The organism is Neisseria perflava (assembly GCF_019334725.1).
Classification (GTDB): Bacteria; Pseudomonadota; Gammaproteobacteria; order Burkholderiales; family Neisseriaceae; genus Neisseria; species Neisseria subflava_A.
Map to the genome: position 1 here is coordinate 515,443 of NZ_CP079818.1, position 230,686 is coordinate 746,128.

204 protein-coding genes, 6 tRNA genes, 2 pseudogenes and 1 riboswitch (2 of these 213 running past the window's edge) are annotated in these 230,686 nt (G+C 49.6%); of the genes and pseudogenes, 126 read left to right on the forward strand and 86 right to left on the reverse strand.

Features of this window, described 5'->3' with window-relative positions; all coding sequences use genetic code 11:
- The 10 genes from LPB400_RS02610 to LPB400_RS02655 form a co-directional block, all read left to right on the forward strand.
- A protein-coding gene (locus tag LPB400_RS02610) for a ParB/RepB/Spo0J family partition protein (RefSeq protein ID WP_039863743.1) crosses the window boundary here: on the forward strand, positions 1 to 820 show its 3' portion. The gene continues 41 nt to the left of window position 1, outside the view; only the last 820 of its 861 coding nucleotides appear in the window; its start codon lies beyond the left edge, outside the window; its stop codon occupies positions 818 to 820.
- A 276-nt stretch (positions 821 to 1,096) separates the two neighbouring features.
- Entirely contained in the window at positions 1,097 to 1,450 is a 354-nt protein-coding gene (locus LPB400_RS02615; protein ID WP_219089311.1) for an ATP synthase subunit I, read from the forward strand.
- Positions 1,440 to 2,306, forward strand: coding sequence for a F0F1 ATP synthase subunit A (gene atpB, locus LPB400_RS02620; protein ID WP_036472483.1), 867 nt, complete (start codon positions 1,440 to 1,442; stop codon positions 2,304 to 2,306). Before LPB400_RS02615 ends, atpB begins: the two co-directional genes overlap by 11 nt.
- A gap of 63 nt (positions 2,307 to 2,369) precedes the next feature.
- Positions 2,370 to 2,606: a F0F1 ATP synthase subunit C gene (gene atpE, locus LPB400_RS02625; RefSeq protein WP_003676106.1), complete on the forward strand. Its 237-nt coding sequence runs from the start codon at positions 2,370 to 2,372 to the stop codon at positions 2,604 to 2,606.
- A 73-nt stretch (positions 2,607 to 2,679) separates the two neighbouring features.
- On the forward strand, positions 2,680 to 3,150 hold the full coding sequence (locus LPB400_RS02630) for a F0F1 ATP synthase subunit B (protein ID WP_004464459.1): 471 nt from the start codon (positions 2,680 to 2,682) through the stop codon (positions 3,148 to 3,150).
- A gap of 4 nt (positions 3,151 to 3,154) precedes the next feature.
- Positions 3,155 to 3,688 (forward strand): F0F1 ATP synthase subunit delta, encoded by a 534-nt coding sequence (locus LPB400_RS02635; RefSeq protein WP_004519004.1) that lies wholly within the window; start codon positions 3,155 to 3,157, stop codon positions 3,686 to 3,688.
- Between the two features lie 10 nt (positions 3,689 to 3,698).
- The gene (gene atpA, locus LPB400_RS02640) at positions 3,699 to 5,246 is read left to right on the forward strand and encodes a F0F1 ATP synthase subunit alpha (RefSeq protein ID WP_188208862.1); all 1,548 of its coding nucleotides are present in this window, start codon (positions 3,699 to 3,701) and stop codon (positions 5,244 to 5,246) included.
- A 24-nt stretch (positions 5,247 to 5,270) separates the two neighbouring features.
- Positions 5,271 to 6,146, forward strand: a complete 876-nt coding sequence (gene atpG / locus LPB400_RS02645) for a F0F1 ATP synthase subunit gamma (RefSeq protein ID WP_219089313.1) — start codon at positions 5,271 to 5,273, stop codon at positions 6,144 to 6,146.
- Between the two features lie 38 nt (positions 6,147 to 6,184).
- Positions 6,185 to 7,582: a F0F1 ATP synthase subunit beta gene (gene atpD, locus LPB400_RS02650; RefSeq protein WP_063076780.1), complete on the forward strand. Its 1,398-nt coding sequence runs from the start codon at positions 6,185 to 6,187 to the stop codon at positions 7,580 to 7,582.
- A gap of 10 nt (positions 7,583 to 7,592) precedes the next feature.
- Positions 7,593 to 8,018: a F0F1 ATP synthase subunit epsilon gene (locus LPB400_RS02655; RefSeq protein WP_003683708.1), complete on the forward strand. Its 426-nt coding sequence runs from the start codon at positions 7,593 to 7,595 to the stop codon at positions 8,016 to 8,018.
- Between the two features lie 373 nt (positions 8,019 to 8,391).
- Here LPB400_RS02655 and LPB400_RS02660 read toward each other — a convergent pair whose 3' ends face one another.
- From LPB400_RS02660 to LPB400_RS02680, 5 genes are all read right to left on the reverse strand, one after another.
- Complete coding sequence (locus LPB400_RS02660) at positions 8,392 to 10,104, reverse strand: flotillin family protein (protein ID WP_004519001.1); 1,713 nt, start codon at positions 10,102 to 10,104, stop codon at positions 8,392 to 8,394.
- A 212-nt stretch (positions 10,105 to 10,316) separates the two neighbouring features.
- Positions 10,317 to 10,982, reverse strand: a complete 666-nt coding sequence (locus LPB400_RS02665; RefSeq protein WP_070459759.1) for a YqiJ family protein — start codon at positions 10,980 to 10,982, stop codon at positions 10,317 to 10,319.
- A gap of 90 nt (positions 10,983 to 11,072) precedes the next feature.
- Entirely contained in the window at positions 11,073 to 11,516 is a 444-nt protein-coding gene (locus tag LPB400_RS02670; protein ID WP_070459756.1) for a hypothetical protein, read from the reverse strand.
- 1 nt (position 11,517) lies between these two features.
- Positions 11,518 to 12,180 (reverse strand): PspA/IM30 family protein, encoded by a 663-nt coding sequence (locus tag LPB400_RS02675; protein WP_219089316.1) that lies wholly within the window; start codon positions 12,178 to 12,180, stop codon positions 11,518 to 11,520.
- A 53-nt stretch (positions 12,181 to 12,233) separates the two neighbouring features.
- Positions 12,234 to 12,734, reverse strand: a complete 501-nt coding sequence (locus LPB400_RS02680) for a hypothetical protein (protein WP_219089318.1) — start codon at positions 12,732 to 12,734, stop codon at positions 12,234 to 12,236.
- A gap of 181 nt (positions 12,735 to 12,915) precedes the next feature.
- Between LPB400_RS02680 and polA the strand changes: the two genes are divergently transcribed.
- The 5 genes and pseudogenes from polA (at position 12,916) to LPB400_RS02705 (ending at position 18,886) form a co-directional block, all read left to right on the forward strand.
- Positions 12,916 to 15,711 carry a DNA polymerase I gene (polA, locus tag LPB400_RS02685; RefSeq protein ID WP_219089320.1) on the forward strand — a complete coding sequence of 932 codons (2,796 nt, stop codon included), beginning with the start codon at positions 12,916 to 12,918 and terminating at the stop codon, positions 15,709 to 15,711.
- Positions 15,712 to 15,760: 49 nt separating this feature from the next.
- Positions 15,761 to 16,834, forward strand: a complete 1,074-nt coding sequence (locus tag LPB400_RS02690; RefSeq protein WP_219089322.1) for a hypothetical protein — start codon at positions 15,761 to 15,763, stop codon at positions 16,832 to 16,834.
- Between the two features lie 373 nt (positions 16,835 to 17,207).
- Positions 17,208 to 17,399: pseudogene (locus tag LPB400_RS02695) on the forward strand (DUF2339 domain-containing protein); the annotation flags it as partial.
- Positions 17,400 to 17,662: 263 nt separating this feature from the next.
- On the forward strand, positions 17,663 to 18,043 hold the full coding sequence (locus LPB400_RS02700; RefSeq protein ID WP_003748129.1) for a putative zinc-binding protein: 381 nt from the start codon (positions 17,663 to 17,665) through the stop codon (positions 18,041 to 18,043).
- Positions 18,044 to 18,085: 42 nt separating this feature from the next.
- Complete coding sequence (locus tag LPB400_RS02705) at positions 18,086 to 18,886, forward strand: sulfite exporter TauE/SafE family protein (protein ID WP_070459741.1); 801 nt, start codon at positions 18,086 to 18,088, stop codon at positions 18,884 to 18,886.
- 52 nt (positions 18,887 to 18,938) lie between these two features.
- Here LPB400_RS02705 and LPB400_RS02710 read toward each other — a convergent pair whose 3' ends face one another.
- The 3 genes from LPB400_RS02710 to gap form a co-directional block, all read right to left on the reverse strand.
- A complete protein-coding gene (locus LPB400_RS02710) occupies positions 18,939 to 19,472 on the reverse strand; it encodes an SMI1/KNR4 family protein (RefSeq protein ID WP_070459738.1) in 534 nt (177 codons plus the stop codon).
- Between the two features lie 411 nt (positions 19,473 to 19,883).
- The gene (uvrD, locus tag LPB400_RS02715) at positions 19,884 to 22,091 is read right to left on the reverse strand and encodes a DNA helicase II (protein ID WP_070459703.1); all 2,208 of its coding nucleotides are present in this window, start codon (positions 22,089 to 22,091) and stop codon (positions 19,884 to 19,886) included.
- Between the two features lie 100 nt (positions 22,092 to 22,191).
- Positions 22,192 to 23,220: a type I glyceraldehyde-3-phosphate dehydrogenase gene (gene gap, locus LPB400_RS02720; protein ID WP_003682614.1), complete on the reverse strand. Its 1,029-nt coding sequence runs from the start codon at positions 23,218 to 23,220 to the stop codon at positions 22,192 to 22,194.
- A 781-nt stretch (positions 23,221 to 24,001) separates the two neighbouring features.
- Here gap and LPB400_RS02725 point away from each other — a divergent pair.
- The 8 genes and pseudogenes from LPB400_RS02725 to LPB400_RS02760 all read left to right on the forward strand — a co-directional run bounded on the left by LPB400_RS02725 (position 24,002) and on the right by LPB400_RS02760 (position 29,980).
- Positions 24,002 to 25,537: a sodium-dependent transporter gene (locus LPB400_RS02725; protein ID WP_083290018.1), complete on the forward strand. Its 1,536-nt coding sequence runs from the start codon at positions 24,002 to 24,004 to the stop codon at positions 25,535 to 25,537.
- A complete protein-coding gene (locus LPB400_RS02730; RefSeq protein WP_036472778.1) occupies positions 25,537 to 25,629 on the forward strand; it encodes a methionine/alanine import family NSS transporter small subunit in 93 nt (30 codons plus the stop codon). The genes LPB400_RS02725 and LPB400_RS02730 overlap by 1 nt, the downstream gene beginning before the upstream one ends.
- Before the next feature lie 232 nt (positions 25,630 to 25,861).
- Positions 25,862 to 27,334, forward strand: a complete 1,473-nt coding sequence (gene mgtE / locus LPB400_RS02735) for a magnesium transporter (RefSeq protein ID WP_070459695.1) — start codon at positions 25,862 to 25,864, stop codon at positions 27,332 to 27,334.
- A 100-nt stretch (positions 27,335 to 27,434) separates the two neighbouring features.
- Positions 27,435 to 27,578, forward strand: a pseudogene (locus LPB400_RS02740) (FAD-dependent oxidoreductase); the annotation flags it as partial.
- A 67-nt stretch (positions 27,579 to 27,645) separates the two neighbouring features.
- On the forward strand, positions 27,646 to 28,104 hold the full coding sequence (locus LPB400_RS02745) for a methyltransferase family protein (RefSeq protein WP_070459692.1): 459 nt from the start codon (positions 27,646 to 27,648) through the stop codon (positions 28,102 to 28,104).
- A 114-nt stretch (positions 28,105 to 28,218) separates the two neighbouring features.
- Positions 28,219 to 28,836, forward strand: a complete 618-nt coding sequence (thiE, locus tag LPB400_RS02750; RefSeq protein WP_070459686.1) for a thiamine phosphate synthase — start codon at positions 28,219 to 28,221, stop codon at positions 28,834 to 28,836.
- A gap of 42 nt (positions 28,837 to 28,878) precedes the next feature.
- Positions 28,879 to 29,073 carry a sulfur carrier protein ThiS gene (gene thiS / locus LPB400_RS02755; protein ID WP_070459683.1) on the forward strand — a complete coding sequence of 65 codons (195 nt, stop codon included), beginning with the start codon at positions 28,879 to 28,881 and terminating at the stop codon, positions 29,071 to 29,073.
- A 118-nt stretch (positions 29,074 to 29,191) separates the two neighbouring features.
- The gene (locus LPB400_RS02760) at positions 29,192 to 29,980 is read left to right on the forward strand and encodes a thiazole synthase (protein WP_049332237.1); all 789 of its coding nucleotides are present in this window, start codon (positions 29,192 to 29,194) and stop codon (positions 29,978 to 29,980) included.
- A gap of 71 nt (positions 29,981 to 30,051) precedes the next feature.
- Here the strand turns inward: LPB400_RS02760 and LPB400_RS02765 are convergent, their stop codons facing one another.
- From LPB400_RS02765 to LPB400_RS02805, 9 genes are all read right to left on the reverse strand, one after another.
- Positions 30,052 to 30,819 (reverse strand): uracil-DNA glycosylase family protein, encoded by a 768-nt coding sequence (locus tag LPB400_RS02765; protein WP_070459679.1) that lies wholly within the window; start codon positions 30,817 to 30,819, stop codon positions 30,052 to 30,054.
- Positions 30,813 to 31,256 carry a ribosomal protein S18-alanine N-acetyltransferase gene (rimI, locus tag LPB400_RS02770; RefSeq protein WP_070459676.1) on the reverse strand — a complete coding sequence of 148 codons (444 nt, stop codon included), beginning with the start codon at positions 31,254 to 31,256 and terminating at the stop codon, positions 30,813 to 30,815. Before rimI ends, LPB400_RS02765 begins: the two co-directional genes overlap by 7 nt.
- Positions 31,253 to 31,927 carry a tRNA (adenosine(37)-N6)-threonylcarbamoyltransferase complex dimerization subunit type 1 TsaB gene (gene tsaB, locus LPB400_RS02775; RefSeq protein ID WP_070459674.1) on the reverse strand — a complete coding sequence of 225 codons (675 nt, stop codon included), beginning with the start codon at positions 31,925 to 31,927 and terminating at the stop codon, positions 31,253 to 31,255. Before tsaB ends, rimI begins: the two co-directional genes overlap by 4 nt.
- A 162-nt stretch (positions 31,928 to 32,089) precedes the next feature.
- On the reverse strand, positions 32,090 to 32,764 hold the full coding sequence (locus tag LPB400_RS02780; protein WP_070459670.1) for a glutathione S-transferase family protein: 675 nt from the start codon (positions 32,762 to 32,764) through the stop codon (positions 32,090 to 32,092).
- 8 nt (positions 32,765 to 32,772) lie between these two features.
- On the reverse strand, positions 32,773 to 33,168 hold the full coding sequence (locus tag LPB400_RS02785; protein WP_070459667.1) for a hypothetical protein: 396 nt from the start codon (positions 33,166 to 33,168) through the stop codon (positions 32,773 to 32,775).
- Positions 33,169 to 34,335, reverse strand: a complete 1,167-nt coding sequence (locus LPB400_RS02790; protein ID WP_070459664.1) for a beta-ketoacyl-ACP synthase III — start codon at positions 34,333 to 34,335, stop codon at positions 33,169 to 33,171.
- A gap of 19 nt (positions 34,336 to 34,354) precedes the next feature.
- Positions 34,355 to 34,600, reverse strand: coding sequence for a GNAT family N-acetyltransferase (locus LPB400_RS02795; RefSeq protein WP_070459813.1), 246 nt, complete (start codon positions 34,598 to 34,600; stop codon positions 34,355 to 34,357).
- Between the two features lie 34 nt (positions 34,601 to 34,634).
- Entirely contained in the window at positions 34,635 to 35,543 is a 909-nt protein-coding gene (locus LPB400_RS02800; protein ID WP_107792162.1) for a hypothetical protein, read from the reverse strand.
- Positions 35,544 to 35,851: 308 nt separating this feature from the next.
- A tRNA-Phe gene (locus LPB400_RS02805) sits at positions 35,852 to 35,927 on the reverse strand.
- Between the two features lie 205 nt (positions 35,928 to 36,132).
- On the opposite strand from LPB400_RS02805, the gene LPB400_RS02810 reads away from it, so the two are divergent.
- Positions 36,133 to 36,693 carry a hypothetical protein gene (locus LPB400_RS02810; protein WP_107792161.1) on the forward strand — a complete coding sequence of 187 codons (561 nt, stop codon included), beginning with the start codon at positions 36,133 to 36,135 and terminating at the stop codon, positions 36,691 to 36,693.
- A 47-nt stretch (positions 36,694 to 36,740) separates the two neighbouring features.
- Here LPB400_RS02810 and coaD read toward each other — a convergent pair whose 3' ends face one another.
- The 3 genes from coaD to LPB400_RS02825 form a co-directional block, all read right to left on the reverse strand.
- Entirely contained in the window at positions 36,741 to 37,253 is a 513-nt protein-coding gene (gene coaD / locus LPB400_RS02815) for a pantetheine-phosphate adenylyltransferase (protein WP_107768681.1), read from the reverse strand.
- Positions 37,254 to 37,360: 107 nt separating this feature from the next.
- The gene (locus tag LPB400_RS02820; protein ID WP_107768682.1) at positions 37,361 to 38,047 is read right to left on the reverse strand and encodes a Bax inhibitor-1 family protein; all 687 of its coding nucleotides are present in this window, start codon (positions 38,045 to 38,047) and stop codon (positions 37,361 to 37,363) included.
- A gap of 163 nt (positions 38,048 to 38,210) precedes the next feature.
- The gene (locus LPB400_RS02825) at positions 38,211 to 38,486 is read right to left on the reverse strand and encodes an oxidative damage protection protein (RefSeq protein WP_070459650.1); all 276 of its coding nucleotides are present in this window, start codon (positions 38,484 to 38,486) and stop codon (positions 38,211 to 38,213) included.
- Between the two features lie 127 nt (positions 38,487 to 38,613).
- Here LPB400_RS02825 and glnE point away from each other — a divergent pair, with 127 nt between their 5' ends.
- The 5 genes from glnE (at position 38,614) to LPB400_RS02850 (ending at position 46,306) form a co-directional block, all read left to right on the forward strand.
- Positions 38,614 to 41,298 carry a bifunctional [glutamate--ammonia ligase]-adenylyl-L-tyrosine phosphorylase/[glutamate--ammonia-ligase] adenylyltransferase gene (gene glnE, locus LPB400_RS02830; RefSeq protein WP_219089327.1) on the forward strand — a complete coding sequence of 895 codons (2,685 nt, stop codon included), beginning with the start codon at positions 38,614 to 38,616 and terminating at the stop codon, positions 41,296 to 41,298.
- 268 nt (positions 41,299 to 41,566) lie between these two features.
- A complete protein-coding gene (locus LPB400_RS02835; RefSeq protein ID WP_107792158.1) occupies positions 41,567 to 42,661 on the forward strand; it encodes an FAD-dependent oxidoreductase in 1,095 nt (364 codons plus the stop codon).
- Positions 42,662 to 42,829: 168 nt separating this feature from the next.
- Complete coding sequence (gene glyS, locus LPB400_RS02840; RefSeq protein WP_107792157.1) at positions 42,830 to 44,929, forward strand: glycine--tRNA ligase subunit beta; 2,100 nt, start codon at positions 42,830 to 42,832, stop codon at positions 44,927 to 44,929.
- Positions 44,930 to 45,091: 162 nt separating this feature from the next.
- Positions 45,092 to 46,171: an iron-sulfur cluster carrier protein ApbC gene (gene apbC, locus LPB400_RS02845; RefSeq protein ID WP_070459640.1), complete on the forward strand. Its 1,080-nt coding sequence runs from the start codon at positions 45,092 to 45,094 to the stop codon at positions 46,169 to 46,171.
- A 59-nt stretch (positions 46,172 to 46,230) separates the two neighbouring features.
- Positions 46,231 to 46,306 (forward strand) — tRNA-Lys (locus LPB400_RS02850).
- 195 nt (positions 46,307 to 46,501) lie between these two features.
- On the opposite strand, the gene LPB400_RS02855 is transcribed toward LPB400_RS02850, so the two are convergent.
- From LPB400_RS02855 to LPB400_RS02870, 4 genes are all read right to left on the reverse strand, one after another.
- Positions 46,502 to 47,755, reverse strand: coding sequence for an ABC transporter permease (locus tag LPB400_RS02855; RefSeq protein WP_070459637.1), 1,254 nt, complete (start codon positions 47,753 to 47,755; stop codon positions 46,502 to 46,504).
- Positions 47,752 to 48,666 (reverse strand): ABC transporter ATP-binding protein, encoded by a 915-nt coding sequence (locus tag LPB400_RS02860; RefSeq protein WP_070459634.1) that lies wholly within the window; start codon positions 48,664 to 48,666, stop codon positions 47,752 to 47,754. The genes LPB400_RS02855 and LPB400_RS02860 overlap by 4 nt, the downstream gene beginning before the upstream one ends.
- 113 nt (positions 48,667 to 48,779) lie before the next feature.
- Positions 48,780 to 49,778 carry a BtrH N-terminal domain-containing protein gene (locus LPB400_RS02865; protein ID WP_070459631.1) on the reverse strand — a complete coding sequence of 333 codons (999 nt, stop codon included), beginning with the start codon at positions 49,776 to 49,778 and terminating at the stop codon, positions 48,780 to 48,782.
- Between the two features lie 70 nt (positions 49,779 to 49,848).
- A complete protein-coding gene (locus LPB400_RS02870; RefSeq protein WP_199901400.1) occupies positions 49,849 to 50,697 on the reverse strand; it encodes an RnfABCDGE type electron transport complex subunit B in 849 nt (282 codons plus the stop codon).
- Positions 50,698 to 50,860: 163 nt separating this feature from the next.
- On the opposite strand from LPB400_RS02870, the gene LPB400_RS02875 reads away from it, so the two are divergent.
- Positions 50,861 to 51,328: a YchJ family protein gene (locus LPB400_RS02875; RefSeq protein ID WP_107768685.1), complete on the forward strand. Its 468-nt coding sequence runs from the start codon at positions 50,861 to 50,863 to the stop codon at positions 51,326 to 51,328.
- Positions 51,329 to 51,592: 264 nt separating this feature from the next.
- Here the strand turns inward: LPB400_RS02875 and LPB400_RS02880 are convergent, their stop codons facing one another.
- The gene (locus tag LPB400_RS02880) at positions 51,593 to 52,381 is read right to left on the reverse strand and encodes an inositol monophosphatase family protein (RefSeq protein ID WP_003684681.1); all 789 of its coding nucleotides are present in this window, start codon (positions 52,379 to 52,381) and stop codon (positions 51,593 to 51,595) included.
- Positions 52,382 to 52,545: 164 nt separating this feature from the next.
- Here LPB400_RS02880 and LPB400_RS02885 point away from each other — a divergent pair, with 164 nt between their 5' ends.
- The 4 genes from LPB400_RS02885 (at position 52,546) to LPB400_RS02900 (ending at position 55,371) form a co-directional block, all read left to right on the forward strand.
- Positions 52,546 to 53,271: a 16S rRNA (uracil(1498)-N(3))-methyltransferase gene (locus tag LPB400_RS02885; RefSeq protein WP_107792151.1), complete on the forward strand. Its 726-nt coding sequence runs from the start codon at positions 52,546 to 52,548 to the stop codon at positions 53,269 to 53,271.
- Positions 53,272 to 53,354: 83 nt separating this feature from the next.
- Positions 53,355 to 53,645, forward strand: a complete 291-nt coding sequence (locus LPB400_RS02890) for an acyl carrier protein (RefSeq protein WP_003748215.1) — start codon at positions 53,355 to 53,357, stop codon at positions 53,643 to 53,645.
- Entirely contained in the window at positions 53,642 to 54,700 is a 1,059-nt protein-coding gene (locus LPB400_RS02895) for a beta-ketoacyl synthase N-terminal-like domain-containing protein (RefSeq protein WP_219089668.1), read from the forward strand. The genes LPB400_RS02890 and LPB400_RS02895 overlap by 4 nt, the downstream gene beginning before the upstream one ends.
- Positions 54,682 to 55,371, forward strand: a complete 690-nt coding sequence (locus LPB400_RS02900; RefSeq protein WP_107810573.1) for a hypothetical protein — start codon at positions 54,682 to 54,684, stop codon at positions 55,369 to 55,371. The genes LPB400_RS02895 and LPB400_RS02900 overlap by 19 nt, the downstream gene beginning before the upstream one ends.
- Before the next feature lie 112 nt (positions 55,372 to 55,483).
- Here LPB400_RS02900 and LPB400_RS02905 read toward each other — a convergent pair whose 3' ends face one another.
- The 3 genes from LPB400_RS02905 to cyaY all read right to left on the reverse strand — a co-directional run bounded on the left by LPB400_RS02905 (position 55,484) and on the right by cyaY (position 57,869).
- Positions 55,484 to 56,800: a hypothetical protein gene (locus LPB400_RS02905; protein WP_219089329.1), complete on the reverse strand. Its 1,317-nt coding sequence runs from the start codon at positions 56,798 to 56,800 to the stop codon at positions 55,484 to 55,486.
- 184 nt (positions 56,801 to 56,984) lie between these two features.
- Positions 56,985 to 57,491 (reverse strand): S-ribosylhomocysteine lyase, encoded by a 507-nt coding sequence (gene luxS / locus LPB400_RS02910; RefSeq protein ID WP_107792147.1) that lies wholly within the window; start codon positions 57,489 to 57,491, stop codon positions 56,985 to 56,987.
- Between the two features lie 54 nt (positions 57,492 to 57,545).
- Positions 57,546 to 57,869: an iron donor protein CyaY gene (gene cyaY / locus LPB400_RS02915; protein ID WP_049344554.1), complete on the reverse strand. Its 324-nt coding sequence runs from the start codon at positions 57,867 to 57,869 to the stop codon at positions 57,546 to 57,548.
- Positions 57,870 to 57,919: 50 nt separating this feature from the next.
- Here cyaY and lptM point away from each other — a divergent pair, with 50 nt between their 5' ends.
- Together lptM and lysA are read left to right on the forward strand one after the other, a co-directional pair.
- Complete coding sequence (gene lptM, locus LPB400_RS02920; protein ID WP_003684659.1) at positions 57,920 to 58,111, forward strand: LPS translocon maturation chaperone LptM; 192 nt, start codon at positions 57,920 to 57,922, stop codon at positions 58,109 to 58,111.
- A 16-nt stretch (positions 58,112 to 58,127) separates the two neighbouring features.
- A complete protein-coding gene (gene lysA / locus LPB400_RS02925) occupies positions 58,128 to 59,348 on the forward strand; it encodes a diaminopimelate decarboxylase (RefSeq protein ID WP_107792146.1) in 1,221 nt (406 codons plus the stop codon).
- A 102-nt stretch (positions 59,349 to 59,450) separates the two neighbouring features.
- Here lysA and LPB400_RS02930 read toward each other — a convergent pair whose 3' ends face one another.
- Together LPB400_RS02930 and LPB400_RS02935 are read right to left on the reverse strand one after the other, a co-directional pair.
- Complete coding sequence (locus LPB400_RS02930; RefSeq protein ID WP_070814707.1) at positions 59,451 to 59,678, reverse strand: SlyX family protein; 228 nt, start codon at positions 59,676 to 59,678, stop codon at positions 59,451 to 59,453.
- Position 59,679: 1 nt separating this feature from the next.
- Positions 59,680 to 61,053, reverse strand: coding sequence for a Na+/H+ antiporter family protein (locus LPB400_RS02935; protein WP_107792145.1), 1,374 nt, complete (start codon positions 61,051 to 61,053; stop codon positions 59,680 to 59,682).
- Between the two features lie 364 nt (positions 61,054 to 61,417).
- Here LPB400_RS02935 and LPB400_RS02940 point away from each other — a divergent pair, with 364 nt between their 5' ends.
- The 5 genes from LPB400_RS02940 (at position 61,418) to merA (ending at position 68,336) form a co-directional block, all read left to right on the forward strand.
- The gene (locus LPB400_RS02940) at positions 61,418 to 62,737 is read left to right on the forward strand and encodes an MFS transporter (RefSeq protein WP_107792144.1); all 1,320 of its coding nucleotides are present in this window, start codon (positions 61,418 to 61,420) and stop codon (positions 62,735 to 62,737) included.
- Between the two features lie 317 nt (positions 62,738 to 63,054).
- Positions 63,055 to 65,670, forward strand: a complete 2,616-nt coding sequence (gene adhE / locus LPB400_RS02945; RefSeq protein ID WP_070459607.1) for a bifunctional acetaldehyde-CoA/alcohol dehydrogenase — start codon at positions 63,055 to 63,057, stop codon at positions 65,668 to 65,670.
- A 125-nt stretch (positions 65,671 to 65,795) separates the two neighbouring features.
- Positions 65,796 to 66,077 (forward strand): helix-turn-helix domain-containing protein, encoded by a 282-nt coding sequence (locus LPB400_RS02950; protein ID WP_070459603.1) that lies wholly within the window; start codon positions 65,796 to 65,798, stop codon positions 66,075 to 66,077.
- Between the two features lie 197 nt (positions 66,078 to 66,274).
- Positions 66,275 to 66,667, forward strand: coding sequence for an Hg(II)-responsive transcriptional regulator (gene merR, locus LPB400_RS02955; protein ID WP_001863748.1), 393 nt, complete (start codon positions 66,275 to 66,277; stop codon positions 66,665 to 66,667).
- Between the two features lie 28 nt (positions 66,668 to 66,695).
- Positions 66,696 to 68,336 (forward strand): mercury(II) reductase, encoded by a 1,641-nt coding sequence (gene merA / locus LPB400_RS02960; RefSeq protein ID WP_001031935.1) that lies wholly within the window; start codon positions 66,696 to 66,698, stop codon positions 68,334 to 68,336.
- Between the two features lie 147 nt (positions 68,337 to 68,483).
- Here merA and leuS read toward each other — a convergent pair whose 3' ends face one another.
- The gene (gene leuS / locus LPB400_RS02965; RefSeq protein ID WP_219089332.1) at positions 68,484 to 71,114 is read right to left on the reverse strand and encodes a leucine--tRNA ligase; all 2,631 of its coding nucleotides are present in this window, start codon (positions 71,112 to 71,114) and stop codon (positions 68,484 to 68,486) included.
- Positions 71,115 to 71,324: 210 nt separating this feature from the next.
- On the opposite strand from leuS, the gene dnaJ reads away from it, so the two are divergent.
- The 3 genes from dnaJ to LPB400_RS02980 all read left to right on the forward strand — a co-directional run bounded on the left by dnaJ (position 71,325) and on the right by LPB400_RS02980 (position 74,022).
- A complete protein-coding gene (dnaJ, locus tag LPB400_RS02970; RefSeq protein ID WP_219089334.1) occupies positions 71,325 to 72,494 on the forward strand; it encodes a molecular chaperone DnaJ in 1,170 nt (389 codons plus the stop codon).
- A 297-nt stretch (positions 72,495 to 72,791) separates the two neighbouring features.
- Positions 72,792 to 73,370 carry a TMEM165/GDT1 family protein gene (locus tag LPB400_RS02975; protein WP_070645607.1) on the forward strand — a complete coding sequence of 193 codons (579 nt, stop codon included), beginning with the start codon at positions 72,792 to 72,794 and terminating at the stop codon, positions 73,368 to 73,370.
- Between the two features lies 1 nt (position 73,371).
- Entirely contained in the window at positions 73,372 to 74,022 is a 651-nt protein-coding gene (locus LPB400_RS02980; protein ID WP_219089336.1) for a TIGR01621 family pseudouridine synthase, read from the forward strand.
- Between the two features lie 74 nt (positions 74,023 to 74,096).
- Here the strand turns inward: LPB400_RS02980 and LPB400_RS02985 are convergent, their stop codons facing one another.
- Positions 74,097 to 75,023 carry a LysR family transcriptional regulator gene (locus LPB400_RS02985; RefSeq protein WP_003748251.1) on the reverse strand — a complete coding sequence of 309 codons (927 nt, stop codon included), beginning with the start codon at positions 75,021 to 75,023 and terminating at the stop codon, positions 74,097 to 74,099.
- 175 nt (positions 75,024 to 75,198) lie between these two features.
- Here LPB400_RS02985 and LPB400_RS02990 point away from each other — a divergent pair, with 175 nt between their 5' ends.
- From LPB400_RS02990 to LPB400_RS03015, 6 genes are all read left to right on the forward strand, one after another.
- Entirely contained in the window at positions 75,199 to 75,948 is a 750-nt protein-coding gene (locus LPB400_RS02990) for a Nif3-like dinuclear metal center hexameric protein (RefSeq protein ID WP_070814716.1), read from the forward strand.
- A 123-nt stretch (positions 75,949 to 76,071) separates the two neighbouring features.
- Positions 76,072 to 76,653, forward strand: coding sequence for a ubiquinol-cytochrome c reductase iron-sulfur subunit (gene petA / locus LPB400_RS02995; RefSeq protein WP_070459589.1), 582 nt, complete (start codon positions 76,072 to 76,074; stop codon positions 76,651 to 76,653).
- Positions 76,654 to 76,671: 18 nt separating this feature from the next.
- Positions 76,672 to 78,195 (forward strand): cytochrome b, encoded by a 1,524-nt coding sequence (locus LPB400_RS03000; RefSeq protein WP_225905498.1) that lies wholly within the window; start codon positions 76,672 to 76,674, stop codon positions 78,193 to 78,195.
- 14 nt (positions 78,196 to 78,209) lie between these two features.
- Entirely contained in the window at positions 78,210 to 78,995 is a 786-nt protein-coding gene (locus LPB400_RS03005; protein WP_039864285.1) for a cytochrome c1, read from the forward strand.
- Positions 78,996 to 79,209: 214 nt separating this feature from the next.
- Positions 79,210 to 79,815 (forward strand): glutathione S-transferase N-terminal domain-containing protein, encoded by a 606-nt coding sequence (locus LPB400_RS03010; RefSeq protein ID WP_039861850.1) that lies wholly within the window; start codon positions 79,210 to 79,212, stop codon positions 79,813 to 79,815.
- Positions 79,816 to 79,826: 11 nt separating this feature from the next.
- On the forward strand, positions 79,827 to 80,231 hold the full coding sequence (locus tag LPB400_RS03015; protein WP_070606094.1) for a ClpXP protease specificity-enhancing factor: 405 nt from the start codon (positions 79,827 to 79,829) through the stop codon (positions 80,229 to 80,231).
- 140 nt (positions 80,232 to 80,371) lie between these two features.
- Here the strand turns inward: LPB400_RS03015 and LPB400_RS03020 are convergent.
- From LPB400_RS03020 to LPB400_RS03030, 3 genes are all read right to left on the reverse strand, one after another.
- Positions 80,372 to 80,447: transfer RNA gene (locus LPB400_RS03020), tRNA-Ala, on the reverse strand.
- Positions 80,448 to 80,453: 6 nt separating this feature from the next.
- A tRNA-Met gene (locus tag LPB400_RS03025) sits at positions 80,454 to 80,530 on the reverse strand.
- Positions 80,531 to 80,636: 106 nt separating this feature from the next.
- Complete coding sequence (locus LPB400_RS03030) at positions 80,637 to 81,788, reverse strand: class I SAM-dependent methyltransferase (RefSeq protein ID WP_107792139.1); 1,152 nt, start codon at positions 81,786 to 81,788, stop codon at positions 80,637 to 80,639.
- A 400-nt stretch (positions 81,789 to 82,188) separates the two neighbouring features.
- On the opposite strand from LPB400_RS03030, the gene mraZ reads away from it, so the two are divergent.
- The 24 genes from mraZ to ftsZ all read left to right on the forward strand — a co-directional run bounded on the left by mraZ (position 82,189) and on the right by ftsZ (position 106,676).
- On the forward strand, positions 82,189 to 82,644 hold the full coding sequence (mraZ, locus tag LPB400_RS03035; protein WP_003748265.1) for a division/cell wall cluster transcriptional repressor MraZ: 456 nt from the start codon (positions 82,189 to 82,191) through the stop codon (positions 82,642 to 82,644).
- Positions 82,641 to 83,603 carry a 16S rRNA (cytosine(1402)-N(4))-methyltransferase RsmH gene (gene rsmH, locus LPB400_RS03040; protein ID WP_107792138.1) on the forward strand — a complete coding sequence of 321 codons (963 nt, stop codon included), beginning with the start codon at positions 82,641 to 82,643 and terminating at the stop codon, positions 83,601 to 83,603. The genes mraZ and rsmH overlap by 4 nt, the downstream gene beginning before the upstream one ends.
- A 63-nt stretch (positions 83,604 to 83,666) precedes the next feature.
- Positions 83,667 to 83,930, forward strand: a complete 264-nt coding sequence (gene ftsL / locus LPB400_RS03045; protein ID WP_003681879.1) for a cell division protein FtsL — start codon at positions 83,667 to 83,669, stop codon at positions 83,928 to 83,930.
- A 78-nt stretch (positions 83,931 to 84,008) separates the two neighbouring features.
- Entirely contained in the window at positions 84,009 to 85,757 is a 1,749-nt protein-coding gene (locus tag LPB400_RS03050; protein ID WP_004518895.1) for a peptidoglycan D,D-transpeptidase FtsI family protein, read from the forward strand.
- Positions 85,758 to 85,783: 26 nt separating this feature from the next.
- Positions 85,784 to 87,262 (forward strand): UDP-N-acetylmuramoyl-L-alanyl-D-glutamate--2,6-diaminopimelate ligase, encoded by a 1,479-nt coding sequence (locus tag LPB400_RS03055; protein ID WP_219089339.1) that lies wholly within the window; start codon positions 85,784 to 85,786, stop codon positions 87,260 to 87,262.
- Positions 87,263 to 87,442: 180 nt separating this feature from the next.
- Positions 87,443 to 87,964, forward strand: a complete 522-nt coding sequence (locus LPB400_RS03060; protein ID WP_219089670.1) for a M23 family metallopeptidase — start codon at positions 87,443 to 87,445, stop codon at positions 87,962 to 87,964.
- A gap of 24 nt (positions 87,965 to 87,988) precedes the next feature.
- Complete coding sequence (locus LPB400_RS03065) at positions 87,989 to 88,843, forward strand: peptidase (RefSeq protein WP_219089340.1); 855 nt, start codon at positions 87,989 to 87,991, stop codon at positions 88,841 to 88,843.
- Between the two features lie 21 nt (positions 88,844 to 88,864).
- Entirely contained in the window at positions 88,865 to 89,368 is a 504-nt protein-coding gene (locus tag LPB400_RS03070; RefSeq protein ID WP_219089342.1) for a hypothetical protein, read from the forward strand.
- Complete coding sequence (locus tag LPB400_RS03075) at positions 89,365 to 90,729, forward strand: UDP-N-acetylmuramoyl-tripeptide--D-alanyl-D-alanine ligase (protein WP_219089344.1); 1,365 nt, start codon at positions 89,365 to 89,367, stop codon at positions 90,727 to 90,729. The genes LPB400_RS03070 and LPB400_RS03075 overlap by 4 nt, the downstream gene beginning before the upstream one ends.
- Positions 90,730 to 90,744: 15 nt before the next feature.
- The gene (locus LPB400_RS03080; protein ID WP_049335337.1) at positions 90,745 to 90,894 is read left to right on the forward strand and encodes a hypothetical protein; all 150 of its coding nucleotides are present in this window, start codon (positions 90,745 to 90,747) and stop codon (positions 90,892 to 90,894) included.
- Between the two features lie 101 nt (positions 90,895 to 90,995).
- Entirely contained in the window at positions 90,996 to 92,078 is a 1,083-nt protein-coding gene (gene mraY / locus LPB400_RS03085) for a phospho-N-acetylmuramoyl-pentapeptide-transferase (RefSeq protein WP_003685861.1), read from the forward strand.
- Between the two features lie 116 nt (positions 92,079 to 92,194).
- Positions 92,195 to 92,683 (forward strand): group II truncated hemoglobin, encoded by a 489-nt coding sequence (locus tag LPB400_RS03090; RefSeq protein WP_070712114.1) that lies wholly within the window; start codon positions 92,195 to 92,197, stop codon positions 92,681 to 92,683.
- 60 nt (positions 92,684 to 92,743) lie between these two features.
- On the forward strand, positions 92,744 to 93,772 hold the full coding sequence (locus LPB400_RS03095) for an SEL1-like repeat protein (protein WP_219089346.1): 1,029 nt from the start codon (positions 92,744 to 92,746) through the stop codon (positions 93,770 to 93,772).
- Positions 93,773 to 93,823: 51 nt separating this feature from the next.
- Positions 93,824 to 94,339: a hypothetical protein gene (locus tag LPB400_RS03100; protein ID WP_219089348.1), complete on the forward strand. Its 516-nt coding sequence runs from the start codon at positions 93,824 to 93,826 to the stop codon at positions 94,337 to 94,339.
- A gap of 63 nt (positions 94,340 to 94,402) precedes the next feature.
- Positions 94,403 to 95,740, forward strand: coding sequence for a UDP-N-acetylmuramoyl-L-alanine--D-glutamate ligase (gene murD, locus LPB400_RS03105; protein ID WP_219089350.1), 1,338 nt, complete (start codon positions 94,403 to 94,405; stop codon positions 95,738 to 95,740).
- Between the two features lie 13 nt (positions 95,741 to 95,753).
- A complete protein-coding gene (locus LPB400_RS03110; protein WP_107768709.1) occupies positions 95,754 to 96,314 on the forward strand; it encodes a L,D-transpeptidase family protein in 561 nt (186 codons plus the stop codon).
- Positions 96,315 to 96,516: 202 nt separating this feature from the next.
- On the forward strand, positions 96,517 to 98,010 hold the full coding sequence (locus LPB400_RS03115) for an amidase (RefSeq protein WP_219089352.1): 1,494 nt from the start codon (positions 96,517 to 96,519) through the stop codon (positions 98,008 to 98,010).
- A 270-nt stretch (positions 98,011 to 98,280) separates the two neighbouring features.
- Complete coding sequence (locus LPB400_RS03120; RefSeq protein ID WP_219089354.1) at positions 98,281 to 99,543, forward strand: FtsW/RodA/SpoVE family cell cycle protein; 1,263 nt, start codon at positions 98,281 to 98,283, stop codon at positions 99,541 to 99,543.
- A gap of 4 nt (positions 99,544 to 99,547) precedes the next feature.
- A complete protein-coding gene (gene murG / locus LPB400_RS03125) occupies positions 99,548 to 100,615 on the forward strand; it encodes an undecaprenyldiphospho-muramoylpentapeptide beta-N-acetylglucosaminyltransferase (RefSeq protein WP_219089356.1) in 1,068 nt (355 codons plus the stop codon).
- Between the two features lie 166 nt (positions 100,616 to 100,781).
- Positions 100,782 to 102,191, forward strand: coding sequence for a UDP-N-acetylmuramate--L-alanine ligase (gene murC, locus LPB400_RS03130; RefSeq protein WP_219089358.1), 1,410 nt, complete (start codon positions 100,782 to 100,784; stop codon positions 102,189 to 102,191).
- A gap of 87 nt (positions 102,192 to 102,278) precedes the next feature.
- A complete protein-coding gene (locus LPB400_RS03135) occupies positions 102,279 to 103,193 on the forward strand; it encodes a D-alanine--D-alanine ligase (protein ID WP_219089360.1) in 915 nt (304 codons plus the stop codon).
- Positions 103,183 to 103,902: a cell division protein FtsQ/DivIB gene (locus LPB400_RS03140; protein ID WP_219089362.1), complete on the forward strand. Its 720-nt coding sequence runs from the start codon at positions 103,183 to 103,185 to the stop codon at positions 103,900 to 103,902. Before LPB400_RS03135 ends, LPB400_RS03140 begins: the two co-directional genes overlap by 11 nt.
- Before the next feature lie 74 nt (positions 103,903 to 103,976).
- Positions 103,977 to 105,224, forward strand: a complete 1,248-nt coding sequence (gene ftsA, locus LPB400_RS03145) for a cell division protein FtsA (RefSeq protein WP_070606053.1) — start codon at positions 103,977 to 103,979, stop codon at positions 105,222 to 105,224.
- A 252-nt stretch (positions 105,225 to 105,476) separates the two neighbouring features.
- Entirely contained in the window at positions 105,477 to 106,676 is a 1,200-nt protein-coding gene (gene ftsZ / locus LPB400_RS03150; protein ID WP_070585169.1) for a cell division protein FtsZ, read from the forward strand.
- Positions 106,677 to 106,795: 119 nt separating this feature from the next.
- Here ftsZ and ispH read toward each other — a convergent pair whose 3' ends face one another.
- The 12 genes from ispH to LPB400_RS03210 form a co-directional block, all read right to left on the reverse strand.
- Positions 106,796 to 107,764, reverse strand: coding sequence for a 4-hydroxy-3-methylbut-2-enyl diphosphate reductase (gene ispH, locus LPB400_RS03155; protein WP_219089364.1), 969 nt, complete (start codon positions 107,762 to 107,764; stop codon positions 106,796 to 106,798).
- 13 nt (positions 107,765 to 107,777) lie between these two features.
- Positions 107,778 to 108,284 (reverse strand): signal peptidase II, encoded by a 507-nt coding sequence (lspA, locus tag LPB400_RS03160; protein ID WP_219089366.1) that lies wholly within the window; start codon positions 108,282 to 108,284, stop codon positions 107,778 to 107,780.
- Positions 108,285 to 108,435: 151 nt separating this feature from the next.
- Positions 108,436 to 109,335: a glycine--tRNA ligase subunit alpha gene (gene glyQ, locus LPB400_RS03165; RefSeq protein ID WP_003685919.1), complete on the reverse strand. Its 900-nt coding sequence runs from the start codon at positions 109,333 to 109,335 to the stop codon at positions 108,436 to 108,438.
- An 81-nt stretch (positions 109,336 to 109,416) separates the two neighbouring features.
- Positions 109,417 to 109,599, reverse strand: coding sequence for a DNA gyrase inhibitor YacG (gene yacG, locus LPB400_RS03170; RefSeq protein WP_003682475.1), 183 nt, complete (start codon positions 109,597 to 109,599; stop codon positions 109,417 to 109,419).
- Positions 109,596 to 110,216 (reverse strand): dephospho-CoA kinase, encoded by a 621-nt coding sequence (coaE, locus tag LPB400_RS03175; RefSeq protein WP_219089368.1) that lies wholly within the window; start codon positions 110,214 to 110,216, stop codon positions 109,596 to 109,598. The genes yacG and coaE overlap by 4 nt, the downstream gene beginning before the upstream one ends.
- Positions 110,216 to 111,103 carry a prepilin peptidase gene (locus LPB400_RS03180; RefSeq protein ID WP_225905497.1) on the reverse strand — a complete coding sequence of 296 codons (888 nt, stop codon included), beginning with the start codon at positions 111,101 to 111,103 and terminating at the stop codon, positions 110,216 to 110,218. The genes coaE and LPB400_RS03180 overlap by 1 nt, the downstream gene beginning before the upstream one ends.
- A gap of 1 nt (position 111,104) precedes the next feature.
- The gene (locus LPB400_RS03185; protein WP_219089370.1) at positions 111,105 to 112,346 is read right to left on the reverse strand and encodes a type II secretion system F family protein; all 1,242 of its coding nucleotides are present in this window, start codon (positions 112,344 to 112,346) and stop codon (positions 111,105 to 111,107) included.
- A 79-nt stretch (positions 112,347 to 112,425) separates the two neighbouring features.
- On the reverse strand, positions 112,426 to 114,105 hold the full coding sequence (gene pilB, locus LPB400_RS03190) for a type IV-A pilus assembly ATPase PilB (protein ID WP_070824176.1): 1,680 nt from the start codon (positions 114,103 to 114,105) through the stop codon (positions 112,426 to 112,428).
- 392 nt (positions 114,106 to 114,497) lie between these two features.
- Entirely contained in the window at positions 114,498 to 115,559 is a 1,062-nt protein-coding gene (locus LPB400_RS03195) for a DNA polymerase beta superfamily protein (protein ID WP_219089372.1), read from the reverse strand.
- A 14-nt stretch (positions 115,560 to 115,573) separates the two neighbouring features.
- A complete protein-coding gene (locus tag LPB400_RS03200; RefSeq protein WP_219089374.1) occupies positions 115,574 to 116,332 on the reverse strand; it encodes a nucleotidyltransferase domain-containing protein in 759 nt (252 codons plus the stop codon).
- 92 nt (positions 116,333 to 116,424) lie between these two features.
- A complete protein-coding gene (gene carB, locus LPB400_RS03205) occupies positions 116,425 to 119,640 on the reverse strand; it encodes a carbamoyl-phosphate synthase large subunit (protein ID WP_063069315.1) in 3,216 nt (1,071 codons plus the stop codon).
- A 42-nt stretch (positions 119,641 to 119,682) separates the two neighbouring features.
- Positions 119,683 to 120,291, reverse strand: coding sequence for a hypothetical protein (locus LPB400_RS03210; RefSeq protein WP_219089376.1), 609 nt, complete (start codon positions 120,289 to 120,291; stop codon positions 119,683 to 119,685).
- A 161-nt stretch (positions 120,292 to 120,452) separates the two neighbouring features.
- Here LPB400_RS03210 and LPB400_RS03215 point away from each other — a divergent pair, with 161 nt between their 5' ends.
- Entirely contained in the window at positions 120,453 to 120,623 is a 171-nt protein-coding gene (locus tag LPB400_RS03215; RefSeq protein WP_219089381.1) for a hypothetical protein, read from the forward strand.
- A gap of 630 nt (positions 120,624 to 121,253) precedes the next feature.
- On the opposite strand, the gene LPB400_RS03220 is transcribed toward LPB400_RS03215, so the two are convergent.
- The 3 genes from LPB400_RS03220 to carA form a co-directional block, all read right to left on the reverse strand.
- Positions 121,254 to 121,643, reverse strand: coding sequence for an endonuclease domain-containing protein (locus LPB400_RS03220; protein ID WP_219089383.1), 390 nt, complete (start codon positions 121,641 to 121,643; stop codon positions 121,254 to 121,256).
- A gap of 97 nt (positions 121,644 to 121,740) precedes the next feature.
- Positions 121,741 to 121,998 (reverse strand): SemiSWEET family transporter, encoded by a 258-nt coding sequence (locus LPB400_RS03225; protein ID WP_219089385.1) that lies wholly within the window; start codon positions 121,996 to 121,998, stop codon positions 121,741 to 121,743.
- A 100-nt stretch (positions 121,999 to 122,098) separates the two neighbouring features.
- Positions 122,099 to 123,229 carry a glutamine-hydrolyzing carbamoyl-phosphate synthase small subunit gene (gene carA / locus LPB400_RS03230; RefSeq protein ID WP_107768722.1) on the reverse strand — a complete coding sequence of 377 codons (1,131 nt, stop codon included), beginning with the start codon at positions 123,227 to 123,229 and terminating at the stop codon, positions 122,099 to 122,101.
- 483 nt (positions 123,230 to 123,712) lie between these two features.
- On the opposite strand from carA, the gene pilC reads away from it, so the two are divergent.
- Positions 123,713 to 127,264, forward strand: coding sequence for a PilC family type IV pilus tip adhesin (gene pilC, locus LPB400_RS03235; protein ID WP_219089387.1), 3,552 nt, complete (start codon positions 123,713 to 123,715; stop codon positions 127,262 to 127,264).
- Positions 127,265 to 127,532: 268 nt separating this feature from the next.
- On the opposite strand, the gene LPB400_RS03240 is transcribed toward pilC, so the two are convergent.
- The 3 genes from LPB400_RS03240 to tal form a co-directional block, all read right to left on the reverse strand.
- Positions 127,533 to 128,267, reverse strand: coding sequence for a LytR/AlgR family response regulator transcription factor (locus LPB400_RS03240; RefSeq protein WP_003748328.1), 735 nt, complete (start codon positions 128,265 to 128,267; stop codon positions 127,533 to 127,535).
- A 239-nt stretch (positions 128,268 to 128,506) separates the two neighbouring features.
- Positions 128,507 to 129,394 carry a tRNA glutamyl-Q(34) synthetase GluQRS gene (gene gluQRS / locus LPB400_RS03245; RefSeq protein ID WP_219089388.1) on the reverse strand — a complete coding sequence of 296 codons (888 nt, stop codon included), beginning with the start codon at positions 129,392 to 129,394 and terminating at the stop codon, positions 128,507 to 128,509.
- A gap of 154 nt (positions 129,395 to 129,548) precedes the next feature.
- Entirely contained in the window at positions 129,549 to 130,604 is a 1,056-nt protein-coding gene (gene tal, locus LPB400_RS03250) for a transaldolase (protein WP_219089389.1), read from the reverse strand.
- Between the two features lie 134 nt (positions 130,605 to 130,738).
- On the opposite strand from tal, the gene LPB400_RS03255 reads away from it, so the two are divergent.
- The 7 genes from LPB400_RS03255 to hpf all read left to right on the forward strand — a co-directional run bounded on the left by LPB400_RS03255 (position 130,739) and on the right by hpf (position 136,114).
- Positions 130,739 to 131,713 carry a KpsF/GutQ family sugar-phosphate isomerase gene (locus tag LPB400_RS03255; protein ID WP_219089390.1) on the forward strand — a complete coding sequence of 325 codons (975 nt, stop codon included), beginning with the start codon at positions 130,739 to 130,741 and terminating at the stop codon, positions 131,711 to 131,713.
- A gap of 66 nt (positions 131,714 to 131,779) precedes the next feature.
- On the forward strand, positions 131,780 to 132,316 hold the full coding sequence (locus tag LPB400_RS03260; RefSeq protein WP_219089391.1) for a KdsC family phosphatase: 537 nt from the start codon (positions 131,780 to 131,782) through the stop codon (positions 132,314 to 132,316).
- Positions 132,313 to 132,894, forward strand: a complete 582-nt coding sequence (gene lptC, locus LPB400_RS03265; protein ID WP_107792121.1) for an LPS export ABC transporter periplasmic protein LptC — start codon at positions 132,313 to 132,315, stop codon at positions 132,892 to 132,894. The genes LPB400_RS03260 and lptC overlap by 4 nt, the downstream gene beginning before the upstream one ends.
- Positions 132,875 to 133,405 carry a lipopolysaccharide transport periplasmic protein LptA gene (lptA, locus tag LPB400_RS03270; RefSeq protein ID WP_107768727.1) on the forward strand — a complete coding sequence of 177 codons (531 nt, stop codon included), beginning with the start codon at positions 132,875 to 132,877 and terminating at the stop codon, positions 133,403 to 133,405. The genes lptC and lptA overlap by 20 nt, the downstream gene beginning before the upstream one ends.
- A gap of 70 nt (positions 133,406 to 133,475) precedes the next feature.
- A complete protein-coding gene (gene lptB / locus LPB400_RS03275; RefSeq protein WP_003679854.1) occupies positions 133,476 to 134,210 on the forward strand; it encodes an LPS export ABC transporter ATP-binding protein in 735 nt (244 codons plus the stop codon).
- Between the two features lie 184 nt (positions 134,211 to 134,394).
- Positions 134,395 to 135,750 carry an RNA polymerase factor sigma-54 gene (gene rpoN / locus LPB400_RS03280; protein WP_107810551.1) on the forward strand — a complete coding sequence of 452 codons (1,356 nt, stop codon included), beginning with the start codon at positions 134,395 to 134,397 and terminating at the stop codon, positions 135,748 to 135,750.
- Positions 135,751 to 135,799: 49 nt separating this feature from the next.
- A complete protein-coding gene (gene hpf, locus LPB400_RS03285) occupies positions 135,800 to 136,114 on the forward strand; it encodes a ribosome hibernation-promoting factor, HPF/YfiA family (protein WP_003686778.1) in 315 nt (104 codons plus the stop codon).
- Positions 136,115 to 136,187: 73 nt separating this feature from the next.
- Here hpf and LPB400_RS03290 read toward each other — a convergent pair whose 3' ends face one another.
- Positions 136,188 to 137,465, reverse strand: coding sequence for an AmpG family muropeptide MFS transporter (locus LPB400_RS03290; RefSeq protein ID WP_225905496.1), 1,278 nt, complete (start codon positions 137,463 to 137,465; stop codon positions 136,188 to 136,190).
- Positions 137,466 to 137,726: 261 nt separating this feature from the next.
- Positions 137,727 to 137,900, reverse strand: coding sequence for a hypothetical protein (locus LPB400_RS10975; protein ID WP_225905495.1), 174 nt, complete (start codon positions 137,898 to 137,900; stop codon positions 137,727 to 137,729).
- 910 nt (positions 137,901 to 138,810) lie between these two features.
- Here LPB400_RS10975 and ftnA (LPB400_RS03300) point away from each other — a divergent pair.
- Both ftnA (LPB400_RS03300) and ftnA (LPB400_RS03305) read left to right on the forward strand, forming a co-directional pair.
- A complete protein-coding gene (gene ftnA, locus LPB400_RS03300; protein WP_003686837.1) occupies positions 138,811 to 139,296 on the forward strand; it encodes a non-heme ferritin in 486 nt (161 codons plus the stop codon).
- Positions 139,297 to 139,312: 16 nt separating this feature from the next.
- Positions 139,313 to 139,810 (forward strand): non-heme ferritin, encoded by a 498-nt coding sequence (ftnA, locus tag LPB400_RS03305; protein ID WP_003686798.1) that lies wholly within the window; start codon positions 139,313 to 139,315, stop codon positions 139,808 to 139,810.
- A gap of 171 nt (positions 139,811 to 139,981) precedes the next feature.
- Here the strand turns inward: ftnA (LPB400_RS03305) and pgi are convergent, their stop codons facing one another.
- Positions 139,982 to 141,622 carry a glucose-6-phosphate isomerase gene (gene pgi, locus LPB400_RS03310; RefSeq protein WP_070765648.1) on the reverse strand — a complete coding sequence of 547 codons (1,641 nt, stop codon included), beginning with the start codon at positions 141,620 to 141,622 and terminating at the stop codon, positions 139,982 to 139,984.
- Positions 141,623 to 141,873: 251 nt separating this feature from the next.
- On the opposite strand from pgi, the gene LPB400_RS03315 reads away from it, so the two are divergent.
- From LPB400_RS03315 to LPB400_RS03345, 7 genes are all read left to right on the forward strand, one after another.
- Positions 141,874 to 142,917 (forward strand): LacI family DNA-binding transcriptional regulator, encoded by a 1,044-nt coding sequence (locus tag LPB400_RS03315; protein WP_219089392.1) that lies wholly within the window; start codon positions 141,874 to 141,876, stop codon positions 142,915 to 142,917.
- Positions 142,918 to 143,115: 198 nt separating this feature from the next.
- On the forward strand, positions 143,116 to 144,438 hold the full coding sequence (locus LPB400_RS03320; RefSeq protein ID WP_219089393.1) for an MFS transporter: 1,323 nt from the start codon (positions 143,116 to 143,118) through the stop codon (positions 144,436 to 144,438).
- Positions 144,439 to 144,645: 207 nt separating this feature from the next.
- Positions 144,646 to 146,949, forward strand: a complete 2,304-nt coding sequence (gene parC, locus LPB400_RS03325) for a DNA topoisomerase IV subunit A (protein ID WP_219089394.1) — start codon at positions 144,646 to 144,648, stop codon at positions 146,947 to 146,949.
- Positions 146,950 to 147,018: 69 nt separating this feature from the next.
- The gene (locus LPB400_RS03330) at positions 147,019 to 148,605 is read left to right on the forward strand and encodes a two-component system sensor histidine kinase NtrB (RefSeq protein WP_107768732.1); all 1,587 of its coding nucleotides are present in this window, start codon (positions 147,019 to 147,021) and stop codon (positions 148,603 to 148,605) included.
- On the forward strand, positions 148,598 to 150,226 hold the full coding sequence (locus tag LPB400_RS03335; protein ID WP_219089395.1) for a sigma-54-dependent transcriptional regulator: 1,629 nt from the start codon (positions 148,598 to 148,600) through the stop codon (positions 150,224 to 150,226). Before LPB400_RS03330 ends, LPB400_RS03335 begins: the two co-directional genes overlap by 8 nt.
- Before the next feature lie 48 nt (positions 150,227 to 150,274).
- On the forward strand, positions 150,275 to 151,027 hold the full coding sequence (locus LPB400_RS03340; protein ID WP_070585113.1) for a class I SAM-dependent methyltransferase: 753 nt from the start codon (positions 150,275 to 150,277) through the stop codon (positions 151,025 to 151,027).
- A 102-nt stretch (positions 151,028 to 151,129) separates the two neighbouring features.
- A complete protein-coding gene (locus LPB400_RS03345) occupies positions 151,130 to 151,813 on the forward strand; it encodes a 2,3-diphosphoglycerate-dependent phosphoglycerate mutase (RefSeq protein WP_003679823.1) in 684 nt (227 codons plus the stop codon).
- A gap of 141 nt (positions 151,814 to 151,954) precedes the next feature.
- Here the strand turns inward: LPB400_RS03345 and LPB400_RS03350 are convergent, their stop codons facing one another.
- Complete coding sequence (locus LPB400_RS03350; RefSeq protein ID WP_070585111.1) at positions 151,955 to 152,746, reverse strand: DsbC family protein; 792 nt, start codon at positions 152,744 to 152,746, stop codon at positions 151,955 to 151,957.
- A gap of 134 nt (positions 152,747 to 152,880) precedes the next feature.
- Here LPB400_RS03350 and LPB400_RS03355 point away from each other — a divergent pair, with 134 nt between their 5' ends.
- Positions 152,881 to 155,070: a primosomal protein N' gene (locus tag LPB400_RS03355; protein WP_219089396.1), complete on the forward strand. Its 2,190-nt coding sequence runs from the start codon at positions 152,881 to 152,883 to the stop codon at positions 155,068 to 155,070.
- Between the two features lie 79 nt (positions 155,071 to 155,149).
- On the opposite strand, the gene LPB400_RS03360 is transcribed toward LPB400_RS03355, so the two are convergent.
- The 3 genes from LPB400_RS03360 to LPB400_RS03370 all read right to left on the reverse strand — a co-directional run bounded on the left by LPB400_RS03360 (position 155,150) and on the right by LPB400_RS03370 (position 157,317).
- Complete coding sequence (locus LPB400_RS03360; protein WP_070585107.1) at positions 155,150 to 155,824, reverse strand: hypothetical protein; 675 nt, start codon at positions 155,822 to 155,824, stop codon at positions 155,150 to 155,152.
- A gap of 335 nt (positions 155,825 to 156,159) precedes the next feature.
- The gene (gene erpA / locus LPB400_RS03365; RefSeq protein WP_003680162.1) at positions 156,160 to 156,498 is read right to left on the reverse strand and encodes an iron-sulfur cluster insertion protein ErpA; all 339 of its coding nucleotides are present in this window, start codon (positions 156,496 to 156,498) and stop codon (positions 156,160 to 156,162) included.
- Between the two features lie 132 nt (positions 156,499 to 156,630).
- Positions 156,631 to 157,317: a S24 family peptidase gene (locus LPB400_RS03370; protein WP_219089397.1), complete on the reverse strand. Its 687-nt coding sequence runs from the start codon at positions 157,315 to 157,317 to the stop codon at positions 156,631 to 156,633.
- Between the two features lie 261 nt (positions 157,318 to 157,578).
- Between LPB400_RS03370 and LPB400_RS03375 the strand changes: the two genes are divergently transcribed.
- Positions 157,579 to 157,854, forward strand: coding sequence for a hypothetical protein (locus LPB400_RS03375; RefSeq protein ID WP_003680156.1), 276 nt, complete (start codon positions 157,579 to 157,581; stop codon positions 157,852 to 157,854).
- An 80-nt stretch (positions 157,855 to 157,934) separates the two neighbouring features.
- Here LPB400_RS03375 and argC read toward each other — a convergent pair whose 3' ends face one another.
- The 5 genes from argC to LPB400_RS03400 form a co-directional block, all read right to left on the reverse strand.
- A complete protein-coding gene (gene argC, locus LPB400_RS03380) occupies positions 157,935 to 158,981 on the reverse strand; it encodes an N-acetyl-gamma-glutamyl-phosphate reductase (protein WP_219089398.1) in 1,047 nt (348 codons plus the stop codon).
- 47 nt (positions 158,982 to 159,028) lie between these two features.
- Complete coding sequence (locus tag LPB400_RS03385) at positions 159,029 to 159,214, reverse strand: hypothetical protein (RefSeq protein WP_141752518.1); 186 nt, start codon at positions 159,212 to 159,214, stop codon at positions 159,029 to 159,031.
- A gap of 150 nt (positions 159,215 to 159,364) precedes the next feature.
- Positions 159,365 to 161,068, reverse strand: coding sequence for an ABC transporter ATP-binding protein/permease (locus LPB400_RS03390; RefSeq protein WP_219089399.1), 1,704 nt, complete (start codon positions 161,066 to 161,068; stop codon positions 159,365 to 159,367).
- Between the two features lie 133 nt (positions 161,069 to 161,201).
- Positions 161,202 to 163,409 (reverse strand): TonB-dependent siderophore receptor, encoded by a 2,208-nt coding sequence (locus LPB400_RS03395; RefSeq protein ID WP_107792115.1) that lies wholly within the window; start codon positions 163,407 to 163,409, stop codon positions 161,202 to 161,204.
- A 430-nt stretch (positions 163,410 to 163,839) separates the two neighbouring features.
- Complete coding sequence (locus tag LPB400_RS03400) at positions 163,840 to 166,053, reverse strand: TonB-dependent siderophore receptor (protein ID WP_107810546.1); 2,214 nt, start codon at positions 166,051 to 166,053, stop codon at positions 163,840 to 163,842.
- A gap of 311 nt (positions 166,054 to 166,364) precedes the next feature.
- Here LPB400_RS03400 and serB point away from each other — a divergent pair, with 311 nt between their 5' ends.
- The gene (gene serB, locus LPB400_RS03405) at positions 166,365 to 167,195 is read left to right on the forward strand and encodes a phosphoserine phosphatase SerB (RefSeq protein ID WP_219089400.1); all 831 of its coding nucleotides are present in this window, start codon (positions 166,365 to 166,367) and stop codon (positions 167,193 to 167,195) included.
- Positions 167,196 to 167,266: 71 nt separating this feature from the next.
- Here the strand turns inward: serB and lpxH are convergent, their stop codons facing one another.
- The 6 genes from lpxH to rpsT form a co-directional block, all read right to left on the reverse strand.
- Positions 167,267 to 167,977 (reverse strand): UDP-2,3-diacylglucosamine diphosphatase, encoded by a 711-nt coding sequence (gene lpxH / locus LPB400_RS03410; protein WP_219089677.1) that lies wholly within the window; start codon positions 167,975 to 167,977, stop codon positions 167,267 to 167,269.
- A gap of 153 nt (positions 167,978 to 168,130) precedes the next feature.
- Entirely contained in the window at positions 168,131 to 169,516 is a 1,386-nt protein-coding gene (locus LPB400_RS03415; RefSeq protein WP_219089401.1) for a PIG-L deacetylase family protein, read from the reverse strand.
- A gap of 239 nt (positions 169,517 to 169,755) precedes the next feature.
- Complete coding sequence (gene aspS / locus LPB400_RS03420; protein WP_070850753.1) at positions 169,756 to 171,564, reverse strand: aspartate--tRNA ligase; 1,809 nt, start codon at positions 171,562 to 171,564, stop codon at positions 169,756 to 169,758.
- 65 nt (positions 171,565 to 171,629) lie between these two features.
- Complete coding sequence (locus tag LPB400_RS03425; RefSeq protein ID WP_219089402.1) at positions 171,630 to 172,331, reverse strand: DUF502 domain-containing protein; 702 nt, start codon at positions 172,329 to 172,331, stop codon at positions 171,630 to 171,632.
- Between the two features lie 151 nt (positions 172,332 to 172,482).
- On the reverse strand, positions 172,483 to 173,625 hold the full coding sequence (locus tag LPB400_RS03430; protein ID WP_188208701.1) for a phospholipase A: 1,143 nt from the start codon (positions 173,623 to 173,625) through the stop codon (positions 172,483 to 172,485).
- A gap of 167 nt (positions 173,626 to 173,792) precedes the next feature.
- Positions 173,793 to 174,056 (reverse strand): 30S ribosomal protein S20, encoded by a 264-nt coding sequence (rpsT, locus tag LPB400_RS03435; RefSeq protein ID WP_002212556.1) that lies wholly within the window; start codon positions 174,054 to 174,056, stop codon positions 173,793 to 173,795.
- Between the two features lie 308 nt (positions 174,057 to 174,364).
- On the opposite strand from rpsT, the gene LPB400_RS03440 reads away from it, so the two are divergent.
- Positions 174,365 to 175,507 carry an extracellular solute-binding protein gene (locus LPB400_RS03440; protein WP_219089403.1) on the forward strand — a complete coding sequence of 381 codons (1,143 nt, stop codon included), beginning with the start codon at positions 174,365 to 174,367 and terminating at the stop codon, positions 175,505 to 175,507.
- Between the two features lie 74 nt (positions 175,508 to 175,581).
- Here LPB400_RS03440 and LPB400_RS03445 read toward each other — a convergent pair whose 3' ends face one another.
- The 3 genes from LPB400_RS03445 to LPB400_RS03455 all read right to left on the reverse strand — a co-directional run bounded on the left by LPB400_RS03445 (position 175,582) and on the right by LPB400_RS03455 (position 177,575).
- Positions 175,582 to 176,175: a hypothetical protein gene (locus LPB400_RS03445; RefSeq protein WP_107792108.1), complete on the reverse strand. Its 594-nt coding sequence runs from the start codon at positions 176,173 to 176,175 to the stop codon at positions 175,582 to 175,584.
- Positions 176,176 to 176,209: 34 nt separating this feature from the next.
- Positions 176,210 to 177,013, reverse strand: coding sequence for a hypothetical protein (locus tag LPB400_RS03450; RefSeq protein WP_107792107.1), 804 nt, complete (start codon positions 177,011 to 177,013; stop codon positions 176,210 to 176,212).
- Positions 177,014 to 177,143: 130 nt separating this feature from the next.
- Positions 177,144 to 177,575 carry an EamA family transporter gene (locus tag LPB400_RS03455; protein WP_107792106.1) on the reverse strand — a complete coding sequence of 144 codons (432 nt, stop codon included), beginning with the start codon at positions 177,573 to 177,575 and terminating at the stop codon, positions 177,144 to 177,146.
- 178 nt (positions 177,576 to 177,753) lie between these two features.
- Here LPB400_RS03455 and LPB400_RS03460 point away from each other — a divergent pair, with 178 nt between their 5' ends.
- Positions 177,754 to 179,430 (forward strand): formate--tetrahydrofolate ligase, encoded by a 1,677-nt coding sequence (locus LPB400_RS03460; protein ID WP_070829886.1) that lies wholly within the window; start codon positions 177,754 to 177,756, stop codon positions 179,428 to 179,430.
- Positions 179,431 to 179,495: 65 nt separating this feature from the next.
- Here LPB400_RS03460 and LPB400_RS03465 read toward each other — a convergent pair whose 3' ends face one another.
- Together LPB400_RS03465 and fba are read right to left on the reverse strand one after the other, a co-directional pair.
- Positions 179,496 to 180,425 carry a glycosyltransferase family 2 protein gene (locus LPB400_RS03465; RefSeq protein ID WP_219089404.1) on the reverse strand — a complete coding sequence of 310 codons (930 nt, stop codon included), beginning with the start codon at positions 180,423 to 180,425 and terminating at the stop codon, positions 179,496 to 179,498.
- Between the two features lie 128 nt (positions 180,426 to 180,553).
- Positions 180,554 to 181,618, reverse strand: a complete 1,065-nt coding sequence (gene fba, locus LPB400_RS03470) for a class II fructose-bisphosphate aldolase (RefSeq protein ID WP_070712156.1) — start codon at positions 181,616 to 181,618, stop codon at positions 180,554 to 180,556.
- Positions 181,619 to 181,768: 150 nt separating this feature from the next.
- Between fba and LPB400_RS03475 the strand changes: the two genes are divergently transcribed.
- The 8 genes from LPB400_RS03475 to LPB400_RS03510 all read left to right on the forward strand — a co-directional run bounded on the left by LPB400_RS03475 (position 181,769) and on the right by LPB400_RS03510 (position 188,469).
- Positions 181,769 to 182,197, forward strand: coding sequence for an acyl-CoA thioesterase (locus tag LPB400_RS03475; RefSeq protein WP_219089405.1), 429 nt, complete (start codon positions 181,769 to 181,771; stop codon positions 182,195 to 182,197).
- A 1-nt stretch (position 182,198) separates the two neighbouring features.
- A complete protein-coding gene (locus tag LPB400_RS03480) occupies positions 182,199 to 183,095 on the forward strand; it encodes a tyrosine recombinase XerC (protein ID WP_070645850.1) in 897 nt (298 codons plus the stop codon).
- Between the two features lie 352 nt (positions 183,096 to 183,447).
- Complete coding sequence (locus LPB400_RS03485; RefSeq protein ID WP_049328853.1) at positions 183,448 to 184,371, forward strand: energy transducer TonB; 924 nt, start codon at positions 183,448 to 183,450, stop codon at positions 184,369 to 184,371.
- 102 nt (positions 184,372 to 184,473) lie between these two features.
- The gene (locus LPB400_RS03490; protein WP_049328854.1) at positions 184,474 to 185,133 is read left to right on the forward strand and encodes a MotA/TolQ/ExbB proton channel family protein; all 660 of its coding nucleotides are present in this window, start codon (positions 184,474 to 184,476) and stop codon (positions 185,131 to 185,133) included.
- Positions 185,134 to 185,136: 3 nt separating this feature from the next.
- Entirely contained in the window at positions 185,137 to 185,571 is a 435-nt protein-coding gene (locus LPB400_RS03495; RefSeq protein ID WP_049328855.1) for an ExbD/TolR family protein, read from the forward strand.
- A 132-nt stretch (positions 185,572 to 185,703) separates the two neighbouring features.
- On the forward strand, positions 185,704 to 187,365 hold the full coding sequence (locus LPB400_RS03500; protein ID WP_049328856.1) for an electron transfer flavoprotein-ubiquinone oxidoreductase: 1,662 nt from the start codon (positions 185,704 to 185,706) through the stop codon (positions 187,363 to 187,365).
- A gap of 83 nt (positions 187,366 to 187,448) precedes the next feature.
- A complete protein-coding gene (folP, locus tag LPB400_RS03505) occupies positions 187,449 to 188,300 on the forward strand; it encodes a dihydropteroate synthase (protein ID WP_219089406.1) in 852 nt (283 codons plus the stop codon).
- 93 nt (positions 188,301 to 188,393) lie between these two features.
- Positions 188,394 to 188,469: transfer RNA gene (locus LPB400_RS03510), tRNA-Ile, on the forward strand.
- A 599-nt stretch (positions 188,470 to 189,068) separates the two neighbouring features.
- Here LPB400_RS03510 and LPB400_RS03515 read toward each other — a convergent pair.
- Complete coding sequence (locus LPB400_RS03515; protein WP_004518811.1) at positions 189,069 to 189,527, reverse strand: RrF2 family transcriptional regulator; 459 nt, start codon at positions 189,525 to 189,527, stop codon at positions 189,069 to 189,071.
- 146 nt (positions 189,528 to 189,673) lie between these two features.
- Between LPB400_RS03515 and LPB400_RS03520 the strand changes: the two genes are divergently transcribed.
- Both LPB400_RS03520 and LPB400_RS03525 read left to right on the forward strand, forming a co-directional pair.
- The gene (locus tag LPB400_RS03520; protein ID WP_070823763.1) at positions 189,674 to 190,054 is read left to right on the forward strand and encodes a hypothetical protein; all 381 of its coding nucleotides are present in this window, start codon (positions 189,674 to 189,676) and stop codon (positions 190,052 to 190,054) included.
- A gap of 86 nt (positions 190,055 to 190,140) precedes the next feature.
- Positions 190,141 to 191,298: an NnrS family protein gene (locus tag LPB400_RS03525; protein WP_107831969.1), complete on the forward strand. Its 1,158-nt coding sequence runs from the start codon at positions 190,141 to 190,143 to the stop codon at positions 191,296 to 191,298.
- Between the two features lie 101 nt (positions 191,299 to 191,399).
- Here LPB400_RS03525 and LPB400_RS03530 read toward each other — a convergent pair.
- From LPB400_RS03530 to ispB, 3 genes are all read right to left on the reverse strand, one after another.
- A tRNA-Arg gene (locus LPB400_RS03530) sits at positions 191,400 to 191,474 on the reverse strand.
- Positions 191,475 to 191,492: 18 nt separating this feature from the next.
- On the reverse strand, positions 191,493 to 191,939 hold the full coding sequence (locus tag LPB400_RS03535; RefSeq protein ID WP_004518807.1) for a DUF441 domain-containing protein: 447 nt from the start codon (positions 191,937 to 191,939) through the stop codon (positions 191,493 to 191,495).
- Positions 191,940 to 191,944: 5 nt separating this feature from the next.
- On the reverse strand, positions 191,945 to 192,919 hold the full coding sequence (ispB, locus tag LPB400_RS03540; protein WP_219089408.1) for an octaprenyl diphosphate synthase: 975 nt from the start codon (positions 192,917 to 192,919) through the stop codon (positions 191,945 to 191,947).
- 262 nt (positions 192,920 to 193,181) lie between these two features.
- Between ispB and rplU the strand changes: the two genes are divergently transcribed.
- From rplU to ubiM, 3 genes are all read left to right on the forward strand, one after another.
- The gene (gene rplU / locus LPB400_RS03545) at positions 193,182 to 193,490 is read left to right on the forward strand and encodes a 50S ribosomal protein L21 (protein ID WP_002216394.1); all 309 of its coding nucleotides are present in this window, start codon (positions 193,182 to 193,184) and stop codon (positions 193,488 to 193,490) included.
- A 27-nt stretch (positions 193,491 to 193,517) separates the two neighbouring features.
- Positions 193,518 to 193,790: a 50S ribosomal protein L27 gene (rpmA, locus tag LPB400_RS03550; protein WP_002212328.1), complete on the forward strand. Its 273-nt coding sequence runs from the start codon at positions 193,518 to 193,520 to the stop codon at positions 193,788 to 193,790.
- Between the two features lie 274 nt (positions 193,791 to 194,064).
- Positions 194,065 to 195,249, forward strand: a complete 1,185-nt coding sequence (gene ubiM, locus LPB400_RS03555) for a 5-demethoxyubiquinol-8 5-hydroxylase UbiM (protein ID WP_219089410.1) — start codon at positions 194,065 to 194,067, stop codon at positions 195,247 to 195,249.
- Positions 195,250 to 195,317: 68 nt separating this feature from the next.
- On the opposite strand, the gene LPB400_RS03560 is transcribed toward ubiM, so the two are convergent.
- Together LPB400_RS03560 and queF are read right to left on the reverse strand one after the other, a co-directional pair.
- Positions 195,318 to 195,995 (reverse strand): 7-cyano-7-deazaguanine/7-aminomethyl-7-deazaguanine transporter, encoded by a 678-nt coding sequence (locus tag LPB400_RS03560; protein WP_049328863.1) that lies wholly within the window; start codon positions 195,993 to 195,995, stop codon positions 195,318 to 195,320.
- Positions 195,996 to 196,096: 101 nt separating this feature from the next.
- Complete coding sequence (gene queF, locus LPB400_RS03565) at positions 196,097 to 196,570, reverse strand: preQ(1) synthase (RefSeq protein WP_107868093.1); 474 nt, start codon at positions 196,568 to 196,570, stop codon at positions 196,097 to 196,099.
- Positions 196,571 to 196,573: 3 nt separating this feature from the next.
- Positions 196,574 to 196,618, reverse strand: a riboswitch (PreQ1 riboswitch).
- A 147-nt stretch (positions 196,619 to 196,765) separates the two neighbouring features.
- Here queF and rfaQ point away from each other — a divergent pair.
- Positions 196,766 to 197,848, forward strand: coding sequence for a putative lipopolysaccharide heptosyltransferase III (rfaQ, locus tag LPB400_RS03570; RefSeq protein ID WP_219089412.1), 1,083 nt, complete (start codon positions 196,766 to 196,768; stop codon positions 197,846 to 197,848).
- Positions 197,849 to 197,854: 6 nt separating this feature from the next.
- Here rfaQ and LPB400_RS03575 read toward each other — a convergent pair whose 3' ends face one another.
- A complete protein-coding gene (locus LPB400_RS03575) occupies positions 197,855 to 198,835 on the reverse strand; it encodes a hypothetical protein (RefSeq protein ID WP_219089414.1) in 981 nt (326 codons plus the stop codon).
- A 362-nt stretch (positions 198,836 to 199,197) separates the two neighbouring features.
- On the opposite strand from LPB400_RS03575, the gene LPB400_RS03580 reads away from it, so the two are divergent.
- Positions 199,198 to 200,493 (forward strand): M23 family metallopeptidase, encoded by a 1,296-nt coding sequence (locus tag LPB400_RS03580; protein WP_036491979.1) that lies wholly within the window; start codon positions 199,198 to 199,200, stop codon positions 200,491 to 200,493.
- A 92-nt stretch (positions 200,494 to 200,585) separates the two neighbouring features.
- Complete coding sequence (pncB, locus tag LPB400_RS03585; protein ID WP_219089416.1) at positions 200,586 to 201,806, forward strand: nicotinate phosphoribosyltransferase; 1,221 nt, start codon at positions 200,586 to 200,588, stop codon at positions 201,804 to 201,806.
- Positions 201,807 to 201,845: 39 nt separating this feature from the next.
- Here pncB and mtgA read toward each other — a convergent pair whose 3' ends face one another.
- Both mtgA and aroE read right to left on the reverse strand, forming a co-directional pair.
- Positions 201,846 to 202,547: a monofunctional biosynthetic peptidoglycan transglycosylase gene (gene mtgA / locus LPB400_RS03590; RefSeq protein WP_003684244.1), complete on the reverse strand. Its 702-nt coding sequence runs from the start codon at positions 202,545 to 202,547 to the stop codon at positions 201,846 to 201,848.
- Positions 202,548 to 202,549: 2 nt separating this feature from the next.
- Positions 202,550 to 203,359, reverse strand: a complete 810-nt coding sequence (gene aroE, locus LPB400_RS03595; protein ID WP_219089418.1) for a shikimate dehydrogenase — start codon at positions 203,357 to 203,359, stop codon at positions 202,550 to 202,552.
- Positions 203,360 to 203,554: 195 nt separating this feature from the next.
- On the opposite strand from aroE, the gene LPB400_RS03600 reads away from it, so the two are divergent.
- The 11 genes from LPB400_RS03600 (at position 203,555) to LPB400_RS03645 (ending at position 222,174) form a co-directional block, all read left to right on the forward strand.
- Positions 203,555 to 203,941 carry a surface-adhesin E family protein gene (locus LPB400_RS03600; protein ID WP_219089680.1) on the forward strand — a complete coding sequence of 129 codons (387 nt, stop codon included), beginning with the start codon at positions 203,555 to 203,557 and terminating at the stop codon, positions 203,939 to 203,941.
- Positions 203,942 to 204,179: 238 nt separating this feature from the next.
- Positions 204,180 to 205,598: a type I glutamate--ammonia ligase gene (gene glnA / locus LPB400_RS03605; RefSeq protein WP_219089419.1), complete on the forward strand. Its 1,419-nt coding sequence runs from the start codon at positions 204,180 to 204,182 to the stop codon at positions 205,596 to 205,598.
- Between the two features lie 210 nt (positions 205,599 to 205,808).
- Complete coding sequence (locus tag LPB400_RS03610) at positions 205,809 to 207,053, forward strand: hypothetical protein (protein ID WP_219089421.1); 1,245 nt, start codon at positions 205,809 to 205,811, stop codon at positions 207,051 to 207,053.
- 71 nt (positions 207,054 to 207,124) lie between these two features.
- Complete coding sequence (locus LPB400_RS03615; protein WP_219089423.1) at positions 207,125 to 207,775, forward strand: site-2 protease family protein; 651 nt, start codon at positions 207,125 to 207,127, stop codon at positions 207,773 to 207,775.
- A 131-nt stretch (positions 207,776 to 207,906) separates the two neighbouring features.
- Positions 207,907 to 208,911 (forward strand): tRNA dihydrouridine synthase DusB, encoded by a 1,005-nt coding sequence (gene dusB, locus LPB400_RS03620; protein ID WP_219089425.1) that lies wholly within the window; start codon positions 207,907 to 207,909, stop codon positions 208,909 to 208,911.
- A gap of 70 nt (positions 208,912 to 208,981) precedes the next feature.
- A complete protein-coding gene (locus LPB400_RS03625) occupies positions 208,982 to 209,221 on the forward strand; it encodes a Fis family transcriptional regulator (protein WP_070459344.1) in 240 nt (79 codons plus the stop codon).
- A gap of 180 nt (positions 209,222 to 209,401) precedes the next feature.
- Positions 209,402 to 210,277 carry a DMT family transporter gene (locus tag LPB400_RS03630; protein WP_219089427.1) on the forward strand — a complete coding sequence of 292 codons (876 nt, stop codon included), beginning with the start codon at positions 209,402 to 209,404 and terminating at the stop codon, positions 210,275 to 210,277.
- A gap of 65 nt (positions 210,278 to 210,342) precedes the next feature.
- Complete coding sequence (locus LPB400_RS03635; protein ID WP_219089735.1) at positions 210,343 to 210,513, forward strand: hypothetical protein; 171 nt, start codon at positions 210,343 to 210,345, stop codon at positions 210,511 to 210,513.
- Positions 210,514 to 210,730: 217 nt separating this feature from the next.
- Positions 210,731 to 212,311, forward strand: coding sequence for a bifunctional phosphoribosylaminoimidazolecarboxamide formyltransferase/IMP cyclohydrolase (purH, locus tag LPB400_RS03640; protein ID WP_107810975.1), 1,581 nt, complete (start codon positions 210,731 to 210,733; stop codon positions 212,309 to 212,311).
- 198 nt (positions 212,312 to 212,509) lie between these two features.
- On the forward strand, positions 212,510 to 212,638 hold the full coding sequence (locus LPB400_RS10985; protein ID WP_264081762.1) for a hypothetical protein: 129 nt from the start codon (positions 212,510 to 212,512) through the stop codon (positions 212,636 to 212,638).
- A 764-nt stretch (positions 212,639 to 213,402) separates the two neighbouring features.
- Complete coding sequence (locus tag LPB400_RS03645; protein ID WP_219089429.1) at positions 213,403 to 222,174, forward strand: collagen-flanked surface repeat-containing protein; 8,772 nt, start codon at positions 213,403 to 213,405, stop codon at positions 222,172 to 222,174.
- Between the two features lie 237 nt (positions 222,175 to 222,411).
- Here the strand turns inward: LPB400_RS03645 and dusA are convergent, their stop codons facing one another.
- Entirely contained in the window at positions 222,412 to 223,416 is a 1,005-nt protein-coding gene (dusA, locus tag LPB400_RS03650) for a tRNA dihydrouridine(20/20a) synthase DusA (protein WP_070460248.1), read from the reverse strand.
- Between the two features lie 215 nt (positions 223,417 to 223,631).
- Between dusA and LPB400_RS03655 the strand changes: the two genes are divergently transcribed.
- Entirely contained in the window at positions 223,632 to 224,252 is a 621-nt protein-coding gene (locus LPB400_RS03655; protein WP_004521114.1) for an L-threonylcarbamoyladenylate synthase, read from the forward strand.
- 558 nt (positions 224,253 to 224,810) lie between these two features.
- Positions 224,811 to 230,686, forward strand: partial view of a YadA-like family protein gene (locus LPB400_RS03660; RefSeq protein ID WP_219089431.1) — the beginning only. The gene runs 9,034 nt beyond the window's last position; only the first 5,876 of its 14,910 coding nucleotides appear in the window; its start codon is at positions 224,811 to 224,813; its stop codon lies off the right edge, out of view.

Genomic DNA, 230,686 nt, shown 5'->3' on the forward strand with positions numbered 1-230,686 from the left:
GTTGATTTCCAATGCAGTGGACAGCAGCAGTAGCGACCGCCTGACAACGGTTGCCATCGCCGATATTCAGCCCGGCCGCTATCAGGCGCGTGTGCAAATTGATGATGAAGCTTTGCAGGAGTTGGCCGATTCCATTAAAGCGCAAGGCATTATCCAGCCGGTTATTGTGCGCGAACGTGGTTTGTCCCAATATGAATTGATTGCTGGCGAACGTCGTTGGCGCGCTTCCCAGTTGGCCGGTTTGACCGAAATTCCCGTCGTCATCAAAACCATCAGCGATGAAACCGCGTTGGCCATGGGTTTGATTGAAAACCTGCAACGTGAAAACCTCAATCCGATTGAAGAAGCGCAAGGTTTGAAACGCCTTGCCGACGAATTCGGCCTGACTCATGAAACCATCGCAAAAGCCGTCGGTAAAAGCCGTAGTGCCATCTCCAACAGCCTGCGCTTGTTGAGCCTGCCTGAGCCGGTTCAGGAAATGCTTTATCAACGCCGTCTGGAAATGGGTCATGCCCGTGCGTTGCTGACCTTGCATGTGGTTGACCAATTGGAGTTGGCGCAAAAAGCTGTCAAAAATGGTTGGTCGGTGCGCGAGGTGGAGCGCCGCAGCCAGTTGGCACATCAAAAAGCCAAACCGGAAGCAGCCAAAACCATCAGCCCGGATATCCGCCGTATTAATGATGCACTGACCGAGCGTTTGGGTGTCAATGCCGAAGTTAAAACCAGCAATCAGAAAAAAGGAAAAATCGTACTGCATTTTGATACGCCGGAAACATTTGAATACCTGCTGAAACAGTTAGGCATTAATCAAGAGTTTTAACGGTTTTATAAACAGGCCGTCTGAAAAAAATTTTCAGACGGCCTGAATTTTTGATAAAAGGACTGGTCGTACAGATGCTTACAATACAAATCAAAATCTTCTGTAAAATCTGTGTAACAACATGTAATTTGTGTTAAACTCCGTTCCTGCAAAGATTTGTTTTATATGTGTTAATCATTTATCTGTGAAAGGTTCACAAAGATTAACATATTGCTTGACGTTAACAAACTTCTTGATTATATTAATTTACCTTGCGTTTTTGGGGTGTGAAGTACAATGAATCAGATAGTCCCATTGCAAGTAGTTGTATTGTTAATAATTTCAGTTGTTTGTGCATTATTTTCCGGATTGCCCGGCTTCCTCTCTGCTTTGGCGGGAGGATTTTCGTATATTTTGCCTACCCTGGTTGCAGTTTTACTTTTAAAGTTTTCCCGACGAAATCCCGAGTTGCAAAGTTCGATGTTTGTCGGCGGAGAGGTTTTAAAAGTAGTGCTGTCGCTGGTATCTATGTCGATCGTTTTTGCGATATGGCATCAATCGCTGGTATTTTTCCCATTTTTATTGGGGTTGCTCAGCGTCAGTCATTTGGTTTTTTTAGTATTGTTGAGAGTGAAACACTATGGCAGGTGAAACTATGACCGCTGCTGACTACATCAAGCACCACTTGCAAAGCTTGACCAGTATGTCGGATGTTACTCAGGGTCAAGGACTGAAAAACATCGCTGATTTTTCGTTCATTAACCTTGATGCAATCTTTTTTGCTGTTCTGTTAGGCGTAATTGGCAGCTTTCTTTTGTGGCGCGGTGCCAAAAAAGCAACTGCTGGCGTGCCCGGTCGTTTTCAGGCGGCTGTTGAAATTCTGTTCGAATTCGTGGATAACATGTGTAAGAGCATTATCCATAACGAACAATCGCGTAAAGCCGTTGCGCCTTTGGGTTTGACCCTGTTTGTCTGGATTTTCCTGATGAACGCCATGGATATGTTGCCGGTTGATTTGCTGCCGATGGCATGGCAAGGCATTACCGGTAATCATCATGCACTGTTGCGCGTTGTACCGACTGCTGACTTGAATACGACTTTGGCTTTGGCAATTGGCGTATTGTTGGTATGTATTTATTACAATATCAAAATCAAAGGCTTTGGCGGTTGGATTCACGAATTATTCAGCGCGCCTTTTGGTCCGATGCTCGCTCCGGCCAACTTCCTGCTGAACTTGGTAGAGTTTTTGTCCAAAACCGTATCCCACGGTATGCGGTTGTTTGGTAATATGTATGCCGGTGAGCTGGTGTTCCTGCTGATCGCTTTGTTGGGTGGTGCATGGGCATCAACCGGCAGTATCGAAACTTTGGATCCAATTTTATTTGTGTTCCATCTGATTGCCGGTTTGGCTTGGGCGATTTTCCATATTTTGGTTATCACCTTGCAGGCATTTATTTTCATGGCGTTGGCGTTCGTATATATCGGACAAGCGCATGATGCACACTAATCAAGTAGTTTTTTCGTAGTTTGTTTTTGTAGTTTAACCTTTACTATCTTAAGGAGTTTAAAAATGGGTTTGATTGCTATCGCATGTGGTTTGATCGTTGCCTTGGGTGCATTGGGTGCCTCTATCGGTATCGCAATGGTTGGTTCTAAATACTTGGAATCTTCTGCTCGTCAACCTGAGCTGATCGGTCCTCTGCAAACCAAACTGTTCTTGATCGCTGGTCTGATTGATGCGGCCTTCTTGATCGGTGTGGCTATTGCCCTGTTGTTCGCCTTCGTTAACCCGTTTGGTGCTGCGTAATCAAGACGGAGCGATCCGTTCAGATACAGGCTTATAGTCTGTTTGATTAACCCAGATACGAAGGTTAAGTAACGTGAATATTAATGCAACCTTATTTGCGCAAATCCTGGTTTTCTTTGGCTTGGTTTGGTTTACGATGAAATTCGTATGGCCTCCGATTGCCAAAGCGTTGGATGAGCGTGCCGCAAAAATCGCCGAGGGTTTGGCTGCTGCCGAGCGCGGTAAGAGCGATTTTGAGCAGGCAGAGAAAAAAGTTGCAGAACTTATGGCCGAAGGGCGTAATCAGGTAACCGAAATGGTTGCCAACGCCGAAAAACGTGCTGCAAAAATTGTAGAAGAAGCCAAAGAGCAAGCTTCTCATGAAGCAGCACGCATTGCAGCTCAAGCAAAAGCTGACGTGGAGCAAGAAGTTAACCGTGCGCGCGAAGTATTGCGCGAACAGGTTGCTACACTGGCTGTTAAAGGTGCGGAATCTATCTTGCGTAAAGAAGTTGATGCTTCCAAACATGCAGATTTGCTCAGTACCTTAAAACAGGAGCTGTAATCTTATGGCAGAGTTCGCAACGATTGCCAGACCTTATGCGAAAGCATTGTTTAGTCTGGCTCAGGAAAAAAACCAAATCGAGTCTTGGTTGGGCGAACTGAAAGAACTCGCAGCGGTTGTTCAAGATGAGAAAGTCATTGCTTTCATCGAGCAACCGGAAACGGGAGCTTCCGAAAAAGCAGAAACGCTCAAAGGTCTTGTCGGTATCAAAAATGTCGAATTGGCAAATTTCATTACCGTTTTGGCCGAGCAAAAGCGTTTGCTGGTATTGCCGGAAATTTATGCCCAATATCAAGATTTGACCTTGATACACAACAATACGAAATCGGCAGTAATTTACAGCGCGTATGAACTCAGTTCTCAGCAGCTGGCCGATGTTACCGATATCCTGACAAAACGCTTCAACAGCAAATTGGATGTGGTAGCTAAAGTTGCCCCTGAATTAATCGGCGGCATCAAAGTAGAAGTGGGTGATCAGGTCTTGGATTTGTCCGTACAAGGCAAACTGAATGCTTTGTATGCGACTATGACAAATTAGGAGAGTTTTCATGCAGCTTAATCCTGCTGAAATTAGCGATTTGATTAAAGCCAAAATCGAAAATCTGTCCGTCAATGCAGAAGTGCGTACCCGTGGTACCGTTGTTTCTGTTACAGACGGCATTGTGCGCATTCATGGCTTGTCAGACGCGATGCAAGGTGAGATGCTCGAATTCCCCGGTAACACTTTCGGTCTGGCCATGAACTTGGAGCGTGACTCCGTTGGTGCCGTAGTGTTGGGTGAGTACGAACACATTAAAGAAGGCGATACAGTTACCTGTACCGGCCGTATTTTGGAAGTGCCGATCGGTCACGAACTGGTTGGCCGTGTAGTTGATGCATTGGGTCGTCCTATCGATGGTAAAGGTCCAATCAACACAACATTGACTGCTCCAATCGAAAAAATTGCACCAGGTGTGATTGCGCGTAAATCGGTTGACCAACCCATGCAAACCGGCCTGAAGGCTATTGACTCTATGGTTCCGGTTGGTCGTGGCCAACGTGAGTTGATCATTGGTGACCGTCAAACCGGTAAAACTGCCGTAGCACTGGATGCCATCGTTAACCAAAAAGGTACAGGCGTTATCTGTATTTATGTGGCTATCGGTCAAAAAGCATCTTCTATTGCCAACGTAGTGCGCAAATTGGAAGAGCATGGCGCGATGGAACACACTATCGTGGTTGCCGCAACTGCTTCTGAAGCCGCTGCGCTTCAATACATTGCTCCTTACTCCGGTTGTACCATGGGTGAATTCTTCCGTGACCGCGGTGAAGATGCACTGATCGTATACGATGACTTGTCTAAACAAGCCGTTGCATACCGTCAAATTTCCCTGCTGTTGCGCCGTCCTCCTGGTCGTGAAGCATATCCTGGCGACGTATTCTATCTGCACTCCCGTCTGTTGGAACGTGCGGCCCGCGTCAGCGAAAACGAAGTTGAAAAACTGACCAATGGCGAAGTAAAAGGCAAAACCGGTTCTCTGACTGCGTTGCCAATTATTGAAACCCAAGCCGGTGACGTATCCGCATTCGTACCAACCAACGTAATTTCGATTACAGACGGCCAAATCTTCTTGGAAACCGACTTGTTCAATGCCGGTATCCGTCCTGCAATCAATGCCGGTATTTCCGTATCGCGCGTAGGTGGTGCAGCACAAACCAAAGTCATCAAAAAATTGGGTGGCGGTATCCGTTTGGCGTTGGCACAGTACCGTGAATTGGCGGCGTTCTCGCAATTTGCTTCCGATTTGGACGAAGCAACACGCAAACAGCTGCAACACGGTGAAGTGGTTACTGAATTGATGAAACAAAAACAATTCAGCACATTGAACACTGCCGAAATGGCATTGACTTTGTGGGCGATCAACAACGGTTCTTACGCAGATGTTCCGGTATCCAAAGCCTTGGCTTTCGAAGCAGAATTCTTGAGTTTCGTACGTACGCAACATCCTGAGGTTCTGGAAGCGATTAATGCATCAGGCGCAATGTCTGACGAAAGCGAAAAAGCATTGACCGAAGCCATGAAATCTTTCAAATCTTCTTACGCTTACCAAGCATAAGTATTGAGATGAAAGGAGTCTGAAATGGCAGTCGGAAAAGAGATTCTCACCAAAATCCGTAGTGTTCAAAATACCCAAAAGATCACTAAAGCGATGCAAATGGTGTCGACCTCTAAAATGCGGAAGACTCAAGACCGGATGCGCTTAGCGCGTCCGTACGCCGAAAAAGTGCGTACAGTGATGAGCCATCTTGCACAGACCCATGCCGATCATGGTATCAAATTGTTGGAGCCGCACCGCGAAGTGCGTCGTGCCGGTTTCATTTTGATTACCTCGGATAAAGGTTTGTGCGGTGGCTTGAACGCAAACGTACTGAAAAAGTTTTTGGCGCAAGTTCAAGAGTATCAGGAACAAGGCATCGAAGTCGAAGTCGTGTGCCTGGGTAGTAAAGGTTTGGCTGCATGCCAAAGTATCGGTTTGAATGTTATTGCCAGTGCAACCAATTTGGGCGATACCCCAAGAATGGAATTGCTGCTCGGCCCTCTGACCGAAATCTTCCAACGTTATGAGAAGCATGAATTAGACCGTATCCATATGGTTTACTCACGTTTCGTCAATACAATGCGCCAAGAGCCGCGTATGGAAGTTTTGCTGCCTATCGGTGAAAACGTTATTGACGACGAGGCGGGTCATTCTTCATTTGCTTGGGAATACCGCTACGAGCCGAGTCCTATCGCCGTATTGGAATATTTGGTTCGCCGCTATTTAGAGTCTGTGGTTTATCAGGCATTGAGCGACAACATGGCATCTGAACAAGCCGCGCGTATGGTAGCGATGAAAGCCGCAACCGACAACGCAGGCAATGCCATCAAAGAATTGCGCTTGGTGTACAACAAATCGCGTCAAGCCGCGATTACCACAGAATTGTCAGAAATTGTAGCAGGTGCAGCGGCAGTTTAATGCCGTCTGAAGCCTGAACAGGAAATTAGGATACGATAATGAGCCAAGGCAAAATCGTACAAGTTATTGGTGCGGTGGTTGACGTGGAATTTCCACGCGACGCTATCCCGCATGTTTACGATGCCCTGAAATTGGACGAGAACGGTCTGACTCTGGAAGTTCAACAGCTTCTGGGTGACGGCGTTGTCCGTACTATTGCAATGGGTAGTTCAGACGGCCTGAAACGCGGTATGTCTGTAAGCAATACTGGTGCGCCAATCACTGTGCCGGTAGGTAAAGGTACATTGGGTCGTATTGTCGACGTATTGGGTACGCCTGTTGATGAAGCAGGTCCGATTGATACCGACAAGAGCCGTGCCATTCACCAAACTGCTCCGAAATTCGACGAGTTGTCTTCAACTACCGAATTATTGGAAACCGGTATTAAAGTGATCGACTTGCTGTGTCCGTTTGCTAAGGGCGGTAAAGTAGGTCTGTTCGGTGGTGCCGGTGTGGGCAAAACCGTGAACATGATGGAATTGATCAACAACATCGCCAAAGCGCACAGCGGTCTGTCCGTGTTCGCAGGTGTGGGTGAACGTACCCGTGAAGGTAACGACTTCTACCACGAGATGAAAGATTCCAACGTATTGGATAAAGTAGCCATGGTGTATGGTCAAATGAACGAACCTCCGGGCAACCGTCTGCGCGTTGCTTTGACCGGTTTGACTATGGCCGAATACTTCCGTGACGAAAAAGACGAAAACGGTAAAGGCCGCGACGTATTGTTCTTCGTTGACAACATCTACCGTTACACTCTGGCCGGTACCGAAGTATCTGCACTGTTGGGCCGTATGCCTTCTGCAGTAGGTTACCAACCGACATTGGCTGAAGAAATGGGTCGTTTGCAAGAGCGTATTACCTCTACCCAAACCGGTTCCATTACTTCCATCCAAGCCGTATATGTACCTGCGGATGACTTGACTGACCCGTCTCCAGCGACAACTTTCGCCCACTTGGACGCCACCGTCGTATTGAGCCGTGATATTGCATCTTTGGGTATTTACCCGGCAGTTGACCCGCTTGATTCTACTTCACGCCAATTGGATCCGATGGTATTGGGTCAAGAGCACTACGACGTAGCGCGCGGTGTACAGTCTACTCTGCAAAAATACAAAGAATTACGCGACATTATCGCCATTCTGGGTATGGACGAATTGTCTGACGAAGACAAACTGACTGTGATGCGTGCCCGTAAAATCCAACGCTTCCTGTCTCAACCGTTCCACGTTGCCGAAGTATTTACCGGTTCTCCAGGCAAATACGTTCCATTGCGTGACACCATCGCCGGCTTTAAAGCCATCTTGAACGGCGAATACGACCATCTGCCTGAACAAGCGTTCTATATGGTAGGCGGTATCGAAGAAGCGGCTGAGAAAGCGAAAACCTTAAACTAAGGAGGCCGGCATGAGCACCATGCAAGTTGAAGTGGTCAGTAGCGAGCAAAACATCTATTCGGGCGAGGCCAGCTTTGTGGTGGTTCCGACCGTTCAAGGTGAGCTTGGTATTTATCCACGACACGAGCCGATTATGAGTTTGGTACGCCCCGGCGCATTGCGTTTGACTGTTCCGGGTGAAGCTGAAGAAGTACTGGTTGCCGTTTCCGGTGGCGTTTTAGAAGTACAGCCTGATAAGATTACCGTATTGGCAGACGTTGCCGTCCGCAGTACAGAAATGGATCAGGCGCGTGCTGAAGCAGCTAAAAAAGCAGCCGAAACAGGTGTTTCTGAAGCTAGAGACGAAAAATCTTTGGCTGAAGCGCACAAAGCATTGGCAGCCGCCATTGCCCAGCTGAAAACTTTGGATTACCTTCGTTCGCAAAAAAACAAGTAATGTGGGTTCATCAAGAAAAAGCACAACGAAATGTTGTGCTTTTTTATTTATCTGAAGATAAGTGGCTTGATATTGAAATGTCGATAGATGAGTAGATGGCAAGTTTGAAATCGAAACGGTAGAACAGGTTTTTATGATTAAATTATTGGTGGATCATTATTGAAGTAGTTAGCCTTGTGATTCACATTTAAAATAGTCCACCCAATCTTTTTTATCCTCAAAAAATAGATTGGATGATTCCTAATTTATTGCTACTACAACAGATCTGAATTGATCAGTATTGAAAATATTAGAATTTGTGGAAGCTCTTGTATAAACAAAAGGCCGTCTGAAAAGTTTCAGACGGCCTTTAAACCATTATGATGGCATTCGTTTATGATTGGTCGATGGTTTTATCAAGTCCTTGGGTCAGGCCGTTGATGTCGCCACCATTTAGCCCCAACTCTTTCAAGAGACCGTCAACCAACGGAGCTTGGCTGCGGTAGCGCAGTGCGCTGTTGACCATTTGGTCTGCAAGGCTGGCTTGTGTGGTCTGGCCGTCTGAAACACCTTCCGCACCGTTTGCACCACCGGCAAAGCCACCCAGACCATTGACTTGCAAAATCTTGATGTCTTCGATTTTTTCCATTGGGCGGACGGATTCGCGGATGATGTCAGGCAGATGTTTCAAGAGGGCAAGGCGGACTTGCATTTCAACCTGTTCAACGCTCAGGACGTTGGCAGCTTCGTTCACAGCGCGGGTACCTTCGGCGTCAACCTTGTATTGTTGCTCTTGCGCTTGCGCCAACAGAATTTTGGCATCGGCCTCACCTTTGGCTTGCAGGCGGTGTTTTTCGGCTTCGGCTTCGGCGGCAATACGCACGGCTTCAGCGCGGTCTTGTGCAGCTTGTTTTTCAGCTTCGGCGGCAACAGTGAGCGAAATCGCATCTTTTTGCGCGGCTTCTTCTGCGGCAATCAGTTCGACCGCTTTAGCACGCTCGGCGCGTTCGGTTTCGCGTACGGTAATCACGCTTTCTTCTTCACGAACAGCTGCGGCACGGGCTTTGTCGGCTTCGGCTTTGGCTTCGGATTCGGCGCGTGATTTTTCGGCAACGGCGATGGCGCGGTCTTGCTCGGCCAATTCGATGGCTTTGCGGCGTTCAACCTCTGCCTGTTCAACGGCTTGGGCTTTTCTAATGTCTTCGTTTTTAATATCGCGCTCGGCGGCAATGCGTTTCAAATCCACTTCGCGTTCAGCGGCAATTTTTGCTTCTTCCGCTTCACGTTTTTTCTGAGATTCTTGTTCGGCAATGCTGGCCTCTTGTTCGGCGCGGCGGACGGCAATTTCACGCTCTTGTTCGAGTTTGGCGTATTCTTCTTCGCGCGAGATTTTCAGGCGTTGCTGCTCGGCTTCGAGGTTTTTGGTTTTGATTGCCAAGTCGGTGTCTTGTTCGATTTCGTTACGTTTTTTGCGGCGGCCTTCGATGGTTTCGGTCAGTTTGGTCAAACCTTCCGCGTCAAAGGCGTTTTGCGGGTTGAAGAACTCAAAGCTGGTTTGGTCGAGGCCGGTCAGGGAAACGGTTTCGAGTTCGAGACCGTTTTTAAACAAATCTTCGCTCACGACTTGCTGTACTTTCTGAACGAAATCAACACGTTTTTCATGCAGTTCTTCCATGGCCATTTCGGCGGCAACGGCGCGCAGGGCATCAACGAATTTACCTTCGACTAGGTCTTTCAGCTCATCGGGAGACATGGTTTTCATACCCAGCGTTTGTGCGGCGGTCGCAATGCTCTCGGCGCTGGGTTTAACGCGGACGTAAAATTCAGCCATCACGTCAACGCGCATACGGTCGCGGGTAATCAGCGCTTGTTGGGCAGCGCGGCGCACTTCAAGGCGCAGTGTATTCATGTTGACGGGGATGATTTCGTGCAATACGGGGAGCACCATCGCGCCGCCATTCATGATGACTTTTTCGCCACCAAAACCGGTGCGGACAAATGAGACTTCTTTGCTGGCACGGCGATACAGACGGGTCAGGATAAGGCCGAGTACAAACAGCGCGACGAGTATGACGCCGGCGATAGTGCCGATGGAGACCAAATTCATGGTTTTTCCTTTCTTCTTGTTAATATGCCTTTTGGGGCGGTGGATTCAGAAGGCTTTGAGAGAAAGAGGCCGTCTGAAAGGGTTAAAAATATGGGTTGAAATAATAGAGTGGTTGTTCTTCTATATTGTTATTTCGGATTTCTAGATGGTGAGGATAGGGCGGTAAAGTATCTATTTTTACCGTATCGATAAATCAGCGGTTTCAGACGGCCTTAATCTACCAAGCTGCCGCTCGGATTCAAAATTGCCTTAAATGTATTTCCGTCCAACGACACCAGCAATACCGCATCGCCTTGTTTCAATACATCTTCAGAGTCAGGCTCTACCATCACATAATGCTGTTGGCCGTAAGCATCTTTCACGCGCACCTGCGCCGCATTACCTACCCGAGCTTCGCCCAGCACCACTGTGCCGACGCGGCCGATTAAACTTTCTTGCGAAACGGCAGTGGTTTCATCTTTCGGCATAATTTTGTACAAACCGCTAGCCGTCACTCGCACTAAGGGCAGGGAAAGAAACCAAACGATGACTGCTGCCAGCGTGCCATTCAGATAGCTGCCGAATACAGTGGCAAAGGCCGTCTGAAACAGATAACCCGTCAGTCCGTATACGGCAAGAAATACCACCATCAACATCAACACCGGGATACGTCCGACATACAGCCAGCTCAGGAAACGCACGAATATGCCTGCATCCGCCACATCCAATCCAACCTCGGCGTGCGCGGTTTCGGTCAGACTGTCGGGCAACAGGTTGTCCAACCAGTCACTGATACCGCCTGCCAGCATGGAAATAACTTCCAACACACCGAGCAAAATCATCAGCGCAATGGCAATGCCGAAGATTTCAGTTTCGGGGGCGTTGATTAAATTCCACATATTGCATTTCCTTATTCTTTTTGATTTTTTCTTTATGGGATTTGTATTTTGAATAATACATTTTTAATGTTGGTGGGGTTTGTTTGGATTTTATCTACTTAATATAAGTAAATCTAAAAGCATCCACCCCCAAAAGATATATGCAATCCAAAATAAACGGTATTTGAAGAAGTTTTTAAACTTTATTTGAGTTAGGCATTTCTTCTCCAATAGATCTAAGAGTTTTTGCTGCTCTTGTTTGTCACAGTTTTCCAAGATTTCGGTTTTTAATAATTCTATGGCTTGTTCAATAGAAACTTTCCGTCCATCTGCAATTAATTTGTCTCCATATTTTGTCTTCACGTCATTCATAATAATAACAGCATAGAATCCCATAATTAAAATAGCAGCAACTATTGCGGGTATGGGGTGATTATCACTAAGAGACCAAACCGCGATAGTTGATAACAGCAACCATGCAGCATGGTGATTCAACATCTTATGGCGGTAAGCAATCTGCTCAGCAAGCTCATAAATCTTATTAACAAAATTCATCTTATTTCCCTGCTTTCAATGCCGCCAATCGTTCGGCAATACGGTTGTTGCGGCTTAAGTCTTCCAATTCCTTCAATTTTGCCAACTGCTCCGCATCGGTGCTGCTGTGTACCGCGTTTTGGCGACCCATCACACGGTCGAAAGCGTTGCCGCTTTTTTCAGCATCACGGGCGATGCGGTTGAGGTCGCTGCCGCCTGCCGCTTTGCCTGCGCCAGCGTTCTGCTGCGCGGCGCGCCAGTCTTGCAACTGCTGCTGCATCTCGCGTTTTTTCGCCTGCAAGGCGGCGATAAAGCCTTCGAGCTCTTTTTCTTGTGCGGCACAATCGGCAATGGTGTTTTCCAAGATGGGCAGACGCGCTTCGATGTCCATCTGCTCGGCGATACCCGCTTCGGCAAGGTCATCGCGACCGGCATCTACGGCGGCTTGCAGATTGGCATCGATGGCCTCGTGGCGGTTGCTTTCATCGGCCATTTTCTTAGCGGCAAGGTGTTTCTGCGCCAACACTTTGCCCAACTCAGCACGCACTTCATCTACTGCGCGCTCAATTTCGCGGATGCTTTCGTTCATTACCGCTTCAGGCGCGAGGTTTTCCGCCGCATCAATCAGGGCATGAAAACCGCCGCTCACCAGACGGCCTACTCGGCGGGATAGGGTTTCGCTCATTTGGATTTTCCTTTCACTAAAATGTGTTTGTTTCATTTGGTATGGCGGCAGCCTTAAATTTCATTTGCCTGCTGCACAATCTTTGCCAGTTTCAAAGTATTTTCAAGCTGTTGCAGCACGGTATCGTCGTATGCCGCGCCTTTGCCGGTTACGGCGAGTTGCAGGATGCTGTCGGTAAGGCGGACGATGCGCCACATCAGTTCGCGCTCGTATTTTTTCAAATCGTCTAGGTCAGCTTCTGCTGGCAGATCGGCGGCGAGTGTTGCGCCTAAGTCGGGCAGTTGTTCAAACAGCCTCGCCACGATATGCGAATGCACTCCAGCCTGTTTTTCAGCGTGCAAGATTTCGTGTTTTGCTGGTTGGAAAAACTGCTCTTGCGCCGTCAGTGCAGAGCCGTAATCGCGTGTCTGCGTATGCGCCAAGCGCGCCAGCTTGAGCAATTCGCGGATTTTTTCAGACGGCGTATTCGCACCTTCGATTTTGAGTTCAGCAATAAAATCAGCATCTTCCTGAGTGATGCGCACACTAATTGGGATACGGTTCGTTGCATTCATATTCGTTTGATTTGGTTTGTATTCATTTGAATACAAATATACAAGATGGGATTATGAGGCGCAATACCTGAAACCGTATATTTATGTAAACATTAGGTCGTCTGAAACTTGATTTTCGGCTTTCAGACGGCCTTTTCCTTTATAATCCGTACATTATTTTCATACACACAGCAGGTTTTCCATGTCCAACAAACCCACACTCCTTCTCGTTGACGGCTCTTCTTATCTTTACCGCGCCTATCATGCTATGGGACAGAATTTGTCTGCGCCCGACGGTGCGCCGACTGGGGCGATGTATGGCGTGTTGAATATGTTACGCCGCCTGCGTGCGGATTATGTGCACGACTATTGCGCGGTGGTGTTTGACGCTAAAGGTAAGAATTTCCGCCATGAGATGTTCCCCGACTATAAAGCGACGCGCCCGCCGATGCCGGACGATTTGCGCCCGCAGGCGGAAGCCTTGCCGGATTTGGTCCGCCTGATGGGCTGGCCGGTGCTGGTCATTCCGCAGGTAGAAGCGGATGACGTTATCGGCACTTTGGCTAAGATGGCTAGCGAAGCAGGGTGGAACGTGGTGGTGTCCACCGGCGATAAGGACATGGCGCAGTTGGTGAATGAGCGCGTGACGCTGGTGAACACGATGAGCGGCGAAACGCTGGACATTGAAGGCGTGAAGGAGAAATTCGGCGTGCGCCCCGACCAAATCCGCGATTACCTCGCGCTGATGGGCGACAAGGTGGACAACGTGCCGGGCGTGGAAAAATGCGGCCCGAAAACCGCGGTGAAGTGGCTGGAAGCCTACGGTTCGCTGGCTGGTGTGATGGAACACGCTGCGGAAATCAAGGGCAAGGTCGGCGAAAACCTGCAAGCCGCGCTGCCCCAACTACCGCTATCGTATGATTTGGTGACGATTAAAACCGATGTGGATTTGCACACCGAGCTTTCAGACGGCCTTGAAAGCCTGCGCCGTACTACGCCTAAATGGGCGCAGCTGGTTGTCGATTTCAAACGCTGGGGCTTCCGCACTTGGCTGAAAGAGGCGGAAAGCCGTATGCACGAAGCGAAAAACACTGATTTGTTCGGCAGCGAGCATATCGGCGAACAAGCTGCATTGGCGATGGAAACGCAGCCTGAAAAACAACCCGAACTTGCCCCAGCCCCTGAAAAGCTGGATTATCAAGCTGTTACCATCGAAGCGCAGTTTGCCGCCTTGTTGGACAAACTGTCGCAGGCGGACACCATCGGCATCGATACGGAAACCACGTCATTAGACGCGATGAACGCCTCGCTGGTCGGCATCAGCATCGCGTTCCAGGCAGGCGAAGCGGTTTACATCCCTGTAGGACACAGCCTGACTGCCGCACCCGAACAACTTGATTTACAAGACGTATTAGGCCGTCTGAAACCGCATTTGGAAAACCCCACCCTGAAAAAAATCGGGCAAAACCTCAAATACGACCAACACGTTTTCGCCAACTACGACATCGCCCTGAACGGCATTGCCGGCGATTCCATGCTCGCTTCCTACATCATCGAGAGCCATCTCGGACATGGCTTGGACGAGTTGTCCGAACGCTGGCTCGGCTTAGAAACCATTACCTACGAATCGTTGTGCGGCAAAGGTGCGAAGCAAATCGGTTTTGCCGACGTTGCCATTGAGCAGGCGACCGAATACGCCGCCCAAGACGCAGATTTCGCCCTGCGCCTCGACGCGCACCTGCGCGCGCAAATGGACGCCAAGCAGCTTGAAATGTATGAAAAAATGGAGCTGCCTGTCGCGCAGGTATTGTTTGAAATGGAACGCAACGGCGTACAAATCGACCGCGCCGAACTCGCCCGCCAAAGCGCAGAACTCGGCGCAGAGCTGATGAAGCTCGAACAAGAAGCCTACGCCGCCGCAGGTCAGCCGTTCAACCTCAACTCGCCCAAACAGCTGCAAGAAATCCTGTTCGACAAAATGGGCATCCCCACCAAAGGCCTGAAAAAAACCGCCAAAGGCGGCATTTCCACCAACGAAGCCGTGCTCGAACAGCTCGCGCCCGACTACCCCCTGCCCAAAATCATCCTGCAAAACCGCAGCCTGGCGAAACTCAAATCCACCTACACCGACAAACTGCCCGAAATGATTTCCCCCAAAGACGGCCGCGTGCATACCACTTACGCCCAAGCCGTCGCCATTACCGGCCGCCTCGCCAGCAACAACCCCAACCTGCAAAACATCCCCATCCGCACCGCAGAAGGCCGTCGCGTGCGTCGCGCCTTTACCGCACCGCAAGGCAGCGTCATCGTTTCCGCCGACTATTCGCAAATCGAGCTGCGCATCATGGCGCACCTCTCCGGCGACAAAACCCTGATTACCGCGTTCCAAAACGGCGAAGACGTACACCGCCGCACCGCCGCCGAAGTATTCGGCATTGCCCCCGAAAACGTCTCGTCCGAACAACGCCGCTACGCCAAAACCATCAACTTCGGCCTCATTTACGGCATGGGCCAATACGGCCTCGCCAAATCATTGGGCATCGACAACATCTCCGCCAAAAACTTTATCGACCGCTACTTCGCCCGCTATCCCGGCGTCGCCGAATACATGCAACGCACCAAAGAACAAGCCGCCGCGCAAGGCTTTGTCGAAACCTTGTTCGGCCGCCGCCTCTACCTGTCCGACATCCACAACAAAAACGCCAACACCCGCGCCGGAGCCGAACGCGCCGCCATCAACGCCCCCATGCAGGGCACCGCCTCCGACCTCATTAAACGCGCCATGATAGACGTTTCCCGTTGGCTTTCATACGACCTCCTGCAAACCAAGCTGATTATGCAGGTGCATGACGAATTGGTGTTGGAAGTACCCGAAGCCGAGCTGGATTTAGTCAAAGAAAAACTGCCGCAGATTATGGCGAAAGTGGACGAAGGAATGTTAAACGTGCCGCTGGTGGCGGAAGTGGGTGTGGGGATGAATTGGGAAGAGGCGCATTGATAAATTATGAATTTATTATTTTAAATATTAAATCAGAAAGAATTTTTATATGAATGTCTTATTATATGTGGTTATCTATCCTATTTTGGCAATTGCATTATTTTTTATATTAAATTGGTTGGGTAAACATTCTTATTCTCTTGGCTATCATAAAATTGATTTTATCGTAGATAGAGAAGACTCTGTTGCTTTTAATTTTTCTCTAAAAGTACTAACTCCTGCAATTTTTATTATTCTAATATCTGTGATTCTTTATAGTTTTCAGCTGGATAGGCTTACAGAAAATATTTACTTAATTACTATTTACTCTGTTTTATTAAGATTATCTGTTAATTTGTTTATGGGTAGGCTGCATATCCTGGATTGGAAGTTGCAGATATTTTATGCAATCACTATTAGCAGTGTTAGTTATTTTGTATATATCAAGTTAATTTTGCCTAAAAAGCCATTAATTCCAGATTTTAATACTATTTCTAATGAGTTATGGATAATAATTGGTTTATTTATGTTTAATATTGTAAATAAAATTGAATTATCTGAAACTAAGAAAAAAGAAAGAATATCGAAATATATATTTATTAAATATAAGAATTTTAGTTCTTTATATGATAAATGTATTCAATCCAGTCTTGAAGGTGGCTTGGAAAATATTTATAAAAAGGTAGAGATTACAGAAAAATGGGATACAAACAATAATGATTTTAGAATTAATAATCTTAAGTTTCTTCAATTAGTTGTTTATTCTATAATGATATTTGAAGATTTTAATAGACCAAAGAATGCTAGATTGATTGAAAATTTTGTAGCTAAGCATAGTCCTAGGGAAATAACACTAGGCATCATGCAGGTAAAAACGGATAAATTAATTACTGATGAACAAAGTATTTTGTTAGGCATTGATAAAATAATAAACTCATTTTCTAGCTATTTAGTTGACTATAAATCAGGTTATGGCTTCTTTAGTAACTGTATATATTTGATATTAGAAGATTATAATTTGGGAGAGGAATATTCTGACTCTGTAAAAAATATATATGATATTTTATCGATGAAAATTTACCAGAAAGACTTTATTGATATATGGTTTGATATTCTGAAGACTTCAATTTATGAAAAGGGATGATAAATGTAATGTTAAGCTAGTAGCCAGCCGTAGGTTGAACACTTTAATTCGATAAAAGTTGCGATCATATCAAAATTATTTGAATTCAAATACATCCAAGGTCGTCTGAAAACCTTTCAAGGTTTTCAGACGATGTTATATTCAACATGACTAGATTTTAAGAATTTGATTTAATGGCAACCACCATTTCAATGGGTGTAATTAAAAAATAATTATGGTATCGAAAATAAAAAAATGAATAGAATTGGTAACATAAGATGGATTTTTTACTTGCTTGTTTTTTAATAGCTGTCGCGATTTTTCTTTTCAGACTTATGCGACGGAGTACAGATTAAAAAATCTGCTCCTGACCATATTTCTGATTCTGAAATAGCGTTCCTACTGGATGACAGGCGCGACGCTGATGGGCATCGTAGTCGTCAAACTCTTCCTGATCGAGCTTTCCAACAGCGGCGGTATTGAGCGCATTGCCTCCTTCATCATTGTTGGCCTGCTGCTGCTTCTGGTCGGCTGGTTTGCCCCCGTTCCGCCCAAAGCAGAAAATGATGGCGAACACAAAGCCTAATCATTAACTTCAAATAAAAAGGCCGTCTGAAAAAGCAGCGTTATCTGTTTTCAGACGGCCTTTATTTTTTAGAAGGTGCAATCTGCTTTGTTCTAGAATGTCTAATCGTATTGAGTTATGATGCCTTTTAATATTATATAAATGGATAAGCCGTAGGCCGTCTGAAAAAAGAAAACGGGTCTGCATACCACGCATGATGCGCCCGACAGATTGACTATGGATGGCAATATAAAGATAAAAACCGCTACCGAAGGAAATAGAAAATGCCTAACCGTAATGAGCTTCCCTTGATTTATTCTTGTTCCGGATGTTCCGATGTGGCGCAGCTGGCCAACAACACAGCCGTAGCGCTCGACCATGCCGGAGAATTTGAAATGTCGTGCATTTCCGGCGTGGGCGGTAAAGTCGCGCCGTTGGTACGCAAAGCGCAGTCCGGACGGCCGATGTTGGTTATTGACGGCTGTCATCTGCATTGCGCCAAATCGTGTTTGGAAAATGTGGGCGTTGAAATCCCGGAAGGGCATCATGTAAAACTATACGAACTGGGCTACAAAAAACGCTTTGGCAAAAGCTATGACGAAGCTACGGTAGAAGAAGTTTATCAATATGTTTTGACGAAGAAGGGCGATGTATTGAGCAGTTAATAACTTTTAATAACAAAAAATTTAATCAAGAGGAAACAATCCATGGAACAATTATTCATTCCCGGCAGTATTATTGCCGATTATTTTTATCTCGGCCTTTTCCTGCTGGTTGTCGCGTCTTTGATTGCGGGCTATGTCGATGCTATTGCGGGCGGAGCAGGGCTGATTTTGATTCCCGCATTTTTGATGGTAGGTTTACCGCCTCAGGTCGCGTTGGCACAGGAAAAATTGGTGAGTACCATCGGTACGGTGGCTGCGATTAAAAATTTTATGAAGAGCAGTTCGATTGTATGGCATATTGTGCCGGTTGGCATTGTTGCGGCTTTAATTGGGGCATTTGTCGGTGCAAAAGTCATTTTGATTCTTCCGGTGGAAACCATCAATTACATTATTCTTGCGTTTTTGCCCATAGGCTTGCTGGCAACTTTGTTTAAAGGTGTTTTGCTGAAAAAAGAAGACGAGCGTGGCGAGATAAAAAAATCCGTTATCGCCGTATTTTTAACTTGTCTGATTGTTGGTTTTTATGACGGTTTTTTTGGCCCGGGTACAGGTAGTATTTTCATCATTGCTTTGTTTGTCATTAACAAATTGTCGTTGTTGCAGGCTTCGGCTACTTCCAAGATTTTCAATTTTGCTTCTAACATCGGGGCATTTGTTGCCTTCTTGATAGCAGGGAAAATGGCGTTCCTAATCGGAATCCCGATGATTTTGGCAAATTTGTTGGGCAACCATTTTGGCAGCCTCCATGCTATCAATTCAAACGGGGAAGTTATTCGTAAGGTTTTGGTCGTAACGGTTTTGCTGATTATCGTTTCAATGGCATATAAGGCTTTTTCGGCTTAATAGGTAGATGTTAAAAGGCCGTCTGAAAAATTTTCAGACGGCCTACTCTTTATTAGTTATCTAAAAACTCATCTTCATGCCGCAAGTTGCGGATAAAGGTTTCAAAATCGGGGGCAAGTTCGACTATTTCAAAATCCCATTCTTGTTCGACAAGCACCACTTTCGGCTCGCCGTCTTTTCCACACTCTCGATAGTCCAAGGCAAACAGGGCATGACCTCCTGACGGGTCGGTGGCCAAATACACGCCGATAGGCGGATACTCCCATTCTTCCAGCCAAAGTTTTTGCCCCATCGCGCCGCACAGACTTCCTTCTTTTTCAAAACCGATTCCCGACATCTCGCAAATTTGCACATGATCTTTCGCCCACGAATTTTTCTGCGTGGTCGGAAAGCAGTTTTTAACAAATATCCCGCCGTTTTGTACTGCCATCAATTCAATAAAACTTTGCGGCAATTTATAGCCTAGCTCACTTTCTACGGCAGCCAAAATTTCAGGGGTAAACGGGGCTTCTTTGTAGTTTTCATCTGCCCAACTATTAGTTTTCCATACGGAGGACAAATCAAAATCTTTAAAAACTTGGGACATAATGTTCTTCCTTATTGATTTCAGTTATAAACAGGGGTTAGGTATCTATACCCGACTTTTATCGTCCGTCATTCCCGCCTGCGCGAGAATGACGGCGGAGGTTTCGGCAAAAATTGCTCCTCCCTTTTTCAGACGACTATTTGCCTTGTTCTTACTACAGTTTTTCTGCCGTAGGTCGGATTCTCAAATCCGACATTTTCCAACAGCGTTTTTTCGGAAACGATAGACGCACCAAATGTTTTTTGTCGGATACAAGTATCCGACCTACATCTCTATTTGCCTCGTCAATGTGCATTGTAGCGTGGGCTTTGCCCAAGATAATGTCAGCTAAAAAGGTCGTCTGAAATTTTGAGTTTGATTCGTAGGCAAAGCCCACGCTACGGGTTTCAGACGACCTCTGTCATCTCCCTTCTACATCTCTTCCAGTTTCGCAAACTTGGTATCCAGCTCTTTCACGCCCTGTTTGCCGAAGTTGATGGTCAGTCGGGCGGATTCGCCTTTGTCCACGGCATCGATGATGACGCCGGTGCCGAATTTGGCGTGGCGGACGTTTTGGCCGATGCGGAAGCCTGCGTAGGTTTGCGGCTGTTTGAAGTCTTCGATGATTTTGTCCCGTTGTACGGCGGTTGGGCGTGTATTGCCGTAGCTGTCGTAGGCGGGTTTTTTGACGGACAGATAGTGCAATACTTCGGGCGGGATTTCTTCGACGAAGCGGGAGACGATGCCGAATTGGGTTTGTCCGTGAAGCATTCGTTGTTGCGCCATGGTGATGTAGAGGCGTTTGCGGGCGCGGGTGATGGCGACGTACATGAGGCGGCGTTCTTCTTCGAGGCCGCCGCGTTCGGCAAGGCTCATTTCACTGGGGAAGCGGCCTTCTTCCATGCCGGTGAGGAAGACGGCGTTAAATTCCAAACCTTTGGAGGCGTGGACGGTCATCAGTTGTACGGCTTTTTCGCCTGCGCCTGCTTGGTTTTCGCCGGATTCGAGGGCGGCGTTGCTCAAGAAAGCGAGGATGGGGAAGGCGGGGTCGTCTGAAATGTTTTCGGGCAGGGTTTCAAAGTTGCTGTCTTCGGGTTTGAATTCGATGGCGGCGTTGACGAGTTCATCGAGGTTGTCGAGGCGGTCTTGGTTGTCGCCTTTTGGGGTTCGGTAGTGTTCGGTCAGTCCGCTGTCTTTGAGGATGCCGACGATGATTTCGGACAGGGGCATTTGTCCGACTTGGTTGCGAAGGGCTTCAATCAGGCGGACGAAGGCGGCGATTTTGGTGGCTTTTGAGCCGGCATTGCAGGCTGCCTGCCAGAGGGTGATGCCTTGTTCGTTTGAGGCCGTCTGAAGGTTTTCGATGGTGCGTGCGCCGATGCCGCGCGGTGGGAAGTTAATCACGCGCAAGAGGGCGTTGTCGTCGTCGGGATTGACGGCGAGACGCAGGTAGGCGAGGGCGTGTTTGATTTCTTGGCGTTCGTAAAAGCGCAAGCCGCCGTAGATTTTGTAGGGGATGCCGCTGCGGAACAGGCTTTGTTCGATGACGCGGGATTGGGCGTTGCTGCGGTAGAGGACGGCGATTTCGTCCAAATCCCAGCCTTCGCGTTCGAGGGCTTTGGTTTCATCCACGATGAATTGGGCTTCTTCGAGGTCGGTAAAGGCGGAGTAGTAGCGGATTTTGTCGCCTGCTTCGGCGTCGGTGCGCAGGTTTTTGCCGAGGCGTTCGTCGTTGTTTTCGATGACGGAGTTGGCGGCGGCGAGGATGTTGCCGACGGAGCGGTAGTTTTGTTCGAGTTTGACGGGCGCGTCGATGTGGAATTCTCCCATCAGCGCGGTCATGTTGCCGACGTTTGCGCCACGGAATCGGTAAATGCTTTGGTCGTCGTCGCCGACGGCAAAGACGGCGGCGTGGTTGCCGGCAATCAGTTTCAGCCACGCGTATTGCAGCTTGTTGGTGTCTTGAAACTCGTCGACCAGAATGTGGTTGAATCGGTTTTGGTAGTGCTGGCGCAGGATTTCGTTGTTTTGCAGCATTTCGTAGCTGCGGAGCATGAGTTCGGCAAAATCGACCACGCCTTCGCGTTGGCAGATTTTGTCGTATTCGGCGTAGCACTCAATCATGCGACGTGTGTGCGGATCAGGTGCGCTCAAGACGGAAGCGCGTAAACCGAATTCTTTTTGCGCGTTGATAAAGCCTTGCAATGAACGCGGTGCGATGATTTCTTCGGCGATGTTGAGGCTTTTGAGCAGGCGTTTGATCAGGGAAAGTTGGTCGCCGCTGTCGAGGATTTGGAAGGAAGAGGGCAGGCCTGCGTCGCGGTGGTGCAGGCGCAAAAAGCGGTGGCAGAGGCCGTGGAACGTGCCGAGCCACATGGCGCGGATGTTGACTGGAATCATTGCGCCCAAACGGGTCTGCATTTCTTTGGCGGCTTTGTTGGTAAACGTTACCGCCATAATGCTGTGCACGCTGGCTTGTCCGCTTTGCAAAAGCCAGGCGATACGCGTGGTCAGTACGCGCGTTTTGCCGCTGCCTGCGCCTGCCAAAACGAGGGCGGATTGCGGCGGCCAGGTTACGGCGGAGAGTTGTTCGGGGTTTAAGCCTTGCAGGAGGTTGGGGGCGGATTCGTTGGGAAACATGAAGAGGCCGTCTGAAAATAAATGGGAATGCGATATTTTAAAGGAAATACAAAAGGCCGTCTGAAAAGATGTTTCAGACGGCCTTTGTGTTGGAAGCCGATTAGAACGGACGTACTTCCAAACCGAACATACGGCGCGCGGTGTTCAGCATTTGGCAGCTGAAGCCCCACTCGTTGTCGTACCATGCGAACACTTTAACCATTTTGCCTGCGGTGACTTTAGTCAGCGTAGAGTCGAATGTGCTGGCTTGGGTAGTGTGGTTGAAGTCCATAGAAACCAGCGGCAGGGTATTGTAGGCCAATACGCCTTTCAGACGGCCTTCTTCGGAAGCGGCTTTCATCAGCGCGTTGATTTCTTCGGCGGAAGTGTCGCGGCCTGCTTGGAAGCTCAGGTCAACCAGGGAAACGTTGACGGTCGGTACGCGGATGGCGAGGCCGTCGAGTTTGCCTTTCAGGTCCGGCAATACCAAACCGACGGCTTTTGCAGCGCCGGTTTTGGTCGGAATCATGTTTTCCACACCGCTACGCGCACGGCGCAGGTCTTTGTGGCGTACGTCGGTTACGGTTTGGTCGTTGGTCAGCGCATGGATGGTGGTCATCACGCCGTTTACGATACCGATGTTTTCGTTCAATACTTTGGCCACAGGTGCCAGGCAGTTGGTGGTACAAGACGCGTTGGAGATAACGGTCATGTCGTCGGTAATCACGTCGTCGTTTACGCCGTAAACGATGGTTGCGTCTACGTCATCGCCGCCGGGAGCGGAAATCAGCACTTTTTTCGCGCCGCTTTCCAAGTGGATTTTGGCTTTCTCTTTGCTGGTGAACGCGCCAGTACATTCCATTACCAGGTCAACGCCCAATTCGCCCCATGGCAATTCGGCTGGGTTGCGGGTAGAGAAGTAAGGGATTTTTTTACCGTCGATGATGAGGTGTTTCTCATCGTGGGAAACTTCAGAGTTGAAGCGGCCGTGAACAGTGTCAAATTTGGTCAGGTGGGCGTTGGTCTCGATGCTGCCGCTGGCGTTGATGGCAACGATGTCGAGTTGGTCTTGCAGTTTGTAGTCAAAAATAGCGCGCACTACTTGGCGGCCGATGCGGCCGTAGCCGTTGATGGCAACTTTGATACCCATGGCTTTTCCTCTTCTTTTGGGTTTGGGTTTGGGTGGGGAGTGAATGGTGGCAATTATAGCAAAAATGTAGTGCTGTGTAATTAATGTTTTATTGAAAATTTTAGGTTCGATTATTTTTAATTGTAGATGATTAGAGTAGAAATACAGGTTTAAATTTAATGTTATTTAATATTTTTTGAAATTTCATTTTTTATTAATTCTGTTTTTAGTGTTTTATGCTCGTTTTAAATCATGGTAATGAATGAAACGGGAAAAGGCGGATTGTTTTTGTTTATATTAAACAGAATTTGAGTGTGGCTTTTGATTACAACATACAACAGTGTAATTTTCAGACGGCCCGGGTTTAATCGAGCAAAAGGAAAAGACCGTCTGAACATTTTTGATGACATGGAATTTAAACGCCTTGGATTCCCGGTTTTCCTTGCCGGATAAGGGGAGGGCGGTTTTTAGCAAAGGGGAAAATTGTCGGAACAAGGGAGGGAAAAACGGTGGATTGAGCTGTGTTTGGGGGTTATATAAATAAGTGTATGAAGGTTTTAGTCGTAGTGTATGAAGATTTTGCTTGTGATTTTAATTTAATTATGACTTGTCAACACTGTTAAATTTTTTTACGATAAGGTCAGATTATGTTTGCATGGCCATAAGCGGTGCATCCTCTATACCGGATATTATCCTTGTCCGAATATCTACTTTAACCGACCGGCTTGCCCGGCCTGATTCCTAAATATATACGCGCAAGGCTGAACGGCCTTGGCGGCACTCGACTTTTAAGAGGTTCATCGTGTCAAATTCTCAATCCAGCGAACGCGCGACGTTTAGCAGTCGCCGCGCCTTTATGTTTGCTGCCATCGGCTCGGCCGTGGGCTTAGGCAACATTTGGCGATTCCCTTACATCGCTTTCGACAACGGCGGCGGTGCTTTCGTCCTCCCTTACTTGGTTGCGCTGTTGACGGCAGGTATTCCGCTGTTGCTGCTCGACTACGCCATCGGCCACCGTTACCGCGGCTCGCCACCTTTGGCTTTCCGCCGCCTCGGCCGTTTGTTTGAGCCGATGGGTTGGTGGAACTTCCTGACCAACGTCATCATCTGTATCTACTACGCCGTGATTGTCGGCTGGGCGGCAAGCTATGCCTATTATTCTTTGACTTCGGCATGGGGTGCAGATCCGCAGGCATTCTTCTTCAAAGACTTCCTGCAAATGGCCGATGCCAAAGACTTGGGCTTGGATTTTGTCGGCAAAGTAGCCGGTCCGCTGATTGCCGTGTGGGTGTTTACGCTGGCGATTATGGCTTTGGGCGTACAAAAAGGCGTGGCCGGTTCATCTACATTCTTCATGCCTTTGTTGGTGGTGATGTTCGTCATCATGGTGGGCATTGCGCTGACTCTGCCGGGTGCGGCAAAAGGTTTGAACGCTTTGTTTACGCCTGACTGGAGCCGTTTGGCGGATCCGAAAGTCTGGGTAGCCGCATATGGCCAGATTTTCTTCTCGCTCTCCATCTGCTTCGGCATCATGATTACTTATTCTTCTTACCTGAAGAAAAAAACCGACTTGGGCGGTACTGGCTTGGTTGTCGGCTTTGCCAACAGCAGCTTTGAGTTGCTCGCCGGTATCGGCGTATTTGCCGCATTGGGCTTTATGGCTCAAGCCGCAGGCAAAGAAGTCAGCGAAGTGGCATCCAACGGTATCGGTTTGGCGTTTATCGCGTTCCCGACCATCATTAACCAAGCCCCTATGGGTGCGTTGATCGGCGTGTTGTTCTTCGGCTCTCTGGTGTTTGCCGGTGTCACTTCGATGATTTCCATCGTTGAAGTGATTGTGGCTGCGATTCAAGACAAAATGAACATTGGCCGTGTCAGCGCAACGCTGATTGCAGGCGTGCCAATGGCAATTATTTCTACCTTGCTGTTCGGTACGACTACCGGCCTGCCTGTGTTGGATGTGTTGGACAAATTCATCAATACCTACGGCATTGTGGCTTCCGGTTTTATTTATGTTTTGGCGATTGTCTTGTTGAACAAGCTGCCGGAACTGCGCAACCACTTGAACGCGCTGTCTTCCATCCGTGTCGGTAAAGTGTGGACTGCCAGCGTGGTGGTTACCGTCGCTATGCTCGGCTATATGCTGTATCAAGATACTGCCAGCCTCTTAAAAGAGAATTACAGCGGCTATCCTGACAGCTTCCTCAATATCTTCGGTTGGGGCATGGTAGGCACTCTCTTGGTATTGTCCGTCCTGCTATCTTTCTTGCCGTGGAAACATGGTCAGAACTTCAACGTCAAAGACGAACATGAACACGAACGTGAAGGAGACGAATAATGAGTACTTCAGCCATTATTATGATGCTTGTCGCATTGATCGTCATTTGGGGCGGATTCATCGTCTCCGTCCTGCGCCTGCCTAAAGAATAAGGTTTGAGCAAATGAAAAGGCCGTCTGAAATTTAAATTTCAGACGGCCTTTCCCGTTAAAAATGGTAAAACGGCCTAAAAAAGAGTAGAATATGGACCGTTTACAACTCTGCGCCTCTCAGCAGGCTTGAATTATGGACCTTCCCAGTTCGTCTTTGAACTTCCCATCTGATACACAACAACAATAATCATCCCGCCGAAATGCCTTCCCGCGTCTGGCGGGCGGAGCATTTATGAGCATCGAACAAACCCCTCCGAATCTCGACAATATCCCCGACAATGATGTGGTAGAAGACCGCATTTCTGACGATCGCATCTCTGACGATATCGACCGCATCCACGCCTTATGCGAAATCCTTGAGCCGTCATTTGAACAAATCGAAGCAGGCATGCCGATTGAAGACGAAAGCCTGTGCGACAAGTTCACCGAGCTGACCGTCCTCTTGGCCGAGTTGCACCCTGCCGACGTGGCCGCCGTCTTGGAATCTCTGCCACCGCGCGAGCGTAACATCGTTTGGCTTTTGGTCGCCCCTGAAGACGACGGCGAAGTGTTGCTGGAAGTATCCGACTCCGTACGCGAAATGCTGATCGAGTCCATGGACAAAGACGAGCTGTTGGCCGCTGTCGATGATTTGGACGCAGACGAATTGGCAGAACTGGCAGACGACTTGCCGCACCAAGTGGTGTACGAAGCGCTGCAAACGCGTGATGAAGAAGAACGCGAGCAGGTCAAAGCGGCGATGTCTTACGAAGACAACCAAGTCGGCGCGATTATGGACTTTGAATTGGTCAGCATCCGCGCCGATGTGACGTGTGAGGTCGTGTTGCGCTACTTGCGCCGTTTCGACAGCCTGCCCGACCATACCGACAAGATTTTCGTGGTCGATGAAAACGACGTGTTGCAAGGTGTGCTGCCCATCCGCAAACTCTTGGTCGCCGACCCCGAAGACATGGTGGCGGACGTGATGGCCACCGATGTCGTGCGCTTCCGTCCCGAAGACGACGTGGAAGAAGCGGCGCAGGCGTTTGAACGTTATGACTTGGTAACCGCGCCGGTTGTCGATGAAAACAAAAAGCTGATCGGCAGGATCACCATTGACGAAATGGTGGACGTGATCCGTGAAGAATCCGAAGCCGACATGTTTAACATGGCCGGTTTGCAAGAAGAAGAGGACTTGTTCGCCCCGATTTGGGACTCGGTGAAAAACCGCTGGATGTGGCTTGCCATCAACCTGTGTACCGCCTTTATCGCTAGCCGCGTGATTGGCGCATTTGAAGGCAGTATCGAGAAAATCGTCGCACTGGCTGCGCTGATGCCCATCGTCGCCGGCATCGGCGGCAACTCCGGCAACCAAACCATCACCATGATCGTCCGCGCCATGGCGATGGGACAAATGACCAGCACGCAGGCAGGCCGCCTGCTGAAAAAAGAAGTCGGCGTCGCCCTCGTCAACGGCATTATTTGGGGCACCGTGATGGGCGTGATTTCATGGCTGCTCTACGGCAACATCGGCATCGGTTTGGTCATGGTGGCCGCGATGACCTTGAACCTTTTGCTTGCCGCGACCGTCGGTGTCCTCATTCCCGTCATGATGGACAAAGCCGGACGCGACCCGGCATTGGGCAGCTCGGTGCTGATTACCGCGGTCACCGACTCCGGCGGCTTCCTGATTTTCTTGGGATTGGCAACCATATTCCTGTTGTAATAGGAAAAAAGGACGTGTTCGACACGTCCTTTTTCAAACCGTTTAAAAGGCCGAGACCTTTGCAAAAAAGCCCTTCCCCCCAACAGCCGAAACCTAAACACAGATTTTCGGCTGTTTCCGCCACGGTTTCATGATTTCCCCTGCCGTAACCGCCGCCGCCGTCAGATTGGCAGTGGCACTGTTTGACGGAAAAGACGCGCCCGAACGTGATGAAGAAAGCGGTTTGGCGTATATTGGAAAATAAGCTTGAGGTAAAATAAGCTTTAGTTCGTCTGAAAACGTCGCGCCATCAGTTTTATAAAGGTAACAATATGAATTTAGAAACCAAAATTCCGCCGCCGGCGATATGTTTTATTTGTGCGTTGTTGATGTACATCTCTACCCAAGTGTCGGCGTTAGCCGACATATTGCCGCGCTTTCCTATATTGCTGTCGGTTGTTTTCATGGTGTTTGGGACTCTGTTGAGCGTATTAGGTGTGTGGGCGTTTCGCCGTTTGCGCACGACCATCAGCCCGCTCCACCCCGAACAAACCGAACACTTCGTTTCAGACGGCGTGTACCGTTTCAGTCGCAATCCGATGTATGCGGGTCTGGGCTGCTGGCTGGTCGCCTGGGCGGGCTATTTGGCGCACCCGCTGCCGTGGTTGTTTTTGGCTGCATTTGTTGCCTATATGACACGCTTTCAAATCATGCCCGAAGAACGCGTTTTGGCGCAGAAATTCGGTGCAGAGTACGAGTCTTATTGTCGGCGCGTCCGCCGTTGGTTATAAAAGCGAAAGCTTCCCATCAAGTATCGCCCCTCTTCTGCTCTACGGCATGAATGCGAATACTCGATGTTTTTAGACAACCTTTATTGCTCCGTAAGAAATGAAAAAGGACACCCCATGACCTTCCCGCCCCTAAAATCCCCGCTCAAATTCTACGCCGTCGTTCCCACCGCCGATTGGGTGGAGCGCATGGTCGAAGCAGGTGCCGACACGGTGCAACTGCGCTGCAAAACCCTGCACGGCGATGAATTGAAATGCGAAATCGCCCGCTGCGTCGCCGCCTGTCAGGGCAGCCGTACGCAGCTTTTCATCAACGACTACTGGCGCGAGGCGATAGAAGCGGGCGCATACGGCGTACATCTCGGACAGGAAGACATGGACACCGCCGACCTTGCCGCCATTACCGCCGCCGGTTTGCGCTTGGGTTTGAGTACGCACTCCGTCGCCGAACTCGACCGCGCTTTGTCCGTACACCCCAGCTATGTCGCCAGCGGCGCGATTTTTCCGACTACGACCAAACAAATGCCAACCGCCCCGCAAGGTTTGGACAAACTGCGCGAATACGTCAGACAGGCACGCGGCACGCCCGTCGTCGCCATCGGCGGCATCGATTTGAACAACGCCGAAGATGTGCTTGCCACCGGCGTTTCCTCGCTCGCTGTTGTTCGCGCCGTGACCGAAGCGGAAAATCCCGAAGCGGTGGTTAAAGCGTTTCAGGCTTTGTGGAATGAATGAGGCCGTCTGAAAATAAGAAGTCTGACAAGAGGAGCAAACATTATGAAGATTATATTGAACAATGAAGCCATCACATTAAACGGCACAACCGTTGCCGACCTTATCGCCCAAACCGCGCCGCAAAAGCCGTTTGCCGTTGCCGTCAATACCTATTTTGTCGCCAAAGGCGCGTATGCGGAAACGGTTTTAAACGAAAACGACAAAGTGGACATTGTGCGCCCCGTAGTCGGCGGATAAGCAGTTTGCAATCAATAGGTTGGGTATTTGCGCTCGACTTTTGCCTGTTTGAATATCGGGCAGGGTTGCCCGATTGCCTTATGCTTAAAATCTAAAAAATATTACAAAGGAATCCATCATGTTTACCCTATACGGAGAAACTTTCCCTTCACGGCTGCTGCTCGGTACGGCTGCTTATCCGACGCCGGAAATCCTCAAGCAGTCTGTTCAAATCGCGCAACCGGCGATGATTACCGTTTCGTTACGCCGCGCCGGCAGCGGCGGCGAAGCGCACGGGCAGGGCTTTTGGTCATTGTTGGAAGAAATGGGCGTACCTGTGTTGCCCAATACCGCAGGCTGCCAAAGTGTGCAGGAAGCCGTAACTACTGCACAAATGGCACGCGAAGTGTTTGATACCGATTGGATCAAGCTCGAACTCATCGGCGATGATGACACCTTGCAGCCGGATGTGTTCCAACTGGTTGAAGCGGCGGAAATTCTGATTAAAGACGGCTTTAAAGTGCTGCCTTATTGCACCGAAGACCTGATTGCCTGCCGCCGACTGCTTGACGCAGGCTGTCAGGCGTTGATGCCGTGGGCGGCGCCGATTGGCACGGGTTTGGGCGCGGTTCATGCTTATGCGCTGAAAGTCCTACGTGAACGCCTGCCCGACACGCCGTTGATTATCGACGCGGGTTTGGGTTTGCCTTCGCAGGCGGCGCAAGTGATGGAATGGGGTTTTGACGGCGTGTTGCTGAATACCGCCGTTTCCCGTAGTGGCGATCCGGTCAATATGGCACGCGCTTTTGCGCTTGCGGTCGAGTCGGGCCGTCTGGCTTATGAGGCGGAACCTGTGGAGGCGCGTGAGAAAGCGCGCGCCAGTACGCCGACGGTGGGCCAGCCTTTCTGGCATTCGGCGGAATATTGATACACATTAGGGCGTGTCGAACACGCCCTTTTTTATTGGTAAAAAACCTGATTTCAGGTTGAACAGAATGTTCAGACGGCCTTGGTCAAAAGCTGTTTCAGTGGCTTTAAGATTTGCCATGCCTGCGCTTTGAGTTGCGGCTGCATCAGCAGGCGGGCGGGGTGGGGAATGACGAAATGCGGCCGCTTCCCGCACAATTCGTTCATCAGTCCAATCATGTCGGGGCTATCAAAGATTTTGCCGAGAAACAAGACTGCGCGCGCTTGCGAAGCGGTCAGCTCGTTTTGCATTTCGGCAAGTTCGGAGCGGATGTGTTCGGCATCGGGGAGAGCGGTAAATACGGGCGCGGTTTTGACCCATGCGGTTTTGTGCGCCTGCTCGGGTTTGAGGCCGATAGCAGCGAGGATGTTGTCGAGAAGCGTGCCGACATCGCCGCTAAACAGCGTACCGTGCAGGCTGTCTTCGGTGGACGGGCAAATGCTGACCACCATGATTTCAGACGGCCTGATGGTTACGTCAAGACGGGGCAGATTGTCTGAATGCGCGGCTTTTTCTGTTTTTGCCGGTGTTTCGGCAATGGCTTTGGGTGCTGCTTCGGGAACGCGGACAGCAGGTTTGGCCGTTTGTGCAGTGGCAATGGCGGCAGTGCGTGCCCGATGGGCGCCTGCGGATAAAGTGCGCACGGCTTGCGCGGTATCGGCAGCAATGGCTTTGGGGCGGACGGGTGCGGCTGATGCTGCGGCTTGAGGCGCGGCATGGATGATTTTGGCGTTTTGGTTCAGCCACATCGGGCCCAAACCCAAGGCTTCGTGCAGGTGCAGGTAGCGGCTGCTTAACATGATTTCTCCATCAATACGGCATCTTCGCTGCCACCGTCGGGCAGGGCGTAGTAGTTTTTGCGGCGGCCGCAGGTTTGGAAGCCGTGTTTGCGGTAGAGCTGTTGCGCGGTTTCATTGCTTGCGCGGACTTCGAGCAGCAATCGGGTTGCGCCTTGCTGTTGCACTGCGTTTTGCCAGTGTTGCAGCAGGGCGGACGCAATGCCTTGGCGGCGGTATTCGGGCGCGACGGCAATCAAATGTAGCTCGGATTCGTCAAATACGGTTTGCCACACGATAAAGCCGGTAATTTGGTTGTCTGCCTGTCTGAGCCAAATGCTGTCGGGATGGTGTTGAACAGCTGATTCAAACTGCTTCACCGTCCACGACGAAGGATTGCCTTGTGCGTCGATGGCGGCAAGGGTGGGGCAGTCGGCAAGTACGGCTGGACGCAGGTTCACGGTTTGGCCTTTTGTTGGGCTTGCTCTTGCGCGGTCAGGGCAATTTTGTTGCGGACGTAGAGCAGCTCGGCGTGTGCCGCGTCAGTAGCAACATAGCGGCCGCTGCGGGCAAGTTTAAGATAGTCGGTGGCGGTCGGCATATCGGCTTGACCGTCAAAAGGCGGTTTGTCGGCGAGGGCAAAGGCGTTACCGATGCCGCCGCTAGGCGTTTTGCCTTCGGGCGCGGTAATGGTGGCGGCTTTGCCAACTGTGTAATCGCTCAAGCGGACATGGTTTTGCGTATCAAACCATGCGTAGAACACTTCGCCCATGCGTGCATCGGTGGCCGCCAGTACGCAGCTTGATGGCGGCAGCAGCGAAGCGGCGGCATCGAGGCAGGGAATGCCGATCATGGGCGTGTCAAACGGCGTGGCCAAACCTTGTGCAACCGCCGCGCCGATACGCAGGCCGGTAAATGCGCCGGGGCCTTGTGCATAGACGATGTAGCCCAAATCGGCGGCAGTGATGCCTGCTTCTTTAAAGAGGCGCTCGATTTGCGGCAGGATTTGTTCGGATTGCTTGGTGCCGACATTTTCGTGAAACAGGCGGATTTCGCCTTGATGTTCCAATGCGATGGACAGAAAGGATGTGCTGGTGTCGATGGCAAGAGTCGGGCGGTTGTCGGTTGGCATGGTGTTATTTTTTAGAAGGATATGGGTTGCCATTATAGTGGAACGGCGAGAGGGAACAAAGCACTCGGGCGGCGCTTGGGTAAAAATGCCGTTTGCTGCAAAGCTATTCGATAAGTGAACCAAGATTTCAGGCCGTCTGAAAATATTTCAGACGGCCTTGTTTTATTGGTCAAGTTTCAATAAAGGCGAACCTGCTTTTTCAACGGCACGGCGGTAGGCTTCATGCGCTTCGATGAGTTGCAAATAAGCGCGGATATTGGGGTAGTCGGCAAAATCGAAGCGGTCGGCTGCGGCTTGCAGCGGATAACTCATCATGATGTCGGCACCGCTGAGGCTGTTGCCGACCAACCATTCGCGGTTTTCCAACTCGCTGTCGATGTGGGAAAGATGCAGCGCGGCTTGCGGAAGGATAAAGCTGCTTTTAACGCTGCCGCTGATTTTGCGGGCAATCGGTTTGACGAAAAACGGCATGGGTGCGCTTTCAATCCGGCGGAACACCAGTCCGAGCAGCAATAACGGCATCAGCGAACCTTCGGCATAATGCAGCCAGCGTTGATATTGCCAGTATTCGCGGCTGCCGCGTTCGGGCATCAGATGGCCGTTGCCGTAGGTTTGAATCAGGTAGTCGGTAATCGCGCCGCTTTCCGCCAAGATAAAGCCGTCATCATCCAATAAAGGCGATTTGCCCAAGGGATGGATGGCTTTAAGTTCGTCAGGGGCGAGCAAAGTGTCGGGATGGCGGCGGTAGGTTTGCAGGCGGTAGGGCGTACCGAGGATTTCAAGCAGCCAAACAATGCGCAGGGCGCGGGATTGGTTGAGCGAATGCAGGGTAATCATGAGGGACTTTAAATATTGGTTTGTTTGAGGCCGTCTATGCTGATTTGGCAGGCATCGGCGTATTTTTGCAGGGTTTTGGCCGGTAGTTTGGCGAACACTTCGGGGCGGAAATGCCGACGAAGCTGCCATTTCCATACGCCTGCCGCCAGGGCCAAGCCGGTTTCATCATAACGGCAGCGGAACATATGGTAGTACAGCGGCGAGTATTCGCCTTTTTTGACGGCTTCGCGCGCGGCCTGCGTTTGGGCATCGAGTTCGAACACCGCCATTTCGGTGGCGTAGGCTTCGTCCTGCCAACCGTTGCTGGTGGCCGCTTCGTAGTGGCCGTCGCGGGTGCCGTAGATGACTTTGCGGTGGCCGTGGTAGCTGGCGCTGTTGTCTTGAGGAATGTCGTCAATCTTCATTCAGACGGCCTTTACTGCTTCCAAAAGCATGAAACATGTTGAAAAGCGTCCGCTTTCCGGAACGTAACACAGGATTTTTTGGCCGTGTTCGATGGGAAAAGTGCGCATAAATTCTTCAAGGATGATGTAAATCGAGGCCGAACCCGTGTTGCCCTTGTTGTGCAGATTGGTAAACCATTTTTCCTGCGGAATGTCGAAGCCGATGTTTTTCAGGCCGTCTGAAAGGCGGTCGCGGAAAAAGCCGGAAGAGTAGTGGGGCAGGAACCAATCGATTTCTTCGGCGCGGATGCCGTGTTTGGCGGCGATTTGGGAGAGGGGTTTTTCCACCGTATAACGGACGATGTTTTCGTTTAGCAGTTTGACGTCCTGCTTGACCGCCATCAGGCTGTGGCGGCGGCCGTAATCGGCATCGGCGTGTTTCCAGCCTTCAAATACGCCGTCGCGGAATTCTGCGCCGGCATACATGCAGGGTGGCATTTCGTTGGCGTAGGAAAGCAGGTCTATCCAATGGATTTTCAGGCTGAGGCTGTCTGAATTGGGGCGGTCGGACAGATACACCGCGCCTGCGCCGTCAGACAGCATCCAGCGCAAAAAGTCTTTTTCAAACCCGATTTCAGGGGACGCGTTTTCCAGTTTTTTATGGTCGGTTTCGCTTTGAAACACTTCGCCGCGCATGACTGCCGAGGCATTTTCGGAAGCAACGGAAACCGCATGTGCATGTTCGCCGGTACGCACGGCGTTGTAAGCGTGTTTCATCGCCGCCATACCTGCCGCACATACGCCTGCCATGCTGAACACTTCGCAAGGCGGCATATCCAGCAAGCCATGCACCATCACGCCGTGTCCGGGCATGGTTTGGTCGGGATAGGAAGTGGCGCAGGCCAGGCTGCCGATGGCTTCTGCTGCAACGCCTTGGACAAACAGGCCGTTGACTGCTTCGGCAGCCAACTCGGCATTGGTGTGCGTCGTGAGGCGGCTTTCGGGATCGATGGCGTAATGGCGCGACAAAATGCCGTTGGAACGCAAAATCATACGGCGCACGCGTGAAGGCACATCGCCTGCCATGCCGAGGACGGCTTCCATTTCGTCATTGCCGACGGGGGCATTGGGTAAAAAGGCAGAAACGCGGTTGAGATAAACGTCTTTGAGAGTGTTATTCGATGTCATGATGTGTTTGTCAAAATAATCAACCGATAAACCGCGCCGCGTAGTCGCAGCTTGCAGTCAACGGGATGTGGTGTGTTTCGGCGTATTCCATCAGCGCGCTCACCAGTAGTTTGGCAATGCCGCGATGACGGAAGTTGGGCGAGACCACGGTATGGTTTACGTCCCAGCCGCCGTTATGTTCGGTATAGCTGATATAGCCTGCTTCCAAACCGTCAATGTCGATTTGAAAGCGACGGCGTTCGGGGTAGTGGATAACTTCGGGCATGATGGATTCCTGGTTTGAGGCCGTCTGAAACAGATTATCTGCCTGACGGTTGTTCATAATAATCCGCCAGCTTTTTCAGACGGCCTTTGAGCAGCGGATGCAGCAGTTTTTTCAAAATTACACTGATGGGTAAAACCACCAAAATCATCGCCAATAAAAAGACGATGTAGAAGCACAACAAGGCACGGCGCAAGAGCGGAGAAATCCTGCCTGCCGCCATCAAAAGCCTGCCCCAGACGAAGAAGCTGCGGCCGGCGGCACGTTCGCTGAAAATCAGTTTTTCATTCACTGTCGCCGCGCCCATGTTTTGAAACAGGGTTTCGTCCAAAGGCTGTTGGTTCAATAGTGTATCGCACAATTTCGTACCAAACCGCGCCGCATCCGCCAATTCTTCTTCAGCAATGCCGGCAGAGGGCAGGGAGCGGAAATAGCGTTTGTCGCCGGTCAGCATCCATGCGGGCGTGGTAATGAAACTTGCCGCGCTGTTGCAATCATCGATTTTTACGATGTTGCCGATGAGTTTTGCGCCGTTTTGTTTCAGCAAAGATTTCATTTTTTCCTGCGCGCCCAGCCACATATTGCGGCAGCCGATAAGCGTGATGACCGGTTTACCGTCCAGCAGGCGGCGCGTTTCTTCGCGTTGCAAAAAGGCGGTCATCGGTTGCGAAGGGGAGAGGAACCAAACAGTGTAGGCAATGACCACCACATCGTAATCTTCGGATGGGATTTGCGGCGGCAGAATCGGGGCGGGTTTTAAATGGACTGTTTCAGGAAAGGTATCGAAAAAACGCCAAAACGGCCACGGAAACGGAAACGCCTGCTTCGGTACGATATTGACGCAATCGACCTGTATGCCGGCTGTTTGCAACGGCGCGGCAAAATTTCGCGCCAGGCTCGAGAGCTGCCCCGTTTGCGAGTAATGCACAATCAGCACTTTTTTCATTATCTTCCCTGCAATGAGTAAGTTATGGTTGGTTTGGACAGTATTATATAGTAAACCAACCTGCCTTGAACTTTATTCATATTCAGTATGTTCGCGAAGGTTTCAGCCGATTTGGATGGAAGCGCCGTATTCTGTCGGAATGGGGCGGTAAAGCGGATTTTTATGCCATGCCAACATGAACAACGGCCGTCTGAAATTTTTCAGACGGCCTTGTGTGGAAATCGGGACGCATGGTCTGGAGCAGGATTTGCGCTAAGTATGGCGTGCAAATCGTATAGATAAAAAAATAACCGCTTCAAGGCGGTTGGTGGTGGCCAGAGGCGGAATCGAACCGCCGACACACGGATTTTCAATCCGTTGCTCTACCAACTGAGCTATCTGGCCTTCGCGTATTTCGTTGCGAGATGTGAATTAAACCAAATTTCGTTGTCTTGTGCAAGCGTTTGCAGGCTTTATTTTTGAGGCGGTAAATTAAGATTTTGTTTTGTATTGAATTATTTTTTCGTTTTAATTGGCGGTTTTTAGGTTTACCGGTTTGATTTTCAGACGGCCTAAGATACAATCGGCTTTTTTGCTTTGGATTTATGCCATGCTGTATGTGTTTGTTCGTGATATGTGGGATGTTTTGCGTTTGCGCTATCGTTCGCCGGAGACGTATTTGTATTCGCCTTTGGTGATGGCGGCGGTGCTGCTGCTGTTGGGTGTGGTGAACGCGGCCAGCATGTCGCCTTTGTTTGGCAGTGGCGCGGCGGCGGTGTGCCTGTCGGTAATTTTGGTGATTGTGAAATGGTTGGTGCTGAGCCGCTCGATGCGCAAGGTGCTGCATTATTACGGTGCGCCCCGGCTGCCTTTGTGGGGCTTTATTTTGGTGTCTGAGGCTTTGCTGCTGCCGCTGTTGCTGGTGTTGTATGTGCCGGCGTTGGCTGTGTTTGCGCTGTTGTGGCAGGCTTGGGTGTTTGTGGTGCAGGTACGCGGTTTGATGTGGATGGGGAATGCGACGGTAGGCCGTGTTTTGGTGGGCTATCTGTTGTATGGTTTCGGCGTGTTGTGTGTGGGTACGGTGATTTTGATGCTGTTTATTGCCGCCGGTTGGTTGGATATGGAAACGTTGAATCAAAACCTGCAGGCGTTGACGTCTGCCCGTAAATAATCAATGAAAATTGGAAGGCCGTCTGAAATGTTCAGACGGCCTTTGTTTTATGTGTTTGTTTCGTGGTCTTGCAGAATTTTTTGATAGACGGGGTCGGGGAGGTAGCGGCCTATCATATCGCGCCAGCCTTGTGGGCCGACCAGGCCTTTGACCATGGTGGAGGACACTTCGGCTATTTCGCGCGGCGGCATTAGGAAGACGGTGGAGATTTCGGGGGCGATGTCGCTGTTGATGTAGCGCATCGAGCGTTCGTATTCGTAGTCGGCGGCGGAACGGATGCCGCGGACGATAAAATTGGCTTTGGCTTCGCGGGCGTAATCGACCAAAAAGCGGTTTTCAAACACGCTGATGCGGACGTTGGGGAAGGGGTGGGTAATGGCATCGAGCATGGCGCAGCGTTCTTCTATGGTGTAGGTGCTGCGCTTTTCGGGATTGGTGCCGATGGCGACGATGAGTTCGTCAAAGAGGGACTGGGCTTCCTGTATCATCCACAGGTGGCCGAGGGTGGGAGGGTCGAAGCTGCCTGCGTACACGGCACGGCGCGGAGTGGTCGTGGTCATTTTGGGTTGGGAATGGGGTTTGTGTGGCGTTCAGGATAGGGGAGTTTGCTGGTGATGTCAAAAATCAAAAAGGCCGTCTGAAATTTCAGACGGCCTTTGCGGCTTTATCAGTCGTCACCACTAATAGAGATGAGGATTCTCAAGAGGCTGCTGAAAATGTTGTAGATGGAGATGAAGATGGTCAGCGCCGCGCTGATGTGGCTGTCTTCGCCGCCGTCAATAACGGCACGCACCTGCCACATAATCATCAGGGAACTGAAGACAACGAAGCCGGCCGCGATGGTCAGGCTCAGGGCAGGGATGTTGAGGAAGATGTTGGCCACAACGGCAATCATGAGCACGATCGCACCGGCGCCGAGGAAGCTGCCGAGTTTGTTCATGTTCATTGTGGTGCGGCGTGCCATGGCGGACATGGTGAAGAATACGCCGGCGGTCATGGCGGCGGCCGTACCGACGATTTGCGCGCCGTTGTTAATAGACAGTGCGTATTGCAACATAGGGCTGATGGCAAGGCCCATGCCGAAAGTGAAGATCATCAACAGGGCTACGCCGACGTTGCTGTAACGGTTTTTCTCAATCAGGAAGGTCATGCCGTAGAAAAAGCCGAAGAAGGCGGCCAGGGCAACATAGTATGAACCGAACATGGCGAAAATGTTAAAGCCTGTTTTGGCGGAAAAGAATGCGCCGGCAATGGCAGGAATGAAAGACAGGCCGAGCAGGCGGTAGGTTTTTTGCAGGACGGTGTTTTTGGCAACCGAGCCTTGCGAGGTATAGTCGTAAACGTCGTTTTGCATGGCGTTTGCTCCAGTGTGGATTGAAATAAATGAAATTTGGATTCTAACAGAGAATCATGGGTTTGTATGATTTATCTGTTCTATTTGCCTAATATGCGGGGCAATCGGGAATTTTAAAGGCCGTCTGAAAATCGGGTTTCAGACGGCCTTGGCTTTTCAATGCTTATTTAGGCTCTTGCGGAACGTAGCCTTGTACGGCATCTGCTCCGTCGCCGAAGAAGTATTGTTCCATCTGCTGGGCGAGGTATTCGCGTGCGCGCGGATCGGCAAGGCTTAGACGGTTTTCGTTGATCAGCATGGTTTGGTGGCGGGTCCAAGCTATCCATGCTTCTTGGGAAACGTTTTCGAAGATGCGTTTGCCCAGTTCGTTGGGCAGCGGCGGAAATTTCATGCCTTCGGCTTCTTTGCCGAGTTTGACGCAGTGAACCATACGGGTCATGGCGGTTTCCTTATGATGGGTTGCAAAGTTGGTATTTTAGCCGATTGCACGGATAGGGGAAAGCGTGGCTTTCAGACGGCCTGAAAGCTTGCTATGATGGTCTTTTCTGTTTATTCAGGCAAAGATTATGAACCGCCTTGATACTGCCCGCCGTTATTCCCTTTTTCTCGCCCGTAATCTTGATTCCGGCAAACTCAAGCCCGAAATTTTCCTGCCTATGCTGGACAAGGCGTTGACCGAAGCTGATTTTCAAGCTTTTGCCGATTGGGACAAAATCCGTGCGGAAGAAAACGAGGAAGAATTAGCGCGGCAGTTGCGCGAGTTGCGCCGTTATGTCGTGTCGCAGATTATCGTGCGCGATATCAACCGCATCAGTGATTTGAACGAAGTAACCCGCACAATTACGCTGTTTGCCGATTTTGCCGTCAATACCGCGTTGAACTTTTCCTACGCCTATTATCAGGACATGTACGGCACGCCGATCGGGCGTTATACGAAATCGCCACAACATTTGAGCGTGGTGGCAATGGGCAAGGCGGGCGGCTATGAGCTGAACGTGTCTTCCGACATCGATTTGATTTTCATCTATCCCGAATCGGGCGATACGGACGGCAGGCGCGAACGCGGCAATCAAGAGTTTTTCACCAAAGTCGGGCAGAAACTAATTGCGCTGCTGAACGACATTACCGCCGACGGGCAGGTGTTCCGCGTCGATATGCGGCTGCGGCCAGACGGCGATTCGGGCGCGCTGGTATTGAGCGAAACCGCGCTGGAGCAATACCTGATCACGCAGGGGCGCGAATGGGAACGCTATGCGTGGTGCAAAGGCCGCGTGGTTACGCCGTATCCGAACGACATCAAAGCGTTGGTGCGCCCCTTTGTGTTCCGCAAATATCTGGATTACAGCGCATATGAAGCAATGCGCAACCTGCACCGCCAAATCCGCAGCGAAGTCAGCAAAAAAGGCATGGCGGACAACATCAAACTCGGCGCGGGCGGCATCCGCGAAGTCGAATTTATCGCCCAGATTTTCCAGATGATACGCGGCGGGCAAATGCGCGCGCTGCAACTGAAAGGCACGCAGGAAACGCTGAAGAAACTTGCCGAGCTGGGCATCATGCCGTCTGAAAACGTCGAAACCCTGCTTGCCGCCTACCGCTTCCTGCGCGACGTCGAACACCGCCTGCAATACTGGGACGACCAGCAAACCCAAACCCTGCCCACCTCGCCCGAACAGCAACAACTGCTCGCCGAAAGCATGGGTTTCGACAGCTACGCCGCCTTTTCAGACGACCTCAACATTCACCGCACCAAGGTCAATCAGTTGTTCAACGAAATTTTAAGCGAACCCGAAGAGCAAACTCCCGACAACAGCGAATGGCAATGGGCATGGCAGGATAAACCCGACGAAGAAGAGCGGCTAGGCCGTCTGAAAGAATATGGGTTTGATGCCGAAACCATCGCCGCAAGGCTAGACCAAATCCGGTACGGCCATAAATACCGCCACCTTTCCGCACACGCCCAGCCGCGTTTCGACGCGATTGTGCCGCTGTTCGTGCAGGCAGCGGCCGAGCAACCCAACCCGACCGATACATTAATGCGGCTGTTTGACTTCCTCGAAAACATCAGCCGCCGCTCCGCCTATCTCGCCTTCCTCAACGAACATCCGCAAACCCTGGCGCAACTGGCGCAGATTATGAGCCAAAGCTCATGGGTGGCGGCGTATCTGAGCAAATACCCAATTCTGCTGGACGAACTCATCAGCGCGCAGCTTTTGGATACCGCGTTCGACTGGCAAGCCCTTGCCGCCGCCCTTTCAGACGACATCAAAGCCTGCGGCGGCGACACCGAAGCGCAAATGGACACCCTGCGCCGCTTCCAGCACGCCCAAGTCTTCCGCCTCGCCGTCCAAGACCTCGCCGGACTGTGGACGGTAGAATCCCTCTCCGACCAACTTTCCGCCCTCGCCGACACCATCCTCGCCGCCGCCGTGTCGTGTGCGTGGGCGGATATGCCCAAAAAACACCGAGACACGCCGCAATTTGCCATCATCGGTTACGGCAAACTGGGCGGTAAAGAGCTCAGCTATTCCTCCGACCTCGACTTGGTCTATCTTTACGACGACCCTCATTCCGACGCAGGCGACGTTTACAGCCGCCTTGCTCGCCGGCTGACCAACTGGCTTTCCGCCGCCACCGGCGCAGGCAGCCTCTACGAAACCGACCTGCGCCTGCGCCCCAACGGCGACGCTGGTTTCCTCGCCCACAGCATCGCCGCCTTTGAAAAATACCAGCGCGAAAACGCCTGGACGTGGGAACACCAATCCCTTACCCGCGCCCGTTTTATCTGCGGTACGCCTGATGTTCAGACGGCCTTCGACCGCATCCGCACCGAAATCCTCACCGCCGAACGCGACCAAACCGCCTTGGCAGGCGAAATCATCGAAATGCGCGAAAAAATGTTCCCCACCCATCCGCCGGTTGACAGCAACGTCAAATACGCGCGCGGCGGCGTGGTCGACGTCGAATTTATCGTCCAATACCTCATCCTTGCCCATGCCCGACGGTATCCGCAACTCCTCGACAACTACGGCAACATCGCCCTCTTAAACATCGCCGCCGACTGCGGCCTCATCGACAAAACCCTCGCCGAACAAAGCCGCACCGCCTACCGCTACTACCGCCAGCAGCAACACAACGCCAAACTGCGCGATGCCAAAAAAACCGAAGTAACGGACGAATTGCTGACCCACTACGGCAATGTGCGAAAACTATGGCAGGAAGTATTCGGAGTAGAAGTGAAGTTCGGATAAGCAGGCGGACGTATTCAGCGTCAAAAGCCCTATACAGCAACATAATTTACTGCCAGGACAAATTCACTCTAAATAGTAGGTTTTATGTAAGGAAGATATTTTTATAAAAGCTGATTGGCAGCTTGAGGGAAGTTTTTGTTTACGTATTACTGATTCAGCCCAAGTATGATCTGCAAAAGCTGTTCTCATTTTCTGTAGATATTGTGATACAGCAAAACAAGTTCTAAAATATGCAGCTCATTTTCATATTAAAAACAAGGAGAAACTGATGTCTAAGATTGCGGTACTCGGCGGCGGCCTTTCCGGTCGCCTTATTGCGTTCCAATTGGCGGAGCAGGGTGTGGCGGTAGAGTTGTTTGAGAAAGGCGAACGTAACGGCGCACAAGCCGCAGCCTATGTTGCCGCCGCCATGTTAGCGCCGTCTGCCGAAGCGGTGGAGGCAACGCCCGAAGTCATCCGTTTAGGCAAACAAAGCATTGCGCTTTGGCGCGCTATTGTCGGCCGTCTGAATACGCCGGTGATGATGCAGGAAAACGGTAGTCTGATTGTCTGGCACACGCAGGACAAGCCGCTTTCCGCCGAGTTTGCCCGTCATTTGAAGCGCGGCGGTGTGGCGGAATATGAAACCATACGTTGGAACGCGGATGAAATCGCAGCAAACGAGCCGCAACTGGCAGGGAGGTTTTCAGACGGCCTGTATCTGCCGACAGAAGGGCAGTTGGACGGACGGCAGGTATTGAATGCGCTGGCCGATGCTTTGGAGTCAATGAATGTAGCGTGCCATTGGTCGTACGAACGCGAAGTCGAAGATTTTGCGGCGCAATACGATTGGGTCATCGACTGCCGCGGTTATGGTGCAAAGAGCGCGTGGAACAGGCCGTCTGAAAGCCAATTGCGCGGCATACGCGGCGAAGTGGCGCGCGTTTACGCACCCGAAATTGAGCTGTCCCGCCCCGTGCGCCTGCTGCATCCGCGCTATCCTTTGTATATCGCGCCGAAGGAAAACCATATTTTTGTGATTGGTGCGACCCAAATCGAAAGCGAAAGCCAAGCGCCGGCCAGCGTGCGTTCCGGTTTGGAACTTTTGTCCGCGCTGTATGCCGTGCATCCGGCATTTGGCGAGGCAAACCTTTTGGAACTGGCCACCGGCCTGCGCCCGACTTTAAACCACCACAACCCCGAAATCCGCTTCAACCGCGAACGCCGCCTGATTGAAGTCAACGGCCTGTTCCGCCACGGTTTTATGATTTCTCCTGCCGTTACCGGCGCGGCTGTACGTTTGGCCGGTGCGCTGTTTGCCGGAAGCGACATTCCCGAATACGACGAAACCAGTGGTTTGCCGTATATCCGCGCCGCAAATTGAAGCCGTTGCGGACGAAGTTGCTTGAAAATCGGGCAAATTGTTTGTGAAAGACAGCCACAGGCCGTCTGAAAATGATAAAATCGCCGTCAATTCAATTAACCTTGCGTCTGAAAACCGCATGATGCCGTTTTCAGACGCCAAACCAATTTCCTATTTAACGATAAGCACATGACAACCCAAACCCTCTTAATCGAACTTCTCACTGAAGAACTCCCGCCAAAAGCCCTCAATAATCTGGGCAACCATTTTGCCGCTTCCATTGCCGAAGGCTTGGAAAAAGCTCAACTGATTGATAGTGATCAGATAGGTGTAATGGAACTGCTTGAATTAACTGAGGAAAAATACACTGCCTACGCTTCTCCGCGCCGTTTGGCTGTTCAAGTCAAAAACGTGAAAGCCGTCCAAGCCGATCAAAAAATCGTGAAAAAGGGCCCGGCCGTGGCAAATGCCATGAAAGACGGTGCGCCGACTAAGGCTTTGGAAGGTTTTGCGCGCGGTGCGGGTGCGAAAATCGAAGACCTGACCATCATCAACGACGGCAAGCAAGACGTGTACGCCTACGAATACGTCCAAACCGGCAAACCGCTGGGCGAGCTCTTGGAAGACATCATCAATGCCGCAGTGAAAAAATTGCCGATTCCTAAAGTCATGCGTTGGGGCAGCAGCACATTTACCTTCGTGCGCCCTGTACACAGCCTGATCGTGCTGCACAGCGGCGACATCGTAAACGTCAGCGTTTTGGGTCTGCAAAGCGGCAACAAAACATTGGGTCACCGCTTCCTTTCCAGCGGCGAAATCACCATCAAAAATGCCGACAGCTACGCCGCACAAATGCGCGAGCAAGGCAAAGTAGAAGCCTCGTTTGCCGAACGTAAAGCCGCCATTCAGACGGCCTTGAACGAGCAGGCAGGCCGTCTGAACGCGACTGTTGCCGCCGATGAAGCATTGTTGGACGAAGTGACTGCATTGGTCGAATGGCCTGTGGTATTGGAAGCCGGTTTTGAAGAACACTTCCTCGCCGTGCCGCAAGAATGCCTGATTCTGACCATGCAGCAAAACCAAAAATACTTCCCGCTGCTCGACCAAAACGGCAAGCTGATGAACCGCTTCCTGCTGGTGTCCAACCTGCAAACCGAAGACCCGTCACACATCATCCAAGGTAACGAACGCGTCTTGCGCGCGCGCCTGTCTGATGCCGAGTTCTTCTACAAACAAGACCAAAAAGCGACTTTGGAAAGCCGTCTGCCGAAATTGTCCAGCGTGGTTTACCACAACAAAATCGGTTCGCAAGCCGAGCGTATCGAGCGTCTGCAAAGCATTGCCGCCCATATCGCCAAAGCGTTGGGCGCGGATGCTGCCGCAGCCGAGCGCGCCGCACGTTTGGCCAAAGCAGACTTGGTGACCGAAATGGTCGGCGAGTTCCCCGAATTGCAAGGCACGATGGGCAAATACTACGCCCGCTTGGACGGTGAAACCGAAGAAATCGCCGAAGCCATCGAGCAACACTACCAACCGCGCTTTGCCGGCGACAACCTGCCAGAGGGCAAAGTGGCAACCGCCGTTGCTTTGGCCGACAAACTGGAAACCTTGGTCGGCATTTGGGGTATCGGCCTGATTCCGACCGGCGACAAAGACCCATACGCCCTGCGCCGCTCCGCATTGGGTATTTTGCGTATGCTGATGCAATACGGTTTGGACGTAAACGAACTGATTCAGACGGCCTTTGACAGCTTCCCGCAAGGTTTGCTCAACGAGAAAACGCCGTCTGAAACCGCCGACTTCATGCAGGCGCGTTTGGCCGTGTTGCTACAAAACGATTATCCGCAAGACATCGTTGCCGCCGTATTGGCGAAACAGCCGCGCCGTTTGGACGACGTAGTGGCCAAACTGCAGGCCGTTGCCGCGTTCAAACAGTTGCCCGAAGCTGCCGCGCTCGCCGCTGCCAACAAACGCGTACAAAACCTGCTGAAAAAAGCCGATGCCGAGTTGGGCGCGGTTAACGAAAGCCTGCTGCAACAGGACGAAGAAAAAGCCTTGTACGCCGCTGCTCAAGGTTTGCAGCCGAAAATCTCTGCCGCTGTTGCCGAAGGCAATTTCCAAACTGCTTTGTCCGAGCTGGCTTCCGTCAAACCGCAAGTCGATGCATTCTTCGACGGCGTGATGGTAATGGCTGAAGATGCCGCCGTGAAGCAAAACCGTTTGAACCTGTTGAACCGCTTGGCAGAACAAATGAACGCAGTTGCCGACATTGCGCTCTTGAGCGAATAAGGCCGCGTTTCAGTTGACCCTTTTTTCAGGCTGCCCGATGATTCAGGCAGCCTGAAGTTTTTCGGGCGTATCCCTTGCATGGCGTTCAAGGGTATAATTCGGCAGATTTGTCGCACGACAAATCGCGCACATAAACAATTTCCCACATTCAAGAGGCAGATTATGAATATCCCAGCCATCCGAACCGCACTCGATGCCGTATTGATTCCCCACACAATGCGCACCTTAGGCAGCGAAAAAGCCGTTACACTCCTTGAAGAGCGTTCAGACGGCCTGCATATCGGCCTGAAATTCGCGTTCCCAGTTGCCCATATTGCCGCAGACATTGCCAATGCCGTTCAAGAAGCCGTCATTTCGCATACCGGCGATACCCACATTCACTTGAGTATCGATACCGAAATCGGTACGCATAAAGTTCAACCCGGCGTAGCAACCATCAAAGGCGTGAAAAACATTATCGCCGTTGCATCGGGCAAAGGCGGCGTCGGCAAATCAACGACCACAGCCAACCTTGCCACCGCAATGGCCAGAATGGGCGCGCGCGTCGGCGTACTCGATGCCGACCTGTACGGCCCAAGCCAGCCCACCATGCTCGGCGTACAAGACCGCAAACCCGACCAACAAAACAAAAAACTCATTCCCGTTGAAGCCGAAAGCGGCATTCAAGTGATGTCCATCGGTTTCCTGGTCGATACCGACCAAGCCGTCGTTTGGCGCGGCCCGATGGTCAGCCAAGCCTTGCAACAGCTTATGTTCCAAAGCGAGTGGGACAATGTCGATTATCTCTTCATCGACCTGCCGCCCGGTACCGGCGATATCCAATTGACCCTGTCGCAAAAAATCCCCGTGACCGGCTCCGTTGTCGTCACCACGCCACAAGACATCGCCCTGATTGATGCACGCAAAGCCGTGGATATGTTCAACAAAGTCAATATCCCGATTTTGGGCGTTTTAGAAAACATGTCTGTCCATATTTGCACCAACTGCGGCCATGCCGAAGCAATCTTCGGCGCAGAAGGCGGCAAAAACTTGGCAGAGCGTTTGAATGTACCGTTGCTTGGCCAACTTCCATTAAGCCTGCCTGTACGCGAAGCTATGGATAGCGGCACATCTTCGGCCTTGTTTGAAAACAACCAAACCATCGCCGACATCTACACCGAAGCCGCCTTCCAAATTGCACTGGCCATTGCCGATAAAGGTAAAGACTTCAGCAGCCGCTTCCCGAAAATCGTTGTCGAATAAAAAAATTTAAAAAAGGTGTTGACAGCTGTGTACCCCATCTCTATAATGCACAGCTTATCGGGTCGTTAGCTCAGTCGGTAGAGCAGCGGACTTTTAATCCGTTGGTCGAGCGTTCGAATCGCTCACGACCCACCAAATATGAAAACCTACTTTGAAAAAAGTAGGTTTTTTTACGTTTGGATTTTGGGATTTTATTGAGCATATTTTATTATTGAGACAATCCATAGCGCATCAAGCATCAGGCCGTCTGAAAATATCTTTCAGACGGCCTGAAGTTTTTTATAGGAATGTTTTTGAGAAATAAGCTTTCTACTTAGGGCAGACAAACGTTTAAAACCTTACCTGCGTCTGCAACTGCCTACGATAAACCAATACGGCAGCAGTCAGCGTGGCAAAAGAGAATGCAGACAATAAAAGCAGATAACGGCCGATTCCGTCCAGTCCGCTGCGGTTGAGCAGCAATTCCTGAAAAGCCTTCAAGCCCCAAGCCATCGGGGAAATCCAAGTGAGTTGCTGCATGGTTTCGGGCATGACGTGGGCGGGTACCATAATGCCGCCGATTGCCGCCATCAGGATGATGCCGCCGCCGCCGAGGACGACGGCATGTTCGGTGGATTTGGCGCAGACGCTGATTAACAGCGCGTAGCCGAGTGCGGCGGCGCTGACGGCGGCGGACAGTAGCGCGTAGGGAACAAGGCTGCCGTTGAGTATGAGGGCGGGCACGCCGATTTCGGGCAGCAGGTAGCGGCCGAGCAACAGCATTCCGACAAACTGAAGCTGGTTAATCAGGAAATAGGGGATAAGTTTCGCAGCAATCAGGCCGGATGCGGAGGCGCGGGCGAGACGTAAGCGGGTAATGGTGTTGTTCTGGCGTTCCAGCGCCATGACGTTCGATAGCGGTATCATAATGAAAAACATACCGAAAATCAGCCATGCGGGGACGCTGTGCTGTACGGCGTTGGGTTTTTCCACTGTGCCGCTGCCTGCGCTCAGGTAATGCTCTTCCAGCATTTTCTTATCTAAAAAGCTGCGCACGGCGGCAAATTGTTCGTCGTTTTTTTCATCCACTTTTTTCTGGATGTCTTTGCGGATGGCGCGGGGCAGTTTTTTATTGTCGATTTTGATGCCGTCGTTGTTGTCGAAATAAGTGTCCAGCCGCGTTTCAGTGTAGTGCTGCTGCAAAACGCCTTTGACAGCCGCCAGCCATGAAGGCTCGGTATCGGGCGGTACATAGATTTGCAGGGCTTTGTCGTCGGCGATTTTGCCGGAAGCGGGGTTCGGGTTGTGCAGCACCAGTTGGAAACGTTTGTCGTGTAGGCCGTTTTGCGCGTCGGTCAGTTTTTCAGACGGCATCAGTGTGACATGGATTTGTTCTTTCTCCAGCGCGGCGGCCAGCGCGGTATTGATACTGTCGTTTGCTACGCCAACCAGCGCGATGCGGCTGTCGTTGTGCGGATCTTGGTCGCGGCTCAGCGCCAACGACATAATCAGCATGAAGGCGATGGGCATCACAAACAACACGGCCAAACCGTGCAGGTCGCGGCAGAGCAGTTTGAGTTCTTTGAGGAGGGAGGAAATCGTCATTGTGGATTTTGCTTATCTGTTGCCGGTTCGTCTTTGCGCAGGAAATCAAGGTAAAACGTTTCTAGCGAACCGTGTCCCTGCTGGAAGTAGCGGATTTGCGCGCCGCTTTGTTGCAGGGCGGCGTAAACGGCGGCGGCATCGTGCGCCGTTTCCATCATGCCGCGGCTGTCCACTTGCTTTGCACCCAAAGCGGCTAGCGTTTGAGGCGGCAGTGGCGGTTCGACGGTAAAACGCACGACACCGGTTTGCGTGCTTAGAAGCTCGTCCAAACCGCCGTGGTACACCAGTTTGCCGTGTTGCAGCAGCGCGATTTTGCCGCAAAGCTGCTCGATTTCCGACAGATAGTGCGAGGTGTAAACCACCGTTACCCCCTGCCGCGTCAAATCCGCCACGCTGTCGAGGATAAAGCGGCGCGACTGCGGGTCGATGCCAACCGTGATTTCGTCGAGGAACACCAGTTGCGGCGTGTTAATCAGACCGATGGCAAAATTCAGACGACGTTTAAGCCCGCCCGAAAGATGCTTTGCCGCCTTGTTTTTGTGGGCGGTCAGGTCGGTCTGTTCCAACAGCGCGTTCAGACGGCCTTTGTCGCGCACTTTGTAAAGCGAGGCGAAAAACAGCAGGTTGTCCCACACCGAAAGCTGCGGATAAAACGCGAAATCCTGCGGCACCAAACCGATTTTCTGCCGCTCGCTGCGGCTTAATAGGCGCAACGGCTTGCCGTCAAACAAAATTTCGCCCTGCCGTACTTCCTGCAAGCCTGCCAAAAGCGACATCAGCGTCGTTTTCCCCGCACCGTTGTGACCGAGCAGCCCCAAACATTCGCCGTCGGCAATATCGAACGACACATTGTCCAGCGCGGCAATTTCGGCTTTGGGATAACGGTGGGAGAGGGATTGGATGTGAATCATGGTTTCAGACGGCCTTAGTATGGATGGAGCATAGTGAAATCATTGACAAAGGCGGCATTAGGTCATCTGTGTACAAACGGGCACAGAAAATTTCTCGCTACCGCATAACCCCATTATTTCAATAATCCCCGCCATAACGCTTCTTCATCATCCGCAATTTTGCGCAGAAATTCAGCGATGTTGCGGCAGCCGTTTTCAGACGGCTTTTTGCACTGCTTCACGCACATGGCTGCGAATTGACGCCATTGGTCGCCGATGGAGGTCATTTGTTCCGAGGCCGTCTGAAATGCAGGTTCGTTGCAGATATGGGCGGCTTGTTCGAGGAAGTAGGCGTAGATATAGCGGAAACCTGCGCCGCCGGTACCGATTTCTTCCTGCATCCGCACCAAATGGCCGAGAAACAGTTTTTGGTATTTGTCATTTTGTTTGGCAGGCAGGGATTCGATTTTTTTGGCCAGCGTACGGATGCCTTTTACGCCGATGAAAAAGACTGGCGCGAGCATATGTTTGGCGTTTTTGCGTATGGCCTTGCGGATAATGGCGGGCAAGTCTGCCATGATTTTTTCAGACGGCCTGTTGTCTTCCAAGGTGTACATCATGCCTTTTGCCGCCAATACGCCTTTGACAAAGCGTGCACGCTGCAAATCTTCGGCAGCGCAGCGTTGTACGGTTTCAAATACGGGGTCGCTGATGAGGTAGTCGTTGCCGTCTTTGCCGTACACTAAAAGATTGTGTGCGTTGAAATGGAAGCGCATTTGCGGCGGGAAGTAGGGCAGCCAGAAGACGGAGGTTTGCAAACCTGCCAGCTTGCCTGAGGACAGCGCGGCATCCAATGCGGCTTGTCCGCTTTGTGCGTCGGAAAATTTGCGGACGGATAATTTCAGCCCCAATGCTTTGCAGGTGTTTTTGATGATGCTGCGCGGCGCGGTACGGTAGGAAACCAGCGGCATGCCGTTTAATTTGATCAGCGGCATCCAGACAAACGTCAGTGCGTGGGCAATGCCGAAAATCATGGCTTCGTCTAAATTGTGGCCATGGTATTTGAGCAGGGTGGACATCACACCGCTTTCGCAATGGGCGGTATGCTGGTGTGGAAATTCTTGTATGGTCATAAAGTTATTGGTTTTCGTGCAATGTTTTCAGACGGCCTGAAGCGGTCGGAATGGTTTGTTGTTTTGGAAATCAGCGCGCTTCTTTGGACGCTTCCTGCTCGGCTTTGTGGCGGCGCAGAAATTCGATGGCGGCGGCTTTTTCGGCTTCGTTGCCGTATTTGGCATCACGTTGGGCGCGGCGCAGTTCGGCGCGTTCTTTGGCTTCTTCGATTTGGCGCGCTTTGAAGTCTTCGCGGTTGTCGGAGGAGACGAGTTTGTCCTGTTGCGATTGCGCTTTTGCCATGGCTTTGGCAATCAAATCCATGGGGTTGAATGCGGCGCTTGGTGCGGCTGTTTGGGTTTGTGCCTGTGCGGCCTGTTTGGCTTTGACGGCGGCTTCGCGTTGCGCCAGCAGGGCTTTGCGTTCGGCATCGTCGCGCTGTTTGCGCGCGGTATGGCGTTCGAAACGGCTTTGTGCGTGTTCGGCGGCGGCAAAGCGCGGTTCGGCAGAGGTGCTGAAACGGCGTGCGGACGGCAGGAAGGGCTGCGATACGGGAACCATGTCGATGCAGTCGACGGGGCAGGGGGTAACGCACAAGCTGCAGCCGGTGCATTCGTCGCTGATGACGGTGTGCATCAGTTTGGACGCGCCCATAATGGCATCGACAGGGCAGGCGCGGATGCAGGCGGTACAACCGATGCAGACGGCCTCGTCAATCAGGGCTACGGCTTTGATTTGTGTTTTTGCCTGGGCGAGGTAGGGTTTGCCCAACAGGTCGGCAATATCTTTCATGACGGTTTCCCCACCCGGCGCGCACAGGTTTACCGGCGCTTCTCCTACCGACAGGGCGCGCGCATAGGGTAGGCAGCCTTCATAGCCGCACTCACGACATTGGGTTTGCGGCAACAGGCGGCTGATGCTTTGGATGGGAATGTTCATCATGGATAGTCAAAATCGAAAAGGCGCATTATATCAGATTGTTGCGTTTATTTTGGCGAAACCCGCTTTGCTTATTTTAGCGAAACTCGCTACGCTCGTTTTCAGACGGCCTGAGCCGGGTTTGCGTTATAATTTTGAAATGGATTTATTCGGGTAATTAGGAATGACGGCTACACTTTGTCCCTGTCAGTCGGGACGTGTTTATACGGAATGTTGCGCACCGTTTCATGCGTGTGAGGCGGCGGCCTCGAAGGCGGAAGAGTTGATGCGTTCGCGTTACAGTGCGTATGTTTTGCAGGAAATCGACTATATCGTGGACACGACTGTCCCTGCGCAGCAGAATTTGTTGGACAAGCAGGATTTGGCGTCGTGGAGTAAGCAGACGCAGTGGTCGGGATTGAAGGTTATCCGTCATGTGCCGTTTGGCAAACTGCATGCTTTGGTCGAGTTTGAGGCGTATTTTGAGGAGAATGGGCAAACTGAGTGCCATCATGAATTGTCGGCGTTCGTGAAAATAGACGGGCGTTGGTACTTTATTGATCTGACCGTTGCTTTGCCGACGATGAAACAGCCTTGTTTGTGCGGTTCGGGCAAAAAGTTTAAGGCGTGTTGCGGACAGTTTTTCAAATAGTAGTGTAAACAGGCCGTCTGAACGTTCAGACGGCCTGAGCTGTTTTTGCAGATAAAAAAAACCATTCATACTAAGGGAGAAGTATGAATGGCCAATACATTGCGGGAAAACGTCTTACTTGCTGCACCGCCCAAAAGGGATGAAAGAGCGGTGTTGTGTCAGCGATTAATATTCTACCGTTTTTAGTATTAAATGCTGTTAAGAAGTGAAATAATTTCAATAAGTTGCAAGATAATCGTGATTTTTTGAAGATAAACGGTATTTTTACTGATTTTCTCGAATCCATTTCACCCATTGCTGAAACAGCTCGGGTTGCAATGCGGCGATGACGGAACGCTTAAATACATGTTCGCCGCTCCAAAAATCGTCGCCCTCCAAAGTAGTCAGGCAGCCGCCGGCTTCTTCAAAAATCAATGCGCCGGCAGCGTAGTCCCACAGCTTTTGCCCGCCGTGGATGTAAATATCGTAGCGGCCGCTGGCAAGGTAGCACCAATCAAGCGTGCTGCTGCCCATGCTGCGGATTGTGCCGAATGGGGCAAGGGTATTCATGCGGCTGGCGAGTTTGCCCGAACGCAGGTATTTGATTTCCACGCCGGCAATGGATTCGTTGAGTTTTTTGTTTTCCGAACGCAGCGGCAGCGGCGTGCCGTTGAGGAATGCGCCTTTGCCGCGTTCGGCGTAGAAACATTCTCCACTGACCGGATTGTAAATTACGCCCAATTCGGCGTGGCCGTTTTTAACCAGCGCGACGGATACGGCAAAATGCGGCAAACCGTTGACGAAGTTGTTTGTGCCGTCGATAGGGTCGACAATCCACAGGCCGTCTGAATGTTCGTTCCACAAACGGGTTTGCTCCTGAACGCTCATCTCCTCGCCCAACATCGGACAATCCTCCAATAAGGGCAGGGCGGCGGCAAAAGCGGTTTGTGCGGCCAAATCTGCTTCACTCAAAACCGAGCCGTCTTCTTTACGTCGTGACGGCGTGTTCAGAAAACGCGGCATGACTTCGGTTTGGGCGATGTGACGGACGACTTTCTGTAAACGGTATAGCACAGCGTATCCTTGTTTTTTGCAGTTTTGCGTGACAGTGGATTAAAATTCGGGAAGTTTTCAAATTATAGTGGATGAAATCGAAATCAGGCAGGCAAGAGTATGTCGCCGTGTTTCAACTTCGTTCACGAAAGTTCAAATTATATACATGAATAAAGCAGGAAACCATGCCCCGATTTTATGTTGATTTTGCCTTAAGCCCCGACAGCGTGGTCGAATTGCCCGATAATGTGGTTCGCCATCTGAATGTATTGCGCGTGAAAAACACGGAAGAAATCGTGTTGTTCAACGGCAATGGCAAGGCATATCCGGCTTTGCCCGAAGTTTTGGAAAAACGCCGCGCCAGCGTGCGGATTTTGCGTGAAGAGGCAACGGACAACGAATCGCCGCTGAACATTACATTGGTACAGGCGGTATCCGCCGCCGAGCGCATGGATTTCACTTTGCAGAAAAGCGTGGAATTGGGCGTGGCAGAAATTCGCCCGGTCATCAGCGAACGCTGTGTCGTCCGCTTGAGCGGCGAACGCGCTGAAAAGCGGGTGGCGCGTTGGCAGGAAATCGTCGTTTCGGCGTGTGAACAAAGCGGCCGCAATATTGTGCCGAAGGTTTTGCCGCTGACGACTTATGCACAGGCTCTGCAGCAGTTGCCGCAGGAAACAACCAAACTGTTAATGAGCTTGAACCGCGCACAAAAACTGAGCGATGTTCGGCCGCAATCCGGTAAGGTCGTGTTTATGGTCGGCCCGGAAGGCGGCTGGACGGAGAAGGAAGAGCAGCAGGCATTTGATGCCGGTTTTCAATCCGTTACGCTTGGCAAACGGGTGTTGCGTACCGAAACCGCCTCACTTGCGGCCATTGCCGCCATGCAGACGCTTTGGGGCGATTTTGCATAAAGTTCAGGCCGTCTGAAAACGAGCGTAGCGAGTTTCGCTAAAATAAGCTGTTGCTTCATGAGATAAAAATGGGAGTTTAAAAAATGTCTTACACCTTTACGCTGGCCGAGCACGAGCTGGAAGCGGAATTGAAAAAGCTAATCGTGCAAGAGGCCGATAAGGCCGACGATGTGGATATGGATGATTTCACCGACGATGCACTTTTGTTTGGCGATGACAGTCCGGTCGGTTTGGATTCGCTTGATGCGCTGCAAATCAGCGTTGCCTTGCAACAGTATTTCCAAGTGCGCCTGCAGGGCGACCGTATGGTGCGCAAACATATGATGTGCGTACGCGATTTGGCGGCGTTTATCCGTGCGGAGCATGGCGCGTGAGTTGGGTTTGCGGTACGGCGGCCACTTCTGCCTTGAATCCGCAAACGGATTTCAGATGGCCTGATGCGGTGTCTTATACGTTTTTAAACCAGCCGCAGCAGGCTGCTTATTTTCGTGCATTCGCCGGCGACAGTTTGGGGCGGAAGGAATTTGCGGATATTGCCGAACAACATTTGCGCCGAGCCGCCGAAAATGCAGGCTGGCCGTCTGAAAGCTGGCATGATGCGCCGGTGTTTATCGGTTCCAGTTCCTATTCCATCTCCGAATATGAAAACCGTCATTTTGCAGGCAATAGGGTGGTAGAGGAACATAATCTGCTTTATCTCGCCGAAGATTTGCGCCGGCGCAGCGGCAATCGGCAGATTTTCAGTTTCGCTACTGCCTGCACTTCATCCGCCCATGCGCTGATTCAGGCGGATAACTGCTTGCGCGGCGGGGCGGAGCGTGCCTTTGTGCTTGGCATTGAAAACCTCAACCGGCTGACTTTGCTGCATTTTCACAGCTTGGGTTTGCTGGCCGAACACTATCAGCCTTTTGGCGGAAACGGTTTGATTTTAGGCGAAGGTGTTGCCGCGCTTGCCTTATCTTCTGCTGCTCCCGAATCTTCTTCAGGCCGTCTGAAACTTATCGGACACGCCGCCAATACAGGCAATGACCTGATTCAAAGCGATGGCCAAGCGCAAGAGCAGGTGATGCGTCGAGCTTTGGATGTTGCAGGCATCGCTCCTGAAAGCATTGCAGCCGTTAAAACACACGGCATCGGCACGGCTGACAGCGATGCCGCCGAATTGGCCGCACTGGAAAATATATTCGGTACACTGCCGCCTTTGATGGCGTTCAAACCGCAAATTGGACACACGCTTGGCGCCACGGCAGCCCTTGAAACAGCCCTGCTTTTATCCGCTTTAAAACAAGGCGGAAGCAACGATTATCAGGGGCGGAAAATTTGTTTTTCCGAATGTGCAGCTTCACAAAAAGGCGGCTTTTTCTGTTTGGCCAATCAGTTTGGTTTTGGCGGCAGCAACACATCTTTGGTATGGCAATGGCAACCGTAAATCCTAATATCCATATTACCGCCGCTGTGCGTTTTGATACTGACGCTGGCACCGGCGGTAAAATCCTCAAACAAACCTTAAAGCAGCAAAGCGGTATAGATACCCGCCGCCTCAGCCGTTTGAGTTTGATTGCCGCGCTTGGTGCAGGGCAACTGAAAGAGCAATGCGAAATCTGTCCTGATTGCGCTGTTTTTCTCGGTACGCCGTTTTCTTCGCCATCCGTATTTGAAAAAATGGCAGACAATGTGCTGAACCATCACGCCGCGATGCCGTTTGACTTTATTGCCAACCTACACAATGCTCCCGTTTTTCATGCCGCGCGAGCGTTAGGAACGCATGGTGCAACTTTGGTCGTTACTGCCGACAACAATGTAGATACCTGCTTTCATCCATTATCTCTGGCGATGCAGTCTTTGCAAAATGGCGGACAAGCTGCGGTTGGTTGGGCATATGAACATCAAGCAGTCCGTGCCGATACCTATGAAGGCAGTATCTGGATTTTGCTTGAAGCCGGTACAGAGCAGGGTGTTCCCGTTGTGTTGAATGATGAAGGTACTCAGACTGATAGGCCGTCTGAAAAGCCGCAATATTATTGGCAAAATATCGCCGATTGGCTAGAAGTAGTAATGGCGCACGAGGGTAGGGATGTGAAGAAATATACTTTGGCGTGATGGGGGAAAATGATTTTAGAGAAAGTATTTGTTTTTTGAATAAATAAGGTTTGCACCATTAAAAAGGCCGTCTGAAAATATTTTCAGACGGCCTTTTTGTATCAAAAACCAATCAACGAGACATCTCGTCTTGAATAGCGCGGATATTTGCTTTGCGGTCGTTGATGGTACGGGTCAGCTGTTGGATTTTAATCTGATCGCCTTTTTGTTTGGCCGCATTCAGCTGGGTTTGAAGGCGGATAATAGCGGTTTGTTCGTTGCGAATTTCACCTTGTAATACCTGTTTACGTGTTTCTTTAGGTTTGGGTTGTGGTGCAGCAATGGTTGCAGGAATGGTACGAATCGGTGCTTTGCGGCGGATGTCTTGCTGGCTATTTTGCTTGGCCTGGCGTTTCTGTATGCTGTTGCGTAGGAGGATATTCAGACGCGGATTAGCAGCTTCGGCAGTATTGGTAACGCCACCGCTCGGACCATTTAGCAGAATTTTGATGTCGTTATCGACATCTTTATCGTTGAAGAGTGCATCAGTGGTTGGTCCATATGCTTTGGGCAATGGGGTTTTGGTAGGCTTCGTTGGAATTGCTGCTGCCGCTGGTATGGGTTCGGTCGGCTTGACCGAGTCTGTCAGTGCGAAAATCTCGGTTGTAGATCCTGTTAATATATTGGTTTTGTCGGACGATGCAGAAGAGTTTTCAGCGTTAAGTGGTTTGGTTACTGTTTTTTTAATATTGGTTGTGCGGTTTATCGATGTTTTGGAAACAGTTTGTTCTGTGTGTGTAACTTCAGTTTTGGCCGGTTCTTCGGCTGTTGTACTTTTTGCTGTCTTGTTGTCCAATGGCTCCAAATCTAGAGAATGATTCAGGAATTGGGTGGTGGTAGCTTGGTCAGTGTGCACGTTCAGGGCGGCGAGAGTTTGGGTAGATATCTGCTCAGTATGAGGAGAGAAAAAGCTATCCGATCTATGACTTTCCTGAGGGGTAGTTTGTGCCTGAGTGATAGGTGCAGAGGGGTATATTTGAACAACAGGTGTGGTATTGAATATGGCGAAAGTATTAACGGGATATTGCTTGGTTTCAACAGGAGCTATTGCCGTTTGTGTCTCTATAACAGGAACATAGTGATCAGCCGTTGATCTAGTAGTTTTTTGGTTTGTTACTTCTGTTTTATTGAAAATGTTCTGTGTTCCAACCAATTTCGGATCTGTTTGTTGTTCTGTAAGAGTCGAATTCAAATTTAGCTGCTCAGTGTTTGTTTGAGATACATTTGTTTCTACTAGGCTGTACGAATCGGTAACGCGGCAGGTATTGTTGATCTGGTGTGAGGTATAAACAGTGATGCCTTCAACATTGCAGACATACTCGGCAGCGTTGGCGGCGGCGGGGAGGGTCAGGCTGAGGGCAATGGCGGTTTTGCAGAAAAACGGTTTCATAAAAGCAATAGAATCAGATTGTTTGTTTAAAGTGTAATTATACTATGTACACTGTCAGCATCCGCCAACTTATTTTTAGGCGGTGTAAAACTGTGGCTGAAAGGTTGAAAATTGGAATAAAAGGTCTTAGGCCGTCTGAAACTTGTCATATAAAGTTTCAGACGGCCTTTGCTGTCATTGAGTATTAAGCGGTCAACAGGCTTTCGTCCAATGTCAGCTCTTCGTTTTTATTGACGGCGACTTTGCGTGCCAAAACGTTTTGGGCGATTTCGTGTGCTTCGGCAAGCGAGTGCATCAGGTAAGTACCGCATTGGTATTCGTTCAACTCGGGGATTTTGCTTTGGTCTTGAACGGTCAAAACATCCTGCATTGAAGCGAGCCATGCGTCGGCCACTTTTTGCTCGTCGGGCGTGCCGATGAGGCTCATATAGAAACCGGTACGGCAGCCCATCGGGGAAATGTCGATGATTTCAACGCCGTTGCCGTTTAAGTGGTCGCGCATAAAGCCTGCGAACAGGTGCTCCAGCGTATGAATGCCTTTTTCAGGCAGGATTTCTTTGTTGGGAATGCAGAAACGCAGGTCAAACACGGTAATGGTGTCGCCTTTGGGCGTGGTCATGGTTTTTGCCACGCGTACGGCAGGGGCGTGCATACGGGTGTGGTCGACTTTGAAACTGTCTAGTAGGGGCATTTGGGTGTCCTTTGAGATAAATAGATTTTTAGCTAGGGATATTTGAAGACTGAATCACAATTCCGCAATCTCAACTGCTTCGCCCGAAGCCTCGCTCAGTGCTTCGTTCAAAACATCGTAGAAATCCCGTCCGTCGCGTGTTGCCAGCCATTTGCCGTTTTGCTCGGCGAAATGGTAGCCGCCGCTTTTGGCGGCAATCCACAATTCTTGGTTGGGCGTGTGGCGGTTGACGATGATTTGCGTGCCGTCTTCAGCTTCGATGGTCAGCACGTTTCCGGCAAACTGGCAGTCGAAATCCCAGCCGTTTTCATCGATTTGATCTTCAATGTGTTCAAACAATTCTTCGCTCAGGCGGATGAATTCGCTTTCGGTCATCATGGCTTTTTGTGTGGTTTTTGTTTAAGATACCGAATCTTGCCACATTCGTAATGATGAAGAAAGTTTTACTGATGAAATACGGCGTATTTTTTGCAGCGGCAACAGCTCTGCTGCTCTCTGCCTGCGGCTACAAAGGCGACCTCTACCTGCCAAAAGAAGGCGACAAGGCGCGCTTCGGCGTGATTCAAACCGGCTTGAAATTCGATACGGCCAAAGAACCGACCACTCAAACCAACGATTAAAAAAGACTTCACAAACATGACCTTATTCTGCGAACAACTCCCTTATACACACCTTGCCGAAGAGTTTGGTACGCCGCTTTATGTGTACAGCAAATCTGCGCTGACCGAGGCGTTTGAAAACTACCAAACCGCGTTTGCCGCTTTAAATCCGCTTGTCTGCTACGCAGTGAAAGCGAATGGCAACCTGAGCATCATCAAGCACTTTGCTTCTTTGGGGAGCGGTTTTGACATTGTGTCCGGCGGCGAGTTGGCGCGTGTTTTGGCGGCAGGCGGCGATGCGGTGAAAACGATTTTTTCCGGTGTGGGCAAGAGTGAGGCAGAAATCGAGTTTGCGCTGAATGCAGGCGTGAAATGCTTCAATATGGAAAGCATTCCCGAAATCGACCGTATTCAAAAGGTTGCCGCGCGTTTGGGTAAAGTCGCTCCGGTTTCCCTGCGTGTCAACCCTGATGTCGACGCTAAAACTCATCCTTATATCTCCACCGGCCTGAAAGCCAACAAATTCGGTATTGCCTATGCCGATGCGCTTGAGGCTTATCGTCATGCTTCCCGACAAAGCCATTTGAAAATTGTCGGTATCGACTGCCATATCGGCTCGCAACTGACCGACCTCAGCCCGCTTGTCGAAGCCTGCGAACGTATCTTGGCCTTGGTTGACCAACTGGTAGCTGAAGGCATTGTGTTAGAACACTTGGACTTGGGCGGTGGTGTCGGCATTGTTTATCAAGATGAAAATGTGCCTGATTTGGGCGCGTATGCCCAAGCCGTTCAAAAACTGATGGGTACACGCCGTCTGAAACTGGTTCTTGAGCCCGGCCGCAGCTTGGTCGGAAATGCAGGTGCGTTGTTGACGCGCGTCGAATTCGTCAAACATGGCGAAGAGAAAAACTTTGTGATGGTCGATGCGGCGATGAACGATTTGATGCGTCCGGCGCTTTATGATGCCTATCATCACATCGAAGCGGTCGAAACCAAAGACATTGAGCCTCTGACGGCCAATATCGTCGGCCCGATTTGCGAAACCGGCGACTTTCTTGGCAAAGACCGCACCATCGCCTGTGAAGAAGGGGATTTGCTGCTTATCCGCAGCGCCGGTGCGTATGGCTCAAGCATGGCGAGCAACTACAACACGCGCAACCGCGCGGCGGAAGTATTGGTTAACGGCAACGAATGTAAACTTATCCGCCAACGTGAAACCGTCGAGCAGCAAATGGCCAACGAATTGGCTTGTTTGTAAGGTTTGATTGTTTAAAAGGCCGTCTGAAAGCTTGATTGACTTTCAGACGGCCTTTGTAATGAAAGAAAAGGGCATGTATCAAACACGCCCTTTTTCAGTTTATCAATAATGCGGCGGAATCTCGTCGCGCAGGCTGTACGGTTCGCGTTCGCCGTTTGCGCCTTTGTCCTGCATCCGTTGATACAGAAGCCGCAACTGGCCTTGTTGCAAATCCAAAGCCTGCTGCATCTTGGCGATGGTGTCGTTCAGGCTGCCGATTAAATCTTCCTGCAAGGCCGTCTGAATTTCCAGCTCGGTGACGCGGTGTTCCAATTCCTGAATATTGCTCATATTACAGCACCATCGCGGCAATCCAGCCTGCAACCATCAGCGGGATATTGTAGTGGATAAAGGTTGGGATAACCGAATCGCGGATGTGGTCGTGCTGACCGTCGGCGTTCAAACCCATGGTCGGGCCGAGCGTTGAGTCGGAAGCGGGGGAGCCGGCATCGCCCAGCGCGCCTGCCGTGCCGACAATGGCCACGGTAGCCATTGGGGAGAAGCCCAAGCTGATGCACAAAGGCACATAAATCGCGGTAATAATCGGCAAAGTGGAGAAAGACGAGCCGATGCCCATGGTTACCAGCAGGCCGACAAACAGCATGGTAAAGGCGGCCATGCCTTTATTGCTTCCGAACAAAGCCATGCTGCGTTCGACCAAAGGCTGAATGTCGCCGGTCGCGTTCATGACGGCGGCGAAACCTTGTGCCGCAATCATAATAAAGCCGACCATCGCCATCATTTTGATGCCTTCGCCGAACACATCACTGGCGGCGGAACGGTTCATCACGCCCAACATCATAAACACGGCAAAGCCCAACATCGCGCCCAATACCAACGAGTTTTCATACAAAAGCTGAATGGCAAAACACACGGCAATCGCCACGGCCGCCACCAAGCTGCGATAGGTTGACGGCTCTTGCTGCTGCACCGCTTCACGGTTGTCTTCCATATCGGCGGCGTTGTTTTGATAAATACGCGGCTTGCGGTAGTGCAAAAAGGCCAGCAGCAAACCGGACACCATGCCCAAAGCCGGAATCGCCATTGCGTGCATTACATTGATGCCGCCGGTGTCCATGCCTGCCGAGCGGATATTGCCCAACATGATGTCGTTCAAGAAGATGGCGCCGAAACCGTAAGGCAGGAACATATAAGTCGTTACCAAGCCAAACGTAATCACGCAGGCCACCAAGCGGCGGTCGAGTTTCAAACGGTTGAACACCAACAGCAGCGGCGGAATAATCATCGGGATAAACGCAATATGAATCGGCACAACGTTTTGGCTCATCACGCCCATGCACAAAATAATCGCCAGCAGCATCCATTTGACCGCGCCTTCGCCTTTCGCATTGCCTTCGCCGCCGTTGAGCTTGCGGATAATCACGCCGGCGAGCTGTTGCGGCAGGCCGGAATGCGTGATGGCCATGGCAAATGCGCCGAGCATGGCATAAGACAGCGCGATTTGCGCCCCGCCTTTCAGGCCTTCGTTAAAAACAGGAATAATCCCTTGCTGCACCACATCGCCGGCCGCGTTGGTTACATTCTCCAAAGGCATACCGGCCACCAAGCCGCCGACAAACGCGCCGACAGCCAAGCTGAGCACCACATGCACGCGCGATAAAGACAGCGCCAGCATGATGATGACCGCAATTACAACCGCATTCATATCGTTCTCCGTTGTTTCAGACGGCCTGTTATGTAAAAACAGGCAATCGTCTGTTTACATATTACAAATAAACATCATAACCCAAGCAGGAAGCCTTTGCAAAAAACGGCAGGCCGTCTGAAAACCAAATAATCGGCTTTCAGACGGCCTGAAGTGATTTCTTGTTTCATGTTTTAATATGGTATGCGGTTTATCGCCGAGATGAATATATTCAAAAATAGCCAAAAAACACGCGCTTCCTATTCTTTGCATAGGGTACCAATGTTAAAATCGACACAATGTTTCGGTTTTAGGTTTGTCACTGAAATTAAAGCATTTATTGCTAAAACCCAATTCAATCATACACAAACAAAGGAAAGAAGTGATGGATATTCTGACGCGGCTGCACAATCTGCCGCCCTCCCGCTTTCATTACAAACTTCTGGTTTTGGTCGGCATAGGTTGGCTGTTTGATGCCATGGATACAGGCTTGGTGTCGTTTGTATTGCCGGCTTTGGGCAAAGATTGGGCGTTGGCTCCGGCGCAGTTGGGTTGGATTGTCAGCATTGCCTTTGTCGGCATGGCTCTGGGTGCGGTATTCAGCGGCTGGCTGGCGGACAGGTTCGGACGGAAAACCGTTTTTGCCGGCACGATGGTGGTGTACAGCATTGCCACAGGTTTGTGCGCAATTGCGCCTGATTTGACGGTTTTGTTGGTGTGCCGCTTTTTTGTCGGCGTCGGCTTGGGCGGCCAACTGCCCGTCGCCGTGTCGCTGGTCAGCGAATATGCACCGCCGAAAGTACGCGGCCGTTTTATTGTATTGCTGGAAAGCTTTTGGGGCTTGGGCTGGCTCTCGGCCGCGCTGGTGTCTTATTTCTTTATTCCGCAGACCGGCTGGCACAGCGCGTTTTTATTCGGCGCCTTGCCCCTGTTTTATGTGCCGTTGGTGTTGAAATTCGTTCCTGAATCCGTGCCTTACCTGCTTTCCCGCGGCAAAACCGATGAAGCGCACCGTTTGGTATCCGCGCTGGAAATTCAATCGGGCATCACGCCGCCGACAGAAGCCGTTGCTGCACCGGCTGCCCCGCGCGAACGCATCCGCTTCTTCCAACTTTGGCAACATCCGTTTGCACGGCGTACGCTGATGATGTGGCTGGTTTGGTTCGGCATCGTGTTTTCGTATTACGGCATTTTTACTTGGTTGCCCAAACTGCTGGTCGAGCAGGGCAATACCGTGGTCAAAACCTTTGAATATGTGCTGGTAATGATTGTTGCGCAACTGCCCGGCTATATTGCCGCCGCGGCTTTGGTGGAAAGAATCGGCCGCAAAGCAACGCTGGCAGGCTTTTTGGCCGCGTGCGCCGTGTGCGCATGGTTTTTCGGGCAAAGCACCACTGCTGCCGAAGTCATGATTTGGGGCAGCCTGATGTCCTTCTTCAACTTGGGCGCATGGGGCGTTTTGTACACCTACACCCCTGAGCTCTACCCCTTGCGCTTCCGTGCTTTCGCATCCGGCTGGGCAGGCGCCATCGGCCGCATCGGCGGCATACTCGCGCCCATAGTGGTGGCGGCGATGGTGGGCAACAGCGGCGGCTTCGGCAATATCTTTATGATGTTCGCGCTGGTTATGCTGCTGATTGTGGCGGTAATCTTGGTATTGGGTGAAGAAACCAAAGGCCGTACGCTGGAAGACATCAGCCAATAAAAGATAGACATGAAAAAGGCCGTCTGAAAAATATTTTCAGACGGCCTTTTTCATTTACGTTTGTAATTTTAATACATCGATTTTCTGTTTTTATCTTAATTATCGAGGAAAGCGACGAAGAATAACCGTCTTTGTTTTTGCGTAGATAAAAATATTATACTTCAAAGAATTAAAATGAATAAACGATAAAATGGCCGTCTGAAAAGTTCAATCATGGTTTGTGATGTAGGTCAAAGCAAAATGTAACTAAATTACCTATAGTTATCGTAGTGAAAATTTATTGACCTTATTGCCACCTTTTATTAAGGAGATACACCATGAACGCATCAGCCGACAACGTCGTCAGCCCAGCCGTAGCCGAGGTAAACAGCCTGGTTGACAAGGGTTTACGGGCATTGGACGAGTTTCTTAAGCTCGATCAGGAGCAGATTGACTTTATTGTGGCCAAAGCCTCTATCGCCGCGCTGGACAAACATGGTGTGCTCGCCATGCACGCGGTGGAAGAAACGGGACGCGGCGTGTTTGAAGATAAGGCGACGAAAAACCTGTTTGCCTGCGAAAACGTCGTGCGCCGCCTGCGCGATTTGAAAACCGTAGGCGTCATCAGCGAAAACGATGTAACCGGTATTACTGAAATTGCCGATCCGGTCGGCGTGGTTTGCGGTATCGTGCCGACCACCAATCCGACCTCCACCACCATTTTCAAATCCTTGATTGCGCTGAAAACCCGCAATCCGATTATTTTCTCGTTCCATCCGTCCGCCCAGCAGTGTTCCGCCCATGCAGCGCGTATCGTGCGCGATGCGGCGATTGCGGCCGGTGCGCCGGAAAACTGTATCCAGTGGATTGAAAAGCCGTCTATGGAAGGCACTTCCGCGCTGATGAAGCATCCGGGCGTGGCAACGATTTTGGCGACAGGCGGCAATGCGATGGTGGAAGCCGCGTATTCTTGCGGCAAACCTGCGCTCGGCGTCGGGGCGGGCAACGTACCTGCTTATGTTGAAAAAACGGCGGACATCAAACAGGTAGCACACGATATTGTGATGTCGAAATCTTTCGACAACGGCATGGTGTGCGCCAGCGAGCAAGCGGTGATTGCCGATAAAGAGATTTACAAAGAGTTGGCCGAAGAATTCAAATCCTACGGCGTGTACTTTGCCAACAAAAAAGAAAAAGCCATGCTTGAAGAGTTTATCTTCGGCGTAACGGCGAATTGCGTCAGCTGCGGCGGTGCGAAACTCAATTCTGCGGTAGTGGGCAAACCGGCAACATGGATTGCTGAGCAGGCCGGGTTTAAAGTACCTGAAAAAACCAACATCATCATCGCCGAATGCCGAGAAGTCGGCCCGAACGAGCCGCTGACCCGCGAAAAACTTTCGCCTGTTTTGGCCATGATTAAGGCGGATTCGACCGAACAAGGTTTGAAGTTCGCCGAAGAAATGGTTGCCTTTGACGGCTTGGGACACTCCGCCGCCATCCATACCGCTAACGAAGAATTGGTCAAAACGTTCGGCTCCCGCGTCAAAGCCCTACGCGTGATTTGGAATTCGCCTTCCACCTTCGGCGGCATCGGCGACGTGTACAACGCCTTCCTGCCTTCTCTGACCCTCGGTTGCGGCTCTTACGGTAAAAACGCCGTCGGCGGCAACGTCAGCGCAGTCAATCTGTTAAACATCAAAAAAGTAGGCCGTCGGAGAAACAACATGCAATGGTTCAAAGTGCCCGCCAAAATCTATTTTGAACGAGATTCCATCCAATATCTGCAAGACATGAAAGACTGCGAAAAAGTCATGATTGTGACCGACCGTTCGATGGTTGATCTGGGCTTTGTCGATAAAATCACCCACCAACTGCATCAACGCAAAAACAAAGTGACCATCCAGCTGTTTACCGATGTTGAAGCCGATCCGAGCGTCCAAACCGTCTATAAAGGCACGGATTTGATGCGCAGCTTCCAGCCCGACACCATTATCGCGCTGGGCGGCGGCTCGCCGATGGACGCGGCTAAAGCCATGTGGCTCTTCTACGAGCAGCCGCAAGTCGATTTTGAAGACTTGGTGCAAAAATTCATGGACATCCGAAAACGCGCGTTCCGCTTCCCTGAATTGGGCCGCAAAGCCAAATTTATCGGCATCCCTACCACATCGGGCACAGGCTCCGAAGTGACACCGTTTACCGTCATCAGCGATGGCGACAAAAAATATCCGATTGCCGACTACTCGCTGACACCGACCATTTCGATTGTCGATCCTGCGTTTACCATGACCGTTCCGGCAGGCGTAACCGCCGACACCGGTTTGGACGTACTGACTCACGCCGTAGAAGCATACGTTTCCGTACTGGCGAACGATTTTACAGACGGCCTCGCCCTGCAAGCCATCAAGCTCGTGTTCCAATACCTCGAACGCTCCTACAAACACGGTGCGGCTGATCCCGAAGCGCGCGAGCATATGCACAATGCCTCCACCATCGCAGGCATGGCGTTTGCCAATGCGTTCTTGGGTATCAACCACTCGATGGCACACAAAATCGGCGGCAAATATCACGTTCCGCACGGTCGTGCCAACGCCATCCTGCTGCCGCACGTCATCCGCTACAACGGTACGCGTCCGCAGAAAACCGCCACTTGGCCGAAGTACAACTACTACAAAGCCGACCTGAAATATCAAGAAATCGCCCGTACTTTAGGCTTGCCATGCAGCACACCGGTAGAAGGTGTCGAATCCTTCGCCCGCGCCTGCCACGAACTGGCGGTCAACGTCGGCATCAAAATGTCGTTGAAAGAGCAGGGCATCGATGAGAAAACCTTCCTCGACGGCAGAAAAGAGCTGGCCATGATGTCTTTTGAAGACCAATGCACCCCGGCCAACCCACGCCTCGCCATGGTGGCCGATATGGAAGAAATCCTGACCAAAGCCTACTACGGCGAATAAAATCGGGCAGTTAAAAAGGCCGTCTGAAACCTGAATATAGGGTTTCAGACGGCCTTTTGTATTAGAACTAAAGTTGATACTTATTGTATGTGGAATTTAATTTGCAAACATTAAGAATAGTCATCATGAAATCAGAAATTTTAAAACAATTTGGCAAACATGTTCGTTATTTAAGACAACTCCAGGATTTAAGTCAGGAAGCATTGGCTGAAAAAGTGAATATGTACCGGACTTATATCGGAATGATAGAACGTGGAGAGCGTAACCCCGCCCTATTAAATCTTATTCGTTTGGCTAGCGCATTAGATATTTCTTTGCCTGAACTTTTAAGGGCTATGTTAATGACGGGAACTGTGATAATGAATCTAACTGATTCGTATGGTTTTTTGGGTCTTCGGAATATATAGTGGAATTACTTTCTTAATAGTTTAAAAACAACTGGTGTTTAAATCGGATTTTCTGGTGGGATGTTAGGATAATCAATAGTATTATATAAAAGTATCAATCACATACGAGTGATACTTTGGGAAAAAAATAAAATAGTCCAATTTACTTGACCGTGTACTATGGTACATGGTTTATAATATTCAGGGGGTGAAATAAGATGATTTATCGCATTAGTGAGTTTGCAGATAAATGTGGAGTTAATAAAGAAACGATCAGATATTACGAGCGAAAAAATTTATTACAAGAACCTCACCGAACGGAAGCTGGTTATCGGATATATTCATATGATGACGTTAAGCGTGTTGGGTTTATTAAACGAATACAGGAACTTGGTTTCTCTTTAAGCGAGATTTATAAATTACTTGGTGTTGTAGATAAAGATGAAGTTCGTTGTCAAGATATGTTCGAATTTGTTTCTAAAAAACAAAAGGAAGTGCAAAAACAAATAGAGGATTTAAAACGAATTGAAACTATGTTAGACGACTTAAAACAACGATGTCCAGATGAAAAGCAATTACATTCGTGTCCAATAATAGAAACATTAACATGAGAGATTAATTAACGAAAGGAGCTTTTTTATGAATAAATTTAAGGTAAACATTTCAGGAATGACATGTACGGGTTGTGAAAAACACGTAGAATCAGCACTTGAAAAGATAGGTGCTAAAAATATTGAGTCTAGTTATCGTCGTGGTGAAGCAGTATTTGAACTGCCCGATGATATTGAGGTTGAAAGTGCAATAAAGGCGATTGATGAAGCAAATTACCAAGCCGGAGAAATTGAAGAAGTATCATCACTAGAAAACGTGGCGTTAATTAATGAAGACAATTATGACCTTCTTATTATTGGTTCTGGTGCTGCTGCCTTTTCTTCGGCAATTAAAGCTATAGAATACGGTGCAAAAGTTGGAATGATTGAGCGTGGAACGGTTGGGGGAACCTGTGTGAATATTGGCTGTGTTCCGTCAAAAACTCTTCTTAGGGCAGGGGAAATCAATCATTTATCAAAAGACAATCCGTTTATAGGTTTACAAACATCCGCTGGAGAAGTGGATTTAGCTAGTTTAATCACGCAAAAGGATAAATTGGTGAGCGAACTTCGGAATCAAAAATATATGGATTTAATTGATGAATATAATTTTGATTTAATTAAAGGTGAAGCAAAATTCGTTGATGCTAGTACGGTTGAGGTCAATGGGGCAAAGTTATCTGCAAAACGCTTTTTAATTGCAACAGGTGCATCGCCTTCGTTGCCCCAAATTTCAGGACTTGAAAAAATGGACTATTTAACTAGTACAACACTTCTTGAGTTAAAGAAAATACCAAAACGATTAACTGTAATTGGTTCAGGATACATTGGAATGGAGCTTGGACAACTATTTCATCATTTAGGTTCAGAAATAACGCTTATGCAAAGAAGTGAGCGACTTTTAAAGGAGTATGATCCTGAGATTTCAGAGTCAGTTGAAAAAGCGTTAATTGAACAGGGTATAAACCTTGTCAAAGGGGCAACTTTTGAGCGTGTTGAACAAAGTGGAGAGATAAAAAGGGTTTACGTAACAGTAAATGGCAGTAGAGAAGTCATTGAATCAGATCAGTTACTTGTTGCCACTGGAAGAAAACCAAATACGGATTCTTTAAATTTAAGTGCAGCAGGTGTTGAAACTGGAAAAAATAATGAAATCCTGATCAATGATTTTGGTCAAACAAGTAATGAAAAGATTTATGCAGCAGGAGATGTGACTTTAGGACCACAATTTGTATATGTAGCAGCCTATGAAGGTGGAATTATTACTGATAATGCTATTGGTGGATTAAACAAAAAAATAGATTTATCGGTAGTTCCTGCTGTTACGTTTACGAATCCGACGGTTGCAACGGTTGGTTTAACAGAAGAACAAGCAAAAGAGAAAGGGTATGATGTGAAGACATCTGTATTACCTTTAGATGCTGTTCCAAGAGCAATTGTAAACCGTGAAACAACCGGTGTATTTAAACTAGTAGCAGATGCAGAAACACTAAAAGTATTAGGGGTTCATATTGTATCTGAAAATGCAGGAGATGTCATCTATGCAGCATCATTAGCTGTTAAATTTGGCTTAACGATAGAAGATTTAACAGAAACCCTAGCACCATATTTAACAATGGCTGAAGGGCTAAAATTAGTTGCACTTACGTTCGATAAAGATATTTCGAAATTATCTTGTTGTGCAGGCTAAGGGAACTTTTTTAGGATTTTGAGATTTAAGTTATTTGAGGTCTGTAATGTAGACAGCTCAATCTACCTTAAAAAGGTCGTCTGAAAACCCTGTTTCCAAGTTTTCAGACGACCTTTCCTAATTACAGCAATTAATGTCGAATCAGCTTTACACCACGATGTTCACCAGTCTGCCCGGAACGACGATGATTTTCTTCGCAGGCTTGCCTTCCATGAATTTCACTGCGCCTTCGTTGGCAAGGGCGGCGGCTTCGAGGTCGGCTTTGGATGCGTCGGCGGCGACGGTGATTTTGCCGCGCAGTTTACCGTTGACTTGAACCATCACTTCGATTTCGGATTTGACCAAAGCGGCTTCATCGACTGTCGGCCAGCCTGCTTCCCACAGTTTCGCGCTGTTCAATTCGCTCCACAGGGTTTCGCAGATGTGTGGCACAATCGGCCACAGCAAGCGTACGGCGGCTTCCAATACTTCTTGAGCGACGGCGCGGCCTTGTTCGCTGCCGGTGTCGGTTTTATCGTATTGGTTGAGCAGTTCCATTACGGCGGCGATGGCGGTGTTGAACTGCTGACGGCGGCCGTAGTCGTCGCTGACTTTGGTGATAGTGGAATGCAGTTTGTGGCGCAGGTCTTTGAGTTCTTTAGACAAACCATCTTGGTTGCCTGCGAACGCTTTGACTGTTTCGCCTTGCTTCAAGTATTCGTAAACGGTACGCCACAGACGGCGCAGGAAGCGGTGTGCGCCTTCGACGCCGCTGTCGCTCCATTCGAGGGACTGTTCGGGCGGTGCGGCGAACATCATGAACAGGCGGGCGGTGTCTGCGCCGTAGGCGTTAATCAGTTCTTGCGGATCGACGCCGTTGTTTTTGGACTTGGACATTTTTTCCGTGCCGCTGATGACGACTGGCAGTCCGTCTGCTTTCAGAACGGCGGAAACAGGGCGGCCTTTGTCGTCAAAAGTCAGCTCGACATCGGCAGGGTTGATCCAGTCTTTGCCGCCTTTGTCGTTTTCGCGGTAGTAGGTTTCGCAAACGACCATGCCTTGCGTCAGCAGGCGTTCAAACGGTTCGTCAACATTGACCAAGCCTTCGTCGCGCATCAGTTTGGTGAAGAAACGCGCGTATAAGAGGTGCAGAATCGCGTGTTCGATGCCGCCGATGTATTGGTCGACCGCGCCCCAGTATTTTGCGGCTTTAGTCGATACCATGCCTTCTGCGAACTTGGGCGACATATAGCGGAAGAAATACCAGCTTGACTCCATGAAGGTGTCCATGGTGTCGGTTTCGCGTTTCGCCACGCCGCCGCAGCATGGGCAGGTGGTTTCGTAAAACTCGGGCATTTTTGCCAGCGGCGAACCCATGCCGTCGGGTACGACGTTTTCAGGCAGGACGACCGGCAGTTGGTCGGCTGGGACGGGTACGTCGCCGCATTTTTCGCAATGGATGATAGGAATCGGGCAGCCCCAGTAGCGTTGGCGCGAAATGCCCCAGTCGCGCAGGCGGTATTGGGTTTTCGGTTCACCTGCGTCTTGACTTTGCAGCTTGGCGGAGATGGCGTCGAAGGCCGTCTGAAAATTCATGCCGTCCAAGTCGTCGCTGTTGACCAAGACGCCGTTTTCTTTGTCGCCGTACCATTCTTGCCATTGGTTTGCGTCGAATGCGTTGTCGCCAACGGCAATGACTTGTTTTTTCGGAAGATTGTATTTGGTGGCGAACTCGAAATCGCGTTCGTCGTGCGCCGGAACAGCCATCACTGCGCCGTCGCCGTAGCCCCACAATACATAGTTGGCAATCCACACTTCCAGCTTGTCGCCGTTGAGCGGGTTGACGACGTAGCGGCCGGTCGGCACGCCTTTTTTCTCCATCGTCGCCATATCGGCTTCGGCAACCGAGCCGGCTTTGCATTCGGCGATAAATTCTTGCAATTCAGGTTTGTCGGCTGCGGCGGCGGTTGCCAGCGGATGCTCGGCGGCAACGGCAACATAAGTCGCGCCCATCAGCGTGTCAGGACGGGTAGTATAAACTTGCAGGAATTTCGCGTAATCGCCTTCCAAGCCTTGTTTGCTGTCGTCTGAAACGGCGAAGCGCACGGTCATGCCGCGAGATTTGCCGATCCAGTTGCGCTGCATGGTTTTGACTTGTTCAGGCCAGTGTTCCAGCTTGTCCAAATCATTGAGCAGCTCTTCGGCGTAATCCGTGATTTTGAAGTAATACATTGGGATTTCGCGTTTTTCGATCAACGCGCCGGAGCGCCAACCGCGTCCGTCGATGACTTGCTCGTTGGCAAGGACGGTTTGGTCGACCGGATCCCAGTTCACCGTGCCGTTTTTGCGATAGACGATGCCTTTTTCAAACAGCTTGGTAAACAGCCATTGTTCCCAGCGGTAGTATTCGGGTTTGCAGGTGGCGACTTCGCGTTCCCAGTCAATCGCAAAACCCAGGCTTTTAAGCTGGGTTTTCATGTATTCGATGTTGTCGTAAGTCCATGCGGCAGGGGCGACGTTGTTTTTCATCGCCGCATTTTCCGCAGGCATACCGAACGCGTCCCAACCCATAGGCTGCATGACGTTGAAGCCGTTTAAGAGTTTGAAGCGGCTCAATACGTCGCCGATGGTGTAGTTGCGTACATGCCCCATGTGCAGCTTGCCGCTGGGGTAGGGGAACATGGACAGGCAGTAGTATTTGGGTTTGGAAGCGTCTTCGGAGACGTTGAAAATACGCTCGTCGTCCCATTTTTTCTGCGCCGCAGGCTCGATGGCGGCGGGTTGGTAATGTTCTTGCATGGTCATTCTGTTTTTCGCTTGAAAACGTTGGAAAAAATAAAGATGGGATTATAGCAGGTTGTCGGGCCTGTCGGTTTGACAAAGGCCGTCTGAATGTTTGGATGTCGGAAAAGCACAATTTCAGACGGCCTTGAAAATACTGACTTGAGTTTTTGATACTCGCCCACATATCCCACCCAGTTTGAATTCATTCTTAACACTATCAAAATTATGAGCAATAAAGATTTTTACGAAACACTTGGTGTTGCCCGCAGCGCTAGCGACGATGAAATCAAAAAAGCCTACCGCAAGCTGGCAATGAAATATCATCCCGACCGCAATCCTGACAATAAAGAAGCGGAAGAAAAATTTAAAGAAGTCCAAAAAGCTTACGACACCTTGTCTGACAAGGAAAAACGTACCATGTACGACCAATACGGCCATGCTGCGTTCGAACAGGGCACAGGTGCGGGCGGATTCGGTGGCTTTGGCGGTTTCGGCGGCCAAGGCGGATTCGGTGGCACGCAAGGCTTCGATTTTTCCGATATTTTCAGCCAAATGTTCGGCGGTGGCGGCAGCGCAGGCGGCCGTCAGCCGGATTACAGCGGCGCGGACTTGCAGGTCGGCATAGAGATTTCGCTTGAAGAAGCCGCTAAAGGCGTGAAAAAACGCATCAACATTCCGACTTACGAAGAATGTGATGTCTGCCACGGCTCAGGTGCCAAACCGGGCACATCCGCATCGACTTGTTCGACCTGTCACGGCTCAGGTACGGTGCACGTCCGCCAAGCCATTTTCCAAATGCAGCAGACTTGTCCGACTTGTCACGGTACAGGCAAAGAAATCAAAGATCCTTGCGTCAAATGCCGTGGCGAAGGCCGCACCAAAACCAGCAAAACGGTTGAAGTCAACATTCCGGCAGGCATCGACGACGGTCAACGCATCCGCTTGAGTGGCGAGGGCGAGCCGGGTCAACACGGCGCACCGGCAGGCGATTTGTACGTCAATGTCCGCGTGAGACAGCACAAAATCTTTGAGCGCAACGGCTTGGACCTGCATTGCGAACTGCCGATCAGCTTTGCCATTGCCGCATTGGGCGGCGAAGTCGAAGTGCCGACTTTGGACGGCAAAGTGAAACTGCACATTCCGAAAGAAACGCAAACCGGCCGCCGTATGCGCGTGAAAGGCAAAGGCATCAAGTCTCTGCGTTCCAGCTCGACTGGCGATTTGTACTGCCATATTTTGGTTGAAACACCGGTCAACCTGACCGACCGTCAGAAAGAGTTGCTGGAAGAATTTGAAAAAATCTCCTCCGGCCTCAATCTCAGCCAAACCCCGCGCAAAAAATCGTTTTGGGAAAAAGTAGGCGAAAAAGTAGGCGATTTGTTCTCCGATAATTAATCGCTGTGAAAAAGGCCGTCTGAAATCTGCTTGAATCAGGTTTCAGACGGCCTTTTGTTTTTCTTTTTGTTGCTTCAAGCCATGGTTTGCCTTACAATTCGCGCTTCACTCTTACGGGAGTAGCTATTCGGCGCAATGCCGAAACCGTTGTCAACATAATCGGCTTGTGCGGCCGTGGCAGCGGTATCTTCTCTGCTTTATCGGAAGACAGGCAAGACGTAAGCGTTGTCCATACCCTTGCGGGCGGTATGCACAGCGCTTTTTGTTTGCCCGCTTTTCGGTTGAGTATCTTAAATCATGGAAGCTTTTTTCTCCTCGACGCTGGGCGTTGCCATTGCCGAAATCGGCGATAAGACGCAATTGCTCGCGCTCTTTTTGGCTGCACGTTTTGCCCACAAAAACGCGATTGTTGCCGGTATTTTTATTGCAACCCTGTTGAACCATCTTGTTTCAGCCGCACTCGGTGTCTGGCTGGCATCCGCTATTTCGCCCGAAGTCATGAAATGGGTGGTCGGCGGCAGTTTTATTGCGGTCGGATTATGGCTGCTGTTGCCGGATAAAGACGAAGACCCTGATGGCAAATGGTTGAAATACGGCGCATTTACGGCGACGGTCGTCCTGTTTTTCTTGGCGGAAATCGGCGATAAAACGCAAATTGCGACGGTTCTTTTGGCGGCAAAATACCAATCTATCCTGCTGGTTGTGGTCGGCAGTATTGCCGGTTTGATGATTGCTTCTGTGCCTGCCGTGTATTTGGGCGAAATGCTGATGCGCAAAATTCCGGCCAAAGCAGTGCGCATTGTTGCGTGTATCTTGTTCTGCCTGCTGGGTATTTTGACTCTGCTTGGCGACGGTATTGTGTTGAAGGCCGTCTGAAATGTGGGACATTGTTTTTGAACACAAAGACTTTGTGGTCATCAATAAGCCTTGTGGGGTGTCGGTGCACAGCGAATCGGAAGGGGATGTTTGTCTGACCTCATCGCTGGCGCAGCAGCTCGGTGTTGAACGCGTGTGGCTGGTTCACCGATTGGATAAAGCCACGAGCGGCCTGTTGCTGTTTGCGTTAAACCATGACAGCGCGGCCGCTTTATCGGCGCAGTTTGCCGAGAAAACCATGCGTAAAACTTATTTGGCACTCGGTACGCACAAGCCGGCGAAAAAGCAGGGTTGGGTGAAAGGAGGTATGGCGCGTTCGCGGCGTGGTACATGGAAGCTGACGCGTGATGAGGATAATTTTGCCGTTACCCGTTTCAGCAGCCAAAGCCTGAAGCCCGGTTTGCGCCTGTTTGTGTTGCAACCGTTTACCGGCAAAACCCATCAGCTGCGCGTGGCCATGAAAAGCATAGGCAGTCCGATTTTGGGCGATACGCTGTATGGCGGCGATGAGGCGGAACATTTGTTTTTGCACGCTTGGCGTTTGGTTTTCGACTATCGCGGCGAGCATTTCGATATTCGGGTTGCGCCTGATAAAACATGGCCGTCTGAAATCGATTTGTCGGCGTGTTTGGGTTCGGATGAGTCCGAATAGAAGTAGTGAGATTTTTGTGTATATTAAAAAAGGCCGTCTGAAATTGTTCAGACGGCCTTTTGATTGTTTCAAGTTTACATTTCCAATTCGCTCAAACCCGGCAAGTCGGCAAAACAGCGGTCATGCGTGATTTGGCAGAAGTTGTCCAGATAGCCTTTGTTGGCATCTTCCGTACGAATGGCGGCATAAAGTTTGCTTTGTAGGCCGTCTGAAGTGATTTTGCGGTGGACGACGTAGCCTTTTTCTAAATACGGCATGACTGTCCAATAGGGCAGGGCGGCGATGCCGCGTTTGCTGGCAACCAATTGAATAATGGCAATGGTCAGCTCGCTGTGGCGGCGCGGCGGATTAATGCCTTTGGGCAGCAGCACTTTTTTGGGCAAATCCAGCATTTCGTCGGGGACGGGATAAGTAATCAAGGTTTCGTCGATAAAATCTTCCGCTTCCCAAACGTCTTTGTCGGCAAGCGGGTGGTCTTCTGCGCAGATACCGACCATTTCATAGGCAAACAGGGGGCGGTAGCTGATGCCGTTGAGCGGCTCGGCTTCGGAAACGATGGCAAGGTCGGCGCGGTGTTGCAGCAGCAACCCGACCGGATCGGCTTGGAAACCGGAAACGATGTCCAATTCAACTTGCGGCCATAACGGGCGGAACTCGCCCATGGCAGGCATCAGCCAGTCGAAGCAGGTGTGGCATTCGACGGCAAGCCTGAGTTCGCCGGCTTCGCCTTCGATAATCCTCACTAGATCGCGCTCGGCAGCGGCAACCTGCGGCAACAGTTCGCGCGCCAGTTGCAATAGGCGCATACCGGCCGGAGTGAAGCGCAAAGGTGTGGATTTACGTTCAAACAACGGCGTTTCGTAATAATTTTCCAAGGCGCGGATTTGGTGCGATAGGGCGGATTGGGTCAGGAAAACCCGTTTGGCGGCAAGGGAAACGCTGCCGGTTTCTTCTAAAGCCAGCAAGGTTTTGAGATGACGCAATTCGATAATAGAGTCCATGTGTTTTCAGACGGCCTGTGGGTAAGGTGGGGTATATTAAAATAATTCATGATGATGTGCAAATGATTAATGTTGGGAATGATTGCTGAAATCGGAATGTAAGAATTTGAGGCATAAACAGATTTTGCGGTTAGAATGCGAAGCTGTTTTTGAAGATAGATATAAGGAGCGGAATATGGCTTTACGCCGCGAAATTCTGGCTTGGTGTGATGAGACTTTACAGATCGGGCTGTTTAAGGACTATGCGCCCAACGGTTTGCAGGTCGAAGGCAAAGAAGAAATTGCCAAAATCACCACTTCGGTTACCGCCAGCAAAGCAGCAATCGATTTTGCCGTAGGGCAGGGGGCAGATATGCTTTTGGTCCACCACGGCATGTTTTGGAAAAGCGAGCCTGTCACGATTACCGGTTGGAAGAAAGCACGCATTGAAACCTTGCTGCAACACCAAATCAATATGGCGGGCTACCACCTGCCACTGGATGCGCACCCGCAACTGGGCAATAACGCACAGTTGGCCGAGAAACTCGATTGGGTACTCGAAAAACAATTCGGCGAGCAAAACCTGTTGAATACAGGCCGTCTGAAAACCACGCAAACATTGGCGCAGTTGTCTGAACGCATCGAGGCGGTATTTGACCGCAAGCCGACCGTTATCGGCGATCTTGAACGCGAAATCAAACGCATTGCCTGGTGTAGCGGCGGTGCGCAGGGATTTTTTCAGACGGCCGCAGACGAAGGTGTCGATGCGTATCTGACCGGTGAAATTTCCGAAGCGCAATATCATCTTGCCAATGAAACGGGTGTGGCATTTATCAGTGCCGGCCATCATGCGACAGAACGTTACGGCGTCCGCGCCTTAGGCGATGCCGTGGCAGAAAAATTCGGTATCGAAGTGGTTCACTTTGATGAAAACAACCCTGCCTGAGTATTGAGCAATATCATAAAAACTTTACCTTATTTTAAATAATGCTTTGAGTATTACAACAAACTAGGTAGAATTACGCTGTTTAATGGCTCGGTATTCCCAAAATTTTAGGACGACTGAATAATGGATAATCAAGAAATCAACAACGGTCGCCGCCGTTTCCTGACACTGGCTACATGCGGTGCAGGCGGTGTGGCGGCTCTGGGCGTAGCTACGCCTTTCGTGGCCAGCTTCTTCCCATCGGAGAAAGCTAAGGCTGCCGGTGCTGCTGTCGAAGTAGATGTCAGCAAAATCGAAGCAGGCCAAATGCTGACTGCCGAATGGCAGGGTAAACCGATTTGGCTGGTCAACCGCACAGATCAACAGCTCAAAGACTTGAAAAGTTTGGATGGCGCAGTTGTCGATCCCAATTCCGAAGTGGATCAGCAACCGGAATACGCTAAAAACGAGACCCGTTCGATAAAGCCGAACCTCCTCGTCGCTATCGGTATCTGTACCCACCTGGGTTGCTCTCCGACTTACCGTCCCGATATTGCTCCCGCCGACTTGGGTGCAGACTGGAAAGGCGGTTTCTTCTGCCCTTGCCACGGTTCGAAATTTGACATTGCAGGCCGAGTATACAAAGGTGTTCCTGCACCGACCAACTTGGTTGTACCGCCTTACAAATATCTGAGCGATACGACTGTTTTGGTGGGCGAAGACTAAAAATAAGGAACGATAATTATGGCAAACCAAACCAATAGCAAAGCAAAAGCATTGTTAGGCTGGATGGACGATCGCTTCCCTCTGTCTAAAATGTGGAATGAGCATTTGGCTCAATACTATGCGCCGAAGAACTTCAACTTCTGGTATTACTTCGGCTCTTTGGCTCTACTCGTCCTTGTAATTCAAATCGTCAGCGGTATTTTCCTGACCATGAACTACAAACCGGACGGCAACCTTAACGCTTACCATCTGCCTGCTGCCTTTACCGCAGTAGAGTACATCATGCGCGACGTGTCCGGCGGCTGGATTATCCGCTACATGCACTCCACCGGCGCATCTTTCTTCTTCATCGTCGTTTATCTGCATATGTTCCGTGGTCTGATTTACGGTTCGTACAAAAAACCTCGTGAATTGGTGTGGATTTTTGGTTCCCTGATTTTCTTGGCATTGATGGCAGAAGCCTTTATGGGTTACCTGTTGCCTTGGGGTCAAATGTCCTTCTGGGGTGCGCAGGTAATTATTAACCTGTTCTCCGCCATCCCTGTTATCGGTCCTGATTTGTCCACTTGGATCCGCGGTGACTTCAACGTTTCCGACGTTACTTTGAACCGCTTCTTCGCCCTGCACGTTATCGCTGTACCTTTGGTATTGCTCGGCTTGGTTGTGGCTCACATCATCGCCCTGCACGAAGTGGGTTCTAACAACCCTGATGGCGTTGAAATCAAGAAAAACAAAGACGAAAACGGTATTCCACGCGATGGTATCCCATTCCATCCTTACTACACCGTTAAAGACATTTTGGGTGTCGTTGTATTCCTGATTGTCTTCTGTTCTGTGTTGTTCTTTGCACCTGAAGGCGGCGGCTACTTCTTGGAAGCGCCAAACTTCGATGCAGCAAATGCGCTGAAAACACCTCCGCACATTGCGCCGGTATGGTACTTCACCCCGTTCTACGCAATTCTGCGTGCGATTCCTTCGATGGCAGGTACTCAGGTATGGGGTGTAATCGGCATGGGTGCAGCAGTTGTATTGATTGCCTTGTTGCCTTGGCTGGATAAGTCACCTGTAAAATCTGTTCGTTACCGCAACAACTCTTTCAAAGTAATGTTGGCGTTGTTTGTTGTATCTTTTATCGGCTTGGGAATTCTGGGTGCATTGGTAGCAGATGATACTCGTACAGCTTTTGCTCGTGCATTCAGTGCATTCTATTTCTTGTTCTTCATCGGTATGCCTTTGCATACAAACCCTAAATGGTTGGCTGAAAAAGCTGGTGGTATTAAATATTTAATTAGTCTGTTTGTTTATGCAGCTTTAATTATTTATAACCTGTATTTAGTTGCAGTCTTGCCAAATTACATCGTTAAGGCGTTCGTTTTGGCTTACACTGTTTTCTTTGCAGCTATTCCATTCCTGAATGCGTTTAATAGCGAAAAAGCTACGCCTGAACGCGTAACCATGAGCACTACTAAACAAAAAATTATGTTCTTTGTTTACGTCGGTATTACCGTTGTCGGTGCTTACTTGTTTGCAACCAATATCTGATGAGGGCAGCGAAAATGAAACAAACTCTGAAAAACTGGTTTGCTGCCTTATTGCTGGCAGTGCCTATGAGTGCAGCCGTCGCCAGCGGCGGCGGACACTACGAAAAAGTCGATATCGACCTGCGTGATCAAGTCAGTCTGCAGCACGGTGCGCAAATCTTTACAAACTACTGTTTGTCTTGCCACTCTGCAAGCGGTATGCGCTTCAACCGTCTGAAAGATATTGGTTTGACTGAAGATGAAATCAAGAAAAACCTGATGTTCACAACAGACAACGTTGGTGACGTCATGGTAGCGGCAATGGATCCGAAAGATGCCTCCAAATGGTTGGGTGCGCCTCCGCCGGATTTGACCCTGATCGCACGTTCTAAAGGTGCAGACTACCTGTACGCCTATATGCGCGGCTTCTATAAAGACCCAACTCGTCCAACCGGTTGGAACAATACTGTTTTGGCTGGCGCGAGTATGCCTCACCCATTGTGGGAGCAACAAGGTGTTCAAGCCGTTGAGTTGGATGCTAAAGGTCAGCCCGTTATGATTAAAGACGAGCATGGCAACCTGACTCCTAAGCTGTATTGGGAATCTACCGGTCTGCACAGCCGTCGCCTGCCTAACGGTAAAGTGATCCAAAAAGAGTACGATACTTATGTACGCGATTTGGTGAACTACTTGGTGTACATGGGTGAGCCTGCTCAGTTGCAACGCCACCGCATCGGCTACATGGTTCTGGCATTCCTGTTTGCGGTAATGCTGCCATTGGCTTACTTCCTGAAAAAAGAATTCTGGAAAGACGTTCACTAATTCTTTTGAATCAAAAAGGCAAACCTGTTTCAGGTTTGCCTTTTTTGTTTGTGAAATTGGTTTATGCAGAAATAATGTAAATTTTAAAATTACTTAATATAAACAATGTGATATATGAAATTTCTGGATTAAGTGTTTGAAATTATGTATAATTCTGTCTGAATTTTTATAAGGCTTAAGGCCGTCTGAAAAGATTTATCAGGAGTAAAAGATTATGATGACATTGTATTCAGGTATTACTTGTCCATTCAGCCAGCGCTGCCGTTTTGTGCTGTACGAAAAAGGTATGGATTTTGAAATCAAAGATGTGGACGTGTTCAATAAACCTGAAGACTTGGCTTTGATGAATCCGTATAACCAAGTACCGGTTCTGGTTGAGCGTGATTTGATTTTGCACGAATCAAACATTATCAACGAATACATTGACGAGCGTTTCCCTCATCCTCAGTTGATGCCGGGTGATCCTGTTATGCGCGGTCGCGGCCGTTTGGTACTGTACCGTATGGAAAAAGAATTGTTCAGCTTGGTGCAAGTGTTGGAAAACCCTGAATCTACCAATAAAGAACAAGCCAAAGCGCGTGAAGCCATTGGCAATGGTTTGACACTGTTGGCACCGTCTTTTACTAAAAACAAATATATCTTGGGCGACGACTTTTCCATGATTGATGTTGCCTTGTCTCCGCTGCTGTGGCGTTTGGACTATTACGACATCAAACTGGGTAAATCTGCTGCGCCTTTGCTGAAGTACGCCGAGCGTATTTTCCAACGCGAAGCCTTTATTGAAGCATTGACGCCGGCTGAAAAAGCCATGCGCCGCTAAAGGACGGATCTATGGCAACTTCAACCAAACCGTATTTATTGCGTGCTTTGTATGAATGGTGTTTGGATAATAACCAAACACCGCACATCGTAGCTTGGGTAAATGAACATACCCGTGTGCCTATGCAGTATGTGCGCGACAATGAAATTGTTTTAAATATTGGTCCTACCGCCAGCCATAACTTGAATATCGACAACGAATGGGTCAATTTTTCTGCACGCTTTTCCGGCGTAGCGCACGAGATTTGGATTCCGGTCGGTCATATTGTCAGTATATTTGGCCGCGAAAGTGGAGAGGGTATGGGGTTTGAGGTAGAACCATATCAGCCTGCATCTGTCGAAGCTGCAGTGGCGGAAGATAAAAAAGCTGAATCTGCGGAAGAAAAACCGAAAAAAGTATTGAAGCTTGTGAAGTAATTAAAAGATAAAAGGTCGTCTGAAATGTTTCAGACGGCCTTTATTAATTAGGTGTTGAAATTGCAAAATTAATGAGCAATCAGTTATTAATTAAGTCAAACAAAAAAGCTCTTGCGTTTAACAAGAGCTTTTTTGTTTAGTGGTGGAGGTAAGCGGGATCGAACCGCTGACCTCTTGCATGCCATGCAAGCGCTCTACCAACTGAGCTATACCCCCGAAATTTGGTGGCGAATCAGGGACTCGAACCCCGGACACAAGGATTATGATTCCTCTGCTCTAACCGACTGAGCTAATTCGCCGTTTCGTGAAGTCGCTATTATAGTTTTTTTTGAATATTTGGCAAGCGCTAATTTTGATTTTTTTTATTTCTTATTGTTTTTAAAAAATAAAAAGTAGGTTGTCAGGCTATAGCTTATGGCAAATATCGCCGTGGCTGAAGCCTGTCCAATCGATATCGATGTCTTTGCCAAAAGCGATCACTTTAAAAAGTTCGCCCATTTCGTGCTGATGTATCAGTTTCTGTACTGCGGCGGCGGCTTGGATATATTCAATCGAATCCGGGCTGCCGATTTGTGCCAGCAAATCGGTGATGCCGAGATTGAGCAGGAAATAAGATTGGGGCAGGTAGCCGATTAAGTCCAAACCTGCTTCCGTGCCGGCGCGTGCGATATCGGTGAAATTGACGTGCGCAGTCAAATCGGTCAGGCCGATATTGAAAAATGGGTCGTGGATAGTGTGATGGCGATAGTGGCCGATAAATGTGCCTTCTTTACGTTGCGGGTGGTAATACTGAGCGGCACCGAAGCCGTAATCGATAAATATCATGCCGCCGCGCTGCAATTTGACGGCCAGGGTTTGGATAAAGGCATATTGTGCCGGATGCAGCTCGCTTGTGTATGAGGGAAGGGGAGGGAAGTATAAGGCGGCTGTTTGCGTAAGTTCGGCTTGGGCTAATGGTCTGATGGCTTCGATTAGCTCGTCATTCTTTAGGCTGACGCCGATTTGTTGAAACCCGTCATCTTGATAAATCAAGCGTTCAACCGGCATAGCATCCAATACTTCGTTGCCGATGATGATGCCGTCAAAATGTTCGGGCAATGTGGTGAGGTGGATGACTTTGGCGACTGCTTCTGGGGAGGTATGTTCAAGAATATGTTCGCGTTGTCTCTCTGCAAGCTCTGCTGATAGTTCGATAATATAGTAATGATTTAGGCCGTCTGAAAGGTTTTGCAAGAGTGTGGCAGCTAGATGACCTGTGCCTGCACCAAATTCGTAGATATTGCCTGCTGTTTGCGGCAGTAATTCGGCAAGTTGTTTGGCAAGGGTTTGTCCGAATAGAGGGGAGAGGGTGGGGGCAGTAATGAAGTCGCCGTCCGTACCGATTTTATGGCTGCCTCCGCTGTAATAGCCGTATTGAGGTGTGTAAAGGGCAAGCTCCATAAAACGGGAGAAGGGTATCCAGTTTTGATGTTGTTCAATTTCGTTTTTTATGAGCTTGGTCAAGTGTGCTGAAGAGGCTTGTGCATTAGGGGAGGGGAGGGGGAGTTGAGGCTTCATGACTGTTAGATAATGTAAAAAATTTGAATTTGTTTGTATATTATAGCCCCTTATGAGAGGGGTGGTAATTGAGTATAAAAATACTATATGTAGTATTTTTATACTATAAATAATACTACATATAGTATTTAATGCTAAACGAGACACTTAATAAACCCATATGTCATGCATCATTACATATATAAGATGTTGAATTTAAATCGTTTAGTGTTTTATTTCAGATAAGAAACGGATTTGACCTGATTGCCAAAATTTCTTATAGTGTCGGTTAGTGGGGCATAGTGGGTGAAAGTGGTTACTTTTCCTAAAAAGTGTTCCGTGGAAGTGAAAACGAAAGATTTTAGGAAGGTGGGATTTTTAATCCCACTCTGTTTTATTTTAATCGAATTTGGGGTGTGATGTGTTTGGCGGTGCTCATGAATTGAGTATGGACAGTAAAGGGCGGTTGGCGATTCCTGCTAAATTCCGCGATATTTTGCTGCGCCGTTATACGCCTGCAATTGTGGTCACACTGGATTCCCGAAAAAAATTATTGATGTACCCCGAGCCCGTTTGGGAAGAAAAAGCCGAGCAGATTCTGAAGTTGAAAGTAGCCGGCAATGAATCTTTGCAACGGTATCAGAATTTGCTGCTGCACAATGCGGAGATTTTGGAGTGGGACAGCGCCGGACGCGTTTTGATTCCGGCCAATCTGCGCAAACGTGTGGATTTTGAAAAAGAAGTTACTTTGGTTGGCCGTGCAAACCGTATGGAGTTGTGGGGCCGCGAACATTGGGAAGAGGAAATGAATCAGGCTTTGGATATCGATCCTGATGAATTGGCTTTCCAATTGAGTCAAACGGATTTGCAATTGTGAGTAAAGTTGAAAATTATCAGCATGTTACTGTCTTGTTGCATGAGGCGGTGGATGCGTTGGCAATCCGTGAGGACGGGATTTATGTGGACGGTACGTTCGGTAGGGGAGGGCATTCCCGGCTAATTTTGTCGCGTTTGGGTGAGCAGGGTCGTTTGGTTGTTTTTGATAAAGACCCCGAGGCGATTGCGGTAGCCAATGAGCTGGCGGTGCAAGATAAACGTGTCAGTGTCGTACACAATGGTTTTGAAACATTTCAGACGGCCTTGGATGAATTGGGCATCGATAAGATTGACGGTGCGCTTTTTGATTTGGGGATTTCGTCGCCGCAAATTGACGATGGCAGCCGCGGATTCAGTTTCCGCTTTGATGCACCGTTGGATATGCGGATGGATCCGACTCGCGGGATGTCTGCGGCGGAATGGATTGCAACCGCATCCGAACAGGATTTACACGAGGTCATTAAGAATTATGGTGAAGAGCGGTTTAGTCGCCAGATTGCGCGCGCCATTGTTGCGCAACGGGAGGAAAGTCCCATCGATACAACCCGCAAGCTGGCGCAGCTTGTGGCGCAAAACGTCCGTACTCGTGAGCGCGGACAAGACCCTGCAACGCGCACCTTCCAAGCAGTTCGCATCTTTATTAACCGCGAGCTCGAAGAGGTAGAGGCAGTTTTACCGCAGGTTGCAGGCCGTCTGAAAGAGAGTGGGCGCTTGGCTGTCATTGCGTTCCATTCGCTGGAAGACAGAATTGTGAAGCAGTTTATTAAAAAATATTCGCAACATGCGCCATTGCCCCGTTGGGCAGTGGTTAAGGAAGCGGATTTACCTCAGCCGCCTTTGAAGGCTGTGGGCAAAGCAATCAAACCGGATTCGACAGAGACTGAAGCCAATCCGCGTGCGCGCAGTGCAGTTTTGCGTGTGGCGGAGCGAAGCAGTGGCGAATTTTCGGTTATTGAGTAGGGGATGGCGTCTAAACGCTGTCGTAAGAGATAGTCCTGTTGACAGGCCGTCTGAAAGTTTGAGATGGGTAAGTTGAATATTTTATTACTGGTTTTGGTGACGGTCTCAGCCTTTGCCGTAGTGTTTAAGCAAAACCAGTCCCGTTTGCATTTTATCGAGTTGGATAAGGCACAAAAACGGGAAATTCAGTTGGAACAGGATTACGCGCGCCTGAAATTGGAGCAAGCAAGATTGGCAAACCACAAGTTGATTAAAGTGGCGGCCGAAAAGCAACATCTGCTTCCTCCGGGTGCGCATAATACGGCTATGCTGGAACGCAAAAAATAAGAATACAGAGCCTTGCATTGGTGCAAGATTTACGGGATTTGATGGCTCACTGAGCAGCTAAGTCATGAGAAGTTCAACATGTTAATTAAGAACGAATATAAACCTCAAATGCTGTCTGGAACAACAAAAACGAAAAAGCCGCTGACAAGTAACGGGCGAATCGGTTTGGTGCTGGGCGCTGTTGCGCTGGCATTTACCGGTCTGTTGGTACGCGGGGTTTATCTGCAAACCAGTCAGCATGAATTTTTGAAAAATCAGGGCGACCAACGTTTTGTGCGTACGCTTCCGCTGCCGGCATCACGCGGTATGATTACCGACCGCAATGGTGCTACATTGGCTTTGAGTGCGCCTACCGAATCATTGTATGCCATGCCTTCCGGTATGGAGGAAATGCCGACTGACGAGCAGTTGGAAAAATTGTCGGCCATTGCTGATGTGCCTGTTGAAGTTTTGAAAAATAAATTGTCTAAAAAAGACAAAGGCTTTATCTACTTGAAACGTCAACTCAGCTACGAGAAAGCAGAAGAAATCAAAGCATTGGGCATTAAAGGCATTGCATTCCAAAAAGAATTGAAACGCCATTACCCGATGGGCAATCTGTTTGCGCATGTTATCGGTTTTACCAATATCGACGGCAAAGGTCAGGAGGGCTTGGAGCTTTCTCGTGAAGACAGCCTGCGCGGTGAAGATGGCGCGAAAGTCGTATTGCGCGACAACAAAGGCAACATCGTAGACAGCCTCGACTCTCCGCGCAACAGCGTGCCTAAAAACGGCCAAGACATGATTTTGTCTTTGGATCAGCGTATTCAAACGCTGGCTTATGACGAGTTAAACAAAGCGGTGGCTTATCACAAAGCCAAAGCAGGTACTGTTGTGGTATTGGATGCGCAAACCGGCGAAATTTTGGCTTTGGTCAACAGCCCGGCTTACGATCCGAATCAACCGGGTCAAGCCAATAGCGAACAGCGCCGCAACCGCGCTGTAACCGACATGATTGAACCAGGTTCTGCCATGAAGCCGTTTACCATTGCTAAAGCATTGGATTCAGGCAAAGTGGATGCGACCGACACATTTAATACCCTGCCTTACAAAATCGGTCCGGCTACCGTACAAGATACCCACGTTTATCCTACTTTGGATGTGCGCGGCATTATGCAAAAATCTTCCAACGTCGGTACCAGTAAACTTTCTGCCATGTTTACGCCTAAAGAAATGTACGATTTCTATCACGATTTAGGTGTAGGCGTGCGCATGCATTCAGGCTTTCCTGGTGAGACTGCAGGTTTGTTGAGAAGCTGGCGCAGATGGCAAAAAATCGAACAGGCAACCATGTCTTTCGGTTATGGCCTGCAATTAAGCCTGTTGCAATTGGCGCGAGCCTATACTGTCTTGACCCATGATGGCGAATTGTTGCCGGTCAGCTTTGAAAAACAAGCGGTTGCCCCTAAAGGCAAGCGCGTCATCAAAGCCTCTACTGCGAAAAAAGTGCGCGAGTTGATGGTTTCCGTTACTGAAGCCGGCGGTACCGGTACTGCCGGTGCTGTGGATGGTTTCGACGTAGGTGCGAAAACCGGTACAGCGCGTAAACTGGTCAATGGTCGCTATGTGGACAACAAACACGTCGGTACGTTTATCGGTTTTGCTCCGGCTAAAAATCCACGCGTGATTGTGGCCGTTACCATCGACGAACCGACTGCCAACGGCTATTACGGCGGCGTGGTTGCCGGTCCCGTATTCAAAGAAGTCATGAGCGGAAGCTTGAACATCTTGGGCGTTTCCCCGACCAAGCCTTTAAGTAATACCGCTACTGTCAAAGTACCGTCATAATCCAAACAATCAAAGAGATATTGTTTATGTTCAGCAAGTTAACCCCCTTGGCTGAAACCAACTTTCCGCCTCTGCTGTGTGAAAACGCAGCAGGGCGTTTGTTGCATTCAGACAGCCGACAAATTAAACAGGGTGACATTTTCGTTGCCTGTCAGGGTGAATATACAGACGGCCGCAGCTATATTCCTGCCGCCATTGTCAACGGTGCCACCTTTGTTTTTTGGGATGATGACGGCAAATTCACATGGAATCCCGAATGGAACGTTCCCAATCAAGGCATTAAAGATCTGAAACATCGCGCCGGTATGTTGGCGGCACAGGTTTACGGCAATGTTTCAGACGGCCTTAAAGTTTGGGGCGTAACCGGTACCAACGGCAAAACCTCTATCACACAATGGCTGGCGCAAGCTGCTGATCTGTTGGGCGAAAAAACCACTATTATCGGCACAGTCGGCAACGGCTTTTGGGGCGCATTGGAAGAGACCACGCATACCACGCCTGCCCCTGTCGATGTCCAAACTCTGCTCTACCGCTTCCGTCAGCAAGGCGCAACAGCCGCTGCGATGGAAGTTTCCAGTCACGGCCTTGACCAATCGCGCGTCAACGGCGTGCCATTCCGCAGCGCAATCTTCACTAATCTTACCCGTGACCACCTCGACTATCACGGCACCATGGAAGCCTATGGTGCCATCAAATCGCGCCTGTTCTACTGGCATGGTCTGCAACACGCCATCATCAATGTCGATGATGAATACGGCGCAGAACTCGCAGGCCGTCTGAAAAAAGACTGTCCCGATTTAGCCGTTTACGGCTATGGTTTCAGCGAACACGCTGATATCCGCATTACCGATTTCACCGCTTCATCAGACGGCATGGAAGCCGTATTCCAAACACCATGGGGCGAAGGAAAATGCCGCACTCGTCTGCTCGGACGATTCAACGCACAAAACCTCGCCGCCTGCGTTGCCTTGCTGTGTGCCAACGGTTATCCACTCAATAACATTTTGGAAGTACTAGCAAAAATCCGTCCTGCTTCAGGCCGCATGGATTGCATTATGAACAGCGGCAAACCTTTGGTTGTTGTCGATTATGCCCACACGCCCGATGCACTGGAAAAAGCACTCTCCACTTTGCAGGAAATCAAACCGCAGGGCGCGGCCTTATGGTGCGTCTTCGGCTGCGGCGGCAACCGCGATCGTGGTAAACGCCCGCTGATGGGCGCGGCAGCCGTACAGGGTGCGGATAAAGTTGTCGTAACCAGCGACAACCCGCGCTTGGAAAATCCGCAAGACATCATCAACGACATCCTGCCTGCCGTTCCTGCGCCCGAATGCGTCGAAGCCGACCGCGCCGCTGCTATCCGTTACGCAGTCGAACGCGCCGCCGCAAACGACATCATTCTGATTGCCGGTAAAGGGCATGAAAACTATCAGGATGTACAAGGCGTGAAGCACCATTTCTCCGATTTTGAAATCGCAGAAAAAGCATTGGCAGAGCGCAGTTAAGTCATAACGCAAATATTCAGACGGCCCGAAACCTTAAGGCCGTCTGAAAAAGATTTAAACATATACAATAAAAGCAAAACGACACACGCATTACGGCACGTCAGCCATTAAACCCATCACAGTTGTTTGTTTCAGAAGGCTTTTTAACAAGGCCGTCTGAACAACAAGGAGACCGATTTGATGCTGAAAATGCCGATAAAAACCTTATTAATCAGTGCAGCCGTGGTTTTATTCGCAGGCTGTACCACCAAACAACTTCCGCGTCCTACTGCCGAAATCGATCAGTTGAGAGCGCAACAGCCTCCGGCCGAGCAAAGCCTGCCCAATCCTGTTAAAGGCAAGCGTTTTGACGACACTTGGGGTGCAGCGCGCAGTCAGGGGCGCAGGCATGAAGGTGTGGATATTTTTGCTAAGAAAAATACGCCGATACGCAGTACCACGCCCGGCATCGTAACCAAAATCGGGCGCAACCAATTGGGCGGTAAAGTTATCGGTATTCAAGGGCCGGGTGCTTGGCATTACTATGCCCACCTGAATAAATTTGCCCGTATCCGTCTGTATGAGCGTGTCAAAGAAGGGCAGGTTATCGGCTATGTCGGTAAAACCGGCAATGCTAGAACCACACCGGCCCACCTGCATTACGGCGTGTATCTGCCCAGTGGAGCAGTGAATCCGTATCCGCTGATTAATCAGAACAGATAGGCCGTCTGAACAAGATTTGAGAGTATGAACGCAAAGAAATTGGTTAAGGCAACGAATATCGTCGGTATGGTGGCAGTTGTGCTGCTGGTGTACTGGGTATTTGTTCTGATTCTATCCAATGTTTTCGGGCTTAAGGTATTCCGCGAATACATTACGGAAATTTTCCTGATGAGTATTTTGGGGATTTTTGCTGTGATGGCGGGTGCCTTGATACTGAACATCATGTTGAATCTGACCCGTATTGCCGAGCGAGGACAAGAGGAAGAAAGCAAAGGTGGCCGGAAAACCTTATATTTGTTGTTGGCCGTATTTCCCGTTTTGGCCGCTTTGCTATTTGGCGGAAATTATCTGACGGTTCAGAAAAAACGTCAGATTTTGACTCAATCGCTAGAGCGCATCGTCAAGGACAATCCGTCGCAAATCAACGCATTGGCAGATTATCGTTTTGATTTTGCGTATATTAAAAAAGCAGCGTTAATCCTTGAGCTGATGTCGAAGGAAGATTCTGCCTTTAAAGCCGCTACGGTGATTGTGCCGGATACGATCGGTAATAAACAGGTTTATTTGGCTTTCTCAGCCGATTCCCAGTTAAGTGGGATTGATGAGCAGGCACCCGATACTCAGGGAACAGGCAACGATAATGATTTTGTCGTTACTCGGAATGGCAATAAAGAAACAATCAGCAAAACGCAATATCTTTATGTTCCAAATCTGAGCGAGCGTGAATACTTGCAGAGGGTATTTGCCGGACAAACAAATGAAATACGTTATGAGGCAAAAGACGGCAATTACAGCCTTTGCCACCCCTACCGCCAAAACGGTAAAACCATTGTATTGTGTTTTTCCGATTACCAGCAGTACGGGAAAATCGGCAGTTGATAAGAGAAAGTGATTTATAGTATGAAAAGTTGGTTTTTTAATACCTTTCCTGATTATAAAAAATTGCCTAAAAGCGGCAAATTTATGGCATGGTTGACTTTTGTGCAGGGCGTGGTTTGGTTGATTCTGGCATCAATTCAGAGTGTGCAAGGATTGATTAACAACATGGCATGGGCTGTGTTTTTTGGGATTTTACTTTTCATTTTGGGTGTGTTGGCGCTGTCTGCAGCATGGAATGCGTTTAAATTCCGTGCAGTAGGTTTTAATAGAATGATATATGTGTACACGCCATGCTTGTTGCAAATAGTCTTTGTAGGAGAGGCATTTTCTTTTACGTATTATATAGAAAGTGTACTGCAATTATCATTTAGCCTTACGGTACATAAGCTTACTGTCGGTGTAAATTTTGCCGCTATTCTTTTTATTGTGCTGGCAAGACGCAATTATCGTCATTTAAAAATGGTTTCCCAAAATACGGATAAAAATGTGGAGCCGTTAGAACAAGGACAAGAAACACAACCATGAAATCACTAGACCTAAATTTCATCTGCCAAACTCTCGGCCTTCCGATGCCGTCTGAAAATCAACCCGTTTCGCGTATTGTTACAGACAGCCGCGATATTCAGGACGGCGACGTATTTTTCGCGCTTGCCGGTGAACGCTTTGACGCGCATGACTTTGTTGAAGATGTGTTGGCAGCGGGGGCAACGGCAGTTGTGGTTTCGCGCGAAGATTGTGCGGCTTTGAAAGGCGCGTTGAAGGTTGACGATACGCTTGTGGCTTTGCAAAAACTGGCGAAGGCGTGGCGTGAAAATGTGAATCCGTTTGTCTTCGGCATTACCGGCTCTTCCGGCAAAACAACGGTTAAAGAGATGTTGGCCGGCGTATTGCGTCATCGATTCGGTGATGAAGCTGTGTTGGCGACTGCCGGCAATTTCAACAACCATATCGGCTTGCCGCTGACTTTGTTGAAACTGAACGAAAAACATCGTTATGCCGTCATTGAAATGGGCATGAACCATTTTGGCGAGTTGTCTTTGTTGACACGAATCGCCGGTCCGAATGTTGCTTTGGTCAATAACGCTTTGCGCGCGCATGTCGGTTGTGGTTTTGATGGTGTCGGCGATATTGCTAAAGCTAAAAGTGAAATCTACGAAGGTTTGCTTTCAGACGGCATTGCGCTGATTCCGTGTGAAGATGCCAATATCGCTACATTTGAAGCTGCTACTGCGCAATTGAACGCTCAGACTTTCGGCGTTGCCAGTGGCGATGTCCATGCAGAAAATATTGAGTTGAAACCGTTGTCCTGCGAATTTGATTTGGTGCGTGGCAATGAACGTGTTGCCGTGGTACTGCCGGTCCCCGGCCGTCACAATGTGCATAATGCCGTAGCGGCGGCGGCTTTGGCTGTGGCGGCAGGTTTGAGCCTTGCTGAAGTTTCAGGCGGCCTGAAAAATTTCAGTAATATCAAAGGCCGTCTGAATATCAAGCAAGGCATTAAAGGCGCAACTTTAATTGATGATACTTATAATGCCAACCCTGACAGCATGAAAGCCGCCATTGATGTGCTCGCCGCTATGCCTGCGCCGCGTATTTTTGTGATGGGCGACATGGGCGAATTGAGCGAGGACGAAGCCACCGCCATGCACGCCGAAGTTGGTGCGTATGCACGGGATAAAGGCATCGAGGCCGCATATTTTGTCGGCGACAACAGCGTTGAAGCGGCAGAAACATTTGGCGCGGAAGGTTTGTGGTTTGCTGATAAAGATCCGCTGATTCAAGTGTTGAGCCATGATTTGCCTGAACGCGCTACTGTGCTGGTCAAAGGCTCGCGCTTTATGAAGATGGAAGAAGTGGTTGAGGCGTTGGCAACAACAACTGCGTAAAAGGCCGTCTGAAATATGAAAAAGATTTTACTATTGACTGGTTTGCTGATTGCCGCGTTTTATGCCGGAATGAAAGTACAGGCATTTATCTATGAAGATACCTGCTTGGACTTGGGCGGCGGAAAGAATCCTGGAAACTATCCGATTTGTGTGGTAGAGAAATAATCTTACTCAATAAGGCCGTCTGCAATTTCAGACGGCATACCGATTGATTTTTAATTGGGCAATAAGCCCGCTGTAACAACAAAAACAAAAAAGGAAGCCCCATGTTTTTATGGCTCGCACATTTCAGTAACTGGTTAACCGGTCTGAATATTTTTCAATACACCACATTTCGTGCCGTAATGGCCGCGCTGACTGCGTTGGTATTTTCATTATTGTTGGGTCCATGGACCATCCGCAAGCTGACTGCGCTTAAAGTCGGTCAAGCCGTCCGTACCGATGGCCCTCAAACCCACCTGATCAAAAATGGTACGCCAACCATGGGCGGCTCGCTGATTTTGACCGCCATTACCGTGTCCACAATCTTGTGGGGCAACTGGGCAAATCCTTATATTTGGATTCTCTTAGGAGTCTTGCTTGCTACCGGCGCACTCGGTTTTTACGACGACTGGCGCAAAGTGGTTTATAAAGACCCTAATGGCGTGTCTGCCAAATTTAAAATGGTGTGGCAGTCCAGCGTTGCCATCATCGCAGGTTTGGCATTGTTCTACCTTGCGACAAATTCCGCCAACAATATCCTGATTGTTCCCTTCTTCAAACAAGTTGCCTTGCCGCTTGGCGTAGTCGGCTTCTTGGTATTGTCCTACCTGACCATCGTCGGCACATCCAATGCCGTTAACTTGACCGACGGTTTGGACGGCTTGGCCGCATTCCCTGTTGTACTTGTCGCCGCAGGCCTTGCCATCTTTGCTTATGCCAGCGGCCACTCCCAATTTGCCCAATACCTGCAATTACCTTATGTTGCCGGCGCAAACGAAGTGGTGATTTTCTGTACCGCCATGTGCGGCGCGTGTCTCGGCTTTTTGTGGTTTAACGCCTATCCGGCACAAGTCTTTATGGGCGACGTCGGCGCGCTCGCGCTTGGTGCGGCACTCGGTACCGTTGCCGTCATCATCCGCCAAGAATTTGTCCTCGTCATCATGGGCGGCCTGTTTGTTGTTGAAGCCATTTCCGTTATGTTGCAAGTCGGTTGGTACAAACGCACCAAAAAACGCATTTTCCTGATGGCGCCGATTCATCACCATTACGAACAAAAAGGCTGGAAAGAAACCCAAGTCGTCGTCCGTTTTTGGATTATCACCATCGTCTTAGTGCTGATTGGTTTGAGTACCCTCAAAATCCGCTAAATTTCCAAAGGCCGTCTGAAAGTTTCAGACGGCCATTATGTAGGATAAGCATGCTTGTCTGAATCCTCTATTTCAAAAATAAATCCCGCAATAATCCACACAGAAAGTCCCCAAACATGTACCAATCTTTCGGCGGCGCAACCGGTATCCGCACCCTGACCGACCGTTTCTACGACTTAATGGAACTTGAGCCGAAATACCAAGCCTTACGCCAAATGCACGGCGAAGACATGACCCTGATACGCGAAAAGCTCTACGAATTTTTCAGCGGCTGGCTCGGCGGTCCACAACTCTTTGTCGAAAAATACGGCCATCCCCAACTACGCGCCCGCCATATGCCGTTTGCCGTCAACGTACAAGTCCGCAACGAATGGATCGCCTGCTTTGCCCAAGCCATGAGCGAACTGGACATCGACAAAGCACTTGCCGAGCCTGTTTTAATCCAAGTCTTTGCCATGGCAGATTGGTGCCGTAACCAAAACGAAGACGGTATCGAACCACCTATGCCGCCGATGGCGGTTGACCCATGGGTGCGCGCACCGGAATTGCAGCAGATTTTAGCCAGCTATGATGTCAATGGATTTTTTGAGGAATTTGCTAGTTAAGGCCGTCTGAAAAAACTAGGATAAAATAGAAACAATAATTTGAAAGAAATGGATTTTAGAATGAATAAATTATTAAAAAAAATGATGGTAGCCCTGTTGTCTTTGGGCTTGGCGCAGGCAGTTTGGGCTGACAGTCTCCAAGATTACAAGAAAACCCTTCAAGCTGCGGAGCAAGGAAATGCTAAAGCCCAATTTAGTTTGGGTAAGATGTATTACAAAGGTGAAGGAGTCCGTCAAGACTATGCACAGGCAGTGCAGTGGTATCGTAGGGCTGCAGAACAAGGGGATGCCAAAGCCCAATATAATTTGGGTGTGGCGTATGACAATGGGCAAGGAGTCCGTCAAGACGATGCACAGGCAGCGCAGTGGTATCGCAAGGCTGCGGAACACGGGGTTGCAGAAGCTCAATTTAATTTGGGTGTGATGTATGCCAAAGGGCAAGGCGTCCGTCAAGACTATGTACAGGCGGTGCAGTGGTATCGTAGTGCTGCAGAACAAGGGTATGCTGCAGCCCAATATAATTTGGGTCTGATGTATGTCAATGGGAGAGGAGTCCGTCAAGACTATACACAGGCAGTGCAGTGGTATCGTAGGGCTGCAGAACAAGGATATGCCAATGCCCAAAATAATTTGGGTTCGGCGTATGCCGATGGGCGAGGAGTCCGTCAAGACTATACACAGGCAGTGCAGTGGTATCGCAAGGCTGCAGAACAAGGGGATGCCAAAGCCCAATATAATTTGGGTGTGGCGTATGCCAATGGGCAAGGCGTCCGTCAAGACGATGCACAGGCAGTGCAGTGGTATCGCAATGCGGCAGAACAAGGGGATGCCGATGCCCAAAATAATTTGGGTTCGGCGTATGCCGATGGGCGAGGAGTCCGTCAAGACTATACACAGGCAGTGCAGTGGTATCGTAGGGCTGCAGAACAAGGGTATGCCGATGCCCAATTCAATTTGGGCAATATGTATTACAAAGGGCACGGCGTGCGCCAAGACAGCGCCCTTGCCCAAGAATGGTACGGTAAGGCTTGCGACAACGGAGACCAAAAAGGCTGCGACAATTACCGCCGTTTGAAGCTGGGTTATTGATCGGCTGTAAAATGCCGTCTGAAAAATAAATCTTCGGAAAAGGAAAAAACTATGAAACAAAAATTGATTTTATTTGCACTGCTGCTGGTCAGTCCGTTTGCCTTTGCTGCGCCGAGCGTGTTTGGTATGGAAATCGGCAAAACGACCGAAGCGGAAGCGGGTAGGATGTACCGTCTTAGTAAAGAACAGCTCAATCCGTATTCGGGTGGCTACCAATATTCGGTTAACCCGAAAGCCATCGATTTTAGCGGCTTGGAGCAGGTAACGCTGATTTTCGACGAGAAAAAGGTGTTGGTTTATGTGCAGGCTGTTTTCCCAAAATACAAATTCGAAGAGCTGATGAAGATGCTCGGGAGCAAATACAAGCCGGTCAGCAGACAGATTCCGTTTGTTGGTGACAAAATAGCGGTATTCCACGACGGCGGTACGCGGATTACACTGGAAGGTCCGCATATGAGTTTCAATACTACGCTGACTTATGCCCAAAACAGTTTGCTGGAAAAATACAAGCGGATTAACCAGCAAAACCAAAATCACAGAAGGGCAAAAGAAGCCTCGATGCTCTAAGCGGCTTGAGCAGGGGGCGGACATCCTCCTGCTTCATATGATCTGTTTTAGGACAAAACCAAAATGACTTTTCAAAATAAAAAAATCCTCGTCGCCGGACTTGGCGGCACGGGTATTTCCATGATTGCCTATCTGCGCAAAAACGGTGCGGAGGTTGCTGCATATGATGCGGAGCTGAAAGCCGAACGTGTGTCGCAAATCGGTAAGATGTTTGATGGGCTGGTGTTTTACACGGGCCGTCTGAAAGATGCGTTAGATAATGGTTTCGATATTCTGGCGCTCAGTCCCGGCATCAGTGAGCGTCAGCCGGATATCGAGGCCTTCAAGCAAAACGGCGGACGCGTGTTGGGCGACATCGAATTGCTGGCGGACATTGTGAACCGCCGCGGCGACAAGGTGATTGCGATTACCGGCAGCAACGGCAAAACCACGGTAACGAGCCTGGTCGGTTATCTCTGCATCAAGTGCGGGCTGGATACCGTTATCGCGGGCAATATCGGCACGCCGGTTTTGGAGGCGGAATTGCAGCGTGAAGGCAAAAAAGCGGACGTGTGGGTGTTGGAGCTTTCCAGCTTCCAACTGGAAAACACTGAAAGTCTGCGCCCGACTGCAGCGACGGTGCTGAACATTTCCGAAGACCATCTCGACCGCTACGACGACCTGCTCGACTACGCGCATACCAAGGACAAGATTTTCCGTGGCGATGGCGTGCAGGTTTTAAATGCAGACGACGTGTTCTGCCGCGCGATGAAACGGGCAGGGCGCGAGGTGAAATGGTTTTCGTTGGAACATAAAGCCGATTTTTGGTTGGAACGCGGGACGAGTCGCCTGAAACAAGGCGATGAAGATTTGATTGCCACGCAAGACATTCCGTTACAAGGTCTGCACAACGCCGCCAACGTGATGGCTGCCGTGGCTTTGTGTGAGGCCATCGGTTTGCCGCGAAATGAATTGCTCGAACACGTTAAGACCTTCCAAGGCCTGCCGCACCGCGTGGAAAAAATCGGCGAGAAAAACGGCGTGGTGTTCATTGACGACAGCAAAGGCACGAACGTCGGCGCGACCGCCGCCGCGATTGCCGGTTTGCAAAATCCGCTCTTCGTCATTTTGGGCGGCATGGGCAAAGGGCAGGACTTCACGCCCCTGCGCGACGCGCTTGCCGGTAAGGCAAAAGGCGTGTTTCTGATTGGTGTCGATGCGCCGCAAATCCGCCGCGATTTGGACGGCTGCGGTCTGAATATGATCGACTGCACCACTTTGGAAGAAGCCGTTCAGAGGGCATACGCCCAAGCCGAAGCAGGCGATATCGTGTTGCTCAGCCCAGCTTGTGCGAGCTTCGATATGTTCAAAGGCTATGCACACCGTTCGGAAGTGTTTATCGAAGCGTTTAAGGCTTTGTAAGGCCGTCTGAAAGATGAAAGTCGGGTTGAAAATCGGCTTGGCGACAGTTGTACTTTTGGCTGTTGCTGCTTCGGTGTTCTGGTTTGCTGCGCCGATTCGTTCCAAGACTACTGTTACCACGCCAAGCGAAGCGCCGTTGCCTGAAGATGCCGTTATCGACAGATTGGTCGTACATAAAAGCAAGCGCACCATGTCGGCGTACTCGCAAGGCAGGTTGCTGAAAACCTATCCTATTTCGTTGGGCAAGCAACCGGTCGGGCATAAACAGTTTGAAGGCGACGGCAAAACGCCCGAAGGAAAATACCGCATCAATGAGCGTAATCCCAACAGCGGCTATCATAAAAACCTCGGTGTTTCCTACCCCAACGAAGCCGACAAAGCCTACGCAGCGGCACAAGGCAAAAGCCCGGGCGGGCTGATTAAAATCCACGGCATCAAAAACGGCTGGGGTTCTATCGGCAAAAAGCATCTGCAAAGGGACTGGACCGACGGCTGCATCGCGGTAACGGACGAGGAAATCGACGAACTCTACCGCAGCGTGAAACACAACGCGGAAATTGAGATTCTGCCGTAAACCTTGTGCGCCATTGCCTCAAAGGTCGTCTGAAAACGTCAAGGCGGTTTCAGACGACCTTTTTGCTGCAACGGCAAACTTGTTCTTTTCCTTTATACGGTGTTACTGTTTCTTAAAATTTGCCTATGCGGGCAAACGGCGAGGCGGCGGGCAACTATGCCTGACCGAAAAAACGCGTGTTATCAATCCGAAAGGAAAACCCATGAATTTTCAAGACTACATCCGTTACGATGCCGTCGGTTTGGCAGAGCTGATCCGCAAAAAAGAAGTGTGTGCCGATGAAGTGTTGCAGGCTGCTTTAAACCGCTTGGACGAAGTCAATCCCAAGCTCAATCTGTTGGCGCATGATTTGCGCGAACGCGCGGCGGCGTGGCAGGGGTCGTCTGAAAATACCGATACGCCGCTGGCGGGCGTACCGTTTTTGCTCAAAGACTTGCTGGCGGATTGGGAAGGCGCGCCGACATGGTCGGGTTCACGTATGATGCAGTATTACATTGCCAAACAAAACAGCGATTTGACCCAAGCCTATCTTGATGCGGGGCTGCGCGTGTTCGGCAAAACCACTACGCCCGAATGGGGCGCGTATCCCGTTACCGAAACCGAAATTTACGGCATCACGCGCAATCCGTGGCATTTGGATTACACCGCGGGCGGCAGTAGCGGAGGCGCGGCGGCAGTGGCTTCGGGCGTCGTACCCGCAGCGCACGGCAGCGACGGTGGCGGCTCCATTCGCTTACCCGCGCACAACTGCGGCGTGTTCGGGCTGAAACCCACGCGCGGCCGCAGCAGTTACGCGCCGAACGCATCGGAGGCATGGCAAGGTTTGGTATGCGACCATGTGTTGACCCGCAGCGTGCGCGACAGCGCGGTTTTGCTGGACATCGCCGCCCAAACCCAAGCCCGCGCCCTGTATGCCTGCCCGCCGCCGCCCGAAAACGGTTTTGCAGACAGCCTGAAACTAGAAACAGGTCGTCTGAAAATCGCTTTTTGGAAACAGACATGGTTTGGCGGCGGTAACGACGAAGGCACGGAAGCCGCGTTCGCCCATAGTTTGAAACTGATGCAAGACGCGGGACACGAATTGGAAGAAGCCACGCCCGATTTCGCGCCGCCCGAACAGCTCAACCGCGCCGCCCGCATCATCGTCATGGGCGAAACGGCAAAACTGTTCTACCAATATCAATACGAAACCGGACAAAAACTGCCGCACTGCCTGCTTGAACCGACAACGTGGGCAATGATTGTGCAGGGGCGGCAAATCAGTGCGGGCGAAATGGCATGGGCGCGCGATGTGATGCTGGCGCAGGAACGTGCCGCCAAAGCATTTTTCACACGCTACGACGTGTTAATGACGCCCGTCTGCCCGCGCACCACGCCGAAAATCGGCGAGATGATGCCGCCGCCCGCCGCACAAAAAGCCATGCGCCTACTGTTTGGCACGCTGCGCTTGGGTTTTCTGTTGAAAAACAACCCGTTTTTAGAAAAAGAAGCCGCCGCCGCGCTGCAATACGTCGGTTATACGTCGCCGCTGAACATGAGCGGCAACCCCGCCATGAGCGTGCCGCTTTACCGGCATAACGAGCTGCCCGTCGGTACTCAGTTTGCCGCCGCACACGGACGCGAAGACACGCTGCTCCGCCTTGCAGCGCAGTTGGAACAGATACAGCCGTGGGCGGAAATGCCGCAGTTGGCGTAGGGTTTGCATGGGATAAAAAGTAGCCTATTTCCTGAAGAAAAGATTTATACAAGGCTATCTGAAAACATAAAAGCGTTTTCAGACGGCCTTTTGCCGGTATCAAAGGGTAGGGGAGGGCGCAAAGAACGTCGGAATCCGGCATCTTTAAAGAATCTGAATTGTTGGTTTGGAAATAAACCTTTAAAATAACGTTAATTCATTTTTTCAGACGGCCTCTTGCCCATTAGCAGGCCGTCTGAATATTTTATTCAAGCCGTTACGGATGTTTTCATGATTAGTCTTTCCAAAATGCTTGACCGGCCGATTGCGCGCGATGGTCGGAAGTTTGATGTTTCTCTCTTGTGGATGGTCGTCTTAATGACGGTCTTCAGCCTGATTATGATTTATTCGGCTTCTATTGCGTATGCGGCATCGGAAGGGGGCAGCCAGTTTTCTTTTGTGTCTAAGCAGGCAATGTTTATCCTGTTTACGGTGGCCATATGCTTGCCGCTTTTCCTGCTCAAGATGAGCTTCTGGCGGCGGATTATTCCGTTTTATTTTGCTGTTTCAGGTTTGCTATTGCTGCTGGTTTTGTTTGTCGGCCGCGAGATTAACGGCGCGACGCGCTGGATTCATATCGGACCGCTCAACCTGCAACCGACTGAATTTTTCAAATTGGCGACGGTCTTGTATTTGTCCAGCCTGTTTACGCGCCGTGAAGAAATGTTGCGCGATTTGGATTCTTTGGGTTGGTCGTCTTTGTTTACCGGTATTGGCGATTTGGTGTGCAGCCCTTTTAAAAGTGACGCGTGGGTAAGGGTAAAGGAACGCTTCCGCAAGTTTAAGACCTTGATTCTGCCGATTATGTTGGTGGCAGTCGGTTTGGTTTTGATTATGGGTCAGCCGGACTTTGGCTCGTTTGTCGTGATTGTCGTGATTACCATGGGTATGCTGTTTTTGGCAGGTTTCCCGTGGAAGTATTTTGCCGTATTGGTGGCGACTGTTGTGAGCGGTATGGGCTTGTTGATTTTGGCCGCGCCTTACCGTATGGCGCGTGTAGCGGCGTTTTTGGACCCTTGGAGCGATCCTTTGGGTAAAGGCTATCAGCTGACGCATTCCTTGATGGCGATTGCGCGCGGCGGCTGGTTTGGCGAGGGCTTGGGTGCAAGTTTGGAAAAACGTTTCTATCTGCCTGAGGCGCATACGGATTTTATTTTTGCCGTCATCGGCGAGGAATTCGGCTTTTTAGGGATGCTGGTTTTGGTGTTCTGCTACGGCTGGCTGGTGTGGCGTGCGTTTTCCATCGGCAAGCAGGCGCGTGATTCGGGCTTGATGTTCAGCGCGTATATTGCCAACGGTATCGGTATTTGGATTGGTATTCAAAGTTTCTTCAATATCGGTGTAAACATCGGTATCCTGCCCACTAAAGGCCTGACTTTGCCGTTTATGTCTTACGGCGGTTCGGCTGTCTTTATCATGCTGGTGTGCATTACTTTGTTATTGCGCATTGATTATGAAAACCGCCAAAAAATGCGCGGTTATTCGGTGGAGTAAAACCATGAGCGGTAAAACTTTTATGCTGATGGCCGGCGGTACGGGCGGTCATATTTTCCCTGCATTGGCGGTTGCCGAGTCGCTGCAAAAGCGCGGCCATCATGTGATTTGGCTGGGCAGTCAGGATTCGATGGAAGAGCGTATCGTGCCGCAATACGGCATACGCTTGGAAACGCTGGCCATTAAAGGAATCCGTGGCAACGGCATCAAGCGCAAGCTGATGTTGCCGTTTACGCTGTATAAAACTGTCCGTGCGGCGCAGCAGATTATTAAGAAACACCGTGTCGAGTGTGTGATCGGTTTTGGTGGTTTTGTTACTTTCCCCGGTGGCTTGGCGGCAAAAATTTCCGGTGTGCCGATTGTGATTCATGAGCAAAACGCCGTAGCCGGTTTGTCCAACCGCCAACTGTCGCGTTGGGCAAAACGTGTTCTGTATGCTTTCCCGAAAGCCTTTCAACATGAAGGCGGATTGGTGGGTAACCCTGTCCGTGCCGATATTGCGGCATTGCCTGTTCCTGAAGAACGCTTTGAAAACCGCCAGGGCCGTCTGAAAGTTTTGGTGATGGGTGGTAGTTTGGGTGCGGATGTGTTGAACAAAACCGTTCCGCAAGCTTTGGCATTGTTGCCTGAGGCTGCCCGTCCGCAAATGTATCATCAGTCCGGCCGCAATAAATTGGGCAACCTGCAGGCGGATTACGATGCATTGGGTGTGCAAGCCGAGTGCGTCGAATTTATTACCGATATGGTATCCGCCTACCGCGATGCCGATTTAGTGATTTGTCGTGCCGGCGCGCTGACGATTGCCGAGTTGACGGCTGCCGGTTTGGGTGCATTGCTGGTGCCGTATCCGCACGCGGTAGACGATCACCAAACAGCCAATGCGCGCTTTATGGTGCAGGCCGAAGCTGGTTTGCTGTTGCCGCAAACTCAACTGACGGCAGAAAAACTGGCCGAAATCCTCGGTGGATTAAACCGTGAAAAATGCCTGAAATGGGCGAAAAATGCCCGTACGCTGGCGTTGCCGCACAGTGCGGACGATGTGGCGGAAATTGCCATATCCTGTACTGAATAAGCAGGCAAACTTCGATTAAAGGCCGTCTGAAAAGTTGATTAAAGGCGTTTCAGACGGCCTTCATTGCTTTTGTTAAAATTCCTTTACAATAAAAGCATAGCGCAGAAGCGGATAGCCCTTTAAAATAACGCCTTTACGCACTAAAAACCAACCGGAACGCAACGTTATGATGAAAAATCGAGTTACCAACATCCATTTTGTCGGAATCGGCGGCGTCGGCATGAGTGGTATTGCCGAAGTTTTACACAATTTGGGCTTTAAAGTTTCCGGTTCGGATCAGGCGCGTAATGCCGTTACTGAGCATTTGAGCGCTCTCGGTATCCAAGTTTACCCTGGCCATACTGCCGAACACGTCAACGGTGCCGACGTGGTTGTTACCTCTACTGCCGTCAAAAAAGACAATCCTGAGGTTGTTGCCGCGTTGGAACAGCAGATTCCCGTGATTCCGCGCGCGTTGATGTTGGCGGAACTGATGCGCTTCCGCGATGGTATCGCCATTGCAGGTACACACGGCAAAACCACGACAACCAGCTTGACTGCTTCTATTCTCGGCGCGGCAGGACTTGATCCTACTTTCGTTATCGGTGGCAAACTTAATGCCGCAGGTACCAATGCCCGTTTGGGTAAAGGTGAATACATCGTTGCCGAAGCCGACGAATCCGATGCTTCTTTCTTGCATCTGACCCCGATTATGTCCGTCGTGACCAATATCGACGAAGACCATATGGATACTTACGGCCACAGCGTTGAGAAGCTGCATCAGGCGTTTGTGGATTTCATCCACCGTATGCCGTTTTACGGCAAAGCGTTCTTGTGTATCGACAGCGAACACGTCCGCGCGATTTTGCCAAAAGTAAGCAAACCTTACGCTACTTACGGCCTGGATGATACTGCCGATATCTACGCAACCGATATTGAAAACATCGGAGCGCAAATGAAATTTACCGTTCATGTTCAAATGAAAGGACATGAGCAAGAGCCGTTTGAAGTTGTTTTGAATATGCCCGGTCGCCACAACGTCCTCAATGCGTTGGCGGCTATTGGTGTTGCGCTGGAAGTTGGCGCATCGGTTGAAGCCATCCAAAAAGGCTTGCTCGGCTTTGAAGGCGTCGGCCGCCGCTTCCAAAAATATGGCGACATCAAATTGCCAAACGGCGGAACCGTTTTGCTGGTGGACGATTATGGCCACCATCCTGTCGAAATGGCGGCAACCCTTTCTGCTGCACGCGGCGCATACCCTGAAAAACGCTTGGTCTTGGCTTTCCAACCGCACCGCTATACCCGTACACGCGATTTGTTTGAAGACTTTACTAAAGTCCTCAATACCGTTGATGCGCTGGTGTTGACCGAAGTTTATGCCGCAGGTGAAGAGCCGATTGCCGCAGCCGATTCCCGCGCCTTGGCGCGCGCCATCCGCGTATTGGGCAAACTTGAGCCTATTTACTGCGAAAACGTTGCCGACCTGCCGCAAATGCTGCTGAATGTTTTGCAAGACGGCGATGTTGTTCTGAATATGGGTGCCGGCAGCATCAACCGCGTTCCGTCTGCATTGGTGGAATTGTCGAAACAATCATAATAAACAGGCATATTGGCCTTTGAGGACAGATAGGTCGTCTGAATAATATTCAGACGGCCTGTATCAGTATTTAAGAAAGTGGAAATTATGCAGAATTTTGGCAAAGTGGCCGTGTTGATGGGTGGTTTCTCCAGCGAGCGCGAAGTTTCGCTGGACAGTGGCGCCGCTATTTTGGCTGCCTTGAAAAGCAAAGGCGTCGATGCCCATGCGTTCGACCCCAAAGAAACCCCGTTGTCTGAATTGAAAACACAAGGTTTTCAGACGGCCTTCAATATTCTGCACGGCACTTTCGGCGAAGATGGCGCGATTCAAGGTGCATTGGAGCTGATGGGTATTCCTTACACCGGTAGCGGCGTGGCCGCTTCTGCACTGGGTATGGACAAATACCGCTGCAAACTGATTTGGCAGGCTGTGGGCTTGCCTGTTCCTGAGTTTGCCGTATTGCATGACGACAGCAACTTTGATGCCGTTGAAGAAAAATTGGGCCTGCCGATGTTTGTGAAACCCGCCGCGGAAGGCAGTAGCGTCGGTGTGGTAAAAGTCAAAGAAAAAGGCCGTCTGAAAAGCGTTTACGAAGAATTGAAACATTTGCAGGGCGAAATCATTGCCGAACGCTTTATAGGCGGCGGCGAGTATTCTTGCCCGGTATTGAACGGCAAAGGCCTGCCGAGTATTCATATTATTCCGGCTACCGAGTTTTACGACTACGAGGCTAAATACAACCGCGACGATACGGTTTATCAATGCCCGTCGGAAGATTTGAGCGAGGCGGAGGAAAACCTGATGCGCGAACTGGCCGTGCGTGGCGCGCAGGCGATTGGTGCGGAAGGTTGTTCGCGCGTGGACTTTCTGAAAGATACGGACGGTAAGCTGTATCTTTTGGAAATCAATACCTTGCCCGGTATGACCAGCCACAGTTTGGTGCCAAAATCTGCAAGCCATATCGGCGTGGATTTTGCTGATTTATGTATTGAGATTTTGAAGACCGCTCATGTGGGATGATGCAGGCGCACTGGGTCGACTGACCCGCCGGCTATTGTTGTTGATGACCTTTCTGCTGATAGGTTCGGGCATAGCTTGGCTTTACAATTCCAAATATTTCCCTGTGAAACAGATTGCCATTCAGGGTAAGCTGAAATATGCTTCCAGCAAAGAATTGCAAACCGTTGCACGAGAGCATATCAGGGGTAATATGTTCCGCGCCGATATTGATTCGGCGCAGGCCGCTTTTCAGGAATTGCCTTGGATTGACTCGGCAATGGTACGCCGCCGTTTTCCGGAAACAGTGGAGATTATCCTGACAGAGCGTGTGCCGGTTGCACACTGGCGCGCTGGCGGCTTGGTGGACAGTAAGGGCAATGTGTTTGCCGCAAGCCTGAAACAGGACCTGCCTATATTTGAAGGGCAGCAGGGGACAGGCAAAGATATGGTCAAACATTATGCGGACTTTTCCGGTATTTTGAGTCCGTTGAAACTGACCATCAAAGAATTGATCTACACGCCGCGGTCGGCATGGCTGCTTGTATTGAACAACGGCATTACCGTGCGCTTGGGGCGTGAAAACGAAATCAAACGTTTGCAGCAATTTGCCCAGATTTGGCCATCGCTGCTGCGTAAAAAACAAAGTAGTATCGAGTATGTCGATATGCGTTATAAGGATGGTTTTTCAGTCCGTTACCGGCCGTCTGAAAACCCTTCCGACAGTGAATAGCCGATTAGACGTGAAGCAATCTTGTTTCAAAAATAATCAAACCGTCAGTCAGACAACATAGCGAACGAGCAATTATGGAACAACAACAAAATAAATATATCAGTGCCTTAGACATTGGTACGTCCAAGGTCATCGCCTTAATCGGTGAGATTCGGGAAGATAACGAAATCCACATTGTTGGCTTGGGTCAAAGCCCTTCACGTGGTCTGCGTGCAGGTATGGTGACCAACATTGACGCCACTGCGCAAGCCATTCGTCAGGCGGTAGAAGATGCCGAGCTGATGGCAGATACCAAAATTTCCCACGTCGTCACCGGTATTGCCGGTAACCATATCCGCAGCCTGAATTCACAAGGCGTGGTCAAAATTAAAGATGGCGAAGTATCGCAAGCCGACATCGATCGTGCCATCGAAACGGCAAAAGCCATCAATATTCCGCCTGATCACAATATCTTGCATACCGTGGTTCAAGAGTACATCATCGACAACCAACCCGGTGTGAAAGAACCTATCGGTATGAGCGGCGTGCGTTTGGATACCCGTGTACACATCATTACCGGTGCGAACACTGCTTTGCAAAATATCCAAAAATGTATCCAACGCTGCGGCCTGCAAATGGATCAAATCATGCTTCAGCCTTTGGCAAGCGGTCACGCCGTTTTGACTGAAGACGAAAAAGATTTGGGTGTGTGCGTCATCGATATCGGTGGCGGTACAACCGACATCGCGGTTTATACTAATGGCGCCATCCGCCATACTGCGGTTATTCCCGTTGCCGGCGATTTGATTACCAAAGACTTGGCGCAAGCCTTGCGTACGCCGCACAGCGCAGCCGAGTACATCAAAATCCATTACGGCGCTGCGATTCCGACTATGGACGGCTTGGATGAAATGATTGAAGTCCCTAGCGTTGGCGACCGTCAATCGCGTCAAATTTCACGCCGTGTATTGGCTGAAATCATCGGCCCGCGCGTAGAAGAGATTTTGGAATTGACGCTGAATGAATTGCGCCGCTCCGGTTTCCCTGAAGAAGTGCTGACTTCCGGTATCGTTTTGACCGGTGGTGCTTCTATGTTGACCGGTATTGTTGAGTTGGCGGAAGAAATCTTCAACCTGCCGGCACGTATCGGTGTTCCACAGGAAATGGGTGGTGTATCTGAGCGTATCCGTAATCCACGCTATTCAACCGCCATCGGTCTTTTGCAGGCGGCAAGGGGAGAGGAAGACGGCGCGCCGGTGACAGGTGCCATTGTGGTCCATGATCAGGCTGAAAAAATCAGTCTGTGGGCAAGACTGATGAAATTCGTTAAAGACAATTTCTGATAAAAGTTTTCAGGGCAGGCGGTGTACCAACCGTTTGTCCTGAATATTTAAGTGAAATTAAACGGTTTTAAATAATTGCCAAGTGGATAATTTAAAACTTGTATATTTTCTGTTAAAAAATGTAGTAAAAATATAACGCCGACAGCCGAATGGTAAGAAGATTTTTGCCAGTATCTGGATACTTCTTATATAATACGGATAATGAGTTATTTTTGAACCGTCCTTATAAAGCGGGGCGCGGAGGATTATTGAATGGAATTTGTTTACGACGTAGCAGAATCAGCAACGAGCCCTGCTGTTATTAAAGTTATCGGTTTGGGTGGTGGCGGCTGTAATGCCATCAACAATATGGTTGCCAACACTATTCATGGTGTTGAGTTCATCAGTGCCAATACCGATGCGCAATCATTGGCTAAAAACAATGCGGCTAAACGCATTCAATTAGGTACAAACCTGACTCGCGGTTTGGGTGCCGGTGCAAATCCTGAAATCGGCCGCGCCGCTGCTCAAGAAGATCGCGAAGCCATCGAAGATGCCATCCGCGGTGCAAACATGCTGTTCATCACTACCGGTATGGGTGGTGGTACAGGTACCGGCTCCGCTCCTGTTGTGGCTGAAATCGCTAAAGAAATGGGTATCCTGACCGTTGCGGTTGTAACCCGTCCGTTTGCTTACGAAGGCAAGCGCGTACATATCGCTCAAGCAGGTTTGGATCAACTTAAAGAGCGCGTTGATTCCCTGATCATTATCCCGAACGACAAATTGATGACTGCCTTGGGCGAAGACGTGACTATGCGTGAAGCTTTCCGTGCGGCCGACAATGTACTGCGTGATGCGGTTGCCGGTATTTCCGAAGTGGTGACTTGCCCTAGCGACATGATCAACTTGGACTTCGCCGACGTGAAAACCGTGATGAGCAATCGCGGTATCGCCATGATGGGTTCAGGTTTCGCGCAAGGTATCGACCGTGCCCGTTTGGCTACCGATCAAGCTATCTCCAGCCCGCTCTTGGATAACGTTACTTTAGATGGTGCACGCGGCGTATTGGTAAACATTACCACTGCTCCTGGCTGCCTGAAAATGTCTGAGTTCAACGAGATTATGCGTATCGTCAACCAAAATGCACACCCTGAAGTGGAATGCAAATTTGGTGCTGCCGAAGACGAGAGTATGAGCGAAGACGCTATCCGTATTACCATCATTGCTACCGGCTTGAAAGAAAACGGTACTGACAACCAACTGCGTGCTGCTGCCCGTACCCAACAATTGGTACGCGGTGCGGAAGAAGCGCCCCAAGCTCAAAGCCAAAGCAATGCTGAAAGCCTGGTTCGTACTAACCGCAATATCCGTTCTATGAACCTGACTGCGGCTGATTTCAGCAACCAGTCTGTGCTGGATGACTTTGAAATTCCTGCTATCTTGCGCCGTCAGCAACATACTTCTGATAAATAATCAGGATCATGTATGAAAAGACCTGCCTTTAAGGCGGGTCTTTTTTATTAGTAAAATATACTTAAGGCCGTCTGAAAATTTTCAGACGGCCTTAAGTTCAAATAAAGTAAATAATAAACTTACCCTTTATTGAGAATTTGCTTGTTTTCGCCCTCACGACGCAATTCTTTGGGCAAGACAAATACAATGCTTTCTTCTGCACCTTCACCTTCACGTATGGTTTCATGTCCCCAATCTTGAATGGTTTGTAAGACTTCTCGAACCAAGACTTCGGGCGCAGATGCGCCGGCAGTGACACCAACCTTGGTTTTGTTTTCAAACCATTCTTTTTTCAGATAGGAAGCATTATCGACCATATAGGCATCAACTCCGCGCAATGCAGCTACTTCACGCAAGCGGTTGCTGTTGGAAGAGTTGGGCGAGCCGACAACAATTACGAGATCGCATTCTTCGGCCAATTCTTTAACAGCAGTTTGGCGGTTGGTTGTGGCGTAGCAGATGTCTTCTTTGTGCGGATTGCGGATATTGGGGAAGCGTTGGTTTAAGGCCGCAATAATATCTTTGGTTTCATCCACCGATAAAGTGGTTTGGCTCACATAGGCAAGCTTATCAGGATTTTTGACGTTCAGTCCGGCTACATCTTCCACTGTCTCAACCAAAAACATTTTGCCCGGAGGCAATTGTCCCATTGTGCCTTCCACTTCGACATGACCTTTGTGACCGATCATAATGATTTCGTAATCTTGGGCATCAAGGCGGGCTACTTCTTTATGAACTTTGGTGACCAAAGGGCAGGTGGCATCAAAAACGCGGAAACCGCGTTGTGCCGCTTCTTCCTGTACGGCTTTGGATACGCCGTGAGCCGAGTAAATCAGTGTGGCACCCTTTGGGACATCCGCCAAGTTATCGACAAATATAGCACCTTTTGCCCGAAGATTATCCACGACGAATTTGTTGTGAACGACCTCATGGCGGACGTAAATGGGCGCGCCGAATTCTTCGAGTGCACGTTCAACAATGCTGATGGCACGGTCAACACCGGCACAGAAGCCGCGGGGATTGGCAAGGATAATGGTTTTTTGAGTCATGTGTGTTCCGTTTTCAGACGGCCTTTGTGTCGTTTGAAGGTGTTTTTTTGTGCAGCAAACCATCTATTACCAAGCAAACTGCGCCAACGCAGATAAAACTGTCGGCAATGTTAAATGCAGGGTAAAACCAGTTTTGCCAATAGAAAAGCAGAAAATCGACAACGTGGCCGTGAATCAGGCGGTCAACCACATTGCCAATCGCGCCACCGATAATCATGGCAGCCCCCAGTTTGCCCCAGCGGCCAAATTCATCACGCCAGATGGCACGGGCCAAATACAGGCTGATAACGACGGCCAGACCTAAAAAGAAGAATTTTTGCCAGCCGCCTTGGTCGGCCAAAAAGCTGAATGCCGCGCCTGGATTATAGGCAAGGGTCAGGTCAAAAAAGTCTGGAATGATGTTGAGGCGTTCGCCTTCGGTAAAGTGTCTCAAGATTTCCCATTTGCTCAGTTGGTCAAGAATGATGGCGACGAGGGAAAGTAAGAAAAAGGGAATTTTTTTAGAAGAGGATGAACTCATGTTTTCAGACGGTTTATGTAATAAAGGGCTTATTTTACCTGAAAGCAGGCTGGAAGTGTTTGCGATGGCATCGGCGTTAAGGCCGTCTGAAAATAGAAACGCCGCCACTTGAATATATCAAAGGGCGGCGGCGTGGTAAGCATATGTGGGCTTATTGGTTTTTAAGCAATGGGAAGCCCAGTTTCTCGCGGCTTTCAACAAATTTTTGAGCAACGATACGGCTCAGCGCACGAATACGGCCGATGTAGGTTGCGCGTTCGGTAACGGAAATGGCACCGCGTGCATCCAAGAGGTTGAACGTGTGGCCGGCTTTGAGTACAAGCTCGTAAGCAGGCAGGGCAAGACTGGTGTCTTCAACTGCAAGCAGGCGTTTGGCTTGTTCTTCATAGTCGTTGAATTGGCGCAAGAGCCAATCGGCATCGCTGTATTCGAAGTTGTAGGTGGATTGCTCGACTTCGTTTTGATGATAAACGTCGCCGTAAGTCACGATGTTGCCATCAAGGGTTTTTGCCCAAACGAGGTCGTACACGTTTTCCACGCCTTGCAGATACATGGCGAGACGCTCGATACCGTAGGTGATTTCACCGAGCACAGGAGAGCAGTCGATACCGCCGACTTGTTGGAAGTAGGTGAATTGGGTTACTTCCATGCCGTTGAGCCAAACTTCCCAACCCAAGCCCCAAGCGCCGAGAGTAGGGTTTTCCCAGTCATCTTCGACAAAGCGGATGTCGTGTACTTTAGGGTCGATACCCAATTCACGCAGGGAGTCGAGGTATAGGTCTTGAATGTTGGCTGGTGCAGGTTTGAGCGCAACTTGGAATTGATAGTAGTGTTGCAGGCGGTTGGGGTTGTCGCCATAGCGGCCGTCTTTGGGACGGCGGCTGGGTTGAACGTAAGCGGCAAACCAAGGCTCTGGGCCTAATGCGCGCAGGCAGGTGGCTGGATGCGAAGTACCGGCACCGACTTCCATATCGAAAGGTTGGATAACGGTGCAGCCTTTGTCTGCCCAGTAGTTTTGTAATTTGAAAATAATTTGTTGGAAGGTGAGCATGGTGGATGGAATAGGTTGGAATAAAGAGGGTATTTTACTGTTTTGAGCCTGTTTTGGATAGGCTGAAGGAGGCGACGCAGTTTATTTGCCGTCCAACAGGTCTGAAAAGGGGTCGTCTTCCGAAGAAACGGTGTATTTTTCTTGTGCCCATTCGCCTAAATCAATGAGTTTGCACCGTTTGCTGCAGAAAGGGCGGTAGGGGCTGTCGGTGTTCCAAACGACTTCTTTGTGGCAGGTCGGACATTTTACAACAGGAGCGGTCATGCAGTTTCTTTCAGAGTTTGTGCAATAGATTGATAGTATTGATGCAAACGGGCAACCTTGATTTTTGCTTCTTCCATGCTATGAGTATTGTCCAATACATCGTCGGCATGCAGCAGTCTGTCAGATCGAGAAGCTTGGGTGGCCATGATTTGACGCGTCTGCTCTTCTGAAAAACCATTGCGTTGATGTACGCGTTCGATTTGGACGGACTCTGGAACATCTACGACCAAAATGCGGTCGGTCTCTGCTTTAAATGCCGGATTCTCAATCAAAAGCGGTACATCGACAATCCCGTAGGTGGAGGAGGCAAGTTGTTGTTTCTGCTGTTGGATTTTGTTTAATATTAATGGCAGAAGCAGGTTTTCCAGTTGTTTTTTGGATTGAGGCCGTCTGAAAACTTCTTCCCGTAAAGCCATACGATTCAGACGGCCTTCATGATCAAAAACCTCATCCCCGAAAAGTTGGCGGATGGCAGGAAGGGCTTCGCCGTTTTCAGCGGTCAGTGAGCGGCTGATGGCATCGGCATCGATAATGGGTACGCCAAGTTCGGCAAACATTTGGGCAATAGATGATTTGCCGCTACCGATACCGCCGGTCAAGCCTATCCATAATGTCATTATCGGAATCCTGATTGTACGAGCCACCATTGTACCAGTTGGGTAATAGGTGCATTGGCAACCAAAATAATCCATCCTGCTACAGCGAGGCTGGGACCAAAAGCAAAATATTGGCCTTTGCCGACGCGGGCGATGAGTGCGCCTAACAGCCCGACTAAGGCAGCCATAAAGATCAGAACAGGCAAAATTCCTACGCCCAGCCATGCACCGAGTGCGGCCAAAAGTTTGAAGTCGCCATTGCCCATGCCGATTTTACCGGTCAGAAGTTTATAGACGGCGCATAAAGTATAAAGGCTCATATAGCCTGCAATCGCACCCCAAACGGCTGAATGCAGGGGAACGAATGTATCATTCAGATTAAACAGCAGGCCGATCCAAATTAGGGGCTGAGTCAGGCTGTCGGGCAAATATTGCGTATCGGTATCGATAAAGGTCAGCGCTATCAATATGGCAGTCAGAATCAATCCACCAATAGTTGCCCATGACCAGCCGTATTGCCACGCGACAATACCGAATAAGACACCTGTCAGCAGCTCAATCAACGGATAGCGTATGCTGATATGGGTTTTGCAGGCGTGGCATTTCCCACCTAGGAAAACATAGCTGAGGATGGGTATATTTTGCCAAACTCTGATCGGACTTCCGCATTTTGGGCAGTGTGAATCCGGTTTACGCAGATTAAATGGCTGTTTTTCTTCGTCTGTCAGCTCGATGCCCAAATGCTCTTTGGAAAATTGTGTCCATTCACGCTCCATCATTATCGGCGTGCGATAAATGACGACGTTCAGAAAGCTACCAATCAGTAATCCTAAAATAACGGCTAAAGGAATAGCGAATGGCGCAAGAACGGAGAGGGCGTCGATGGCAGAGTAAATACTATCAAGCATATCAACCTACGACATTACCCAAGTTAAACAACGGCAGATACATGGCAATCAGCAAAATACCGATGAGCGAACCCAATACCACCATGATAATAGGCTCCATCAAGTGAGACAATCGGGAGACGGAGTTGTCTACTTCATCTTCGTAGAATTCGGCTGCTTTGTTCAGCATATCATCCAAAGAGCCTGACTCTTCGCCGATGGCCGCCATTTGGATTACCATATTGGGGAACATATCCGTGCTTTGCATACTGGATGTCAGCGACAGACCTTGTGTTACCTTGGCACGGATGTCTTGAGTAGCTTCTTCATAGAGAATATTGCCGGATGCGCCTGCAACTGAATCTAATACTTCCACCAAAGGAACGCCGGCTGCGAAGAGGGTGGAAGTCGTACGCGCCCAACGGGCAATGGTCGCTTTTCGGACAATGGTACCAAAAACAGGCAGTCTCAAAATCAGAGCATCGATTCGTTTTTGGAAGGTAGGCGATTTTTCATGGAGTTTGTACAGGCCGAAGGCGGAAACAATCAAAAGGATGATCATAATCCAGCCGTAATCGACGAATAAATCAGACAAGCTCATGACGAGTTGGGTAAGGCCTGGCAGCTCTGCACCCATATTGGCATAAACTTCTTTAAAGGCTGGCAGTACAAACATCATCATGATGAAGATAAGCGCGATGGCCACCACGATAATGGCAATCGGGTAGGTCAGCGCGGTTTTAACCTTTTTCTTAATGGCTTGGGTTTTTTCTTTATAGACAGCCAGTTTGTCCAATAGGCTTTCCAGTACGCCGCCGGACTCGCCTGCGCTGACCAGATTGCAATAGAAACGGTCGAAATATTTTGGATATTTAGAGAACGATTTACCCAATGCGCTACCTTGTTCGACATCGGAGCGAACCTGCATCAGCATTTCGGTCATGCTCGGATTGGAGTGGCCGCGTGCAACGATTTCAAATGCCTGCATCAGCGGTAAGCCTGCCTTCATCATTGTTGCCAGTTGGCGGGTGAACACAGTAATGTCTTCTTGGGTAATACGGCGTTTGCGTGCGGTTTTGACTTTGCTGATACGCAAAGGGCGAATGCCTCTGCGTTGGAGTTTTTTGCGTGCTTCTTCTTCGTCTTTGGCAACTACTTCACCACGAACAAGACGTTCGGTCTCGATGTTTTTTCCTTCAAATGTAAAACGCTTGCCTTTGCTTCTTGAGCCGAACAGACTTCTTTTTTGCTCTGCTTGAGCCATGAGTTATCCCTTGTTAGTAAGAAATAAAGCGGACTGTTTCCCCGTGCCGCTTTATTTTAATTTTCGAAAATATGGCAGTTTAGTCATTGGTATGGGCAGTCACTTCTTCCAACGAAGTCAGGCCCTGCATGACTTTCATGAGACCGGCTCGACGCAAGTCTACCATGCCTTCCTGATAGGCCATGTTCATGATATCAACTTCTGTACCGTTGTTCATAATGACTTTTTGCATTTCATCACTGACCGGCATGACTTCATAAATACCGACGCGGCCTTTAAATCCTTTACCGCGGCAGCTGTCACAACCAACCGGGCGGTAGAGTTTCCAATCTTGAGCCAAGTCCGCATCGGTAAAGCCGGCTTTTTTCAATGCCGGAACCGGAGGGCGTTCAACTTCGCGTTTGCAGTTTGGACACAGTCTGCGCAACAGCCTTTGCGCCATAATCAGGCTGACCGAGCTGGCGATGTTGAAAGGCGCAACACCCATGTTCAAAAGGCGGGACAGCGTGGCCGGTGCATTATTGGTATGCAAGGTAGAGAAAACCATGTGGCCGGTTTGGGCGGCTTTAATGGCGATGTCGGCGGTTTCCAAGTCACGAATCTCACCGACCATAATAATATCAGGATCTTGACGTAAGAAGGATCGGAGTGCGGCAGCAAACGTCAGGCCTTGTTTTTCATTGACGTTGACTTGGTTGACGCCCGGCAGGTTAATCTCGGCCGGATCTTCTGCCGTCGAAATGTTCACATCTTCCGTGTTCAAAATACTCAGGCAAGTATAGAGCGAAACGGTTTTGCCCGAACCTGTCGGACCGGTAACCAATACCATGCCGTAAGGGCGGTTGATGGCCTCAAGCAGCATTTCTTTTTGGAAAGGCTCTAAGCCGAGTTGGTCGATATTGAGCGATGTACCATCGGAATTTAGGATACGCATCACCACTTTTTCGCCAAACAATGTCGGCAAAGTGCTGACACGGAAGTCAATCGGACGGCCGTGTTTATGGAAGGCAATTTGAATTCTGCCGTCTTGCGGAATACGTTTTTCGGAAATATCCAAACGCGCCATCACTTTGATGCGCGATGCCAACTGGCCGCGCACGGCGACAGGAGGTTGTACGACTTCACGCAATTGTCCGTCCACACGGAAACGAACGCGCGCCATTTGTTCGTAGAATTCAAAGTGGATGTCTGATGCGCCAGCGTTCAGGGCATCTGATAAAGTTTTGTGGATGAAGCGGGGGATAGGGCCGTCTTCAGCTTCTTCATTGTCGATATAAAGCGATTGCGATTGCTGTGTTGCTTCATGTTCGTCGTTGATTTCTTTCAGAATGGTGGTCGAACGTTGACCCAGCCATTCCAGCAATGAGCTGAGCTGGTCGTCTGGAACCACGACCAAGTCGACACTTAAACCTGAAGCAAAAGCGATTTTTTGAAAGTTTTGGATTTGGGTAGGATCGGATACGGCGAAATAAACCTTGCGTCCGCGTTTGAAAATCGGAATGCAACGGTTTTGCACCATTTGCTCTTCCGTCAGAATGTCGCTGACTACATTATTGCGTGGGTAGTAGCGCAAATCCAAAAGGGGATAGCTGAATACGCGCGCGACCAACTCTCCCAAAGCTTTAGGGGAGATGATGCCGTCTGAAAACAGGTTGGGCAGGATTTCTTTGCCCGATTGTAAAAGGCTGTTGTAATGTTCCGCTTGTTGATTTGAGATGGTTTGGCTTTGAACCAAAACACGCAATAATCCGACACTCATTTTATTTTCCGTTTCTTGTGCAGTTTTCCCTTTAATTTAGAGGAAAGCCGTATTATTTTATCATTATTATGATTAAAGCATATATTTAATTATGCAAATCTGCTTAAGTTGCAAAGACATGCTTCTGCTTTAATTGTATTTTTATTTTGGACGGCCATTATAAAGCAAGGAGAATAGGCGTTAAACTCGATATTTTGGGATTATGATGAAAAAACAACAATTTTGTCGTATGAATCCAATCAATAACGAAATTATATTTCATGTTGCTATTGCTTGTTTGGAGATGGCAGAAAAGGTTGTTTTGATGGACAGACGGTTAGAATTTGAAATATGAAAAGGCCGTCTGAAAAGCGGAAACACATAATTTCAGACGGCCTCTGTTTTTGATTTTCTTATCCGTAAATCTTGGTTCGGATTTCGACGAGGGCATTGATTGCCAAAGTGCTGTTTACAGCTTCTGACAGATCGGACTGGGCGAACAAATTTTCTACTTCGTTAATCAATGTTTCTGCACGCGCCAACAGTTCATCGTAAGGAAAAGAACCGCGCTTGATGGCCAGCAATTCGTCACGATTGGGACGGCGTGGACGGATTTCGCCATGAAGGGCAATATCGCGTGCGGTTTCAAGCAGGCGGAAGGTGTGCATCATATTTTTTGCATCGTAACCTTGGCCGTGCGCCTGCGTGCCTTGATAGCGTGTTTCGTTGCGTTCTGTCAGCCATTGTTGATAAGAGGCATATTCGCGGCAGTAGCTGCTGTATCCGTCTTGGTTGAAGGATAGATGGGCAAGCGGTGTTTCACCTTCTGGAATGGTGCTGAGTGAAAGCGTTGTGGCTTCGGATTTGGGTGCAATACCGTGGTAGCCAAGTGTGCCGTCGGCATCGTAAAACAGGGCATAAAGTTCTCGGGCGTGGGCTATTTTGATTAAGCCTACACGCCTTTGTTCCATTCCGCGTTGTGCAAGCCAGTACTGTAACGGTACGGTTTGCCTGCCTTCTATGATGTGGCAGAAATCAAGGATGCTTTTCTTTTCAGACGGCATCGGATTGCTGATTTTTTTATTCAATCCCCGTGCTTTTTTGATTTGTCCGTAGGCATAGCCTGCAAAACTTTGCTGGCAGGTTTTGGAGATAAACCATTCGGTTTTGAACGCATCCATCAATGGCGAACGGTATCGCACACAGTCGGAAGGGGAAGCCAGCAGCTCCAGCGTGTTCGGATTGCTTTGCAGCAGCAATTCGATAAATCGTCCCAGTTCGTAATACACAATGTCGTTGGTTTCATTGCTGATTTGCGGGATGTATTCCATGCCGTAAAACATGGATTTGGGCAGGTAAAACACGCCTTTGATGTCGGTATCGGACTCGGGCGTTGCCAAACCGTAGGCACGGCTGCCGGACACGGCTTCAAGCAGAATCAGGTTTTGCGTGTGCAAGTCTTCGAGGGTCAGCATATTCAGACAGCCTTTTACGGATAAATGGTTGCCAAGGTGGAACGGAATAATTCGTTCAAAGGCCCGCTATCGGCAGGTTCGGCAGTAGGGGCAGACAAGGCGTAAACTTCGTTATATAGGTCAACAGTCAGCTTTTGCAGCTCTGGCGATAATGTGTGCAGATAACTTTCGTCCTGTCCTGCTTTTAATGCAACCAGATCAGTAATTTGGGTAGCACAATCTGTCTGCCACTCATTCATCAACTCAACCAAAGTCATTGGCGGAATACCGCCTTGTTTCACCGCCCAGCGTGCCGCCAATAAAGGGCGTAAGACGTAAAACCATTTCTTCAATTTAATCGGCTGCGCCAAATCCATAGCTTTTAAAGCATTGCCGGCGATACCGCGATAATGGTGCAACAACGCAGCGGCTTGGACGTATTGGGGCGCAAGTTCGTTCAGACGGCCTATGAATGCCTCATCTTGTGTATAAACAATCGGCGAACGCAACCATTCCAGCAATACGGCATTGCTTTTTCTCAACAGGTGCAAAGCCTTGCGGATGTCCCAGCCGCCTACGTCAAACCATTGGTTTTCGATAAATTCAAACGTATCTTTTGCTTCGTCGATTTGCAGATAATGTTCCTGCGGACGGATATAAATGGTGCGGACATCATAATCGCTGTCGGGCGAAGCAAAGCCCCATGCGCGGCTTCCGCTCTCCGCCGCCAACAGAAAATGCAGTGGTTCGGCAAGTGAAATTTGAGTCAGTTTTTCTTGAATAGTTTGTTTCATTACGTTTTCCTTATTTTTACAGAAAGGCCGTCTGAAACTGAGCAATCAGGTTTCAGACGGCCTTTTTAGCTATTTAAATCCGATAGGATTGATTAGGCTTTGTTTTTCAGACGACCATGCAATTCCTGTACGCTGTACACGCCCAAGTGCTCGCGGCTTTTTGCGCCTTCGCTCATGGCTTCGCCGCCGGCGATGGTGGTGTATTGCGGTACGCGTTGGGTGAGGGAGGTGCGGCGGATGCTGTGGCTGTCGGTAACAGATTGTACTGTGCTGCCGACGGTGTTGACCACCAGTGCGATTTCGCCGTTTTTAATTGCGTCCACGATGTGTGGGCGGCCTTCCTGCACTTTGTTGACCGCTTGCACGATGATGCCGTGTTCTTTCAAGTATTCGGCGGTACCGCGTGTGGCGCAGACACCGTAGCCGAGTGCTTGGAAGTTTTGTGCGGTTTTGACGATGAGCGGTTTGTCTTCATCGCGTACGGCGAGGAACACTTTGCCTGTTGTACTCAAGCGTTCGCCTGCGCCGAGTTGGGCTTTGAAGTAGGCTTCGCCGAAGCTTGCGCCTACGCCCATGACTTCGCCGGTAGAGCGCATTTCAGGGCCGAGAATGGTGTCCACACCCGGGAATTTGATGAATGGGAACACGGCTTCTTTAACGGCATAGAAGTCTGGGATGACTTCTTTTTCCACGCCTTGCTCTTTCAGCGAAATGCCTGCCATCACGCGTGCGCCGACTTTGGCGAGCGGTACGCCGGTGGCTTTGGATACGAACGGTACGGTACGGCTGGCGCGTGGGTTCACTTCCAGTACGAAGACCACGCCGTCTTGTACGGCAAACTGTACGTTCATCAAGCCGACCACGCCCAGCGCGTATGCCATGGCTTTGGTTTGACGGCGGATTTCGTCTTGGATTTCTTCGTCCAAAGAGTATGGAGGCAATGAACAGCCGGAGTCGCCGGAGTGGATACCTGCTTGTTCGACGTGTTGCATGATGCCGCCGATCACGACATCTTGGCCGTCTGAAACGCAGTCTACGTCCACTTCGATGGCGTTGTTCAAGAAGAAGTCGAGCAATACAGGGCTGTCTTCGGAAACTTGTACGGCTTCGCGCATGTATTTTTGCAACTCTTCGGCAGAGTGAACAATCTGCATGGCGCGGCCGCCGAGTACGTAAGACGGGCGAACGACCAGCGGATAACCGATTTCTTCAGCTTTGACGAGCGCTTCTTCTTCGTTGTGGGCGATGCGGTTGGGCGGCTGGCGCAGGCCTAAGTCGTTCAACACTTTTTGGAAGCGTTCGCGGTCTTCGGCGGCGTCGATGCTGTCGGCAGATGTACCGATGATGTTCACGCCGTTTTCAACCAGCGCGTTGGCGAGTTTGAGCGGGGTTTGGCCACCGTAATGCACAATCACGCCCCATGGGTTTTCGGTGCGGACGATTTCCAACACGTCTTCCAGCGTCAGCGGCTCGAAGTACAGGCGGTCGCTGGTGTCGAAGTCGGTAGATACGGTTTCAGGGTTGCAGTTGACCATGATGGTTTCAAAACCGGATTCGCGCAGGGCGAGTGCAGCATGAACGCAGCAGTAGTCAAATTCGATACCTTGGCCGATGCGGTTTGGACCGCCGCCGAGAATCATCACTTTTTTACGGTCGGAAGGACGGGATTCGCATTCTTCTTCGTAAGTGGAGTAGAGGTAGGCGGTTTCGGTGGCAAACTCGGCGGCGCAGGTGTCGACGCGTTTGTAAACCGGATGCAGGTTCAGCGCGTAGCGGTGTTCGCGGACTTCTTTTTCGCTTACGTTCAACAATTGTGCCAAACGTTTGTCAGAGAAGCCTTTGCGTTTCAGACGGCGCAAAGCGGCATAATCCAAGTCTTGCAACTGGCCGTCTGAAACCGATTTTTCTTCTTTCACCAAGTCTTCGATTTGCGCCAAGAACCAAGGGTCGATGGCGCAGATTTCGTGGATTTCTTCCAGTGTGAAGCCTGCGCGGAACGCATCGGCTACAAACAGCATACGCTCAGGGCCAGGGTTGGCCAGTTCGCGGCGGATTTCCGCTTTGTCTTCGCTGCGAGGGTTGAAGCCGCACAAGCCGGTTTCCAAACCGCGCAAGGCTTTTTGGAAGCTTTCTTGAATGGTACGGCCCATCGCCATCACTTCGCCCACGGATTTCATCTGCGTGGTCAGACGGTCGTCTGCAGCAGGGAATTTTTCAAACGCAAAACGCGGGATTTTGGTCACGACATAGTCGATGGAAGGCTCGAACGACGCGGGCGTACGGCCGCCTGTAATATCGTTGCGCAACTCGTCCAGCGTAAAGCCGACCGCCAGTTTCGCCGCCACCTTCGCAATCGGGAAGCCCGTTGCTTTAGAGGCCAACGCGGAAGAACGGCTCACGCGCGGGTTCATCTCAATGACAATCATCTCGCCGTTTTCAGGGTTTACCGCAAACTGCACGTTCGAGCCGCCCGTGTCCACGCCGATTTCGCGCAATACCGCCAACGAAGCATTACGCATGATTTGGTATTCTTTGTCGGTCAATGTTTGTGCAGGCGCAACAGTGATGGAGTCGCCGGTATGCACGCCCATCGGGTCGAAGTTTTCAATCGAGCAGATAATGATGCAGTTGTCGTTTTTATCGCGTACAACTTCCATCTCGTACTCTTTCCAACCGAGAACAGACTGCTCAATCAGCAACTCATGCGTAGGCGACGCATCGAAACCGCGTTCGCAAATCGCCAAAAACTCATCTTTGTTGTAGGCAATGCCGCCGCCCGAACCGCCCATGGTAAAAGAAGGACGAATCAGGGTAGGGAAGCCGACCTGTTCCTGCGCTGCCAAAGCCTCGTTCATGGTGTGGCAGACAAAAGATTTCGGGCAAGACAAACCGATTTTTTCCATCGCTTCTTTAAAGCGGCCACGGTCTTCCGCCTTGTCAATCGCGTCTTCGGTCGCGCCAATCAGCTCGACGTTGTATTTCGCCAATACGCCGTTACGCGCCAAATCTAGCGCGCAGTTCAGCGCGGTCTGGCCGCCCATCGTGGGCAGAATCGCGTCAGGACGCTCTTTGGCGATAATTTTTTCCACCGTTTGCCACATAATCGGCTCGATGTAGGTAACATCCGCCATTTCAGGGTCGGTCATGATGGTGGCGGGGTTGGAGTTTACCAAAATGACTTTATAGCCTTCTTCACGCAAGGCTTTGCAGGCCTGTGCGCCCGAATAGTCAAATTCGCAGGCTTGACCGATAACGATAGGGCCGGCGCCGATGATAAGGATGGATTTTAGGTCGGTACGTTTGGGCATGGTGGGTCTTTCTATGAAATCAAATGTTTAGCTAAAAACTTATTACTGATTTTGATTGGCTTTTAATTGCTCTACAACAGTATTGGCAATCTCTTTTCCTGATGGGGCTGTAATTGTGTAATAAAAGCTAATACTGCCTATGAAGAAACTGATAATGGCTATGATATAGGCTATATAACTTTGTGTTTTCATTTTTTTGTGATCATGTTTGATCTGATTTAATTCTTTTAATTCAGAAATAATTGGAGTTAATAAATGTTTTTGACTTTCAGATCCATGTATTTCCAAAAGTTCATTTATTCCTATTAGTGTCGGTTTTAGTTCGTCTGAGCAGCCATCAAAAGGTTCTTCTTGTTGGATTTCCTTTTGTAATTGTCTAACTAAATTTAAATTTAATTCATCAGTGTAATATAGTTGCTTAATAATTTTTCTGGCAGCAAAATTATTAAGGTTTACTGCTTCTGTCATTTGTTTTATATCATTAAGATCTAGGTTGTTGTGATTATTTTTTAATATATCAATTATTCTAGATTTAAATTTCTTTTTCTTTATATTCTCTAAATATAGCTGAATTGGAATAAAAACAATTATAAAGAGCAAAAGAAATATATATGTTAGAGCTATAGCCCATGTGGCAATTATATTTATCATTTATCAATATCTTCCATTTGATTTATATATTGCTTCATGATAAGCGAGTGTAGCAAGCGTAGGCTGGGTTGAAAAACCAACAGAAACCGCTTAATCATCTAAAAACGTTGGGTTTGGCAACCCAACCTACTTTAGTAAGCCGTAGCTCGTATGTAGGGTGTGTGCGGTACGCACGCACGCGTTCTCCATTTTCCCTGCAACCCCAACCCACCGCGTGCGTGCCTTGCGGTACACACCCTACCGATGGATTCAAAGGTCGTCTGAAAAAACGCTCGCGGCGTTTGTTCCATCTGTCTTGCGATAAAGGCTGCCTGAAAAATTCCTGCCGTTGATATTTCCGGCATTCTTTTTCAGACGACCTGCAACGCCTGAATCTGCTGCAACCTGCTCCCTCCCCCGTGGGGGAGGGCTGGGGAGAGGGCATCTCCCAAAATTGCGGCAATCTTTTCCAACGCCCTCACAACCCCAAATACAAGCCTTGCGGCTTGTTGCCCTCTCTCTAACTCTCTCCCACGGGAGAGAGGACTAGGCGACTGTTCGGGTTAGGGGTTCTGCAAGGAAACAGGTTGTGCAGGCTGCTTTTTGCTTTTCAGACGGCCTGCAATCAACGGCTGGAAACCCAATCTGCTTTTTAAACTGCCTGAAACCGCAAAATCTGCTGCAACCTTCTCCCTCCCCTCGTAGGGGAGGGCTGGGGAGAGGGTATTCTCCCAATTGCAGCAATCTTTCCCAACACCCTAACCGCCCAAAATACAAGCCTTGCGGCTTGTTGCCCTCTCTCTAGCTCTCTCCCACGGGGAGAGAGGACGGGGTGGCGGTTGGAATTAAGGGTTTTGCAAGGAAAACAGGTTGTGCAGGCTGCTTTTTGCTTTTCAGACGGCCTTCAAAACGCTCAATTCAGGCAGCCTGTACCCCACCTGTATCCTATAATTTTCAAAAATCCAATCAAAATCAGCCATCTGCTACCGTGCAGGCTGCTTTTCCAATTCTTGCAACATGCGCAGGATTTCCGCCAGTACATCGCTTGTTTGCTGCAAAATTTCGTGGTTCCAAAAACGCAGCACGGTAAAGCCCAGGCTGTTGAGATATGCCGTCCGCGCGTGGTCGTATGCGGCTTGTTCTGTGTGCTGTCCTCCGTCTGCTTCGACAATCAGCTTGGGCGTTGCGCACATAAAATCAACAATATAGTTTCCAATCGGCTGCTGGCGGCGGAATTTATAGCCGTTCAGACGGCCTGCCCTCAGGTGCTGCCACAATTTTGCTTCCGCCTCGCTCATTTCTTGACGCATGGCTTTTGCGCGTTGGCGCAGGGCGGGGTTGTCGGCGGTCAATAGTTTTTCGGGTGGGTTCATTTTTTTATTATTAGGTGTGGGAAACACCTTGATAACAATCTTTTTTTTCAGACGACCTTTTGCGTTTTTATTTTGCACAGGCCGTCTGAAAACTTCCTTAAAAACTAGTGATAAATGTAATTAAACCCAAAATGATACCGGGGGCGTTTGCCAGTATGATGGGGTAGTCGCGTTTTTCTTTCAAAAAGCCGTAGGCAAACCATAATGTGCAGTTGATGGCGGCGACGAGGGGTTGCAACGGCGAGCCGGGGTTGCCGGCAAGGTTGTTTTGGATTTGCGGGATATAAGCAACGTACATACCGACGGCGGCCAGGGTGGCTGCGACGGAGAGGACGCGCATTTGTTTTTCAGTCATGGGGTTTCCTTTCTGACTTGAGTTACAGGATTTTGAATCGCTTGATTTTCAGACGGCCTGCCTGCCCTGCCGGATTTGACGGCCGTCTGAAAAATTCGCTTTATTGCTTCGCCGCTTTGATATTGTCAATGAATTTGTCAAACAGATAACCGACATCTTGCGGACCCGGGCTGGCTTCCGGGTGGCCTTGGAAGCAGAATACAGGTTTGTCTGTCAGTTCGATGCCTTGCAAAGTGTTGTCGAACAAGGATTTGTGGGTAATGCGTGCGTTGGCAGGCAGGGTGTCTGCATCGACGGCGAAACCGTGGTTTTGGCTGGTAATAACGACTTTGCCGCTGTCCAAATCTTGTACTGGGTGGTTGGCACCGTGATGGCTGAAGCGCATTTTCAGGGTTTTTGCGCCGATGGCGAGGCTGATCAGCTGGTGTCCTAAGCAAATGCCGAAAATCGGTTTGCCGCTTTCCATCAGTTTTTGTACGGCTTTGATGGCGTAGTCGCAAGGCTCGGGGTCGCCGGGGCCGTTGGACAGAAATACGCCGTCAGGATTGAGTGCCAAGACGTCTTCCGCGCTGGTTTGCGCCGGAACGACGGTCAGGCGGCAGCCGCGTGAGGCGAGCATGCGCAGGATGTTGGTTTTAACGCCGAAATCGTAGGCGACAACGTGGTAAGACTGTTCGGAAGGGGTAACGAAACCTTTGCCCAATTCCCATTCGCCTTCGGTCCATTCGTAAGTTTCTGTGCAGGAAACTTCTTTTGCCAAGTCTTTGCCGACCATGCTGCCGAATGCAGCAATCAGTTCTTGTGCTTTTTCAACCGTGGCATCTGCACCGGTCAAGATTGCACCGCCTTGCGAGCCTTTTTCACGCAACAGGGTAGTCAGGCGGCGGGTATCGATATCGGCGATGGCGACGGTTTTGTTGCGTACCAAATAGTCGTGCAGGCTTTCGGATGCGCGGAAGTTGCTGTGCAAGAGCGGCAGGTCGCGGATAATCAAACCGGCGGCGTAAACGCTGCGGCTTTCTTCATCTTCGGCGTTGGTGCCGGTGTTGCCGATGTGTGGATAGGTAAGGGTAACGATTTGTTTGCAGTAGGAAGGGTCGGTCAGGATTTCTTGATAGCCGGTCATGGAAGTGTTGAACACGACTTCGCCGGAAGTCGAACCTTCGTAACCGATTGATGTGCCGTGAAATACGCTGCCGTCAGCGAGAACGAGAAGAGCCGGAGTGGTCATGATGGAATCCTGTTTGCCTGATGATGGTCGGTTCGAAAAAAAATGGGTCAGGCCGTCTGAAAAATAAAAATTGTTTACAAAAAAGACAGCCTTCGGAAATCTCGGCTAAAAAAAAACACGCTCCGCAGCTTTGATTTTGCTGTGTAACGTGCTTTTTCAGACATAGCGGTCTATGCCGTAGAAGCAGTGTATTTTAAGTCAAAGTAATAGGAATTTCAAGCGTAGAGCCAATAATCGATAATTTAAAAACGTTTTATCTTTACGGTACAGTCCCTTGCTTTTGGAATGCCTGATGAATAAGGTTGAACTAAATATTCAGTCAGGCCGTCTGAAAACTGAGCAGGCAGATTGTTTCATTTTTGTTGTGCTTGAAATGCGCGCTTAGGGAAATTCAGCCGAATCAAACATGAAACAGGCTGTTTATGCTAAAATCGTAGCCCCATAAAAAATAAAAACAACGTCATTTTTAACTGAGATTATCCGATGAAAAAAGAACACATTATGCAAAACGCTCCATCAGGCCGCCATCGCCTCATTCATGCAAGCATCGCTTCCGCTTTAGCCCTCATTAGCTTTTCCGTTCAGGCAAATCCCCAGCAATCTAAAGAAAAGAATGGTTTTGCCGAAATTCCGTTTTACCTGAAAAACGTAAACGAGCCTATTGGCCAGCCCAGAGTCAAACACAATATTATGTTTTTGATTGATGACTCGGGCAGTATGTTGGCTGATGCTAAGGGTGAATATCATGTAGATGATAAGAATAGAAAAATCAATATTGCAAAATCGGCATTAAAGAAGATTTTGGAGCGGTATAAAGATCAGTTTAACTGGGGCTTGCAGACTTTACATAATAATCCTCGGTATTGGAAATGGGATGAGGAAAAAAGGAAAAAGGATAATGCTCTTTACGCATATGCAGAATTGTCTAGCCCCGACGATGACAAAGGCGATATGAAGGATTCTGATGGCTTTACGGATGGTTCTGCCGGTCGAAACTGGGAATATGTCAGGAAAAAGGTAGACGAGATGTTGGCTTACCAAGCTACGCCGACAACGCGCCGTTATTATGAAGTTGTCAAAAATTTCGTTATTCCAAATATTAAATACCGTTGTCAAAAATCCTATGTTGTCGTGGTTTCTGATGGCGATGCCAATATGAGTTGTAGCAATCAGGCCTCTGGAGAAGACCCACGTAAATCTCCCAATACTAACTTCAATTATGACCGAAAATATTATTATTCAAACTATTACCGTGCTATTGATCGTAGCTCGGATGAGGTCTATGAATATTTTGGGCCGTCTGAAGTAAAAGCTTATGAAAATAAACATGGGCAAGGTAAGGAATTTTCAGGAATCGGCCTTAAAGGTGAAGTATATTTTGATCTGCCAAATTATGATCCGAGATTGGATACTCCTGAAGGGAAGAAAAAGTTTCAATGCCAATATACTGATTATGCAAAAGATGATGATTCAGGGGATTGGGTGCTTTTAGGTGAAAAAGATGGTAAACGAGAAGTCAAAGGCATTGGCGAAATTATTGTTCCTTATTGGGATAGGAACTATGAGGATGAAAAACGCGGTATGCGTTTCTTTAGCCAGACTTTGGCAGAAAAAGATATTAAACCTGCGATTAAGTCAGAAAATCGTCTAGATGCTGCGATTAAGCCAGAGGATCGTCGAGATGCTGCAGGCAAGAGCTGGGATGGTGATCCAAGCGATCCTAAGGGCGTAGATTATAGCAAGCAATTGGTTCAGACTTTTACCGTGGGCTTTGGTGAGGGAATCTCTAAAGTCGGGAGAGATTATCTGGAAAAGGGTGCCAGTCGCCCGGAATGGTATTTCAATGCCTCAAAACCTGAAAAGTTGCTTGAGGCCTTTAAAACCATTATCGACAATATTGAAACTGACAGCAAAATAATGAAATTTGAAGGGGCAGCTTCAACTGCGCCGGTGACGACCAGTACAGGTATTCCCAATATGGCGGCAACGGTTCATTTAAATACCGGCTCTTGGAGCAGTCAGTTGCGGTTTTATAAATTAAACCGCAATGGTACGCCTATTAATACGACTGAGTTTGTTCAGCCATCATTTAATAACCGTCTTACTTTGGTTAATGATGGCAGTAAGACCTATTTCATCGATAGAGTTGCAGATAATGAGGCTTCAAACGCCGATTTTGGCATTTCAGACGGCAGTGCGAAAGATGAGTTGAAGTTGGAATGGAAAAATGCATTGCTGAAATGGACTGGCCGAGTAGGTAGTGATGAAACCATCAAAGCTGATGCAGAGGCAAAAGGTTATAACCAGTCTTATCGCATCCGTCCAACTGATCCAGCTGACGCAAGTAAAGATGAGCGCAATTTGGGTGATATTTTGGACGGTTCAGTTGCTTCGATTGGCGATAAGCGCGATAACCGTCAAGAGTTTTTGGTCGCTGCTGCCAATGACGGCATGGTACATATTTTCCGTAATGGTACACCTAGCAATCCTTATGACTTGAAACTCAGCTATATTCCGGCAGGCATGGAGCGTGAGGACGATCAAGGTCAAGCGACAACTTTGGGCAAGGTTCTGAAGGATGTCGCTCGCGATGGTTACGGCTCCATCACGCCGCACCGCTATATGGTTAATGGTGGCTTTGTTCTCCGCCAAACACATGATAAGCAAACCTTTATGTTTGGTGCGATGGGTCAGGGTGGACGTGGTGCGTATGCGTTGGATATTGGTGCAGTGGCGAACAGTGACCGTAGTGGTTGGAATAAGACTGTACCTTTGTTTGAAACAGAAAAAGGCTCTGGCAATAAGCTGGGTTATACCATTGGTTCGACACAAATCGGCCGTGTTTCCATCAAGCGCGATACTACTCCAGTTAATCTGGAATCTGACGTGCGTTATGCAGGCTTCTTGGCCAGCGGTTATCGTACTGAAGATGTGAACAGTGCAGATAATGAAACGGCTTTATATGTCTATGATATGACAGGTAAAGAGGCTGGGACGAAAGGTACAGGAAGTAATGTTTCTGACGCCGGTAAGCTCTTGGCTAAAATTCCTGTACCGGATGGCAAAGGCGGCCTCTCTACCCCTACTTTGGTAGATACCGATTTTGACGGCATTGTCGATATTGCCTATGCCGGCGACCGTTACGGCAATATGTTCCGCTTTGACTTGAGAGGTGAAACACCGTCTGAATGGTCTGCGCAGATGATTTTCCAAGGTTCGGGTAATCAACCGATTACGTCTGCGCCTGCGGTATCGCGCCGCAGTAAAGATAAGTATGTCGTTATTTTTGGTACGGGTAGCGAGATTTACCATAGCGAGCTGGATGTAGCGACACAGGACAATGCGGTGTACGGCATCTATGATGATACTTCCAAAGAAGCTGTTTTGGCTAAAAGCGATGAGCTGACCGGCCAAACTGTTCAAGCGGACGGCGAATATATTTCTGTTACCAACAATAAGGTCAGCGAAGATCAAAAAGGTTGGAAGCTGGCGTTGGGTTCGGGTGAGCGGGTAACTGTCAAACCGACGATGATTTTGCGTACAGCGGTGGTAACTATTCGCAAATACAAGCAGGAAGTCATACATACAAATTCTTCCAGTGCCGATGTTTGTTTGCCGGACAGTACGTCCACACAAACGACTGCAAAAACGATTATTCTGGGCGTCAATGCTGAAAACGGCGGCCGTTTGGGTTTGCGTGATGCGCGTATTTCCGATAAAAACCGCCAATTCATCAAACGTGAAAACAACGGTCAAGTCTATTACGCCAGCGGTATGGTGTTTGACGGCGTGGTCAACTTTACTTATCTGAACGGCTCTAAGGCCGATGATTCTCCGGTAACCGCCGATGGCGATAGCGGCGGCACGGGTACGGATAAAGAGTTGAACGCTACGCCGAGCGTGCCAAACAATAAATGTTTTGCAAACCAAGCCGAGCGCAGTCTGTTGACTAACTCTGATAAGATGCACAGTCTGAAAGTAGAAGGCCGGAAATGCGGACTCAAACGCATCAGCTGGCGTGAATTGTTCTTTTAATCGGTAAGGCTTGAGTATCGAGGCCGTCTGAATTGTTCGGACGGCCTTTTCTGTTGAGTGGTAGTAATTGAGAGATGTTGGATTAAAAAAATAGAAAACCTTGTTTGTGGGTAAAACGGTTTGATTAAATTAAAAGCCTGGATAAGTCTAAACGGTAGGTTTTAGTCGTTTCTGCTTTCTGTTATTGAAATGAGAAGTTAAAAGGCCGTCTGAAAAGATATTTTCAGACGGCCTTTGATTTAAAAAGAGCTAGTTAAAGAGCGCATTGTTAGATGCTGTTTTTAATGATTTTCCTCAGGGTGGACAGTTGTCGGCGGCTGACGGGCAACGGGGTCGGAATATCGAGAATTTTTGCGCCCCATGTGGATGCGTATTCGTCGTTTTCGTCATCGTCCAATCGAATCAGGCTGTCGAGGGTGTGGCGGAAGACGAGGGCGTTGCGGTGGATGCGGATGACTTTGTCGCCCAGTAATTCTTCCCAGTAAACCAATGTTTTCGGTAATTCGTAGCTTTGACCGTCGCCGGTAAACAGATAGACGGTTTTGTGTTCCGCCATCAGATAACGCGCCTGTTGCCAGGGGATTTCAACCATGCGCTCGCGGTTGTACACTTTAAAATGGGTGAAACTGTCTGCTTTTTCGCGGTTTTTCTCGATGATGCGGTCAAGTGCGGTTTGCAGGCGGGTCATTTTGATCGGTTTGAGCAGATAGTCTGCGGCAGCCAGCTCAAACGCGCGCAGGGCGTGTTCTTCGTAGGCTGTGGTGAAGACAATTTCCGGCTGGCGTTTGGCGGTACGCTTGATGCGTTCGACAAACTCGAGACCGTCGATTTCCGGCATGCCGATGTCGGCAAAGACGATGTCGACTTCGTGGACGCTCAGCCACTCCAATGCTGGCATGGCATGGTGAAAGACGTTGAGCAGTACGACATTGCATTCTTCCAATAATACACGCAAGCGTTCTGCTGCTAATACTTCGTCTTCTACAATAATGGCACTTGGCATAGCGGTATTTCTTTTTGTTGTATCGTGGGAGATCTGCCGCGCTTTGTCATCCTCAATAACGCGCCAGCCGTATGTTGTTGCAATCTTGAAATTATCACTTCGCAACAATTTTAGGAAATTTTTAAAATATACATGATTTTTCGCTTCTTGGGCGAGATTTGGAATGAATCTGAAGATTACTTACATAATTTTATGAAATATTGTAATACCTAGAGTAATTTTGTTGTAATCGTGCTAATTCATTTCGTGATAATGGACGATTTTGGGATTTTGTTCATTTGCCAGTGCACCACCGCCCAATCGAGTAATTCTTGCGGACGGTTTACGGCGGGGGCATCGGGTAGGTTGAGATAGGTCAGGACTTGGCGGAGGAGTTGTTCTTTTTGATTCAAATCCAAAGCTGGGGCAAGGGTTTGTTTCGACCACTTTTGCCCTTGGCTGTTGGTTAATAGCGGCAGGTGGGCGTAGGATGGTGTGGGAACGCCGAGGCATTGTTGCAGATAGATTTGGCGCGGCGTAGAAACGAGCAAGTCCTGACCGCGGACAATATGCGTTATGCCTTGATCGGCATCGTCGGCAACCACGGCAAGCTGATAGGCCCAATAGCCGTCGGCGCGAAGCAGGACAAAATCGCCGATGTCGTGTGCCAGATTTTGTGCGTAATGCCCGACAATGCCGTCTGAAAAACCGATTACGTGATCGGGAACTTGAATACGCCATGCCGGCGTTTTGTTTTGCGTGTCGGGTCTTTGCTGTGGATTGCGGCAACGGCCGTTATACACAAATCCGTCTGCGCCCTGAGTTGCCACTGCCTGCCAGTCTTTGCGGCTGCAATAGCAGGGATACACCAGCCCGGCTGCTTTGAGGCGGTCGAGTGTGTCTTGATACAGGTCGTAACGGCGGCTTTGATAGGCGACTTCGCCGTCCCACTCAAAACCGAAAGCCTCAAGCGTGCACAAAATGTCGGCAGCGGCGCCGGGCATTTCGCGCGGGGGGTCAAGGTCTTCAATGCGGACCAGCCATTTGCCCTGATGGGCGCGCGCGTCGGCATAGGAGGCGACGGCGGTCAGCAGGGAGCCGATATGAAGCAGGCCGGTAGGGCTGGGGGCGAAACGTCCTATATACATGGCAGGGTGTTTATGTAAGGCAGGGTAAGTATGCCTGCACGGTATTCAAATCGTGATAGAAAAGGGCGTGCCGTACACGCCCGAATTTGGGTTTCAGACGGCCTGAGACTTTTCAAAATGATTTAAGTTTCAATCGGCCGTCTGTTTAATCCGCTTAAGCCAAGGGAGCCAGCAGTTTGGCGAAAGCGTCTTCAAATTGTTTCAAACCGTCTTCCTGCAAACGCGTTGCCAAAGTTTCGACATCAATGCCGAGTTTGGTGGTTTCGGCGAGCTGCGCTTGGGCTTCGTCCGTACCTTCGGTCAACGTGGCTTTGGCGGTACCGTGGTCGATAAAGGCTTTGAGTGTTGCATCGGGAACGGTGTTGACGGTATGGGCGCCAATCAGGCTGTCAACGTACAAAGTGTCAGGATAGGCAGGGTTTTTCACGCCTGTGGATGCCCACAAAAGTTGTACGCGGTTGGCACCTTTTTCGGCAAGTGCGGCAAATTCGCTGCTGCCGAAGTATTGCGCCCAATCTTGATAGGCGGCTTTGGCCAGCGCGATGGCGACTTTGCCTTTGAGGTGGTCGGGCAGGGTGGCGTCCAACGCGGCATCGACACGGGAAATAAAGAAGCTAGCGACAACTTGGATATGGGAAACGTCGTGCCCTGCTTCCAAACGTTTGGCAATGCCGCGTGTGTAGGCTGCATAGGCTTTGAGGGTTTGGGTGCGGGAGAAGAGCAGGGTCAGGTTGACGCTGATGCCGTCTGAAACGAGGGTTTCGAGTGCTTCGATGCCTTCGTCGGTTGCCGGTACTTTAATCATGGCATTTTTACGGCCGATAGCGGCGTGCAGGCGGCGCGCTTCTTCAACCGTGCCTTGTGCGTCTTTGGATAATTCGGGCGAAACTTCGAGGCTGACGAAGCCGGTTTTGCCGCCGGTGGATTCGTGTTCGGTAAGGCATACGTCGCAAGCGGCTTGTACGTCGGCAACCGCCATGGTTTCGTAGCGTTGTTTCGGGGTCAGGTCTTGCTGTTTGAGCGCGGCTACTTCGTCGGCGTACAGGGCATCGCCTGCAAAGGCTTTTTGGAAAATGGCAGGATTGGAAGTTACGCCGCACACGCCCTGTTTGAGCATTTCGGCCAATTCGCCGCTTTGTACCAGCGAACGGGAGAGGTTGTCCAACCAGATTTGTTGTCCTAATGCTTTAACGTCCGATAAAATAGTCATCTCTGATTCCTTTTACATAATAGGTTTGTTTGTGAAGTGGCGGTAATGCTACGCCGATTCGATGAATTTGAACAGTTTACAGCCGATTAATTTGGGCAAAACAAACCTAAATTCAAGCATGAAAGGCGGCTTTGATGGCGGAAAACACACTTTATCTCGACTGGGCGCGCGATGTATTGGATACGGAAGCTGAAGGTTTGCGTGAAATTGCGGCGGCTTTGAACCATGATTTTGTCCGTGCGGCGGAAGCGTTGTTGCACTGCAAGGGCAGAGTGGTCATTACCGGCATGGGCAAGTCCGGACACATCGGCCGCAAAATGGCGGCGACCATGGCTTCCACCGGTACGCCTGCGTTTTTCGTCCACCCTGCCGAAGCGGCGCACGGCGATTTGGGCATGATTGTGGACCACGATGTTGTGGTTGCCATTTCCAATTCCGGCGAAAGCGATGAAATTGCGGCGATTATTCCGGCGTTGAAACGCAAAAACATCACGCTTATCTGCATCACTGCCCATCCGACTTCCACCATGGCGCGTCATGCCGATATCCATATTACCGCGGCGGTTTCCAAAGAAGCCTGCCCGCTCGGCCTTGCGCCGACTTCCAGTACGACCGCCGTGATGGCGTTGGGCGATGCGCTGGCGGTTGTATTGTTGCGCGCACGCGCGTTCACGCCCGACGATTTTGCTTTAAGCCATCCGGCCGGCAGCTTGGGCAAACGCCTGCTGTTGCGTGTGGCGGATATTATGCACAAAGACGAAGCCCTGCCTGCCGTTTTGTTGGGTACGCCGTTGAAAGAGGCCATTGTCCGCATGAGTGAAAAAGGCTTGGGCATGTTGGCGGTAACCGATGCCGAAGGCCGTCTGAAAGGCGTATTTACCGATGGCGACTTACGCCGTCTGTTTCAAGAACGCGACAGCTTTGCCGGTTTGAAAGTGGACGACATCATGCACGCTTTGCCGAAAACCATCTCCGCCGACCGCCTGGCCACCGAAGCCTTGAAAGCCATGCAAAGCGGCCATGTGAACGGTTTGCTGGTGGTCGAAGAAAACGGCGTACTGATTGGCGCGCTGAACATGCACGATTTATTGATGGCACGAATTGTCTGAATCGACGGCAAAAACGTTTTCAGACGGCCTTATGCTAGAATAGGCCGTCTGAAATAAGGAAACCTTATGCAAAACCTCTCTTCCGACCTGCAACAACGCGCTTCAGGCATCAAACTGCTGATACTGGATGTAGACGGCGTTTTGACCGACGGCCGCATTTTTATCCGCGACAACGGCGAAGAAATCAAATCGTTCCACACTTTGGACGGACACGGTTTGAAAATGCTTCAGAACAACGGCGTGCAAACGGCGATTATTACCGGCCGCGATGCGCCTTCCGTCGGTATCCGCGTGAAGCAGCTCGGTATCAACTATTACTTCAAAGGTATTCACGACAAACGTGCCGTCTACGCCCAATTGCGCGAACAGGCCGGCGTGGAGGAGCATGAGTGCGCCTTTGTCGGCGACGATGTTGTCGATTTGCCCGTGATGGTGCGTTGCGGATTGGCGGTTGCCGTCCCTGAAGCGCATTGGTTTACTTTGCAATACGCCCATTATGTAACCGAACGTTCCGGCGGCGCAGGCGCGGTGCGTGAAGTGTGCGATTTGATTATGCAGGCGCAAGGTACGCTTGAACCTGCTTTGAAAGAGTATGTACGATGAAAATCAGATGGCGTTACGGAATCGCCTTTCCGCTGGTGTTGGCCGTTTCACTCGGCGCACTGGCGGCGTGGCTCGGCCGCATCAGCGAAGTGCAGGTCGAAGAAGTCGTCCTCAATCCGAATGAGCCGCAATATTCGATGAAAGGTATCAACGGCAAACGTTTTGACCAAGAAGGCCGTCTGAAAGAAGACCTGAGCGCGGCCGATGCCGTTCAATATCCCAATAGCGCGGACGTGCATTTGGACAAACCGCATCTTTCGTTTTACCGCGACGGCAGCCTGTTGTACGAAGTCGGCAGCGACAAGGCCGTGTACAATATCCAAAACAAAAAAGTCGTTTTTGAACAAAATGTTGTCTTAAACAAAGCAGCAGATGCCAAGCGTTTGGCCGGCATCGTCAAAACCGAACGTTTGAATGTCGATACCGAAGCACAATACGCCCATACCGACAGCCCGGTTACTTTCCAATACGGACAGTCCGGCGGTCAGGCAAACGGCATGACTTATGACCACAAAACCGGTTTGCTGAATTTCCCTTCCAAAGTGAAAGCCACAATTTATGATACAAAAAATTTGTAAAACCTTAGCCCTTGTTGCCGTTTTTGCCGCCAGCCCGGCCTTTGCCCTGCAAAGCGACAGCAAGCAGCCGATTCAAATCGAAGCCGACCAAGGCTCGCTTGACCAAAACAACCAAAGCACCACCTTTTCCGGCAACGTCATCATCAAACAAGGCACCCTCAATATCCGTGCCGGCAGCGTAACCGTTTCGCGCAACGACAAAAGCGAGCAGTTGATGAAAGCCACCGGCTCGCCCGTCAAATTCAGCCAAGAGTTGGACGGCGGCAAAGGCGTGGTCAACGGCCAAGCCAATACCGTCACGTATTCTTCCGCAGCCAGTCTGGTTACCCTGTCCGGCAATGCCAAAGTACAGCGCGGCGGCGATGTGGCCGAAGGTGCGGTCATCACGTACAACACCAAAACCGAGGTTTACACTATCAACGGCAGCGCTAAATCCGGTGTGAAATCCGCCGCGAAATCCGGCCGCGTCAGCGTGGTCATCCAGCCGTCCAGCACGCAGAAAAACAAATAAGAAAACACACAAAAAGGCCGTCTGAAAAAGGTTCAGACGGCCTGAGGTCAATATCGAAAGTCAACAGAATATGAGCGCAAACAACAGCCGTCTTGTGGTTCAAAACCTGCAAAAAAGTTTCAAAAAACGCCAAGTCGTCAAAAGTTTCTCCCTTGAAATCGAAAGCGGCGAAGTCATCGGCCTGCTCGGCCCCAACGGCGCGGGTAAGACCACCAGCTTTTACATGATAGTCGGCCTGATTGCCGCCGATGCAGGCAGCGTGATGCTGGACGGACAAGAGTTGCGCCACCTGCCCATTCACGAACGCGCCCGCCTCGGCGTCGGCTATCTGCCGCAGGAAGCCTCGATTTTCCGCAAAATGACCGTGGAACAAAATATCCGCGCCATTTTGGAAATCAGCATGAAGGACAAAAGCCGCATCGATGCCGAACTGGAAAAACTGTTGGCCGATTTGAACATCGAACGCCTGCGCAACAACCCCGCGCCGTCTTTATCCGGTGGCGAACGCCGCCGTGTCGAAATCGCGCGCGTGTTGGCCATGCAGCCGCGTTTCATTTTGTTGGACGAACCTTTTGCCGGCGTTGACCCGATTGCCGTCATCGATATTCAGAAAATCATCGAGTTCCTCAAATCACGCGGTATTGGCGTATTGATTACCGACCACAACGTGCGCGAAACCCTCAGCATCTGCGACCGTGCCTACATCATCAGCGACGGTACGGTATTGGCTTCAGGCAAGCCGGACGACTTGGTCAACAATGAACAAGTCCGTTCGGTTTACTTGGGTGAAAATTTCAAATATTGAATGCATATTTGACGGCAATCGTAAAACCGGTTTCACACGAGGCTCTCATTTCAATTGAGGGTAACTGTAAATATTGAAATAATTACTAAGAATACAAATATAATACCTATAACCTAGTTTTTCAGACGGCCCTCCGTACAAAGGCCGTCTGAAAAACTATCTATACACTTCGAAAAAAAACGCTATGTCTTCACTCGTCCTTAAACTCAAACAGACCCAGCAGCTCAACCAGCGGCTGCAGCAGTCTTTGCGCATCTTGCAGATGTCGGGTCTTGAGCTTGAGCGCGAAGTGGAAGACTGGTTGTTGGACAATCCTCTGCTTGAGCGTCCGGAAACTGATGAGTTTGCCGATAGCGGGCTCAACCGTGCGGTAACCATGCCGCGCGCAGGTCAGCAGTTGAGTGGCGACGATGCCGAAGATATTTGGAGCAACATCGCCGAAGAAGAGGATTTCAAACACTATCTGCATGCCCAAGTGTGCGAGCATCCGCTCTCGCAAGTGGAAGCGGCCTATGTTCACGTCTTGATTGATTTTTTGGATGAACAAGGCTACCTCACCGACAGTCTCGAAGAAATCATCGACCACACGCCGTTGGATTGGATGCTGGACGAAGAAGCCCTGCAAAATGCGCTGGATGTATTGCAAACCTTTGAGCCGCCCGGCGTAGCGGCGGCCGATTTGACCGAGTCGCTCATGCTGCAATTAATGCGTTTGCCGGCTTCTCCTGCCCGACAAATGGCCGCGCATTTGGTGCAAAGTTCGCTTCAAGAGTTAGGCAAAAACCGCAAACAAAACGTTCTGCGTTTCCGCAAACTCTATCCCGATACCGACAGCGAAACCATAGAAGCCGCGCTCGATATGATTGCCGAGCTCAATCCCTATCCGGCCTACGGTTTCGCCTCTGCCACGCCTACACCTTATATTCAGCCTGACGTTTGGGTCAAAGAGGGCAAGGACGGCTGGGAAGTCATCAGCAACGAGGCGGCTTGGCCGAAGCTGCAGCTCAATCAGGAATATTGCGACCTGATGAAATCGGCGGAAGAGGGCGCGCCGAAGTGGAAGGAAAAAATCAGTGAAGCCAAACAGCGCATTGATTCTTTGGAACTGCGCAAAAGCACAGTCCTCCGCCTTGCCGAGTATATTGTCAAAAATCAGGAAGATTTTTTCATCTTCGGAGAAATCGGCCTGTCGCCCATGCTGATGAAAGATGCCGCCGCCGAATTGGGTTTGGCGGAAAGCACCATTTCGCGCGCTGCCAACCAGAAATATTTGTCTTGCCCGCGCGGCCTGTTTGCGTTACGCTATTTCTTCACACAGGCAGTCAATGCCGATGATGACGGCGAAGGGTTCAGTCAAGGCGCAATCAAAGCTGTCTTGAGCCAGCTGATTGAAAGCGAAGACAGCAGCAAACCTTATTCGGACGAGGCCCTCGTCAAATTATTAAAACAACGCGGCATTGAAATCGCCAGACGTACAGTTGCTAAATATAGAGAATCATTAGACATACCACCGGCACACAAACGAAAATTTACCGAGTAGATATATTCCGATCCGTTTTGACGGACTAATCAACCGAAGGAGCTGTATCATGAATCTGAAAATCACCGGTCTGAATTTTGATGTTACCGAAGCCATCAAAAACTATGTTTCCGACAAGTTGGCACGAATCAATCGCCACGCCGACAACATCATCTCTGTGACCATTACGCTCTCGGTGGAAAAAGTCAATCAAAAAGCCGAAGCCGATGCGCATCTGGCAGGCAAAGATTTGCACGTTGAAGCGATTGAGCAGGATATGTACGCCGCGATTGATGTTTTGATGGACAAGCTCGACCGCGCTGTTTTGAAACATAAAGAAAAAAGCGGCGATGTCCGCAGCACTGTCAAACCTGAAGCAGAATAAAGTTTTTGTATGATAAAGGCCGTCTGAATATTCAGACGGCCTTTTGTTTTGCTAGAAGTTTTAGACTGGCAATCTAGTTACTCACTTTTTGACCATTCCACGGTGCCACTTTAAACAGCAGCAACATGCCCGGTATGCCCAAAGCAAAACACAGCCAGTAGAAATTGAAGTAACCCATCGCTTCAATCAGATAGCCTGCCGTTGCGTTCATAAATGTACGCGGTACGGCAGATAGGCTTGTAAAAAGGGCTAATTGCGTTGCCGTAAATGCCGTATTGGCTTGTTGCGCCATATACGAGACAAACGCTGTTGTGCCTAAGCCGACGCCGATTGCTTCAGCCGCAATTACAACCGCTAAAAAGATTCGTTCCGATGCACCGACATGGTCAAAATGTCCGAAGCTTGCCAGCCATGCAAAGCCTAAAATGGTGACCCACTGTATCAAACCGAATAACCACAGAGCACGATTAACCCCAAGTTTGGTGATCCAAATGCCGCCGATAACGCCAAAAATTACAGCCGGCCATAAACCTGCGTTTTTTCCAATCAGACCAATATCGGTTTTAGAGAAGCCCATATCGAGATAAAACGGTTGAGCCAAAGCAGTTGCCATGCTGTCGCCCAGTTTATACAGCAAGATGAACGCCAAAATAGTCAAAGCCTGCTTCACACTCTGGCGGGTAAAGAAATCGTGAAATGGTTCGATAACGGTTTCTTTTAAGCCTTTGGTTTCAAGAGTTGAGTGATCTGGCTCGCGTGCTATGAACAAGGTCGCAAGTAAACCTGGGATCATAAACAGGGAAGTAATGATGAAGACGGTTGACCAAGGCAATCTGTCGGCCAAAATCAGACTTAATGAGGCCGGAATTAATGAAGAAATACGGTAGGCATTCACATACAGCGAGTTGCCTAATACCAATTCTTCATCTGACAGTACTTCGCGTCGGAATGCATCAATCACAATATCTTGGCTGGCGGAGAAGAATGCTGTAGCACAAGCTAAGCCTAAGATGATGGATAAATGTTCTTGCGGTCGGACAAATGCATAGGAAGCCAAAAGCAATAGGAGTGCTATTTGGGTAATCAGCATCCAACTGCGCCGTAAACCTAAAAATGGCAGGCGTACGGTGTCCAAAAGAGGTGACCAGATGAATTTCCAAGTGTAGGGGAAACCAATCAATGCAAATAGGCCAATGGTTTTCAAATCAATGTGTTCGCTACGCAGCCATGCTGGAATCAGGCTGTATAGAAAATAAAGCGGCAACCCCGAAGTGAAGCCTGTGAAAATGCAGATCAGCATTTTGCGCGAAAAAATCTTGCGCCAAGTGCTGGGTTGGGGTGCGGTTGTCATAGTGGAATCAATAAAAAAGAAAAGGGATATTGTAGCAAAGATGGGGGATATGGCGAATCAACTTCTGCTATCTTTATTGAATAATAAAAGGCCGTCTGAAACTTTGACAAATTAAGTTTCAGACGGCCTTTTGTTGGAACAACTGGTTTGGCGGGCAACGGAGACTTCAGGACGGAAGAAGGGTTGCTTGGGTGTATTCATAAAATTGAAGTTAAGAAAGTTTCAGACGACCCCTAGAGATCGTTTGAACGATGAGAAATATCAGTGGTAATTTGTGCCGTCAGTGTAGCCGTTTCCTGATTTGTCCACAGCAAAAGCAGAAATCGGACCGATCGTTACTGTCCCTTTAGGCTGAGTTTCTTGGTAATACTCATATGCTGCAACACCCATACCAGTTGCAGCACCAACAGCAGCACCAATTGTGCCACCGACCATAATAGCTGGTCCGGCAGGAATACTGCCAAAAGCTATACCGACACCCAGACCAATACCTGCACCAATTGATCCCCCTATTTATGCACCATTTGCTCCTCCTTGAAGGATTCTCTCTCCTAAGCCTCCTCCATAAATTAGTTCCAGATCCTCAATGGATAGTTCAATCATGTTATTTTTCCTTTTCAAAAAAATTAGATGTAGAATATTGAGTCAATACACCCAATATGGAAAAAATAATAAAAGCATGAATATAAATCATAAAATCAACATTATCTCCTTGGTAGCTTTCATAAATAAAAACGATTGGTATTGATATACAAATTAAAATATACAGGTACTTTGAAATTACCAGTAACTTATACACAAATTTTGATTTCATAGCCTAGTCTTTCATTTGAATAAAATCTACCCTAATCAACTTTCCAACCAACTTCCTAACTTCTTCATGCTTTCCCTGATTGAAGTTAACCAGTAGATTTTTCAACAATATGTATATTATGTTAAATAATAAATGGTAATTGTCACATTCAAATATTAAGGATAACCTACTTTGAAACTATATCGCTTTGATGCGTAATTCTATAAAAAACATTGAATTTTCATGTTTTCTATTTATCCAGTATTTTGGAGTTGATAAGTGAGAGCAAAAAACTTTGGAAATCTACGATTCTCCTTCCAACACCTCATCATTTCTCTAGAGAATTTAGGCAAAGGAGATATTGATAACTCATTTCATTAAATTGAACCAAATGAGAATGATTTATTTTTAAAATCCTTTTAAATTAATGGGTTACATAAAAATTGATAAAATAAAATTGACTATTCTCAATAAAATGAGTAAAATTCATCCGCAAATACAAATTTTTTATTGTGATACATCTATTAACCGCATTGAGAAAAGGAGTTAGTTATGCTAAGTAAGTCAATTACAGCAAAATTAAACGAACAAATTAATCTCGAGTTGTATTCATCAAATGTCTATTTGCAAATGAGTGCATGGTGCCATAAACATGGTTATGAAGGCGCTGCAGCATTTTTACTTCGTCATGCCGATGAAGAATTGGAACATATGCAAAAGTTGTTTACTTATGTGAGCGAAACCAGTGGAATGCCTTTGTTAGGTAAAATTGACGCCCCTAAACACGATTACGCTTCATTAAAAGAAGTTTTTGAAACAACACTTGAACACGAAAAACTAGTGACATCTAAAATTAATGAGTTAGTTGAGAGTACTTTTGCAGAAAAGGATTACTCTACTTTTAACTTCTTACAATGGTATGTAGCTGAACAGCATGAAGAAGAAAAATTATTTAACAGTATTGTTGATAAATTCAAACTTCTTGGTGAAAGTGGTACAGCGCTCTACTACATTGATCGTGAATTAAAAACTTTATAAGAATAGGAGAAATAAAATGTTATCAAATAGCGTGATTAAACTATTAAATGATCAAATGAATTTAGAGTTTTATTCTTCTAACTTATATTTACAAATGAGCGCCTGGTGCGAACAACAAGGTTTCGAAGGAGCTGCAAAATTTTTATCAGAGCATGCGGCTGAGGAAATGCAGCATATGCGTAAACTCTTCACTTATTTAAATGAGACCGGCGCATTGGCTATCATCACACAAATTGATGAACCACCTCATCAATTTTCATCATTGAAACAAGTACTTGAATTAACTTATGAACATGAAAAGTTAATTACCTCTAAAATCAATGAATTAGTTGGTAGAACTTTTGAAGAGAAAGACTACTCTGCCTTTAACTTCTTACAATGGTATGTGGCTGAACAACATGAAGAAGAAAAATTATTCAGTGGAATTTTGGATAAATTAAATCTTCTTGGTGAAGATGGTAAAGGTTTGTTCTTAGTTGATAAAGATTTAGGCGCATTAACAACAAACAACTAATCAAGTCTGATGAAAAAGGCTAAGTCATTATCGATTTAGCCTTTTTTTATATCAAAATCTAGCTACTTTTGTCTAAAAGTGCGGTGCTTTAACGGTTCATTCTTACCGCCGATTAGGTTTTGAAATGCCCGTAAGACAGGCAGATATGCTTGTCTTACGGGCATTTTATTTTCAGACGGCCTTCGATCTTGCGTTGCAACTGCGGTAGAAGGCGATCAGACCGTTGGTGGAGCTGTCGTGTGCAGGCGTGCCGCGTTCGAGTTCGGGTTCGATGGTTTTGGCCAGCTCTTTACCGTATTCCACGCCCCATTGGTCGAAGGGGTTGATACGCCAAATCACGCCTTGAACGAAAGTACGATGTTCGTAAGCAGCCATCAGCATGCCGAGGTTGAAAGGCGTCAGGCTGTCGATGAGCAGGCTGTTGCTCGGACGGTTGCCGGGGAATTCTTTTTGCGGTGCAAGGCGGTTGCGTTCGTCTTGGGGCAGGGCGGCCAATTCGATTTGTACTTCGTTTAAGGTCTTACCTTTCATCAGCGCTTCGGCTTGGGCGAAGGCATTGGCAACGGTAAAGCGGTGTTGGCGGTGGTTGCCGTAGACTGTGGTCATGGGGACGATGAAGTCGACGGGAATCAGACGCGTGCCTTGGTGTAGAAGCTGGAAGTAGGCATGTTGGCAGTTGACGCCTTCATCGCCGAAGACGATGCCGCCGGTGGTGCAGGAAACGGGTTGGCCGTCTGAAGTACGCTGTTTGCCGAGGCTTTCCATATCGAGCTGGTTGAGCCACGGGGTAAAGAGGCGCATGTTGTGGCTGTATGGGACAACGGTTTGTCCGTCTGAATGTTGGAAGTTGTTGTACCAAACATTGATGAGCGCCATCAGGACGGGAATGTTGCGGCGGAATGGCGTTTCGAAGAAGTGGGTATCCATCGCGTGTGCACCGGCAAGCATTTTGCGGAACGCTTTTTCGCCAACGGCAACCATCAGCGGCAGGCCGATGGGCGACCAGACGGAATAGCGGCCGCCAACCCAGTCGGACATGGCGAAGACTTTGTCGGGGGAGATGCCGAAGTTTTGGGCTGCGGCCACATCGGCGGAAATGGCGCAGAAGTGGCGGTAGATGCCGGAATCAGGCAAACCTGCATCTCGATACCAAGTACGCGCAGCGTAGGCATTGAGCAGGGTTTCCGGTGTGCGGAACGATTTGCTGGCAATGCTGAATACGGTGGTTTCGGGGTTGAGGCCGAGAAGGGTTTGGGCCAGGTCGGCATCATCGGAGTTGCTGACAAAGTGGACGCGTATGTTTTGCCAATAAGGCTGCAGCGCCTGTGTGGCCATGCGCGGCCCTAAATCGGAGCCGCCGATACCGATGTGAACCAAGTCGGTAATCGCTTTACCGGTAATGCCTGCGTGCGTGCCGTCTAAAAGTTGGCGTGCGAACTCGAATGCGCGGTTGAGTTCGTGATGAACATTTGGCACGATGTTTTCGCCGTCAACGTAAACAGGTTTGGCATTGGCAGGCAGGCGCAGGGCGGTGTGGAGGACGGCGCGGTGTTCGCTGGTGTTGATTTTTTCACCGCTGTTCATGGCCTGCATATATTGTGGCAAATCGGCTGCTTCGGCGAGTTGGCACAATAAGTCAAGGGTGTTTTCATCTAGGCGGTTTTTACTGTAATCAAATAACAAACCGTGCAGAATTTCGTGCATATTGTTGAAACGTTCGGCATCTGCGGCGAAGCGTTCGCGCAGGGTAACGTGTTGAGTACCGGCATGATGGGTTTCCAAGGCCTGCCATGCGTCTGAGTATGCGGACATTTCGTTTCCTTAGTATGTAACGGTAAATAAGCAGGGTATCTATTTTCTGCTTTTTGTAGTTGTTTGTAGTTTAACAAATTTGGACAACTTTTGGGAGGTGGGAGGGGCGGTTTTGTTTAAGAAATGTATGCGAAATGCAATAGAAACGGTTGATTATCATCAAGTTTCTGTAAAAAAGGGGGTATGACACCGATGTCTGCTGTGTTATCCTATGTAACATTATTGAAATCTTGTCGGGGCGGGTCCGTAAGATGGCTACAATTTATGATGTCGCTGCTTATGCCGGGGTATCTCCCAAGACGGTCAGCCGGGTGATTAACGGCGATGCGTCGGTCAGTGATAAAACCCGTTCCAAAGTAGAAACAGCGATTGCTGCTTTGGGTTACATCCCGTCTTCTGCGGCGCGGATTATGCGGTCACACCGTTCCGGATTGGTCGGTCTGATTACCGGCGCCATTTCGCGGACAGGCGAGAATACGGGCGGACACGGCATACCGGATATGTTCTTGATTAAGGGCATTCAGCAGCAGATTCGCGCACAAGGCAAGATTTTGATGATTGCCGACATCGACAATAAGCCGGGTCAGCCCGGTCAGATGGAGCCGCTGATCCGTACCTTTATGGAACATCGTGCCGAGGGGATTTTATATGTGGCAGGTTTCCATCAGGAAGTATTGCTGCCGGAAGTGCCCAACCGTTGCCCGATGGTGTTGGTCAACTGTTTTGATTTGGCAGGTACGCCGTCGGTTTTGCCGGACGACGAAGCAGGGCAGTATGGCTTGGTGCGCCGAATTATTCAAAGCGGACACAAACGGATTGCTTATGTGACTTTGCAGCCGGGCGTGGAAGCGACGAGATTGAGATTGGCCGGATACCGCCGTGCTTTGGCTGATGCGGATATTGTCTTCGATCCTGATTTGGTGCAAACTGGTTATCCTGACTTCAGCAACGACAGCGGGTCTTTGATTTCGGCCATTTTAAAGCTGCTGTCTTTGCCGCTTCCGCCGACGGTAATTTGCTGCGGTAACGATGAAATGGCGGTGCGCGTGTACGGGATTTTGAGGACGCGCGGCGTGCGGGTTCCCGAGCAAGTTTCGGTTGCCGGATATGATAACCACAGCGCGATTGCGGAGACGCTGTTTCCGCCGTTGACCAGTACAGAGTTGCCCTATTTGCGCATGGGCGCGATGGCGGCGGATTTGCTGTTTCGACATATTGAACACCCGGTCGGAGCGGTTCAGCCAGTCAAGGTCGTTGGGGAAACCATTTGGCGTCAGTCTGTGATGAATAAATAGTTTCAGACGGCCTGAAAATAAACTTTTAACAACACAAATACACATCAAAATAAGAATCATGCAAACGGTCAAAATAAAGGCCGTCTGAAAACGGAGTTGCCTCAGTAAAAAGGGCAGCCCAAATACAATAAAAAGCGTCATACCGCTGAAGTTGGAGTTTGTTGTTTCCATAGTTTATTATCCAGGAGTAGCCTTCCTATGAAAATCTCCCCACAAGTGGCGATGACACTTCGCCAGATTATGCTGATGAACTTCGGTTTCTTCGGCATTCAATACAGCTTCGGGTTGCAGCAAACTGCGATTAATCCGATTTTCAGCTTTCTTCATGCCGATCCGAGCCAGTTGCCGATTTTGAATATGGCAGGTCCGATTACCGGTTTGCTGGTGCAGCCGATGATTGGTGCGATGAGTGACCGCACTTGGGTGCCTGGATTGGGTCGCCGCCGTCCGTATTTCTTGATCGGCGCCATCGGTTGCAGCCTCTGTCTCTTTATCTATCCGCACGTTACCGCATTGTGGGTGGCCGTATTGCTGCTGTGGCTTTTGGACATTAGTAACAACACTGCAATGGAACCTTTCCGTGCGTTTATTGCCGATACGGTTCCTGAACATCAGCAATCTACCGGTTTCTTGATGCAGTCTGTGTTTACCGGTTTGGGTATTACACTGGCCAACGTTTCCCTCTACATCTTCCAACAAATCGGCTGGTTGCAACAAACTTCCGAAGCGGGTATTCCGTATTGGGTATTCGGCTCCTTCTATATTGGTGCGGTTTGCTCTATCGGTTCGGTTTTGGTTACTGTTTTATCGACATCCGAACGCGAGCCTAATCCTGAAGAAATGGCGGCCATAAAAGCGCAACCAAGCGGTCCGGCTCATGCTGTTAAAGATATTATCGTTGCTGTACGCGAAATGCCGACAGCCCTGTGGCAACTGGCTTTGGTATACCTCTTTCAATGGTACGCACTCTTTATCTACTGGCAATATATTTCCCACAGTATCGTTCAATCCGTTTGGGATTCGACTGTTGAAAATACCGAAGCGTATAGTCAAGCGGTTGCATGGACCGGTTTGGTAAACGGTTTCTACAATGTTGTAACCTTTATCTCCGCCTTCGGCCTGATGTGGATGGCGCGCAAATACGCTGCCAAATATGTTCACGCCTTTGCCGTTACCCTTGCCGCGCTGGCCTTGCTTACCATTCCGCACATCGGCAACAAATACCTGATGTTTGCGCCGATGATCGGTTTCGGTGTCGGCTGGGCAAGTATGATGGGCGTGCCGTTTATGATTGTGGTCGGCTCTATCCCTAAAGAACGTTACGGCGTGTACATGGGTATTGTGAACATGATGATTGTGATTCCAATGCTGATTGAAACCGTATCTTTCGGCTGGGTGTACAAAACCTTCTTAGGGTCAAACCCTGCCAACGCGATGACTTTTGCCGGTGTTTTCCTCGCCATCGCCGCTGTATTGACCTTAACCATTAAAACTGCGGCCAAACCGGCTACTGCAGAATAACGAAGTTTTGATTTAAAACCAAAATGAAAAGGCCGTCTGAAACATGAAATGGTTTCAGACGGCCTTTTTTGTCGAAACGGATTCCATTTGCAGACCTGATTCGGGAAGCCTTATTGTCGCTGCGCTACCGTTCATCACTCAAATTGGCTATGACTACCGATTTTGCTTTACAATATCCTCTTTAATTTATTTCGTTTTACCATCCTGATGACAGAACACATTTCCGCTCCAAGCCCATCTCCTATCGGCGAAGACTACCTGCTGTTAGGTCAATACGCCGAACGCGCTTATCTCGAATACGCCATGAGCGTGGTCAAAGGCCGCGCGCTGCCTGAAGTTTCAGACGGCCAAAAGCCTGTACAACGACGTATTTTGTTTGCCATGCGCGATATGGGTTTGACGGCGGGGGCGAAGCCGGTGAAATCGGCGCGCGTGGTCGGCGAGATTTTGGGTAAATACCATCCGCACGGCGACAGTTCTGCCTATGAGGCGATGGTGCGCATGGCGCAGGATTTTACCTTGCGCTATCCCTTAATTGACGGCATCGGCAACTTCGGTTCGCGCGACGGCGACGGGGCGGCGGCGATGCGTTACACCGAAGCGCGGCTGACGCCGATTGCGGAATTGCTGTTGTCCGAAATCAATCAGGGTACGGTGGATTTTGTGCCGAACTACGACGGCGCGTTTGACGAACCTGTACACCTGCCTGCCCGCTTGCCTATGGTCTTGCTCAACGGCGCGTCGGGCATTGCGGTGGGCATGGCGACCGAAATTCCATCGCACAATTTAAACGAAGTCACACAGGCGGCGATTGCGCTGTTGAAAAAGCCAACGCTGGAAACCGCCGACCTGATGCAATATATTCCCGCCCCCGATTTTGCCGGCGGCGGTCAAATCATCACGCCGGCGGACGAATTGCGCCGGATTTACGAAACCGGCAAAGGCAGCGTGCGCGTACGTGCGCGTTACGAAATCGAGAAATTGGCACGCGGACAGTGGCGCGTGATTGTGACCGAACTGCCGCCGAACGCCAACTCCGCCAAAATCCTTGCCGAAATCGAAGAGCAGACCAACCCGAAACCGAAAGCGGGCAAAAAGCAGCTCAACCAAGACCAGCTCAACACCAAAAAGCTGATGCTGGATTTAATCGACCGCGTGCGCGACGAGTCGGACGGCGAGCATCCCGTACGCCTAGTGTTCGAGCCGAAATCTAGCCGCATCGATACGGATACCTTCATCAACACGCTGATGGCGCAGACTTCGCTGGAAGGCAATGTGTCCATGAACTTGGTGATGATGGGTTTGGACAACCGCCCTGCGCAGAAAAACCTGAAAACGATTTTGCAGGAGTGGTTGGATTTCCGCGTCGTGACCGTAACACGCCGTCTGAAATTCCGTTTGAACCAAGTGGAAAAACGGCTGCATATCCTTGAAGGCCGTCTGAAAGTCTTTCTGCACATTGACGAAGTGATTAAAGTCATTCGCGAATCAGACGACCCGAAAGCCGATTTGATGGCGGCGTTCGGGCTGACCGAAATCCAAGCCGAAGACATTTTGGAAATCCGCCTGCGTCAGTTGGCGCGTTTGGAAGGTTTCAAACTCGAAAAAGAATTGAACGAATTGCGCGAGGAACAAGGTCGTCTGAATATCCTTTTGGGCGACGAAAACGAGAAACGCAAGCTGATTATCAAAGAGATGCAGGCGGACATGAAGCAGTTTGGCGACGCGCGCCGCACGCTGGTGGAAGAAGCCGGACGCGCCGTGTTGACGCAGACTACCGCCGATGAGCCGATCACGCTGATTTTGTCGGAAAAAGGGTGGATACGCAGCCGTGCCGGACACAACCTTGATTTGAGCCAAACTGCGTTCAAAGAAGGCGACCGCCTCAAGCAAACCCTTGAAGGGCGCACCGTTTTACCTGTCGTCATTCTCGACTCATTGGGCAGAACCTACACGCTCGATGCCGCCGAAATCCCCGGCGGGCGCGGCGACGGCGTGCCGGTTTCATCCTTAATCGAGCTGCAAAACGGCGCCAAACCCGTCGCCATGCTTACCGGCCAGCCCGAACAGCACTACCTGCTCTCAGGCAGCGGCGGCTACGGCTTCATCGCCAAGCTGGGCGATATGGTCGGACGTGTGAAAGCGGGCAAAGTGGTGATGACTGTGGACAGCGGCGAAACCGTCCTGCCGCCGGTTGCCGTCTATGCTTCTTCACTGATTAATCCCGACTGCAAAGTTGTACTGGCCAGCAGCGACCACCGCCTCTTGGTGTTTTCCATCGGCGAACTCAAAGTCATGCCCAAAGGGCGCGGTTTGCAGTTGATGTCGCTGACCGAGGGTGCATCTTTGGAGCACATTATGGTGACGACCTCTCCTGAGTTTACCGTTGTATCGGTCGGCCGCCGCGGCGCCGAGCATCAGGAAAAACTGCGGATTGCCGATATTGACGGCAAGCGCGGTAAAAAAGGCAAGGTATTGGAAATATCAGGCCGTCTGAAAAGTTTGTCCTGAAACAAGAACAAATATATCTAAATAAATTAAATTTATACGACATTGCATGATAATAAAAAAGGTTCACTTATGAACAGAGCCAATCTTCAAGAACTGGGTAATCTGAGGGAGCGGATTCCCGGTGTAATCAACATTGCCCGAATAGCCATCGTCTTACCGCTTTTAGTTTTGCACGCTTTCGGCAGCTACACAGGCGGCAACCTGATTGGCATTTCGTTGCCGGACGTTGAGTTTTATATCTGGGTAACGCTGTATTTCCTCCTGATTATGCTCTCCGTGTTCCGCCCGGGCTGGCAGTGGCAGTCTTTGGATTTGCCCAATGCCAGTGCCGTGGTCGACATCACCATGATGATGGTTTTGGTGTATATCTCCGGCGGTACGGCTTCTGGTTTCGGGATTTTGGTTTTGCCGTTTGTCGCCACGTCGTGTCTGCTCAGTTATGGCCACTATCCTATGCTGTATGCAGGCTATACGGCAATGTTGTTTATTTTGAACCTGTTTTTAGATGGCAGTATGCGTTTCGATTCATTTAATTGGGACGCAAAATCAATGGTGAATTCTTCGATGCTGATCGGCGCAGGCTATCTGGTGGCGATGCTGACATCGTTTGCCGCCCGTTATTTGGAGCAGGCCACAGAGTCCGCCAGCCGCCATCAACTGGCCTACCGCCGTATCAGCGGCTTGAACCATTTGGTTTTGAACCGCGTACAGGAAGCGGTTGTGGTGATTGATGCGACCCAACGCGTGTGGCTGTTTAACAAACAGGCAAAAATCTATTTCCCCAGCCTGATTATCGATCAGCAGGAAATCGTGTTTGGCGAGCTAGTCGCACGCTGGCAACGTCAACCCGACAAACCTTTTGAAACCGATATCCATATTTTCCAACACGCCATGCACGTCCGTGCCGTTCCGCTGATTCAGGAGCAGACCGAGCTGCTGATGTTGTACGTCCGTTCATTGCGTGAAGTGGCTGCGGAGGCCATGTCCACCAAGCTGACTTCGCTTGGACAGTTGACTGCCAACCTTGCCCACGAAATCCGCAACCCGATGTCCGCCATCCGTCATGCCAGCGATTTGTTGCAAGAGGGTGATGAGGCAGATCCGCTCAAGGCCAAGCTCTACAACATCATCGACAGCAATATCCAACGCATCGACAAGATGTTGGAAGATGTATCCCTGCTTAACAAACGAGACAACATCAGCCGCCAGCCGATTAATCTGATGAAATTCTGGTTGGAGTTCAAGCAGGAATTTACCTTGAACAATCCCGATGCCATCGGCTGTCTGCGCATGAATATGGACGGCAACAACCTGACCGTATTGGTTGACTCCATGCATTTGCAGCAAGTGATGTGGAACTTGTGCAACAATGCGTGGCGACACAGCCGTCAGGACGACAACGCCATTACCGTCCTTATCCGCTCTAGCGGCAGGATGCATATTTCCATCGTAGTGGCGGACAACGGCAAAGGCGTGCCGCCGGATGTGCGAAACCATCTGTTCGAGCCGTTTTACACCACCGAAAAACAAGGCACTGGTTTGGGGCTTTACGTCGCACGCGAGTTGGCACACGCCAATATGGGACAGCTGCATTATCACCCTGAAATGAACGGGTTCGAACTGATTTTACCGAAGGAGCAAGCGCAGGATGAATAAATTGCAAGAGCCGGTTTTGGTTGTCGATGACGAGGCAGACATCCGCGATCTGATGGAAATGACCCTGATGAAAATGGGTCTGCGCGTCGATACGGCGGCTGGTGTTGAAGAAGCTAAAGATAAGCTGGACAACAACGATTATTCGCTGGTGTTGACCGATATGCGTATGCCCGACGGCTCCGGTCTTGAGGTGGTCCAATACATTGACGAGTTGATGCTCGACACGCCCGTCGCCGTGATTACGGCTTTCGGCAATGCCGACCAAGCCGTTGAAGCCTTGAAAGCAGGCGCGTTTGATTATCTGCAAAAACCGATTACGCTGTCGCAGTTGCGTTCATTGGTTAAATCGGCAGTGTCGGTTTCAGACAATACTGCCGAACCCACGCCGTCTGAAAAAGTCAAATCGCAGCCTGCGCCTGTTTCTGCCGCCCTGTATAAACCCGAACCTCAGCCGGCCAAGCCTGTCGTTACGCCGCCTAAGAGCGTACAGAGCGAATTTAACCGGCCTTTGACTGTTCCGGAAGGGCTCAATTCCTTAAAAGAGCGTTTTTCGGCCGGTAACATCAATCCTGCTTTGCAACAAGACGCACCTATATTGGAAGGCGACGACGATATGCCGCGCCTGTTGGGTACTTCGCCGCAAATGGTCGAAGTACGCCACCTGATTCGCAGATTGGCCCGCAGCCTTGTTCCCGTTTATATCTCCGGCGAGTCCGGTACGGGTAAAGAGCAAGCGGCACGTACCATTCATGAGTTGTCCGACCGCGCCGACAAACCGTTTATTGCTGTCAACTGCGGAGCTATTCCTGAAAACCTGATGGAAAGCGAATTTTTCGGTTACAAAAAAGGCAGCTTTACCGGCGCAGATCAAGACCGTTTAGGTTTTTTCCAACACGCCGACGGCGGCACTTTGTTCCTTGATGAAGTTGCCGATTTGCCGCTTGCCATGCAGGTCAAACTCCTGCGCGCCATTCAAGAAAAAGCCGTGCGCCGTATCGGCGATGCGCGGGAAACCTCTGTGGATGTGCGCATTATTTGTGCAACCCATAAAAACCTCGAAGCTTTGATTGAAAGCGGTGCATTCCGTCAGGACTTGTATTACCGCCTCAACGTAGTCTCCCTGCACATGCCGCCTTTGCGCGAAATGCGCGAAGACTTGGGCGCACTGATTCTGTATCTGTTGTATAAACACCGTCACGGCAATCAAACCTACAAACTCAGCCCGAAAGCCCAAGAAGCCCTGTTGCATTACAGCTACCCCGGCAACTTCCGCGAGTTGGAAAATATCCTTGAACGCGCCGTTGCGTTGACGGTAGGCCAAGTGATACAAGTGGACGACTTGCAGATTCAAAACGCCCCACAGGTTAAGGCTGAACGCAGCGGCTTTTCCTTTGACGATATTGCCGAACCTGACGCGCGCGAAACCACGCTCAATCACAGCCCCATTCCGCCGTTTGATCCGCGTACCATGCAGATACAGGATTACCTCGACCAAGTGGAACGCAGTATCATCGAGCAGGCTTTGCAGCAAACCCGTTACAACCGTACCCAAGCCGCCAAACTTTTGGGCATCAGCTTCCGCTCTATGCGCTACCGCATGGAACGCTTGGACATCAATTAAAACGTTCAGACGGCCTGAGTTTTCAAGGCCGTCTGAAACATAAGCCTTATGTACAAGATTTATTTTGACGAAACCGCATCTGCCGAACTTCGCAGCCTTACCGAGCCGTTCGGGTTGACCGTTATCGACCGGCAGCCTGAAGAAGGCAGTTTCCTTATCGCTGACGAAAGCGGCATCAGTTTGTGCCGCGCCGGTGAAAAAGGCCGTGTCCGCGTTGATTTTGATGGCGGTGCCGCCCATTATCGGCGCACTAAAGGCGGAGGCGAGTTGATTGCCAAAGCAGTCAACCACACTGTACAACCGACTGTCTGGGACGCTACCGGCGGACTGGGGCGCGACAGTTTTGTGCTTGCCTCGTTGGGTTTGAATGTACACACTTTTGAACAAAATCCTGCGGTTGCCTGTCTACTTTCAGACGGCCTCAATAGGGTGGGGCAAAGTGAAGAGACACGGGAGATTGCCCAACGCATTACTTTGCATTTCGGCAATTCCGTTGATTTAATGCAGGAATTGGCAATGGAAAACGGTATGCCCGATGTAGTGTACCTCGACCCGATGTATCCGGAGCGTCGCAAAACCGCAGCTGTGAAAAAAGAAATGGCTTACTTTCACGACTTGGTCGGCTCGGCACAAGATGAAGCCGAGTTATTGGATGCGGCATTGAATACCGCCAAAAAACGCATTGTCGTCAAACGCCCGCGCTTGGGCGAATTTCTCGACGGGCGCAAACCTGCTTATCAATACACAGGCAAAAGCACGCGGTTTGATGTTTACCTTCCGACAAGGCCGTCTGAAGACTAGAAGCAAACTTGCAACATATCAAAAGAAACCGCCGACGTTATCAGCGCGGCGGCAAAGTGTGCTATAAATACCTTTTCCCAAACTTCATTGGAGCAAACTATCATGGAATTAGTATTCATCCGTCACGGACAAAGCGAATGGAACGCGAAAAACCTTTTCACCGGCTGGCGCGACGTTAAGCTGAGCGAGCAAGGTTTGGCAGAAGCCGCAGCAGCAGGTAAAAAGCTGAAAGAGAAGGGCTACGAGTTCGACATCGCCTTTACCTCCGTTCTGACCCGTGCCATCAAAACCTGTAACATCGTTTTGGAAGAATCCGACCAACTGTTTGTTCCACAAATCAAATCATGGCGTTTGAACGAGCGCCACTACGGCCAGCTGCAAGGTATGGATAAAAAACAAACCGCAGAAAAATACGGCGACGAGCAAGTCCACATCTGGCGCCGCAGCTACGACACCCTGCCTCCGCTGCTCGATCCTAAAGACCCTCACTCCGCCCACAACGACCGCCGCTATGCTAACCTGCCTAGCGATGTCGTACCTGATGGCGAAAACCTCAAAGTGACCCTCGAGCGCGTTCTGCCTTTCTGGGAAGATCAAATCGCTCCGGCCATCTTGAGCGGCAAACGTGTATTGGTTGCGGCACACGGCAATTCCCTGCGCGCGTTGGCCAAACACATCGAAGGCATTTCCGACGAAGACATCATGGGTTTGGAAATCCCAACCGGTCAGCCGCTGGTGTACAAATTGGATGAAAACCTGAAAGTAATTGAAAAATTCTACCTGTAAGGTAAAGGGAAAAAAGGACGTGTTGGACACGTCCTTTTTTATATTTGTCTGTATTGAGGCCGTCTGAAGGCAGTTGATGGCGGGCGACATGAAAAAAGGACGCGTAAAGCGTCCTTTATGGAGATTAAAACCTGAAAAGTATTACTGGTTTTTCTCGATGATTTCTTTGAGGTGAGGCATAGGGCTGTAACCGCTTTGGCTGCGGCCGTTAGGGAAGACTACGGTCGGCGTGCCGTTGAAGCCGAATTGTTCGCCCAATGAAGTGGTTTCTGCAACAGGGTTTTCGCAGTTTGCTTTGCCGCTTGGGAATTTGCCTTTGCGCATCCAGTCGATCCATGCCTGGGTCGGATTAGGTTGACACCACAACAGCTCGGCTTTGCGCGCGGCATCAGGGTGCAGGCTTGGAATCGGCATCATGAAGGTATAAATCGTGATGTCGGTCATTTTTTCAAACTCATGCTCCAAGCGTTTGCAGTACGGGCAGTCCGGATCGGAGAAAACAGCGACTTTCAGTTTGCCGTTGCCGCGTACTTCTTTGATGGCTTTATCCAAAGGCAGGGAAGCGAAGTCGATTTTGTTCAAATCGGCGGCGCGTTCTTCAGTCATGCTTTGGCGCGTATTGACGTTGATGAGGTCGCCAACGAGCATATAGTCGCCTTTAGCATCGGTATAGATGATTTGTTTGCCGCTGACGACAACTTCATAAATGCCTTTAATCGGTGTTTCACTGACGCTCAAAACTTTCAAATCCTGGGCGGCATAGACTTTTTCCAGACGCGCTTTCAAAGAAGTGGCAACGGATTTGTCGGCAGGCGCTTCCGCTTTGGCAGCCGGTGCAGGCGCCGCGTTGGCATTGGATACGGCAGGTTGACCGCATGCCAACAAAGGAAGAACGGCAAACGGCGTTAAGATTTTGATTAACTTGGTTTTCATGCGAGAGACTTGCGTGTGTTGAAATAAGGCATTGTATCAAACCTCCGTCATGTCTGCATTGTACTCAGGCTCAAATTATCGTCTGAAAATAGCTTTCGGCTGTTAAAATACGAAAAAATGATTTGATTGTTTGTATGTTCTACCACCGTATTGCCGTAAACGTGCCGCTTTCAGACGGCCTTTTGACGTATTCCCATTCCGAGCCGCTTCCTCCGGGAACGCGGGTGCTTGTGCCTTTTCGTAATAAAACCGTTGTCGGGGTTGTGTGGGAAACGGATATCGCGCCCGATATGGATGCGGCGCGGATTTTGAGCGTTCAGACGGCCTTTATGGAAGAAAAGCCGTTGCCTCAAAGCTGGCGTGATTTGTTGGCATTTACGTCGCGTTATTACCACTATCCGATGGGGCAGGCGGTGTTTGCCGCACTGCCGCAGGGTTTGAAGGAAACGCGCGCGGTGGAAATGCCGCAGCCGCCGTTGTTTTACGCGCTGAACGAAGCGGGCAGGGCGCAAATGCCGCCGCCGGCACGGTTCAACAAAAAAGCCGCTTTGTGGGACGCGCTGCTGTCGGGCGGGATGACGATGGCGGCGTTGAAGCAGGTGAATGCGCAGGCGGCGAAGTTAATCGAAGATTGGGCGGAACAGGGTTGGATTGAAACAACGGAAGCGGCGAAGCCCGTTTTAAGGTCGTGCAATGGCCAGGCTTCGCACTCTGAATTTGTATTAAATGCCGACCAGCAGAAGGCTTCCGATGAAATTCAGACGGCCTTTGGTAAATTTCAACCGTTTTTGCTGTACGGCATCACCGGCAGCGGCAAGACCGAAGTGTATTTCGATGCGATGGCGAAAGTGTTGGCGCAGGGGCGGCAAGTGTTGTTTTTGTTGCCGGAAATCAACCTCACGCCGCAGCTTTTGAAGCGGGTGGAAAACCGTTTTGCCGATGTGCCGACCGCCGTGTTGCACAGCCAGATGGCTGCAGGCAAGCGCACGCAGGATTATTTGCGCGCTATGTTGGGGCAGGCGAAGCTGGTGATTGGCACACGGTTGGCGGTGTTCACACCTTTGCCTGATGTCGGGCTAATTGTGGTCGATGAGGAACACGACGGCTCGTTCAAACAAGACAACGAATTGCGCTACCACGCCCGCGATTTGGCGGTGTGGCGGGCGAAGCAGAGCGGCTGTCCCGTCGTGTTGGGCAGTGCCACGCCCAGCTTGGAGAGCTGGCACAAGGCGCAAAGCGGCGCGTACCGCCTGCTGCAACTGACCGAGCGCGCCCATGCCGCCGCGCAACTGCCGCAAGTAGAAATTCTCAACGTAGGCCGTCTGAAACTTGACAACGGCTTCTCGCCGCAAGCCTTGCAGCTTTTAAAACAGAATTTTGAAGCAGGTGGCATGTCGCTGGTGTACCTCAACCGGCGCGGTTTCGCGCCCGCGCTGTTTTGCGGCGACTGCGGCCATACCTTCGGCTGTCCAAACTGCTCCGCTAAAATGGTGCTGCACCAACGCGCCCGCCAACTGCGCTGCCACCATTGCGACCACCGCGAACCCATCCCATTCAAATGCCCCGACTGCGGCAACCAAGACCTGACCGCCGTCGGCCACGGCACGCAGCGCGTCGAAGAAACCCTGCGCGCCTTCCTGCCCAAGGCTGCCGTCGTCCGTGTTGACAGGGACAGCACTGCGCACAAAAACGACTGGGCAGATTTGTACCGCCGCATCGCCGACAACGAAATCGACATTCTGGTCGGTACGCAGATGCTCGCCAAAGGTCATGATTTCGCGCGGCTTAACCTCGTTATCGTATTGAACGCCGACGGCAGCCTGTATAGCGCGGACTTTCGTGCGCCGGAAAGGCTGTTTGCAGAGCTGATGCAGGTGTCCGGAAGGGCGGGGCGCGCCGACAAACCCGGCAAGGTGTTGATACAAACCCAACTGCCCGAACATCCCGTCTTCGCCGCCGTCAAAGCGCAGGACTACGCCGTGTTTGCCGAAAACGAATTGAACGAGCGGCAAATGTTCGCCATGCCGCCTTTCGGTTTCCAGACCGCCGTCCGTGCCGATGCGCCGCATGTTGCCGATGCGATGGAATTTCTCAACGCCGCCAAAGAAACCCTTGCCCCGCTTTTGCCCGAAAGCGTCTCCCAGTTTGGTGCCGCTCCGATGCTGATGGTGCGCCTCGCTGAACGCGAACGCGCGCAAATCTTCCTTGAATCAACATCCCGACAGGATTTGCACCGCGCCGTAAGTTTGTGGGTGCAGGTGTTGCAGCAAAACCGCGACGGCAAAATCAGATGGTCGGTGGACGTTGATGTGCAAGAGGCTTGATTGAAATGGCTCAATCAATAAGGAAATAAAAGGCCGTCTGAAAATCTGTTTTCAGACGGCCTTAAGTTTTTGAATCGGTTTAGAAGAATTTTGCAGCTATATAGCCGAGTGCAAGCAGGCTCAAAACGGCGAATACGATAGCCATTGTAAGCAGGAACTGTGTTTTCTTCCTCGCTGCAAGTGCTGCCAGCTCAGGATTTTGGTCTAACTCTTCGCGTAGTTGGGATTCCAACTCGGCACGGATTTTCTTGCGCAGCTTTTTCTCTTCCTGCTCGCGCTCGTATTTGAGCTTGTGGGCGATTTCGGTTTGTTTTTTATGCTCGAAAGAGATTTTTTCCTGCCATTCAATGCGCTTACGCTGGATGGCCAGCTCATTTTTTTCTGTCAAATCAAAGTGGCAGGTTTTACATTCCTGTGCATCTAGTTCGTCAATAATCGTCATGCAGACGGGGCATTGGATAGGGTCGGGAGTATTGGCTGCCGACATAGTTTCTTCTTCAACTGCTTCCAATTCCATAGACTGACGGACGATCACGTCCAAACCCAAATAGCTGAAGTAATGCTGCGCATTTTCGCGCTCATCTTGGGTACATTTTTCGGCCACAATCGCTTGCGGACGCTCAGCCAAGGCTTGAATCAGGCTCTCGACTTCGTTTTCGGGCAGGTTCTCATACAGGCAGGCGTGGATGAGCTCCCTATCCGTGTTCGGCGGATAGGAAACGTATACGTCGAAAAATTTTTCTTGTTTGCTCATTGATATCCCATGAGTATTTCGACTGCGTCAACCAAATGGGTTTAGCCTAAGGTTTTGTTATTGTGTTTGAGCTGTTTTGGCTTATGATACGAGCCAAAACAGAGGCTGCAGTCTCAGGCAGACCAGGTACGGTTTGCCTTTGTGTCGTTAATCGGCTGGACAATAATTTTTTATTTATATGGAAACATACATGTCCAATGTTATGTCTATTGTAGAGTAAATATTTACGCCCGATATTATTATTATAAAGTAAATCTAAAATTGTTTAAAATAAATTCACACAAAAGGCCGTCTGAAGATACAGACGGCCTGTTTTTCATGAAGAAACGGATTGTTTATACGGAGAAGGACGAACCGCAACCGCAAGTTGTCTCTGCATTCGGATTGCGGATGACGAATTGAGAACCTTGCAGGCTTTCGGTGTAGTCGATTTCCGCACCAACCAGATATTGGTAGCTCATTGGGTCAACCAAGAACGTCAGGCCGTTTTTCTGGATTTCAAAATCGTCGTCGTTTTTGATTTCATCAAAGGTAAAACCATATTGGAAGCCGGAGCAACCGCCGCCGTTGACGAATACGCGCAATTTCAAATCGGGATTGTTCTCTTCGGCGATTAGGTCGGCAACTTTGGTGCAGCAGCTGTCAGTAAAGATAATAGGGCTTTCGTCTGACATGATGTGATTCCTTTTATATGAATATTTTTACTATTGTCGCGCAAACCGTTAGTCAAGGCAAGTTTGTGCAGACAGGGTCTGCCAGCTTACATGGAGGGCATGGCAGAAATTTCAAGCACCAGTATGTCAGATTTAGATGCTTCTGCCAAACCATTCGACACGGCCGATGATGGAGACGTCGTCGGTCGGGTTTTTCAAGTCGATTTCAAAAGTAGGGTAGGCCTCGTTGGCAGAAATGACGTTGACGATGCCGCCGGGTATCAGTTGCAGGCGTTTGACCAAAAGGTTTTCGTTGAGGCGCAAAACATAGAGGCCGTCGCGCGGCGTGGTTTGGCCGTGGTTGATGAGGATGGTGTCGCCATCATTCAGCACGCCTTCCATCGAGTCGCCTTTGACTGAAATAACGGAAAGGTTTTTGATGTCGCGCGTCACATAATTTTCAATCCAATAGCGTCGGAACGCCATGGCGAACATGGGCTGTTCGTCGCCGACGAGCTGGCCGTGTCCGGCTGCGGCTTGGATGTCGTAACGCGGTACAAAGACAAATTCGTCTATATCGACAGGATTGCCCAATGTGTCGGTTGCCGTGGCTTTTGGGGCTTCGGAGTCGGGGAAGGGGGAACCTTCTCCTGTCAAAAGCCAGTCTATGCTACAGCCTTTAAGTTGTTTGATTTTTTTTAGCGTTTCCGATTTCGGTAAGCCGCCTTCGTTCCAGATACGGCTGAATCCGGCGATGGTCATATCGATGTCGGCGGCAATTTTAGCTTGGCGGGCTTCATCTTTCCATAAGAAAGCCAGGCGATCTTTAAAGGTATCCATGTTTATGCCTTTATGGAGGTATGTTTTTTATATGGTTTGGATAATTTGAGTGTATTTTACCTTAGTTTTTATAAAATTGTAAGAAAAAAATTACTCAATCTAAGAAAAAGTATTGCATATTTTATTTTTTCTTAGTATTATTCGTTTTGTCTTAGATAAATCGATATTTCTAGTTTTATATTTGATTTTTCTTAGTTTGGTTCTATTTGATTTAGTTTTTCTGACTTAAACCTGCTATATGATTATGATGAGAGGTGTGAAATGACTCGTTCGCGTAAAAATACTTTTTGGGTGCTGCTGGCGTTGGTACTGGGTTTTTTTGCTCTGCCTTTCGGATCTTCGGAAGCGCATGAGGCAGACGGTAATCTGACGGCTTCGGAATGCGAACGCTTGGGCAGCTTGAGTTTGGATCAGATGGACGGCAGGCTGCTGGCTTTTGCGAAAGAATGCGATATGGTAGAGGCTACCCACGATTGGGAGCAACAGTACGGCAACTTGAATGAAGAAGAAATGCTTGCCGGCGTGGTGTATGAGTGATGTTTGTGAATGAATCGATAAAGGCCGTCTGAACGATCAAAGTTTCAGACGGCCTTGTGTTTTTAATAAGGATGGCTGGCTTAAGGCATCAATGGTGCATTAGTCAGGCCGGTGGTTTCGGGCAGGCCGAACATGATGTTCATATTCTGCACGGCTTGACCGGCTGCGCCTTTGACCAAGTTGTCGATGACGGAAAGAACAATCCATACATCGTCTTGATCGGGTGCTTTTTGAACGCTGATACGGCAAAGGTTGGCGCCGCGCACGCTGCGGGTTTCAGGTGTCGAGCCTGAAGGCAGGATATCGACAAAAGGACTGTCGCGGTAGTATTCGCGCAGCAAGGCTTCAGGGTCGGTGTGTTCTTGCAGGTGCAGATACAGGGTGGCGTGCATACCGCGTATCATCGGAACAAGGTGTGGCACGAAAATCAGGCCGTCTGAAACATGGTTTTGCAGTCCGGACAGGGTTTGTCGGATTTCAGGCAAATGGCGGTGGCCGCTGACGCCGTAGGCTTTGAAGTTATCGCCTGCTTCGCACAACAGGGCATGGGTACTGGCTTTTCGGCCTGCACCGGAAACACCGGATTTACAGTCGGCAATCAGCGGCGCGTTGGCTTTCAGACGACCAGCCTGAAGCAGCGGCAATAAGGGTAGGGAAACACAGGTAGGGTAGCAGCCCGGATTGGCCACCAGCTTGGCTTTGGCAATGTCGTCTTTGTAAAGTTCGCACAAACCGTACACTGCTTGGGAAACGAGTTGTGGCGCGGCATGGGCCATTTTGTACCATTTTTCCCATGTGGGGATATCGCGGATGCGGAAGTCGGCAGACAGGTCAATCACGCGTACGCCTTTTTCGATAAGGGATGGTGCTTCTTTCATGGCTACGCCGTTGGGCGTGGCAAAGAACACGAGGTCGCAATGGTCAAGTCCGGCATCCTCGGGCGTTTGGAATGCAAGGTCGTAAATGCTGCGCAGGCTGGGGAAGTAGTCGGCAACCGCAATACCGGCTTCGCTTCGGCTGGTGACGGTAGTAACCTCTGCGTTGGGGTGGCTGCTGAGCAGGCGTAACAATTCAACGCCTGTGTAACCGGTTGCACCGACGATACCAATTTTAATTTTTGTGGTCATGGTGTGGCTCCTTTGTAGGGATGACAATGCGTTTGATTATATAGTAATTAATTGCAGTCGGTCAGCGATGCTTGTGCCAAGCTTTGCAAGGGACGGTTAAACAGGCCGTCTGAAATATAGCATGAATAATATTCGAGAGCGGGTTTCAGACGGCCTGAGCGTTTGAAAAACGCAGTTTGCGGTTCGATTTGTCTGTTGATTTGTGGTGGGTGTTTCGTCTTTATCCTATCCATACAAACACAAAATAAAAACGCAAAAAAATGCCCCCGGGTTGGAGAACCGGAGGCAAGTATCCAAGGAGTAGCTCTCATTAATAAGAACTAGTTACTTAGTACTATATCTCTTGTTAGGATTGAAAGCAAGCGTTTTGCACATTTTAACATTTAAATAATTTTTTCATTCAAATTCAGAGAGCTATCAAACAGGTCTTGAATTTTGGGTTGGTGGCTGATGCCGATGACCAAAGTATCGGGCAAATGTTGCTTGAGGGTCTGCATCAACATCAGGGCGGATTCGTCATCGAGCTGGTTGGTGGCTTCATCTAGGAACAGGATCTGCGGTTTGTGCAGCAGCGCGCGCGCAAGGCTGAGGCGTTGCTGTTCGCCGCCGGAGAGGATGCCGTGCCATTCGTGTGAAGTGTCTAAATCGTTCATCAACGTGTGCAGCCTACCCGTAGGGCTGCTTAAGCCGACTTGTTCCAAAACGGTTTGAATCAAATGGTCGTCTTGGCAGGCCGCATAGGGATAGCTGACAGTTTGACGCAATGTGTCCGCAGGCAGGTAAGGGCGTTGCGGGAAAAACAGGCGGCTGCCTTCAAGGGAAAAACTGCCGTGATAATACGGCCATAAACCGGCAAGCACGCGAAGCAGCGTGGATTTGCCGATGCCGCTTCGTCCTTCAAGCAATACCCATTCCGGAGAACGGGCTTGGAGGTGAATATCAGTAAGCAGGGGACTGCCGGTTTGGGTGTGGATGGTAAGGTTTTGCAGGACTGCCTTGCCGCGATGATACGGCAAATCTGTTTGGTGTGACTGAAGGGAGGGGCTTTTTTGTTCTGCTTGTTCCAAGGCCGTCTGAAAACTGGAAAGCCGTTCGATGACTGCCGCCCATTCAATCAGGCGGCGGTATGCGTCAGTAAACCAGCCAAAACTGTCTTGAACGCGTGCAAATGATGTGCGGGTCTGCATCATGTCGCCGAAGGTCATGGTTTTGGCGAGGTACATGGGCAGGGTGGCGAGGATGGGGATGAAGATGCTGATGCGCACATAGGTCGCCCAGAAGGTTTCTTGGCGGAATTCGCAGTTGGTCAGCCGTCGCCAGTTGTTGCGGATGCGGAGGTAACGCTGTTTCAGACGGCCTGTTTCGGCTTCGCCGCCGTTGTAGAAGGCGATTTGTTCGGCATGGTCGCGTACGCGTAAAAGGGCTGCGCGGTAGTCGGCTTCGCGGTGCTGGCGGTCGATATTGAGGTTTTTTAGTTTGCGGCCGACAAGATGGGCGATGATGGTGCTGAAGATGGAATAAATCAGTGCAACCCAGACGAGGTAGCCGTAAACGGTAATGCTGTATCCGCCGATGTTGAAGGTCTGCACGCCGGACAGCGTCCACAGTACGGCGACGAATGCGCTGAATTTGGCAATATTATTGATGAAGGAGCGAAAGAGGCTGATGCTTTTGTCGGTAAGCAGGTAGATATCTTCGGCGATACGTTGGTCGGGGTTGTCCGGTTCGCCTGTCAGGCGCAGGCGGTAGTGTTTGTGGCCTTCGAGCCAGTTTTTTTGAAATTGCTCGGTCAGATGGGTGCGCCAACGGAAGATGAGGCGTTTTTGCAGCCAGTCGGCGCAAACGATACAGCCGATAACCATCGCCATATAGCCGAGGTATTCGACAATGAGTGAAGGCATGGATGCGCCGTCAAACGCGGCCAGCGCGTCGTAGAAGCGTTTGTCCCATGCGGCAATCCAAACGCTGATGGTGATGGAGAATAGGGTAAACCCTATCAAAACGGCGAGCATCAGCCATTGGAGGCGGCCGTGTGCCCCTGACCAAAAAGGGCGGGCAAGGTAAAAGAATTTTTTGAGCGTATTCATGATGAATGCTTGTGAATGCGTGCGAATGGCCATCTGAAAGTGAAATTGTACTTTCAGACGGCCTTTTTATCAGCAATAGTTGGTTTATGCTTTTAAAAAATGAGCGGTCAACCCGTGCTTGCTATGCTGCTATTTACATTTTCCACTTCAGGCTGAACACGGCATTGCGCGGTTCGCCGTAGAAGTTGCCGCTGTTGGCGGCACGGCTGTATTGGTTTTCGTAGTAGCGTTTGTCGGTCAGGTTGTTGATTGCCAGTCCCAGTTGCAGGTTTTTGCTCGGACGGTATTGGACGTTTGTATTCCAAATGGTGTAGCCGCCTTGCTTGATGGAGCCGTAGGAATTGGCGGTTTTGCTGCTGCTCTTCAAGCCAAGACCGACCGTCCATTTGCCGTCATCCACCGGCAGGATATAGCTGGTGTAGAGGCGGAACATATGCTTCGGCGTATGGCTGCTGAAGTTGTAGCCTTTTCGGCGCGATTCAACATTGCCGGTAACGCTGCTGCGGTTGGTGCTGCGGTTGAAGGTGTAGCCTGCGTAAACTTGCCAACGGTCGCTCAGGCTGCCGGAGATTTCGGCGTCCAAGCCGCGGCTGCTTTGGTTGAGCGGTTCCCAGTAGGCGTGCGGTTTGGCATTGACGCGTTGATTGTTGTTGTCTTTGTCGGTTCGGTAGAGGGCGACCGAGGTGTTCAGACGGCCTTCGTTCCATTCGCCTTTCCAGCCGAGTTCGTAGTTGCGTCCCATAATCGGCGGCAGCAGGTTGTCGTTGTAGTCGCGGTTCATCGTTTGTTTAAAGATGGACGTATAGGCGGCGTAAATACTTTGTTTAGGCGTGATATCGTAAGTGATGCCGGCATAAGGAACGAAGCGGTTGCGTTTGAGCGAATCTGATGAACCTGCCACCCCGTCTTTGAGGTCGCGATCCCAATAGAAGTCGCGTTTCCAGCTGGTATAGCGTCCGCCTGCGATGATATGCAGTTTGTCGGTAGGATTGATGCGCGCGCCCAAACCGAAGGCATGGGTAGTATAACGGCCGTTGCCGCCACGGGCTTTGGCTGTGGCAGAATCCCAATCGGGTTTGGCTTTCTCGCTGCCGTTAAAGGCATCTGCGTCATAGGTGCTGCTGTCGTTGAGCCAGCGGTTGCTTGAGTTCACGTTCTCTTTGGAATAGCTATGCATGAAGAAGAGGTCGTGATTTTGGCCGAAAGCGAAGATGCGGCCGGTCAGGTTGTTTTGGAAAGTGAACTGGCGGTTGCCTGCATCGTAACGGTCGAAGCTGTATGTGGTTCCCAGGCCGTCTGTGCTGATGCCGTTACCTGTGCCGCCCAGCGTGTAATATTCTTTTGAACTGGTGTTCTTGCGCCAGTCCAACTTGCTGCTCAGTTTCCAGTTGTCGTTGAAATAATGTTCAAACTCGGCAAAGAGATTGTATTTTTTCAGGCGGGCTTCGTTCCAATCCGCACCAAGATAGCGGCTGCGTTTCCACTCTTTGCCGTCTGCACGCATAGGCAGGCCGTCAGGATCGGGTGTTTCGGTTTGGTTGAGATAGCTTGCACCCCAGGTAAGTTTGCTGTTGTCGCCGATGTCTTTGTCCATCACGCCGTAAAGCAGGATGTCGCGGCCGCCGGATTGATCTTTGAAGGTTTTGTTGCTGCCTACCGAGCCGACAAAGCGTCCGCGCAGGCCGTGCTCTTGGCTTAAGGTACCGGATGCATCAAAGACGCTGTTTACTTTGCCCCATGAGTTTGCCATCAAATCGGCGGAAAGTTGGCGTTTTGCAGTCGGCTTTTTACGGACGGCGTTTACCGTGCCACCGGGTTCGTTGTTTGCCTGTGTCAAACCTGCCGCACCGCGCACCACTTCAATGTGGTCGTACATTGCCATATCGGTTGCACTGGTCGGGTCGCCGGCCGGGCCGCCTAAGCCGAATCCGCCGGGCGAACCAAGTTGCGTGGCAATGCCGTCTTCTTCAAACTGTTCGATAAAATAGCCGCGCGACATGAAATGCGTGCGTCCGCCGCTTTTGAAAACATTGATGCCGGTAGCGTTTTGCAACGCACCTTCTAAGTCGGTGATGCCTTGGTCTTCAATTTGTTTTTTAGTAATGACGCTGACGGATTGGGGGATTTCCCGCGGAGAGAGCACCAGCCCTGTGGTTGAGCGCAGGGCGGATACGGTGTAGCTGTTTTGACTTTCAGTGCGCAGGCTTTTGTTTTTACCGACAACGGTAACTTGTTCCACTTCAGCCTGCCGTACCTCTTCGGCAGCTTGTGCGGCTTGGGGCAATGCGGCAAGGCAGAGAGCAAGTGTGCTCAGTTTGAATAGTTTCTCAGAATGATGCATTTGATGAGGTCCTTGATAAAGAAAGATCTGTTTGTTTTTAAATATTGGCGGCAATATCTGTTTAAATTGAGCGGTTATTTTTTATAATCCGTTTTGTTTTAAAAATTAAATCTAAATCTCCGAATCATTTTATTTGATTCAATTTCGATTTTGCCAAACCATCGGGTCAAAAAAAGGTTGCCATCGGAAAGGGAGCCGTTGGCAACGAATGGAGGTGGTAATGCAATGAAAGCTAGATATAATGGGTAGTACCAAACTAGCCATAAAGAACTATATCGAAACGGTGAGAAAAATCAACAGGAATTTTTTTCGGTTGAGAAAATTTTTTAGACTGTTTGCTTTATATCAAGATTGAAAAAAAGGTTTGATTGGAAAAGGCCGTCTGAAAACGGAAAGAATCGGTTTCAGACGGCATTTGAATCAAGCGGGATTAGAACTTGTAATCGACTTTGAACATGACGTTGCGCGGTTGGCCATAGTAGTTGTTCGCGCCTTTGCTGCTGACTTTGTTGTTCTCGTAGTAGTAACGGTTGAACAGGTTGGTCGAAATCAGTGCAAGTTTCAGGTTTTTCGATGCCTGATAATCAATGTTGGCATTGAATACCGCATGACCGCCGCGCTTCACGCCGTAGAGGCTGGCGGTTTTGCTTTGTGCGGTTACGCCGCCGCCGATGGTCCATTTTTTGCCGTCAAACGGCAGGTTGTAGCTGGTGTGGAGGCGCAGCATGTGTTTTGGCGTGTGCAGGCTGAAATTAGTGCCTGCGGGGACGGTGCCTTTGCTTTCCGCTTCAAGATATTTGGACCGGTTGAACGTATAACCTGCAAACAGTTTCCAATCTTCGCTCAGGTTGCCGGATATTTCGGCTTCGATGCCGCGGCTGCGGACTTTGCCGACGGGTTCCCAATACCATTTTTGGTCTGCCGTATCCCAAACCTGCACCGCGCGGTTTTTCTGTTCGATGTCAAACAGGGCAAGCGAGGTATTCAGCTTGCGGTCGAACCATTCCCCCTTCCAGCCGATTTCGTAGTTCGCGCCGGTAACAGGGTCAAGATAGGATTTGTCTTTGCGCTGATTGCTGTTCGGTTTGAAGATGGATGTGTAGCTGGCATACAGGCTTTGGTTCGGCGTCAAATCGTAGGTAACGGCGAAATAAGGATTGAAACGGACGGTTTTGCGGTCGGTAACCGAATCGGGATCGTTGTCTATGCTGCCGCCTGTGTAGAAATAGTCGGTTATGTATTTCGATTTGATGTGGTTCCAACGCGTCCCTGCCATGATGTGCAGTTTTTCTTTCAACATATTGAAACGGAAGCCCAAAAGCAGCGCGTGGGTGGTGCGTTTGGAATGGGTTTCCCAATACATCTGATAAGGAGTGGCGTACCAGTCGGCGGGTTCGGAGATTTCGTTGCCGGTAAAGGTCATCGGGTCAAAGGAAACGCCCGGGTTGTATTGACGGCGGCTGCCGTTGTTTTTGGTGTGCGTGTAAGTGTATTCGGTAAAGATTTCCTGCGGCACACCCGCAATTTCAAATTTGCCGTTCAAATTGTTTTTGAAAGTCAGTTGTTTTTCGTCATTGTCGTAACGGCTCAACCAGCCAGAGGCTAATGCGCCGCCGGGCGTGTAGCCTGCGTAGGATGTGGACGTATTGTAAATGCCGCTGTTTTTCTTGGTATTTTCGTTGTAGTTGTAATCCAGCTTGCCGGTATAACGCCAGTTGTCGTTGAAATAGTGTTCTACTTCGGCGAATGCGTTCGCCTTGTCGTAAACGCCTTTGTTCCAGTTGTAGCCCAGATAGGTATCGCGCGGCAGGTTCAATGCCACACCCCAGTCGTCGGGCTTGGTGTGTTTGCGCTGATAGAGGCCGCCCCAAGTGATTTTGGTGTTGTCGCCGACGGATGCGTCCATCACGCCGTAAAGCGTGGCATTGCCGCCTTTGACGCGGTCTTTGAAATTTTTGTCGTGTTCCAATGCGACGACGGCGCGGCCGCGCAAAGTGCCTTCATCGTTCAGACGACCTGAAAAGTCTCCCGTGGTGCGGACTTTACCGAAGCGGTCGATTTGGACTTCGCCCTGAATAATGCGTTCGCCAGTGGGGCGTTTGCGTACGGCGTTCACCGTACCGCCCGGCTCGCCGTTTGCCTGCGTCAGCCCGGTCGCACCGCGCACGACTTCGATATGGTCGTAAACGGCGATGTCGTTCATGCTTTGCGCGTCATACATCGGATTGTTGATGGCGCCGGGGACGGTAGATGAGATTCCGTCCTCTTCGATTTGGTCGATATAGAACCCGCGCGATTGGAAGCGCGGAATGCCGGCATCACGGATGACGTTTACGCCGGTGGTGGTTTTCAGGGAATCAACCAAGTTGGTAATCCCCTGCTCATTGATTTGTGTCTTGGTAATCACGCTCACCGACTGCGGCGTTTCTTTCGGAGACAAGGCAAGCCCGGTGGTGGTACGCATGGCTGAAGTTGTGTAGGAGTCGCGGTTTTCGGTGCGGGTAGAACGGTTTTTGCCGGTTACGTTGACAGTTTGCAGCTCGGCAGTTTGTTCGGGCCGGGGTGTTGCCGTGTTTCCTGCTAAGGCTGCATAGGGCAGAGTGGCAATAATGAGTGCTAATGTTTTAAGGGTTGGGGCGTTCATGAACGTCTTTCTATAATTGAAATAAAATAAGAATAATTATATTTTACGATAATTTTGTTGTTTTGTAATTTAATAACAAGATTTTGAGGGTTTTTTAGCGGATTTATGTTGTTTTTATGGTTTTTGAAGGTGTTTTTGAAATTAAACTAGTTAAGGGAATCAAGCGAGAGGCTGTCTGAAAATTTTCGGGGTTGTTCGGCTATAATGCTGTTTTGGATTTTTAAGGCCTTCGCAAAAATACGGTTTCGGGGTTTTAGGCTGAATGTGTACCCGATATGTTTGCAAAGGTTTTGGGGTATGAGGAGAATGAGATGAAGAAAGTTTTGGTGTTGCAGCATGGGGATTTGGGCGCGTGCGACTGGTCTGTGTTTGGCGGTTTTGTGTCTGCACCATCAGGGAAATCGGTGTTGCGTGTGCCGGTTTCGGATGATTTTGAATTGACGGACGGGATGCGTGCAGCATTGATTGCGCAGCAGATAGATGGCGCGGTGTTGCCGGATGTGGCTTTTGCTGATTTGGGACTGATTGTCAGCGATATGGATTCGACGCTGATTACGATTGAGTGCGTGGATGAGATTGCGGCCGGTGTCGGACTAAAGGATGAGGTGGCCAAGATTACGGAGCAGTCGATGCGTGGCGAGCTGGACTTTGAGCAGTCTTTGCGTAAGCGTGTGGCTTTGCTGGCCGGATTGGACGAGCGCGTGTTGGAAGAGGTGTACGAGAATGTGTTGCAGCTGTCGCCGGGCGCGGAATTTTTGTTGGAAGCGTGTAAACGGAATGATGTGAAGTTTATGCTGGTGTCGGGCGGATTTACGTTCTTTACGGAACGTCTGCAACGGCGTTTGGGCTTGGATTTCCATTTTGCGAATGTGTTGGAAGTGGAAAACGGCAAGCTGACAGGCCGTCTGAAAGGGCGGATTATCGATGCACAGGCTAAGACGGATTTGTTGCGTGAATACCGTGAGCGTCTGGGTTTGGCTCCGTGGCAGGTGGTGGCGATGGGTGATGGTGCGAACGATATTCCGATGATAAGGGAGGCGGGATTCGGCATTGCTTATCGGGCGAAACTGAAAACTGAAGCGAATGCGGATGCGTGTGTGCGCTTTGGTGGTTTGGAGCGGATACGCGGTTGGTTTGCGTAAACTGGTTGAGGATATTTGTCAGTCAGGCCGTCTGAACAATCGGGAAACCGGTTTTCAGACGGCCTGATGTTTTATAAGGCGATAAAACGGTAGCCTTCGGCATCGACTTCGAGAATGGAGGCGTAATTGTCGCGCCAGTCGCCAAGTACGATGCGGGTGTAATCGGCGTTGCGATGGATGTTTTCGCGGTGGGTATGGCCGTGGATGAGCAGGGGCGTGTGGAAGCGTTGGACGGTTTCGTGGGTAAAGGCCGGATTGACGTCCATGATGTCGGCGGTTTTGTGTTGCTTGTCCTGTTTGCTCTGCTTGCGGATTTTGGTGGCGATGTTCAGTCGGAGTGTGAGCGGCAGGAGCAGGAACAGGCGTTGCAGCCATTTTTGATGGACGGTACGGCGGAATTTTTGATAAGAATGGTCGTCGGTGCAGAGAGTGTCTCCGTGACAGAGCAGGGTGGGAGTGCCGAACAGGTCGATAACGGCGTACTCGGGCAGTAAGGTCATGCCGGTAGCGCGGGCGAAGGTTTTGCCGATGAGGAAGTCGCGGTTGCCATGAATAAAATAGCAGGCAATGCCGCGCTCGGTCAGGCCGCGGATGGTTTGCTTGATGGTTTGCACCAAAGGGCTGTTTTCGTCATCGCCGATCCAAAAATCGAAAAGGTCGCCGAGGATGTACACGGCTTGGGCATGGACGGCTTTTTCTTGGATAAATTTTTGGAAGAGAGCGGTCAGTTGTGGATGGGATTCGCTCAGGTGCAAATCGGCGATGAAGTAAATCGGCATGATGATGTGGGGCGTATGGGAAGGGTTTTATTATAACTTGGGTTGCCGCATTTGGATTTGTGCTTGGTGTTTTTCGTTTGTAATGCAGTGATTTTATTGTTTTGATTTGGTGTGATAAAGGCCGTCTGAAACATCTTTTCAGACGGCCTTTGTGGTTTATTGGGCTTTGCCCTGATAGGTGATTTGTTTCAGTGTCTCTTCTTGGTACAAGTCGCTGATGGGGACGGTATAGAAGAATTCGTTGCTGCGGACAAAGCGGTTGACCAAGTCTTTGTCAAGGTGGAGGACGTGGTGTCTCAGTTTGTTTAAGCCTTTGAATATCATGGTGTTCCAACGCATATAGCCGTCTGAATTGGGACGGATGTCGTTCATGGCATCAAGGGCGAGGAGTTTGCGGTTTTGCTCTTCTTTATCCAAAGGATGGGAATAAATGCTTTGGAAGTAAAACGGTTGCTCGGAGGGCGGCGGCAGGCTGAGGGAAGACCCTACTTTGCCGATAGGGAAGTCGTCGCTCAGATAATGTATGGTGTGCAAAAACAGATTGCCGCGGCGGTAATCGATTTTACGCAGGGCTTCGATGGCGGCCAGCGCAGTATGTTGGTGGTCGGGATGCGTATCAATATTTGGGGACGGCGTCACGATAATATCCGGCTGGAACGTTTCTATCAGATAGCCAAGGTTGTCTACCAAGCTGTTCCAAGTAGAGCCGGGTTTGAGATGTTTCGCCAATGGGGAGGTATTGGCACTGCGGAAAATATCGACATCGGTCGTATCGATTTTGGTCGATTTAATCTCTTTTTCCGGATTTTGGCGCATGGCGGTCAATGTGCTGTCGAAGTAGCCCAGCTGCAGGATGTTTTCAGACGGCACGCCGGCCAAAAGGGGAACGGCTAGGCTGTTCCAAACGCGCATCCGGCCTTTTTGCAGATATTGTGCCTGGGTGTCGAAGTCGCATGTGCTGTAAAGATTGCCATAGTGGAAGCTGCCGCCTTCGCTGGCGGTTAAAGTGCAGATCATTGAATTGGCGGCGTGTTTTTCGTACAAACCGTATGCGCCGAGTTCAGCATCGTCAGCATGAGGCGCGAGGACAAGGATTTTTTTGCCGTCGAGGTTTTCACGCGGATAAACAGAGAGTTCGATTTCTTGATCTGGCAAGGACAGGTATTTGCCTTCCAAGCGGATGGTTTTGTCGTTGTCGGAAAAGGTGTCGCTCAGATTGATATAGCGCACGCCTTTTGCGCCGTATTCGAAATATTGCTTCCATTTGCCTTTAGATGAAATGGTTTCAACAAAAGGCAATATCAGTAATCCTGCCCAAGTGGATTTGATACGGATTTTGGCAATAACGGTATCTTGTCCGCTGATAGTAGCAGGCAAAGTCAGGCTGCCACCCTTGAGGGTGGCATGCGCGGTAGAGGGAAGGGAGGGATAGTTATAATCTTGGTGTGTGTCGTAGGCGAACTGTTTTTTATGAATAATAGAAGTAATAATAAACAAAGTAACAAAAAAAATCAGTATCAGCCCAATTAGTATCAGAAACATTGTCAGGTTCCTTTATTGTTATAACAGCTATGATATTGCGTGCGAAGTCTATTTGTTTGTTTTTCTTACAAACGGTTGTTTTTTGTACTCTAACGTCATTAAAGAAAACGTTTAAAATAAAACAGTTTATAAGTTGATTATATATAAACGACTAAAATACAGAAAGGCCGTCTGAAAAATTTGAAAGAAATTTCAAATTTTTCAGACGGCCTTGATATTTTAAAGGTTAAGCCGATAAATTATGCTTCTTTTGTTTCAACTGCTTTCTGACGCAGACGCAGGCTCAATTCACGCAGCTGTTTGTCATCGACCACATTAGGTGCATTGGTCAGCAGACATTGTGCACGTTGTGTTTTCGGGAAGGCAATCACGTCGCGGATGGACTCGGCACCGGTCATCAGCGTTACCAGACGGTCGAGGCCGAATGCAAGGCCGCCGTGAGGAGGCGCACCGAATTTCAAGTTATCCAAGAGGAAGCCGAATTTCTCTTGTTGCTCTTCAGGGCTGATTTTCAGCGCGGCAAACACTTTCTCTTGTACGTCTGCGCGGTGGATACGGATAGAGCCGCCGCCGATTTCCCAGCCGTTCAATACCATGTCGTAGGCACGGGCCAGGCAGTTTGCAGGGTCGGAAACCATCAGGTCTTCATGACCTTCTTTGGGCGCGGTAAACGGATGGTGTACGGCAACGTAGCGGTCGGCTTCTTCGTCGTATTCGAACATTGGGAAGTCGACAACCCACAAAGGTTTCCATTCGTCTACGAAGTAGCCGTTGTCTTTGCCGTGTTCCAAGCCGACTTTGATACGCAGCGCACCGATGGCTTCGTTCACGACTTTGGCTTTGTCTGCGCCGAAGAAGATGATGTCGCCGTTTTGCGCGCCGGTACGCGCGATGATTTCTTTCAGGGCGTTTTCAGACAGGAATTTGACGATTGGAGATTGCAGGCCGCTGTCTTCGCCGTTGGAGAGGTTGCTCACATCGTTCACTTTGATGTAGGCCAGACCTTTCGCGCCGTAGATGCCGACAAATTTGGTGTATTCGTCGATTTCTTTGCGGCTGAATTTCGCGCCGTTCGGCACGCGCAGGGCAACCACGCGGCCGCCTTTCATGTCGGCTGCGCCACGGAAGACTTTGAATTCTTCCGTTTTCATCAGGTCGGTCAACTCGGTAAATTTCAAGTTGATGCGCATATCCGGTTTGTCAGAGCCGTAGTAGAACATGGCTTCAGAGTAAGGCATGCGTGGGAAATCGCCCAAATCCACGCCCAATGCGTCTTTGAAGACTTGTTTAGCCATGCCTTCGGTGATGTCCATGATTTCATCCTCGTTCAAGAACGAGGTTTCCAAGTCGATTTGAGTAAATTCAGGTTGACGGTCGGCACGCAAATCTTCGTCGCGGAAACATTTGGTGATTTGGTAGTAACGGTCGAAACCGGCCACCATCAGCAATTGTTTGAACAATTGTGGAGATTGCGGCAGCGCGAAGAATTCGCCCGGATGAACGCGGCTTGGTACAAGGTAGTCGCGCGCGCCTTCCGGAGTGGAGCGGGTCAGCATCGGTGTTTCAATGTCGATGAAGCCTTGTGCGTCCAAGTAGCGGCGAACGCCCATAGCGACTTGGTAACGCAGGCGCAGGTTGCGTTGCATGGTAGGACGGCGTAAGTCGATAACGCGGTTGGTCAGGCGAACGTTTTCGCTGATGTTTTCATCGTCGATTTGGAACGGAGGCGTAGCGGCAGCGTTCAAGACTTCGATTTCTTTGGCAAGGATTTCGATTTTGCCGGAAATCATTTTGTCGTTGGTTGTACCTTCAGGACGATTGCGTACGCGGCCGGTAATGCTCAAAACGTATTCGTTGCGGGAAGAGTCGGCAGCGGCAAATGCTTCCGGAGTGTCAGGGTCGATAACGACTTGAACGATGCCTTCACGGTCGCGCAGGTCAATAAAAATCACACCGCCGTGGTCGCGTCGGCGGTGTACCCAGCCTTTGACGGTAACGGTTTGGTCTAAGTATTGCTCGCTGATAAGGCCGCAATAGTTGGTACGCATAAAATCACCTTTTTATATTGTTCAATTTGAAAAAGAAGGAAAGGCCGTCTGAAAAAAAGAAGACCTTAATTGTTGTGTTCGGTATCACCGTCTTTAGACGGTTTTTGGGCAGGTAGGGCTTTAACCGGCAAGTCGTCCGGCATGACCATGCCCAGCGAAATTACATATTTCAATGCCTGATCCACACTCATGTCCAGCTCGCGAACGTCGCTTTTTTTTACCATGATGTAATAGCCGCCGGTTGGGTTGGGCGTGGTTGGGACGTAAACAGAAATATAGTCGTCATCTTGCGGCAGGCTGCCTTTGAGTTTGGCGGGAATATGGCCGGAAACAAAGGCTATCGTCCAAATGCCCGGTTGTGGAAAGGGAACCAGTACGGGGGTTTTGAACGAGCGGCTGCTGTCGGAGAGCAGGGATTCGGAAACTTTTTTAACGCTGGAGTAGATGGATTTGACGACGGGAATGCGTCCTAAAAGGCTGTCCCATGCGCCGAGAATCCGTCTGCCTAAAACGTTGGCGGCAAATACGCCGGTAACGAACAAGACGATGGTGGCGGCAACAATGCCCAAACCGGGTATGTTGAATCCCCAGAAATGCTGGGGCTGCCAGCTTTCCGGCAATAGGCTGATCAGTCTGTCGGCGGCGGATATGATGTAGGTCATCGCCCAGATGGTTACGGCAATCGGCAACCAAACCAGTACGCCTGTAATCAGGTATTTCTTTAAAGCCTTGGCGATTTTTCCGCTTTCGGCTGCTGCTTCTGTCATCTTTGTTTCATTCCGGCAAGTTTTGCCCAAACTTTGCATTATACGCGTTTGGGCGCTAGGAAACGAGTATTTTAAACGAATGGCTTGTTTTGTTTTATTGTTTCAGACGGCCACCTTGATTGCACAGGCCGTCTGAACAATATGGGGGGAATTAGATTCCGTCCCAGTCGTTGAACATCAGGCCGAAGCCGATGCCGTTTTGTTTGTGGTTGTAATCAATCAGGCTTTCGCCGTAGCCGTGGAAACCGCGGACAACGCCTTTGAGTTTGCCTTTAATTGGGAAGGTATAAGCAGCTTCAACGGCACCGCGTCCGCTTTTGGGGTTGTAACGCAGGACGGAATAAACATTTTGTTTGTCATTGAAGCGGTATTGGACTTTCAAGTCGCCGTAGCCCATGTATTTGTTGATGTCCGGATTGTCGTCGTCATCTCCTTTTTGGTCAAAGGCGCGCATCCAAACTCTAGGAATAACGGTCAGCTTGCCCCATTCCATGCCGGCCATGGCGTAAACGCGGTTCCATGAGCGCGATTCCGGGCGGCTTTGACCGTTGGATTGGTGAACAAAACCTGCGCCAACCATACGCAGTTTGCCACCGAAAGGCAGGTCTGCTTTAACGGGTTGGGTAATGAAGATTTCGGGCTCGTAGTCGGTATTGCGGAACGGAGCGGATTTGCGGCCTTGGTTGAAGATTTGCCAGTCGGATTTTTGAGTATAACCAAACCATACGTCGGCACGGGTTTTGAATAAATCCTCGGCAATCTTGCTTTTGAAGGAAACCTGCATTTTGGTTTCGAGGCGTTTCTGCTCGCTGAATTTTTCCTGCGTGGTTACGCCGCGACTGGGGGATTCCGGGTGGTAGTTGGGGCTGCTGTTGTACCAAACGGGCATGAGGTACATAGGATTATGCTCGCGTACGCTCAACAGGCCGCGTGTGTCGTTTTTATCCAAATCGTACATCAGGCTTAAAGGCGTGTAGCTGTCGGCAGTTTCGCTTAATACGTCGTCTGAAATATTCGGATGGGTAGGGTTGTCGAATACGATGGCCGCTTCTTTTTTCTCAATGCTCTTGCGGACGCTTTGTTCGAGGTCAACCGGTGTTTTGGCAGTTTCGGTTTGCGCTTGCGGCAGTGGGGATTGAGGGGGGAGTTGCGCCGAGTAGATGTTGTCGTAACACGCCAAACGGGTGGCGTTGTCTTGAATGGTGGTGCAGTGTAGGGCGGCGGTTTCAGCGGCAGCCAGTGGGGCGGCGGCAATGAATCCGATACTTAGGGAATGTTTCAACATCTTGTTCATGAGAGTTTCCGTTGTTTTTCAGACGGCCTGATGAAGGGTAAATGGTTTTATTTGGTCGGTTTGGGCTGTGAATACGGCAATGCCCCTGAAAGGCAAGACCTCAGGGGCATCGTATCAGCTCGATTATCCTGCTTGGGTTGTCAGGATTTCCGGCATCTGCGTCAGTATTAAGCCAAAGCTTTTACTTTAGCAGACAGACGGCTTTTATGACGGGCTGCTTTGTTTTTGTGGAATACGCCTTTGTCAGCGATGCGGTCGATGACTTTAACGGATTCTTGGTAAACTGCTTGAGCAGCAGCTTTGTCGCCGGCTTCAACTGCTTTCAACACTTTTTTTACAGCGGTACGGAATGCAGTACGCAGGCTGGCGTTGTGGGCGCGTTGTTTAACCGACTGGCGGGCACGTTTGCGGGCTTGTGCGCTGTTTGCCATATTGAATATCTCCTGAAAAATAAATTCTGTAAACGCGCAATTTTAAAGACAGATTTCCTTGTATGCAAGCTTTTTCTCTATAAACGCGCGCAAATCAGCCGTATTTTGCCCAAAAACGACAGCCGGTGCAACGCTTTTGGTAAAAAGATGGTGTTGCTTTGCCTTATTTCAATAAAAATCAGATGGATATTGCTTTGCGTTTGCTTACGTTTCCATTACAATAGCCTAACTCTGCGCCGGGGTGTTTATGGGGTGCAGGGTTTCTTATTTATTGACATTAACCACTCTTTCATCAGGAATCTGCCCGTATGAAAAAATCTGTATTAGCCGTATTGGCCGCATTGTCTTTGGCCGCGTGCGGCGGTGGCGAGAAAAAAGCCGAGCAACCTCAAGCAGGCAGCGCGCCTGCTGCCAATGCCGAGGCAGCCGCTACCGATACTTTGAATATCTACAACTGGTCAAACTACGTTGACGAAAGTACAGTCGAAGACTTCAAAAAAGCCAACAATTTGAAGCTGACTTACGATTTGTATGAAAACAATGAAACGCTGGAAGCCAAAATGCTGACCGGCAAATCCGGCTATGACTTGGTTGTGCCCGGTATTGCCTTCCTGCCGCGCCAAATTGAGGCAGGTGCATACCAGAAAATCAATAAGGATCTGATTCCGAACTATAAAAACATCGACCCTGAATTGCTGAAGATGTTGGAAACCGCCGACCCTGGCAATCAATACGCCGTTCCATACTTCTCAGGTGTGAATACGATTGCGATTACCGCGAAAGGCAAGGAACTTTTGGGCGGTCAACTGCCTGAAAACGGCTGGGACTTGCTGTTCAAACCCGAATACACCAACAAGCTGAAATCTTGCGGCATCGCTTTGTGGGATACCCCGAGTGAAATGTTCCCAATCTTGTTGAACTACTTGGGTAAAGATCCTAAAGGCTCGAATCCTGAAGATTTGAAAGCGGCGGCGGAAGTTTTGAAAACCATCCGTCCTGACGTGAAACGTTTCAGCCCTTCCATCATTGACGAATTGGCGCGCGGCGACATCTGCTTGGCGGCAGGTAACGGCGGCGACTTGAACTTGGCCAAAGCGCGTTCCGAAGAAGTGAAAAACAACGTCGGCATTGAAGTGTTGACGCCGAAAGGCATGGGCTTCTGGATTGAATCTTGGCTGATTCCGGCCGATGCGAAAAACATCGTTAATGCCCACAAATACATCAACTACACGCTGGATCCCGAAGTGGCTGCGAAAAACGGTATCGCCGTAACCTTCGCACCGGCCAGCAAACCTGCACGCGAAAAAATGCCTGCCGAGCTGGTGAACACACGTTCTATTTTCCCGAACGAGCAAGACATGAAAGACGGTTTCGTCATGCCTCAAATGAGCGCGGATGCGAAAAAACTGTCCGTCAACTTGTGGCAAAAAATCAAAGTCGGTTCAAATTAATTGTGAGCTGATTGTTTGAAGCAAAGCAAAGGCCGTCTGAAATTTTTCAGACAGCCTTTTTTGTTGTTGGCGGGTTATTTATTCCAGTCTTTTACAAAAATCAAGACACTAGGGAAAGTATAATTACTGGAAAGACCTTGTACTTCACCTTCAGAATAAGCTAGTGTGGCAACAACTTTTCCATTTTTGGTGCAACTATAGGCATCGCTAAGTTCGTAATACATTCCTGATGATGGGGTATTTTTACTTACCATTACCTGGTTTATATAATTTTCTTGGTAGGTGTTAGGTGTGCCAATTTCACCCGAATGATGTGTACACCATGCCTGAAAGGTGTCTTTTGCTTTTTGAATGATATGTCGGTCATTTCCATAACTATCTGTTGCGGCATAGTTCTCTAGCCGCTCTCCATTTTTTACTCCCAGGGTTTCTCTGCTTGTGGATAGGTATGATAAAGCTTTCGAGATTTGCTGTGCGGTTTGGTTTACAGCACCAATCGGCAGCCATTTATTGCTAAATTCGCCAAATGGTAAATGCAGATTATCGTGAAGTTCACTGTGTTCAAGCGTTAAAGGTTGGTTTGTTTTAAATAATCCAGGATCCGTAGCCGAGCAAGCACTAAGCATAATGCTAAAAATAGATAGGGAAACAAATTTAATGGTTCTCATTATGTGCCTCTAAAAGAATTATAGAAGAATAGGGTTAGTAGAGATTTTTCTTGCAATCAGCAATTGCGTTTTTGAAAGGTAGGGTTAGTTTGTCTATTTCATTTTGTATTTGTCTTGATGGATGTATCTCAGTTCGTTTAAACCAGTAATTTTTACCACTAGAGCGATTTTGTATCTCAACTAAATCCTTACCTTTTGTATTGATGATTAAGTTGATACCGTTGATAGTATCACCAATCTTAAGGTTTTTCCTCCATGAGGATATTAACCGCTCTTGAAGTTTTTCAATTTTTAGCTGGGGTTCTCTGATGCACTCTTCCCTTGCTTGATAAATACGCTGCTGTTCTTTTTCTTCTTGTAACTTTAGATTCTTTCTGGCTTCTAGCAAATTATTTCCTTGTTCGGTCATATGGATTTCTTGAGTGTTAAAAGAAATAGTTATAGAGGTATTATCTATGCCTGAGCAAGAAACATTTACGAAAGAGTTATATCCTGTAAAAGTTAAAGATGGGAAAACCACTGCTTCAGAGTTTGGGTAGGTTTCTATATTTGGGAGGTCAGATGACCAAACTCCGTGGTTTTGCTCACACCAATTTCGTAAATGGTAGTGGAGAAGTCGATAACTCTTGTTGTCCCTGTCAAAAAACGCATTTATTTTGTAAGTATATGTATCTACTCTAATGTTGTTTAGATATGTAGATTTTTTAAATTGAATATCAAGTTTATCAAATAGTTCTTGAATATTGAGTCCGTTATGTTTGGCATTGCTTCTATCAGGTAGTGCAGCATGGGTGAAATAAGGAATACACATCAAGACTAATAGTATAATTTTTTTCATATTAATTCTCTCCGAGATGCTGGAAAGTTAGGAACCTGCTTAGTTTTTGTTAGGCTAATGTTGCCGTTGTATCGGATCATCTGTATGCGTTTGGGTAGTTGTTTTCGTTTTCTTATTAAATACCAATATATTACCGCTTCAATGCCAGCGTCAACACACCCGCGGTTACCAAGCCTAGGCCTATCCATTCCTGCGTGCTTGGGCGTTCGTCTAAGAAAACGACGGCCATCAGGGCGACCAAGACCAGGCTGAATTTGTCGACGGGGGCGACTTGCGAGGCGTTACCCAGTTGCAGGGCTTTAAAATAGGCGAGCCAAGATGCGCCGGTAGCAAGGCCGGATAGGATGAGGAATGTCCAGTTGCGGCCGGTAAAGCCGTTCACACCCTGCCATTTGCCGGTGTAGGTTAAAAACAATAACAAAGCGGCAAGGATGACTAAGGTGCGGATGAAGGTGGCGAAATCTGAATCTATACCCTGTAAACCCATTTTGGCGAAGATAGCGGTCAATGAGGCGAAGCCTGCCGATGCCAATGCCCAAAACAGCCATGCGTTGCTGCTCATGTTTTATTCCTTTGTTTTAAATTGTTGACAATATGAATCCGCTTGTTAATGAAATATCGAAATTTTCACTGCGGTTTGTCTTTGGAAAACGCTATAATAGAACGAATATTCTTTTTCTTCCAGCCGTCTTTATTGTATTGTTTCAGATGGCCTTTCCCTCTCTCAATAAAGGAAAATCATGAGCTTCAAAACCGATGCTGAAATTGCCCAGTCTTCCACCATGCGCCCGATTGGTGAAATTGCCGCCAAGCTGGGTTTGAACGTTGACAACATCGAGCCCTATGGTCATTACAAAGCCAAAATCAATCCTGCCGAGGCATTCAAGCTGCCGCAAAAACAAGGCCGTCTGATTTTGGTTACCGCCATTAATCCTACTCCTGCGGGTGAGGGTAAAACCACTGTAACCATCGGTTTGGCAGATGCATTGCGCCATATCGGCAAAGATTCGGTGATCGCCCTGCGCGAGCCTTCTTTGGGTCCGGTGTTTGGTGTTAAAGGCGGTGCTGCAGGTGGCGGCTATGCCCAAGTTTTGCCGATGGAAGACATCAACCTGCACTTCACCGGCGACTTCCACGCCATTGGTGCGGCGAATAACTTGCTCGCTGCCATGCTTGATAACCATATCTACCAAGGCAACGAGTTGAACATCGATCCGAAACGTGTGCTGTGGCGTCGCGTGGTCGATATGAACGACCGCCAGTTGCGTAACATCATCGACGGCATGGGTAAACCTGTTGACGGCGTGATGCGTCCTGACGGTTTTGACATTACCGTTGCTTCCGAAGTGATGGCGGTATTCTGCCTTGCCAAAGACATCAGCGATTTGAAAGAGCGTTTGGGCAACATCCTTGTCGCCTATGCCAAAGACGGTAGTCCTGTTTACGCCAAAGATTTGAAAGCGAATGGCGCGATGGCGGCATTGCTCAAAGATGCGATTAAGCCTAACTTAGTGCAAACCATCGAAGGCACTCCGGCCTTTGTACATGGCGGCCCGTTCGCCAACATCGCCCACGGCTGTAACTCTGTAACGGCCACCCGTTTGGCGAAACACCTTGCCGATTATGCGGTAACCGAAGCAGGCTTCGGTGCGGATTTGGGCGCGGAAAAATTCTGCGACATCAAATGCCGCCTTGCTGATTTGAAACCTGATGCGGCTGTTGTCGTGGCCACTGTCCGCGCTTTGAAATACAACGGCGGCGTGGAGCGTGCCAACCTCGGCGAAGAAAACCTCGAAGCGTTGGCAAAAGGTCTGCCTAATCTGCTGAAACACATTTCCAACCTGAAAAACGTATTCGGCCTGCCTGTGGTGGTTGCCATCAACCGCTTCGTATCCGACTCAGATGCCGAGTTGGCCATGATTGAAAAAGCCTGTGCGGAACACGGCGTTGAAGTTTCCCTGACTGAAGTATGGGGCAAAGGCGGCGCGGGTGGTGCAGACTTGGCGCACAAAGTCGTCAACGCCATCGAAAACCAACCGAATAACTTCAAGTTTGCCTACGATGTTGAGTTGAGCATTAAAGACAAAATCCGTGCGATTGCTCAAAAAGTGTACGGCGCGGAAGATGTTGATTTCAGCGCGGAAGCGTCTGCCGAAATCGCTTCACTGGAAAAACTGGGCTTGGACAAAATGCCGGTCTGCATGGCGAAAACCCAATATTCTTTGAGCGACAACGCCAAACTCTTGGGCTGCCCTGAAGGCTTCCGCATTACCGTGCGCGGCATTACCGTTTCTTCCGGTGCGGGCTTCATCGTTGCATTGTGCGGCAATATGATGAAAATGCCGGGTCTGCCGAAAGTTCCGGCTGCCGAGAAAATCGATGTGGACGCAGAAGGCGTGATTCACGGCTTGTTCTGATTTAGATTGATATTGAAATAGATAAAGGCCGTCTGAAACCGAGGTTTCAGACGGCCTTTTATAATTTAAGTGAATTTCAACCGGCTTTTTAAGAAATTGAAGAACTTGTCTATCATACCGAACAACGTATTACGGTCTTCGCCAAACAATGAAATGCTGCGGTCTTTGCTGATTCTGTCATAAGCGGCAAAAATGGTTTTCAGCTCTTCTGTGGTTAAACGCAGTTGCTTTTCATGCAAGATTCGGCTTAAGAGGGTTACTTCTACTGGGTTCAAATCAGGGAAAAGGTGACTGAACCACAGTTCCATGGTGTATTGGACGGATCTGTTGATTTTGTCTCTTTTTTTGCTTTCTTGAGCTGTGTGCATCCTGTAAGACAACAAAGATTCGGGCAGGTTGGCAAAGGTTTTGCCATGTAGGGCGCATTGTACCCACATATGGAAATCGGGAGCGGTTTCTGTCGCGGTGTAGTTTATCCCAAGGTTTTTAATGCTATCGTGCCGCCACATGGTGGTGGGGTTGAACATGTTTTGGGCGGCAAAGGAGAGAAAGGCTTTAATGTCTTTGTCGAGCAGGGGGAGGTCGCTTAAAACGGGTTCTCTTCCGGTTTGGTCATCAAAAAAGATGGTGGCTTGGCTGCCGACAATATCGATTTCGGGATGGCTGTCTAAGAATTGAATTTGTTTTTCAAAACGATCCAAGGCGCAAATATCGTCCGCGTCCATTCGTGCCACATATTCGACTTCTACGTCTTTGAGCATATCCATGGCAAATTGGCAGGCAAACGGCTCACCCCTGTTTTCCGGAAGGTGGAAAACCTGCAAACGTGAATCTTTAGCTGCGTAAGCTTCGAGGATTTCTCCGGTTTTGTCTGTTGAAGCGTCATTGATAGCGATGACGAAAAAGTCGCGGAATGTTTGATTCAATACCGAATCCAAGCATTCGGGCAAATAAGCTTCGGCGCAATAGGCCGGCAAAATAACGGCGAGTTTCATGTTTGCTTTCGATGTGTTTTGATGTGTGGTCGGTGGAAGATTTTACTATAAATTTCCCAAAAGCTAAGGCCGTCTGAAACCTTATTTTCAAGTTTCCAGACGGCCTTAGTGTGAATCCGAGATACGGATTATTTAACGATTTGGTTCAATTCGCCTTTGGCGTATTTGGTTGCCATTTTTTCCAAAGAAATCGGTTTGATTTTGTCGGCTTGGCCTTCGCAACCGAATGCGAGGTAGCGGTCAAGACAGATTTGTTTCATGGCTTCGACGGTTTTGCTCAAGTATTTGCGCGGGTCGAATTCGGATGGGTTTTCTGCCATGAAGCGGCGGATGGCACCGGTAGAGGCAAGGCGCAAGTCGGTATCGATGTTGACTTTGCGCACGCCGTGTTTGATGCCTTCGACGATTTCTTCAACCGGTACGCCGTAGGTTTCACCGATTTTGCCGCCGTATTCGTTGATGACTTTCAGCCATTCTTGCGGAACGGAGCTGGAGCCGTGCATCACGATGTGGGTGTTGGGCAGGGCTTGGTGGATTTCTTTGATGCGGTCGATACGCAATACGTCGCCTGTGGGCGGACGGGTGAATTTGTACGCGCCGTGGCTGGTGCCGACGGCAATAGCCAATGCGTCAACGCCGGTATCTTTAACGAAACGTACGGCATCTTCGACGCTGGTCAGCATTTGGTCGTGGGAAAGTTTGCCCACTGCGCCGACGCCGTCTTCCTCGCCGGCTTCGCCGGTTTCGAGGTTGCCCAATACGCCGATTTCGCCTTCAACGGACACGCCGCAAGCGTGGGAGAAGTTGACCACGGTACGGGTGGCGTTGACGTTGTATTCGTAAGAAGAAGGGGTTTTGCCGTCTTCCATCAGCGAGCCGTCCATCATCACGGAGGAGAAGCCCAGTTGGATGGAGCGTTGGCACACATCAGGAGATGCGCCGTGGTCTTGGTGCATTACGACAGGGATGTGTGGGAATTCTTCGACTGCGGCCAAAATCAGATGGCGCAGGAATGGGGCACCTGCGTATTTGCGTGCGCCTGCGGATGCTTGAACGATAACGGGGGCGTTGACTTGGTCGGCCGCCTCCATGATGGCGCGCATCTGTTCGAGGTTGTTAACGTTGAATGCGGGCAGACCGTAGCTGTTTTCGGCAGCATGGTCCAATAATTGGCGCATGGATACGAGTGCCATAAGGAGCTCCTGAGGTAGTAAAGGGTAAATTTATCCAATAAATTATAATGTTTTTTGAAATGAAAGACTACAAGCTATTACATTGTTTTTATATATTAACGAACAGGGTCTCGGTTTATAATGGCGTAGTATTGAAAACGGGTGTGCAAAATGGATAGGATTTCGGTGGCCGAATGTGATAAGCCTTTGTTTCAGACGGCCTTGACGGTGCAGGTGGGCGATGTGAACTATGGCGGCCATCTGGCGAACGATGCGGTGTTGCGTTTGTGCCATGAAGTGCGGATGCGTTGGCTGGCAACGCTGGGTTGGAGCGAAATGGATGCCGGAGGGGCAGGCCTGATTATGGCGGATGCGGCGGTGCAGTATTTGGCGCAAGGTCATCATGGCGATGAGCTGTCGGTAGAAATGGGGGTGGCGGGCGTGGCCGGAGTGGGCTTTTCTTTGCTGTACCGTATCCGCAGGATTTCAGACGGCCTTGTGCTGGCGAAAGTGCAGACAGGCATAGTGTGTTTCGATTATGGCAAGCAACGTGTCTGCCGTTTGCCTTCGGCCTTGAAAGCAGCATTGGAGGCCGTCTGAAATGGCGGAATCAAACAATTTTGCGCTTCATCTTGAACGCTATCTGAAAACCTTGCTGCAACAAGGCAAGTCAGAGCATACCGTTTCCGCTTATCGGCGCGATTTGAGTGAGTTGATGCGCCTGTTGCCCGATAACCTGGGAAACGGCCTGCCGACGCGCCGTGATTTTGTGGCGGTATTGAAAAAGCTGTCGCAAAAGGGCTTAAGCGAAAGTAGCTTGGCGCGGAAATTATCGGTGTGGCGGCAGTATTGCAGTTGGCTGGTGCAGATAGAAGTCATGGAAAGCGACCCGACATTTAATATGAAAGCGCCGCGCCTGCCCGAACGCCTGCCCAAAGCGCTGCCGCAAGAACCTTTAAACCATATTCTTGACCATGCGCCGGTTGATGATGAGTTGGACGTACGCGATAAGGCCATGTTTGAATTGATGTATGGCAGCGGTTTGCGCCTGAGTGAGATACAAGGTTTGAATCTGGACGGTATCGTCTTGGATGAAGGCTGGGTCAGCGTGAAGGGTAAAGGCGGCAAGCAGCGGCAAGTGCCTTTGGTGGCTAAAAGCATTGCGGCATTGCGCGATTATCTGGCAGTGCGTATTGCCAAAGAGGGCGAGCAGGCCTTGTTCACCAATAAGAACGGCGGCAGGCTGGGGCAACGTCAAATCCAAAAACGCCTGCAGGCGTGGGCAGTGCGCGTGGGCAGTGCCAGCCATATCTCGCCGCACATGATGCGCCACAGCTATGCAACCCATCTTTTGCAGGCATCGGGCGATATCCGTGCCGTACAGGAATTGTTGGGGCACAGCAACCTTTCCGCTACGCAAGTTTATACAAAGCTGGACTTTGACCATTTGGCGCGCGTTTATGATGAGGCGCACCCAAGGGCGAAACGGAAAAAATGATTTTGTTTGAATTAGGCCGTCTGAAAGAATGTTTTCAGACGGCCTGATGTTTTATGGATAAAAAATACAGATGGTTTGAAACCATTTGAATTTTTATCGGTCTGATGAGGTTTAAATATTGGCCTGATGTGCGGATGGCATAAAGATTGTAAGAGTCGATGGCTTTTTTAATACCGTTTATCTTTTCAGATGGCCGCTTGTTTGATAATATTAGTAATGAGAGCTAATATCATATTATGATATACAGCCTTTAAAACAGCAGGTCTATAAACTTTCTCTATAAGCATTAATGCTTATTTTGACTGTAAAACGACTTGCAAACGGGAATTGTTGCTATTAACATAACGGAATTATGGATAAAAAACGAATTTTAACTCCAGCCGTCGTGACTTCCGTTGCGTTGATTCACGTCGGTTTGGTTGCACTTTTATGGCACGCGCACAAACCGCCTCCTGTCGAAATAGCGAATATTGAATTTGTCGATTTAGGCGATTTCGGCGGTGGCGACGGTAGTCCTGAGGGTGAAGGCGCACCTGCTGCCCCCGAGCCTGCCCCCGAACAACCGAAGCCAAAACCCAAACCTAAGCCTGTCGAGCCGCCCAAACCTGTTATCAAACCTGTGGTAACGAAAAAAGAAAAAGCGGATATCGTACAGCAAAAGGAAAAACCAAAACCTATCGAGAAACCTAAGCCCGAGCCTAAGCCGGAACCCAAACCTGAGCCGAAGCCCGAGCCAAAACCTGAACCAAAACCAGAGCCGAAGGCAGAACCTAAACCATCTCCTAAAGCATCTGAATCCTCAGGCAGCAAAACCGGGCCGAATACTGCTGAAAACGGTAAAGGCAACGGCGAAGGCAAAGCCTTGGGCGGAGAAGGGAAAGGCAACGGCGGCGGTACGAAAGGTACAGGCAGCGGCCGTGGCGAAGGCAGCGGATCCGGCAGCGGTGGTGCGAAAGGCGAACATGGTTCCGGTACCGGTGGCGGAGGTGGTGGTAGCGGTACAGGTGCCGGCAGCAGTAAAGGCAATCCGGCAAAAGGAACCTGCCATATTCCAAGACCTCCGTATCCTTCACTATCCACTGAAAATGGTGAAGAGGGCTTGGTTGTTTTGAAAGTCTTGGTTGGTCCCGGCGGTAAAGTGGATTCAATTAGTGTGAATAAATCAAGTGGTTATAGTCGTCTGGATAATGCAGCGCGTAAAGCCGTTAAAGATGGTAGCTGTCATGCAAGTGTTTGGACTGAATTTAAAGTACCTGTCAAATTCACGCTTGAATAAGTATCTAGGCCTAAGCTGATTGATTAGAAAATATATGCTGTTGGGAAATAATTTTAAATGACCCGATAGAAATTTTAATTTTATTTTTAACTTGGAAAAATTATGGATTTAAGTTTAGTTTTCAAATCAGGTGATGTGGTACTGATTGGTGTATTTGTCCTGATGTTGTTGATGAGTGTGGTGACTTGGAGCGTCATCGTGATCCGCTGCATAAAATACCGCAAAGCGAAAAAAGGCAATGCTCAGGTAAAAGAGTTGATGCTGAATGCGTTTACGCTGGCTGACGCCGTACAAAAAGCCAAAGCGGTAGAAGCACCGATGAGCAATGTTGCCGATGAGTCTCTGCGCGCATACCAAAACTACCGTCAAACGACAAGCAAATCGCTGATTGACGAATTGCCTTTGAACGAATACTTGGTCGTTCATATCCGTAACAGTTTGGCTCAAACCATGCGCCAGTTTGACTACGGTATGACTGCTTTAGCCTCTATCGGCGCAACCGCTCCGTTTATCGGTCTGTTGGGTACTGTTTGGGGTATTTACCATGCCCTGATCGGCATCAGCGAAAGCGGTCAAATGAGCATTGCTGCGGTAGCCGGTCCGATTGGCGAGGCTTTGGTATCGACTGCTGTCGGCCTGTTTGTGGCGATTCCGGCCGTATTGGCGTACAACTTCCTCAATCGCGGTACGAAAACCATCGCGCAAGATATGGACGCATTTGCACATGACCTGCATGTCCGCCTGCTGAACCAAAAGGATTAAACCATGGCTTTCGGATCAATGAATTCCGGCGATGATGCGCCGATGTCGGATATCAACGTTACGCCTTTGGTGGACGTGATGCTGGTGTTGCTGATTGTATTTATGATTACCATGCCGGTGCTGACCCACTCGATTCCTTTGGAGTTGCCGACTGCTTCGGAAAAAGCGGCGAAAGAGGATAAGCAGCCTAAAGATCCTTTGCGTTTGAGCATTGATGCCAGTGGTGCTTATATCGTTGGCGGCGATTCCGATACCAAAGTGGATTTGGCAACGGTAACCGCCAAGCTGAAAGAAGCCAAAGCGAAAAACGAAGATGTGATTGTGGCGATTGCGGCGGATAAAGCAGTTGAATACGATTACGTCAACCAAGCCCTGCAAGCGGCGCGCGAAGCCGGCATCAGTAAAATCGGTTTTGTAACGGAAACCAAAGCGCAATAATCTTTTGAATACAGTAAAGGCCGTCTGAAATTTGAGTAAAGTTTCAGACGGCCTTTTGTTGTATTTGGTAACTATATGTCCAGGCTGTATAATTAGCGGATTAAATTTAATAACGACAATACAGGAACCGCCATGACAGAAACCATCGAACGTGACAGTATGCAATACGATGTTGTGATTGTCGGCGCAGGCCCGTCGGGTTTGTCCGCCGCCATCAAACTCAAGCAGCTTGCCGAAAAGAATGGACGCGAAATCAGCGTTTGTGTGGTGGAGAAGGGTTCAGAGGCCGGTGCGCACTCGCTTGCCGGTGCCATCATCGATCCGATTTCTTTGAATGAGCTGATTCCCGATTGGAAAGAAAAAGGCGCGCCGCTGACGCGTACAGTGACGAAGGACAGGGTTTTGTTCCTGACCGAGAAAAAAGCCTTCAACTTGCCGGTTACCCCGAATTTCGACAACCATGCGAACTATATTGCCAGCTTGGGCGAAGTCGTGCGCTGGCTGGCAGAGCAGGCGGAAAATATGGGCGTGGAAATCTATCCGGGCTTTGCCGCTGCCGAAGTGCTGTATCACGAAGACGGTTCGGTCAAAGGTATTGCGACCGGCAATATGGGTGTGGGCAAAGACGGCGAACCGACCGATTCATTCCAGCCAGGCATGGAGCTTTGGGCGCAGCAAACCCTGTTTGCCGAAGGCTGTCGCGGCTCGCTTTCCAAACAAGTCATCGAACGTTTCCAACTCGACCAAAACAGCGAGCCGCAAACTTACGGCTTGGGCATTAAAGAAATTTGGGAAGTGCCGTCTGAAAAACATCAGCCCGGTTTGGTTATGCACAGCGCAGGCTGGCCGTTGGACAGCAAAACCTATGGCGGATCGTTTATTTATCATTTTGACGAAAACAAAGTCGCTGTCGGCTTTGTGGTCGGCTTGGATTATCAAAACCCTTATCTGTCGCCGTTTGAAGAGTTCCAACGTTTCAAAACCCATCCTGAAATCCGCAAAACCTTCGAAGGCGGTCGCCGTATCGCTTATGGTGCGCGTTCGCTGATTGAAGGCGGTTTGCAAAGCCTGCCGAAACTCTCGTTCAGAGGCGGCGTTTTGGTCGGCGATGCCGCAGGTTTCCTGAATATGCCGCGCATCAAAGGCATCCATACGGCCATGAAATCCGCCATGCTTGCCGCAGAAGCCGTGTTCCCTTTGTTGGAAAACCTCGAAGAAGTGGAGGGTTTCGACAGCGGCAAAGAGGCGGCGGATTATCAGCAACGGTTTGAACAAAGCTGGCTGTATCAAGAGCTTTACGCCGCGCGCAATGTCCGTCCGTCATTCAAATGGGGCGTTTACCTCGGCTCAATCTATACCGGTATCGACCAAATGATTTTCAGAGGCAAAGCCCCGTGGACTTTGAAACATCACGGCAAAGACAACGAGCAGCTCAAAAAAGCAGCCGAATGCAAGCCGATTGATTATCCGAAACCCGACGGCGTTTTGACCTTCGACCGTTTGAGCAGCGTTTTTCTTGCCAACCTTGCGCACGAAGAAAACCAGCCCGACCATTTGGTGCTGAAAAATCCGCAGGTCATGATAGACGTAAACTACAAAGAATACGCCTCGCCCGAAACCCGCTATTGTCCGGCAGGCGTGTATGAAATCGTCGAAGAAAACGGCAGTCCGCGCCTGCAAATCAACGCCGCCAACTGCGTACACTGCAAAACGTGCGACATCAAAGACCCGACGCAAAACATCACTTGGATTTGTCCCGAAGGCGCAAGCGGGCCGAATTACGGCGGAATGTAATTGACTGTTTGAAGTCAAAACCTAAAGACCGTCTGAAAAATTTCAGACGGCCTCTATCCTATTATTTCATCAATGGACGCATTATGAACACACGCATTTGGCAGGCAGGCCGATTTGAAATCGCCTTGGACAAACCGAAAATCATGGGCATCGTCAATCTGACCCCCGATTCATTATCCGATGGCGGCACCTATTCGCAAAATGTCTCAACAGCATTGGCACATGCCGAGCAGCTGCTGAAAGACGGTGCGGATATTCTCGATATCGGCGGCGAATCTACCCGTCCGGGTGCGGATGATGTTTCTCTCGAAGAAGAATGGGCCAGGGTGCAGCCGGTTTTGGCGGAAGTGGCAAAGTGGAGTGTTCCCGTCAGCTTGGATACACGCCACACGGCGATCATGGAAAAAGCCTTGGCACAAGGCGGCGTCGATATTATCAACGATGTTGCCGCATTGAGTGATGAAGGCGCAGTCGCCTTGCTGGCGCAACAGTCGAAGACAGGCGTGTGTCTCATGCACATGCAGGGTTTGCCTAAAACCATGCAGCTTAATCCGCAATATCAAGATGTCGTCGAAGAAGTCGCGCGTTATTTAAAAGCACGCGCGGCAGAATGCGTTCAAGCAGGCATTGCCCCCGAGCGCATTACGCTCGACCCCGGCTTCGGTTTCGGCAAAAACCTACAACACAACATTACCCTGATACAACATTTGCCTGAGTTGATGGACGCAACCGGATTCCCACTCCTGATCGGCATATCGCGCAAGAGTATGATTGGCGAGCTGACAGGCGAACAAGATGCCGCCAAACGCGTACACGGCAGCGTCGCAGCCGCTTTGGCCACTGTCGCCCGAGGCGCGCAAATCATCCGTGTTCACGATGTCAAAGCAACGGCTGATGCTTTGAAAGTTTGGGAAGCAGTGGGTGTATCGGCATAATGCCCGAATAGAAAACCAACTGGCCGTCTGAAACATTTGCCCGGCATCTTGAACAAGCAACAAGTTATGCTATAATCCGCTTCTACTCTTGACGGGTCTGTAGCTCAGGGGTTAGAGCAGGGGACTCATAATCCCTTGGTCGTGGGTTCGAAACCCACCGGACCCACCAAATATTAAAAATGCCCGAGGCTTTTGGCTTCGGGCATTTTTGTATTCATTGGTTTGCGAAAGATTGGAATATAATGTCGACAATAGCAATTCGGTTATGTCATCAAATATGTTTTTTAGGGAAAATTCTTTTTAAAAAAGAAGGAGTAGTTTGGTGGAGTTATTACCTTATTTTCTGTTTTTTTTAGCATTTTTGTATTTTATTGCAGTTATCATTAATCTAGTAATGCTATATAAAATATTAAAATCAGAAGGGATGGATATAGGTTTTTTTGAATATCTATTTACTCATGGAAGTATGCAATTAAAATTTTTCAAGATACTGTTTGGAATACGAAAAATCTCCAATAAATTTTATTTGAAAATATTAAGAATAAATTTTACGGTTGCTATGATTATTCTTATTTTAGGTTTTTCTGTTGTCTTATATTCGATATATTTAGCATAAAAATTAACCTATCGAATGAAAGTCAGCTATTTAAGCTGTAGAGTGTTTTATAAAAAAATGCCGTCTGAAAATCTTCATTTCAGACGGCATTTTTTATTATTTAAGTAATACCATTTCAGTATGGCTGGATTGTTTTCAGACGGCCTGAGGATTTAGTCGGCCGTTCCGCGTATTTCATTGATTGGGATACGCGGTGTATAAAGTATGTCGTAAGTCGGCTTGTCCAGCAGATCTTGCAGTGAGTATTGATCTAAATGATTGAAGAAGGCTTTGATGGCGCCGGTAATGATGCCGGTCAGTCGGCAGGAAGGGGTGATGAGGCATTCGTTGTTGTCGCCCATGCATTCGACAACCTGCATCGGCTCAAGATGGCGTACCACTGCACCGATATTGATGTTTTCAGGATTGTCTGCCAAGCGCAAACCGCCGCCTTTGCCGCGCACGCTGACCAGAAAACCGCCTTTGACTAATGAGGTAACCACTTTCATCAAATGGCTTTTGGAAATATTGTAAGTCTCGGCAATGGTGCCGATATTGACGAGGGTGTCGTCGTTGATGGCGGTATAAACCAATACGCGCAATCCGTAATCGGTATGTTGGGTCAGATACATGGCTGGCTCTTTAGATATTTTTATTATATGTCAAAAGCGTAGTGCTTGGAGAGGGGCTGTTTGACTTTATGTGGGATTGGGTTTCATAATATCTGAAACATTTGAATTAATCCAGTTTGACAAACTGTTACCATTATAACGAACTTATGAAGCCCTTGAAACGCCATCCTGCCTTAATAGAACTTTCCCGCGAACATCATGGCTCGCTGTCGTTGTGTGTCCGTCTCCTGCGTACGCCCGATCAAAGCCATCAGGCGGAGCTGGAGCCTCATTTTATTGAGCTTGAGCCACATTTCTTGGAAGAGGAAACCATGTTTGCGCCGTATTGGGATAAAATTGAGCCTGCGTTGCGTCAGCGTTTTGAAGGCGATCATGCCAAATTGCGCGCGATGATGGCGCATCCTGAATATATGAATGAATCATGGAATAAGGAGTTTGCTGTTACTTTGCGCGATCATGCGCGCTTTGAGGAGCGCGAGCTTTTCCCTGCGATTGAACCTTTTTTGCCTTTGCCTGAAAATGTGTAACAGGGAAAGGAATCGATGGCCGTCTGAAAAGTTTCAGACGGCCTCTGTTGCTGTTTTATGATGATATAAAAATTGAAGGAACCACCATGACCGATTTGTTCAAACACCCGGTTTGGGCAATGGCCTTCCGCCCGTTTTATTCGTTGGCGGCTTTGTATGGCGCATTGTCTATACTGCTTTGGGGCTTCGGCTTTCAGGGTACGCCTGAGTTGCCGGGTTTTTATTGGCATGCCCATGAAATGATTTGGGGCTATGCCGGATTGGTTGTCATTGCATTTTTATTGACGGCCGTGGCGACTTGGACAGGCCAGCCGCCGACACGCGGTAAGGCGTTGGCCGGTTTGACCGCATTTTGGCTGTTGGCCCGCATTTGTATGTTTATCCCCGGTTGGGGGGTAACGGCAAGCGGCATATTCGGTACGATCTTTTTCTGGTATGGCGCGGTATGCATGGCTTTGCCGGTAATCCGTTCTCAAAACAAGCGCAACTATGTTGCCGTGTTCGCTATTTTTGTTTTGGGCGGCACCCATTTCGCCTTCCATCTGAAAGTGCAGCCGTTTGATGCCATTGCGCTGATGACCGGTTTGCAATCCGGTTTGATTATGGTGGCCGGGTTTATCGGTTTGATCGGTATGCGGATTATCTCGTTCTTTACGTCCAAACGCCTGAACGTGCCGCAAATTCCCAGCCCTCAATGGGTGGCGCACGCATCGCTTTGGCTGCCTATGCTGACCGCCATGCTGATGGCGCATAACATTTTGCCGGGACTGGCCGCGTTGTTTGCTCTGGCTGCCGGTGTGATTTTTACCGTGCAGGTGTACCGCTGGTGGTATAAAGCTGTACTGAAAGAGCCTATGCTTTGGATTTTGTTTGCCGGCTATCTGTTTACCGGCTTGGGCTTGATTGCAGTCGGTCTTTCTTATTGGATTTCAAACTTCCTGAATTTGGGCGTGCACCTTATCGGCGTTGGCGGTATCGGCGTGCTGACTTTGGGCATGATGGCACGAACCGCGCTTGGCCATACCGGCAACTCTATTTATCCGCCGCCTAAAGTGGTTCCTGTCGCCTTTTGGCTGATGATAGCCGCAACGGTTGTCCGTGTTTTGGCAACCTTTGTGAACGGTACGGCATACACGCACAGTATCCGTTGCTCCGCCGCTTTGTTTGCTGCTTCTTTGCTGTTGTACGCATGGAAATATATTCCTTGGTTGATCCGTCCGCGTTCGGATGGTCGTCCGGGTTAACGGTTTGGCGAAATGAGAAGGCCGTCTGAAAAGTTTCAGACGGCCTTTATTATTGATAATAAAAAAGCCTTTCAAAGTATGAAAGGCTTTTATTGAAACTGTGGCCTCGCCAACAGGAATCGAACCTGTATTTTACGCTTAGGAGGCATACGTTCTATCCGTTGAACTATGGCGAGGCGGTAAAGGAGGGGATTTTAAACCTTTCCGGCAAAAAAAGACAATAAGCCAGCGGCAATCAAAGGGCCGACCGGAATGCCGCCGACAAAGGCAACGCCGATGACTGTGCCGATTAATAATCCGGTTACTAAAACAGGCTGTTCGCTCATCAATGGAACGCCGCGTCCGGCAAGCCATGCAACCAAAATGCCGATAAGGACGGCGGCAATCATTTTAAAATTGATAAACTCGGAAACCGGCGGAATCTGGATTTTACCGGAAACCAACGGGCTCAATACGCCGATGGTCAGCAGGATGATGCCCAGATGCAAACCGTGTTTTTCCACCAAGGGAAGATATTGTGACAAGGCCGTCTGCTGCATGAGCAGCAATACCGCTGCCGAAATCGTAATCGAGTTGTTGTTGCTGACGACGCCCAAAAAAATCAGCGTAACCAGAAACAAAGGGACAAAGCTGAAATTCATCGAATTTAAGATACTCGGGCCAAAGATTCTTTTGCCAGTTGGATCATGGCTTCTTTGACTTCGCTGTCAGTCAACACGTTCAATGAAGCGATGGCTTTGTCGACGGCTTTTTTCGCTTCGGAAATCGAATACGGCAAAGCATCGGAGTTGACGACATAGTCGTGGATTTTTTCAAAATAGCTGCGGTCGGCATTTTCCAAAGCGTGGCGCACATCGTTGGCGGCCTGCTCGGAGCCGTTTCGCATCAGGTAAATCAATGGCAGGGTAGGTTTGCCTTCTGCCAAATCGTCGCCGACGTTTTTGCCGATTTCTTCGGTTTCGCCTGAATAGTCCAATACATCGTCAATGATTTGGAAAGCCGTACCGACGTACATACCGTAGTCTTTCAAGGCTTGCTCGTGTTCGGGGGAAGCTTTGCCCAAAATTGCGCCGACTTGCGCGGCCGCTTCAAACAATTTTGCTGTTTTGTATTGGATAACTTGGACGTATTGCTCTTCGGTAATATCCGTATTGCCGATGTTCATCAGCTGCATGACTTCGCCTTCGGCGATGATGTTGGTCGCATCGGCCATCACTTCCAAAATACGCATGCTGCCCGAACCAACCATCAGTTGGAAGGCGCGTGTATAGAGGAAGTCGCCGACCAAAACGGCCGCCGCGTTGCCGAAGAGATTGTTTGCGGTTTTACGGCCGCGGCGCAATTCGCTTTCATCGACGACATCGTCGTGCAGGAGGGTGGAGGTGTGGATGAATTCCACCATCGCCGCCAGCGAATACAGCTTTTCATCGTCATGCCCGACTGCTTTGCCTGCCAAAATGGTAATAATCGGACGCAGTCGCTTACCGCCCGCGCTGATGATGTATGTGCCGATTTGCGAAATCAGCGCGACATCGGATTGAACAGCTTGGTTGATGACCGCATTAACTTTGGCAAGGTCATCGGGCAGGTGGCGTTGGAAGTAAGGCAGGTTTTCGAGCATAAAACATTCTCTGTTGACAAAACGGAGCGGGGCTCCAATGAATCTGTTTAAACCCGTACATTCGGTCGGGGTAATAATGTTGCATAAAGATATCAGCAATCCAGCGCGTGATTATATCAGTTAAAAAGCATGCAACATATCTTTCAGATGGCCTTTTCACTTGTAAATAAAATAAATTTTGACAAAACAGGCAAATAGAAATAGAATAGCTCGTTTCGCACATGGTGTGCGGAAAGTTAACCTAATTCTCATGGAGTTGAGTATGTACGCGGTCGTAAAAACCGGCGGTAAACAATATAAAGTTTCCGTTGGCGAAAAATTGAAAGTAGAACAGATACCAGCCGAACTCGACAGCCAAATCGAACTGACTGAAGTTTTGATGATTGCTGACGGCGAATCTGTAAAAGTAGGCGCACCTTTTATCGAAGGCGCAAAAGTAACAGCTAAAGTCGTTGCTCATGGTCGTGGCGAGAAAGTACGCATTTTCAAAATGCGTCGTCGTAAACACTACCAAAAACGCCAAGGCCATCGCCAAAATTTCACCCAAATCGAAATCGTGGCAATCGCCTAATTTCAAGTAAGTTCAGGAGTATTACAAATGGCAAGTAAAAAAGCAGGCGGTAGCACCCGCAACGGTCGCGATTCAGAAGCCAAACGCTTGGGCGTTAAAGCCTACGGCAACGAGCTGATTCCGGCAGGCTCCATCATCGTTCGTCAACGCGGTACTAAATTCCACGCAGGTGACAACGTAGGCATGGGCAAAGACCACACTTTGTTTGCTAAAGTCGACGGTTACGTTGAATTCAAAACCAAAGGCGCGCTGAACCGTAAAACTGTCAGCATCCGTCCTTACACCGGTTCTGAAGAATAATCGTTTTACGATTGAAAGCCGCATTCCCTTTTCGGAATGCGGTTTTTGTTTATCTGAATGTTTGTCCGTTTGATAAAATCCGTATGTCGTGAAGCTTGATTTATATTAAGGCCAAAGTAAAAACGCGCTTACAATTGATAACATTTGTTTTATTCTATCAACGCTTTCTATATAATCTATCAAATGCCTTTGATTTACCCTCATGTAGCTAAACACAGTAAACTTAAGGCCGTCTGAAAAAATCCGTATCAGTTGAATACAAGGAATTCCTCCCATGAGCTTACACAGTGATATTCTCGTCGTCGGCGCAGGCCCTGCCGGATTAAGTTTTGCCGCAGAGTTGGCCGGAAGCGGGTTGAACATAACCCTGATTGAAAGAAGTCCTTTAGAAGTGTTGCAAAATCCGCCGTATGACGGTCGTGAAATCGCACTGACACACCTGTCGCGCGAAATCATGCAGCGATTGGGTATGTGGGATTTGATTCCAAAAGACGAAATTTATCCTTTGCGCGATGCCAAAGTATTGAACGGTCATTCCGATTACCAGCTCCACTTCCCGCAACCGACTCAGGCGCGCGGCGAGCCTGCGGACTGTTTGGGCTATTTGATTTCCAATCACAATATCCGCAAAGCCGCTTATGAAGTCGTGTCCAAATTGGACAACGTCAAAATTCTGACCGGCACCAATGTTAAAGAAGTCAAAACTTCTGACGATGAGGCGCAAGTTATTTTGGAAAGCGGAGAAGTATTGACCGGCCGTCTGTTGTTGGCCGCCGATAGTCGCTTCTCGCAAACGCGCCGTCAATTAGGTATTTCTTCCGATATGCACGATTACAGTCGCACCATGTTTGTGTGCCGCATGAAGCATACTCTGTCCAACCTGCATACCGCATATGAATGCTTCCACTACGGCCGTACCATTGCGTTGCTGCCTTTGGAAGAACACTTGACCAATACAGTGATTACGGTGGACAGCGATAAAGCCGAAACGATTAAAAATATGTCGCCGGAAGAATTGGCGGCCAGCGTGAAAGAGCAACTCAAAGGCCGTTTGGGCGATATGGAATTGGTCAGCACCATTCACAATTATCCTTTGGTCGGCATGATTGCCCAACGTTTCTACGGCAAACGCAGCGCGTTGATCGGCGATGCCGCGGTCGGTATGCATCCGGTTACTGCGCACGGTTTCAACTTGGGTCTGGCAAGTGCTAATCTTTTGGCTAAATTGGTTCTCGAAGCCGAGCAACGCGGTCAGGATATTGGTGCGAAGGGCCTGCTGGAAAAATACAGCACCAAGCATATGCTCCATGCCCATCCGATTTACCACGGCACCAATATGCTGCTGAAACTCTTTACCAATGAAACTGCTCCGGCGAAACTGCTGCGCGGTTTGGTATTGCGTGCAAGCAATAACTTCCCGCCGCTGAAAAAACTGATTACCAAACAATTGACCGGTTAATCATTTGAAAATATAAAAGGCCGTCTGAACGATTAAAGTTTCAGACGGCCTTGTTTTTTATCTACTGCTTATTTGGCTAAAACCGATTCAGGCATTTCTTGACGGACGTTTAAGGAAGTCAGCTTTTTGGTCAAGATGCTCAATACGATGCCGTATGCAGGCAGAAAGAAGAGGGTGCAGATGGCGAGTTTGAACAGATAATCGACAAATGCGATGCCCTGCCAATTTGCCGCCATAAATTCATCGTTGCTCGCATAAAAGGCAACGGCGAAAAACACCAGCGTGTCCAAAGCGTTGCCGACTACGGTGGAAGCAGTAGGGGCGGCCCACCATGATTTCAGACGGCGTAATCTGTTGAACACGAAAATATCGAGGATTTGCCCGAGCGCATAGGCGGAAAAACTGGCCAATGCGATACGGCCGACGAAGGTGTTAAATTCGGCCAAAGATGCCCAGCCTGTCCAGTTGCCGTCATGAAAGAGGACGGAGAAGACGTAAGAGAGCAGCAGGGCGGGGAACATTACCCAAAAAATAATCCGTCTCGCCAACGGCGCACCGAAAATGCGCACGGTCAGGTCGGTAGCGAGGAAGATAAAGGGGAAGGAAAATGCGCCCCAAGTGGTAAAGATACCGAAAATTTGAAAGGGGAACTGCACCAGATAGTTGCTGGCGGCAATAATAAAAATATGGAAAAGCACCAGCCAGAAGAGCGCTTTCTTCTGCTGTGCGGCGGTAAATTCGTACATGGGAATCTTTCGGAAGTTTTTTCAGACGGCATGAAGCCTTGCGAGACTGTGCAATAGAAAAAGTCTTGCAATGAAAAGGGCGTTAGGCCGTCTGAACGGGATTATTGTGCATCGTGCTCAAACAGGCGTTTGCGTGCCAAAGCTTCAAACTCTGTGCCTGCTTTGCCGTAGTTGGCAAACGGATGAATGGCGATGCCGCCGCGCGGTGTGAATTCGCCGAATACTTCGATGTATTTCGGATCCATCAGGGCGATGAGGTCTTTCATGATGATGTTGACGCAGTCTTCATGGAAGTCGCCGTGGTTGCGGAAGCTGAAGAGATAGAGTTTCAGTGATTTGCTTTCCACCATTTTGATATGGGGGATGTAGCGGATGTAGATGGTGGCAAAGTCGGGCTGGCCGGTCATCGGGCAGAGGCTGGTGAACTCGGGGCAGACGAATTTGACGAAATAGTCGTTGTCGGGGTGTTTGTTGTCGAACGCTTCCAAAATTTCAGGCGCGTATTCGCTCGGGTATTGGGTTTTCTGGTTGCCCAAAAGGGAGATGCCTTGCAGCTCTTTGTTGTTGCGGGACATGAGGTTTCCTTAGTTTTTTAATGTGGGAGGTTTTCGAACCACGGGGTGCGGATTGTAATATAAATTACATGGCTTGTGCGGATTTTATAGCGATGAATCAGCAGGATAGGTTTCAGACGGCCTGTTTTGTATTTTATGAAACCTGTTTTCCGCTTTACAATAGCAGCCAATCAACAGGCCGTCTGAAAGTTTTGTATGTCTTTAGCCCAACCCAAACGTATTCTGATCATCAAATTGCGCCATCATGGCGATGTGCTTTTGAGCACGCCGGTGGTCGATGCGCTGAAAACCCGTTTCCCCGATTGCGAAATCGATATGCTGGTATACGCCGGTACGGAGCAGCTGATTGCCGATAATCCGCAGATTACGCAGATTTTTACCATTGATCGAAATTGGAAGAAGCTGGGCGTATTCAAGCAGTTGGCATGTGAGAAAAACCTTTTTTCAAAGCTGAAGGCGCGTGATTATGACTGGGCTTTCAACCTGTCCGATCAATGGCGCGCGGCGGTAATCGCCAAACTGTGCGCCCGTTGCAGCGTGGGTTTGGACTGCATCAAGCGTGACGGATTCTGGTGGCGTTTCTGTCATGATTTTATCAACCATGAGCTTGATACCAGCCATCATATCGTTGAGAACCAATTGAATATCCTTGCGCCGCTTATCCAGCCGGAAGACGTGGCCGATGCGAAAGTACGCCTTTGGGTGGCGCAAGATGCAAGGGAAAGCATGCGGCAGAAATTGCGTGAGCAGGGTTGGAGCGGCGAAGATTATGTGTTGATGCATCCGGGTGCTCGTTGGCATTTCAAATGTTGGGAAGACGGTAAAAACGCCGCCATCGTACAGCTTCTGCTCAACAGTGGGCAGAATGTCGTATTGACCGCTTCTCCAGACACTGTAGAACAATACATGCTTCAAGAAATTATAGGCCGTCTGAATATTCCGGAAGGCAGAAAAGTATATGTGTTGTCCGGATGCTTGAGCCTGCGTGAATTGGCGGCGGCCATTGAGGGCGCCAAACTGTTTGTCGGTGTCGATTCCGCACCGATGCACATCGCCGCAGCTTTGGATAAACCGCAAATCGCTTTGTTTGGTGCGTCATGGGTGGATAAATGGCGTCCCTATTCCGAGCAGGCCGAAGTCATTTATGCTGGCGATTATGCCGAACTGCCTCACCCCGACAGTATCGACACCAACGATCCGACACGGTTGTTGAAAGCGATTCCGTTGCAGGATGTGTGGGATAAAATTTCGGCTAAATTGGAGGCGCTGGAGGCTTAAAACCGCTTACCATGATCCGTTAAACGTTTTAGCTTTGCGCCAAAATGCCCATTTGGAACGGCGGCCGATTTCCAGCGTGCCGCCGTTTTCGCCGTCTGTGGCAATGCACACGGTTTTCAGACGGCCTGAAGCGAGTGCGTCCCATAAAGGCGCAAACCAGCGGGTTTCCCAGCTTTCCAAAATATCTTTGTATGCCCAAACATCGCCTGTCTGTAAGGTAGAAACCAAATCGTCCAAAAAGATAAGGCCGTCTGAAACCGTGTTGCCTGTTTCTTGAACCATCTCAAACCAAGCCTTCAAATTGTATGGCGCATCGAGTTTGGGCGTATCCGAAAAACGCGCCCATGCGCTGTCTGAGGCGACGATATCCGCAGACTGTGTACCGTCCGCATCATTCCACAGCCACAAACCGTTGATTTCCGGCAATCCTTGTTGTTCACGCGCTTGGTTAATCGGATGCGTGTGGAGAAACATTTGGATTTCCGTCTGCATGGCCAACCAAGACACCGCATCTTTGCCGTGTGCCTGACCGTCCATTTCCGGCTGCCCGCACACATCCAAAACACATTCCGCGCCCCAATCTTCAATCTTCGGCATACTGAGCAGCCACATGCTTTCGCAAAGCGGCTCAAATTGCCAAGTTTTATCTTGATAAAACGCCGACAAATCCGCACATAACCGTTGCGCCTCCTCTTTTTGGATGCCGATAAACTCGCCGCCGATAATGTTGACATGGTGCATGCCCATTTGTTGCCAAACCGGAGAGGCAAAAGCGGCTGCGCGTTTTTGGCTTGTGTGGCGTAAACGTTGCACTTGGGTAATGAGGCTGCCGCTCCACAAATGGCGTCCGTAAAATTCAGACGGCCTGAGTGTTTCTTTGCGTAATATGCCGTAACGCAAAAGACGGTTAAAAGCAGGTAAGGCAAACGCAGGCACGGATTCGTCGGCAAAACGGTTGAGCGAGGGGAGGGCGAGGGTCAGCTTCATAAGCGCAAATAGATAGGAAAACCGTTATTTTACGCGACAAATGATGCGTTTCGGAACCTTGCCTTTACGCCCTGAAAAAAGCTGTTCAGACGGCCGGTTTGGAAAAAACGGGCTGTCATGCTAGAATGCGTGGCGTAAATTTCAGAAAAACAGGGTGTAAATCAACACAATAGCCCTGATAATAACGTCAATCTCAAACACAACCTCATTCATTCCGAATGAAAACCTGATTTTCAGATCGGAAAAAAAGACTCAAAGTCCTTTATCCCCAAAACTGTTTAAACCAGCAGGCGGTCGCGGCAGGCCGGATGTGTCGGCATTCTGCAAACTTCAAAAACAGACCGCCCCATTAAGGATAACGCGTGATTAAAAACAAATATTCCACTCGATTCAAAGCAACCCTCTTAGCGTTTCTGTTGCCGGCTTCAGGCATCATGACCGCATACGCCATTACCGATCCTCAACCAGCACAGACCGATTTCAAAGTCGAGCGTATTTCCGAAGAGCTGCCTGCCGTTTATGTGGAAACCAATACCTATCAATCCAGCTATTGGGTGCAAGAAGTTGTCCAAGCCGGCGACTCTTTGGCAGACGTTTTGACGCGCATGGGTGTCAACCAAGAAGACATCAAGCAAATCATGGCGAAAAACAATGCCAACCTCGACATGAAAAACCTGCGGACCAACCAATCCGTCAATATCCGCATCGATTCTTCAGGCCAAGTGACCGACGTTCAATTCTTTACCGATGAAGAATTGGAACGCAACTTGGTGGCTTTGGAAAAAGTCAAAGGCAAATGGCGCATCTCCAATGCCGAAATCGACATGAAAACCATGCCGACCCTGCGCTCCGTGCAAATCCGCACTTCCGCCATCGGCGATATGCTCCGTGCCGAAATCCCTTCCGAAGTGTATATCCAGCTCAAAGAAATCTTTGCCGACTCGTTCAATATGAGCGATTTGAAAGAAGGCGATACCGTACGTCTTTTGTACAACAGCATGTATTTCCGCGGCCAACAAATGGCGGTCGGCGATATTTTGGCGGCTGAAGTGGTTAAAGACGGCAAAACCTACCAAGCCTATTATTACAGCCAAGGCAAAGGCGACGAAGAAAGCGGCAGCTACTACGACCAAAACGGTAAGTCCCTGCAACAAAAAGAAGGCTTTAATACCGAGCCTGTTGCATACACACGCATTTCTTCTCCGTTCGGCTACCGTGTCCACCCGGTTCTGCATACCGTCCGTATGCACACCGGTATCGACTATGCCGCGCCAACTGGTACGCCGATTAAGGCCGCCGCCGACGGCGAAGTAATTTTCAAAGGTTGGAAAGGCGGCTACGGCAATACCGTGATGATTCGCCATGCCAACGGTGTGGAAACCCTGTACGGCCACATGAGCGCGTTCAGCCCTGCCGACGGCAGAGTCCGCGCCGGCGAAGTGATTGGTTTTGTGGGTACAACCGGCCGTTCTACCGGTCCGCACCTGCACTACGAAGCACGCGTCAACGGCCAGCCGGTCAACCCGACTACCGTCGCCCTGCCGACGCCGAAATTGACCCCGACCAATATGGCCGCGTTCCGCAAACAGCAAAAAGATGCCAGCACGATGTTGTCTACCATCCGCTCATTGCCGGTTTCCGTAGCGCAGCTGGATTAATAAGATAAAGGCCGTCTGAATAAGGTTTCTTTCAGACGGCCTTTTCCATTAAAATTGATACCTCAACGCCCACGTTTACTCAGAGAAAACTTATGTCTGCTTATCAGCCCATTATCCAATCCCTGCTTGATACCGACCTGTACAAATTCACCATGCTGCAAGTCGTGTTGCATCAATTCCCGCAAACCCACAGCCTCTACGAATTCCGCTGCCGCAATAAAGAGATGGTGTATCCGCTGGCCGATATTCAAGAAGAATTGGAACGCGAACTCGATGCCCTGTGCCAGCTGCGCTTTACGCATGACGAACTTGACTACCTGCGCAGTCTGCGTTTTATCAAAAGCGATTTTGTCGATTATCTCGAACTTTTCCAACTCCAACGCCGCTTCGTCAAAGTCAGTCCCGACGATCAAGGCCGTCTGAACATCCGCATCGAAGGTCCGATGATACAGGCGATGTTCTTCGAGATTTTCATTCTTGCCATCGTCAACGAACTCTATTTCCGCCGCTTGGAAACGCCTGCCGTTATCGAAGAAGGCGAGCGCCGTTTACAGGCTAAAGCGCAACAGCTGAAAGAAATCGCGGCTACACAAAATCCGAATGATCCGCCGTTCCTTATTTCCGATTTCGGCACGCGCCGCCGCTACACCCTCGCATGGCAGGAACACGTTATCCGCACCTTATTAGAAGCCGCTCCCGACATCGTGCGCGGTACCAGCAACGTTTATCTCGCCAAAAAAATCGGCATCACACCCATCGGCACCATGGCGCACGAGTTCCTCCAAGCCTTCCAAGCCTTGGACGTACGTTTGCGCAATTTCCAAAAAGCCGCGCTGGAAAGCTGGGTACACGAATACCGCGGCGACCTCGGCATCGCCCTGACCGACGTGGTCGGTATGGATGCCTTCTTGCGCGATTTCGACCTGTATTTCGCCAAACTCTTCGACGGCCTGCGCCACGACAGCGGCGATCCTTATGTCTGGGGCGACAAAGCCTACGAACATTACAAAAAACTCAAAATCGACAGTCGCACCAAAATGCTGACTTTTTCAGACGGCCTCGATATTGAGCGTTCATGGGCGTTGCACCAATACTTCAAAGACCGTTTCAAAACCAGTTTCGGTATCGGTACCAACCTGACCAACGACTTGGGACACACGCCTTTGAACATTGTCTTGAAGCTCGTCGAGTGTAACGGCCAATCTGTCGCCAAGCTCTCCGACTCCCCGGGCAAAACCATGACCACCAACAACACCTTCCTCGCTTACCTGCGCCAAGTGTTTGACGTACCGGAGCCGGAAGAGAAAACCTAAAAACAAAGGCCGTCTGAAATGTTCAGACGGCCTTTTTAATTAATCCATATCGCTTTCGGGCAATTCTGCCGAACCCATGCGGCGCAGGATGATATTGGTTTTGTTGTGCATCCGTTTGCTCTTAGGATGGTCTGCGTAAAACAGCGGAGCCGGAACGCGCGCCGTGAGTTTGGCGGCTTGTTGGCGGGTGAGGGCGGAGGCAGGTTTCTTGTAGAAATACTGGGATGCCGCTTCCGCGCCGAATACGCCGTAGTGCCATTCGATTGAGTTCAGATACAGCTCAAAAATGCGGTCTTTGTCGGTAACGGCTTCCATCATTGCCGTAATCGCCGCTTCTTCGCCTTTGCGGATGTAGCTGCGGCTTTCGTTGAGAAACAGGTTTTTCGCCAGTTGTTGGCTGATGGTCGAACCGCCGGCTTTGACTTCGCCGCTTTGCTTATTGCGTTTCATGGCGTATTTGATGCCGTTCCAGTCAAAGCCGCTGTGTTCGGCAAAGTTGGCGTCTTCGGAAGCAATCAGGGCTTTTTTGAGGTTGACGGAGATTTGGTCGTAAGGCACCCAGCGGTAATCCAGCTCGACATCGCGGCCTTCTTTTGCAAACTGGCTCATGCGCATGGACATGAAGGCGGTTTTACTGGGCGCGACGGCGCGGTAGGTAATGATGTTGCCGTACACATAAGCGTTGAAGAAAATGAAGATGCCGATAGGCAGGGCAATCAGCCATTTGATGATGCGGAACATGGTTACAGGGCTTTCATGTATTCGATAACGGGGCGGATATCGGGCGTAAATCCGCGCCAAATATGGTAAGAAGCGGCAGCCTGACCGACCAGCATACCCAGGCCGTCTGAAACTTCGGCCGCACCATTGCTTTGGGCAAAGTTCAAAAACGCCTGTGCCGCTTCGCCGTAAACCATATCGTAGGCAAGGCGGCAGTTGCGGAAAATTTCAGGGCTGACGGTAGGAAGCTGACCGCTCAAACCGCCAGACGTGCCGTTGATGATGATATCAAAATCGCCGTTCAAATCCGCCATCGGGACGGCTTCAATGCAGAAAAGCTGCGCCAATTCCTCGGCTTTGGCGTGGGTACGGTTGGCAATGACGATACGGGCAGGGCGGTGTTCTTTCAAAACCGGAATCACGCCACGTACCGCGCCGCCTGCGCCCAAAAGCAAAATGGTTTTGCCCTCGATGGCAATGTTTTTGACCTGCGTGATGTCGTTGGCCAAACCGATACCGTCGGTATTATCGCCGCGTATTCTGCCGTCTTCCAACCACACCAGCGTATTGACCGCGCCGGCAGCCAAGGCGCGGTCGGAATGTTCGTCCGCCAGCGCAAAAGCTTCCTGCTTGAACGGAACGGTTACATTCGCACCTTGCCCGCCCTCGGCACGAAACGCCGCAACAGCCTCGGCAAAGCCGCCGATTTCGACACAAATGCGCCCATATTCGATGGCCGCGCCTTCTTGAAGTGCGAATTGCTGATGGATTTGCGGCGATTTACTGTGTGCAACGGGATTGCCGAAAACGGCGTAACGGGGGAGGGTAGTCATGGTCGTGTTCCAAAAGACGGGACGGCTATTTTATAACGGCGGCGTACAGATGGAAACGATAGTCGTCTGAAACGGTTGTCAGGTAGCATGATGGAATATTTGTTTCTTGAAAAAAAGTCGTTTTCTTTTTACAATTTAACTTTATTTTTTTACAATTTAACTTTGATTTTGTTGACAAGGACGAAAGGGGCGGACATGAAAAAGGTGTTGTGCTTGGCAGTATTTGCATTAGGGTTGGCAACGCCGGCGGTGGCGGCGGATTGGGTGTGGTTAGGTAATGACAGTAACAATACTGCCGTGTTTGGTGATGCAGACAGCCGTACGGACAATAGTGCATGGGTTGAAATGAGGTATGCCAAGCCGAAAAAGCATAGCAATGGAAAATTTTATAATACAGATAAAGGGTTGGAAGAAATAGATTGCAGTGGTAAACGTCGTAGGTCTTTGACGGTAACGTGGTATTCCAAATCGGGAAACTCTATCGGTTCTGAGACACCATCCTATGCCGAATGGGATTATGTTATTCCAGGTACGCTTGGAGAGAGTATGTACAAATTTGTCTGCAACCACGATCCTCGTTGACCATTTTCAAATCAAACAACAGATGCCGTCTGAACTGCTTTCAGACGGCATCTGTTTTGTCGGCATTCGGACAAAAGGGCGGGCATTCCGCTTTTGAACAGACAGACCGAAGCATATTGTTGACAATCTTGCCGTCTGAAACTATATTTCAGTGCGTAAAAACGGGTGCCCTGATGTATTTCAGACGGCCTTACCGTGATAGAATAACAACTTAAACCCAATCCCTCAGGAGCTGAAGATGTCCATCAAAGACGCTGTAAAACTGATTGAAGAAAGCGAAGCCCGCTTCGTAGATTTGCGCTTTACCGATACCAAAGGCAAGCAGCACCACTTTACCGTACCTGCCCGCATCGTCCTCGACGATCCCGAAGAATGGTTTGAAAACGGTCAGGCGTTTGACGGTTCGTCCATCGGCGGCTGGAAAGGCATTCAGGCTTCAGATATGCAGTTGCGTCCCGATGCATCTACGGCCTTTGTCGATCCTTTCTACGACGATACCACCGTTGTCTTTACCTGCGATGTTATCGATCCGGCCGACGGCCAAGGCTATGACCGCGACCCGCGCTCTATCGCACGCCGCGCCGAAGCCTACTTGAAATCTTCCGGTATCGGCGACACCGCCTATTTCGGCCCCGAGCCTGAATTCTTCGTTTTTGACGGCGTAGAATTTGAAACCGACATGCACAAAACTCGTTACGAAATCACTTCCGAAAGCGGCGCATGGTCAAGCGGCCTGCACATGGACGGTCAAAATACCGGCCACCGCCCGGCCGTCAAAGGCGGTTACGCACCTGTTGCGCCGATTGACTGCGGCCAAGACCTGCGTTCTGCCATGGTCAATGTTTTGGAAGAACTCGGCATCGAAGTGGAAGTGCATCACAGTGAAGTCGGTACCGGCAGCCAAATGGAAATCGGCACCCGTTTCGCCACTTTGGTCAAACGCGCCGACCAAACCCAAGACATGAAATATGTGATTCAAAACGTTGCCCACAACTTCGGCAAAACCGCTACATTCATGCCTAAACCCATCATGGGCGACAACGGCAGCGGTATGCATGTTCACCAATCCATTTGGAAAGACGGTCAAAACCTGTTCTCAGGCGACGGCTATGCCGGTTTGTCCGATACCGCCCTTTATTACATCGGCGGCATCATCAAACACGCCAAAGCCTTGAACGCGATTACCAATCCGTCCACCAACTCCTACAAACGCCTCGTGCCGCACTTTGAAGCGCCGACCAAACTGGCATATTCCGCCAAAAACCGTTCCGCTTCCATCCGCATTCCGTCTGTGAACAGCAGCAAAGCACGCCGTATCGAAGCGCGTTTCCCTGATCCGACCGCCAACCCATACTTGGCATTTGCCGCTTTGTTGATGGCCGGTTTGGACGGTATTCAAAACAAAATCCATCCGGGCGACCCTGCCGATAAAAACCTGTACGACCTGCCACCGGAAGAAGATGCATTGGTGCCTACCGTTTGCGCTTCTTTGGAAGAAGCACTGGCCGCCCTCAAAGCCGACCATGAATTCCTCCTGCGCGGCGGTGTGTTCAGCAAAGACTGGATCGACAGCTACATCGCCTTTAAAGAGGAAGATGTCCGCCGTATCCGCATGGCGCCGCATCCGCTGGAATTTGAAATGTATTACAGTCTGTAAAACAGCTGAGGCATTTTAAATAAGGAATCAAAGGCCGTCTGAAACTGGATTTGAAGTTTCAGACGGCCTTTAGGCTTAAAATAGATAGGGCGATCGAATTAGGTATGATAGTGAGAAGCAATGAATCATGCTGTTTGAAAGCCTTTATGGAATCAGTTCCTTGTGTTAAATTGTGCTAATAAAATCATTTCGTCAAAAAGGTTGGGCAGAATGAAGAAGATAATTGGTTTGGCCATTGCTGCGGCATTTGGTTTGAGCGCGTGCAGTAATTTGGATCACAAAACCGCGCACGAGGTCATGTCGATTTCCAATGACCGTATTTTAAAAGAAGACCACAGCTTTAACATCACAGGCAGCTCTCAAGTATATATCAGCCCATTGGCTGAAGCTGTATTGGCAGATGAAAAGGTGGAAAAGAAAACCGAAGCGAAAGCAGAGGATGCCAAAGCCAAAGAGGGGGAGGCGGCAGCCTCTATGGAGGTTGCTCAAGAAGACGACGCTGCTTTGAAGCAGGAGTTTTCTGAACGAGAAGAGGCTGAGTTCCGCAATGCAATGCTTGATGCCTTGCCGGACGGCAATATCGCACAAGTTGCCGTTGATTATCTGGATAAATATCCTGCCATATCCAGTTACATGGAAGGGGTTCATCTGAATTATGAGGTAGCTGTTGACCTATCAACGCGTCAGTTTGAGATGATTCCTGAATTGGTCATCAACAACCACAATGAAAAACTTAGTATCAAACTTCCTATGAAGTTAGATGCGGAAAAATGGGAAATTTATATGGATCCGCCTGCCAGTGCTGCTGCCATTATTAGTGTGTACACCGATGAGAAAATCGGCAAACGTTTGATTAAAGAACCTTTAAAAGTGAGTTTGAAAGAAAGTACTGATTTGAAAGGCGTGCCTTTTGATCATATTGCAGAGGCGGGAGTACGTGCTTTTTTGAGTGCCAATAAGGCTATGCCTGCCGATGCATATGTATTTAAAGAAATGGATGCCTTTGGTAAGGCAAAGCATGCACGCTATCGTGTACGTCATGTCATGAAACCGGAGTATGATTCTGTCGTAATGAAGGCAATGGCTAAGGCTTTTGATGAAGAATTGTCGAAATTACAGAAAACGCCTCAACCAGGGTCAACAGAAGAAGATTATAAAAATGCGCGGGAATTTTTCAGTATGTTTGTCAGCATAAGTGATAACCAGCCACTTAGCTTCCAGCGTATATCCGGTAACAATCCTGTTGTCGACTATTATCTTGACCGAAAAGGCCGTATTTTGGCTTCCCGCATGTATATACAAATTAACGGTACGCATAAGGCCATCAATATTATCGGCGACAACGTGTACAGCAATTACGGCAAACCAGTCTTCAAATTTAATCCGCAAGGTAAAGGCATTACTTGGCGAGAGCTGAAAGAGTTTTTCGGTTCGGACAAAAAACAGGAAGATTAAAGCCTCAGGCCGTCTGAAAGGATATTTAAGGATATTTTTGTTTTCAGACGGCATATTTGATAAGGAAAACCATGTTTGCAAATTTTGATTTAGGCGTATTTTTGCTGGCAGTATTGCCCGTGTTGTTGGCCATTACCGTGCGCGAAGTGGCACGCGGTTATACGGCGCGTTATTGGGGCGACCATACCGGCGAGCAGTTCGGGCGTTTGACCCTCAATCCGCTGCCACACATCGATCCTGTCGGTACAATTGTCGTGCCGCTGGTGTGTCTGATGATTGGCAGTTTTCTGTTCGGCTGGGCGCGTCCTATGCCCATCGATTCGCGCAATTTCCGCGATCCGCGCCGCGCGTGGCGTTGGGTGTCGATTTCAGGTCCGATTGCCAATCTGATTTTGGCGTTCTTTTGGGGTTTTGTCGTCGTACTTGCCGCGTATGTGCCTGAGTCTTATCAAGCGCCGTTGGTGCAGATGGCCGGTTACGGCGTGATGGTGAACTCGATTTGGGTCGCATTCAGCCTGATTCCGATTTTGCCTTGGGACGGCGGTATTTTTATCGATACCTTCCTTAACGCCAAGCAGTCCATGCAGTTCCGTAAAATCGAGCCATACGGTACATGGATTATCCTGATTCTTTTGTTTACCGGCCTGCTGGCCAAACTGATTTGGCCGATTATTGCCATGATTCAGACAGCAGTGCAGATGGTTGTCATGCTGTTTATTTAAATATTGTGGCTGAAAAGGCCGTCTGAAACTCAGTTTCAGACGGCCTTTTTCATTGTGCAACATGTAAATACGATTGGAAAAGTTGCTTAAAAATTGTACAATTTCAGCCCTTTCAATTTGGCGCACACATCATGCACATCGGCGGCTATTTCATTGACAACCCCATTGCACTTGCCCCCATGGCAGGCATTACGGACAAACTGTTCCGCCGGATTTGCCGCGAGTTTGGTGCAGGGTGGGCAGTGTGCGAAATGCTGACCAGCGACCCAACGCTTAGAAATACCAAAAAGACCCTGCGCCGCAGCGATTTTGAAGGCGAGGGCGGAGTGGTGGCCGTCCAGATTGCCGGCAGCGATCCGCAGCAGATGGCGGAAGCTGCGCGTTACAACGTCGGCTTGGGTGCGCAGGTGATTGATATAAACATGGGCTGTCCGGCCAAAAAAGTCTGCAATGTGCAGGCAGGCAGCGCATTAATGCAAAACGAGCCTTTGGTTGCCGAAATCTTGGAAGCCGTTGTCAACGCGGTGGACGTACCCGTTACCCTCAAAACCCGTTTGGGCTGGCATGACGAACATCAAAATTTGCCGACCATTGCCAAAATCGCCGAAGAATCAGGCATCGCAGCCCTTGCCATCCATGGCCGCACCCGTACGCAGATGTACAAAGGCGAAGCGCGTTACGAACTGATTGCCGAAACCAAAGGCCGTCTGAACATTCCCGTTTGGGTCAACGGCGATATTACCTCGCCGCAAAAAGCCGCCGCCGTCCTCAAGCAAACCGCCGCCGACGGCATCATGATAGGGCGCGGCGCACAAGGCAGGCCGTGGCTTTTCCGTGATTTAAAACATTACGCCGAATACGGCGTTTTGCCTCCGGCCTTAAGCTTGGCAGAATGCAATACCACCATTTTGAACCACATCCGCGCCATGCATGAATTTTATGGAGAAATTGCCGGAGTACGCATCGCCCGAAAACACATCGGCTGGTATATCGACGAAATGCCCGACGGCGAACAAACACGCCGGGACATCAACCGCTTGGACAGTGCTGCGGCACAATACGATACCCTTGCCGCCTATCTTGAGACGCTTTCGGAGAAAACCGACCGCTGGGTGTGTCACTATCGGGAAAGCTGAAGAGTTTCAGACGGCCTTATCATCTAAAAAATAAATCTATTTAAAAACAAACTCAAAGAAAGACATCACGATGAATCAAACGACGACTGACATTGCGCAATGTATTGAACAAAACTTACGACAATACTTCAAAGACTTGGATGGTACAGAACCTTGCGGCGTGTACGATATGGTGTTGCACCAAGTTGAAAAGCCGATGCTGATTTGCGTGATGGAACAATGCGGCGGCAACCAATCTAAAGCGGCGGCCATTTTGGGGTTGAACCGCAATACCCTGCGTAAAAAGCTGCAGCAGCATGGTTTGTTGTAATAGGGAGATAGGGCGGATATTTCTGCCTGCCTATAATGAAAGAACCGGCCATGTCATTTATCCATTGCTTAGATATTTTTGGATTCGCTGACACAATCAAAATAAAAACAGCTTGAAAAGGCTTCAGGCCGTCTGAAGACCAGAGAAGAAACGATTAATTTTTTTACCATGAGTTGAACCATGCTTTACCAAATACTCGCACTGTTAATCTGGGGCAGCTCGTTTATCGCTGCCAAATATTCCTACGAGATGCTCGACCCGGCGCTGATGGTTGAGGCGCGATTGTTGATTGCCGCATTGATGGTGCTGCCGTCGTGCCGCCGTCATTTGGGCAGGATTCCGCGGAGCGAGTGGAAGCCGTTGTTGTGGATTTCCTTTGTCAACTACGTTGTCGTTTTGATGCTCCAGTTTATCGGTTTGAAATATACATCTGCCGCCAGCGCGGTTACCATGGTGGGGTTGGAGCCTTTGCTGGTGGTCTTTGTCGGTCATTTCTTCTTCAACGACAAAGCCAAACTTTACCACTGGATTTGCTGCGCAGTGGCGTTTGCCGGCGTGGGCATGATGGTCATGGGCGGTGCAGAAGAGGGCGGTACGATTGACTGGTTCGGCTGTTTGCTGATTTTACTTGCAGGATTCGGTTTTGCAGGCGTGATACGTCCGAGCCAGCAGATGATTGTCCGTATTGGTGCGCCTGCATTTACCGCGGCTTCCATGGCGGTGGCGGCGGTGTTGTGCCTGCCGTTTTCGCTGGTGTTGGCAGACAGCTATCAAATCAATTGGTCATGGGGCGGTACGCTGTCGGTTTTGTATATGGGGATTGGCTGCAGCTGGCTTGCCTATCTGTTGTGGAACAAAGGCATGAACACAGTCCCTGCCAACGTCTCCGGCCTGCTGATTTCGCTTGAGCCTGTCATCGGCGTTATCATGGCGGTGTTAATTTTGGGCGAACATTTAAGTACCCTGTCTGCGATGGGCATTACCGTCGTTATTGCGTCCACTTTTGTCGCCGGTATGCTGACACGTGTGAGCAACAAACATAAAAAGGCCGTCTGAAAACGGTTTCAGACGGCCTCAAGTCAGCAGTATCATTTTTAATAAAACATTTTGGGAAAATTTCCATGAAACGCATTATTTCCCTACTTGTACTTGCCTGCCCTATCTTGGCGTCGGCTGCCCCCGATAACGACAAAGCCACTGTACAGGCAATCATTGCCAAGTATTACAACCGACCGCTTGCCGCGCACAAATGCCAGCTTACCTACGCCCCCATTGCCTTACTCATGCCATGATGTACAGGCATGGCAGGCGCAGTATGGGTGGCAAAGAAAATGGGATTTAAATAGGCAAAAGCAAAAGGCCGTCTGAAACCAAATTTCAGACGGCCTTTTACAATAAAATTGTTAACAATATTTGCAAAAACCTACTGCCAAAAATGCGAAACTGGGGGATAATACCGCCCTGAAAATTCATCCCATACTGATTAAACCTTCAACAAAGGAAATCCAAATGTCTTCCATCAAACGCGCCCTGATCAGCCTATCCGACAAGACAGGCGCAGTCGAATTTGCCCAAACCCTGACCAAGCTCGGTGTTGAAATCCTCTCTACCGGCGGTACAGCAAAGCTCTTGGCTGATGCAGGCGTTCCCGTTATCGAAGTTGCCGACTATACCGGTTTTCCCGAAATGCTCGACGGCCGCGTGAAAACCCTGCATCCGAAAATCCACGGCGGCATCCTCGGCCGTCGCGATTTGGACGAACACGTCGCCAAGATGGAAGAACACGGCATCGGCAACATCGACCTCGTGTGCGTCAACCTCTACCCCTTCGCCGCCACCATTGCCAAACCAAACTGCACACTGGAAGACGCGATTGAAAACATCGACATCGGCGGCCCGACCATGGTGCGCTCTGCCGCGAAAAACTGGAAACACGTCGCCATCGTTACCGACACAGCCGATTTCCCTGCCATCGCCGCCGAACTCGAAGCCAACAACGGCGCATTGAGCGACAAAACCCGTTTCAATCTCTCACGCAAAGCATTCAGCCATACTGCCCAATACGACGGCATGATTTCCAACTACCTGACTTCGCTTTCAGACGACGTCTTGAGCGGCCAGCCCCAAATCGGCGAATTTCCAAGCCAGTTCAACCAAAGCTGGATTAAAGTGCAAGACATGCGCTACGGCGAAAATCCGCACCAACGCGCCGCGTTCTACCGCGATATTTACCCAGCCGCAGGCAGCCTTTCCGCCTACAAACAGCTGCAAGGCAAAGAATTGTCTTACAACAACATTGCCGATGCCGATGCCGCATGGGAAGCCGTCAAATCCTTTGACGCGCCGGCCTGCGTGATCGTGAAACACGCCAATCCGTGCGGCGTAGCCATCGCCTCCAATACCTTGGATGCCTACAAACTCGCCTACGCCACCGACACCACCAGCGCATTCGGCGGCATCATTGCCTTCAACCGTGAAGTAGACGGAGAAACCGTCAAACAAATTACCGACAACCAATTTATGGAAGTCCTCATGGCGCCGAAGTTCACCGCCGAAGCCCTCGAAATCGCTGCCGCCAAGAAAAACGTGCGCGTATTGGAAGTGCCGCTTGAAGCAGGAGCCAACCGCTTTGAACTCAAACGCGTCGGTGGCGGACTGTTGGTACAAACCCCCGATATCCACCGCATCAGCCGCGCCGATTTGAAAGTCGTCTCCAAACGCCAACCGACCGAGCAAGAATGGAACGACCTGATGTTTGTATGGAACGTCGCAAAATACGTCAAATCCAACGCCATCGTCTTCGGCAAAGGCGGTCAAACCTACGGCATCGGCGCAGGCCAAATGAGCCGCGTGGACAGCACTCGCATCGCCGCCCGCAAAGCGCAAGATGCCAATCTCGACCTCAATGGCGCATGTGCCGCTTCCGATGCCTTCTTCCCATTCCGCGACGGCGTAGATGTCATTGCCGAGCAGGGCATTAAAGCCATCATCCATCCGGCAGGCTCCATGCGCGACCAAGAAGTCTTTGACGCAGCGGACGAACACGGCATCGCCATGGTTGTAACCGGCATCCGCCATTTCCGCCACTGATAAGCTGATATAAAATAAAGGCCGTCTGAAACCAAAGTTTCAATATCATGAAACCCGTTTTCAGACGGCCTTCTTCAATCATCAAACAATTTAGCGGCCTAACTACAAATCAGGACAAAGCAACCAAGCTCCAGCCAGCCCGATTAATACGGCAACACAACACCCAAGTCTCAAACCAATCCACTCGGAGCAAGAAACATGAAACACATCTTCCTCATCCTCACCCTCGCCGCACTCACCGCCTGCGCCTCCGGTCATACCGGTGGCTACGGCTATGCCGGCAACAACGGCGCTTCCGCAGGCGTGACCCAAACATTCCGTTGGTAAGGCCGTCTGAAAACAACACAGTTTTCTACAATAGAGAACAAACAAATCCTAAACGTAAAGGCAAGTTTTACACTTGCCTTTTTTAATGTTATCTATCGGCTTAATAGCGCATAAATTCGTGTCATTTGCGCACTATTTATATGTTAGGAAAGGTCAAGGCCGTCTGAAAACAGGCTATGCAAAGCCATTACACGTTTCAAACCAATTTTCAATACAAATTTCATTAATTACCTAAATAAATCCAATATTCAAATCTATTACAATAGCAACTATCTAAATCATATATTATTTAATAATCATTACTATTTTAGAATAAATACGTAAAATCAAATAGCTAGAAAAAGCGTTTAAATAAAGCAACAAGTAAATTTAACGGAGATAACCGTTGAGAGCGAAAAAATAACACTTTATCGGAAGAGTTGATTTGCGAAACCAAACGCATATAAAATTTGGACAAGGATTCCGAATGCATTGAAGGAAGTTGACAAAAAGTGACTTGTTAAGAAACAAGCTGACAAAAAACGGCACATCGTTTCCCAAACTTCACAAGCTTCCCAAAATGTATCAGCATAAAATCCCATAAAACAGGCTTTTAGCTGCTATTCGGCCGAGTGGAGACTTTTGGCACGGGAATTGCATACACGAGATTACGGCATGAAACCGCATAAAGGGGAAACTCTGAAATGCGGCAAATGTGTGGACAGGCAGTTTATAGCCGAGCAACACGTCCCAAAAGAAATCAAACCCCTTACAGGAAAATCGATATGAATAAAGTCTTTAAAGTCATTTGGAACCACGCGACCCAGACATGGACCGCGGTTTCCGAGATCAGCCATGCACACGGCAAAAAATCCGCTTCTGACAAGCGTAAAGCCGTAGCTGCTGCAGTTGCAGCGGCAGGTGCTTTGATGGCGTCCGGTAGTGCAATTGCTGGTTCTGATCTTGCTACTAATGATGCAGTTAATCTTTGGCCGAATGGTGTGAAAAACCCTGCTGCTGGACGCGAAGCTGTCGCTGTAGGCGCTAACGCAACTGCCTCACATCAACACACAATTGCGATTGGTAGAAATGCTACTGCCAAGTGGACCGATGCTATTTCTATTGGTAGAGACACTGTAGCAAGCAAAGACCATGCACTTGCTATGGCTACGTCAGCAAAAGCCATTGGTATTCAATCTGTTGGCATCGGTTCATACTCTAGCGCTAGTGCGGATTCCGCAGTTGCTCTTGGTCAAAATGCAAAAGCTGGTGGTGAAGTACCAGCTGGTGCTGATAAAGGTACTGGTACCGCAGCAGTAGCTGTTGGTCTTAATGCAAATGCATCTGCAGCCAATACTGTTGCGACAGGTAAGAACGCTGCTGCAAGTGTTGATAATGCCGTTGCGGTTGGTGTCCAATCTAATGCTTCTGGTCGTTCGGCAACTGCATTAGGTGGATATGCAGCAGCCTCTGCTGAACGTGCGACTGCGGTTGGTGCAGCATCTAAAGCAAGCGGTACGGCCTCTTTTGCTGGTGGTACATCGGCTAATGCTGCTGGTGTAAACTCTGTTGCAGTTGGTGGTTCAATGGAGGCAGCTGAAGCTGCTCAAGCAGTTGGTAATAACTCTATTGCAGTAGGTTCTAAGTCAAATGCCCAACAAGCTTCCGACGTTGCAGTAGGCCATGGTGCGAAAGCCAATGGTACTTCTGCCGGTACTAATGCGGAAGGCTCAGTAAACAATGCCGGTTCGGCAATCGCAGTCGGTACAGAAGCTCAAGCAACTGGTATCGTAGCAATTGCTGTCGGTGAGCGCGCCCAAGCCCTGCAAAACGGCGCATTAGCATTGGGTGGCGACGCTCAAGCGAAACAAGGTTCTGACGTAGCTATCGGTCGTGGTTCCGTAGCTGATGGTACTTCTGCGGCTGCATTCGGTCCTGCTGCTAAAGCAGGTGCTCGATACGCGGTAGCATTGGGTGTACAAAGTAACGCTGCTTCTACGCAAGCGATTGCATTAGGCCGTGGTGCTAAAGCCAATGGTGGTGATTATGCAACTGCTCTGGGTAACGATGCTCAAGCAACAGCTAAAAACACTTTGGCTTTGGGTACTGAAGCTAAATCTACTATCGAAAACAGCGTAGCTCTGGGTAACGGTTCTACAACCAGCAACTTCGTACCTACCAACAGTGGTACTGTTCGCGGCTACACTTACGGTGGTTTCGCAGGCGCAAACAGCAAATTGGGTAACGGTGCAGTATTGTCTGTAGGTTCTGCAGGTAACGAACGTCAAATTCAAAACGTTGCCGCAGGTCGTATCTCTTCAACTTCTACCGATGCAATCAACGGCTCTCAATTGTTTGCCGTAGCAAGCCGCATCGAAAATCTGAATCCGTTTGTATTCTCAGGCCACAATGAGAGCGGTAGCTCACCAGATGTAGGTAGATACACATACGATCCTAAATCAAATGCCGGTAACACCCTGAAACTGATCGCCGGTGAAGGTCTGAAAATGACTTCAAACGGCACTAACGAATACACCCTGAGCGTAGTAGGTGGTGGTGCTAAAGGCGAAAAAGGTGATGCTGGTCCTGCTGGCCCTAAAGGCGAAAAAGGTGATACTGGTCCTGCTGGCCCTAAAGGCGAAAAAGGTGATGCTGGTCCTGCTGGCCCTAAAGGCGAAAAAGGTGATAGCGCTCGCGGCTTAGCTGTTGAAGTTGAAGATGATAACGAAAACGGTACTCACACTATTATTATTAAAAATTTAGATGATAGCTCAGTGACTACTACCATCGTTAAAGACGGTAAAGATGGTAAAGACGGTGCTACCGGCGCTAAAGGCGAAAAAGGTGACCAAGGTGTAGCCGGCGCTAAAGGCGAAAAAGGCGACAAAGGTGACAAAGGTGACCAAGGTGAAGCCGGCGCTAAAGGCGAAAAAGGCGACAAAGGTGACCAAGGTGAAGCCGGCGCTAAAGGCGAAAAAGGCGACAAAGGTGACCAAGGTGAAGCCGGTGCCAAAGGCGAAAAAGGCGACAAAGGTGACCAAGGTGAAGCCGGTGCCAAAGGCGAAAAAGGCGAAAAAGGCGACAAAGGTGACCAAGGCGAAGCCGGTGCCAAAGGCGAAAAAGGCGACAAAGGTGACCAAGGTGAAGCCGGCGCTAAAGGCGAAAAAGGCGACAAAGGTGACCAAGGTGAAGCCGGCGCTAAAGGCGAAAAAGGCGACAAAGGTGACCAAGGTGAAGCCGGCGCTAAAGGCGAAAAAGGCGACAAAGGTGACAAAGGTGACCAAGGCGAAGCCGGTGCCAAAGGCGAAAAAGGCGACAAAGGTGACCAAGGTGAAGCCGGTGCCAAAGGCGAAAAAGGCGAAAAAGGCGACAAAGGTGACCAAGGCGAAGCCGGTGCCAAAGGCGAAAAAGGCGACAAAGGTGACCAAGGTGAAGCCGGCGCTAAAGGCGAAAAAGGCGACAAAGGTGACCAAGGTGAAGCCGGTGCCAAAGGCGAAAAAGGCGAAAAAGGCGACAAAGGTGACCAAGGCGAAGCCGGTGCCAAAGGCGAAAAAGGCGACAAAGGTGACCAAGGTGAAGCCGGCGCTAAAGGCGAAAAAGGTGACAAAGGTGACCAAGGTGAAGCCGGCGCTAAAGGCGAAAAAGGCGACAAAGGTGACCAAGGTGAAGCCGGTGCCAAAGGCGAAAAAGGCGACAAAGGCGACAAAGGTGACCAAGGTGAAGCCGGTGCTAAAGGCGAAAAAGGCGACAAAGGCGACAAAGGTGACCAAGGTGAAGCCGGCGCTAAAGGCGAAAAAGGCGACAAAGGTGACCAAGGTGAAGCCGGTGCTAAAGGCGAAAAAGGCGACAAAGGCGACAAAGGTGACCAAGGTGAAGCCGGCGCTAAAGGCGAAAAAGGCGACAAAGGTGACCAAGGTGAAGCCGGCGCTAAAGGCGAAAAAGGCGACAAAGGTGACCAAGGTGAAGCCGGCGCTAAAGGCGAAAAAGGCGACAAAGGTGACCAAGGTGAAGCCGGTGCCAAAGGCGAAAAAGGCGACAAAGGTGACCAAGGTGAAGCCGGTGCTAAAGGCGAAAAAGGCGACAAAGGCGACAAAGGTGACCAAGGTGAAGCCGGCGCTAAAGGCGAAAAAGGCGACAAAGGTGACCAAGGTGAAGCCGGCGCTAAAGGCGAAAAAGGCGACAAAGGTGACCAAGGTGAAGCCGGCGCTAAAGGCGAAAAAGGCGACAAAGGTGACCAAGGTGAAGCCGGCGCTAAAGGCGAAAAAGGCGACAAAGGTGACCAAGGTGAAGCCGGCGCTAAAGGCGAAAAAGGCGACAAAGGTGACCAAGGTGAAGCCGGCGCTAAAGGCGAAAAAGGCGACAAAGGTGACCAAGGTGAAGCCGGTGCCAAAGGCGAAAAAGGCGACAAAGGTGACCAAGGTGAAGCCGGTGCTAAAGGCGAAAAAGGCGACAAAGGCGACAAAGGTGACCAAGGTGAAGCCGGCGCTAAAGGCGAAAAAGGCGACAAAGGTGACCAAGGTGAAGCCGGCGCTAAAGGCGAAAAAGGCGACAAAGGTGACCAAGGTGAAGCCGGCGCTAAAGGCGAAAAAGGCGACAAAGGTGACCAAGGTGAAGCCGGTGCCAAAGGCGAAAAAGGCGAAAAAGGCGACAAAGGTGACCAAGGCGAAGCCGGTGCCAAAGGCGAAAAAGGCGACAAAGGTGACCAAGGTGAAGCCGGCGCTAAAGGCGAAAAAGGTGACAAAGGTGACCAAGGTGAAGCCGGCGCTAAAGGCGAAAAAGGCGACAAAGGTGACCAAGGTGAAGCCGGCGCTAAAGGCGAAAAAGGTGACAAAGGTGACCAAGGTGAAGCCGGTGCCAAAGGCGAAAAAGGCGACAAAGGTGACCAAGGTGAAGCCGGCGCTAAAGGCGAAAAAGGCGACAAAGGTGACCAAGGTGAAGCCGGCGCTAAAGGCGAAAAAGGCGACAAAGGTGACCAAGGCGAAGCCGGTGCCAAAGGCGAAAAAGGCGACAAAGGTGACCAAGGTGAAGCCGGTGCCAAAGGCGAAAAAGGCGACAAAGGTGACCAAGGTGAAGCCGGTGCTAAAGGCGAAAAAGGCGACAAAGGTGACCAAGGTGAAGCCGGTGCCAAAGGCGAAAAAGGCGACAAAGGTGACCAAGGTGAAGCCGGCGCTAAAGGCGAAAAAGGCGACAAAGGTGACCAAGGTGAAGCCGGCGCTAAAGGCGAAAAAGGCGACAAAGGTGACCAAGGCGAAGCCGGTGCCAAAGGCGAAAAAGGCGACAAAGGTGACCAAGGTGAAGCCGGTGCCAAAGGCGAAAAAGGCGACAAAGGTGACCAAGGTGAAGCCGGCGCTAAAGGCGAAAAAGGCGACAAAGGTGACCAAGGTGAAGCCGGCGCTAAAGGCGAAAAAGGTGACAAAGGTGACCAAGGTGAAGCCGGTGCCAAAGGCGAAAAAGGCGACAAAGGTGACCAAGGTGAAGCCGGTGCCAAAGGCGAAAAAGGCGACAAAGGTGACCAAGGCGAAGCCGGCGCTAAAGGCGAAAAAGGCGACAAAGGTGACCAAGGTGAAGCCGGCGCTAAAGGCGAAAAAGGCGACAAAGGTGACCAAGGTGAAGCCGGCGCTAAAGGCGAAAAAGGCGACAAAGGTGACCAAGGTGAAGCCGGCGCTAAAGGCGATAAAGGTGACCAAGGCGAAGCCGGTGCCAAAGGCGAAAAAGGCGACAAAGGTGACACTGGTGAAAAAGGTAGCAGCATCACAGGTGAAGTTGTAGATAATGGTGATGGTACCCATACAATCACTGTTACTGATCTTGGTACCGGTTCAGTCACTACTACCATCGTTAAAGACGGTAAAGACGGTGTAGACGGTAAGAATGCTAAAGCCGACGTTAAAGACAATGGCAACGGCACTCACACTGTAACCATCACTGATGGCGAAGGTAATACCACTACTACTATCATTAAAGATGGTAAGAACGCTGAAGCCGATGTTAAAGACAACGGCAACGGCACTCACACTGTAACCATCAAAGACGGTAACGGTAATACCACTACTACCATCCTTAAAGACGGTGCAACTGGCGCTACTGGTGAAAAAGGTGACACTGGTGCCGCAGGCGCTAAAGGTGAAAAAGGTGACACTGGTGAAAAAGGTGGCAGCATCACAGGTGAAGTTGTAGATAATGGTGATGGTACCCATACAATCACTGTTACTGATCTTGATACCGGTTCAGTCACTACTACCATCGTTAAAGACGGTAAAGACGGTGTAGATGGTAAGAATGCTAAAGCCGACGTTAAAGACAACGGCGACGGTACTCACACTGTAACCATCACTGATGGCGAAGGTAAGACCACTACTACTATCATTAAAGATGGTAAGAACGCTGAAGCCGAAGTTAAAGACAACGGCAACGGTACTCACACTGTAACCATCAAAGACGGTAACGGTAATACCACTACTACCATCCTTAAAGACGGTGCAACTGGTGCCAAAGGCGATACCGGTGCAACTGGTGCTGATGGTAAGAATGCTGAAGCCGACGTTAAAGACAACGGCAATGGCACTCATACTGTAACCATCAAAGACGGTAACGGTAATACCACTACTACCATCGTTAAAGACGGTGCAACTGGTGCCAAAGGCGATACCGGCGCAACTGGTGCAACCGGTACCGATGGTAAGAACGCTGAAGCCAACGTTAAAGACAACGGCAACGGTACCCACACTGTAACCATCAAAGACGGTAACGGTAATACCACTACTACCATCGTTAAAGACGGTGCAACTGGTGCCAAAGGCGATACCGGTGCAACTGGTGCTGATGGTAAGAATGCTGAAGCCGACGTTAAAGACAACGGCAATGGCACTCATACTGTAACCATCAAAGACGGTAACGGTAATACCACTACTACCATCGTTAAAGACGGTGCAACTGGTGCTAAAGGTGATACCGGTGCAGACGGTAAGAATGCTAAAGCCGACGTTAAAGACAATGGCAACGGCACTCACACTGTAACCATCACTGATGGCGAAGGTAATACCACTACTACTATCGTTAAAGACGGTAAGAACGCTGAAGCCGAAGTTAAAGACAACGGCAACGGTACTCACACTGTAACCATCAAAGACGGTAACGGTAACACCACTACTACCATCGTTAAAGACGGTGCAACTGGCGCTACCGGTGAAACAGGTGCAACTGGTGCTAAAGGTGATACCGGTGCAGACGGTAAGAATGCTAAAGCCGACGTTAAAGACAACGGCAATGGCACTCACACTGTAACCATCACTGATGGCGAAGGTAATACCACTACTACTATCGTTAAAGACGGTGCAGACGGTAAGAATGCTAAAGCTGACGTTAAAGACAATGGCAACGGCACTCACACTGTAACCATCACTGATGGCGAAGGTAATACCACTACTACTATCGTTAAAGACGGTAAGAACGCTGAAGCCGAAGTTAAAGACAACGGCAACGGTACTCATACTGTAACGATCAAAGACGGTAACGGTAATACCACTACTACCATCGTTAAAGATGGTGCAACTGGTGCGAAAGGTGACACCGGTGCAGCCGGTAAGAATGCTGAAGCCGAAGTCAAAGACAACGGCGACGGCACTCATACTGTAACCATTAAAGACGGTAACGGTAATACCACTACTACCATCGTTAAAGACGGTAAAGCTGCTGCTAAAGGTGATACCGGTGCTAAAGGTGCAGACGGTAAGAACGCCAAAGCCGACGTTAAAGACAACGGCAACGGCACCCACACTGTAACCATCACTGATGGCGAAGGTAATACCACTACTACCATCATTAAAGACGGTAAGAACGCTGAAGCCGAAGTTAAAGACAACGGCAACGGTACTCATACTGTAACGATCAAAGACGGTAACGGTAATACCACTACTACCATCGTTAAAGACGGTGCAACTGGCGCTACCGGTGCAACTGGTGCAGATGGTAAGAATGCTAAAGCCGAAGTTAAAGACAACGGCAACGGTACTCACACTGTAACCATCACTGATGGCGAAGGTAATACCACTACTACTATCGTTAAAGATGGTACAGCTGCAGCTAAGGGTGATACCGGTGCTAAAGGTGAAGACGGTAAGAATGCTAAAGCTGACGTTAAAGATAACGGCAATGGCACTCACACTGTAACCATCACTGATGGTGAAGGTAATACCACTACTACTATCATTAAAGATGGTAAGAACGCTGAAGCCGAAGTTAAAGACAACGGCAACGGTACTCATACTGTAACGATCAAAGACGGTAACGGTAATACCACTACTACCATCGTTAAAGACGGTGCAACTGGCGCTACCGGTGCAACTGGTGCAGATGGTAAGAATGCTAAAGCCGAAGTTAAAGACAACGGCAACGGCACTCACACTGTAACCATCACTGATGGCGAAGGTAATACCACTACTACTATCGTTAAAGATGGTACAGCAGCAGCTAAAGGTGATACCGGTGCTAAAGGTGAAGACGGTAAGAATGCTAAAGCCGACGTTAAAGACAACGGCAATGGCACTCACACTGTAACCATCACTGATGGCGAAGGTAATACCACTACTACTATCGTTAAAGACGGTGCAACTGGCGCTACCGGTGCAACTGGTGCAGACGGTAAGAATGCTAAAGCCGAAGTTAAAGACAACGGCAACGGCACTCACACTGTAACCATCACTGATGGCGAAGGTAATACCACTACTACCATTGTTAAAGATGGTACAGCTGCAGCTAAAGGTGATACCGGTGACAACGGTAAGTCTGCTGAAGGTAAAGTTGAGCGTGATGAAGCTAAAGGTACTTCTACCATCACTATCAACAACTTCGATAAAGACGGTAAAGTCATCTCTACTTCTACTGCAACCGTGAAAGATGGTAAAGACGGTAAAGACGGTAAAGATGCTGATGGCACCTTCGGTCTGGTTGACGAGACTGGTACTACTGACGGCTCTATCTCCAAACCTCTGAATAACACTATTCAGATTAAAGGTGATGCGGGTACTAAAGTTCAAGTATTCGACAAAGCAACCGGTAAGACTTCAGAGAAAGAAGTTCAAAACATCTTCGTTAAGAAAGACGGCGATGCGCTGAAAGTCAGCATGAACCCTGATCTGACCGTTAACAGTGTTACTACTAACGAACTGAAAGCAGGTCCTGTAACCATCAACCAAGGTGGTATCGATGCCGGCAATACTACTATCCAAAATGTTGCTCCAGGTAAGAAAGGTACCGATGCAGTTAACGTTGACCAGCTGAACCAAAAATTCGGCGATGTGAACAGCAATGTGAACAAGGTTGACAACAACGCCCGCGCAGGTGTGGCTCAAGCTCTGGCTACTGCCGGTCTGCCACAAGCTTACTTGCCAGGTAAGAGCATGCTGGCTATCGGTGGCGGTCACTACCGCGGTGAAACCGGTTACGCTGTCGGCTTCTCTAGCATCTCCGATGGTGGTAACTGGATCATCAAAGGTACTGCTTCCGGCAACTCACGTGGTCACTTCGGTGCTACCGCAGCAGTTGGTTACCAATGGTAATCTGACTTTCAGACGGCCTGAAAAGGCCGTCTGAAAAGACGAAGCAAAGTAAATGCGGCCTATTTAGGCCGCATTTTTTTATGCTTAGATTATGTGTTGGGTTTATTCGATGAATTAATCATCATAGTAGCCAAAGAGAAATGAATATATCTTTAGCAGTCTGTTGTAATTTAAAAGGCCGTCTGAAACATCATTTGATGTTTCAGACGGCCTTTCATTTATTCGAACGATATGGCATTAGTCCCAAATATTTGCGCGTTCGACTTCTTTCCATGCGTCTAGAATCAGGCTGCCGTCGTTGTCTTTCAGCAAAGCGGCATCTGAGAGCATACGGCGCCAAGTGCGGGCATTTTTTAGGCCGTGCATCAAGCCCAGTGCATGGCGGACGATGTGGCGTAGGATGGTGCCGCGCCCTGAGGCGATTTGTTCGCGGCTGTATGCGTATAGCCAAGCTGCTAAATCTGCGTATTGGATTGGTGCGTGTGTGTCGTTGTAAAACAGTACATCCCAATTGCGCATCAGCATTGGATTATGATAAGCCTCGCGCCCGATCATGACCCCATCGACAAATTTCAGATGTTCGGCGATTTCTTCGTTGGTGGTGATGCCGCCGTTAATCAAAATTTCCAAGTCGGGAAAATTTTGTTTTAAGCGATAGACGTATTCATATTTGAGTGGCGGGACTTCGCGGTTTTCTTTCGGGGATAAACCGTCTAACCAAGCATTACGCGCATGGACGATAAATGTGCGGCAGGCTGTTTTTTTGTGTAATGTTCCCACAAAATCTGCTACGACTTGATATTCTGTTTGTCTGTCTACACCGATGCGGTGTTTGACCGTCACCGGAATTTCAACTGCATCCTGCATCGCGTTCAAACAATCTGCCACCAAATCTACATCATTCATCAGGCAAGCGCCGAAAGCGCCTTTTTGAACGCGTGGGCTGGGGCAGCCGCAATTTAGGTTGACTTCATTATAGCCATACGCTTCAGCCGCTTTGGTAGCGATTGCCAAGTCATGCGGATCTGAGCCGCCAAGCTGTAAAGCTACCGGTTGCTCGCCTTCGTTGAAACTCAAAAAGCGGTCTTTATCTCCGTAAACTACTGCGCCTGAATTGACCATTTCGCTATAAAGCCAAGCATTGCGTGTAATTTGTCGCGCCATAAAGCGATAGTGTCTGTCTGTCCAATCAAGCATAGGTGCGACAGACAAGTGGCGGGAAGGTAGGGAAGAAGCAGGCATTGAGATGACTTTCAAACAAAATAATGCATTATATAGTGTATTAAATTGACTTTCGATATCGGCCGGTAAATCAAAATTATATATAAGGATCACTGGGTCAGCCGTGTTGTAGCTAAGGCTAAATCCATTCATTGTGGTGGAAATCCAATATTCAGACGGCCAAATAAGTTTTAAAATGTCAAACAACAAACCATTAGAATGATAAGGAAAAAAACATGGCACAATTTTTCGCCATCCATCCCGATAATCCCCAAGACCGCCTCATCAAGCAAGCCGCCGATATTGTCCGCAGTGGCGGCGTCATCGTTTACCCTACGGATTCCTGCTATGCACTGGGTTGCAAACTCGGCGACAAAAATGCGATGGAGCGCATTCTCACGATTCGCAAAATCGATCAAAAACACCACCTGACCTTGATGTGTGCCGATTTGAGTGAATTGGGTACTTACGCCAAAGTGGATAATGCCCAGTTCCGCCAGCTCAAAGCAGCTACGCCCGGCAGCTACACCTTTATCCTGCAGGCAACCAAAGAAGTACCCAATCGCACGCTTCATCCCAAGCGCAAAACCATCGGCCTGCGTGTTCCTGATAACGCTACTGCCTTGGCACTTTTGCAAGAATTGGGCGAACCTATTTTAAGTTGCACCCTCATGCTGCCTGAAGACGAAGAGCCGTTGACCGATCCATACGAAATTCGAGACCGTCTTGAACATGCTGTCGATTTGGTTATCGATGGTGGCTGGTGCGGTACTGAGCCGACGACGGTTATCGATATGACCGATGGCACCGAGCTGATTCGTCAAGGCAAGGGCGATATTGCCGTATTCGGTTTGTAAAACCATCTACGTTTGTATAAGTAGGGATATGCGTATTCTTTCTATGACGTATTAAAAGCATATTGCCGATTTTATTGATAGCTTAAAAACCAAATTATTTAAGCAAGTAGTTGTTCAATATCATTTCATTAAAGGCCGTCTGAAACATTTCAGACGGCCTTTTTCTTTCGTTTTTTAATAAATAATATTTTAAATAATTGGCATATGAGTTGCATGGTTACTGTGTTTGCTTGTGACTTGTCAATGGAATGCAACACACCGCTTATTAATAGAAACATGGCTGAAACCCTTTTGATGATTGGTTTTTTGGTTGAAAGCCGTAATTTTATTTAGAAATTAAAGATAATCGGTTGATATTTCTGACTAGCGGATATTTAGTAAGTATGAAATACTATTTCACTTCGAGATAGTAAAAGACCTAAATTTCGTCTTAAAGTGACAATAAACGTCAGCTCGAAGCAAGCATTTTGCAGGGAAATCCTCCGCAATAGATTTTTTAAAGTAGCGTCATGCTCACGCCTACGCTTTTACCCATCATAAAAAGAGAAAGACACACTAATGAATAAGATATTTAAAGTCGTTTGGAACCGTACGATTCAATCTTTCGTTGTAACGTCCGAATTGGCCAAAGGCCGTGTGAAATCGTCTGCAGAACAAAACAGTACAGATGTATCTGCCGAATCCGGTAAAAATGGTATCGCGACAGTTTTCAGATTGACAGTGATTTCGGCAGCTCTTTTGGGTGCAGGTAATTCGTATGCGGCAACTGCGGGACGTGGGCTAATTGCGGTTGATCCTCCAACCAGTGCTACTGCGGTCAGCGGTGCAACAGCGACCGGTATTGGTGCTCTGTCAGTAGGAGCATCAGCCAATGCCACGGCTAATGGTGCAGTTGCGGTAGGTACGAGTGCAAATGCAACACATAATAACAGTCTTGCTGTTGGTACAAATGCCAAGGCTACCCAAACTCATGCTGTTGCGATGGGTGCAGATACAAGTGCAAGTAGTTCATATGCAACAGCGATAGGTAAAAGTGCCAATGCTGTTTCTGCAGATTCAACAGCACTGGGTGCAGATTCCAAAGCAAATGGTACGCAAGCGACAGCGGTAGGTAAGAATGCTCTTGCCAACAATGTTAGTACTACAGCGCTTGGTAATGAAGCTCAGGCTTATGGTATTGGCTCAATGGCTTTGGGTAAATCCAGTACATCAAGAGGTCAAGACGGCATTGCGATTGGCAGCGGCAGTCAGGCTGCAGCCAATGCGCAAAATGCCATTGCAATCGGTACCAATGCAGTGGGTTATCAAAGTGAGTCTATCGCTATAGGTAATTCAACCCAAGCTCAAACTGGAAACACCATTGCCATCGGTAAAAGTGCAGTGGCAAATTCTCCAAGTTCGGGTAGTGCGCTATCAAGTGCTATTGCACTTGGTGCAGACGCGAATGCAACCGGCCTTGGTACGATTGCTATTGGACGTGCATCTGGGGTTCTTTCCCAAAACATTATGCACCCGGGTTTAACTCACAATAATATTGCTATTGGTAATACGGCTCGAGTAGGCGATTCAAGTAGTCCTAAGATAACTCAGGCTATTGCTATTGGTTCAGGTAACCGTGTCGATGCACAGGGCAGACCTGAGGGCGCGTGGGCAAAGGGTGACCAATCTATTGCGGTTGGTGGTAATGTTGTAGCTGAGGGTAATTCATCTATCTCGGTGGGTGGTGATGACCTTGATAGTGTTGGTGGTACCCAATATTCAGGCAGCGCAACGGACAAATTCATCAAATACAATGCCCAAGGTGCGAAAGTTGGTGAATATGCGCTACGTGGTAAAAATCTGCGGGATATCTATAAAGAAATGACCGGAGATACAATGAATAGCGGGGTTTATGGTAATACCATTGCCGGTCAAGGTTCTGTTGCATTAGGTGTGCAGTCTAATTCATCTGCCGATTTGTCTCTGGCTATTGGTACTAAATCTCAAGCCACTGCCTTTGGTGGTGTAGCTTTGGGTACAGGTGCAAAAGCAACTTTGCTGAACTCTGTGGCTTTGGGTACGGCTTCTAAAACCGATAAAGAAGGTCGGGCATACGTTCAACGCGAAATTATGGGTGTAACCTACACTTGGGCAGGCGGTCAAACTACCGATGCCGGTGATGTTGTGTCTGTTGGTTCTCAAGGTTACGAACGCCAAATTATCAATGTATCCCCTGGCGATATTTCTGCTACTTCTACTGATGCCATCAACGGCTCTCAACTTTATGGCGTATTGAATGCGCTTGAACGCGTTCGTTATTTTTCTGTTAAGTCAGAAGAAGGCAAAACTGACGGTACGAAAAACTGGAATAATGATGGCGCAAAAGCAACCAATTCGATTGCCATCGGACCAAATGCAGCAACAAGTACAGGTGCGACGGGTAGTGTTTCCTTGGGCCATAATGCCAACGTACTTGGTTCGTCTTCTGTTGCCGTTGGCCCAAATGCAACTGTAACTTCAGGAACTGTGGGTGCCGTGGCTTTAGGCTCTAATGCCAATTCTCGCGGTACAGGTTCTATCGCCATAGGTTTGAATACAGAAAATGATCGCAATTACTCTATAGTCGTCGGTGCTCACAGTAGAGCCAACTACGAAAATGCAACCGTTGTCGGTGCAAGGGCAGCAGCACAAAATAACGGTACGGCAATGGGCTATTTGTCAAATGCAGTCGGTGATGATTCTGTTGCAATTGGTCATCAGGCACAGACTGCTCAATCTTATTCTATCGCCATTGGTAAGCAGGCAAACAGTTCAGGCCTTTATTCCACCGCTATTGGTTCCTCAGCCCAAGCTGCCGGGCAGAATAGTTTTGCCGGCGGTAATAATGCAAAAGCGACTGGAAGCGATTCAGTTGCGTTGGGTAATGGTGCGACGACTACGGTTGGTAGCTCTGTTGCATTGGGCAATGGTGCTGTTGGCACTGCCAATAATTTTGATGCAACAGCTAAAAATGCAACATTCAAAAACGATAGCGGCGCTGCGACCAATGTCAGCTATGCGGCTTCTTCATCCTCCAAAACAGGCGCGGTTTCTGTAGGCAGCGCAGGCAATGAACGCCAAATCCAGAATGTTGCTGCAGGCCGTATTTCCGCCACTTCAACCGATGCAGTTAATGGTAGCCAACTGTACACTGTTATGAACAATGTTGGACACAATATCCAACAAAACGGTACAGACAAATCCCGTATCAATAACAACGGTACAGTCAACTACGCTAATGGCAACTTGACGACCGTTGCAGTTACCGATGGCGAGAATGCATCAAAAGTCCAAATCAACGTCACTCAAGGCACATTGTCTGTCAATAATAATGGCACAGTTTCCGCACCGACTGCCGGTGTAGCGACTGCTGGTGATGTAGCCAATGCCATCAATAATGCCAAAACCACAACCAATGTAGCGGCAGGCAGCAACACGCACGTTAATAAAACAACTTCAGGCAAAGAAACCACTTATACCGTCAGCGCAGATAAAGCAACTGTACAAGTTTCCAATGCTTTGAATTTGACCTCCAATACTACAACTGCATCCGATGGCGCAGTCACAACTAATTACAGTATCGATCTCGCTCAAAGCACTAAAGATAACATCCAAAAAGGCGTAGATGCCAAAACCGCCGTTGACAGCAAAGGCCTGACCTTTAGCGGCGACAACGGCAGCACCAATATCGAAAAACTCGGCTCCACCGTGACCGTTGCCGGCGACGACAACATCACCACCGAAGCCCAAGACGATAAAGTGACTGTTAAGCTGAAAAAAGACCTGGTAGTGAACAGCGTCGAAGCCGGCGACACCACCGTGAACAACGACGGTGTGAAAGTAGGCGACGATGTCGCATTGACCCAAGACGGTGTTAAAGCGGGTGATGTCAAACTGACCAAAGACGGTTTGAACAACGCCGGCAAGAAGGTTACCAACGTAGCCGACGGTGACCTCAATGCCAACAGCAAAGACGCCGTTAACGGCAGCCAACTGTTTGCGACCAACCAAAACGTAGCGACAAACGCCGCCAATATCGCCAAAGGCATCAACTTCGGCGGTACCGCCGGCAGCAACAACTACGCATTGGGCGACACCATCAATGTCAAAGGCGACAGCAACATCATCAGCGAAACCGTAGCCGGTGGTGCACAGCTGAAACTGGCCAAAGACATCATCGTTGACAGCGTGACCGCAGGCGACAGCAAACTGAATTCAGACGGCCTCACCATTACCGGTGGCCCGAGTGTGACCAAGTCAGGCATCAATGCCGCCAGCACCAAGATCACCAATGTTGCCGCCGGTACCGATGACAACGACGCGGTCAACTACAGCCAGCTGAAACAGCAAAGCGCCGCCGCCCGTACCGAAGTTGCAGCCGGTACCAACATCAAAGACGTGGTTAAAGGAGTCGGCAATAAAGGCCAAGACGTTTACACCGTCAACGCCAAAGGCACGACTGCGAGCGCCGGTTCGAGCCAAGTGACCGTTACCGCCGCTGAAAAGGCCGACAACGTGACCGACTACAGCATCGACTTGGCTGATGACACCAAAGCCGAAATCCAAAAAGGCGTAGATGCCAAAACCACCGTTGACAGCAAAGGCCTGACCTTCAACGGCGACAGCGGCAGCACCAATGTCGAAAAACTCGGCTCCACCGTGACCGTTGCCGGCGACGACAACATCACCACCGAAGCCCGAGACGATAAAGTGACCGTTAAGCTGAAAAAAGACCTGGTAGTGAACAGCGTCAAAGCCGGCGACACCACCGTGAACAACGACGGCGTTAAGATCGCAGGCGGTCCTAGCCTGACCAAGTCCGGTATCGATGCCGCCGGCAAGAAGGTTACCAACGTAGCCGACGGTGACCTCAATGCCAACAGCAAAGACGCCGTCAACGGCAGCCAACTGTTTGCGACCAACCAAAACGTAGCGACCAACGCCGCCAATATCGCCAAAGGCATCAACTTCGGCGGTACCGCCGGCAGCAACAACTACGCATTGGGCGACACCATCAATGTCAAAGGCGACAGCAACATCATCAGCGAAACCGTAGCCGGTGGCGCACAGCTGAAACTGGCCAAAGACATCACTGTTGACAGCGTCACCGCAGGCAACAGCAAACTGAATACAGACGGCCTCACCATTACCGGTGGCCCGAGTGTGATCAAGTCAGGCATCAATGCCGCCAGCACCAAGATCACCAATGTTGCCGCCGGTACCGATGACAACGACGCGGTCAACTACAGCCAGCTGAAACAGCAAAGCGCCGCCGCCCGTACCGAAGTTGCAGCCGGTACCAACATCAAAGACGTGGTTAAAGGAGTCGGCAATAAAGGCCAAGACGTTTACACCGTCAACGCCAAAGGCACGACTGCGAGCGCCGGTTCGAGCAAATTGACCGTTACCGCCGCTGAAAAGGCCGACAACGTGACCGACTACAGCATCGACTTGGCTGATGACACCAAAGCCGAAATCCAAAAAGGCGTAGATGCCAAAACCACCGTTGACAGCAAAGGCCTGACCTTCAACGGCGACAGCGGCAGCACCAATGTCGAAAAACTCGGCTCCACCGTGACCGTTGCCGGCGACGACAACATCACCACCGAAGCCCGAGACGATAAAGTGACCGTTAAGCTGAAAAAAGACCTGGTAGTGAACAGCGTCAAAGCCGGCGACACCACCGTGAACAACGACGGCGTTAAGATCGCAGGCGGTCCTAGCCTGACCAAGTCCGGTATCGATGCCGCCGGCAAGAAGGTTACCAACGTAGCCGACGGTGACCTCAATGCCAACAGCAAAGACGCCGTTAACGGCAGCCAACTGTTTGCGACCAACCAAAACGTAGCGACAAACGCCGCCAATATCGCCAAAGGCATCAACTTCGGCGGTACCGCCGGCAGCAACAACTACGCATTGGGCGACACCATCAATGTCAAAGGCGACAGCAACATCATCAGCGAAACCGTAGCCGGTGGTGCACAGCTGAAACTGGCCAAAGACATCATCGTTGACAGCGTGACCGCAGGCGACAGCAAACTGAATTCAGACGGCCTCACCATTACCGGTGGCCCGAGTGTGACCAAGTCAGGCATCAATGCCGCCAGCACCAAGATCACCAATGTTGCCGCCGGTACCGATGACAACGACGCGGTCAACTACAGCCAGCTGAAACAGCAAAGCGCCGCCGCCCGTACCGAAGTTGCAGCCGGTACCAACATCAAAGACGTGGTTAAAGGAGTCGGCAATAAAGGCCAAGACGTTTACACCGTCAACGCCAAAGGCACGACTGCGAGCGCCGGTTCGAGCCAAGTGACCGTTACCGCCGCTGAAAAGGCCGACAACGTGACCGACTACAGCATCGACTTGGCTGATGACACCAAAGCCGAAATCCAAAAAGGCGTAGATGCCAAAAC

Coding starts and splice junctions, on each gene's coding strand:
- rplU (WP_002216394.1), top strand. CDS start 193,182: ATGTACGCGGTCGTAAAAACCGGCGGTAAACAATATAAAGTTTCCGTT.
- atpG (WP_219089313.1), top strand. CDS start 5,271: ATGGCAGTCGGAAAAGAGATTCTCACCAAAATCCGTAGTGTTCAAAAT.
- ftnA (WP_003686837.1), top strand. CDS start 138,811: ATGCTAAGTAAGTCAATTACAGCAAAATTAAACGAACAAATTAATCTC.
- LPB400_RS03625 (WP_070459344.1), top strand. CDS start 208,982: ATGAATCAAACGACGACTGACATTGCGCAATGTATTGAACAAAACTTA.
- LPB400_RS03185 (WP_219089370.1), bottom strand. CDS start 112,346: ATGGCTCAAGCAGAGCAAAAAAGAAGTCTGTTCGGCTCAAGAAGCAAA.
- LPB400_RS03000 (WP_225905498.1), top strand. CDS start 76,672: ATGGCAAACCAAACCAATAGCAAAGCAAAAGCATTGTTAGGCTGGATG.
- LPB400_RS03400 (WP_107810546.1), bottom strand. CDS start 166,053: ATGAACGCCCCAACCCTTAAAACATTAGCACTCATTATTGCCACTCTG.
- murD (WP_219089350.1), top strand. CDS start 94,403: ATGACTTTTCAAAATAAAAAAATCCTCGTCGCCGGACTTGGCGGCACG.
- LPB400_RS03335 (WP_219089395.1), top strand. CDS start 148,598: ATGAATAAATTGCAAGAGCCGGTTTTGGTTGTCGATGACGAGGCAGAC.
- LPB400_RS02825 (WP_070459650.1), bottom strand. CDS start 38,486: ATGACCCGTATGGTTCACTGCGTCAAACTCGGCAAAGAAGCCGAAGGC.
- dusB (WP_219089425.1), top strand. CDS start 207,907: ATGCACATCGGCGGCTATTTCATTGACAACCCCATTGCACTTGCCCCC.
- LPB400_RS03320 (WP_219089393.1), top strand. CDS start 143,116: ATGAAAATCTCCCCACAAGTGGCGATGACACTTCGCCAGATTATGCTG.
- LPB400_RS03195 (WP_219089372.1), bottom strand. CDS start 115,559: ATGCTGACCCTCGAAGACTTGCACACGCAAAACCTGATTCTGCTTGAA.
- LPB400_RS03440 (WP_219089403.1), top strand. CDS start 174,365: ATGAAAAAATCTGTATTAGCCGTATTGGCCGCATTGTCTTTGGCCGCG.
- queF (WP_107868093.1), bottom strand. CDS start 196,570: ATGTCCCGCAACAACAAAGAGCTGCAAGGCATCTCCCTTTTGGGCAAC.
- LPB400_RS03110 (WP_107768709.1), top strand. CDS start 95,754: ATGAAAGTCGGGTTGAAAATCGGCTTGGCGACAGTTGTACTTTTGGCT.
- LPB400_RS03445 (WP_107792108.1), bottom strand. CDS start 176,175: ATGAGAACCATTAAATTTGTTTCCCTATCTATTTTTAGCATTATGCTT.
- LPB400_RS03260 (WP_219089391.1), top strand. CDS start 131,780: ATGCAAAACCTCTCTTCCGACCTGCAACAACGCGCTTCAGGCATCAAA.
- luxS (WP_107792147.1), bottom strand. CDS start 57,491: ATGCCCCTACTAGACAGTTTCAAAGTCGACCACACCCGTATGCACGCC.
- LPB400_RS03635 (WP_219089735.1), top strand. CDS start 210,343: ATGAAACGCATTATTTCCCTACTTGTACTTGCCTGCCCTATCTTGGCG.
- lptB (WP_003679854.1), top strand. CDS start 133,476: ATGAGCGCAAACAACAGCCGTCTTGTGGTTCAAAACCTGCAAAAAAGT.
- merA (WP_001031935.1), top strand. CDS start 66,696: ATGAATAAATTTAAGGTAAACATTTCAGGAATGACATGTACGGGTTGT.
- leuS (WP_219089332.1), bottom strand. CDS start 71,114: ATGCAAGAACATTACCAACCCGCCGCCATCGAGCCTGCGGCGCAGAAA.
- LPB400_RS03490 (WP_049328854.1), top strand. CDS start 184,474: ATGGATTTAAGTTTAGTTTTCAAATCAGGTGATGTGGTACTGATTGGT.
- LPB400_RS03330 (WP_107768732.1), top strand. CDS start 147,019: ATGAACAGAGCCAATCTTCAAGAACTGGGTAATCTGAGGGAGCGGATT.
- folP (WP_219089406.1), top strand. CDS start 187,449: ATGAACACACGCATTTGGCAGGCAGGCCGATTTGAAATCGCCTTGGAC.
- murC (WP_219089358.1), top strand. CDS start 100,782: ATGATGAAAAATCGAGTTACCAACATCCATTTTGTCGGAATCGGCGGC.
- lptA (WP_107768727.1), top strand. CDS start 132,875: ATGATACAAAAAATTTGTAAAACCTTAGCCCTTGTTGCCGTTTTTGCC.
- LPB400_RS03080 (WP_049335337.1), top strand. CDS start 90,745: ATGAAAAAGATTTTACTATTGACTGGTTTGCTGATTGCCGCGTTTTAT.
- LPB400_RS02760 (WP_049332237.1), top strand. CDS start 29,192: ATGTTTACCCTATACGGAGAAACTTTCCCTTCACGGCTGCTGCTCGGT.
- LPB400_RS03180 (WP_225905497.1), bottom strand. CDS start 111,103: ATGCTTGATAGTATTTACTCTGCCATCGACGCCCTCTCCGTTCTTGCG.
- LPB400_RS03515 (WP_004518811.1), bottom strand. CDS start 189,527: ATGTATCTGACCCAACATACCGATTACGGATTGCGCGTATTGGTTTAT.
- LPB400_RS02730 (WP_036472778.1), top strand. CDS start 25,537: ATGAGTACTTCAGCCATTATTATGATGCTTGTCGCATTGATCGTCATT.
- gluQRS (WP_219089388.1), bottom strand. CDS start 129,394: ATGTATATAGGACGTTTCGCCCCCAGCCCTACCGGCCTGCTTCATATC.
- LPB400_RS03520 (WP_070823763.1), top strand. CDS start 189,674: ATGAAGCCCTTGAAACGCCATCCTGCCTTAATAGAACTTTCCCGCGAA.
- LPB400_RS03345 (WP_003679823.1), top strand. CDS start 151,130: ATGGAATTAGTATTCATCCGTCACGGACAAAGCGAATGGAACGCGAAA.
- LPB400_RS02885 (WP_107792151.1), top strand. CDS start 52,546: ATGCCCCGATTTTATGTTGATTTTGCCTTAAGCCCCGACAGCGTGGTC.
- LPB400_RS03225 (WP_219089385.1), bottom strand. CDS start 121,998: ATGACTGAAAAACAAATGCGCGTCCTCTCCGTCGCAGCCACCCTGGCC.
- carB (WP_063069315.1), bottom strand. CDS start 119,640: ATGCCCAAACGTACCGACCTAAAATCCATCCTTATCATCGGCGCCGGC.
- ispH (WP_219089364.1), bottom strand. CDS start 107,764: ATGACTCAAAAAACCATTATCCTTGCCAATCCCCGCGGCTTCTGTGCC.
- LPB400_RS03425 (WP_219089402.1), bottom strand. CDS start 172,331: ATGACAGAAGCAGCAGCCGAAAGCGGAAAAATCGCCAAGGCTTTAAAG.
- glyS (WP_107792157.1), top strand. CDS start 42,830: ATGACAACCCAAACCCTCTTAATCGAACTTCTCACTGAAGAACTCCCG.
- LPB400_RS03460 (WP_070829886.1), top strand. CDS start 177,754: ATGAGCTTCAAAACCGATGCTGAAATTGCCCAGTCTTCCACCATGCGC.
- atpA (WP_188208862.1), top strand. CDS start 3,699: ATGCAGCTTAATCCTGCTGAAATTAGCGATTTGATTAAAGCCAAAATC.
- mraY (WP_003685861.1), top strand. CDS start 90,996: ATGTTTTTATGGCTCGCACATTTCAGTAACTGGTTAACCGGTCTGAAT.
- lysA (WP_107792146.1), top strand. CDS start 58,128: ATGACCTTATTCTGCGAACAACTCCCTTATACACACCTTGCCGAAGAG.
- tal (WP_219089389.1), bottom strand. CDS start 130,604: ATGACTATTTTATCGGACGTTAAAGCATTAGGACAACAAATCTGGTTG.
- dnaJ (WP_219089334.1), top strand. CDS start 71,325: ATGAGCAATAAAGATTTTTACGAAACACTTGGTGTTGCCCGCAGCGCT.
- LPB400_RS03525 (WP_107831969.1), top strand. CDS start 190,141: ATGACCGATTTGTTCAAACACCCGGTTTGGGCAATGGCCTTCCGCCCG.
- LPB400_RS03395 (WP_107792115.1), bottom strand. CDS start 163,409: ATGCATCATTCTGAGAAACTATTCAAACTGAGCACACTTGCTCTCTGC.
- LPB400_RS02935 (WP_107792145.1), bottom strand. CDS start 61,053: ATGAATGCGGTTGTAATTGCGGTCATCATCATGCTGGCGCTGTCTTTA.
- LPB400_RS02785 (WP_070459667.1), bottom strand. CDS start 33,168: ATGAAGATTGACGACATTCCTCAAGACAACAGCGCCAGCTACCACGGC.
- rpmA (WP_002212328.1), top strand. CDS start 193,518: ATGGCAAGTAAAAAAGCAGGCGGTAGCACCCGCAACGGTCGCGATTCA.
- rpoN (WP_107810551.1), top strand. CDS start 134,395: ATGTCTTCACTCGTCCTTAAACTCAAACAGACCCAGCAGCTCAACCAG.
- fba (WP_070712156.1), bottom strand. CDS start 181,618: ATGGCACTCGTATCCATGCGCCAATTATTGGACCATGCTGCCGAAAAC.
- parC (WP_219089394.1), top strand. CDS start 144,646: ATGACAGAACACATTTCCGCTCCAAGCCCATCTCCTATCGGCGAAGAC.
- LPB400_RS03140 (WP_219089362.1), top strand. CDS start 103,183: ATGTGGGATGATGCAGGCGCACTGGGTCGACTGACCCGCCGGCTATTG.
- cyaY (WP_049344554.1), bottom strand. CDS start 57,869: ATGATGACCGAAAGCGAATTCATCCGCCTGAGCGAAGAATTGTTTGAA.
- LPB400_RS03495 (WP_049328855.1), top strand. CDS start 185,137: ATGGCTTTCGGATCAATGAATTCCGGCGATGATGCGCCGATGTCGGAT.
- LPB400_RS03050 (WP_004518895.1), top strand. CDS start 84,009: ATGTTAATTAAGAACGAATATAAACCTCAAATGCTGTCTGGAACAACA.
- LPB400_RS03455 (WP_107792106.1), bottom strand. CDS start 177,575: ATGAGCAGCAACGCATGGCTGTTTTGGGCATTGGCATCGGCAGGCTTC.
- lptC (WP_107792121.1), top strand. CDS start 132,313: ATGAAAATCAGATGGCGTTACGGAATCGCCTTTCCGCTGGTGTTGGCC.
- LPB400_RS03290 (WP_225905496.1), bottom strand. CDS start 137,465: ATGACAACCGCACCCCAACCCAGCACTTGGCGCAAGATTTTTTCGCGC.
- LPB400_RS03645 (WP_219089429.1), top strand. CDS start 213,403: ATGAATAAAGTCTTTAAAGTCATTTGGAACCACGCGACCCAGACATGG.
- atpB (WP_036472483.1), top strand. CDS start 1,440: ATGGCAGGTGAAACTATGACCGCTGCTGACTACATCAAGCACCACTTG.
- serB (WP_219089400.1), top strand. CDS start 166,365: ATGAAGAAAGTTTTGGTGTTGCAGCATGGGGATTTGGGCGCGTGCGAC.
- LPB400_RS03055 (WP_219089339.1), top strand. CDS start 85,784: ATGTTCAGCAAGTTAACCCCCTTGGCTGAAACCAACTTTCCGCCTCTG.
- carA (WP_107768722.1), bottom strand. CDS start 123,229: ATGACCACTCCGGCTCTTCTCGTTCTCGCTGACGGCAGCGTATTTCAC.
- thiE (WP_070459686.1), top strand. CDS start 28,219: ATGACCTTCCCGCCCCTAAAATCCCCGCTCAAATTCTACGCCGTCGTT.
- LPB400_RS03240 (WP_003748328.1), bottom strand. CDS start 128,267: ATGCCAAGTGCCATTATTGTAGAAGACGAAGTATTAGCAGCAGAACGC.
- LPB400_RS02665 (WP_070459759.1), bottom strand. CDS start 10,982: ATGTGGAATTTAATCAACGCCCCCGAAACTGAAATCTTCGGCATTGCC.
- glyQ (WP_003685919.1), bottom strand. CDS start 109,335: ATGCTCACCTTCCAACAAATTATTTTCAAATTACAAAACTACTGGGCA.
- LPB400_RS03355 (WP_219089396.1), top strand. CDS start 152,881: ATGTTCTACCACCGTATTGCCGTAAACGTGCCGCTTTCAGACGGCCTT.
- rpsT (WP_002212556.1), bottom strand. CDS start 174,056: ATGGCAAACAGCGCACAAGCCCGCAAACGTGCCCGCCAGTCGGTTAAA.
- erpA (WP_003680162.1), bottom strand. CDS start 156,498: ATGTCAGACGAAAGCCCTATTATCTTTACTGACAGCTGCTGCACCAAA.
- LPB400_RS02875 (WP_107768685.1), top strand. CDS start 50,861: ATGACGGCTACACTTTGTCCCTGTCAGTCGGGACGTGTTTATACGGAA.
- aroE (WP_219089418.1), bottom strand. CDS start 203,359: ATGACTACCCTCCCCCGTTACGCCGTTTTCGGCAATCCCGTTGCACAC.
- LPB400_RS03375 (WP_003680156.1), top strand. CDS start 157,579: ATGACTCGTTCGCGTAAAAATACTTTTTGGGTGCTGCTGGCGTTGGTA.
- LPB400_RS03350 (WP_070585111.1), bottom strand. CDS start 152,746: ATGAAAACCAAGTTAATCAAAATCTTAACGCCGTTTGCCGTTCTTCCT.
- LPB400_RS02810 (WP_107792161.1), top strand. CDS start 36,133: ATGCTGTATGTGTTTGTTCGTGATATGTGGGATGTTTTGCGTTTGCGC.
- pgi (WP_070765648.1), bottom strand. CDS start 141,622: ATGTCCGCATACTCAGACGCATGGCAGGCCTTGGAAACCCATCATGCC.
- LPB400_RS02890 (WP_003748215.1), top strand. CDS start 53,355: ATGTCTTACACCTTTACGCTGGCCGAGCACGAGCTGGAAGCGGAATTG.
- LPB400_RS03485 (WP_049328853.1), top strand. CDS start 183,448: ATGGATAAAAAACGAATTTTAACTCCAGCCGTCGTGACTTCCGTTGCG.
- LPB400_RS02710 (WP_070459738.1), bottom strand. CDS start 19,472: ATGTCCCAAGTTTTTAAAGATTTTGATTTGTCCTCCGTATGGAAAACT.
- LPB400_RS02975 (WP_070645607.1), top strand. CDS start 72,792: ATGGAAGCTTTTTTCTCCTCGACGCTGGGCGTTGCCATTGCCGAAATC.
- LPB400_RS02940 (WP_107792144.1), top strand. CDS start 61,418: ATGGATATTCTGACGCGGCTGCACAATCTGCCGCCCTCCCGCTTTCAT.
- LPB400_RS02905 (WP_219089329.1), bottom strand. CDS start 56,800: ATGAAACCGTTTTTCTGCAAAACCGCCATTGCCCTCAGCCTGACCCTC.
- petA (WP_070459589.1), top strand. CDS start 76,072: ATGGATAATCAAGAAATCAACAACGGTCGCCGCCGTTTCCTGACACTG.
- ftsA (WP_070606053.1), top strand. CDS start 103,977: ATGGAACAACAACAAAATAAATATATCAGTGCCTTAGACATTGGTACG.
- LPB400_RS03255 (WP_219089390.1), top strand. CDS start 130,739: ATGGCGGAAAACACACTTTATCTCGACTGGGCGCGCGATGTATTGGAT.
- LPB400_RS03630 (WP_219089427.1), top strand. CDS start 209,402: ATGCTTTACCAAATACTCGCACTGTTAATCTGGGGCAGCTCGTTTATC.
- LPB400_RS02980 (WP_219089336.1), top strand. CDS start 73,372: ATGTGGGACATTGTTTTTGAACACAAAGACTTTGTGGTCATCAATAAG.
- yacG (WP_003682475.1), bottom strand. CDS start 109,599: ATGACCGCTCCTGTTGTAAAATGTCCGACCTGCCACAAAGAAGTCGTT.
- hpf (WP_003686778.1), top strand. CDS start 135,800: ATGAATCTGAAAATCACCGGTCTGAATTTTGATGTTACCGAAGCCATC.
- LPB400_RS02900 (WP_107810573.1), top strand. CDS start 54,682: ATGGCAATGGCAACCGTAAATCCTAATATCCATATTACCGCCGCTGTG.
- atpE (WP_003676106.1), top strand. CDS start 2,370: ATGGGTTTGATTGCTATCGCATGTGGTTTGATCGTTGCCTTGGGTGCA.
- LPB400_RS03200 (WP_219089374.1), bottom strand. CDS start 116,332: ATGAAACAAACTATTCAAGAAAAACTGACTCAAATTTCACTTGCCGAA.
- LPB400_RS03090 (WP_070712114.1), top strand. CDS start 92,195: ATGTACCAATCTTTCGGCGGCGCAACCGGTATCCGCACCCTGACCGAC.
- LPB400_RS03115 (WP_219089352.1), top strand. CDS start 96,517: ATGAATTTTCAAGACTACATCCGTTACGATGCCGTCGGTTTGGCAGAG.
- LPB400_RS02950 (WP_070459603.1), top strand. CDS start 65,796: ATGAAATCAGAAATTTTAAAACAATTTGGCAAACATGTTCGTTATTTA.
- LPB400_RS02705 (WP_070459741.1), top strand. CDS start 18,086: ATGGAACAATTATTCATTCCCGGCAGTATTATTGCCGATTATTTTTAT.
- LPB400_RS03220 (WP_219089383.1), bottom strand. CDS start 121,643: ATGAACCCACCCGAAAAACTATTGACCGCCGACAACCCCGCCCTGCGC.
- LPB400_RS03070 (WP_219089342.1), top strand. CDS start 88,865: ATGAAAAGTTGGTTTTTTAATACCTTTCCTGATTATAAAAAATTGCCT.
- purH (WP_107810975.1), top strand. CDS start 210,731: ATGTCTTCCATCAAACGCGCCCTGATCAGCCTATCCGACAAGACAGGC.
- LPB400_RS02680 (WP_219089318.1), bottom strand. CDS start 12,734: ATGAATGCAACGAACCGTATCCCAATTAGTGTGCGCATCACTCAGGAA.
- glnE (WP_219089327.1), top strand. CDS start 38,614: ATGAACCGCCTTGATACTGCCCGCCGTTATTCCCTTTTTCTCGCCCGT.
- ftnA (WP_003686798.1), top strand. CDS start 139,313: ATGTTATCAAATAGCGTGATTAAACTATTAAATGATCAAATGAATTTA.
- LPB400_RS02780 (WP_070459670.1), bottom strand. CDS start 32,764: ATGATTACCCTGCATTCGCTCAACCAATCCCGCGCCCTGCGCATTGTT.
- LPB400_RS03015 (WP_070606094.1), top strand. CDS start 79,827: ATGGCAACTTCAACCAAACCGTATTTATTGCGTGCTTTGTATGAATGG.
- LPB400_RS02615 (WP_219089311.1), top strand. CDS start 1,097: ATGAATCAGATAGTCCCATTGCAAGTAGTTGTATTGTTAATAATTTCA.
- LPB400_RS03615 (WP_219089423.1), top strand. CDS start 207,125: ATGTTTGCAAATTTTGATTTAGGCGTATTTTTGCTGGCAGTATTGCCC.
- LPB400_RS02855 (WP_070459637.1), bottom strand. CDS start 47,755: ATGACGATTTCCTCCCTCCTCAAAGAACTCAAACTGCTCTGCCGCGAC.
- LPB400_RS02835 (WP_107792158.1), top strand. CDS start 41,567: ATGTCTAAGATTGCGGTACTCGGCGGCGGCCTTTCCGGTCGCCTTATT.
- ftsL (WP_003681879.1), top strand. CDS start 83,667: ATGGGTAAGTTGAATATTTTATTACTGGTTTTGGTGACGGTCTCAGCC.
- LPB400_RS03340 (WP_070585113.1), top strand. CDS start 150,275: ATGTACAAGATTTATTTTGACGAAACCGCATCTGCCGAACTTCGCAGC.
- LPB400_RS03600 (WP_219089680.1), top strand. CDS start 203,555: ATGAAAAAGGTGTTGTGCTTGGCAGTATTTGCATTAGGGTTGGCAACG.
- ubiM (WP_219089410.1), top strand. CDS start 194,065: ATGAGCTTACACAGTGATATTCTCGTCGTCGGCGCAGGCCCTGCCGGA.
- LPB400_RS02990 (WP_070814716.1), top strand. CDS start 75,199: ATGGCTTTACGCCGCGAAATTCTGGCTTGGTGTGATGAGACTTTACAG.
- apbC (WP_070459640.1), top strand. CDS start 45,092: ATGAATATCCCAGCCATCCGAACCGCACTCGATGCCGTATTGATTCCC.
- LPB400_RS03575 (WP_219089414.1), bottom strand. CDS start 198,835: ATGAAGCTGACCCTCGCCCTCCCCTCGCTCAACCGTTTTGCCGACGAA.
- ftsZ (WP_070585169.1), top strand. CDS start 105,477: ATGGAATTTGTTTACGACGTAGCAGAATCAGCAACGAGCCCTGCTGTT.
- LPB400_RS03560 (WP_049328863.1), bottom strand. CDS start 195,995: ATGTACGAATTTACCGCCGCACAGCAGAAGAAAGCGCTCTTCTGGCTG.
- LPB400_RS02790 (WP_070459664.1), bottom strand. CDS start 34,335: ATGACATCGAATAACACTCTCAAAGACGTTTATCTCAACCGCGTTTCT.
- LPB400_RS03030 (WP_107792139.1), bottom strand. CDS start 81,788: ATGAAGCCTCAACTCCCCCTCCCCTCCCCTAATGCACAAGCCTCTTCA.
- LPB400_RS02930 (WP_070814707.1), bottom strand. CDS start 59,678: ATGAGCAATATTCAGGAATTGGAACACCGCGTCACCGAGCTGGAAATT.
- LPB400_RS02865 (WP_070459631.1), bottom strand. CDS start 49,778: ATGACCATACAAGAATTTCCACACCAGCATACCGCCCATTGCGAAAGC.
- LPB400_RS03210 (WP_219089376.1), bottom strand. CDS start 120,291: ATGATAAATATAATTGCCACATGGGCTATAGCTCTAACATATATATTT.
- LPB400_RS03480 (WP_070645850.1), top strand. CDS start 182,199: ATGGCGGAATCAAACAATTTTGCGCTTCATCTTGAACGCTATCTGAAA.
- mtgA (WP_003684244.1), bottom strand. CDS start 202,547: ATGTTCCGCATCATCAAATGGCTGATTGCCCTGCCTATCGGCATCTTC.
- atpD (WP_063076780.1), top strand. CDS start 6,185: ATGAGCCAAGGCAAAATCGTACAAGTTATTGGTGCGGTGGTTGACGTG.
- LPB400_RS03390 (WP_219089399.1), bottom strand. CDS start 161,068: ATGAATACGCTCAAAAAATTCTTTTACCTTGCCCGCCCTTTTTGGTCA.
- LPB400_RS02765 (WP_070459679.1), bottom strand. CDS start 30,819: ATGTTAAGCAGCCGCTACCTGCACCTGCACGAAGCCTTGGGTTTGGGC.
- LPB400_RS02660 (WP_004519001.1), bottom strand. CDS start 10,104: ATGAATTTGGTCTCCATCGGCACTATCGCCGGCGTCATACTCGTCGCG.
- LPB400_RS02860 (WP_070459634.1), bottom strand. CDS start 48,666: ATGATTCACATCCAATCCCTCTCCCACCGTTATCCCAAAGCCGAAATT.
- LPB400_RS03610 (WP_219089421.1), top strand. CDS start 205,809: ATGAAGAAGATAATTGGTTTGGCCATTGCTGCGGCATTTGGTTTGAGC.
- LPB400_RS03450 (WP_107792107.1), bottom strand. CDS start 177,013: ATGAAAAAAATTATACTATTAGTCTTGATGTGTATTCCTTATTTCACC.
- thiS (WP_070459683.1), top strand. CDS start 28,879: ATGAAGATTATATTGAACAATGAAGCCATCACATTAAACGGCACAACC.
- LPB400_RS10975 (WP_225905495.1), bottom strand. CDS start 137,900: ATGGTCGGTGGCACAATTGGTGCTGCTGTTGGTGCTGCAACTGGTATG.
- LPB400_RS02655 (WP_003683708.1), top strand. CDS start 7,593: ATGAGCACCATGCAAGTTGAAGTGGTCAGTAGCGAGCAAAACATCTAT.
- pilB (WP_070824176.1), bottom strand. CDS start 114,105: ATGAGTGTCGGATTATTGCGTGTTTTGGTTCAAAGCCAAACCATCTCA.
- aspS (WP_070850753.1), bottom strand. CDS start 171,564: ATGCGTACCAACTATTGCGGCCTTATCAGCGAGCAATACTTAGACCAA.
- ispB (WP_219089408.1), bottom strand. CDS start 192,919: ATGCTCGAAAACCTGCCTTACTTCCAACGCCACCTGCCCGATGACCTT.
- LPB400_RS02635 (WP_004519004.1), top strand. CDS start 3,155: ATGGCAGAGTTCGCAACGATTGCCAGACCTTATGCGAAAGCATTGTTT.
- LPB400_RS03135 (WP_219089360.1), top strand. CDS start 102,279: ATGCAGAATTTTGGCAAAGTGGCCGTGTTGATGGGTGGTTTCTCCAGC.
- lptM (WP_003684659.1), top strand. CDS start 57,920: ATGATGAAGAAAGTTTTACTGATGAAATACGGCGTATTTTTTGCAGCG.
- merR (WP_001863748.1), top strand. CDS start 66,275: ATGATTTATCGCATTAGTGAGTTTGCAGATAAATGTGGAGTTAATAAA.
- LPB400_RS03360 (WP_070585107.1), bottom strand. CDS start 155,824: ATGAGCAAACAAGAAAAATTTTTCGACGTATACGTTTCCTATCCGCCG.
- LPB400_RS03430 (WP_188208701.1), bottom strand. CDS start 173,625: ATGAACAAGATGTTGAAACATTCCCTAAGTATCGGATTCATTGCCGCC.
- LPB400_RS03060 (WP_219089670.1), top strand. CDS start 87,443: ATGCTGAAAATGCCGATAAAAACCTTATTAATCAGTGCAGCCGTGGTT.
- gap (WP_003682614.1), bottom strand. CDS start 23,220: ATGGGTATCAAAGTTGCCATCAACGGCTACGGCCGCATCGGCCGCCAA.
- LPB400_RS02820 (WP_107768682.1), bottom strand. CDS start 38,047: ATGCAAAACGACGTTTACGACTATACCTCGCAAGGCTCGGTTGCCAAA.
- LPB400_RS02700 (WP_003748129.1), top strand. CDS start 17,663: ATGCCTAACCGTAATGAGCTTCCCTTGATTTATTCTTGTTCCGGATGT.
- rfaQ (WP_219089412.1), top strand. CDS start 196,766: ATGTCTTTAGCCCAACCCAAACGTATTCTGATCATCAAATTGCGCCAT.
- LPB400_RS02795 (WP_070459813.1), bottom strand. CDS start 34,600: ATGCCCGAAGTTATCCACTACCCCGAACGCCGTCGCTTTCAAATCGAC.
- uvrD (WP_070459703.1), bottom strand. CDS start 22,091: ATGTTTCCCAACGAATCCGCCCCCAACCTCCTGCAAGGCTTAAACCCC.
- LPB400_RS03370 (WP_219089397.1), bottom strand. CDS start 157,317: ATGGATACCTTTAAAGATCGCCTGGCTTTCTTATGGAAAGATGAAGCC.
- murG (WP_219089356.1), top strand. CDS start 99,548: ATGAGCGGTAAAACTTTTATGCTGATGGCCGGCGGTACGGGCGGTCAT.
- polA (WP_219089320.1), top strand. CDS start 12,916: ATGTCCAACAAACCCACACTCCTTCTCGTTGACGGCTCTTCTTATCTT.
- LPB400_RS03500 (WP_049328856.1), top strand. CDS start 185,704: ATGACAGAAACCATCGAACGTGACAGTATGCAATACGATGTTGTGATT.
- coaE (WP_219089368.1), bottom strand. CDS start 110,216: ATGACATTATGGATAGGCTTGACCGGCGGTATCGGTAGCGGCAAATCA.
- lspA (WP_219089366.1), bottom strand. CDS start 108,284: ATGAGTTCATCCTCTTCTAAAAAAATTCCCTTTTTCTTACTTTCCCTC.
- LPB400_RS02675 (WP_219089316.1), bottom strand. CDS start 12,180: ATGAGCGAAACCCTATCCCGCCGAGTAGGCCGTCTGGTGAGCGGCGGT.
- LPB400_RS03315 (WP_219089392.1), top strand. CDS start 141,874: ATGGCTACAATTTATGATGTCGCTGCTTATGCCGGGGTATCTCCCAAG.
- glnA (WP_219089419.1), top strand. CDS start 204,180: ATGTCCATCAAAGACGCTGTAAAACTGATTGAAGAAAGCGAAGCCCGC.
- tsaB (WP_070459674.1), bottom strand. CDS start 31,927: ATGCCAACCGACAACCGCCCGACTCTTGCCATCGACACCAGCACATCC.
- LPB400_RS03415 (WP_219089401.1), bottom strand. CDS start 169,516: ATGTTTCTGATACTAATTGGGCTGATACTGATTTTTTTTGTTACTTTG.
- pilC (WP_219089387.1), top strand. CDS start 123,713: ATGAAAAAAGAACACATTATGCAAAACGCTCCATCAGGCCGCCATCGC.
- LPB400_RS03095 (WP_219089346.1), top strand. CDS start 92,744: ATGAATAAATTATTAAAAAAAATGATGGTAGCCCTGTTGTCTTTGGGC.
- LPB400_RS03535 (WP_004518807.1), bottom strand. CDS start 191,939: ATGAATTTCAGCTTTGTCCCTTTGTTTCTGGTTACGCTGATTTTTTTG.
- mgtE (WP_070459695.1), top strand. CDS start 25,862: ATGAGCATCGAACAAACCCCTCCGAATCTCGACAATATCCCCGACAAT.
- LPB400_RS03385 (WP_141752518.1), bottom strand. CDS start 159,214: ATGGATAGGATAAAGACGAAACACCCACCACAAATCAACAGACAAATC.
- adhE (WP_070459607.1), top strand. CDS start 63,055: ATGAACGCATCAGCCGACAACGTCGTCAGCCCAGCCGTAGCCGAGGTA.
- LPB400_RS03005 (WP_039864285.1), top strand. CDS start 78,210: ATGAAACAAACTCTGAAAAACTGGTTTGCTGCCTTATTGCTGGCAGTG.
- coaD (WP_107768681.1), bottom strand. CDS start 37,253: ATGACCACGACCACTCCGCGCCGTGCCGTGTACGCAGGCAGCTTCGAC.
- LPB400_RS03475 (WP_219089405.1), top strand. CDS start 181,769: ATGGATAGGATTTCGGTGGCCGAATGTGATAAGCCTTTGTTTCAGACG.
- pncB (WP_219089416.1), top strand. CDS start 200,586: ATGTCTGCTTATCAGCCCATTATCCAATCCCTGCTTGATACCGACCTG.
- dusA (WP_070460248.1), bottom strand. CDS start 223,416: ATGCCTGCTTCTTCCCTACCTTCCCGCCACTTGTCTGTCGCACCTATG.
- LPB400_RS03465 (WP_219089404.1), bottom strand. CDS start 180,425: ATGAAACTCGCCGTTATTTTGCCGGCCTATTGCGCCGAAGCTTATTTG.
- LPB400_RS02800 (WP_107792162.1), bottom strand. CDS start 35,543: ATGAAAAAAGTGCTGATTGTGCATTACTCGCAAACGGGGCAGCTCTCG.
- LPB400_RS02870 (WP_199901400.1), bottom strand. CDS start 50,697: ATGAACATTCCCATCCAAAGCATCAGCCGCCTGTTGCCGCAAACCCAA.
- LPB400_RS03075 (WP_219089344.1), top strand. CDS start 89,365: ATGAAATCACTAGACCTAAATTTCATCTGCCAAACTCTCGGCCTTCCG.
- LPB400_RS02670 (WP_070459756.1), bottom strand. CDS start 11,516: ATGAATTTTGTTAATAAGATTTATGAGCTTGCTGAGCAGATTGCTTAC.
- LPB400_RS02985 (WP_003748251.1), bottom strand. CDS start 75,023: ATGGACTCTATTATCGAATTGCGTCATCTCAAAACCTTGCTGGCTTTA.
- LPB400_RS03010 (WP_039861850.1), top strand. CDS start 79,210: ATGATGACATTGTATTCAGGTATTACTTGTCCATTCAGCCAGCGCTGC.
- LPB400_RS03120 (WP_219089354.1), top strand. CDS start 98,281: ATGATTAGTCTTTCCAAAATGCTTGACCGGCCGATTGCGCGCGATGGT.
- LPB400_RS03065 (WP_219089340.1), top strand. CDS start 87,989: ATGAACGCAAAGAAATTGGTTAAGGCAACGAATATCGTCGGTATGGTG.
- LPB400_RS02690 (WP_219089322.1), top strand. CDS start 15,761: ATGAATGTCTTATTATATGTGGTTATCTATCCTATTTTGGCAATTGCA.
- LPB400_RS02745 (WP_070459692.1), top strand. CDS start 27,646: ATGAATTTAGAAACCAAAATTCCGCCGCCGGCGATATGTTTTATTTGT.
- LPB400_RS03100 (WP_219089348.1), top strand. CDS start 93,824: ATGAAACAAAAATTGATTTTATTTGCACTGCTGCTGGTCAGTCCGTTT.
- LPB400_RS03655 (WP_004521114.1), top strand. CDS start 223,632: ATGGCACAATTTTTCGCCATCCATCCCGATAATCCCCAAGACCGCCTC.
- LPB400_RS10985 (WP_264081762.1), top strand. CDS start 212,510: ATGAAACACATCTTCCTCATCCTCACCCTCGCCGCACTCACCGCCTGC.
- argC (WP_219089398.1), bottom strand. CDS start 158,981: ATGACCACAAAAATTAAAATTGGTATCGTCGGTGCAACCGGTTACACA.